General features: G+C 60.9%; 221 protein-coding genes, 5 tRNA genes and 1 pseudogene (2 of these 227 running past the window's edge). 90 read left to right on the top strand and 137 right to left on the bottom strand.

The genetic code is table 11. The features are described from left to right. From xerD to ffh, 6 genes are all read right to left on the bottom strand, one after another. A protein-coding gene (gene xerD, locus R3E82_03295; protein MEZ5549894.1) for a site-specific tyrosine recombinase XerD crosses the window boundary here: on the bottom strand, positions 1 to 617 show its 5' portion. Its footprint begins 328 nt before the window's first position; the window shows 617 of its 945 coding nt (coding positions 1-617); its start codon is at positions 615 to 617; its stop codon lies beyond the left edge, outside the window. Between the two features lie 460 nt (positions 618 to 1,077). Further along, positions 1,078 to 1,431 (bottom strand): 50S ribosomal protein L19, encoded by a 354-nt coding sequence (rplS, locus tag R3E82_03290; protein ID MEZ5549893.1) that lies wholly within the window; start codon positions 1,429 to 1,431, stop codon positions 1,078 to 1,080. Positions 1,432 to 1,488: 57 nt separating this feature from the next. Beyond that, entirely contained in the window at positions 1,489 to 2,262 is a 774-nt protein-coding gene (gene trmD, locus R3E82_03285) for a tRNA (guanosine(37)-N1)-methyltransferase TrmD (protein ID MEZ5549892.1), read from the bottom strand. After that, entirely contained in the window at positions 2,259 to 2,816 is a 558-nt protein-coding gene (gene rimM / locus R3E82_03280; protein MEZ5549891.1) for a ribosome maturation factor RimM, read from the bottom strand. Before rimM ends, trmD begins: the two co-directional genes overlap by 4 nt. Positions 2,817 to 2,875: 59 nt before the next feature. Then, positions 2,876 to 3,142: a 30S ribosomal protein S16 gene (gene rpsP / locus R3E82_03275; protein MEZ5549890.1), complete on the bottom strand. Its 267-nt coding sequence runs from the start codon at positions 3,140 to 3,142 to the stop codon at positions 2,876 to 2,878. An 81-nt stretch (positions 3,143 to 3,223) separates the two neighbouring features. Then, positions 3,224 to 4,588: a signal recognition particle protein gene (gene ffh / locus R3E82_03270; protein MEZ5549889.1), complete on the bottom strand. Its 1,365-nt coding sequence runs from the start codon at positions 4,586 to 4,588 to the stop codon at positions 3,224 to 3,226. A 100-nt stretch (positions 4,589 to 4,688) separates the two neighbouring features. On the opposite strand from ffh, the gene ccsA reads away from it, so the two are divergent. Both ccsA and R3E82_03260 read left to right on the top strand, forming a co-directional pair. After that, complete coding sequence (gene ccsA, locus R3E82_03265) at positions 4,689 to 5,507, top strand: cytochrome c biogenesis protein CcsA (protein ID MEZ5549888.1); 819 nt, start codon at positions 4,689 to 4,691, stop codon at positions 5,505 to 5,507. After that, positions 5,507 to 6,799: an HlyC/CorC family transporter gene (locus R3E82_03260; GenBank protein MEZ5549887.1), complete on the top strand. Its 1,293-nt coding sequence runs from the start codon at positions 5,507 to 5,509 to the stop codon at positions 6,797 to 6,799. The genes ccsA and R3E82_03260 overlap by 1 nt, the downstream gene beginning before the upstream one ends. Before the next feature lie 86 nt (positions 6,800 to 6,885). Here the strand turns inward: R3E82_03260 and leuA are convergent, their stop codons facing one another. The 3 genes from leuA to R3E82_03245 all read right to left on the bottom strand — a co-directional run bounded on the left by leuA (position 6,886) and on the right by R3E82_03245 (position 10,745). Next, positions 6,886 to 8,532, bottom strand: coding sequence for a 2-isopropylmalate synthase (leuA, locus tag R3E82_03255; protein ID MEZ5549886.1), 1,647 nt, complete (start codon positions 8,530 to 8,532; stop codon positions 6,886 to 6,888). Positions 8,533 to 8,988: 456 nt separating this feature from the next. Beyond that, positions 8,989 to 10,179, bottom strand: a complete 1,191-nt coding sequence (gene purT, locus R3E82_03250) for a formate-dependent phosphoribosylglycinamide formyltransferase (GenBank protein MEZ5549885.1) — start codon at positions 10,177 to 10,179, stop codon at positions 8,989 to 8,991. Next, positions 10,176 to 10,745, bottom strand: a complete 570-nt coding sequence (locus R3E82_03245) for a gamma carbonic anhydrase family protein (GenBank protein ID MEZ5549884.1) — start codon at positions 10,743 to 10,745, stop codon at positions 10,176 to 10,178. The genes purT and R3E82_03245 overlap by 4 nt, the downstream gene beginning before the upstream one ends. A gap of 143 nt (positions 10,746 to 10,888) precedes the next feature. Here R3E82_03245 and R3E82_03240 point away from each other — a divergent pair, with 143 nt between their 5' ends. The 4 genes from R3E82_03240 to R3E82_03225 all read left to right on the top strand — a co-directional run bounded on the left by R3E82_03240 (position 10,889) and on the right by R3E82_03225 (position 13,636). After that, positions 10,889 to 11,311 (top strand): DUF3135 domain-containing protein, encoded by a 423-nt coding sequence (locus R3E82_03240; protein ID MEZ5549883.1) that lies wholly within the window; start codon positions 10,889 to 10,891, stop codon positions 11,309 to 11,311. A 485-nt stretch (positions 11,312 to 11,796) separates the two neighbouring features. Continuing rightward, positions 11,797 to 12,606: a methyltransferase domain-containing protein gene (locus R3E82_03235; protein ID MEZ5549882.1), complete on the top strand. Its 810-nt coding sequence runs from the start codon at positions 11,797 to 11,799 to the stop codon at positions 12,604 to 12,606. A gap of 70 nt (positions 12,607 to 12,676) precedes the next feature. After that, complete coding sequence (locus R3E82_03230; protein MEZ5549881.1) at positions 12,677 to 13,150, top strand: SAM-dependent methyltransferase; 474 nt, start codon at positions 12,677 to 12,679, stop codon at positions 13,148 to 13,150. Positions 13,151 to 13,291: 141 nt separating this feature from the next. Then, positions 13,292 to 13,636, top strand: coding sequence for a hypothetical protein (locus R3E82_03225; protein MEZ5549880.1), 345 nt, complete (start codon positions 13,292 to 13,294; stop codon positions 13,634 to 13,636). 20 nt (positions 13,637 to 13,656) lie between these two features. Here R3E82_03225 and purL read toward each other — a convergent pair whose 3' ends face one another. From purL to guaB, 4 genes are read right to left on the bottom strand one after another with little or no spacing between them, the layout of a single operon-like run. Next, on the bottom strand, positions 13,657 to 17,472 hold the full coding sequence (gene purL / locus R3E82_03220; GenBank protein ID MEZ5549879.1) for a phosphoribosylformylglycinamidine synthase: 3,816 nt from the start codon (positions 17,470 to 17,472) through the stop codon (positions 13,657 to 13,659). A 5-nt stretch (positions 17,473 to 17,477) separates the two neighbouring features. Further along, the gene (gene tadA, locus R3E82_03215; GenBank protein ID MEZ5549878.1) at positions 17,478 to 17,975 is read right to left on the bottom strand and encodes a tRNA adenosine(34) deaminase TadA; all 498 of its coding nucleotides are present in this window, start codon (positions 17,973 to 17,975) and stop codon (positions 17,478 to 17,480) included. Further along, complete coding sequence (guaA, locus tag R3E82_03210) at positions 17,972 to 19,543, bottom strand: glutamine-hydrolyzing GMP synthase (GenBank protein MEZ5549877.1); 1,572 nt, start codon at positions 19,541 to 19,543, stop codon at positions 17,972 to 17,974. The genes tadA and guaA overlap by 4 nt, the downstream gene beginning before the upstream one ends. A gap of 4 nt (positions 19,544 to 19,547) precedes the next feature. Next, the gene (gene guaB, locus R3E82_03205) at positions 19,548 to 21,017 is read right to left on the bottom strand and encodes an IMP dehydrogenase (protein ID MEZ5549876.1); all 1,470 of its coding nucleotides are present in this window, start codon (positions 21,015 to 21,017) and stop codon (positions 19,548 to 19,550) included. A 68-nt stretch (positions 21,018 to 21,085) separates the two neighbouring features. Between guaB and xseA the strand changes: the two genes are divergently transcribed. After that, the gene (xseA, locus tag R3E82_03200; GenBank protein ID MEZ5549875.1) at positions 21,086 to 22,498 is read left to right on the top strand and encodes an exodeoxyribonuclease VII large subunit; all 1,413 of its coding nucleotides are present in this window, start codon (positions 21,086 to 21,088) and stop codon (positions 22,496 to 22,498) included. Continuing rightward, on the top strand, positions 22,495 to 23,388 hold the full coding sequence (locus R3E82_03195; GenBank protein ID MEZ5549874.1) for a peptidoglycan DD-metalloendopeptidase family protein: 894 nt from the start codon (positions 22,495 to 22,497) through the stop codon (positions 23,386 to 23,388). Before xseA ends, R3E82_03195 begins: the two co-directional genes overlap by 4 nt. Here the strand turns inward: R3E82_03195 and der are convergent. The 11 genes from der to R3E82_03140 form a co-directional block, all read right to left on the bottom strand. Next, positions 23,360 to 24,817, bottom strand: coding sequence for a ribosome biogenesis GTPase Der (der, locus tag R3E82_03190; protein MEZ5549873.1), 1,458 nt, complete (start codon positions 24,815 to 24,817; stop codon positions 23,360 to 23,362). The genes R3E82_03195 and der overlap by 29 nt on opposite strands. Beyond that, entirely contained in the window at positions 24,817 to 26,055 is a 1,239-nt protein-coding gene (gene bamB / locus R3E82_03185) for an outer membrane protein assembly factor BamB (protein ID MEZ5549872.1), read from the bottom strand. The genes der and bamB overlap by 1 nt, the downstream gene beginning before the upstream one ends. Continuing rightward, positions 26,045 to 26,671 (bottom strand): tetratricopeptide repeat protein, encoded by a 627-nt coding sequence (locus R3E82_03180; protein MEZ5549871.1) that lies wholly within the window; start codon positions 26,669 to 26,671, stop codon positions 26,045 to 26,047. Before R3E82_03180 ends, bamB begins: the two co-directional genes overlap by 11 nt. Before the next feature lie 10 nt (positions 26,672 to 26,681). Continuing rightward, positions 26,682 to 27,956 (bottom strand): histidine--tRNA ligase, encoded by a 1,275-nt coding sequence (gene hisS, locus R3E82_03175; protein MEZ5549870.1) that lies wholly within the window; start codon positions 27,954 to 27,956, stop codon positions 26,682 to 26,684. Positions 27,957 to 27,973: 17 nt separating this feature from the next. After that, the gene (locus R3E82_03170; GenBank protein ID MEZ5549869.1) at positions 27,974 to 29,041 is read right to left on the bottom strand and encodes a DUF4115 domain-containing protein; all 1,068 of its coding nucleotides are present in this window, start codon (positions 29,039 to 29,041) and stop codon (positions 27,974 to 27,976) included. Positions 29,042 to 29,075: 34 nt separating this feature from the next. After that, positions 29,076 to 29,870 carry a type IV pilus biogenesis/stability protein PilW gene (pilW, locus tag R3E82_03165; GenBank protein MEZ5549868.1) on the bottom strand — a complete coding sequence of 265 codons (795 nt, stop codon included), beginning with the start codon at positions 29,868 to 29,870 and terminating at the stop codon, positions 29,076 to 29,078. Next, positions 29,867 to 30,997 (bottom strand): 23S rRNA (adenine(2503)-C(2))-methyltransferase RlmN, encoded by a 1,131-nt coding sequence (gene rlmN / locus R3E82_03160; protein MEZ5549867.1) that lies wholly within the window; start codon positions 30,995 to 30,997, stop codon positions 29,867 to 29,869. The genes pilW and rlmN overlap by 4 nt, the downstream gene beginning before the upstream one ends. A 3-nt stretch (positions 30,998 to 31,000) precedes the next feature. Further along, on the bottom strand, positions 31,001 to 31,429 hold the full coding sequence (gene ndk / locus R3E82_03155; GenBank protein ID MEZ5549866.1) for a nucleoside-diphosphate kinase: 429 nt from the start codon (positions 31,427 to 31,429) through the stop codon (positions 31,001 to 31,003). Positions 31,430 to 31,620: 191 nt separating this feature from the next. Next, complete coding sequence (locus R3E82_03150) at positions 31,621 to 32,787, bottom strand: IscS subfamily cysteine desulfurase (GenBank protein MEZ5549865.1); 1,167 nt, start codon at positions 32,785 to 32,787, stop codon at positions 31,621 to 31,623. 86 nt (positions 32,788 to 32,873) lie between these two features. Next, positions 32,874 to 33,332, bottom strand: a complete 459-nt coding sequence (locus R3E82_03145) for an Rrf2 family transcriptional regulator (GenBank protein ID MEZ5549864.1) — start codon at positions 33,330 to 33,332, stop codon at positions 32,874 to 32,876. A 46-nt stretch (positions 33,333 to 33,378) separates the two neighbouring features. After that, positions 33,379 to 34,116, bottom strand: a complete 738-nt coding sequence (locus R3E82_03140) for an RNA methyltransferase (GenBank protein ID MEZ5549863.1) — start codon at positions 34,114 to 34,116, stop codon at positions 33,379 to 33,381. Positions 34,117 to 34,261: 145 nt separating this feature from the next. Between R3E82_03140 and R3E82_03135 the strand changes: the two genes are divergently transcribed. Further along, positions 34,262 to 35,071 (top strand): inositol monophosphatase family protein, encoded by an 810-nt coding sequence (locus R3E82_03135; protein ID MEZ5549862.1) that lies wholly within the window; start codon positions 34,262 to 34,264, stop codon positions 35,069 to 35,071. Between the two features lie 701 nt (positions 35,072 to 35,772). Here the strand turns inward: R3E82_03135 and secF are convergent. From secF to queA, 5 genes are read right to left on the bottom strand one after another with little or no spacing between them, the layout of a single operon-like run. Next, positions 35,773 to 36,693: a protein translocase subunit SecF gene (gene secF, locus R3E82_03130; GenBank protein ID MEZ5549861.1), complete on the bottom strand. Its 921-nt coding sequence runs from the start codon at positions 36,691 to 36,693 to the stop codon at positions 35,773 to 35,775. Next, entirely contained in the window at positions 36,693 to 38,621 is a 1,929-nt protein-coding gene (gene secD / locus R3E82_03125) for a protein translocase subunit SecD (protein MEZ5549860.1), read from the bottom strand. The genes secF and secD overlap by 1 nt, the downstream gene beginning before the upstream one ends. A 2-nt stretch (positions 38,622 to 38,623) precedes the next feature. Beyond that, entirely contained in the window at positions 38,624 to 38,962 is a 339-nt protein-coding gene (yajC, locus tag R3E82_03120; protein MEZ5549859.1) for a preprotein translocase subunit YajC, read from the bottom strand. Further along, the gene (tgt, locus tag R3E82_03115; protein MEZ5549858.1) at positions 38,949 to 40,082 is read right to left on the bottom strand and encodes a tRNA guanosine(34) transglycosylase Tgt; all 1,134 of its coding nucleotides are present in this window, start codon (positions 40,080 to 40,082) and stop codon (positions 38,949 to 38,951) included. Before tgt ends, yajC begins: the two co-directional genes overlap by 14 nt. After that, positions 40,079 to 41,122, bottom strand: coding sequence for a tRNA preQ1(34) S-adenosylmethionine ribosyltransferase-isomerase QueA (gene queA / locus R3E82_03110; protein ID MEZ5549857.1), 1,044 nt, complete (start codon positions 41,120 to 41,122; stop codon positions 40,079 to 40,081). The genes tgt and queA overlap by 4 nt, the downstream gene beginning before the upstream one ends. Before the next feature lie 177 nt (positions 41,123 to 41,299). Here queA and R3E82_03105 point away from each other — a divergent pair. Beyond that, a tRNA-Leu gene (locus R3E82_03105) sits at positions 41,300 to 41,386 on the top strand. Positions 41,387 to 41,439: 53 nt separating this feature from the next. On the opposite strand, the pseudogene R3E82_03100 reads toward R3E82_03105, so the two are convergent. Then, positions 41,440 to 42,629 (bottom strand): annotated as a pseudogene (locus tag R3E82_03100) (ISL3 family transposase). A 148-nt stretch (positions 42,630 to 42,777) separates the two neighbouring features. Between R3E82_03100 and R3E82_03095 the strand changes: the two are divergent. Together R3E82_03095 and R3E82_03090 are read left to right on the top strand one after the other, a co-directional pair. Further along, a complete protein-coding gene (locus R3E82_03095; protein MEZ5549856.1) occupies positions 42,778 to 44,250 on the top strand; it encodes an acetyl-CoA acetyltransferase in 1,473 nt (490 codons plus the stop codon). A 13-nt stretch (positions 44,251 to 44,263) separates the two neighbouring features. After that, complete coding sequence (locus R3E82_03090) at positions 44,264 to 44,689, top strand: RDD family protein (GenBank protein MEZ5549855.1); 426 nt, start codon at positions 44,264 to 44,266, stop codon at positions 44,687 to 44,689. A gap of 34 nt (positions 44,690 to 44,723) precedes the next feature. On the opposite strand, the gene lptG is transcribed toward R3E82_03090, so the two are convergent. Both lptG and lptF read right to left on the bottom strand, forming a co-directional pair. Then, entirely contained in the window at positions 44,724 to 45,788 is a 1,065-nt protein-coding gene (gene lptG, locus R3E82_03085) for an LPS export ABC transporter permease LptG (GenBank protein MEZ5549854.1), read from the bottom strand. Positions 45,789 to 45,851: 63 nt separating this feature from the next. Further along, positions 45,852 to 46,931 carry an LPS export ABC transporter permease LptF gene (gene lptF, locus R3E82_03080; protein ID MEZ5549853.1) on the bottom strand — a complete coding sequence of 360 codons (1,080 nt, stop codon included), beginning with the start codon at positions 46,929 to 46,931 and terminating at the stop codon, positions 45,852 to 45,854. A 71-nt stretch (positions 46,932 to 47,002) separates the two neighbouring features. Between lptF and R3E82_03075 the strand changes: the two genes are divergently transcribed. The 4 genes from R3E82_03075 to R3E82_03060 all read left to right on the top strand — a co-directional run bounded on the left by R3E82_03075 (position 47,003) and on the right by R3E82_03060 (position 52,300). Beyond that, positions 47,003 to 48,475, top strand: coding sequence for a leucyl aminopeptidase (locus R3E82_03075; protein MEZ5549852.1), 1,473 nt, complete (start codon positions 47,003 to 47,005; stop codon positions 48,473 to 48,475). Further along, entirely contained in the window at positions 48,472 to 48,903 is a 432-nt protein-coding gene (locus R3E82_03070; GenBank protein ID MEZ5549851.1) for a DNA polymerase III subunit chi, read from the top strand. Before R3E82_03075 ends, R3E82_03070 begins: the two co-directional genes overlap by 4 nt. 74 nt (positions 48,904 to 48,977) lie before the next feature. After that, the gene (locus tag R3E82_03065; GenBank protein MEZ5549850.1) at positions 48,978 to 49,496 is read left to right on the top strand and encodes a hypothetical protein; all 519 of its coding nucleotides are present in this window, start codon (positions 48,978 to 48,980) and stop codon (positions 49,494 to 49,496) included. A gap of 26 nt (positions 49,497 to 49,522) precedes the next feature. Beyond that, entirely contained in the window at positions 49,523 to 52,300 is a 2,778-nt protein-coding gene (locus R3E82_03060) for a valine--tRNA ligase (protein ID MEZ5549849.1), read from the top strand. Positions 52,301 to 52,324: 24 nt separating this feature from the next. On the opposite strand, the gene R3E82_03055 is transcribed toward R3E82_03060, so the two are convergent. Genes R3E82_03055 through hisH form a run of 3 tightly spaced genes read right to left on the bottom strand, consistent with a single transcriptional unit; the run spans position 52,325 to position 54,798 of the window. Next, the gene (locus R3E82_03055; GenBank protein MEZ5549848.1) at positions 52,325 to 53,296 is read right to left on the bottom strand and encodes an NAD(P)H-quinone oxidoreductase; all 972 of its coding nucleotides are present in this window, start codon (positions 53,294 to 53,296) and stop codon (positions 52,325 to 52,327) included. 57 nt (positions 53,297 to 53,353) lie between these two features. Then, complete coding sequence (gene hisF, locus R3E82_03050; GenBank protein ID MEZ5549847.1) at positions 53,354 to 54,133, bottom strand: imidazole glycerol phosphate synthase subunit HisF; 780 nt, start codon at positions 54,131 to 54,133, stop codon at positions 53,354 to 53,356. Continuing rightward, positions 54,127 to 54,798 carry an imidazole glycerol phosphate synthase subunit HisH gene (gene hisH / locus R3E82_03045; GenBank protein ID MEZ5549846.1) on the bottom strand — a complete coding sequence of 224 codons (672 nt, stop codon included), beginning with the start codon at positions 54,796 to 54,798 and terminating at the stop codon, positions 54,127 to 54,129. The genes hisF and hisH overlap by 7 nt, the downstream gene beginning before the upstream one ends. A gap of 144 nt (positions 54,799 to 54,942) precedes the next feature. Here hisH and hemH point away from each other — a divergent pair, with 144 nt between their 5' ends. Continuing rightward, positions 54,943 to 55,980: a ferrochelatase gene (gene hemH, locus R3E82_03040; GenBank protein MEZ5549845.1), complete on the top strand. Its 1,038-nt coding sequence runs from the start codon at positions 54,943 to 54,945 to the stop codon at positions 55,978 to 55,980. Here the strand turns inward: hemH and R3E82_03035 are convergent. Both R3E82_03035 and R3E82_03030 read right to left on the bottom strand, forming a co-directional pair. After that, entirely contained in the window at positions 55,967 to 56,884 is a 918-nt protein-coding gene (locus R3E82_03035) for a glutathione S-transferase family protein (protein MEZ5549844.1), read from the bottom strand. The two genes, hemH and R3E82_03035, sit on opposite strands and share 14 nt — an antisense overlap. 87 nt (positions 56,885 to 56,971) lie before the next feature. Then, positions 56,972 to 57,826 carry a LysR family transcriptional regulator gene (locus tag R3E82_03030; GenBank protein ID MEZ5549843.1) on the bottom strand — a complete coding sequence of 285 codons (855 nt, stop codon included), beginning with the start codon at positions 57,824 to 57,826 and terminating at the stop codon, positions 56,972 to 56,974. 88 nt (positions 57,827 to 57,914) lie between these two features. On the opposite strand from R3E82_03030, the gene R3E82_03025 reads away from it, so the two are divergent. Beyond that, complete coding sequence (locus R3E82_03025; GenBank protein MEZ5549842.1) at positions 57,915 to 58,655, top strand: TSUP family transporter; 741 nt, start codon at positions 57,915 to 57,917, stop codon at positions 58,653 to 58,655. Between the two features lie 228 nt (positions 58,656 to 58,883). Here the strand turns inward: R3E82_03025 and R3E82_03020 are convergent, their stop codons facing one another. Continuing rightward, positions 58,884 to 63,749: a biotin carboxylase N-terminal domain-containing protein gene (locus R3E82_03020; GenBank protein MEZ5549841.1), complete on the bottom strand. Its 4,866-nt coding sequence runs from the start codon at positions 63,747 to 63,749 to the stop codon at positions 58,884 to 58,886. A gap of 312 nt (positions 63,750 to 64,061) precedes the next feature. Between R3E82_03020 and moaB the strand changes: the two genes are divergently transcribed. The 3 genes from moaB to R3E82_03005 all read left to right on the top strand — a co-directional run bounded on the left by moaB (position 64,062) and on the right by R3E82_03005 (position 67,684). Beyond that, positions 64,062 to 64,574, top strand: a complete 513-nt coding sequence (gene moaB / locus R3E82_03015; protein MEZ5549840.1) for a molybdenum cofactor biosynthesis protein B — start codon at positions 64,062 to 64,064, stop codon at positions 64,572 to 64,574. Positions 64,575 to 64,584: 10 nt separating this feature from the next. Beyond that, positions 64,585 to 65,739: a thiolase family protein gene (locus R3E82_03010; protein ID MEZ5549839.1), complete on the top strand. Its 1,155-nt coding sequence runs from the start codon at positions 64,585 to 64,587 to the stop codon at positions 65,737 to 65,739. Positions 65,740 to 65,824: 85 nt separating this feature from the next. Further along, positions 65,825 to 67,684 carry a beta-ketoacyl synthase gene (locus R3E82_03005; GenBank protein MEZ5549838.1) on the top strand — a complete coding sequence of 620 codons (1,860 nt, stop codon included), beginning with the start codon at positions 65,825 to 65,827 and terminating at the stop codon, positions 67,682 to 67,684. Positions 67,685 to 67,718: 34 nt separating this feature from the next. Here R3E82_03005 and R3E82_03000 read toward each other — a convergent pair whose 3' ends face one another. The 5 genes from R3E82_03000 to R3E82_02980 all read right to left on the bottom strand — a co-directional run bounded on the left by R3E82_03000 (position 67,719) and on the right by R3E82_02980 (position 71,720). Then, complete coding sequence (locus R3E82_03000; GenBank protein ID MEZ5549837.1) at positions 67,719 to 68,489, bottom strand: transglutaminase-like domain-containing protein; 771 nt, start codon at positions 68,487 to 68,489, stop codon at positions 67,719 to 67,721. A 60-nt stretch (positions 68,490 to 68,549) separates the two neighbouring features. After that, positions 68,550 to 68,918, bottom strand: coding sequence for a response regulator (locus R3E82_02995; GenBank protein ID MEZ5549836.1), 369 nt, complete (start codon positions 68,916 to 68,918; stop codon positions 68,550 to 68,552). Positions 68,919 to 69,003: 85 nt separating this feature from the next. After that, positions 69,004 to 70,608, bottom strand: a complete 1,605-nt coding sequence (locus tag R3E82_02990) for a peptide chain release factor 3 (protein MEZ5549835.1) — start codon at positions 70,606 to 70,608, stop codon at positions 69,004 to 69,006. 27 nt (positions 70,609 to 70,635) lie between these two features. Then, positions 70,636 to 71,094, bottom strand: a complete 459-nt coding sequence (gene rimI, locus R3E82_02985) for a ribosomal protein S18-alanine N-acetyltransferase (protein MEZ5549834.1) — start codon at positions 71,092 to 71,094, stop codon at positions 70,636 to 70,638. A gap of 14 nt (positions 71,095 to 71,108) precedes the next feature. Continuing rightward, on the bottom strand, positions 71,109 to 71,720 hold the full coding sequence (locus R3E82_02980; protein ID MEZ5549833.1) for a hypothetical protein: 612 nt from the start codon (positions 71,718 to 71,720) through the stop codon (positions 71,109 to 71,111). 37 nt (positions 71,721 to 71,757) lie between these two features. Here R3E82_02980 and R3E82_02975 point away from each other — a divergent pair, with 37 nt between their 5' ends. Beyond that, on the top strand, positions 71,758 to 72,855 hold the full coding sequence (locus R3E82_02975; GenBank protein MEZ5549832.1) for a 3-deoxy-7-phosphoheptulonate synthase: 1,098 nt from the start codon (positions 71,758 to 71,760) through the stop codon (positions 72,853 to 72,855). Here the strand turns inward: R3E82_02975 and R3E82_02970 are convergent. The 6 genes from R3E82_02970 to R3E82_02945 all read right to left on the bottom strand — a co-directional run bounded on the left by R3E82_02970 (position 72,793) and on the right by R3E82_02945 (position 78,741). Next, on the bottom strand, positions 72,793 to 73,338 hold the full coding sequence (locus R3E82_02970; GenBank protein ID MEZ5549831.1) for a protein-methionine-sulfoxide reductase heme-binding subunit MsrQ: 546 nt from the start codon (positions 73,336 to 73,338) through the stop codon (positions 72,793 to 72,795). The genes R3E82_02975 and R3E82_02970 overlap by 63 nt on opposite strands. Positions 73,339 to 73,396: 58 nt before the next feature. Continuing rightward, positions 73,397 to 74,332, bottom strand: coding sequence for a protein-methionine-sulfoxide reductase catalytic subunit MsrP (msrP, locus tag R3E82_02965; protein ID MEZ5549830.1), 936 nt, complete (start codon positions 74,330 to 74,332; stop codon positions 73,397 to 73,399). 66 nt (positions 74,333 to 74,398) lie between these two features. Further along, positions 74,399 to 75,268: a CDP-diacylglycerol--serine O-phosphatidyltransferase gene (gene pssA / locus R3E82_02960; GenBank protein MEZ5549829.1), complete on the bottom strand. Its 870-nt coding sequence runs from the start codon at positions 75,266 to 75,268 to the stop codon at positions 74,399 to 74,401. Positions 75,269 to 75,313: 45 nt separating this feature from the next. After that, entirely contained in the window at positions 75,314 to 76,333 is a 1,020-nt protein-coding gene (gene ilvC / locus R3E82_02955; GenBank protein ID MEZ5549828.1) for a ketol-acid reductoisomerase, read from the bottom strand. Between the two features lie 129 nt (positions 76,334 to 76,462). Continuing rightward, the gene (gene ilvN, locus R3E82_02950) at positions 76,463 to 76,954 is read right to left on the bottom strand and encodes an acetolactate synthase small subunit (GenBank protein MEZ5549827.1); all 492 of its coding nucleotides are present in this window, start codon (positions 76,952 to 76,954) and stop codon (positions 76,463 to 76,465) included. Then, the gene (locus R3E82_02945) at positions 76,954 to 78,741 is read right to left on the bottom strand and encodes an acetolactate synthase 3 large subunit (GenBank protein MEZ5549826.1); all 1,788 of its coding nucleotides are present in this window, start codon (positions 78,739 to 78,741) and stop codon (positions 76,954 to 76,956) included. Before R3E82_02945 ends, ilvN begins: the two co-directional genes overlap by 1 nt. Positions 78,742 to 79,137: 396 nt before the next feature. Here R3E82_02945 and R3E82_02940 point away from each other — a divergent pair, with 396 nt between their 5' ends. Beyond that, complete coding sequence (locus R3E82_02940) at positions 79,138 to 79,611, top strand: DUF4124 domain-containing protein (GenBank protein MEZ5549825.1); 474 nt, start codon at positions 79,138 to 79,140, stop codon at positions 79,609 to 79,611. Between the two features lie 22 nt (positions 79,612 to 79,633). Here R3E82_02940 and pgeF read toward each other — a convergent pair whose 3' ends face one another. Together pgeF and rluD are read right to left on the bottom strand one after the other, a co-directional pair. Continuing rightward, positions 79,634 to 80,428 (bottom strand): peptidoglycan editing factor PgeF, encoded by a 795-nt coding sequence (pgeF, locus tag R3E82_02935; GenBank protein MEZ5549824.1) that lies wholly within the window; start codon positions 80,426 to 80,428, stop codon positions 79,634 to 79,636. Then, positions 80,415 to 81,422, bottom strand: coding sequence for a 23S rRNA pseudouridine(1911/1915/1917) synthase RluD (gene rluD / locus R3E82_02930; GenBank protein MEZ5549823.1), 1,008 nt, complete (start codon positions 81,420 to 81,422; stop codon positions 80,415 to 80,417). Before rluD ends, pgeF begins: the two co-directional genes overlap by 14 nt. 139 nt (positions 81,423 to 81,561) lie before the next feature. Here rluD and R3E82_02925 point away from each other — a divergent pair, with 139 nt between their 5' ends. The 4 genes from R3E82_02925 to R3E82_02910 all read left to right on the top strand — a co-directional run bounded on the left by R3E82_02925 (position 81,562) and on the right by R3E82_02910 (position 86,289). Continuing rightward, a complete protein-coding gene (locus tag R3E82_02925; protein ID MEZ5549822.1) occupies positions 81,562 to 82,575 on the top strand; it encodes an outer membrane protein assembly factor BamD in 1,014 nt (337 codons plus the stop codon). Between the two features lie 25 nt (positions 82,576 to 82,600). Further along, a complete protein-coding gene (locus R3E82_02920) occupies positions 82,601 to 84,223 on the top strand; it encodes an ATP-binding protein (GenBank protein ID MEZ5549821.1) in 1,623 nt (540 codons plus the stop codon). Next, positions 84,220 to 85,659 (top strand): sigma-54 dependent transcriptional regulator, encoded by a 1,440-nt coding sequence (locus tag R3E82_02915; protein MEZ5549820.1) that lies wholly within the window; start codon positions 84,220 to 84,222, stop codon positions 85,657 to 85,659. Before R3E82_02920 ends, R3E82_02915 begins: the two co-directional genes overlap by 4 nt. 69 nt (positions 85,660 to 85,728) lie before the next feature. Next, complete coding sequence (locus tag R3E82_02910) at positions 85,729 to 86,289, top strand: GspH/FimT family pseudopilin (protein ID MEZ5549819.1); 561 nt, start codon at positions 85,729 to 85,731, stop codon at positions 86,287 to 86,289. Positions 86,290 to 86,859: 570 nt separating this feature from the next. Here R3E82_02910 and R3E82_02905 read toward each other — a convergent pair. The 11 genes from R3E82_02905 to murJ form a co-directional block, all read right to left on the bottom strand. Further along, on the bottom strand, positions 86,860 to 87,207 hold the full coding sequence (locus tag R3E82_02905) for a hypothetical protein (protein MEZ5549818.1): 348 nt from the start codon (positions 87,205 to 87,207) through the stop codon (positions 86,860 to 86,862). A 9-nt stretch (positions 87,208 to 87,216) separates the two neighbouring features. Then, entirely contained in the window at positions 87,217 to 94,278 is a 7,062-nt protein-coding gene (locus R3E82_02900) for a PilC/PilY family type IV pilus protein (protein MEZ5549817.1), read from the bottom strand. Between the two features lie 45 nt (positions 94,279 to 94,323). Beyond that, the gene (locus tag R3E82_02895) at positions 94,324 to 94,896 is read right to left on the bottom strand and encodes a PilX N-terminal domain-containing pilus assembly protein (protein ID MEZ5549816.1); all 573 of its coding nucleotides are present in this window, start codon (positions 94,894 to 94,896) and stop codon (positions 94,324 to 94,326) included. A gap of 9 nt (positions 94,897 to 94,905) precedes the next feature. Next, entirely contained in the window at positions 94,906 to 96,072 is a 1,167-nt protein-coding gene (locus R3E82_02890; protein MEZ5549815.1) for a PilW family protein, read from the bottom strand. Positions 96,073 to 96,092: 20 nt separating this feature from the next. Next, on the bottom strand, positions 96,093 to 96,662 hold the full coding sequence (gene pilV, locus R3E82_02885) for a type IV pilus modification protein PilV (protein ID MEZ5549814.1): 570 nt from the start codon (positions 96,660 to 96,662) through the stop codon (positions 96,093 to 96,095). A gap of 17 nt (positions 96,663 to 96,679) precedes the next feature. Continuing rightward, on the bottom strand, positions 96,680 to 97,189 hold the full coding sequence (locus R3E82_02880) for a GspH/FimT family pseudopilin (GenBank protein ID MEZ5549813.1): 510 nt from the start codon (positions 97,187 to 97,189) through the stop codon (positions 96,680 to 96,682). A 170-nt stretch (positions 97,190 to 97,359) separates the two neighbouring features. Further along, positions 97,360 to 97,830: a type IV pilin protein gene (locus R3E82_02875; GenBank protein MEZ5549812.1), complete on the bottom strand. Its 471-nt coding sequence runs from the start codon at positions 97,828 to 97,830 to the stop codon at positions 97,360 to 97,362. 146 nt (positions 97,831 to 97,976) lie between these two features. Beyond that, positions 97,977 to 98,483, bottom strand: a complete 507-nt coding sequence (locus R3E82_02870) for a peptidylprolyl isomerase (protein MEZ5549811.1) — start codon at positions 98,481 to 98,483, stop codon at positions 97,977 to 97,979. Between the two features lie 36 nt (positions 98,484 to 98,519). After that, positions 98,520 to 99,017, bottom strand: a complete 498-nt coding sequence (lspA, locus tag R3E82_02865; GenBank protein ID MEZ5549810.1) for a signal peptidase II — start codon at positions 99,015 to 99,017, stop codon at positions 98,520 to 98,522. A 64-nt stretch (positions 99,018 to 99,081) separates the two neighbouring features. Continuing rightward, on the bottom strand, positions 99,082 to 100,008 hold the full coding sequence (gene ribF / locus R3E82_02860; protein ID MEZ5549809.1) for a bifunctional riboflavin kinase/FAD synthetase: 927 nt from the start codon (positions 100,006 to 100,008) through the stop codon (positions 99,082 to 99,084). A 43-nt stretch (positions 100,009 to 100,051) separates the two neighbouring features. Next, on the bottom strand, positions 100,052 to 101,620 hold the full coding sequence (gene murJ, locus R3E82_02855; protein ID MEZ5549808.1) for a murein biosynthesis integral membrane protein MurJ: 1,569 nt from the start codon (positions 101,618 to 101,620) through the stop codon (positions 100,052 to 100,054). 59 nt (positions 101,621 to 101,679) lie between these two features. On the opposite strand from murJ, the gene rpsT reads away from it, so the two are divergent. After that, entirely contained in the window at positions 101,680 to 101,946 is a 267-nt protein-coding gene (rpsT, locus tag R3E82_02850) for a 30S ribosomal protein S20 (protein MEZ5549807.1), read from the top strand. Between the two features lie 51 nt (positions 101,947 to 101,997). Here the strand turns inward: rpsT and proB are convergent, their stop codons facing one another. The 4 genes from proB to rplU form a co-directional block, all read right to left on the bottom strand. Next, entirely contained in the window at positions 101,998 to 103,194 is a 1,197-nt protein-coding gene (gene proB / locus R3E82_02845) for a glutamate 5-kinase (protein ID MEZ5549806.1), read from the bottom strand. Continuing rightward, positions 103,139 to 104,329, bottom strand: coding sequence for a GTPase ObgE (obgE, locus tag R3E82_02840; protein ID MEZ5549805.1), 1,191 nt, complete (start codon positions 104,327 to 104,329; stop codon positions 103,139 to 103,141). Before obgE ends, proB begins: the two co-directional genes overlap by 56 nt. Positions 104,330 to 104,408: 79 nt before the next feature. Next, positions 104,409 to 104,672, bottom strand: a complete 264-nt coding sequence (rpmA, locus tag R3E82_02835; protein MEZ5549804.1) for a 50S ribosomal protein L27 — start codon at positions 104,670 to 104,672, stop codon at positions 104,409 to 104,411. Between the two features lie 47 nt (positions 104,673 to 104,719). Then, positions 104,720 to 105,031: a 50S ribosomal protein L21 gene (gene rplU / locus R3E82_02830; GenBank protein ID MEZ5549803.1), complete on the bottom strand. Its 312-nt coding sequence runs from the start codon at positions 105,029 to 105,031 to the stop codon at positions 104,720 to 104,722. 365 nt (positions 105,032 to 105,396) lie between these two features. Here rplU and R3E82_02825 point away from each other — a divergent pair, with 365 nt between their 5' ends. The 5 genes from R3E82_02825 (at position 105,397) to R3E82_02805 (ending at position 109,972) form a co-directional block, all read left to right on the top strand. Next, positions 105,397 to 106,422 carry a polyprenyl synthetase family protein gene (locus R3E82_02825; protein MEZ5549802.1) on the top strand — a complete coding sequence of 342 codons (1,026 nt, stop codon included), beginning with the start codon at positions 105,397 to 105,399 and terminating at the stop codon, positions 106,420 to 106,422. 8 nt (positions 106,423 to 106,430) lie between these two features. Next, the gene (locus tag R3E82_02820) at positions 106,431 to 107,954 is read left to right on the top strand and encodes an alpha/beta hydrolase (GenBank protein MEZ5549801.1); all 1,524 of its coding nucleotides are present in this window, start codon (positions 106,431 to 106,433) and stop codon (positions 107,952 to 107,954) included. Next, entirely contained in the window at positions 107,951 to 108,673 is a 723-nt protein-coding gene (locus R3E82_02815) for an ATP-binding cassette domain-containing protein (protein MEZ5549800.1), read from the top strand. The genes R3E82_02820 and R3E82_02815 overlap by 4 nt, the downstream gene beginning before the upstream one ends. Then, entirely contained in the window at positions 108,670 to 109,842 is a 1,173-nt protein-coding gene (locus tag R3E82_02810) for an ABC transporter permease (protein MEZ5549799.1), read from the top strand. The genes R3E82_02815 and R3E82_02810 overlap by 4 nt, the downstream gene beginning before the upstream one ends. A 53-nt stretch (positions 109,843 to 109,895) precedes the next feature. Next, a tRNA-Pro gene (locus R3E82_02805) sits at positions 109,896 to 109,972 on the top strand. A 236-nt stretch (positions 109,973 to 110,208) separates the two neighbouring features. Here the strand turns inward: R3E82_02805 and R3E82_02800 are convergent. From R3E82_02800 to R3E82_02790, 3 genes are read right to left on the bottom strand one after another with little or no spacing between them, the layout of a single operon-like run. Next, positions 110,209 to 111,288, bottom strand: a complete 1,080-nt coding sequence (locus R3E82_02800; protein MEZ5549798.1) for an alcohol dehydrogenase catalytic domain-containing protein — start codon at positions 111,286 to 111,288, stop codon at positions 110,209 to 110,211. A 10-nt stretch (positions 111,289 to 111,298) separates the two neighbouring features. Then, on the bottom strand, positions 111,299 to 111,775 hold the full coding sequence (locus tag R3E82_02795; GenBank protein MEZ5549797.1) for a limonene-1,2-epoxide hydrolase family protein: 477 nt from the start codon (positions 111,773 to 111,775) through the stop codon (positions 111,299 to 111,301). Between the two features lie 57 nt (positions 111,776 to 111,832). After that, the gene (locus R3E82_02790) at positions 111,833 to 112,963 is read right to left on the bottom strand and encodes a nitronate monooxygenase (GenBank protein MEZ5549796.1); all 1,131 of its coding nucleotides are present in this window, start codon (positions 112,961 to 112,963) and stop codon (positions 111,833 to 111,835) included. Positions 112,964 to 113,061: 98 nt separating this feature from the next. On the opposite strand from R3E82_02790, the gene R3E82_02785 reads away from it, so the two are divergent. After that, complete coding sequence (locus tag R3E82_02785; protein ID MEZ5549795.1) at positions 113,062 to 114,576, top strand: acetyl-CoA acetyltransferase; 1,515 nt, start codon at positions 113,062 to 113,064, stop codon at positions 114,574 to 114,576. Next, positions 114,573 to 115,076, top strand: a complete 504-nt coding sequence (locus tag R3E82_02780) for a MarR family transcriptional regulator (GenBank protein MEZ5549794.1) — start codon at positions 114,573 to 114,575, stop codon at positions 115,074 to 115,076. The genes R3E82_02785 and R3E82_02780 overlap by 4 nt, the downstream gene beginning before the upstream one ends. A 70-nt stretch (positions 115,077 to 115,146) precedes the next feature. On the opposite strand, the gene R3E82_02775 is transcribed toward R3E82_02780, so the two are convergent. Then, the gene (locus R3E82_02775) at positions 115,147 to 116,142 is read right to left on the bottom strand and encodes a universal stress protein (protein ID MEZ5549793.1); all 996 of its coding nucleotides are present in this window, start codon (positions 116,140 to 116,142) and stop codon (positions 115,147 to 115,149) included. A 352-nt stretch (positions 116,143 to 116,494) separates the two neighbouring features. On the opposite strand from R3E82_02775, the gene R3E82_02770 reads away from it, so the two are divergent. Then, complete coding sequence (locus R3E82_02770; protein ID MEZ5549792.1) at positions 116,495 to 117,283, top strand: cytochrome b/b6 domain-containing protein; 789 nt, start codon at positions 116,495 to 116,497, stop codon at positions 117,281 to 117,283. Between the two features lie 3 nt (positions 117,284 to 117,286). Here R3E82_02770 and R3E82_02765 read toward each other — a convergent pair whose 3' ends face one another. The 8 genes from R3E82_02765 to R3E82_02730 all read right to left on the bottom strand — a co-directional run bounded on the left by R3E82_02765 (position 117,287) and on the right by R3E82_02730 (position 122,673). Beyond that, positions 117,287 to 117,523 carry a hypothetical protein gene (locus tag R3E82_02765; protein ID MEZ5549791.1) on the bottom strand — a complete coding sequence of 79 codons (237 nt, stop codon included), beginning with the start codon at positions 117,521 to 117,523 and terminating at the stop codon, positions 117,287 to 117,289. Beyond that, positions 117,520 to 117,912, bottom strand: a complete 393-nt coding sequence (gene rnk / locus R3E82_02760; GenBank protein ID MEZ5549790.1) for a nucleoside diphosphate kinase regulator — start codon at positions 117,910 to 117,912, stop codon at positions 117,520 to 117,522. The genes R3E82_02765 and rnk (R3E82_02760) overlap by 4 nt, the downstream gene beginning before the upstream one ends. 185 nt (positions 117,913 to 118,097) lie before the next feature. Beyond that, positions 118,098 to 119,237 carry an NnrS family protein gene (locus R3E82_02755; GenBank protein ID MEZ5549789.1) on the bottom strand — a complete coding sequence of 380 codons (1,140 nt, stop codon included), beginning with the start codon at positions 119,235 to 119,237 and terminating at the stop codon, positions 118,098 to 118,100. Between the two features lie 29 nt (positions 119,238 to 119,266). Then, the gene (locus tag R3E82_02750; protein MEZ5549788.1) at positions 119,267 to 119,734 is read right to left on the bottom strand and encodes a hypothetical protein; all 468 of its coding nucleotides are present in this window, start codon (positions 119,732 to 119,734) and stop codon (positions 119,267 to 119,269) included. Beyond that, positions 119,734 to 120,474, bottom strand: coding sequence for a succinate dehydrogenase iron-sulfur subunit (locus tag R3E82_02745; GenBank protein ID MEZ5549787.1), 741 nt, complete (start codon positions 120,472 to 120,474; stop codon positions 119,734 to 119,736). The genes R3E82_02750 and R3E82_02745 overlap by 1 nt, the downstream gene beginning before the upstream one ends. Positions 120,475 to 120,518: 44 nt before the next feature. Beyond that, positions 120,519 to 121,025 carry a DUF6306 domain-containing protein gene (locus tag R3E82_02740; GenBank protein MEZ5549786.1) on the bottom strand — a complete coding sequence of 169 codons (507 nt, stop codon included), beginning with the start codon at positions 121,023 to 121,025 and terminating at the stop codon, positions 120,519 to 120,521. 1 nt (position 121,026) lies between these two features. After that, positions 121,027 to 121,713: a superoxide dismutase gene (locus R3E82_02735; protein MEZ5549785.1), complete on the bottom strand. Its 687-nt coding sequence runs from the start codon at positions 121,711 to 121,713 to the stop codon at positions 121,027 to 121,029. A 99-nt stretch (positions 121,714 to 121,812) separates the two neighbouring features. Beyond that, on the bottom strand, positions 121,813 to 122,673 hold the full coding sequence (locus tag R3E82_02730) for a LysR family transcriptional regulator (protein MEZ5549784.1): 861 nt from the start codon (positions 122,671 to 122,673) through the stop codon (positions 121,813 to 121,815). Between the two features lie 305 nt (positions 122,674 to 122,978). Between R3E82_02730 and R3E82_02725 the strand changes: the two genes are divergently transcribed. The 8 genes from R3E82_02725 to gdhA all read left to right on the top strand — a co-directional run bounded on the left by R3E82_02725 (position 122,979) and on the right by gdhA (position 128,703). Then, positions 122,979 to 123,176 (top strand): (2Fe-2S)-binding protein, encoded by a 198-nt coding sequence (locus tag R3E82_02725; GenBank protein ID MEZ5549783.1) that lies wholly within the window; start codon positions 122,979 to 122,981, stop codon positions 123,174 to 123,176. Then, positions 123,173 to 123,622, top strand: a complete 450-nt coding sequence (locus tag R3E82_02720; GenBank protein ID MEZ5549782.1) for a group II truncated hemoglobin — start codon at positions 123,173 to 123,175, stop codon at positions 123,620 to 123,622. Before R3E82_02725 ends, R3E82_02720 begins: the two co-directional genes overlap by 4 nt. A gap of 118 nt (positions 123,623 to 123,740) precedes the next feature. Beyond that, the gene (locus R3E82_02715) at positions 123,741 to 124,328 is read left to right on the top strand and encodes an SCO family protein (protein MEZ5549781.1); all 588 of its coding nucleotides are present in this window, start codon (positions 123,741 to 123,743) and stop codon (positions 124,326 to 124,328) included. A gap of 5 nt (positions 124,329 to 124,333) precedes the next feature. Next, entirely contained in the window at positions 124,334 to 125,725 is a 1,392-nt protein-coding gene (locus tag R3E82_02710) for a cbb3-type cytochrome c oxidase subunit I (GenBank protein MEZ5549780.1), read from the top strand. Beyond that, the gene (locus tag R3E82_02705; GenBank protein ID MEZ5549779.1) at positions 125,722 to 126,291 is read left to right on the top strand and encodes a cbb3-type cytochrome c oxidase subunit II; all 570 of its coding nucleotides are present in this window, start codon (positions 125,722 to 125,724) and stop codon (positions 126,289 to 126,291) included. The genes R3E82_02710 and R3E82_02705 overlap by 4 nt, the downstream gene beginning before the upstream one ends. Next, on the top strand, positions 126,288 to 126,521 hold the full coding sequence (locus R3E82_02700; GenBank protein MEZ5549778.1) for a hypothetical protein: 234 nt from the start codon (positions 126,288 to 126,290) through the stop codon (positions 126,519 to 126,521). The genes R3E82_02705 and R3E82_02700 overlap by 4 nt, the downstream gene beginning before the upstream one ends. Further along, the gene (locus R3E82_02695; GenBank protein ID MEZ5549777.1) at positions 126,511 to 127,293 is read left to right on the top strand and encodes a cytochrome c; all 783 of its coding nucleotides are present in this window, start codon (positions 126,511 to 126,513) and stop codon (positions 127,291 to 127,293) included. The genes R3E82_02700 and R3E82_02695 overlap by 11 nt, the downstream gene beginning before the upstream one ends. A gap of 57 nt (positions 127,294 to 127,350) precedes the next feature. Beyond that, positions 127,351 to 128,703 (top strand): NADP-specific glutamate dehydrogenase, encoded by a 1,353-nt coding sequence (gdhA, locus tag R3E82_02690; GenBank protein ID MEZ5549776.1) that lies wholly within the window; start codon positions 127,351 to 127,353, stop codon positions 128,701 to 128,703. Between the two features lie 143 nt (positions 128,704 to 128,846). On the opposite strand, the gene rnk (R3E82_02685) is transcribed toward gdhA, so the two are convergent. From rnk (R3E82_02685) to R3E82_02675, 3 genes are all read right to left on the bottom strand, one after another. After that, positions 128,847 to 129,275, bottom strand: a complete 429-nt coding sequence (rnk, locus tag R3E82_02685) for a nucleoside diphosphate kinase regulator (protein ID MEZ5549775.1) — start codon at positions 129,273 to 129,275, stop codon at positions 128,847 to 128,849. A 67-nt stretch (positions 129,276 to 129,342) separates the two neighbouring features. Continuing rightward, the gene (rnk, locus tag R3E82_02680; protein ID MEZ5549774.1) at positions 129,343 to 129,753 is read right to left on the bottom strand and encodes a nucleoside diphosphate kinase regulator; all 411 of its coding nucleotides are present in this window, start codon (positions 129,751 to 129,753) and stop codon (positions 129,343 to 129,345) included. A 69-nt stretch (positions 129,754 to 129,822) separates the two neighbouring features. Continuing rightward, positions 129,823 to 132,204 carry a heavy metal translocating P-type ATPase gene (locus R3E82_02675; GenBank protein MEZ5549773.1) on the bottom strand — a complete coding sequence of 794 codons (2,382 nt, stop codon included), beginning with the start codon at positions 132,202 to 132,204 and terminating at the stop codon, positions 129,823 to 129,825. A gap of 174 nt (positions 132,205 to 132,378) precedes the next feature. On the opposite strand from R3E82_02675, the gene R3E82_02670 reads away from it, so the two are divergent. The 4 genes from R3E82_02670 to R3E82_02655 all read left to right on the top strand — a co-directional run bounded on the left by R3E82_02670 (position 132,379) and on the right by R3E82_02655 (position 136,363). Further along, complete coding sequence (locus tag R3E82_02670; GenBank protein MEZ5549772.1) at positions 132,379 to 132,645, top strand: metal-sensitive transcriptional regulator; 267 nt, start codon at positions 132,379 to 132,381, stop codon at positions 132,643 to 132,645. A gap of 150 nt (positions 132,646 to 132,795) precedes the next feature. Beyond that, complete coding sequence (locus R3E82_02665) at positions 132,796 to 133,560, top strand: GGDEF domain-containing protein (protein MEZ5549771.1); 765 nt, start codon at positions 132,796 to 132,798, stop codon at positions 133,558 to 133,560. Positions 133,561 to 133,643: 83 nt separating this feature from the next. After that, positions 133,644 to 134,414: an SDR family NAD(P)-dependent oxidoreductase gene (locus R3E82_02660; protein ID MEZ5549770.1), complete on the top strand. Its 771-nt coding sequence runs from the start codon at positions 133,644 to 133,646 to the stop codon at positions 134,412 to 134,414. Further along, positions 134,414 to 136,363 carry an acetoacetate--CoA ligase gene (locus R3E82_02655; GenBank protein ID MEZ5549769.1) on the top strand — a complete coding sequence of 650 codons (1,950 nt, stop codon included), beginning with the start codon at positions 134,414 to 134,416 and terminating at the stop codon, positions 136,361 to 136,363. Before R3E82_02660 ends, R3E82_02655 begins: the two co-directional genes overlap by 1 nt. Positions 136,364 to 136,365: 2 nt before the next feature. Here R3E82_02655 and R3E82_02650 read toward each other — a convergent pair whose 3' ends face one another. From R3E82_02650 to R3E82_02630, 5 genes are read right to left on the bottom strand one after another with little or no spacing between them, the layout of a single operon-like run. Next, positions 136,366 to 136,686 carry a YbjQ family protein gene (locus R3E82_02650; GenBank protein MEZ5549768.1) on the bottom strand — a complete coding sequence of 107 codons (321 nt, stop codon included), beginning with the start codon at positions 136,684 to 136,686 and terminating at the stop codon, positions 136,366 to 136,368. Beyond that, positions 136,683 to 136,952: a hypothetical protein gene (locus tag R3E82_02645; GenBank protein ID MEZ5549767.1), complete on the bottom strand. Its 270-nt coding sequence runs from the start codon at positions 136,950 to 136,952 to the stop codon at positions 136,683 to 136,685. Before R3E82_02645 ends, R3E82_02650 begins: the two co-directional genes overlap by 4 nt. A gap of 35 nt (positions 136,953 to 136,987) precedes the next feature. Next, entirely contained in the window at positions 136,988 to 138,259 is a 1,272-nt protein-coding gene (locus tag R3E82_02640; GenBank protein MEZ5549766.1) for an MFS transporter, read from the bottom strand. A gap of 53 nt (positions 138,260 to 138,312) precedes the next feature. Next, the gene (locus R3E82_02635) at positions 138,313 to 138,828 is read right to left on the bottom strand and encodes a UGSC family (seleno)protein (GenBank protein MEZ5549765.1); all 516 of its coding nucleotides are present in this window, start codon (positions 138,826 to 138,828) and stop codon (positions 138,313 to 138,315) included. Then, positions 138,828 to 140,432 (bottom strand): redoxin family protein, encoded by a 1,605-nt coding sequence (locus tag R3E82_02630; protein MEZ5549764.1) that lies wholly within the window; start codon positions 140,430 to 140,432, stop codon positions 138,828 to 138,830. Before R3E82_02630 ends, R3E82_02635 begins: the two co-directional genes overlap by 1 nt. 106 nt (positions 140,433 to 140,538) lie before the next feature. On the opposite strand from R3E82_02630, the gene R3E82_02625 reads away from it, so the two are divergent. The 5 genes from R3E82_02625 to R3E82_02605 are packed head-to-tail and all read left to right on the top strand — an operon-like array spanning position 140,539 to position 145,509. Further along, positions 140,539 to 141,636 (top strand): ResA-like WAxxUGC motif-containing protein, encoded by a 1,098-nt coding sequence (locus R3E82_02625; protein MEZ5549763.1) that lies wholly within the window; start codon positions 140,539 to 140,541, stop codon positions 141,634 to 141,636. A gap of 1 nt (position 141,637) precedes the next feature. Then, positions 141,638 to 142,471 carry a TauD/TfdA family dioxygenase gene (locus tag R3E82_02620; GenBank protein ID MEZ5549762.1) on the top strand — a complete coding sequence of 278 codons (834 nt, stop codon included), beginning with the start codon at positions 141,638 to 141,640 and terminating at the stop codon, positions 142,469 to 142,471. A gap of 12 nt (positions 142,472 to 142,483) precedes the next feature. Next, the gene (locus tag R3E82_02615) at positions 142,484 to 143,446 is read left to right on the top strand and encodes a P1 family peptidase (GenBank protein MEZ5549761.1); all 963 of its coding nucleotides are present in this window, start codon (positions 142,484 to 142,486) and stop codon (positions 143,444 to 143,446) included. Between the two features lie 9 nt (positions 143,447 to 143,455). Then, positions 143,456 to 144,736, top strand: coding sequence for an acetylornithine deacetylase/succinyl-diaminopimelate desuccinylase family protein (locus R3E82_02610; GenBank protein MEZ5549760.1), 1,281 nt, complete (start codon positions 143,456 to 143,458; stop codon positions 144,734 to 144,736). Continuing rightward, entirely contained in the window at positions 144,733 to 145,509 is a 777-nt protein-coding gene (locus R3E82_02605; GenBank protein MEZ5549759.1) for a glucose 1-dehydrogenase, read from the top strand. The genes R3E82_02610 and R3E82_02605 overlap by 4 nt, the downstream gene beginning before the upstream one ends. A 56-nt stretch (positions 145,510 to 145,565) precedes the next feature. Here R3E82_02605 and R3E82_02600 read toward each other — a convergent pair whose 3' ends face one another. Then, a complete protein-coding gene (locus R3E82_02600; GenBank protein ID MEZ5549758.1) occupies positions 145,566 to 146,618 on the bottom strand; it encodes a hypothetical protein in 1,053 nt (350 codons plus the stop codon). Continuing rightward, positions 146,606 to 148,030 carry a hypothetical protein gene (locus R3E82_02595; GenBank protein MEZ5549757.1) on the bottom strand — a complete coding sequence of 475 codons (1,425 nt, stop codon included), beginning with the start codon at positions 148,028 to 148,030 and terminating at the stop codon, positions 146,606 to 146,608. Before R3E82_02595 ends, R3E82_02600 begins: the two co-directional genes overlap by 13 nt. 111 nt (positions 148,031 to 148,141) lie before the next feature. Between R3E82_02595 and R3E82_02590 the strand changes: the two genes are divergently transcribed. Together R3E82_02590 and R3E82_02585 are read left to right on the top strand one after the other, a co-directional pair. Beyond that, entirely contained in the window at positions 148,142 to 149,182 is a 1,041-nt protein-coding gene (locus tag R3E82_02590; protein MEZ5549756.1) for a hypothetical protein, read from the top strand. Positions 149,183 to 149,362: 180 nt separating this feature from the next. Beyond that, complete coding sequence (locus R3E82_02585) at positions 149,363 to 149,686, top strand: hypothetical protein (GenBank protein MEZ5549755.1); 324 nt, start codon at positions 149,363 to 149,365, stop codon at positions 149,684 to 149,686. 3 nt (positions 149,687 to 149,689) lie between these two features. On the opposite strand, the gene R3E82_02580 is transcribed toward R3E82_02585, so the two are convergent. Together R3E82_02580 and R3E82_02575 are read right to left on the bottom strand one after the other, a co-directional pair. Then, positions 149,690 to 149,911: a hypothetical protein gene (locus tag R3E82_02580; protein ID MEZ5549754.1), complete on the bottom strand. Its 222-nt coding sequence runs from the start codon at positions 149,909 to 149,911 to the stop codon at positions 149,690 to 149,692. 319 nt (positions 149,912 to 150,230) lie between these two features. Beyond that, positions 150,231 to 151,001 carry a 3-hydroxyacyl-CoA dehydrogenase family protein gene (locus R3E82_02575; protein MEZ5549753.1) on the bottom strand — a complete coding sequence of 257 codons (771 nt, stop codon included), beginning with the start codon at positions 150,999 to 151,001 and terminating at the stop codon, positions 150,231 to 150,233. Between the two features lie 182 nt (positions 151,002 to 151,183). Here R3E82_02575 and R3E82_02570 point away from each other — a divergent pair, with 182 nt between their 5' ends. After that, a complete protein-coding gene (locus R3E82_02570; GenBank protein ID MEZ5549752.1) occupies positions 151,184 to 152,122 on the top strand; it encodes a thioesterase family protein in 939 nt (312 codons plus the stop codon). Here R3E82_02570 and R3E82_02565 read toward each other — a convergent pair whose 3' ends face one another. After that, positions 152,123 to 153,016, bottom strand: a complete 894-nt coding sequence (locus R3E82_02565) for a MaoC/PaaZ C-terminal domain-containing protein (GenBank protein ID MEZ5549751.1) — start codon at positions 153,014 to 153,016, stop codon at positions 152,123 to 152,125. A gap of 68 nt (positions 153,017 to 153,084) precedes the next feature. Continuing rightward, a complete protein-coding gene (locus tag R3E82_02560; GenBank protein MEZ5549750.1) occupies positions 153,085 to 153,987 on the bottom strand; it encodes a polyphosphate kinase 2 family protein in 903 nt (300 codons plus the stop codon). A gap of 86 nt (positions 153,988 to 154,073) precedes the next feature. Between R3E82_02560 and R3E82_02555 the strand changes: the two genes are divergently transcribed. Continuing rightward, positions 154,074 to 155,444, top strand: coding sequence for a cytochrome P450 (locus R3E82_02555; protein ID MEZ5549749.1), 1,371 nt, complete (start codon positions 154,074 to 154,076; stop codon positions 155,442 to 155,444). 164 nt (positions 155,445 to 155,608) lie between these two features. On the opposite strand, the gene R3E82_02550 is transcribed toward R3E82_02555, so the two are convergent. From R3E82_02550 to R3E82_02530, 5 genes are all read right to left on the bottom strand, one after another. Next, on the bottom strand, positions 155,609 to 156,958 hold the full coding sequence (locus R3E82_02550; protein MEZ5549748.1) for a sodium-dependent transporter: 1,350 nt from the start codon (positions 156,956 to 156,958) through the stop codon (positions 155,609 to 155,611). 242 nt (positions 156,959 to 157,200) lie between these two features. Further along, on the bottom strand, positions 157,201 to 158,883 hold the full coding sequence (locus R3E82_02545) for a carbon starvation protein A (GenBank protein MEZ5549747.1): 1,683 nt from the start codon (positions 158,881 to 158,883) through the stop codon (positions 157,201 to 157,203). Between the two features lie 79 nt (positions 158,884 to 158,962). Beyond that, complete coding sequence (locus R3E82_02540; GenBank protein ID MEZ5549746.1) at positions 158,963 to 160,087, bottom strand: nitronate monooxygenase; 1,125 nt, start codon at positions 160,085 to 160,087, stop codon at positions 158,963 to 158,965. Further along, positions 160,084 to 160,524 carry a VOC family protein gene (locus R3E82_02535; GenBank protein MEZ5549745.1) on the bottom strand — a complete coding sequence of 147 codons (441 nt, stop codon included), beginning with the start codon at positions 160,522 to 160,524 and terminating at the stop codon, positions 160,084 to 160,086. The genes R3E82_02540 and R3E82_02535 overlap by 4 nt, the downstream gene beginning before the upstream one ends. Before the next feature lie 79 nt (positions 160,525 to 160,603). Then, entirely contained in the window at positions 160,604 to 161,527 is a 924-nt protein-coding gene (locus R3E82_02530) for a glutathione S-transferase family protein (protein ID MEZ5549744.1), read from the bottom strand. Positions 161,528 to 161,612: 85 nt separating this feature from the next. Between R3E82_02530 and R3E82_02525 the strand changes: the two genes are divergently transcribed. Further along, positions 161,613 to 162,215, top strand: a complete 603-nt coding sequence (locus R3E82_02525; GenBank protein ID MEZ5549743.1) for a TetR/AcrR family transcriptional regulator — start codon at positions 161,613 to 161,615, stop codon at positions 162,213 to 162,215. A 130-nt stretch (positions 162,216 to 162,345) separates the two neighbouring features. On the opposite strand, the gene R3E82_02520 is transcribed toward R3E82_02525, so the two are convergent. The 4 genes from R3E82_02520 to R3E82_02505 all read right to left on the bottom strand — a co-directional run bounded on the left by R3E82_02520 (position 162,346) and on the right by R3E82_02505 (position 167,486). Next, a tRNA-Gly gene (locus R3E82_02520) sits at positions 162,346 to 162,421 on the bottom strand. A 77-nt stretch (positions 162,422 to 162,498) separates the two neighbouring features. Then, on the bottom strand, positions 162,499 to 164,172 hold the full coding sequence (locus R3E82_02515) for a hydantoinase B/oxoprolinase family protein (protein ID MEZ5549742.1): 1,674 nt from the start codon (positions 164,170 to 164,172) through the stop codon (positions 162,499 to 162,501). Then, entirely contained in the window at positions 164,165 to 166,249 is a 2,085-nt protein-coding gene (locus R3E82_02510; protein ID MEZ5549741.1) for a hydantoinase/oxoprolinase family protein, read from the bottom strand. The genes R3E82_02515 and R3E82_02510 overlap by 8 nt, the downstream gene beginning before the upstream one ends. Continuing rightward, a complete protein-coding gene (locus tag R3E82_02505) occupies positions 166,242 to 167,486 on the bottom strand; it encodes an MFS transporter (GenBank protein MEZ5549740.1) in 1,245 nt (414 codons plus the stop codon). The genes R3E82_02510 and R3E82_02505 overlap by 8 nt, the downstream gene beginning before the upstream one ends. 61 nt (positions 167,487 to 167,547) lie before the next feature. On the opposite strand from R3E82_02505, the gene R3E82_02500 reads away from it, so the two are divergent. Together R3E82_02500 and R3E82_02495 are read left to right on the top strand one after the other, a co-directional pair. Continuing rightward, the gene (locus tag R3E82_02500) at positions 167,548 to 167,973 is read left to right on the top strand and encodes a hypothetical protein (GenBank protein ID MEZ5549739.1); all 426 of its coding nucleotides are present in this window, start codon (positions 167,548 to 167,550) and stop codon (positions 167,971 to 167,973) included. Positions 167,974 to 168,004: 31 nt separating this feature from the next. Next, positions 168,005 to 169,045, top strand: coding sequence for a DUF3187 family protein (locus R3E82_02495; protein ID MEZ5549738.1), 1,041 nt, complete (start codon positions 168,005 to 168,007; stop codon positions 169,043 to 169,045). 19 nt (positions 169,046 to 169,064) lie between these two features. Here the strand turns inward: R3E82_02495 and R3E82_02490 are convergent, their stop codons facing one another. Further along, positions 169,065 to 169,631, bottom strand: a complete 567-nt coding sequence (locus R3E82_02490; GenBank protein ID MEZ5549737.1) for a hypothetical protein — start codon at positions 169,629 to 169,631, stop codon at positions 169,065 to 169,067. Positions 169,632 to 169,892: 261 nt separating this feature from the next. On the opposite strand from R3E82_02490, the gene R3E82_02485 reads away from it, so the two are divergent. The 3 genes from R3E82_02485 (at position 169,893) to R3E82_02475 (ending at position 173,460) form a co-directional block, all read left to right on the top strand. Next, on the top strand, positions 169,893 to 171,593 hold the full coding sequence (locus R3E82_02485) for an aryl-sulfate sulfotransferase (protein MEZ5549736.1): 1,701 nt from the start codon (positions 169,893 to 169,895) through the stop codon (positions 171,591 to 171,593). Positions 171,594 to 171,664: 71 nt separating this feature from the next. Then, positions 171,665 to 172,000 (top strand): alpha/beta hydrolase-fold protein, encoded by a 336-nt coding sequence (locus R3E82_02480; GenBank protein MEZ5549735.1) that lies wholly within the window; start codon positions 171,665 to 171,667, stop codon positions 171,998 to 172,000. Positions 172,001 to 172,212: 212 nt separating this feature from the next. Next, on the top strand, positions 172,213 to 173,460 hold the full coding sequence (locus R3E82_02475; GenBank protein MEZ5549734.1) for a DUF222 domain-containing protein: 1,248 nt from the start codon (positions 172,213 to 172,215) through the stop codon (positions 173,458 to 173,460). Between the two features lie 274 nt (positions 173,461 to 173,734). Here the strand turns inward: R3E82_02475 and R3E82_02470 are convergent. Together R3E82_02470 and R3E82_02465 are read right to left on the bottom strand one after the other, a co-directional pair. Then, positions 173,735 to 173,810, bottom strand: a tRNA-Glu gene (locus tag R3E82_02470). A gap of 138 nt (positions 173,811 to 173,948) precedes the next feature. Further along, on the bottom strand, positions 173,949 to 174,818 hold the full coding sequence (locus tag R3E82_02465) for an ATP-binding protein (protein ID MEZ5549733.1): 870 nt from the start codon (positions 174,816 to 174,818) through the stop codon (positions 173,949 to 173,951). A 233-nt stretch (positions 174,819 to 175,051) separates the two neighbouring features. Between R3E82_02465 and R3E82_02460 the strand changes: the two genes are divergently transcribed. Then, positions 175,052 to 175,273 (top strand): hypothetical protein, encoded by a 222-nt coding sequence (locus tag R3E82_02460; GenBank protein MEZ5549732.1) that lies wholly within the window; start codon positions 175,052 to 175,054, stop codon positions 175,271 to 175,273. 75 nt (positions 175,274 to 175,348) lie between these two features. On the opposite strand, the gene R3E82_02455 is transcribed toward R3E82_02460, so the two are convergent. From R3E82_02455 to R3E82_02445, 3 genes are read right to left on the bottom strand one after another with little or no spacing between them, the layout of a single operon-like run. Next, positions 175,349 to 175,735 (bottom strand): hypothetical protein, encoded by a 387-nt coding sequence (locus tag R3E82_02455; protein MEZ5549731.1) that lies wholly within the window; start codon positions 175,733 to 175,735, stop codon positions 175,349 to 175,351. 22 nt (positions 175,736 to 175,757) lie between these two features. After that, on the bottom strand, positions 175,758 to 176,042 hold the full coding sequence (locus tag R3E82_02450; protein MEZ5549730.1) for a DUF503 domain-containing protein: 285 nt from the start codon (positions 176,040 to 176,042) through the stop codon (positions 175,758 to 175,760). Continuing rightward, positions 176,039 to 176,356, bottom strand: a complete 318-nt coding sequence (locus R3E82_02445; GenBank protein ID MEZ5549729.1) for a GNAT family N-acetyltransferase — start codon at positions 176,354 to 176,356, stop codon at positions 176,039 to 176,041. The genes R3E82_02450 and R3E82_02445 overlap by 4 nt, the downstream gene beginning before the upstream one ends. A gap of 29 nt (positions 176,357 to 176,385) precedes the next feature. Here R3E82_02445 and R3E82_02440 point away from each other — a divergent pair, with 29 nt between their 5' ends. After that, a complete protein-coding gene (locus tag R3E82_02440) occupies positions 176,386 to 177,294 on the top strand; it encodes an LLM class F420-dependent oxidoreductase (GenBank protein MEZ5549728.1) in 909 nt (302 codons plus the stop codon). A gap of 48 nt (positions 177,295 to 177,342) precedes the next feature. After that, complete coding sequence (locus R3E82_02435; GenBank protein MEZ5549727.1) at positions 177,343 to 178,140, top strand: hypothetical protein; 798 nt, start codon at positions 177,343 to 177,345, stop codon at positions 178,138 to 178,140. Positions 178,141 to 178,170: 30 nt separating this feature from the next. Here R3E82_02435 and R3E82_02430 read toward each other — a convergent pair whose 3' ends face one another. Then, positions 178,171 to 178,455, bottom strand: coding sequence for a hypothetical protein (locus tag R3E82_02430; GenBank protein MEZ5549726.1), 285 nt, complete (start codon positions 178,453 to 178,455; stop codon positions 178,171 to 178,173). A gap of 166 nt (positions 178,456 to 178,621) precedes the next feature. Between R3E82_02430 and R3E82_02425 the strand changes: the two genes are divergently transcribed. After that, on the top strand, positions 178,622 to 179,437 hold the full coding sequence (locus tag R3E82_02425) for an enoyl-CoA hydratase/isomerase family protein (protein ID MEZ5549725.1): 816 nt from the start codon (positions 178,622 to 178,624) through the stop codon (positions 179,435 to 179,437). A 40-nt stretch (positions 179,438 to 179,477) separates the two neighbouring features. Here the strand turns inward: R3E82_02425 and R3E82_02420 are convergent, their stop codons facing one another. After that, positions 179,478 to 180,200: a hypothetical protein gene (locus tag R3E82_02420; GenBank protein MEZ5549724.1), complete on the bottom strand. Its 723-nt coding sequence runs from the start codon at positions 180,198 to 180,200 to the stop codon at positions 179,478 to 179,480. Positions 180,201 to 180,247: 47 nt separating this feature from the next. Further along, positions 180,248 to 180,964 carry a DUF6498-containing protein gene (locus R3E82_02415; protein MEZ5549723.1) on the bottom strand — a complete coding sequence of 239 codons (717 nt, stop codon included), beginning with the start codon at positions 180,962 to 180,964 and terminating at the stop codon, positions 180,248 to 180,250. 75 nt (positions 180,965 to 181,039) lie between these two features. Here R3E82_02415 and R3E82_02410 point away from each other — a divergent pair. Beyond that, positions 181,040 to 181,116 (top strand) — tRNA-Pro (locus tag R3E82_02410). Between the two features lie 157 nt (positions 181,117 to 181,273). After that, positions 181,274 to 181,480: a hypothetical protein gene (locus R3E82_02405; protein ID MEZ5549722.1), complete on the top strand. Its 207-nt coding sequence runs from the start codon at positions 181,274 to 181,276 to the stop codon at positions 181,478 to 181,480. An 86-nt stretch (positions 181,481 to 181,566) separates the two neighbouring features. Here R3E82_02405 and R3E82_02400 read toward each other — a convergent pair whose 3' ends face one another. After that, entirely contained in the window at positions 181,567 to 182,847 is a 1,281-nt protein-coding gene (locus tag R3E82_02400; GenBank protein MEZ5549721.1) for an MFS transporter, read from the bottom strand. A gap of 521 nt (positions 182,848 to 183,368) precedes the next feature. On the opposite strand from R3E82_02400, the gene R3E82_02395 reads away from it, so the two are divergent. Further along, positions 183,369 to 184,817, top strand: a complete 1,449-nt coding sequence (locus tag R3E82_02395; GenBank protein ID MEZ5549720.1) for an MFS transporter — start codon at positions 183,369 to 183,371, stop codon at positions 184,815 to 184,817. Between the two features lie 59 nt (positions 184,818 to 184,876). Here the strand turns inward: R3E82_02395 and R3E82_02390 are convergent, their stop codons facing one another. Beyond that, positions 184,877 to 185,614, bottom strand: coding sequence for a type II CAAX endopeptidase family protein (locus R3E82_02390; protein MEZ5549719.1), 738 nt, complete (start codon positions 185,612 to 185,614; stop codon positions 184,877 to 184,879). A gap of 76 nt (positions 185,615 to 185,690) precedes the next feature. Here R3E82_02390 and R3E82_02385 point away from each other — a divergent pair, with 76 nt between their 5' ends. Beyond that, the gene (locus tag R3E82_02385) at positions 185,691 to 186,278 is read left to right on the top strand and encodes a TetR/AcrR family transcriptional regulator (GenBank protein ID MEZ5549718.1); all 588 of its coding nucleotides are present in this window, start codon (positions 185,691 to 185,693) and stop codon (positions 186,276 to 186,278) included. A gap of 25 nt (positions 186,279 to 186,303) precedes the next feature. On the opposite strand, the gene R3E82_02380 is transcribed toward R3E82_02385, so the two are convergent. The 6 genes from R3E82_02380 to R3E82_02355 all read right to left on the bottom strand — a co-directional run bounded on the left by R3E82_02380 (position 186,304) and on the right by R3E82_02355 (position 193,427). After that, positions 186,304 to 188,301 (bottom strand): PQQ-binding-like beta-propeller repeat protein, encoded by a 1,998-nt coding sequence (locus R3E82_02380; GenBank protein ID MEZ5549717.1) that lies wholly within the window; start codon positions 188,299 to 188,301, stop codon positions 186,304 to 186,306. Positions 188,302 to 188,366: 65 nt separating this feature from the next. Further along, positions 188,367 to 189,044: a nitroreductase gene (locus R3E82_02375; GenBank protein MEZ5549716.1), complete on the bottom strand. Its 678-nt coding sequence runs from the start codon at positions 189,042 to 189,044 to the stop codon at positions 188,367 to 188,369. A gap of 46 nt (positions 189,045 to 189,090) precedes the next feature. Beyond that, positions 189,091 to 189,765 carry a membrane dipeptidase gene (locus R3E82_02370; protein ID MEZ5549715.1) on the bottom strand — a complete coding sequence of 225 codons (675 nt, stop codon included), beginning with the start codon at positions 189,763 to 189,765 and terminating at the stop codon, positions 189,091 to 189,093. A gap of 159 nt (positions 189,766 to 189,924) precedes the next feature. Further along, positions 189,925 to 190,584, bottom strand: a complete 660-nt coding sequence (locus R3E82_02365) for a DsbA family protein (protein MEZ5549714.1) — start codon at positions 190,582 to 190,584, stop codon at positions 189,925 to 189,927. Positions 190,585 to 190,592: 8 nt separating this feature from the next. Further along, positions 190,593 to 192,371, bottom strand: coding sequence for a DUF3604 domain-containing protein (locus R3E82_02360; GenBank protein MEZ5549713.1), 1,779 nt, complete (start codon positions 192,369 to 192,371; stop codon positions 190,593 to 190,595). A gap of 63 nt (positions 192,372 to 192,434) precedes the next feature. Next, positions 192,435 to 193,427 (bottom strand): MBL fold metallo-hydrolase, encoded by a 993-nt coding sequence (locus tag R3E82_02355; protein MEZ5549712.1) that lies wholly within the window; start codon positions 193,425 to 193,427, stop codon positions 192,435 to 192,437. 134 nt (positions 193,428 to 193,561) lie between these two features. Between R3E82_02355 and R3E82_02350 the strand changes: the two genes are divergently transcribed. Next, entirely contained in the window at positions 193,562 to 193,903 is a 342-nt protein-coding gene (locus tag R3E82_02350) for a hypothetical protein (GenBank protein ID MEZ5549711.1), read from the top strand. Here the strand turns inward: R3E82_02350 and R3E82_02345 are convergent. Beyond that, positions 193,900 to 195,231, bottom strand: a complete 1,332-nt coding sequence (locus tag R3E82_02345; GenBank protein MEZ5549710.1) for a DUF222 domain-containing protein — start codon at positions 195,229 to 195,231, stop codon at positions 193,900 to 193,902. The two genes, R3E82_02350 and R3E82_02345, sit on opposite strands and share 4 nt — an antisense overlap. A 384-nt stretch (positions 195,232 to 195,615) precedes the next feature. On the opposite strand from R3E82_02345, the gene R3E82_02340 reads away from it, so the two are divergent. The 6 genes from R3E82_02340 to R3E82_02315 all read left to right on the top strand — a co-directional run bounded on the left by R3E82_02340 (position 195,616) and on the right by R3E82_02315 (position 200,736). Then, entirely contained in the window at positions 195,616 to 197,418 is a 1,803-nt protein-coding gene (locus R3E82_02340; protein ID MEZ5549709.1) for a carboxypeptidase regulatory-like domain-containing protein, read from the top strand. Next, positions 197,415 to 197,948, top strand: coding sequence for a hypothetical protein (locus tag R3E82_02335; protein ID MEZ5549708.1), 534 nt, complete (start codon positions 197,415 to 197,417; stop codon positions 197,946 to 197,948). Before R3E82_02340 ends, R3E82_02335 begins: the two co-directional genes overlap by 4 nt. 2 nt (positions 197,949 to 197,950) lie before the next feature. After that, positions 197,951 to 198,307: a cytochrome c gene (locus R3E82_02330; GenBank protein ID MEZ5549707.1), complete on the top strand. Its 357-nt coding sequence runs from the start codon at positions 197,951 to 197,953 to the stop codon at positions 198,305 to 198,307. Between the two features lie 119 nt (positions 198,308 to 198,426). After that, complete coding sequence (locus R3E82_02325; GenBank protein MEZ5549706.1) at positions 198,427 to 198,798, top strand: Rid family hydrolase; 372 nt, start codon at positions 198,427 to 198,429, stop codon at positions 198,796 to 198,798. Between the two features lie 119 nt (positions 198,799 to 198,917). Further along, entirely contained in the window at positions 198,918 to 199,715 is a 798-nt protein-coding gene (locus tag R3E82_02320) for an enoyl-CoA hydratase/isomerase family protein (GenBank protein MEZ5549705.1), read from the top strand. A gap of 169 nt (positions 199,716 to 199,884) precedes the next feature. After that, positions 199,885 to 200,736, top strand: a complete 852-nt coding sequence (locus R3E82_02315; GenBank protein MEZ5549704.1) for a phosphatase PAP2 family protein — start codon at positions 199,885 to 199,887, stop codon at positions 200,734 to 200,736. 55 nt (positions 200,737 to 200,791) lie between these two features. On the opposite strand, the gene R3E82_02310 is transcribed toward R3E82_02315, so the two are convergent. The 3 genes from R3E82_02310 to R3E82_02300 all read right to left on the bottom strand — a co-directional run bounded on the left by R3E82_02310 (position 200,792) and on the right by R3E82_02300 (position 202,559). Then, positions 200,792 to 201,205 carry a hypothetical protein gene (locus tag R3E82_02310; GenBank protein MEZ5549703.1) on the bottom strand — a complete coding sequence of 138 codons (414 nt, stop codon included), beginning with the start codon at positions 201,203 to 201,205 and terminating at the stop codon, positions 200,792 to 200,794. Between the two features lie 78 nt (positions 201,206 to 201,283). Further along, entirely contained in the window at positions 201,284 to 201,601 is a 318-nt protein-coding gene (locus R3E82_02305; GenBank protein MEZ5549702.1) for a chaperone modulator CbpM, read from the bottom strand. Between the two features lie 4 nt (positions 201,602 to 201,605). Continuing rightward, a complete protein-coding gene (locus R3E82_02300; GenBank protein MEZ5549701.1) occupies positions 201,606 to 202,559 on the bottom strand; it encodes a DnaJ C-terminal domain-containing protein in 954 nt (317 codons plus the stop codon). 224 nt (positions 202,560 to 202,783) lie between these two features. Here R3E82_02300 and R3E82_02295 point away from each other — a divergent pair, with 224 nt between their 5' ends. Then, positions 202,784 to 203,497, top strand: coding sequence for a divalent cation transporter (locus R3E82_02295; GenBank protein ID MEZ5549700.1), 714 nt, complete (start codon positions 202,784 to 202,786; stop codon positions 203,495 to 203,497). A gap of 76 nt (positions 203,498 to 203,573) precedes the next feature. On the opposite strand, the gene R3E82_02290 is transcribed toward R3E82_02295, so the two are convergent. The 4 genes from R3E82_02290 to R3E82_02275 all read right to left on the bottom strand — a co-directional run bounded on the left by R3E82_02290 (position 203,574) and on the right by R3E82_02275 (position 207,755). Further along, positions 203,574 to 204,506, bottom strand: coding sequence for an SDR family NAD(P)-dependent oxidoreductase (locus R3E82_02290; GenBank protein MEZ5549699.1), 933 nt, complete (start codon positions 204,504 to 204,506; stop codon positions 203,574 to 203,576). A 75-nt stretch (positions 204,507 to 204,581) separates the two neighbouring features. After that, on the bottom strand, positions 204,582 to 205,373 hold the full coding sequence (locus R3E82_02285; protein MEZ5549698.1) for an enoyl-CoA hydratase/isomerase family protein: 792 nt from the start codon (positions 205,371 to 205,373) through the stop codon (positions 204,582 to 204,584). 18 nt (positions 205,374 to 205,391) lie between these two features. After that, the gene (locus tag R3E82_02280; GenBank protein ID MEZ5549697.1) at positions 205,392 to 206,543 is read right to left on the bottom strand and encodes an acyl-CoA dehydrogenase family protein; all 1,152 of its coding nucleotides are present in this window, start codon (positions 206,541 to 206,543) and stop codon (positions 205,392 to 205,394) included. Positions 206,544 to 206,549: 6 nt separating this feature from the next. Beyond that, positions 206,550 to 207,755, bottom strand: coding sequence for an acyl-CoA dehydrogenase family protein (locus R3E82_02275; GenBank protein MEZ5549696.1), 1,206 nt, complete (start codon positions 207,753 to 207,755; stop codon positions 206,550 to 206,552). A 191-nt stretch (positions 207,756 to 207,946) separates the two neighbouring features. Between R3E82_02275 and R3E82_02270 the strand changes: the two genes are divergently transcribed. Beyond that, the gene (locus R3E82_02270; protein MEZ5549695.1) at positions 207,947 to 208,819 is read left to right on the top strand and encodes an alpha/beta hydrolase; all 873 of its coding nucleotides are present in this window, start codon (positions 207,947 to 207,949) and stop codon (positions 208,817 to 208,819) included. A gap of 54 nt (positions 208,820 to 208,873) precedes the next feature. Here R3E82_02270 and R3E82_02265 read toward each other — a convergent pair whose 3' ends face one another. The 3 genes from R3E82_02265 to msrA are packed head-to-tail and all read right to left on the bottom strand — an operon-like array spanning position 208,874 to position 211,410. Then, positions 208,874 to 209,566, bottom strand: a complete 693-nt coding sequence (locus tag R3E82_02265) for a VOC family protein (GenBank protein ID MEZ5549694.1) — start codon at positions 209,564 to 209,566, stop codon at positions 208,874 to 208,876. Between the two features lie 37 nt (positions 209,567 to 209,603). Next, on the bottom strand, positions 209,604 to 210,815 hold the full coding sequence (locus tag R3E82_02260) for an FAD-dependent monooxygenase (protein MEZ5549693.1): 1,212 nt from the start codon (positions 210,813 to 210,815) through the stop codon (positions 209,604 to 209,606). 7 nt (positions 210,816 to 210,822) lie between these two features. Next, complete coding sequence (gene msrA, locus R3E82_02255; GenBank protein ID MEZ5549692.1) at positions 210,823 to 211,410, bottom strand: peptide-methionine (S)-S-oxide reductase MsrA; 588 nt, start codon at positions 211,408 to 211,410, stop codon at positions 210,823 to 210,825. Positions 211,411 to 211,919: 509 nt separating this feature from the next. Here msrA and R3E82_02250 point away from each other — a divergent pair. Together R3E82_02250 and R3E82_02245 are read left to right on the top strand one after the other, a co-directional pair. Beyond that, positions 211,920 to 212,543: a polysaccharide biosynthesis/export family protein gene (locus tag R3E82_02250; GenBank protein MEZ5549691.1), complete on the top strand. Its 624-nt coding sequence runs from the start codon at positions 211,920 to 211,922 to the stop codon at positions 212,541 to 212,543. A gap of 2 nt (positions 212,544 to 212,545) precedes the next feature. Continuing rightward, positions 212,546 to 213,832 carry an outer membrane beta-barrel protein gene (locus tag R3E82_02245; GenBank protein ID MEZ5549690.1) on the top strand — a complete coding sequence of 429 codons (1,287 nt, stop codon included), beginning with the start codon at positions 212,546 to 212,548 and terminating at the stop codon, positions 213,830 to 213,832. Positions 213,833 to 213,873: 41 nt separating this feature from the next. On the opposite strand, the gene prsT is transcribed toward R3E82_02245, so the two are convergent. From prsT to R3E82_02225, 4 genes are all read right to left on the bottom strand, one after another. Further along, the gene (gene prsT, locus R3E82_02240; GenBank protein ID MEZ5549689.1) at positions 213,874 to 216,627 is read right to left on the bottom strand and encodes a PEP-CTERM system TPR-repeat protein PrsT; all 2,754 of its coding nucleotides are present in this window, start codon (positions 216,625 to 216,627) and stop codon (positions 213,874 to 213,876) included. 104 nt (positions 216,628 to 216,731) lie between these two features. Further along, positions 216,732 to 217,592 (bottom strand): hypothetical protein, encoded by an 861-nt coding sequence (locus tag R3E82_02235; protein MEZ5549688.1) that lies wholly within the window; start codon positions 217,590 to 217,592, stop codon positions 216,732 to 216,734. Positions 217,593 to 217,671: 79 nt separating this feature from the next. Beyond that, on the bottom strand, positions 217,672 to 218,871 hold the full coding sequence (locus R3E82_02230) for an acyl-CoA dehydrogenase family protein (GenBank protein MEZ5549687.1): 1,200 nt from the start codon (positions 218,869 to 218,871) through the stop codon (positions 217,672 to 217,674). A 43-nt stretch (positions 218,872 to 218,914) separates the two neighbouring features. Continuing rightward, complete coding sequence (locus R3E82_02225) at positions 218,915 to 219,910, bottom strand: Gfo/Idh/MocA family oxidoreductase (GenBank protein MEZ5549686.1); 996 nt, start codon at positions 219,908 to 219,910, stop codon at positions 218,915 to 218,917. A gap of 395 nt (positions 219,911 to 220,305) precedes the next feature. On the opposite strand from R3E82_02225, the gene R3E82_02220 reads away from it, so the two are divergent. After that, positions 220,306 to 220,941 carry a DUF2058 domain-containing protein gene (locus tag R3E82_02220; protein MEZ5549685.1) on the top strand — a complete coding sequence of 212 codons (636 nt, stop codon included), beginning with the start codon at positions 220,306 to 220,308 and terminating at the stop codon, positions 220,939 to 220,941. A gap of 93 nt (positions 220,942 to 221,034) precedes the next feature. On the opposite strand, the gene R3E82_02215 is transcribed toward R3E82_02220, so the two are convergent. Continuing rightward, on the bottom strand, positions 221,035 to 221,493 hold the full coding sequence (locus R3E82_02215) for a nuclear transport factor 2 family protein (GenBank protein MEZ5549684.1): 459 nt from the start codon (positions 221,491 to 221,493) through the stop codon (positions 221,035 to 221,037). Between the two features lie 54 nt (positions 221,494 to 221,547). On the opposite strand from R3E82_02215, the gene R3E82_02210 reads away from it, so the two are divergent. From R3E82_02210 to R3E82_02200, 3 genes are read left to right on the top strand one after another with little or no spacing between them, the layout of a single operon-like run. Continuing rightward, on the top strand, positions 221,548 to 222,795 hold the full coding sequence (locus R3E82_02210) for an alpha/beta hydrolase (protein ID MEZ5549683.1): 1,248 nt from the start codon (positions 221,548 to 221,550) through the stop codon (positions 222,793 to 222,795). Then, the gene (locus R3E82_02205; protein ID MEZ5549682.1) at positions 222,792 to 223,013 is read left to right on the top strand and encodes a hypothetical protein; all 222 of its coding nucleotides are present in this window, start codon (positions 222,792 to 222,794) and stop codon (positions 223,011 to 223,013) included. The genes R3E82_02210 and R3E82_02205 overlap by 4 nt, the downstream gene beginning before the upstream one ends. After that, positions 223,010 to 223,327: a phytanoyl-CoA dioxygenase family protein gene (locus R3E82_02200; GenBank protein ID MEZ5549681.1), complete on the top strand. Its 318-nt coding sequence runs from the start codon at positions 223,010 to 223,012 to the stop codon at positions 223,325 to 223,327. Before R3E82_02205 ends, R3E82_02200 begins: the two co-directional genes overlap by 4 nt. A gap of 35 nt (positions 223,328 to 223,362) precedes the next feature. On the opposite strand, the gene R3E82_02195 is transcribed toward R3E82_02200, so the two are convergent. Beyond that, on the bottom strand, positions 223,363 to 224,136 hold the full coding sequence (locus R3E82_02195; GenBank protein ID MEZ5549680.1) for an SDR family oxidoreductase: 774 nt from the start codon (positions 224,134 to 224,136) through the stop codon (positions 223,363 to 223,365). A 20-nt stretch (positions 224,137 to 224,156) separates the two neighbouring features. Next, positions 224,157 to 225,383, bottom strand: coding sequence for an acyl-CoA dehydrogenase family protein (locus tag R3E82_02190; GenBank protein MEZ5549679.1), 1,227 nt, complete (start codon positions 225,381 to 225,383; stop codon positions 224,157 to 224,159). Between the two features lie 142 nt (positions 225,384 to 225,525). Between R3E82_02190 and R3E82_02185 the strand changes: the two genes are divergently transcribed. Continuing rightward, positions 225,526 to 226,773 carry an acyl-CoA dehydrogenase family protein gene (locus R3E82_02185; protein MEZ5549678.1) on the top strand — a complete coding sequence of 416 codons (1,248 nt, stop codon included), beginning with the start codon at positions 225,526 to 225,528 and terminating at the stop codon, positions 226,771 to 226,773. 51 nt (positions 226,774 to 226,824) lie between these two features. After that, positions 226,825 to 227,724 (top strand): SDR family NAD(P)-dependent oxidoreductase, encoded by a 900-nt coding sequence (locus R3E82_02180; GenBank protein ID MEZ5549677.1) that lies wholly within the window; start codon positions 226,825 to 226,827, stop codon positions 227,722 to 227,724. Between the two features lie 100 nt (positions 227,725 to 227,824). On the opposite strand, the gene R3E82_02175 is transcribed toward R3E82_02180, so the two are convergent. Beyond that, positions 227,825 to 228,205, bottom strand: coding sequence for a cupin domain-containing protein (locus R3E82_02175; protein ID MEZ5549676.1), 381 nt, complete (start codon positions 228,203 to 228,205; stop codon positions 227,825 to 227,827). Between the two features lie 321 nt (positions 228,206 to 228,526). On the opposite strand from R3E82_02175, the gene R3E82_02170 reads away from it, so the two are divergent. Further along, entirely contained in the window at positions 228,527 to 229,969 is a 1,443-nt protein-coding gene (locus R3E82_02170; GenBank protein MEZ5549675.1) for a phospholipase D family protein, read from the top strand. 102 nt (positions 229,970 to 230,071) lie between these two features. Further along, a protein-coding gene (locus R3E82_02165; protein ID MEZ5549674.1) for a cytochrome P450 crosses the window boundary here: on the top strand, positions 230,072 to 230,686 show its start. 711 nt of this gene lie beyond the right edge of the window; only the first 615 of its 1,326 coding nucleotides appear in the window; the start codon lies at positions 230,072 to 230,074; the stop codon falls past the right edge of the window.

Genomic DNA, 230,686 nt, shown 5'->3' with positions numbered 1-230,686 from the left:
ACCCAGCTCAACGCTTCCTCCCCAATGGGGACCAGGCGTTCCTTGCCCCCCTTGCCGACGATGCGCACCACACCCTGACGCGCATTGACCGCACCCGCCCGCAGGGTTACCAGTTCGGAAATGCGCAAGCCGGACGCATACAGAACCTCGAGCATGGCCCTGTCCCGTAAACCTGTGGCGGTCTCGGTGTCCGGAGCCGAGAGCAGCGCGCGAACGTCCTGTTCCGAGAGGGATTCGGGCAGATGGCGCCCGAGCCGCGGATGTTCGAGATGGGCGGCGGGATCCGTGGTAAGACGTCCACCGTGCACCTGCTGACGGTAGAAGCCTTTCACGCAGGAAAGCCAGCGGGCGGAAGAGCGGGTTTTGTAGCCCTGCGCAAACCGTCGGGCAATCACCGCGAGCAGATCCTGCTCACCGGCCTGCAGCAGCGGCTTGCCCAGCGCAGCATGCAGGGCCCGCAGATCCCGCCGGTAAGCGGCGAGGGTATTGGCACTCAGCCCTCTGGCGAGCCAGATCTCATCCAGGTATTGATCGATCGCCGGATCCGGCGCTACGGGCTTTCCGGCCTGCTCTGAGCGCGGGTCGGAGAAGGAAGGGGTGCCTTGCAAGACTGTCATTCAATCATCCATCTGTCCCGGACTGACCTGTGCAGACCCGCTGCGACTGACCCAATGCGTCAGGCTCTGACAGTTTTCTGCACCTGCCAGACGTCGGCAGCATGCCACAAGCCAGGACAAGGCGACCACCCGGCGAACCCGGAAGCGGCTTGCTGGTATTCGCAATACGTTGATTCAGATGGGTTTTTTGAAATATTCAGGCGTTCCGCGGGGGAAATTCAAAAACTGGCACGAAAACTGAACCTACTGAAACAGCGCCGCAACGTCTCCAGAAGCATCCCACCGGTCGTCCCCCCGGTCGCCTCTGAACGCTGCGGACACAGCTAACCGGTATCGTCTCTCCGCCGGCTAACTGGACCCGACCAGTTCACTAGGCAGCTCTCTCCCCCGTCCCCAAGCCTAGTGAGCTGGTTGCTCTTTCCCCTCGATCAGATCTGACTCCTGTCAGACCTGACTCCTGTCAGACCTTTTCCCGGATACGTGCAGCACGGCCGGACAGGTTGCGCAGATAGTAGAGTTTTGCCTGCCGGATATCACCGCGACGTTTGACTTCGATGCCGGCGATCATGGGGCTGTGGCTCTGGAACGTGCGCTCCACACCAACACCGTGGGAGATCTTGCGCACAGTGAACGCAGAGTTCAGACCGCGATTGCGCTTACCGATCACCACACCTTCGAAGGCCTGCAACCGCTCTCGGTTGGCTTCGATCACCTTCACCTGCACCACCACCGTGTCGCCCGGACCGAATTCGGGGATATCGGTTTTGAGCTGCTCGTTTTCCAGAGCTTCTATGATCTTGTTTCTACGCACGATGGGTGCTCCTGTTGTGTCGCTTGTTCACCCTGACAGTCACGCTCAGGGTTGTCTCATTCAACCTGCTGCGGGTTTGAGCTCTTCTGCGAAGAGTTCGGCCAGCAACAGTCTTTCCGTCTCGGTCAGTGACCTGCTGGAAAGCAGGTCGGGCCGATGTATCCAGGTCCGCTTGAGGGATTCGCGCAAACGCCAGCGCTGAATGGCGCTGTGGTCTCCGCTGATCAGTACCTCGGGCACACTGCCGGCGGCGCAATTCTCGGGGCGCGTATAGTGAGGGTAATCGAGCAAACCATCAAGATGAGATTCTTCCAGCGCGGATGCGCTGTTCCCCAGGGTGCCTGGCAAGTGTCTTGACACAGTATCCAGGACCACCAGTGCCGGCAACTCACCTCCGGTCAGGACGTAGTCGCCAATGGACAGCTGCTCGTCCACCTCGGCAAGCAGCAGCCGCTCATCCACCCCCTCATAGCGCCCGCAGAGCAGTATCAGTCCCGGCCGCCGGGACAGGTCGTGGACGATCTGCTGATTCAATCGCCGCCCCTGGGGCGACAGGTAGATCACCGGCACATCCAGCCCGCGCCGGGTTGCGGCGTCTTTCGCGGCCTGCAGTGCGGCCTGCAGCGGCTCGACCTGCATGACCATGCCCGGTCCACCGCCGTAAGGTCGATCGTCTACCGTACGGTGCCGATCCCGGGCGAAGTCCCGGGGATTAAAGACATCCAGATCGATGATGCCCTGCTCGACTGCCCGACCCAGCACACCTGCTGCGGCTGAGCCGGTCACCAGATCGGGAAACAGAGTGACGATGCCGGCCCACAGCCTCGCGCTCACATTTCCTCCCAGTCGACCAGCAGACGGTTCCCGGCCAGGTCCACTTCAAGGACGAAGTTGCGATGAAAGGGGATCAGAGTTTCCCCGCTGTCACCCTTGATCACCATCACATCCTGAGCGCCTGTCTCGAAAAGCCGATCCACCGTACCCAGACGGTGGCCGGCGCTATTGAAGACGGTCAGTCCGACCAGATCACGCCAGTAATACTCGTCTTCAGCAGTTTCCGCGAGCTGATCGGCCTGCACCCCGATCCAGACACCCTGCATCCGCTCAGCGGCGGTACGATCGTCGACGCCCCGAAGATGGGCGACAAACCCCTGCTGGTGGGGGCGGGCTTCGACCACGTCCACTTTCCGCCAACCCTCGTCCGGGTCCAGTGGTGGTGAGTCCTGATGCGACGTCGCGTTGAGCCACCAGGGTCTGTAGTCGAGGAGGTTTTCCGGCGGATCGGTGAAAGTACTGACCCGCACCCAGCCTTTCACCCCATAGGGTGCACCGACCCGGCCGATGACGATCATCTGGCGGGTAGCAGCGGAGGTCACGGGAACGGACACGGCAGAGGTACCTGCGCAAAAGGCGCAGCCGGCTGGGCGGCTGCGCTCAACCGGACAGATCAGGCAGCGGCAGGGGCGGCCGCGTTGCGACGGGCCTGCTTGAGAAGTTTCTTCACAGAATCCGAGGGACGCGCGCCCACGGAAAGCCAGTAGTCGAGCCGCTCGAGATCAACCCGGAGGCCTTCAGACTTGCCTTTGGCGATGGGGTTGTAGAAGCCCAGCCGCTCGACGTGTCTGCCGTCCCGGCAGGACGTACGGTCGGCAACGGTGATGTGATAGAAGGGGGTCTTTTTAGCCCCATGTCGAGCCAGGCGGATCGTTACCATCTAGATTCTCTTAAGCTTAAGCGGTTGGCTTGGGAAGGCGCGGTATTGTAATGGAACCTGCCCGCCTTGCAAGCCGCGACTTCAGCGCTGGAAGCCCTTGGGGGGACGCATCCCCTGAATGCCACGCATCATTTTCTGCATGCCACCCTTTTTGCTGACCTTCTTCATCATCTTCTGCATCTGCTTGTGCTGCTTGAGCAGGCGGTTCACGTCCGGCACCTGGGTCCCGCTGCCCATGGCAATGCGGCGCTTGCGGGAGCCATTGATCAGATCCGGGAAACGACGCTCCTGGGGAGTCATGGAGTCGATGATCACGCCCATTCGGGTGAAAGCGGTATCGTTTACCTGGCTCTGGGCCGCCTGGGGCAGTTGCGCCATACCCGGCATCTTTTCCAGCATGCTGCCGATACCACCCATATTGGCCATCTGGGCGAGCTGATCGCGAAAGTCCTCCAGATCGAACTTGGCGCCCCGCTGGATCTTCCTGGCGAGCTTCTCCGCCTTCTGTTTATCGATCTTGCGCTCTGCCTCCTCGATCAGGGTGAGCACGTCCCCCATACCGAGGATGCGTGATGCCAGCCGCTCCGGATGGAAGGGCTCGAGTGCATCAACACCCTCCCCCATGCCGATGAATTTGATCGGTTTTCCGGTGATGCTGCGTACGGACAGCGCCGCCCCACCACGCGCATCGCCATCGGCTTTGGCCAGCACAACGCCGGTCAGCGGCAGGGCCTCATTGAACGCCTGAGCGGTGTTGGCTGCGTCCTGGCCGGTCATGGCATCCACCACGAACAGCGTCTCGATGGGCTTGAGCGCGCCATGCAGCGCGCGGATCTCCTCCATCATTTCCGCATCGATCGCCAGGCGCCCTGCGGTATCCACAATCAGCACATCGGCGAACTGGGTCTTTGCCTCCGCCACTGCCCGCCTGGCGATCTCCAGGGGCTTTTCTGACGGGTCGGATTCCACGAACTGGGCACCGACTTCGCCTGCGAGGGTGCGCAGCTGATCAATGGCCGCCGGTCGATAGACGTCGGCGCTGACCACAGCCACTTTCTTCTTTTCCCGCTGCTTCAACAGGCGGGCGAGTTTGGCCACAGTGGTGGTTTTGCCTGCACCCTGGAGTCCGGCCATCAGCACGATCGCGGGCGGGGTGATTGCCAGGTTCAAGGCATTGTTGGCCTCACCCATCACCCGCACGAGTTCCGAGTGAACGATCTTGATGAAGGCTTCACCGGGATTCAGCGCGCTGGAGATCGACTGACCCAGGGCGGCCGCCTTGACGCTGTCGGTAAACGACTTCACCACCGGCAGGGCGACATCCGCCTCGAGCAGCGCCATGCGGACGTCCCGCAATGCTTCGGTGATGTTTTCTTCGGAGAGCCGACCCCGACCCGACACCTGTCGCAGGGTGGTGGTCAATCGCTCCGTCAGATTCTCGAACATGAACAACCTCGCATACCCAGACTTAAGCGCCGGGCTGCTCTGGAAAAGCCGCAGATTATAACTCTTCACGCTTTGATTGGCTTATGACAAACTCTCAGCCATGGTCTCAACCGTCAGCGCGGTGATGGGTGTCGGCGCGGCAACCGCCTATCTCACCGGCGCCTTTCTTCAGTACCGCAGTTTTTCAGAAAGTACCGAGGCCAGAACCCCGCTTCTGATCGCGCTCGCCACTGCGGGTGCAGTTCTGCATGCCTCCGCCGACTTCCACATGATCGCTACGAACACCGGGCTCAACCTCGGGCTGTCCTCCTCTGCCAGCCTGGTGAGCTGGATCATGCTGGTGAGTGTGCTGCTTGCCGCTACCCGCCTGCCGGTATTGAACCTGCTGATGCTCATCCAGCCCCTGGCTGCTGCAGGCGTGATCGCCGCTCTGATCTGGGGCGGCTCACCTGCCACCGTGATACCCCTGGCGACGCTGGGCGGCGCTCTGCTGGGCCATATCGCGCTCTCAATCGCCGCTTACAGCATTCTGTTCATGGCAGCTTGTCAGTCGGTTCTGGTTGCCCTCCTCGAACACCGCCTGCATCGCAAGAAGACCATCCGATTGCTGCGTGTGCTGCCGCCGCTGCAGACCATGGAAACCCTGCTGTTCAACCTGCTCTGGGCCGGCATCTGCGTGCTGACCCTGGCCATCCTCAGCGGCTTTCTGTTTCTCGAAGACATGTTTGCCCAGCGGGTGGCACACCACACCCTGCTCGCACTCGCTTCCTGGGGCGTGTACGCCGCGCTTCTCGCCGGTCATCGCCTGTTCGGCTGGCGCGGCGCCACGGCTGTGCGCTGGACCCTGCTGGCCTTCGCACTGCTGGTACTGGGCTACTTCGGCAGCAAATTCGTGATTGAGGTCCTGTTGGAACACTGATGTCGGATCTTCCGGGGTTTGTTCTCATCGGCATTGTTCTGCTGCTCACCGCACTGTCGGCGTATTTCTCCGGCTCCGAAACGGCAATGATCGGCCTGAACCGCTATCGTCTGCGGCATCTTGTGAAGGAGCGTCATCGCGGCGCGCGCAAGGCCAATCGGCTGCTGAAACGCCCGGATCGGCTGCTGGGCATGATTCTGCTTGGCAACAATCTGGTGAACTTCACCGCCGCCAGCATCGGGACCATCATCGGCATCCGCTATCTGGGCGAATACGGCGTGGTGCTGGCACCGGTATTGCTCACTCTGTTTTTCCTGATTTTCGCGGAAGTCGCACCCAAGACGATCGCTGCTCGAACGCCGGAAGCCATCGCCTTTCCTTCAGCCTATGTGCTCGAACCCCTGCTGCGGCTGTTTTATCCCGGTGTCTGGTTTGTGAACACCATTGCCAACTGGCTGGTGAAACCCTTTCTGCCCCACCCGGATGAGGATGACGTCGACAGCCTGAGCGTGGAAGAACTGCGCACAGTGGTCAACGAAGGGGCAGGGATTCCCGGCCAGAGACAACACATGCTGCTCGGTGTGCTGGATCTCGAGAAGGTCACGGTGGACGACATCATGGTGCCTCGCAGTGAAATCGTCGGCATCGATATGGATGACGACATCAACCACATTTTCGATCTGATGGCCGCCAGTCAGCACACCCGGTTACCCGTGTATCAGGAAAACATCAACAACATCATCGGCATTCTGCACCTGCGCCGCATAGCCAAACATCTGCCACGGCAGTCGAATTCCGAACAGCTCACCAAGGCAGACATTCTTCAACTCACCGAGGAGCCCTACTTCGTCCCGGAAGCCACACCCCTGCACACCCAGCTCATTCACTTCAAGAACGAGAAGAAGCGCGTGGCTCTGGTGGTAGACGAGTACGGTGAGATACGCGGCATCGTCACCCTTGAAGACATCCTCGAAGAGATCGTTGGCGAGTTCACTACGGACTACGCTGCCGCCCTCCCCGAGATCATTCCCCAGGACGACGGCTACTTTCTGATCGACGGCCTCGCCGTGCTGCGGGACATCAATCGCGCCCTGGGCTGGGATCTGCCCACCAACGGACCGAAAACACTCAATGGTCTTGTGCTGGAGCACCTCGAGGCGATTCCGGAAAACAACCTGTGCCTGAAAGTGCACGACTACCTGATCGAAACCCTGCAGATCAAGGACAACGTGATCAAGGCGCTGAAGATCAAACGACTGGACCGCCCGCCGTTGCCCGTCGAAGATCACTGAGGCAGCCGCGAAGCGGGCCAGTCAGTTGGCGGTTGCCTGGCACACCACCAGCGTCAGAGGGAGCGCCAGGCCACCTCCGTTTCAGATCAGCCCTTCCAGCGCCGGTTCAACGCGGAGATGATCGCCATCAGCGAGGCAGTGATCGTGTTGCGACTGACCCCGGCCCCATGACAGCGTCCGCCGCCCGGATCGTCTATGGCCAGCAGGCAGATCGCCTGGGCATCCTTACCTGTGGTTAACGCGTGCTCGTGATAATCGATGATGTTCAGCGGTTCGTTCAGCGTCTGCACCATGCCGTTCACAAACGCCTCGATCGGCCCCGATCCTTCCCCGTCGATAGTCACCTGCTGCTCCGAGACGATCACCCGTGCAACACAGCGCTGATCGTCACTGCGTCCGCTCAGAAGGTCGTAGTCGACGAGCCGATAGGGACCGCCTTCGACAACATACTCCTTCAGGAACGCGTCGAGAATTTCTCCGGATTTGATTTCCCGGTCCAGGGTTTCCGTCATTTTCTGAACCACTCTGGAGAACTCAACCAGCATCTCCCGCGGCAGGGAAATGCCGTGGAACTCTTCCAGGATGAAGCCCACACCGCCTTTGCCGGACTGGCTGTTGACCCGCACGGTCTCCTTGTAGGAAGAGCCGACATCCTCCGGATCGATCGGCAGATAAGGCACCTCCCAGTGTGCTCGATCCACCCGGGACATGCCCTTCTTGATGGCATCCTGATGAGAGCCTGAAAAGGCAGTGAATACCAGGTCGCCTGCATAGGGATGGCGCTCGTGCACGGGCAGCTTGTTGATCTCTTCCACTGCCGCGCGGATGTTCGGCATATCCCGGAAGTCGAGCTGGGGATCCACGCCCTGGCTGAACATGTTCATCGCCATGGTAACAATGTCGCAGTTTCCCGTGCGCTCACCATTGCCGAACAGGGTGCCTTCAACCCGCTGCGCACCCGCCATCAGAGCAAGTTCTGTCGCAGCCACACCGGTACCCCGGTCGTTGTGTGTATGGAGACTGATTACCGCCTTGTCCCGATTGTGGAAGTTTCGGATGAACCACTCGATCTGGTCGGCGTAGATGTTCGGCGTGGACATTTCCACCGTCGAAGGCAGATTCACAATCATGGGTTTCGCGACGGTGGCACCCCAGGTTTCGGCCACGGCATCACAGATCTCCACGGCAAAATCCAGTTCCGTTCCGGTGAAACTTTCCGGTGAGTACTCGAAGGTCACATCCGCATCGAAATTCGCCAGCCCGGCTTTCACCAGGCGCGTCCCTCGCACGGCAAGATCGACGATGCCCGAACGCTCCATACCGAACACGACCCGTCGCTGCAGTTCCGAAGTGGAGTTGTAGAGATGGAAAATCACCGAGCGCACGCCCTGCAGTGCTTCCACACTGCGCTCGATCAGTTCTTCCCTGGCCTGGCAGAGAATCTGAATCGACACACCGGGTGGAATTCGGCCTTCGTCGATGATGCGGCGAATGAAATCGAAATCCGGCTGGGAAGCTGCAGGAAATCCGACTTCGATCTCCGCAAAGCCGATCGCCAGCAGCAGTTCCCACATGCGCAGCTTTTCTTCCACATTCATGGGATCGATCAGCGCCTGGTTGCCATCCCGCAGATCAACACTGCACCACCGGGGTGCCCGATCTATGGTCCGGGACGGCCACTGGCGGTCCGGCAGGGCTATGGGCTCGAAGCGTCGATACTTCTGAAAGGGCATCCGCCCTGCGGCGCGTGCACCGGAGGTCGCGGCCTGCGTACGGCCCGCTGTGGCTGAACTGGAACTTTGCTCACTCATTGTGCAATCCGCGCAATGCGCGGCCTCTGATTAATCTTTGACGACGATTCAACCAGCCGCCCGGGGTGCCGTGGATGATACCAATGGAGCAGATCCATGTACGGCATCACTCCGGATCTACTCCGAGGTGGGTGGTTTTGTTTGCGGTGGGCAGATGGAGCCCTGTAGAGAGTGTGTGTGCCGGGTCAGCCCGGCAGGAGCAGGCTCAGAGACAGCAGTGCGCTCAGCGGAAACGCTGGTGCAGCATTAGCGAAGTCTTGTGTGCTGGATAAATTCACCCGGCAACTATAGCCACGTCCGCCGTTCTTGCCAAGCCCCGGGGTTTACCCAACCTCCGGACAGCGGTTTTTTCACAGCAGAAGCGAAAGTCAGCGCCGATCAGTCGTCGAAAGCAACTTCTACCGCGGATGCTGCGCGTATCGCCGCTGCCCGCGCCGCGTCAATTGACGCACCAAGCGCGAGGGCGACACCCATGCGTCGCTCGCCGCGTACTTCAGGTTTACCGAACAGTCTGATCTGGGTATCCGGCTCGGCAAGTGCCCGATCGACACCTGCAAAGCGGGGCGCGGCAGAATTGCCTGCCACCAGGATCACCGCAGACGCCGCAGCGCCAAACTGCCTGATGGCGGGAATCGGCAGGCCGAGAATCGCACGGGCGTGCAGGGCGAATTCCGAGAGATCCTGACTGATCAGGGTCACCAGTCCGGTATCGTGCGGGCGGGGACTGACTTCGCTGAAATACACCTCATCCCCTTTCACAAAGAACTCCACACCGAACAGACCCTGTCCGCCCAGTTCCCCCGTAACCCGCGCCGCAATGTCTTCGGCTGCCGCCAGCGCGGTCGCGGACATCGGCTGGGGCTGCCAGGACTCCCGGTAGTCGCCCGCCTCCTGGCGATGACCGATGGGCGCACAGAAAGCGGTACCACCGGCATGCCGGACGGTCAGCAGGGTGATTTCGTAGTCGAAGTCCACGAAGCCTTCAACGATGACTTTCCCGGCCCCGGCCCGCCCGGCCGACTGGGCGTGATCCCAGGCTCTTGCGACATCGCCAGCCTCACGGACCAGGGACTGCCCCTTGCCCGACGAGCTCATCACAGGTTTCACCACGCAGGGCAGCCCTATGGCTTCCACCGCACTCAGATACTCGCTTTTGCTCGCCGCGAAGCGGTAGGGCGAGGTTTTCACCTCGAGGGTCTGTGCCGCCAGGGTGCGGATGCCCTCGCGATCCATGGTAAGGCGCGCGGCACGCGCGGTGGGGATGACCCGCTGGCCCTCTGCTTCCAGTTCGAGCAGGGTCCCTGTCGCAATTGCTTCGATCTCGGGCACCACCATGTCCGGACGTTCGCTCTCGATGAGTCGGCGCAGTACCGCACCATCGAGCATGTTGATCACATGGGCGCGATGGGCCACCTGCATGGCCGGGGCATTCGCATAACGATCCACGGCAATGACTTCCACGCCGAAGCGCTGCAGTTCGATCACCACTTCCTTGCCGAGTTCACCGGCGCCCAGCAGCATGACCTTTGTGGCGTTGCCGGCCAGCGGTGTGCCGAGCGACACACTCATGGCCTGTCAGTCTCCGCACCCGCAGCGTCTTCCGGATCCACTTCCGCCTGGAGGGAAAGGCCATTGCGAAACCGTTCCGCCTTCTCCGCGTAGTGCTTTGCACTCAGGGTCAGACCCGCGACTTCGGCTTCGGTGAGTTGCCGCACCACTTTGCCGGGTGCACCCATCACCATGGAGTTGTCCGGGATCTCCTTGCCTTCGGTGATCAGGGCATTGGCGCCGATGAGACAGTTGCGGCCGATCTTCGCCCTGTTCAGTACCACCGCATTGATGCCGATCAGGCTGTTATCGCCGATCTCGCAGCCATGCAGCATGACCTTGTGACCGACGGTGACATTGCTGCCGATGACCAGGGGACACCCCGGATCCGTGTGCAGCACACAGCCGTCCTGAACGTTGGAGTTCTCCCCTACTGTGATGAGTTCGGTATCCCCGCGCAGCACTGCATTGAACCAGACGCTGGCACCGTCCTTCAGCAGGACAGAACCGATGACCATGGCGCTGTCTGCCACCCAATGATGCTCCGAGGCTGCCCTTACCCGCCGTTTATCCAGTTGCAACAACATTAGCTATCTTCTCTAACTGACTGAAATAAATAGATGTTCCAGGAGATCGCAAGACAATCTCGTTACATGAAAGCGTTCCCGGAATCAAACCGCTCCGGCATAGTACCGAAAGCCTCAAATCACCGACAGCGAGTAGGGTCATCATGACAACCCGACTACCAGCTTTCGAAGTGCTGGTGGATATGGCTCGCAACGATCCGGAAGGACTCGAGACGTTGCGTCGCTCTCTCACGAGCGCCGTTATCGACGGCGCCAGCAGCGCGCGCAGCCGACGACGACTGGAGGGCATCCAGTTCAAGGTCGACATCGCCCGCCGCAGAGCCGCCACACCCCTGGCCGCAACCATCCGCATTTCCGAAATGATGGCCCGCTCTCTGGCGGACCTGCACGCGTCCCTGGTGACCGCGCATGAGGAACCGGCGCTGGCGGGGGGAAAACCGACAGGGAATGGCTGGCCTGGCGCCGGAAGAAAGCGCACCGATATGGACTCAGCACCCTGCCCCATCGCCACCGGTGCACCAAACGTGATCCCCTTTCCAAGGGGCGGTCGCTCCGGAACTTCCTGAGGCAACCCACTCGGGCTTCGGACCCGGGGCAGTGCTGTCGTAGCTCCAACGGTAATTTTCCGGACCGGCGAGTTGAACAATCAGCACCCGGGGTTTAAAAAAGGTGATGAGGCGGTCAGATCGACCACTCGCGAAAAGTGAATTCAGGTCGGCGAGGCGGCGCATCACACGATTCAGATTTGAACGACCCCTGGTATGGTGGAGAACACGCCGTCCATTCCTGGACTGATGGCGCATTTATTCACCTTGCGCTCTATCCCGCCCGTGAACCGAATCGCCCCACAATAACCGGCGCGCAGGTTGGTTTTCACGTCCGGGAGTTCGAGGCAGTGCATAACCGTGTGGTTCGTTCCGGGGCAGCGGTAATTCAGGAACCCAGGCTGGAACCCCGGGGCACGACTGCCAGGTACCTGGATCCGGACAGGAACATAGTCAGCATTACTGCCGCTTCCCAGGTCGACCTGGCGTAACAGGAGAATGCGCACATGCATAAAGCAGACATTGACGGGCAGATCGCGGGTGCGCGGGCATACGAGGCGCTGCACGTGCCCGCCGTTTTCAGGCAATGGTGTCCCCGGGTCCTCGATGCCGCCGGCGTGGCCCGCGATAATCGAGTTCTGGATGTCGCGTGCGGTACCGGCATTCTGGCGAGAGAGGCTGCGCTTCGGGTTGGTCCCGCGGGTTCCGTTGCCGGCGTTGACCCGGGACAGGGCATGCTGGCTGTTGCGAAGGAGCTGGCACCAGATATCGAGTGGCGGGAGGGCACGGCGGAGTCACTGCCGTTTCCTGACCGCTCATTCGATGCGGTGGTAAGTCAGTTCGGCCTGATGTTCTTTGCGGATCGCTCACAGGCACTGCGCGAGATGATTCGCGTGCTGAAACCGGGGGCTGGATTAGCTGTGGCTGTCTGGGACAGCCTGGAGAGGTCCGAGGCCTATCCGGAGGTGGTGGCTCTGCTTCAACGCCACGCCGGCAGAGCGGCTGCTGACGCATTGCGGGCTCCCTTCGTTCTCGGGGACAAGGCAGAATTGACTGATCTGTTCGAAACTGCGGGAGTAGAGTCGGTGAACGCAGAGACTCTCACAGGAAGGGCGCACTTCCCGAGCATTCGAACGATGGTTGAAGCGGACCTTAGAGGCTGGCTGCCCGTCATGGGGATCTTTCTCCCGGAGGAACGAATCGACAGTATCCTGAACGAGGCTGAAAGTGTCCTCTCGAAATATGTCGATGCCAACGGGAGGGTCGTCTTCAAATCCCCCGCGCACATAGTCACAGGCATAGCCGGCGCCGTCTGACAACGACATGCAGGCGACCGCACTGCGCCGTGCACCCGCATAATGCGTCTGAAGTGCATGGAGCAATACTTTGCGTTTTGACATCGAACCCATCGGGCATGTCCGGGCTGCCAGAAAAGCTGCGGAGGATGATTTCTGGGGAGACACACGATCGATCATTGAACTGGTCGATAGCCTGGGCCCTGAATCCCTTCAGGGACTCCTGGATTTTTCCCACGTCGAAGTGATTTTCCTGTTCGACAAAGTCGATTCATCCAGAATTGTTACCGGCGCGCGCCATCCGCGAAACAACGAAAGCTGGCCGAAAATCGGCATATTTGCGCAAAGAGGAAAAAACCGACCCAATCGAATCGGCAGCACGATCTGCCGAATCGCGTCGATAGACGACCGACGTCTGACTGTAGAGGAGTTGGACGCAATCGATGGGACTCCGGTGGTTGATCTCAAGCCGGTGATGTCTGAATTTCTACCCAGAACGCCCGTTAGCCAGCCCGCCTGGTCCATAGAGTTGATGGAGCGATACTGGGACGAGGCCGACACATAGACGGGATTGAAGTGCGCCTGAAGATGGCCTGGAATGGGTGGTGCTCAACTGCGTGTCAAGGAGCTGAACCTGGATCAGTTGTCGAATCATGAACTGCTGGAGCTGCTCACGCTCTACTCCAGTGACGGTGCCGGGCACTTCATGAATTTCCTGACCGTTTTCTCCGCCTATCTCGTTGCTGGATATCTGGCGGCCGGGAAGCTGGGGAAAGTCACTCTGATTTCGCTGAGCGTTCTCTACGTGATTGTAACGGCAATGACCGCAACAGGCAGTGTGCTCACCCTATCCGCTGCGATCGACATCGCGAATGAAGTCGCGACGCGGGCCATCAGCAACGCGTCCAATCTGTCACCTGTTGCAGCAATACTGGCCGGCACTGCTGGGCAGGTATCGCTGGTGTTGAATCCGCTGGTGCAACTGCTGGCCTGCGCCTGCGCCGGCAGCATTGCATTCGTGTTTCGCCATCGTTCGTCGACCCTTATCTGATCACACCGTCTTTTGACCGCCTAAAGGACTGCGCGTGCATTGCGGAAAAGCTTCAGCCAGGGCCCATGCTCAGACCAGGACGGATCGCGCCACGGGTTGGCGTGGGCGCGGACTACCCGCTCCGGGTGGGGCATCATCGCCAGCACCCGCCCCTGCGCGGCTAGGACTCCCGCGAGGCCACTTCCAGCGCCATTCGGATTCGCCGGATAGCGTTCGGTAACCTGATGACCGTTGTCCACATACTGCAGACCGGCCTGATCAGACTGCCAGAAAGCGCGCTCCGCTTCCGTGCTGTCGAACTCGGTTCGACCTTCCCCATGCGCCACCGCAACCGGCAGCACCGAGCCCGCCATATCGGCAAGCCAGGGTGACTGTGTGGCGTTGACACGCACCAGCACCGTGCGCCCTTCGAACTGCTCGGAGCGATTGCGCACGAAACGCGGCCAGTCGTGCGCACCCGGAATCAGCTCACGGATCTGAGCAAACATCTGGCAACCGTTGCAGATCCCCAGTGCCAGTCGATCCGAGGCGAAAAATTCAGCGAACCGGGCCTGCACGGCGTCGTGATAGAGGATGCTCTTAGCCCAGCCACCACCACCGCCGAGCACGTCGCCATAAGAGAATCCGCCGCAGGCCACCAGCGCCGGGAAATCGAGCAGGTCGACCCGGCCTTCCAGCAAGTCTGTCATGTGCACGTCCACCGGCGCGAAACCCGCCAGTTCGAAGGCGGCCGCCATCTCCAGTTGTCCGTTGACCCCCTGCTCGCGAAGCACGGCCAGCGGTGGTCTGGCAGCCGTGATATTGAAGACCGCGGGGGCGTCGACGGGATAGGTCAAGCGGGCACTGAATCCTGGATCCTCCGCACGGATGGTTTCGAATTCCTCCCGGGCACACTCCGGATTGTCGCGCAGTGCCTGCATGCGGCAGCTCAGTTCGGACCAGATCTCCTGAAGATCCGCTCTGGTGGATCTGAAGAGACTCCGGTCCTGCTGACGGATATCCACGATCCCGTCTTCACGAAGCTGTGCGACCTCCCGCCAGGGCAGTCCATCGAGCAGTCCCGTCACTTTCCGGAAATCCGCTTCCCGGACCTGCACCACACATCCCAGCTCTTCGGCGAACAACTGGGCAAACACCTCGTCGGTGTTGAGCTGCACGGTCAACCCGCAGCGGCCAGCGAACGCCATCTCCAGCAGGGTGGCCAGCAGACCGCCGTCGGAACGATCGTGATAGGCGAGCAGCAGTCCCTGCTCGTTCAGCGACTGCAGGGTATCGAACCATCGGGCGAGCAGCGCCGGATCATCGACATCCGGTACGCTGTCGCCGAGTTGCCGGTAGCACTGGGCCAGCGCGCTGCCGCCGAGACGGTTGCGTCCACCGCCCAGATCGACCAGCAGCAGGCGGGTCGGTCCGGCATCGGTCCGCAACTGCGGGGTGAGCACCCGGCGCGCATCCAGCACCGGGGCGAACGCGGTCACTATGAGGGTGAGTGGCGAGGCAACCTCAGTGTCATCCCAGCGGGTGCGCATGGACAGGCTGTCTTTACCCACGGGAATCGCGATACCCAGCGCAGGGCAGAGTTCCATGCCCACCGCCTGCACCGCATCAAAGAGCGCCTGCTCTTCCGCGTTTTCCCCGACCGCCGCCATCCAGTTGGCCGACAGCACCACGCGCGAGCGCTCGACTGGTGCAGCACAGAGATTGGTGAGCGCTTCTGCAACCGCCATTCGCGCAGAGGCCGCGGGATCCATCACAGCCAGCGGCGAACGCTCTCCCATGGCAAAGGCTTCTCCGCGATGCGTACGATAACCACTGAAAGTCACCGCAACATCCGCAACGGGGACCTGCCAGGGGCCGACGAGCTGCTCGCGTGCAACCAGGCCGGTGATACTGCGATCGCCGATGGTGATGAGGAACTGCTTGCTGGCAACCGCGGGGAAACGCAGCACCCGGTTCACCGCTTCGCTCAGTTCAAAGCCGCCGGTCTCCAGCGCGGGTGCCGGGATCACTTCACGTTGGAAGCGCCGCTCTAACCGGGGCGCTTTGCCGAACAGCACGCTCATCGGCAGATCGATGGGGTTGTTGTCGAACACCGGATCCGACAACTGCAGATGTTTGTCCGCGGTCGCGGTGCCGACGACTGCGTAAGGACAGCGTTCGCGTGCACAGATGGCCTCAAAGACCGGCAGACTGTCAGCGGAAAGACCCAGGACATAGCGCTCCTGGGATTCATTGCACCAGATCTCCAGCGGGGTCATGCCGCGATCCGCGCTGGGGATTCTGCGCAGGTCGAAGCGACCGCCCACACCTGCATCTTTCACCAGTTCGGGCAGCGCATTGGACAGTCCGCCGGCTCCCACGTCGTGGATGAGCAGAATCGGATTGTCATCCCCTAAAGAAACGCAGGCATCGATCACTTCCTGGCAGCGTCGTTCCATCTCGGCGTTGTCCCGCTGTACCGAGGCAAAATCCAGATCGGACGAACTCTCACCAGAGGCCATGCTCGACGCCGCCCCACCGCCGAGACCGATGAGCATCGCCGGTCCGCCCAGCACCACCAGCCGGGTGCCGGGCTCGAAGTCGAAGGCGTGAACGTGCTGGGGTCGCACACTGCCCACCCCGCCCGCAATCATCACCGGCTTGTGATAGCCCCAGACCTTGTCGCCGCCCCTGCGCGCCATTTCAAAGGTACGGAAATAGCCGTTGAGTGCCGGTCGTCCGTATTCGTTGTTGAATGCTGCGGCACCGATGGGCCCTTCGAGCATGATGTCCAGCGCTGTCACCATGCGCTCGGGTTTGCCCGTGCCGATCTCCCAGGGCTGCCCGTAGCCGGGAATATTCAGATGGGAAGTCGTGAAACCTGCCAGTCCGGCCTTGGGTTTCGAGCCGCGTCCGACCGCCCCTTCATCCCGGATCTCACCGCCCGAGCCGGTGGCCGCACCCGGATAGGGTGCTATCGCGGTCGGATGATTGTGGGTCTCCACCTTCATGAGAATGTGCACGGGTTCGCGCACATAGTCGTAACGGTGGGTCCCGGCATTCAGCATCCAGCGGTCTTCCAGCGGACCTTCGATGACAGCGGCGTTGTCCGAATAGGCGCTGAGAATTCCGGCCCCGTTGATGTGTCTGTGTGTGTTGCGGATCATGTCGAACAGCGACAGCGGCTGAACCACACCATCAACTGTCCAGGATGCGTTGAAAATCTTGTGGCGGCAGTGTTCTGAATTCGCCTGGGCGAACATCATGAGCTCGATATCCGTGGGATCCCGGCCGAGCCCGTTGTAGGCATTGACCAGATAGTCGATCTCGTCCGGTGAGATGGCGAGACCCATGCTGTCGTTGGCTTCGATCAGCGCACGCCGACCCTGGGCGAGTACCGGCACCGTGCGCAGCGGCTGCGGTGCGGACTCCTCAAACACGCTGGACAGCTCCGCATCCGTAACCAGCCGCTGTGTCATCCGATCATAGAGGGTCTCACGACCGGCTGATGTCAGTGTACCTTCGACAAACCAGCGCACGCCACGTTCAACCCGATCGACGCCGGTAAGACCACAGATGTGAAAAATGTCGGACGCCTTGCTCGACCAGGGCGAAATGGTGCCGAGCCGGGGTACCACAGTGCCAACGGAGGAACCGGCCGGTTGCGGCAATCCGTCCCGCGGACCATAGCGGAGCAGGGCTTCTGCCCGTTCGAGCTCTTCCCGGGATAACGGTGTCTGCACCGACAGCAGATGCACGAATTCGGCATAAAGCGCCCGGACACCTGTACCCAGCTGGGTGCGCAGCTTCTCCAGCCGGAACGTGGAAAATGCCGGGGGGCCGGCCAGTATGAGCAGGTCCTTCATCGTGAGCGTCGGTCCTCGAAAAAATCCTTCATTCGCCGCGCGCACTCATCGCCCAGCACACCTTCGGTCACACTGATGCGATGATTCATCCCGGTAAACCAGCCCGGATGGCTGACGATGGCGCCCGCTTTCGGCTCCCTCGCACCAAACACCAGCCGGTCAATGCGCGCGTGAACCAGCGCACCCGCACACATGGTGCAGGGTTCGATAGTCACATAGAGGGTCGTGCCGGTCAGGCGGTAGTTGGACCGGGCCAGTGCTGCCTCGCGCAGCGCGAATATCTCGGCGTGACCCGTGGGATCGTGGGCGCGGATCGGCTGGTTGCAGCCGCGACCTATGATCACACCATCGGCGACCAGCACCGCGCCGACGGGCACTTCGCCCAGCGCGGCGGCGGCATCCGCCTGGACCAGCGCAGCTGCCATGAAGCGCTCGTCCCGGGCGGCGGTTGTCTCGTGTTTGACCTCTTCCCGCATCGGAGATACGGCTGTCACTCCCACTCGATGGTTGCCGGCGGCTTGCTCGAGACGTCATAGACGACGCGGGAGACACCGGAGATTTCATTGATGATCCGGTTCGATACCCGTTCGATCAGCTCGTAGGGCAGATGGGCCCAGCGGGCGGTCATGAAATCGATGGTCTCCACCGCGCGCAGTGCGATCACGTCCGCATAGCGCCGCGCATCACCCACGACACCGACCGACTTTACCGGGAGATACACGGCAAAAGCCTGACTCACCTTGTCGTACCAGCCCGCGGCGCGCAGTTCTTCGAGGAAAATCGCATCCGCTTCGCGCAGCACATCGGCCTGGGTCGAGGACACTGCGCCCAGGATTCGTACACCCAGACCCGGCCCTGGAAACGGATGTCGATAAACCATCTCTTTCGGCAGACCGAGGTGCATGCCGATCTTGCGCACTTCGTCCTTGAACAGCTCGCGCAGCGGTTCCACCAGTTTCAGTTTCATGCGCTCCGGCAGACCGCCGACGTTGTGATGCGACTTGATCACATGGGCCTTGCCGAATTTCGAAGCCGCCGATTCGATCACATCCGGATAGATGGTGCCCTGGGCGAGCCAGGCGACATCCTGAATCCGGTGCGCCTCCCGGTCGAAGATGTCGATGAAGGTGTTACCGATGATCTTGCGCTTCTGCTCCGGATCGGCGACACCGCTCAGACGCACCATGAATTCATCGGCAGCGGGGACGGTCACCAGATTGATCGCCAGGGCATTGCTGGGTGCAAAGGTCGCTTCCACTTCTGCCCGTTCGTTCTTGCGCAGCAGACCGTTGTCCACGAACACGCAGGTGAGCTGATCGCCAATGGCACGGGACAGCAGGGCCGCCACCACACTGGAATCCACGCCACCGGACAGACCCAGCACCACTTTCTCGTCACCCACGGTTTCGCGCACCTGGGCAATGAGGCTCTCCACGATATTCGCCGCGGTCCAGAGACCGTCGCAGCGGCAGATATCCCGGGCGAAGTGCCTCAGGATCAGATCCCCCTGCCGGGTGTGGGTGACTTCCGGGTGAAACTGCACCGCATAAATGGCACGCTCGGCACATTCCATCGCAGCAATCGGTGCCGAGGGAGTCGACGCTGTGACTCTGAAGCCTGGCGGCAGTTCGATCACCTTATCGCCGTGGCTCATCCACACCGGCAGGCGCCCACCGGCGTGGTCATTGACGATGTGCAGAAGCTGGCTGCTCTCATCGATATCGATCACCGCGTGACCGAACTCCTGCACGGCGGACGACGCTACCACCCCGCCGAGCTGCTGGGCGAGCGCCTGCATGCCATAGCAGATCCCGAGCACGGGCACGCCGAGTTCGAATACCACATCGGGAATGCGCGGGGTGTGTGCGGCTGTCACCGTCTCCGGACCGCCGGAGAGAATGACACCCCGGGGTGCGAACTCACGGATGAATTCCGCGGGCGCATCGAAGGGATGAATCTCGCAGTACACGCCGCTTTCGCGGATTCTGCGGGCAATCAGCTGGGTGTACTGAGCGCCAAAATCGACGATCAGCAGACGCTGATCGTGTATATCCATAGACACAGCGCTAGCTCACCGGATAATTGGGGGCTTCTTTGGTAATCGCGACATCGTGCACGTGGCTCTCCGCCATGCTGGCCGCACTGACCCGCACGAATTTGGGCTGGGTACGCAGGATCTCGATGTCAGCGCAACCCGTGTAACCCATGGAGGCCCGCAGTCCGCCCATCAGCTGATGCACGATGGGGCCCACCGGTCCGCGATAGGCGACCCGGCCTTCCACACCTTCCGGCACCAGCTTGCGATGATCGCCTTCGGCTTCCTGAAAGTAACGGTCACTCGATCCATAGGACTCGGCCATCGCACCCAGCGAACCCATGCCCCGATACGACTTGTAGGTGCGTCCCTGATAGAGCTCGACCTCACCGGGTGCTTCGTCGGTGCCGGCGAGCAGACTGCCTACCATCACCACACTGGCACCCGCCGCGATGGCCTTGGCAATATCGCCCGAGTAGCGCACACCACCGTCTGCGATTACCGGCACACCCTCCGCATGGGCCGCCTCCGCTGCTGCGGCAATTGCGGTGACCTGGGGGACACCGATTCCGGTGACGAGGCGTGTCGTACAGATAGAGCCGGGACCGATGCCGACTTTCACCGCATCCACACCCGCGGCGAGCAGTGCCTTGGCGCCATCCCGGGTGGCCACATTGCCGCCGATCACCGACAGATCGGGAAAACGCTGTTTGATCCAGCTGATGCGGTCGAGCACCCGCTGTGAGTGGCCGTGGGCGGTGTCCACCACCAGCACGTCGACGCCGGCTTCCACCAGTGCGGCAACCCGGTCGTCCGTGTCTGCGCTGGTGCCGACACTGGCACCGACTCTGAGCTGACCCTGACCGTCTTTGCAGGCAGCCGGGTAGGCTTTGGCCTTGTTGATGTCTTTTACCGTCACCATGCCGCGTAACTCGAAGGCCGAATTGATGAGCAGAACCTTCTCGATTCGATGTTCATGCAGCAGATCGGTGATCTCATCGAAACTGGCGTCTTCACGGGCCGTGACCAGCTTGTCCCGCGGGGTCATCACTTCCCGCACCTTGGCATCCATGCGGCGCTGAAAGCGCACATCGCGGCCGGTGATGATACCCACCAGGGCGTTGCCATCGACCACCGGCACGCCGGAGATCTTGTGTTCGAGTGTGAGCTCGATCAGCTTGGCGACGGTTTCATCGGGATGAATGGTGATCGGATCGCGGATGATGCCGCTTTCGTGTTTCTTCACCGCCCGCACTTCCCGCGCCTGGCGTTCGATCGACATGTTCTTGTGCACTACACCGATGCCACCTTCCTGGGCAATGGCGATCGCCAGCCGCGCTTCGGTGACCGTGTCCATTGCAGACGACATCAGCGGAATGTTCAGACGGATGTCGCGGGTGAGCCGGGTCTCCAGGGAGACTTCGGAGGGCAGGACATTGGAGAAGGCAGGAAGCAGAAGAACGTCGTCGAAGGTCAGCGCGTCATCAACGATACGCAACATTTGGGACTCCGCAAAACCGGCATTCTATAGGCCGACCCCAGTCATGTAAACTCAGGCACCCCCCGGTCATGTCTGTACAGGAAATGCTCGATAAATTACTCGCGCAAGCCGATGCCACGGACGTTTTTACCGTCAGTCAGCTCACCCGCCAGGCCCGGGTACTGCTCGAAGAACGTCTCGGTGAGGTGCGGGTGGAGGGCGAGCTGTCGAATTTCCGGCAACCGGGTTCCGGTCACTGGTATTTCACTCTCAAGGACGATTCAGCCCAGATCCGCTGCGCCATGTTCGCCGGCCGCAATCGCCATGTGCGTATCCCGGTGCGGGACGGTCTGCAGGTACTGGTACGGGGCCGGGTGTCCCTCTACGAACCCCGCGGCGACTTCCAGCTCATCGCAGATCAGCTGGAGCCCGCCGGCGAAGGTGCACTGCGGGCGGCGTTCGAAGCCCTGAAGGCCCGACTGGCCGAAGCCGGCCTGTTTGATGATTCGCGTAAACGTGCCCTGCCCCGCTGGCCGCGCCATCTGACGATCATTTCTTCCCGCAGTGGCGCCGCCCTGCGCGACGTGCTCCATGTGATCGAGCGGCGTTTCCCAGCCCTGCCGGTCACCCTGATCCCGGTCGCAGTGCAGGGGGACGCTGCTGAGGCGCAGGTCATCGCCGCCCTGAAGCGTGCCGGTGACCTGGATACGGATGTGGTGCTGCTGACCCGGGGTGGCGGATCACTCGAAGATCTTTGGACGTTCAACCTGGAATCGGTGGCCCGGGCCATCGCCGCCTGCGCCCACCCGGTGGTCTCCGCCATCGGTCATCAGACGGATTTCACAATCGCGGACTTCGTGGCCGACCAGCGCGCGCCCACACCCTCCGCCGGTGCCGAAATTCTCACACCCAGCCGCGAGGAAATTGCCGCTGTGCTGCGCCAGCGCGCCCTGGGTCTGGGGCGCGCGCTGCACCAGGAGTTGCGCTACCGGGCCCAGCTGCTCGCACATCAGCGGGCGCGTCTGATCGATCCACGGCAGCGATTGCAGGCACTGATGCAGCGCTCCGACGATCTCGAAGGTCGACTGCAGCGGGCCTGGCTGCATCAGCAGCGACACCTCACCCGCCGCCTCGACAGCGCCCACCACGCCCTGTCTGTGCTGCAGCCGGCCAGGCAGATCGCCAGTCTGCAGCAGAGCCTCGGCGGGCTACTCCGGACTTTGAACACATCGATGACACGCAGCCTTCAGCGCCAGCAACTGCAGCTGGCCGGGCGAGCCCGCGCACTCCAGGCAGTCAGCCCGCTGCAGACTCTGGATCGGGGCTATGCCGTGCTGACCCGGCCGAACCGACAACCGGTTACCAGTGTCAAAGGCATCGCAGCGGGCGATCAACTCCAGGCGTACCTGACCGACGGCACACTTGCGGTGGAAGTCCGCGCCACGGAACCGGGTGGTCGACTGCTGGCACCTTTAACCGCACAGGAAACACCAGACTCATGATTGCCCTGCACCGGACACTCAGATTCCTGCAGCAGATCACCATACTGCTGGCCGGATTCACCTCGGCCGAAACAGCACTGGCCGACAGCGTACCGGGCGGTATTCATCTGCAGCCGCTGCAGCCGGACACCGCAGCTGTGCGCTATCAGAACCGGCCGGTGCTGATCGTCAATGGTGTGGCTTTTGTCGGCATTCCACTGAGCGCTGCACCGGGCACCCACAAACTGAGAATCGAACGCCGGGATGGCAGCACCGAGATCCGGCATTTCGAAGTGCAGGACAGGCAGTACACGGAACAGCACCTGACCATCGAGAATCAGCGGATGGTCGATCCTCACCCGGAGGATCTCGAACGCATCCGCAGTGAAAGCGCGCTGATGAGTGCCCAGTATCTGCGCTTCACGCCCTCACCGGCGCAGCTCACACCTTTTCTGCAGCCCGTTGCCGGTCCACTGTCGAGTTCCTTCGGGCGTCGCCGGGTGCTCAATGGCCAGCCGCGCAACCCACACAGCGGTCTCGATATTGCTGCGGACACCGGCACGCCCATTCTCGCCCCTGCACCCGGGACCGTCTCTCTGACCGGAGACTTCTACTTCAACGGCAACAGCGTGTTTCTTGACCACGGCGGCGGCCTGATCACCATGTACTGTCACCTCAGTGCAATCGAAGTCGCCGATGGACAGACCGTGGCACGGGGAAATCGACTGGGCCGTGTCGGTGCGACAGGGCGGGTGACGGGACCGCATCTGCACTGGTCTGTGAGCCTCAACGGCAATCGGGTGGACCCGGTGCTGTTCATGTCACTGTTTGCAGAGACACCTGCACCCCGGGGCCCGGAGGGGAACCTGGAAACCGCGCCGCTCAGCGCCCCTTCCGATGGTGGGAAATGACCCGTTTGCGGCGCTGCTGCTGGCGCCGGGTGAGTTCGTTCTTCCTGCCTGCGAAGGGATTGTCGCCGGTCTTCAGTTCGATGTGCACCGGATTGCCGACCAGCCGCAGGGCCTCGCGATAACCGTTTTCCAGATAACGGATGTAGCTGGCAGGTACCGAGCGGGTCTGGTTGCCATGAATGCGGATTCGCGGAGGATGCTCGCCCGCCTTGTGCGCAAAGCGCAGCTTGACTGCCCGACCACGCACGCTCGGTGGTGAATGCGCTTCCACCATGGCCTCGAGCAGCTGAGTCAGCCGGGTGGTGCTTACATCGAATGCACCGGCACGGTAGATGAGCTGTACCTCATCGAGCAGATGGCCCACGCCGGTGCCGTGCAGGGCAGAGATATGCATCACGGGAATCCAGGGCGCAAAGTTGAGTTTGCGATCGATGGAGCGATTGACCTCCTCCCGGTCTCCAGGGGTCAGCCCGTCCCACTTGTTGACCGCGACCAGAATTCCGGTGCCCGCTTCGACCGCATAGCCCAGAAGATGCAGATCCTGGTCCACCACGCCTTCGGTGCCATCCATGACAAGGATCACCACGTGGGCCTCCTCGATCGCCTGCAGGGATTTCACCACTGAGAATTTTTCCGCAATGCCTTCGGTCTTACCCTTACGACGGACACCGGCGGTATCGATGAGCAGGTACCGCTGGCCACCTTTCTCGAAAGGGATGGATATGGCATCCCGGGTGGTTCCCCCGCCATCGAACACGAGCTGTCGCTCTTCGCCGAGCAGACGGTTGATCAGAGTGGATTTCCCGACATTCGGCCGACCGATGATGGCAACCCGGATGAGATCCTGTGCATCGGCATCCGGGTCATCCGGATCAGCATCTCCGCCGGATCCTGCAGGCAGTTCCGAAGCGTCGAAATCATCCGTCCGGTTGAGGGCAGTCAGCTCCTGCGCCACAGCCTCTTCCAGATCATCGAGACCCCGCCCATGACTGGCAGCTATCAGCACCATCGGCCACCCGACGGCGGCAAACTCGCCGGCGACCAGCGCCTCGTTGACCGCGTCGATCTTATTGACAAGCAAAACAACGGGCTTATCGAGACGTCGCAGACGCGAGGCAATCTCGTGATCCCCCACGGTCAGCCCGTCCCGCGCGTCGACCAGAAACAGAATCACATCGCTCTCTTCCAGCGCCATCTGGGCCTGAGCTTCGAGGGCGCCGGTGATGGCACCCGCATCTCCGAGCAGGCCACCGGTGTCGATGAGCGTGACGGTGCACCCGGCGAGTTCGGCTCGGCCATAGCGACGATCACGGGTCAGGCCGGGCACATCTGCAACCAGCGCATCACGGCGACGGGTGAGGCGATTGAAGAGCGTGGACTTGCCCACGTTCGGGCGCCCCACCAGGGCGAGCGTGGCGCTCCCGTGCACTACTTGATCACAACCTCGAGCGCCTGCAGGGAGCCCGAGTTGCCCAGGGCGTAGAGCGTGCCGTCGGCGTACACCATCCGGGAGCGAACCCCATCGCCATCGAGCTTGCGGCGCCCGAGCAGCCGCCCGTCGCTCTGGGCGATGATGTGGAGGTAGCCTTCGTCGTCGGTCACCGCAATGTAATTGCTGAATGCCACCGGGGCACTCAGGCGGCGACGGGCGAGATCCTTCAGACTCCAGACAATCTCGGCGGTCTGGCGATCAATGGCGATCACCGTGTCGTCCTGATCCACCACATAGATCTGACCGTAACCCATGTCCAGGTCGAGGAAACTCGACATCTTCTGTTCCCAGAGCAGTGCGCCGTCTGAGCGTCGCAGGCCCTGGATGTTGCCCTGATAGGACACCACGTAAATGAGGGGGCCATCGATCAGCGGGGTGGCATCCACATCCACCATGCGATCGAGTTCCGAGCGCCCTTCCGGAAGCATCACCCGGTGCTCCCAGGCGGGCTCACCTTTGTCGGCCTTGACGGCCAGCAGTTTACCGTCGGCGAATCCCGCATAAACCACACCGTCTGTGTAAACGGGGGTCGACGTGCCGCGCAGGGTCAGCACCGGGACCTGGTTATCCAGTTCCCAGCGGATCGCCCCGGTCCGGGCTTCCAGTGCGACCAGACTGCCATCGATGGTCTGAACAAACACGAGGTTCTGGCCGGTTACCGGCGGTGCGAGTACTTCACTGTCCACACGGGTGCGCCAGCGTTCTTCACCATCCGCTGCGGAGAAGGCGATCACCTCACCATCGGTAGTACCCAGAAACACCATGCCGGCACCGGCACCGACACCGCCGCTGACAAAGCTCGGATCGGCTCGATCGATAAAATTGAATCCCGACAGGAACCCGCCACCGGACTCATCAGGCAACTGCACCCGCCATTGACGCTTGCCGGTGAATCGATCGAAGGCTTCCAGCCGGCCATAGCCGTCAGCCGCATAGATACGATCTGCGAGCAACGCCGGCTGCAGCTTCAGATATTTCCGACCCAGGCCGTCACCGACACCCGCCTTCCACAACCGGCGGACGTTCACCGTGGCTTCATACTTGGTCAGCGGCGCAGGTTTCAGCAGCGCCTTTTCCGCGTCTTTCTCCGAATCCCCCACCCAGGGCAACCAGGAGAACCAGCTGCAGCCGCCGAGCAGCAACAGCATGACGATGAGTCCGAGGTTACGCGTCATCCGCTTCTGCCGTGTCCGCCGCTTTCAGTTCGAGCAGCGGCTTCTGAGATCCGTCCGGCAGATCGGCCAGCGCAGCCTTGTAGGCTTCATGGGCGAGACGCTTTTCGCCTCGAGCGAGATGAATATCGCCTTTGAGTTCGGCCACCTGAGGGCGGAAGCCCGCGCTGCGTACCGCACCGAGCACCTCGAGCGCTTCGTCGCTGCGGTCGAGCTGCTGCAGCACGCGGCCGAGTCGCACCCGGATCAGATCAGCCACCACCCGCTCTGGATTTGTGGCCAGCGCCCGGCGCAGAGCCGCCTCGGCCGCGGGATAATCCTCTGCAATCACCCGATCGTGTGCCTCGGCGAGAATCGCGAAACTCAGATAGGTGCTGTCGGGCAGCTCCCGGGCCATGGTGTCCAGAATCGACTGCTGTTCCGCGCCCTCGGCAACCAGAAAGTCAGCGTAGAGGTCTGACGCCCGGGCGATCTGCTCGGCGGTGCTGTCACTGTACCAGCGCCAGCCCACCACACCGGCAACGGCCACCACCACCGCTCCGATCAGCGCCATGCCATTGGATTCCCACCAGCCTTTCAACTTGGCGAGTTGTTCTTCGTCTGTCAGATAATCCGACAAGCTCGTCTCCTCAATTCGATAACAGTTGCACCAGTGCTTCGAGCCCGACGGTCTGCTGATCCGTTCGGACTTCGGCACCGGCAGTAGCACGCAGCGGTTTCACGCTGACCTTACCGGCGCGCGCTTCCTCCTCACCCACGATGAGTGCCCAGTTCGCCCCGCTCGCATCCGCTCGGCGCAGCTGATTCTTCAGTTTGCCGCCCCCGGCGTGGACGCGAATTCTGAGTGCTGGCAACTGGTCACGCAACTTCTGCGCGATATTGAACGCCCAGCCCTGCTGGGCTGGCTCCAGTACGCACAGATAAACGTCTGCTACTTCATCGCCAATGCTCTGGCGCTGTTCGTGCAGCAGCAGGGCGCGTTCCAGACCCAGGGCAAAACCGACCCCGGGCGTCGGCCGGCCGCCCAGTTGTTCGACAAGACCGTCGTAGCGTCCACCGGCACAGATCGTCCCCTGGGAACCCAGCGCATCGGTCACCCACTCGAACACGCTGTGGGTGTAGTAATCGAGCCCGCGGACAAGCTGCCCGTTGTGCTGCCAGGGGATCTGCAGTTCGTTGAGCAGTCCGCACAGACCATCGAAGTGTTCGCGGCTTTCCTGATCCACAAAATCCTGCAGCGATGGGGCCTGCACCAGAATGTCCCGGGTGCGCTCGGCTTTGGAGTCGAGAATACGCAGCGGATTGGTGTCGAGCCGGCGCTGACTGTCCGCATCCAGTTCACGCTTATAAGGCGTCAGATAGCCGACCAGGGCCTCGCGATAGCGACGCCGGCTCTCCGCTGAGCCCAGAGAGTTGATCTCGAGCCGCACATCGGAGGCGATACCCAGCGCCTGCCAGCATTGCCATGCCAGGGCGATGAGTTCGGCATCCACATCCGGGCCCGACAGACCGAAAGCTTCAGCCCCGATCTGATAGAACTGCCGGTAACGGCCCTTCTGGGGCCGTTCGTAGCGGAACATGGGGCCACGATAAAACACACGCTGGGTCTGATTGAACAGCAGGCCATGCTGCTGCAGCATGCGCACGCAGCCCGCTGTGCCTTCCGGACGCAGCGTGAGACTGTCGCCGTCCCGATCCGCAAGGCTGTACATTTCCTTCTCGACGATGTCGGTGGCTTCCCCCACACCCCGGCTGAACAGCTCGGTGAACTCCAGCAGTGGCAGATGGACTTCTTCATAGGCAAAACTGCGCAGCACCGAGAGAATGCCGGACTCAACGCGCTGCCAGCGTCTTGCCTCTTCTGGCAACACGTCGCGCATGCCTCTGACTGCCTGAATGGACATCTACCGCACCCCGGCGACTACTGGCCGAGCACCAGGTTGGCGACGTTGTTGCGAGTACGCGCCGCCAGCGGTACGCGCTCACCGTTAAAACTGAGTTCGACACCCGGCGCGTACCCGAGGCGAACGCGGAAGGGACCCCGCCCGACCAGTTCGAGTGTACGGCCCGACCGGTTGAGGTCGCTGTAGAGATTCCCGCCATCGAGTGACCGTACCTCTACCCAGCAATCCGCACTGAACGTCAACGTCAGACGGTCGTCACCGGCCGCTGTAATTCTGCGCACACCGGCAGACAGCGGAACCGGAGCCGGCGGGTCACTGACTTCGCTGGCCGATGCAGGACCGGGGAGATCGGCTGCCGGCACCTCAGCCGCGCGGGATGTCCTGTTTACTGAGGCGGGGGGTCGCGGCACCTCAGCCGCGCGGGATGTCCTGTTTACTGAGGTGGGGGGTCGCGGCACCTCTTCCTCAACCTCTACCCTGATCACATCTTCCGCAGAATCGGTATTGACCTCCGGTTGAACCTTCGTCCCGGCAGGGACATCGGCAACCGGAACAGTCGTCGTGCTGCCGATTGCAGGGTCCACTGCTGCCGCTGCGGGCGCCCCCTCGATCTGTTCCAGCGCCGGGCTGTCCGAGGCTTCTTCCTCCGCGTCGCCGAACAGCAGAGACAGGACCACCAGCAGCACCACGAGCACGACTCCGATGATGGCGGCAATCTGCACCATATCCATCTTCTGCCAGAACGGCACCACGGCGACCTGGGTGCTCAGCTCGGGTTCCTGGCTCAACTGAGGGTAGAGCTTCAGCAGCACTTCCGGATCCAGGTCCAGCAGCCGGGCGTAGGAGCGCAGATAGCCACGGCTGAAGACACTGGGCGGCATGCGCACATAGTCATCATTCTCGAGGGCTTCGATCACATGGGTCGGCAGTTTCAGCTCATCTGCAACCTCCTGTGTGCTCACGCCCAGATGTTCCCGGGCCGCCAGCAGCAGCGCGCCAGGACCTGGCTCCGCGGCCTGCACAGAGCCGGATTCCGGACCGGGCGTTGTGCCCGCCGGATCCGACTGGGGAGGGACTTCAGTCACCCGCCTGCCCTGCTCGACAAACCACCCGGGCGCATCAACCACCCACCTCACATTCCCTGGCCTCAACCGAGTCCGGGAACAGATTCTTCAAAGCCAGGCTGTAGCTGGCCAACTGGTCGGTATTTCCAGACCTGTGTGCCAGCTTCATACCCAGGCACAGGCTCCGTGCCGTCTGCCGCGACTGGGTGCGGAATGCATCGTAATTTTCCTGGGCCGCGAGCAGGTCCCGGTTGTCATAGTGAATCTGGGCAAGCTCGAGACTGGAGCGGGGCTGGGTGGGATTGAGCTGCAGCGCCCGGCTGAAGGAGTCTTTTGCCGCAGCCGTCTGACCGGCACGCAGTTCCGCGAATCCGAGGTTCTCGTAAGCCTGGGGGCGCGCCCGGTAGTTGGTGTCCTTCACCAGCACCCGGAAGCGATCCACCGCCTCACTGTAGCGCCCGCGCGCATAGAGAAAGGATCCGTAATTGTTCAGTGCCTGGGAATTGCGCGGGTCGTAGCCGAGCGCCTGCTTGAAGTGCTTCTCCGCCAGTACATTCTCACCTTCCATTTCGTAGATGAGCGCCAGCAGCACGTGCGCTTCGACCGACTTCGGATCTATGCGCAGCGCTTTGTTGAGCGGGCGCCGAGCCTGATCGTTCTTGCCGGTTTCGATGTAGCCACGGGCGAGCTGCAACTGGGCCTGCACGCGCTCCTCGGTCGTGCCGGGATCCGGAAGACCACCGGTGCTCTGGGTGACACAGCCTCCCAGCAAAACCAGGCAGAACAGGCCAGCCAGCACCTGCCTGCCTCGAATCAGGGTTGCCGTCATGGCGTCTCGGGCTGTGCTCATCCAACTTCCTCCGCTCGAACTCGCGCGAGATATCGCGCCTGACGCCGGGTGCGATCCGCAACATTGCCTACCAGCTGACCACAGGCGGCACTGATATCGTCACCCCGGGTGGTGCGCAGCATGGTGGCATAGCCGGCATTCATCAGATAGGTCTGAAAATCCCGCACCGTCTCCGCGTCGGGTCTCTCGAAGCCCGAGGCAGGAAAAGGATTGAACGGAATCAGATTGATCTTGCAGCGTACATCTCTGAGCAGATCGGCCAGCTCCCGAGCCAGTTCCAGGGAGTCGTTGACCCCTTTCATGAGGGTGTACTCCATGGTCAGCGAACGCTTATCACCCAATGTGCCGACATAGTGTCTGCAGGCCTTCAGCAGTTCATCGATGGGGTACTTGCGATTCAGCGGCACCAGGGTGTCACGCAATGCGTCGTTGGGCGCATGCAGGGAAATTGCCAGAGACACGTCGGTGGTCTCCGCAAGTCGATAGATGCCTGGTACCACACCCGCAGTGCTCACGGTCACCCGGCGTTTCGACAGTCCGAAAGCCAGATCGTCCATCATCAGCTGTGCGGCGCTGAGCACAGCGTCGAAGTTGAGCAGGGGCTCACCCATGCCCATGAACACCACATTGGTGACTGTCTCACCACGCTCCAGCAGCGCCTCATTCGCCAGCCAGACCTGGCCGACGATCTCCGCAGCACTCAGATTGCCGTTGAATCCCTGTTTGCCGGTGGAACAGAACGTACAGTCGAGCATGCAGCCCACCTGAGACGATACACAGAGTGTGTTCCGACCCTTCTCCGGAATGAGCACCATCTCGACACAGTTACCATTGCCGACCCGCACCACCCATTTGATCGTGCCGTCTGCAGAGTCGAAACGCTGTACCACTTCCGGCAGTGCAAACGACGACCGCTCACCGAGCCAGTTGCGGAATGCCCGGGACAGATTGGTCATCTCCGCGAAGTCACGCACCCGCTGGTGGTAGGCCCACTTCATGATCTGGTGCGCCCGATAGGGTTTCTCATCCACAATCGCCGTGAACGCTTCCAGCCCTGCGCGAGGCAGTCCGAACAGATTTACCCGTTCGGGCTGTTGCGCTGTATCCATAGGAGCGGCGGCGGTCATCGATCAGCTCCGCGGGCAGAGCTCTTCAGGCTTGAAGAAATAGGCAATCTCCCGCGCTGCGGATTCCGCTGAGTCGGAGCCGTGCACGGCATTGGCTTCCACCGACTCCGCGAAGTCCGCGCGGATCGTACCCGGTGCTGCATTCGCCGGATTGGTGGCACCCATGAGTTCGCGATTTTTCAGGATCGCACCTTCGCCTTCGAGTACCTGCACCATCACCGGACCGGAGGTCATATAGGCGACCAGGTCTGCGAAGAAGGGGCGGGCTTTGTGTTCGGCATAAAACCCCTGGGCCTGCGCTTCACTCAGGCGCAGCATCTTGGCGGCTACTATCGCCAGGCCGTTCTTTTCGAACCGGCTGTAGATTTCGCCAATGTGGTTACGCACCACCGCATCGGGTTTGACTATCGAAAACGTGCGTTCAACCGCCATGTAACTCTCCGCTGTAACTTAAAACTGCTGATATTGTTGATTGTCTGTATCCGCCAGAGCAGCTATGTCATTGATAAATCAAGAAAACACACCCGCCAGCGGGCGCGTATTATACGCGTTTGTCGACAAGATCAAATGCACGTCTGCCGGGTGCAGGGCTGCGGGGGAACGCCTATCCAAAGACGCCGTTTTCAGGTCGCTGCGCGATCGGTCTCCCGTGCACGCAGTTTGAGCACCACCTCAGCCACCCGGGCGGCGGCGAAATCAACCTCCTCAGCGGTACTGAAGCGGCCCAGGGTGAAACGCAATGAGGCATGGGCAAGTGCATCCGGCACGCCCAGCGCCCGCAGCACATAGCTCGGCTCGACACTCGCCGAGGTACAGGCGGAACCGCTGCTCAGCGCCACATCATCGAGGGCGAGCAACAGCGTTTCGCCATCCACGCCCGGGAATCCGACATTCAGGAGTCCGGGCAGTCTGCGATCCGGATCACCGTGCAGTACCGAGCCCGGGATCTGCCGCAGGTGTGACCACAGACGCTGGCGCAGTTCGAGTATGCGGGCGTTCTCTTCCTGCATGCTGCGCGCCATGATTGCGGCCGCCTCACCCATGCCGACGATCTGATGCGTGGCCAGCGTGCCGGAGCGCATACCGCGCTCATGACCCCCGCCATGAATCAGCGGGGTGAGGTGCACGGGCGGCTCGCGTCGGACGTAGAGCGCACCCATGCCCTTGGGTCCATACATTTTGTGCGCAGACAGAGACACCATATCCAGCGCCATCGTGCGCACATCGATGAGCACCTTGCCCGCGCTCTGAGCAGCATCGGTATGCATCAGCACCCCAGCCTTCCGGCACAGAGCGCCGATTGCCGCGATGTCATTCACCACACCAATCTCATTGTTGACGTGCATGATGGAGACCAGCAGCGTATCCGGGCGCAACGCCTCGGCAACCTGTGCGGGAGCGACCAGCCCGTTCCCGCCGGGCGTCAGATAGGTGACTTCGAAGCCTTTGCCTTCGAGATAGGCACAGGTGTCGAGCACAGCCTTGTGCTCGATGCTGCTGGTGACGATGTGGCGCTTCGCGGACCCATCCGCGAGGCCTTTGAGCGCCAGGTTGTCCGACTCGGTGGCCCCGGACGTCCAGACAATCTCCCTGGGATCCGCATTGATCAGTGCCGCCACCTGGGTGCGGGCCTCTTCCACCGCTTCTTCGGCCCGCCAGCCATAGAGATGGGAGCGGGAAGCGGGATTTCCGAAATTGCCTTCCACCAGCAGGCAGGCGCTCATCTTCTGAGCGACCCGCGGATCGACCGGTGTCGTCGCCGCATAGTCCAGGTACACGGGAGTGCGCACTGTCCGGACGCTCTTCGCCGGCTGCCGGGGCTTGGGTGCTGTGGAGTCTGTCACCGTTACTAATACCGCAGGTCTGAGGGGGGAAATCAGAGGTGGCGGGCGCGGATCAGCTGCTGATCCTGCCGGTGGGCGATGTGCCGGATTTCCCGTCGTCTGACCAGATCGGCCAGGGAAATGTCCTTGAGAAACCCATCGATTTCACCGGACAGATCCGTCCACAGCTCATGGGTCAGACACATCACCCCTTCCTGGCAGTCCCCTGCACCATGACAGCGGGTCGCATCGACGCCATCACCCACTGCCGTGATGATCTCCGAAACACTGATATCTTCGAGGGCGCGTTCGAGCTGATAGCCACCCCCCGGCCCGCGCACACTGCCGAGCAGAGCGCACTTCTTCAGCTTGCTGAAAAGCTGTTCCAGGTAGGCCGCGGAGATCGCCTGTCGCTCGGCGATATCCATGACACTCACCGGACCCTGAGCGCCATGCAGCGCGATGTCCAGCACGGCAGTCACGGCGTATCGCCCTTTTGTGGTCAGTCGCATGAGCGCGAGTATGCAATACCCGACCAAATCGGTCTACTAAAGCACCTCAGTCCCCGGCGGCGGCCGGGGCCAGCTTGCGCAGTACACCGCGCAGCATCTGCACTTCCATTTCATCGAACTCGAAGCGGGTCATCAGACGCCGGAAGCGGGTCATGGTCTGCCCCGGATTACTGGCATCGAGAAAACCCGAAGCCACCAGCACCCTTTCGAAGTGTTCGAGCAGGGCCTCGGTCTGGGCCGCACTTGCAGGATCCCTGTCCCAGCCGGCGGTGACCACATCCCCGGCTTCCTGGGACTGACGGCACAGCTCATAACAGACCACCTGTACCGCCATCGCCAGATTGAGGGAGGGATATTCGGGATTCGCCGGGATCACGAGATGGCAATTGCAGCGCTGCAGTTCGTCATTGGACAGACCGCTGGTCTCCCGCCCGAACAGGATGGCGCTGCGGGCCCGTGGCAGTCGCCTGAGGAGATCGCCAACCACTGATTCAGCAGATTCCACCGGCCAGGGAATGCGCCGGGCCCGGGTGCTGGTGCCGACGATCCATTGCCGATCCGCCAGGGCGTCATCGAGACTGGGGTAGACGCGGGCTGATTCGAGCACATCCTGGGCGCCCGCAGCCCGCCACTCGGCCTGGGGATCCGGAAATCGTCCGGGATTCACCAGCGCCAGATCACTCAGACCCATGGTCTTCATCGCCCGTGCCACACCACCGATGTTGCCGGGATGGCTGGGCTCGACCAGCACTATCCGCACATCCGCCAGCAAACTCTGCTTCACCCGTCACGCCTCGCTTCGACAATTGATCACACCGGTGCCTCGAGGGCGCCGTTCTCCCTTCATGAACCCTTCCGAAAAATTGCTACTTGTTCGGAGGTTCCTTAGGATACCGCGGCCTCGAGGTCAGCAGGTCAAGAACGCAGCTATGGAAGGAATGGCACACATCGCACTTCGCGCCGCCCGGCAGGCGAGCCAGGCGATGCTGCGTTCATTCGACAGACTCGATCTGGTGAAGGTGGAACACAAGGCGCGCAACGATTTCGTCTCCCAGGTGGACCGGGACGCGGAAGCAGTGATCACCGAGATGCTTCACAAGACCTATCCGGACCACGCCATTACCGGTGAAGAACTGGGCGCTTCGATCGCCGCCAGCAATGGCAGCGAATACTCCTGGGTGATCGACCCGCTCGATGGCACCACCAATTTTCTCCAGGGCATCCCCCATTTCTGCATCTCGATTGCGGTCATGAAGGGTCGCCACATCGAACACGCCGTGATCGTCGATCCACTTCGCAACGAAGAATTCGTGGCCAGCCGGGGCCAGGGCGCACAGCTCAACGGCCGGCGCATGCGGGTCTCAGACACCATCAGGCTGGACGAAGCGGTGCTCTCCACCGGCATTCCACCCGGATCCGTGGGTACCAGACTGGACAGCTACATGAACGTACTCGCCCACTTCACCGGCACCTGCCGGGCCGTGCGGCGACTGGGTTCTGCCGCACTGGATCTCGCTTATGTCGCTGCCGGCCGGGTGGATGGATTCTGGGAGCCGGGCCTGCAGCCCTGGGACATTGCCGCCGGCGTGCTGCTGATCCGGGAAGCGGGCGGCTTCGTGGGCGACTTTTCCGGTGGTGAGTCCTTCATGAAGAGCGGTGACATCGTCGCCGCCAATCCGAAGCTGTTCAAAGCTCTGGTGCAGGGCATCCGGGCACAGGGCGGCATTCACGCCGACTAAGGCCGACTCCGCCGTCGATTAAACGTCTGCGGGTCCGCGGGCGGAATCCTTCGAAGTGAATGCTGTGGTTGAGACCAAGGCTCCCCAGCCGGTTGGATTGTTGAACGCAGTCGTGAGGGAGGGGATTGCTGAGACCTCACGCAGCCCTTCCAGGGTGCCACTGCTCTGCGGACTAGCAGCCTGTTGATAAAGTCTCGAAAGCTCAGAGGTTCTGGCGCGCGGGCTGGCGAGACGCACCTCGAAGGCAATGTTGGTTGCCTTGCCAAGGTAACCAACATTGCCTGCGGAGTCCGCCTTGCCACAGACCCCGTATGACGCGCTGAGCAAACGAGACTTTTTCAACAGGCTGCCAACCTCGTGAGGAACACGAGTCAATCCGCTGCCGCAGTGCTGCACTACACGGTCCCAGCAATCCCCTCCCTCACGACTGGCTGCGAAGCGCTCGACATGGCAGAACACACTATCTAAGGCGAACTTGGAAGCGCGCTGCAGATGCGGGGGTTGATCGGAGTATGCCAGACCGTGTAGCGACGCCGACGACGACGGATTGACCCGCCCCGGGGCAAGCCGGCTGAGGAGGGCAGCGCGGAGCGCCGGAGCGAGGTCTGGCATACCCCGATCAACCCCCGCATGTGGGTCTCAACTCCTCCAGGTCCTCCGCTTAGAGAATCAGGACATCAGACCAGGCCTCCGCCGCCACCTCAAGGCATCGGGTTATCGGCGTTTTCCTTCTCCGGCACGATCAGATCTTCCCGGGTCACCTTCATCAGCAGCAGTACCACCGCAGCGATGTAGATGGAGGAATAGGTGCCGATCACGATGCCCATGGTCAGCGCCACCGCAAAACCGAAGATGCTCTCGCCACCGGCAATCAGCAGTGCAAGCAGCACGAACAGGGTGGTCATCGAGGTGACCAGGGTGCGGTCCAGGGTCTGATTGATCGAGGTATTGATGATCTCCTCGGTGGTGCCACGGCGGATGGTACGGAAGTTCTCCCGGATCCGATCACAGACCACGATGGTGTCGTTCAGGGAATAACCGATCACTGCGAGCACCGCAGCCAGCACGGAAAGATCGAACGTCCAGCCCATCATCGCGAAAATACCGAGGGTGATGATCACATCGTGAACCAGAGAGATCACGGCACCTGCCGAAAACTGTTTGGTGAACCGGAACAGGATATAGAGCATTACCACGATGAGGGCGGAAAGTACCGCAAGTCCCGCATCCTCGACCAGCTCGTCGCCGACAGCGGGGCCAACGTAGTTGGATTGGCGCAGCACCACCTTCGGGTAAGTGTTCTGCAGGGTTTCAAGAATCTGATCACCCAGGAGCGCCTGATCCACACTCGCTTGCGGCGGCATGCGGATGAGCAGATCCCGATCGGTGCCGAAAAACTGCACCACACCGTTTTCGTACCCCGAACTCGCGAGCAGTTGCCGGATGTCCTGGGGGTCCACCGACTCCTCGAATTCCACTTCCACCAGGGTGCCGCCGGTAAAATCGAGTCCAAGATTGAGACCATTCATGCTCAGTTCGACGATCGAGAACAGCAGCAGCACGCCGGACAGTCCCATCGTCCACTTGCGTATGCCGAGAAAATCAATCTTCAGATCGCGCATCAGATTTTCAACCTTTCCAGCTTGCGGCCGCCGTACATCAGATTCACCAGCGCCCGGGTCCCCATCACCGCCGTGAACACCGAGGTTACGATGCCGATGGCCAGAGTCACCGCGAAGCCTTTCACCGGTCCACTGCCGAGGGAGAACAGAATGATGGCGACGAAGAAAGTGGTGATGTTGGCATCGAGAATGGTCAGCAGGGCCCGATCGAAACCGACCTGAATGGCAGCCTGGGGAGAACGTTCAACAAGCTCCTCCCGGATCCGCGAGAAAATCAGCACGTTGGCATCCACGGCCATACCGACGGTTAGCACGATGCCCGCGATACCGGGCAGCGTCAGGGTGGCGCCCAGAACCGACATGATGGCCACCAGCAGCATCACGTTCGCCATCAGTGCGAGGTTGGCGGCGAGTCCGAACATCCGATAGTAGAAGAGCATGAAGAGCATCACGATCGCGACCCCGATCAGCATCGACTGCTGGCCGGCGGCGATGTTCTCGTCGCCGAGACTCGCGCCGACCGTGCGTTCTTCGACGATATACATGGGTGCCGCAAGTGCACCGGCGCGCAGCAGCAATGCCAGATCCCGCGCCTCACCGAGCTCCAGCCCGGTGATCCGGAACCGGAAACCGAGGGCCGATTGAATGGTGGCCACATTGATCAGCCTTTTGTGCTCTACCGTATAAGGCACCTGGGTTTCCACGCCATCCTTCATCACTGTGCGGGTTCGCACCTGCAGTTCCTTGAAGAGGATGGCCATGGAGTTGCCCACGTTATCCTTGGTGACCTCGTTCATCGCACGGCCGCCGTCATTGTCCAGGGTGATGCTGACCTGGGGCTGGCCGGTCTCGGGATCGAAGTCCTGCAGCGCGTTGGTGACCTGGTCACCCGTGACGATGTTGCGGGTTTCCAGATCGACGGGGGCACCGTTGTATTCGTGGCGCTCGGTCTGGGATGCCCGCGCGCCCGGGCCTGCCACCAGTCGGAATTCCAGGTTCGCGAACTTGTTGATGATCTCCTTGGCCCTGGCACTGTCCTGGATGCCGGGCAGATCCAGCACGATGCGCGACCGGCCCAGACGCTGCACCAGGGGTTCCGAGACACCGAGTTCATTGACCCGGTTGCGGAGGCTCTGGAGGTTCTGGGTGATGGCGAGATCCTCGAGTTCCCGGATCTTGTCCTCCGCCATCGTCAGAATCAGGCCAGGCTGACCGTCGATGTCCCGGGCCTGCACCAGATACTGATCGAACTGTTCACCGATCAGATCACCGGCCTCGTCGCGGGCTGCCGCGTCCTGAAAGGTGATGCGCAGCTGGGCGCCATTTACCCAGTCCCGGTTCGTGTAGCGCAGACGGGATTCGACCAGCAGATCGCGGATCGCCTCCTGATTCGACAGCATCCGATCGCCGAGAAATTTGGCCATATCCACTTCCAGCAGGAAGTGCACGCCACCGGACAGGTCGAGGCCGAGTGACATCTGTTTGCCACCGATGTCCACGAGCCAGGCAGGAATGGTGGACGCCCGGGTGAGCGCAATCACGAAACGCTGCTCGCCTGCATTGAGCGTGCGACGCAGAATCTCCTGGCCGCGCAGTTGCGCCTCGTCATTCTCGACCCGGATCAGCGCCGTACCATCCGTCAGTTCATAGCCGGTGACCGGTACCCCGCCGACCCGCAACGCCGAAACTGCTTCGTCGAGGGCTTCCCGGGTGAGTTCATCCGCCGCACCCGTAGCGATACTGGAAATTGCCCGCAACTGCAGCGCGCTGTCCGGCTGAAACAGATTGGGAGCCGCGTAGATCGCACCCAGCGTCACCAGGAAGGCGATAAACAGGTAGCGCCAGATGGAGGAAGTATTCGGGGGGCGCTGGGCCGCCCGGGGTAGACCCAGCAGGTTGGTGCCTGCCGGGGTGGGCGTCCTAGCCATGATCAGGCCTCGTCAAGCGATTTCAGCGTGCCCTTCGGCAGGGTGGCTCCGATCGCGCTCTTCTGCACCCGCAGTTCCATGTTTTTCGCGACCTGGAGTTTCACGAAGTCATCTTCCACCTTGTTGATCTGTCCGACCACTCCCCCCGCGGTCACGACCTCGTCGCCCTTCGCCAGGCCGCTCATCAGCGCCTGATGTTCTTTGCGGCGCTTGCTCTGGGGTCGCCACAGAAGGAAGTAGAAAATCAGTACGAAGCCGCCGAGAAACAGCAGATTGATCAGTCCGGCATCCGCGGGCGCTCCGGCGTCAGCCGCGTAGGCCGTGGTTTCAAACAGGCTCATGGTGGGAATTCCAGTCTTTTTCGAGGGATTCGGTGAGGCTGCGAAATGTACCCGTTTCAATAGACTCGCGCAAACGGGACATCAGGCCGTGGTAGTAATGCAGATTGTGCTCGGTCATCAGCATGCTGCCGAGTATTTCGCCACAGCGCTCGAGATGATGCAGGTAGGCGCGGGAGAAGCGGCTGCAGGTATAGCAGTCACAGTCCGCATCCAGCGGCCCCATATCCTCCCGGTGTCCGGCATTGCGGATTTTCAGCACACCCCGGGAGGTAAAAACATGGCCATTGCGGGCGTTTCTCGTGGGCATCACACAGTCGAACATGTCGATGCCCGCTGCCACCCCCGCCACCAGGTCTGCGGGTGTGCCCACCCCCATCAGATAGCGCGGTTTTGCAGAGGGCAGCTGGGGTGCAATACCATCGAGCACTTCGAGCATCTCGGCTTTCGACTCACCCACCGAAAGCCCGCCCAGCGCATAGCCATCGAAGCCGATCTCCAGCAGCCCGGCAAGGCTCTCCCTGCGCAGCTGGGCATGCATGCCACCCTGCACGATGCCGAACAGCAGCGGCCGGTCCGCCGCCCGGGCAGGCACGCACTCGTCGAAAGCATCACGACAGCGCGCCGCCCAGCGCAGAGAGAGCTCCATGGAATCCCGGGCCTGGGAGACTTTCGCGGGATAGGGTGTGCATTCGTCGAACACCATCACCACGTCAGAACCGAGATTGAGCTGAACGTCGATCGAGCGTTCCGGTGTCAGCGTGACCTTGTCGCCATTGATCGGTGAACGGAATACCACACCTTCTTCCGAAATCTTGCGCAGTTCGCCCAGGCTGAATACCTGGAAGCCGCCGCTGTCAGTCAGTATGGGGTGCGGCCACTGCATGAACTCATGGAGGCCACCGAAGGATCTGATCCGCTCATCCCCCGGTCGCAGCATGAGATGAAAGGTATTGCCGAGCAGAATCTGGGTGCCCGCGCGCTCCAGCATTTCCGGGCTCATGGCCTTGACGGTGCCGTAAGTGCCACAGGGCATGAACACCGGTGTTTCGATCGTGCCGTGCGCCGTCGTCAGGCGACCCCGGCGGGCGGCACCCTCTGTGTGCAGCAGTTCAAAACTCACCCTGGTGCTCCTGTTTCCCGGGTCAGCCACATCGCATCACCGTAACTGAAGAACCGGTAGCCGGCCGCAACTGCCTGCCGGTAGGCGGCCATGACCCGGTCGTGCCCGGCAAATGCGCACACCAGCATGAGCAGACTCGACTCCGGCAGATGAAAATTGGTGACAAGCGCATCCACAACTTTGAATTCATAGCCTTCCCGGATGAACAGGTCGGTCGCCCCCCAGCCTGACCTGACCCGGTGGCGGCCTGCGTTCGCGGCTTCCAGTGTTCGCACCACCGTCGTCCCGACTGCCACGACACGTCCGCCGCTGGCGGCGGTGCGCGCAATCGCCGCCGCCGTAGCTTCCGGTACACAGTAGCGCTCCTCGTGCAGCCTGTGGTCTTCGATGCGATCCGCGCGGACGGGTTGAAAGGTTCCCGCACCGACATGGAGGGTCACCTCGGCAATCCGGGCACCCCGGCCACGCAGGGCATCGAGCAGTTCGGGGGTGAAATGAAGACCCGCAGTAGGCGCGGCGATAGCCCCGGGTGAAGCGCTGTAGACGGTCTGGTAGCGTTCCGCATCCTCGTCCTCCGGATTGCGCTGAATATAGGGCGGCAGAGGCATCTGACCGTGAGTTTCGAGCACGTCCAGAACCGGCTGGGGGAATAGCAGACGGTAGAACTCCCCGGAGCGCCCCTGCACTTCACAGGCGAGATCCCCCACATGCAGCAGCCGGCCCTGCTTGAGTGACTTGCTGACCTTCACCTGGCACAGCGCCAGGCACTCGGATTCCACCCGCTCAACCAGGATCTCCGCTGCGCCTCCGGAGTCCTTCACTGCCATCAGCCTGGCTTTGATGACCCGGGTATCGTTCACCACCAGGAGGTCGCCGGGTCGGACGAGTTCCGTGAGTCCATCAAATTCACGGTGGCGGCACCGATCGGCGCCTACTTCCAGCAGCCGGCTGGTGCCCCGCACCACCGGCGGGAACTGAGCGATCAGCTGTTCCGGCAGGTCGTAGTGGAAGTCTGACTTCAGCTCTTTCCTGTTGGGCAATTTGTGCAAGTCCGAATCACCGGTAGCAGTCGGGCGCCGGGGATACTAGCAGCCTGCCAGGGAGCCTCCCACCAAGTATCAACGTCAGTGCCCGCTCGGTGGAAGATGCGCGCCGGGATATGTAACAATCCCGGCCCCGTCGCGGGACGGGTAGCACCGGGTGTCCTAGGCCCGACTGGCTGGGTGGCGAAACTGGTAGACGCGCTGGACTCAAAATCCAGTTTGGGAGACCAAGTGAGGGTTCGACTCCCTCCCCAGCTACCAGACCCTGCTATGCCCGGGCTCTACCCGATTAATGGGGGATGGGCCGTTGTTCACTAAACCCGGTTGATGATGCCATCCCAGCCACAGTGGGTTAAGACCCGCAGCCGGTAGTTCTCAAAGTTTCTGAACCCGTAGGCTCTTCTCGACATCATTTCCATCTTGGTGTGGAAGCCCTCGGTGATGCCGTTGCTGCGCGTGAATCGCCACATGGCGACGATGGGTGCAAGCCATGAGGTGAGTGTTTTCGCGAGCCGGTGGAGCGGACTGGCGTGCAGCTGCTCAATCAGCGTAAGGAACTCGGGCAACGTGCTTCTGGCTTTCCTGGCGTTCAGTGCTTTCAGCAGCAGGAGGCGGTTCAGCCGCTGCTTGGCATCGTACAGTGCCTTGAGCACGGGCCATTCTCCGAGATAGCTTCTGAGGTTGTCGCGCTGCTCATCGGACAGATACCACTCGTGCCGACGCATCAGACTCAGTAATCCGCGGTTGCTTCGACCCTCGGGATCCTGTTGTTGCCAGACCTTGAGAAAGTGCTGGTTTACCAGCCGGATTACATGGAAGCGATCGGCGACGATCGTGGCCTGGGGAAGTACCGGCGGGCAATGCTGCGGTAGGTCTCGGACAGATCCATGACGATGACCTTTACCTGATCCCGGCCCGGTAAACGCCTCAGATAGCGTCTTAAGCTCGGTTCAGAGCGTCCGAGTGCCACGTCGAAGACTTTGTGGTTCTTCAGATCCACAAAGCTTGTTGCATATCCTCGTCGGCGGGTGAAGAAGTGTTCATCGATACCCAATACCCGTGGACAGGGGCGGTTCGACATCTCAGAGCACCGTTGCCGACAATGGCTCTGATACCAGCGCTCGACGGTTGCCGCACTGATGCCGTGGGTGCGCGTGATCTTGCGCTGAGTGACGCCGCCATCATGCGCTTCGAACACCTCGAGCCGAAACGCTTCCGACGCTCTGAAGCGCGGCCGAACGCCCTTGAACCGGTGGCAGAAATAGCGCCCGCACTGTGGGCAGTGGTACTTGGGCGACTTCAGGTGCAAGGTCATCACCTGGTTACCCTGACGCGTGTGCTTGAGGGTTCGTTGACGGGTCGCCTTGATCCTCACCCCCTCGTGCTCGCAATGAATGCACGAGGGGCGTCTGGTGGGCCGGGCATAGACCTTGATGCCCTGGTCCCGATCAACCTTCTCGATCTCAAGGTCAGTTATGCCTAATATGACTCCTGCGTGGGACATCGGTGGTATCTCCATTAAACGATCTTCGCAAAATCAGTTTAATGAACACCGGTGTCCCCCATTAACGATGAAGAGCCCAGGCTGAACCGGCCTGAACACCGCGACCGTCGGGTGGGCCGAGCCAACAGATCCAGGAATCAGAAACACCATGAATGAAGTTCCCGTTCTTGTCGGCGTTGCGCAACTCGACCAGCGTTGCGACGATCCCCTTGCCGCCAGAGAACCGCTGACGCTGATGATTGACGCCCTGCGGGCGGCGGCGGAAGACGCGCACTGCCCGGAACTGCCATCCGCTGCGAGTTCCATCCGGGTGGTCCGGGGTATCTGGCCCTATAAGAACCCGGCAAAGGTCATCGGCGCCGCGCTGGGCAACAGCAGCGCTGAGAACTGCCTCACCCCGTTCGGCGGCAACTTCGTGCAGACCGCCCTGAATCAGGCTGCACTGGATATCCAGGCCGGACGCCACGACATCGTGCTGATCACCGGGGCCGAATGCGGCAATACCCAGGCCAGAGCGCGCCGCGCCGGGCTCGATCTGCGCAGTGCGCTGAACTGGCAGGAGGCGCCCGGCAGACCCGATCGGATGCTCGGCGAAGACCTGGTCATGGCGCACGCACGGGAGCTGGCCCTTGGCATCCGCATGCCGATCCAGGTCTACCCCATGTTCGAAAACGCCCTGCGTCATCACCTGGGCGAATCCCTGGACACGCACCTGAAGCGGGTGTCCGAACTCTGGGCCGGTTTTTCAGCGGTCGCCGCACAGAATCCCCATGCCTGGATCCGGGAAGCCTGCAGCGCCGAGGAAATCCGCACGCTCTCAGAACGTAACCGTCCGGTGTCTTTCCCTTATCCGAAACTCATGAACTCGAACAGCAATGTCGACCAGGCCGCCGCGCTGATTCTCTGCTCGGAATCCCGGGCGACCACCCTGGGGATACCCCGGGACAAATGGATCTATCCCTGGTCAGGCAGCGATGCGCACGATCACTACTTCGTCTCCAACCGGGACAATTTCTACTCCTCCCCCGCCATCCGGCTGGCCGGCGCCCGGGCACTGGAACTGGCCGGTGTCGAAGTCAGCGGGCTCGACCTGGTCGACGTCTACAGCTGCTTTCCTGTGGCTGTGCAGGTGGCGGCCCGGGAAATCGGTCTGGATCAGCAAAAGCCCCTGACCGTGACCGGCGGTTTGACTTTTGCAGGCGGTCCGCTCAACAACTATGTGATGCACTCCATCGCCACCATGGCAGAACTGCTCCGCGCAGCCCCTTCGAAAAAAGGTCTGATCACTGCAAATGGCGGTTATCTGACCAAACATGCCTTCGGTGTGTACAGCTGCGACAGGCCCGAGAAGCCTTTCGCGCATGCAAATGTGCAGGCCGAGGTGGACGCCACGCCGCGCCGGGAGGTGGTGGACACCCATGCGGGATCCGCTGAAGTGGAGAGCTACACCGTGATGTTCGGAGCGAGCGGACCACAGATCGGCCACATCAGCGCCCTGCTGCCCGATGGCCGGCGCGCCTGGGCGAACTGCACGGATCAGGAAACGCTGCAGGCGATGACCGTGGAGGAATTCTGTGGCCGCCGGGTCAGGCTGGACGGTGACATCGCAACCTTTGCGTAGTGGACTGCAGCCCGTGTCGCCCGTCGAGAAACCCGCCGGCCTGCTGCGACGCATTGGTGCGATGGTGTACGACGCACTCATTATTCTCGCCGTGTGGATGTTCACCCTTTTCCCCGTTGTCGCCTTACGCAACGACGTGGTGGTGGGACCCGGCATCCAGAGTCTGCTCTTCATCGAGTTGTTTGGCTTTTTCGCCTACTTCTGGCTGATGAAAGGACAGACCATCGGCATGCTGGCCTGGCACCTGAAACTGGAGACTCTGGATGGCGGACCGCTGCGCCCCAGGGCGGCGATCCTCCGTTTCCTGGGCGCCCTGCTGTCTTTCGCGACCTGTGGTGTCGGCTATCTGTGGATTTATATCGATCCCGCCCATCGCAGCTGGTCGGATCTGTTCTCGGGCACCATCACGGTGCACGCGCGCCCGGAGCACGCGCGCTGAAAGCACGCGCGCTGAAAGCACGCGTGTCAGGCGATCAGGCAACCCGCCTCAGTCCCCAGGCTCCCAGCAACCAGCAGACGATGATCGGAATCAGCACCGCCAGGACCGGCGGCAGGTCGTAGACCATGCTCATCGGCGCAAACAAATCCTGCAGATACTTGAAGCCCAGGCCCACAAAAATGCCCACCGACAGCCGCACCCCCATGTTCACTTCCCTTAAGGGTCCGAGCACAAAGCCCAGCGCCAGCAGGGCGAGTCCGAGTACCGCCAGCGGCTGGAGCACTTTGCTCCAGTAGGCGAGCTGATAAGGCGCCGGCTGCAGACCTTCTCTGGTCATGTAATCCACCTGAGCATTCAGGTCTGCAAGTGACAGCTGCCGCGGATCCACCAGCACCCGGATGCTCAGTACACCGGGATCCACCTGCCCGTCCCAGCGCAGGCTGTCGTGATGCTCGACACGGATCGCTGCATCGCCAAATCGACTGATGTCCACATCTTCGAGCTGCCAGTGTGGATCATCGCCGCCGCGGTAGGAGGCCCGTGCCGCGGCCACCGCAGTCTGCAGACTCCGATCCGTGCCGTACCAGTACTGATTGATACCTACCAGCTCACCATCGCTGCCGAGTCCCAGCACTCTCATCATCATGTTGCCCTCGCGATACCAGTAGGCGCGGGAGAGTTTCAGCACCTCCACGTCACTCACCGCACGCAGCTTGAAAAGCTCGGCCCGCTCTTCCGCCCGGGGTGCCACCCACTCGCCCAGACTGAAACCGAGTCCGAAAATCAGCACCACCGGCATCGCCACACTGCCGAAGATGCGCCCGGGGGATACCCCGTTCGCACGCAGCACCACGATCTGGGAACTTGAAGCCAGATTACCAAGGCCGATCAGTGCGCCCAGAAAGGCGACATAGGGGAGCACTTCGTAGATTCTTCTCGGCGTGGTCAGGAGCACATACTGGAGCGCATCCAACAGCGTGTACCCGGCTTCGTTTTCGCCAAGTTCCTCGAGCAGAGCGAACAGTGTGATGAGGCCGAGAAAGGCGAGTAGAACCAGTACCACCGCACCCAGCACGGCAGATCCTATGTATCTGTCCATCAGTTTCGGCTGGAAGCTCAGTTGCATGATTTCAACGGCCGTTCATGAGATTCAATTGCAGACTCAATGCCTGGCCGGCAGTCCGGAGCGGTGCAGCGTGAACAGTCCCAGCGCCAGAAAGCCGAGGTGCACGAGCCAGAATCCACCCGCCGCCGGCCACCAGCCTTCGATCAGGGCGTTCTGATTGAGCACCAGCAGCACGTAGTAGCCCACGAACACCGCAAATCCCGGCAGCAGTCGTGCAAACCTGCCCTGCCTCGGTTTCACTCGCGCCAGCCCGACACCCAGCAGCGATGTCACAAGCACCAGCAGGGGCAGCGCAATCCGCCAGTGCAGCTCGGCTGCAACCTCCGGTTCGGTGCGCCGCTCGAGCAGTTCTGTGGTCGGCAGGGCCTGCATATCGATACGTGACAGCACCGGTTCTTCAGGCACCAGGCGCTGTGACAGCTCCTTGAAATCGAGCACCTGGTAGTCGCTCGTACCGATGACTCCCCACTGGCGGGTTCCGTTCTTCATGAGCAGATAGCGAGTGCCGGAATTGGGGTCCACATACTGACGCCCTTCCTCCGCCCGCACCGTGACGATTCGAGGGTCCTCGCGGCTGTACTCGACGAGGAAGACCTCTTTGAGCAATTGTCGATCTTCACTGAGTGACTCGGCATAGGTCACCCGTTTACCACGCTGGAAATCATGAAACACGCCCGGGCTGACGGCCCGGAACTCCTGGCTGGATCGCTCCGCCAGCATGAACTCAGACAGGGCGAGAATGTTTGCAGGCTTCTGCAGCAAGCTGAAATAGCCGACGATGACTGCCACGATCACGATGGGAATGGTCAACCACCCGAGCACTCGACCGGGACTGGCACCACCCACCTGCAGCGCGGAAAACTCCTGTTCAGCATAGAGTCGACCCAGGGTGATCAGCAGCGCCAGAAAGAGGGAAAAGGGCAGCACCAGTTCCAGAAAGCCCGGCAATCGCAGCCACAGAATCGTCAGCACACTGGCCGCAGAGTATTTTCCCAGCGCCGCATCCTGCAGGTAACCGATGAAGCGAGCGCCCACAGTGACGGTGAAAAGGATCACCATGACCACGACAAATACCGCCATCAGTTCACGCGCCACGTACCGCGCGGCCACCGCCATATGCCAGGTCCTTGAATTTAAATTAGAATTGCGCGCCTGAACGAAGCAATCCAAGGCACGATGAATCCATTATGAAGTATTCGACCAAGACCGGCACCCTGAGCGAACTGCGCACCGATGTTCTGATCGCGAGTCGTAAGACGGCGGAAAGCACCGCCCGAGCGCTGGGGTCCCGGGAGCTGCTGACCGCCGCAATTACCGATTTCAAGGACAAGCCTGGCGAAGTCCTGCTGGTCAATCTGCCTGCAAAGTCCGGCGTCCGACGGCTGCTGATCGCGGGCGGTACGGACGGCACCCTCTCTGAGACAGATTTCCGGAAAGCGCTCCGCACTACCGCTGAACGCTTGAAAACACTCCCGGCAAAGAACGCGCTCTGGGCACTCACCCTGGCCCGGGTCACCGGCAAGGATGCCTACTGGAAGGCCAGCACCGCGCTCACCGCCCTCTCCACCGCCCTCTATGCCTTCGATCTGCACAAGAGTAAACCCGCCGAGACACCGGCGACGACAATCACCCGTGTCGACTTTCACGCGGATGGCCGCTCGAAGAGCCAGATCAGCCGGGCAGTGCGCCATGGCCAGGCGGCAAAGAGCGGACTCGACTGGGCCCGGGACCTGGGTAATCAGCCGCCCAACATCTGTGATCCGGGCTTTCTGCTGAAAGAGTCGCGCAAGCTGGCGAAGGATCCCGCAGTCACCGTTTCCGCACTGGATGAGAAACGCATGACCGAACTGGGCATGGGTGCTTTCCTCTCGGTCAGCCGGGGCAGCGACAAGCCCGGGAAAATGATCATCATTCAGTATCGTGGCGCGAAGAAAGCCAAGGATGCCCCCATCGTGCTCGTCGGCAAGGGCATCACTTTCGATACCGGCGGCATCAGCCTCAAGCCGGGTGCGGCGATGGATGAGATGAAGTTCGATATGTGTGGTGCCGCCAGCGTACTCGGCGCGACCCGGGCAGTTATCGAAGCCAGGCTGCCCATAAATCTGGTGACCATCGTAGCGGCTGCGGAAAACATGCCCAGTGGCCGGGCGACGCGGCCCGGTGACATCGTCTCAACTCACTCGGGCAAAACGGTGGAAATCCTCAACACCGACGCGGAAGGCCGCCTGGTGTTGTGTGATGCTTTAAGTTACGCCGCTGAACGCTTCAAGCCGAAAGTGATCATCGATGTGGCCACCCTCACCGGCGCCATCATCGTTGCGCTAGGTGCCCAGGCCTCCGGTCTGTTCAGCAGCGACGACGCGCTGGCCCAGGACCTCCTCGCGGCCGGCGAATTCAGCGGCGATCGGGCCTGGCGAATGCCCGTATGGGAGGAATATCAGCCGAGCCTGAAGAGTCCCTTCGCCGATGTGGCCAACATCGGTACCGGTGGTGCAGGCTCGGTACTCGCCGCCTGTTTTCTCGCGCGCTTTGTCGAAAAGCAGCGCTGGGCCCATCTCGATGTCGCCGGCACGGCCTTCCAGGGAGGCACGACAAAAGGCGCCACTGGCCGGCCGGTAAGTCTGCTGTTCCGCTATCTGGTCGATCAGGCAGGCGGATGACACGGGTCGATTTCTACATTCTCAAGGACGTGGAAATCACTGCCATGCAGCGTTTCGCCTGTCGGCTGGCCTGCAAGGCGGTCGACAGCGGACAGCAGGTGGTCGTGCACGCGGCAGACGAAAAGAGCGCCCGGGCATTCGATGCGCTGCTGTGGGAGTATCCCGAACAGCGCTTTCTGCCCCACGGCATCGAACGTTCGCCCGAGGCCGAAGGCGCACCGCTGGTGGTGTCCTGGGGCGAACCGAGACGCTACGATGGGGTACTGATCAATCTCGCGCCTGCTGTACCGGATTTTTTCGGGCGCTTCGAGCGGGTGGCAGAGATTGTCGTTGGCAGCAGCCGGGACGCAGGTAGGGCCCGTTATCAGTTCTACCGGGACAGAGGCTTTCCGCTCTATCACCACGAACTCGACGACTGGGAAGGCTAGGGAGCCTCTGATTAAGTATCAACGCCTCAGCGCTGCTCGCAGACGTCCCGCACTCACGGACAGTCGATGATCGCATGAAGAAGAAACCCGCCCCATCCGGTGACTCGAAGAATGCGCTGCTCGGCGATCTGGAGTCGATCCGCACCCTGCTCGATGAAGAAGCCCGGGCAGAGCAGGATGCAGCCGACGTGCCGCTGCTCGACGACGTGGTGGAAGGCGCGATGCGACTGACCGAGCCACCCCTGGAAGCAGGAATGATCTTCGATCCCGATGCTCCGGGCGGCCTCGACGACGAGCTCTTTGAAGCACTTCTGGGAGAAGGCTGGAAACAGTCCGCCGAACGCATTCTCGATCAGACGCGGGCCACAATCGAAGCGCATCGGACCGACTGGACACCGGAGGACACGGACGAACTCAACCAGGCGCTCAAGGTGCGCATCGACGCCGCTTTGCGGAAATGGCTGCGACGGCTGGTGCTCGCACACATAGACGAATTGCGCGCCGAACTGCTCGAGGCTGCCGGAGCTGCGCTGGAAAATGAAGTAACACGCCGCCTGCAGAAGGGCCGGCAAGCAAAAACAAAGAACGCCTAGATCAGAAGAGGTAGAAGCGGTTGAAGATGGACAGCAGTTTTGATCCACACAGCATCGAGCAGGCACTCTACCGGGAATGGGAAGACGCCGGCTATTTCGCGCCTCGGGGAGACGGTGACGGTTACTGCATAGTCATTCCGCCACCGAATGTCACCGGCAGCCTGCATATGGGACATGCGTTTCAGCATACCCTCATGGATGCACTGATCCGCTACCACCGCATGAAGGGCGACCGCACCCTCTGGCAGATGGGCACCGACCATGCGGGCATCTCCACTCAGATGCTGGTCGAACGCCAGCTCAACGCGCGGCAGATCAGCCGGCATGAGATCGGCAGAGAAGCCTTTACGGAGAAGGTCTGGGAATGGAAGCGCGAGTCCGGCGGCACCATCTCCGAGCAGTTGCGGCGCATGGGCTCCTCACTGGACTGGTCGCGTGACCGCTTCACCCTCGATGAAGGATTTTCCAGGGCCGTGCTCGAGGTTTTCGTGCGGCTGCACGAAGAAGGCCTCATCTATCGCGGCAAGCGGCTGGTGAACTGGGATCCCGAGCTGCGCACCGCCATCTCCGATCTGGAAGTGGTCAGCAGCGAAGAGGACGGCAGCCTCTGGCACTTCCGCTATCCGCTGGCCGCCGGGCTGAAAAGCAGCACGGGGCTGGATTATCTGGTGGTCGCCACGACACGGCCTGAGACCATGCTCGGTGACACGGCAGTCGCCGTGCATCCGCAGGACGAGCGCTTCAGTCATCTGGTCGGTGGCAGCGTGCGGCTGCCTCTGGCAGATCGGCAGATCCCAATCATCGCCGATGACTATGTCGACCGGGAGTTCGGCAGCGGCTGTGTGAAGATCACTCCGGCCCATGACTTCAATGACAACGACATTGGCGCCCGGCACGGACTGCCGTTGATCAATCTGTTCACCGAAGACGCACGTCTGAATGATGAAGTACCGGCCGCCTACCGGGGCCTGGATCGCTTCGAGGCCCGCAAACGGATCGTCGCCGATCTCGAAGCGCTCGGACTGCTGGACAGGATCGAACCGCACAAGCTCATGGTACCCCGGGGAGATCGCTCGGACGCGGTGATCGAACCCCTGCTCACAGATCAGTGGTTCGTGAAGATTTCCCCGCTGGCGGAACCTGCCATGGCGGCAGTAAAGAACGGCGACATCGAGTTCATCCCGAAGCAGTATGAAAACGTCTATTTCTCCTGGATGAACAACATCCAGGACTGGTGCATTTCCCGCCAGCAGTGGTGGGGGCATCGGATTCCCGCCTGGTACGACGCCGCCGGCAACATCTATGTAGGGCGCAGCGAAACCGAGGTCCGCAGCCGACACACCCTGGACACCGGGGTTGTGCTCACCCGGGATCCGGACGTGCTGGAAACCTGGTTCTCTTCATCGTTGTGGACTTTCGGCACCCTCGGCTGGCCTGAGAACACCGAAGATCTCGCGCGCTATCACCCCACCGACGTGCTGGTTACCGGCCACGACATCATTTTCTTCTGGGTCGCCCGGATGATCATGATGACCCTGAAGTTCACCGGCCAGGTGCCTTTCCGGCAGGTATATATTCACGGCCTGGTACGGGACGCCGAAGGTCAGAAGATGTCCAAGACTCGAGGCAATGGTCTCGATCCACTGGATCTCATCGACGGTATCTCCCTGGAGGATCTGCTCGAAAAAAGAACCGCCAACCTGACTCAACCCCAGATGAAACCCCGAATCGAGAAAGCCACCCGCCGGGACTTTCCCGAAGGTATCCCTTCGTTCGGAACGGACGCGCTGCGCTTCACCTTCTGCGCTCTCGCCAGTACCGGTCGGGATGTGCGCTTCGATCTGAATCGAGTCGAAGGCTACCGGAATTTCTGCAACAAACTGTGGAACGCGGCGAAATTCGTGTTACAGAACTGTGAGGAAGTGGATCTCAAGGGGCCGCAGGAGCTGAGCATGGCGGATCGGTGGATTCTGTCGAAGACGGCCACCCTGCTGCAGACCTGCGAGCTGGCCATTTCGACCTATCGTTTCGATCTTTATGCGGGCGCGCTCTACGACTTCATCTGGCACGAGTACTGCGACTGGTATCTGGAACTCACCAAGCCGCTGCTGTGGGACGAAGCGGCGGATGCAGCCGCCCTGCGTGGTACCCAATACACCCTGCTCCGGGTGCTCGAAGCACTGCTGCGCACTACCCATCCCGTCATGCCTTTCATCACGGAATCGATATGGCGTGCCAGTGCACCGCTGCTGGAGATCACCGGCCCCACGATCATGCTGCAGCCATTTCCGCAGACGGCGGACTTTCCTGCCGACTCAGAGGCGGAGGCAGCCATCGAGTGGCTGAAGCAGGTGATCGTCGGCATTCGCAACATCCGCGGAGAAGCCAACATCAAACCCAGCACCGAGATCGAAGTTCTGCTGCAGAACGGCGATGCCCAGGACCGGACCCTGGCCCTGGCAACCGACGGACTGCTCAAACGGATGGCGAAAATCAGCAGGATCCGCTGGCTCGACGCTGCGGATACCGCTCCTCCAAACGCCCTGGCGGTAGCTGGAGATCTGAAGATCATGGTGCCCCTGGCGGGACTCATCGATGTGGCTGCTGAAAAGGCTCGCATTGGCAAGGAGATCGAGCGCAAGCGTGCGGAACTGCGGCGCCTCGAAGGAAAACTGGCCAACGCAAGCTTTGTGGCCAAGGCGCCTGCCGCCGTGGTGGACGCGGAACGTGTTAAGGCTGCCGATGCAGCCAGCACCCTGGTCCTGCTGGAGACTCAGCTCAAAGGTCTCGACGAACTGGCCTGAGCGCGGGACCCGCCCGGGCGGGTCTCAGGTCGGGATACTGAGCACCACCTTGCCGAAGGTGGCGTCACTCGCCACCAGGGCGTGGGCACGTTCAACATCCTCGATGGGCATCACGGTTTCGATGATGGGCCGGATCGCACCACTGGCGAACGCAGGCCACACCTCTTCCAGCAGCCGATCCATGATCGCCGCCTTGGCCGCTACCGGACGCGCCCGCAGCGTCGAACCGATGACCTTCAGCCGCTTCATCATCAGCGCACCCAGGTTGATGTCGGTCTTGAGTCCGCCCATCAGACCGATGAGCACAAGCCGCCCCTGCAGCCCGAGGCAGGCGACGTTATCCGGGAAGTAGGCCGCACCCACCGGATCGAGAATCACGTCCACACCGGTATCTGCCCAGGCCTTCACCGCATCGGTGAAAGTGCCGCCGCTGTGTCGATTCCAGCCACCAGCCGCGCCGAGGGCGACACAGCGGCTGATCTTGTCATCGCTGCCCGCAGTCACAAAACAGGGATTGCCCGACTCGCGGCACAGCTGAATGGCGGCAGTACCAACGCCGCTTGCGCCCGCGTGGAGAACGACGCGCTCGCCTTTTTCCAGTCCGGCTTCCATATAAAGATTCAGGAAAGCCGTAGCAAAAACCTCCGGTATGGCAGCCGCCTGGTGCATGTCCAGGCCCGCCGGTATCGGCAGAACCTGCCCCGCCGGCACCACCACTTCCTGGGCATAGCCGCCACCCGCAAGCAGAGCGCACACTCTGTCGCCTACCCGCACGCGGTTGACCCCGTCGCCGATCTCGATGACTTCCCCCGCACACTCGAGACCGAGTATGTCGGACGCCCCCGGTGGTGGCGGATAGCCCCCCGTGCGCTGCACCAGGTCCGCCCGGTTGATGGCGCTGGCCTGCACCGCGATACGAACCTGGCCAGTGCCGATCGCCGGCGCCGGTGCCTCCGCCCAGCGCAGCCGATCACCGTCTGTAAGAATGGCTTTCACTGATTTCCCCCCTGTCCGTCGGTCCCGCCCTGCTTCGGCGCGTCGGATCTGTTATTGCTACCAGGACATCCGCATTTTCACACCGCGATCGTGCAGGTAATGTTTCAGACCGCTGACCCGATAGTCACCGTAGTGAACCATGGACGCCACCAGCGCGGCATCCGCCTTACCTTCGGTGAGGACGTCATACAGATGCTCGGGAAGTCCCGCCCCGCCGGAGGCGATGACCGGAATGCGCACGGCTTCTGCCAGCATCGCCGTGAGAGTCAGCTCGTAGCCGCCGCGGGTTCCGTCCGCGTCGATGGAATTGACCACCAGCTCGCCAGCCCCGAGCTGCTCACCTTCCAGCGCCCAGGCCAGTGCATCGAGCGGAGTCGGCGTGCGGCCGCCGTTGATCACGATCTGATAACCACTGGGGAACTGTGCCCGCTCTGCAGTCGCCACAATGTCCATGGACAGCACGATGTTCTGGGTGCCGATGGCGTCCGCGCACTCCGCGATCAGGGCTGGTCTCTGCACCGCGGCAGAATTCACATTGATCTTCTCTGCCCCGGCAAGCCGCAGGTCCGTGGCATCCGCAACCGTGCGCACGCCCCCGCCGACCGACAGGGGGATGAAGACTTCGGCCGCCACCGCTTCCACCACATCGAGCATGATGTTGCGACGATCGCTGGAGGCCGTGATGTCGTAAAATACCAGTTCATCGAGACCATCCAGATAGTAGGCGCGCGCCTTCTCCACCGGATCCCCGATGTCTTTCGTATCCACGAACTTCACGCTCTTGGCCAGCCTGCCATCCCGCACGTCCAGGCAGGCGATCAGCCGTTTGCTCAGCATGATCGAGCCACCTTCGGCGAAGCATCCTCAGCCATGTCCTCGTGCCCGTCCCACTGGGCGAATCGGCTCAGCAGCTGCAGGCCCACCCGACCGCTTTTTTCCGGGTGAAACTGGGTAGCGAAGTAGTTCTTCTCGCCCACGGCAGAAGCAAACTCGATCTCGTAATCGGTCACAGCAAAGGTCAGCGAGGCGACCGCAGGAACCGGGTAGTAGCCGTGCACGAAATAGAACTCATCGCCGGGCACGATGTCCTGGAGCAGGGGATGGGGTCGGACCACCCGCACCTCATTCCAGCCCATATGCGGAATCTTCAGGTCGCGGCGTTCGAAACTGAAACGTCGAACCCGGCCAGGGAGCAGACCGAGCGTGTGCTGATCGTTCTCCTCCGAATGATCGAAGGAAATCTGCAGGCCCAGACAGATACCCAGCACAGGTCGCCCTGAGGCCAGTACATCTTTCAACGCCTGATCGAGACCGGTGCGCAGCAGCGATTTCATGGCACTGCCCGCCGCACCGACACCTGGAAAGATGACCCGATCGGCATCCCGCACCGCAGTCGCGTCCGCGCTGATGCAGGCATCGAGACCGACTTCGGCACACGCACGCTGCACGCTGCGCAGATTGCCCGCATCGTAGTCGATGATGATGGCGCGCGCCGCACTCATGATTGCCACATGACTTACCGAAGGAGCGCGGATACTATCCCAACACCTTCTCACCTACAAAACTGACCTGGCGGGCAGACCTTTCGAGACAGGCTGGCTGTCACAATCATCAATCCATCCTATCGAAGAGGAGCTGCACTGCTCGTGACTCGAGGCATTCTGCTGGTCAATCTGGGTACACCGGCATCGACTGAAACCAGGGATGTTCGCAAATACCTCGCGGAGTTTCTGATGGACCCCCATGTGGTGGATCTGCCCTGGCCGCTGCGTGCGCTGCTGGTCTACGGTGCGATCCTGCCGCGACGGCCAGGCCGCAGCGCGGCCGCCTACCGCAGTATCTGGGACGCCGCAGGACCTGGCACGGGATCCCCGCTCAAACATTTCAGCCAGGGGCTGCGGCACGCCCTTGAACAGCGTACCGACATGCCCTGCGAACTGGCCATGCGCTACGGCGAACCCGCGCTGGACTCTGCACTCCAGGCGCTGGCTGCGAAAGGCGTGACCCGCACCCTGCTGGTCCCACTGTATCCCCAGCATGCAGCATCCACCCGTACCACGACCATCGAGGCGACGCGCCGCCAGCTGCCTTCCGGTATGACACTGGAAATTCTGCCGCCTTTCTTCAACCACCCGGACTACATCCAGGCCCAGGCCGATCTCATCAGGCGTCATCTGCCGGCGGAATGGGACCATCTGCTGCTCTCCTACCACGGGCTGCCCGAGCGACACCTGACCCGGGCAGATCCCACCGGCGCGCACTGTCTGAAGACCGCCGATTGCTGTGAACGGCCATCCGTCGCTCATGCCACCTGCTATCGGCATCAGGTCCGACGCACATCAGATGCGCTGATCAGTGCCATCGGCCTGGACGCGAGCCGGGTCACCACCAGTTTTCAGTCACGCCTCGGCCGCGCCGCCTGGCTGACCCCCTACACGGACGCCACTCTGCAAGCACTGGCGGGCCAGGGTGTGCGGAAACTGGTGGTGGCCTGCCCTGCCTTCGTCGCGGACAATCTGGAAACCCTCGAAGAGATCGGCATCGCCGGTCGCGAGCAGTTCCTGGCAGCCGGTGGTGAGTCCTTCACCCTGGTGCCCTGCCTCAACGACGACGAAGCCTGGATCAGCGCACTGAGCGCCTGGTGTCTGGACCGGCCCGAAGCGGTCGCCCTCAGGCAGGATTGATCTCGAATCCGCTGACCGGGAAATGCACCATGATCTCACCGGCCGCCGGATCCTCTCTCCCGATCACGATCTCGTGTGCCGACAACCCGAGCAGTCGACCGCTCACCGGGATCCGGCCGTAGTCCACCGGCGCCACCGTGACAGGATCACCCGGCTTCAGATCCGGCCGCTCGACTGAATCCAGTTCCGGCAGCACCGGAGTGCTGCTGCGACCATGCTGCAATGCTTCGGCGGTGGTCATCCCGCTCGAACGCCCGTGGCCGAAGGCCGCCATGCGCTGCATCCAGGCGTCCACTGCGCCGAACGGCCGGATCAGAGCGGCGTTCAGCGGATTGTTATTGAGAAACCACAGGCAGTGATACACGGAGAAATCCGCAATGCTGGGTGCTTCGCCGAAAAGGAAGGGTTCCGCTCGCAGCGACGAGTCGAGCTCCACCAGCGCTTCGGTCAGGGCACCCGCAGCCGCACTCACCGGAAGTGCCGCGATCGCCCGGCCGCCGCTGAGTTCTGCCCGGTCCCGCTGAAATGCGGCGACCTGCTCGGCACTGAGCCTGCCGAACAGCAGTGCGGCCGCCTCGGGGCGGAAATTCATGGTCACCGCAATCTGAAACAGGGTCGTGTCCGCCCATTCCGCAGTACGGGTGGCAGCAAAGCCCGCTGTATACAGCGACCAGTCGTCTGCCGATCGCGCCAGCGCCCGGCCGATGATGCGGGAATCACAATAGACGTTCGCATCGATCTGCAGCACGGGCGTCTTGCGATAACCGCCGGTCAGCGGCATGAGATCCGGCCGCGGCATCACATTGGAGATGATCACCGAACGCCAGTCGAGATCGTGATAGCCGAGCAGGAGGCGGACCTTTTCCGAGAAAAGGGATTCAGGGTAGTGATGCAGGATGATCATCGTTACTTCAGGCTCCGTTGGAAGGTGATGGGGTCCGCAGTCGGTACTGATCGCACCAGCGCATGGTGATCGATTCGGACCGAAAAATCAGATCAGCCGCACCAGTCGCGAAGCAATCCGATAGAAATTCTGCACCAGCGGCTGGGAGAACATGGATTTCCGGGCGACGAAACGCACCGGACGGTTGACTCCGGCATCCCGCAGATCGATCCACGAGGATTCCTTCACACCCAGGGTGCGCGCGACACCGGCCGGTACCAGACCATGTCCGAAACCGGCCAGCGCCATCTGGGCCACCGCAAAAAAAGATTCGAGCGAGACCTGGCGGTTGAGGTTGAGCCTTCGCATATCGTCTTCGATGGACTGCCAGGCGCCGGAGCGGGATTCGATGGTGATCACATCCAGCGGTTCACCAATGCGGTATTCGAGCGGTGTGAGTTCTGCGGGCAGGATGACCATGGGCTCGAGCCGGATGACCTCGCTCTGCAGATCCGTATCCGAATCGGGTGAGCCGGTGCAGATCCCCACCATGTATTCACCCGAGCGGAGCCGGTCGAGAACCACCGGCGATCGCTGGGCGTGCACCGTAAACTCCACTTCGGGCATTTCCTTGTGCACGTCCGCAAACAGCCGCGGGCCCCAGCTGCACAAAATGGCTTCCGAGACACCGACGATGATCTTGCCTTTGCGCAGCGCATTGTCTTCGAGAAACACACTGCGCAGTTCCGAGATCAGTGGCGTGACCTTTTCCACCAGGCGGGTGCCGTGGTGGGAGAGCACCACCCGGCGTCCGTCCCGTTCGATGAGGGCGCGATCGTAGTAGCGCTCCAGCGCGGCGATCCGCTTGCTCACCGCGGACTGGGACACCTTCAGCTGGGTGGCGGTTTCCATCATGGTGCCCGTCTTCGACAGCATCACCAGGGTTTCTAGGTTTTCGATCATGGCCAATTAATCATTTCCAACAACGACAGGATCATATTCCAATCATTCGCTTTTTTCATGATATGGCCCCCAGGCATCCTGCTTCGCCATGACACTCACCCTGACTCTGCTGCTGCTGGTCTCCGTGCTGGCCACCAGCGCCATCTCCGGCGTGCTCGGCATGGCCGGTGGCATGATCCTGATGGCCATTCTGGTGTCTACGGTCTCGGTCTCCGCTGCCATGCTCATTCACGGCGCGGTGCAGGCGACCTCCAACGGCTCCCGGGCCTGGTTCCTGCGCAGCCACATCCAGTGGCACATCCTGCCTGCTTACTGCCTGGGTGCCGCCGTCGCCTTTGGCGGCTTCAGCGCCCTGACCCTGGTACCGGATACCGGCATCGTACTCATCGCCATCGGACTGTTTCCCTGGCTGGCCAGAGTGCTGCCAAAACTCCGCGGCCTGGATGTCTGCCACAAACCCACCGCCGTCGTCTGCGGCCTGGTAGTAACCGCGGCCCAGCTTCTCGCCGGTGCCTCCGGTCCGCTGCTGGACGTGTTCTATCTCAACGCCCGATTGAATCGCTTCGAGATCATCGCCAGTAAGGCCTTCACCCAGACCCTGGGCCATCTGCTGAAGCTGGTGTACTACGGACTGATCATCGGTGTCACCGAGGACATCGCGGTGGCCTTCTACGCAACCGCCATGGCGGTTGCCGTGGTCGGCACCCGTCTCGGCACCCGGCTGCTGGAACACTGGGACGATGCCCGGTTCCGGACGGTGAGTGGTCGCATCATTCTGGTGATTGCGACGGTCTGCCTGGTCAAGGGCGTGCTGGATCTGCTTCAGTAGTCCCGATCCGAAGTCGAGTCCAGACTTGCTCAGTGAGGCATTGGAAAGTGCGTGCGTTCGATTCGAGTGATCTGATGTCAGTCAGGCGCCCGTGAGGCGGATACACGAGAGCCGCGCGCTCCAGCGCCGGGAGATATCAGCCGCGCAGAGCGGCTTCAGTCGCCATCGGAGGAGATACAGGGAGAGTACCGGTCACGAACACCGCAGGCTCTCGCCGGCAGACCCCGCCTAGACCGGCTTCACCACAAACAGCAGATCCCCCGCATTCACCTGCTGCCCCGTCGCCATGTTGATGCGGGTGATCTCGTACTCCTTTTCGCTGTCGTAGAGAACCACCTCGCCATTGAAATCCGCCAGCTTCAGCGGAGTGAAGATCTTCATGGCTTCGAGCTGGGCGATGGTGTCACCGACTTTGACCTTGTCACCGACATTCACGTATTCCGGCTCGGTTGGTGTCGGGGTGGTGTAAAAAATCGCGGTCGCAGGTGAGAGCACCTTCAGTTCCTCACTGTCGGCGATCTGAATCGCTTCCACCCCGATGGCGCCATGCACCTTACCGGCAGACGCCTCGATATCCCGAATCAGTTCCTGGGCGTCCAGGCGGGCGAGCAGCTTCGGCAGGTAGTCCGTGTCATAAACTCCATCCCGGAATACCGAATCCGTCAGCACCCGCTTGAGCAGCGCAATGTTGGTGCTGATGCCTTCGATCCGGACCCGATCGAGATAACTGCGCAGTTTTTCGATGGCGCTGATGCGATCGGCAGCGTGAACGATGACCTGAGCCACCATGCTGTCGTAGAAGGGCGAAACAAACTTGCCCCGGGAGACCGCGGCGATGATTTCCACACCCTCTTCTTCCGGGAAGTCACAGACTGTGACCGCGCCAGGCTGAGGGCGGAAAACCAGTCCTTTCTTGGTCATTTCCACCCGTTCGGCATTCACCCGGGCTTCGATGGCATAGCCGTTGCGCGCCGGTTCGAGATGAGCGATGGAGGCACCGGAGGCGATGCGGAACTGTTCCGCCACGATGTCCACTCCGGATACCCACTCGGTCACCGGATGTTCGACCTGCAGACGGGTGTTCATCTCCATGAAGTACACCGCGTCGGCGTGCAGGTCATAAATGAACTCCACGGTACCGGCGCCCACATAGGCTACTTCGTCTGCCAGGGCACTGGTGTAGGCAAACACGGCTTCCCGCAGCCGGTCAGGCAGCATCGTGGAATCCGACTCTTCGAAGACTTTCTGCTTGTCCCGCTGGACACTGCAGTCGCGTAAGCCCAGTACCCGGGTGTTGCCATGGGTGTCACGCAGCAGCTGAACTTCAATGTGCCGCAGAGAAGTGACGTAGCGCTCCAGGTAGACGTCGCCATTGCCGAAGGCCGCACGCGCCTCCACCGTGACCCGGGCAAACAGTTCACGGAAATCTTCTGCGGCATGCACCACCTGAATGCCTTTCCCGCCGCCGCCGTGCACAGCCTTGATCAGCACCGGGAAGCCGATCTCTTCCGCCACCGCAGCTGCGGCTTCCACATCGGTGAGAATGCCGTGACTGCCGGGCACCACCGGAACCTTGAGACGCAGCGCCGTATTGATTGCGTTGGACTTGTTGCCCATGGTTTCCATCGACGAAACCGGTGGTCCGATGAAGTTGATGCCGTGACTGCGGCACAGTTCCGCAAACTGGGCATTTTCTGAGAGGAAGCCGATACCTGGGTGGAGTGAATCTACCCGCTCCTGTTCCGCAACCCGCACCACACTCATGGCATTAAGATAACTTTCATCCGGCGTGTTGCCGCCAATACAGACGAGCCGATCCCTCGGCAGCAGCTGATCGACACAGGCGGACTCCATATCCGGATCCGACTGCACCAGCACCACCTCGATATCCTGCTGCTGGGCAATCCGGATGAGCTTGGCCGCTGTGCAGCCCCGGGCGTGTATCAGCGTGCGGCGCACAGGCCGTATCAGATCCCTATCCGTGTAGCGCGGCTGATGTGCGACAACCACCGGCCCTTCGTTGCTCAACACGCCTGCCACCACCCGCTCGACCACATCGGTCACAGTTTCTTCGGGCACCGGAATGTCCGGATCAATCGACTTCAGCGCATCGTCGAGTTCCGGGTGAAAGGGGTGCTTCACCAGACCCTGCATGGCACCCGGTACCGAGGACAGGTAATTGGAGAGAATGGAGTTCAGCGGCAGATAACTGGGCACCACGATCTGTCCCGCGAAGGGCATCACCGTGCCGCTGAGATAGTAAGTCTGTACCAGTGGGTGAGTGACGAAGCTGGCCTGGGCGCCACCTGTGCAATCCCCATAACCGAACACGATCACCGGCAGGTCATGATCCCGCACGAAGCGGGTGATCCGATCGTTCACCGCAGCCATGGAAAACAGCGCGCCGGCGCCTTCCTTGGTCTGCATGCCGCCGGAAGAAATGAAGCAGATTACCGGCAGATGCTGCTGGGCACATTCCACGAGCAGCTTGCAGAATTTTACGGCGCTGGCCATATCGAAGGAGCCGGCCTGGAAGTCGACGTTGGAGACGATCACCCCGGCCCTGACCTTTTTCGTGGGGCCCTTGAAGGTCGCGATACCCGACACGATCCCGCAGGGTGGAACATTCTTTGCCAGCGCCTGTTCGATCGACACCCGGAATCCGGGAAAGCCCCGCGGATCCGAGCTGAGCAGATCACCGTAATACTCCTGGAAGTCCTCGAAAAAAGTATCGATGAAGTGCTGATAGCCGGTGAGGCGCTGGTTCTTGGAGTCCCGCAGCACGTTCTGCAGCAGCAGGTCCTTGTAGGCCATGTTCAGCCTGTTCCAGAAGTCCTTGCGGCGACCGATGTTGCGCGGCGCGATCTTGCCCTGGTACGCCTTGCCATCCCGTTCGGATTGCACGAACGAAAGCAGCAGGTGGTCGAACAGATGGGTGACCACCACAAACAGCGCATCGGAAAGATGGGGGAAGGCGACCTTCTTCCACTCTTCCACCGCGCGGAAGAAGTTGGCCTGTTTGGGCATCCGCTGTACCCGCAGATACCAGTTGATCATCTGTTCGCGCAGTCGCGCCTGACGGGTCTTCAGATCCGCATTGTCATGGGTGCTCATGGTCACCCCGGCGGCTGCGAAGCCCAGCGTGCTGTCGATCAGCTCAGACAGTGAACGCTTCGACAGGCTCTGCCCCACCTGGGCTTCTTCGGCGATGCGGTCGAGATTGGCAATGATCTGATCGTAAACGGAGTCAAACAGCAGCAGGTTTTCACACTCGGAGATGAAATCCGCGCGCAGGTCTTCTTCGAGCAGGATGTCCAGCACAGTCAGCTCACTGAACGGCACCGTTCCTCTGTCCGTCTGGGGTGCTGCGATCAGCCCTTCGAAGCGTGTACTGAGCAGACGCCGGTTGGCGACGATGGTGGATGCTTCCGCGCGGGGTTCCACATTGCCGCTTCCCTCGTCCAGAGACGGGCCGATGATGGCGAGATTGAGTTCCACGGTAAGCTGGGAAACGAGGTACTGATCGGACTTCTCCGACAGATTCGTGGAAGTCAGCAGCTTCTTGCCTTCGTGGGAAAAACTCTGTCGCAATTTCGGCAGCAGATCCGCACCCTGGCTGCGCAATGCCTTGATCAGTGAACGGGAATTACTGATGTCTGACACCCGGAGAATCTGCCGCACCTCTTCGGGCCGTTCGAGCAGATCCTTCAGAGCACGAAGATTGCCGACAGAGTCCGACTTCCAGCGGTTGTAGAGAAACACACCCACCACAGACAGCACAGCAGAACGGGCATCCGCATAGTTCTTGCGGGGTTCGCCGAACAGCAGCTGGGCGATGCGTCCGCGCTCATCGTGTACGGCCTGCTTCTTTTCGGTGTAATTCTTCCAGGCTTTCGACAGCGCATCGTCATAGACCACCCGGTCAGGATCCTGGAGCCACTTGAGAAAGGTCATGCGCCTTTCCAGATCGGCCCGTTTGTCGAGCTCGCCCTTGGGCAGTTCCTGATTGGAAAGGCGCCCGTACTGCTTGGTGCTGGTGGCCTTGATACGCTGCCTGACCCGCAGATAACGCAGGTAGCGATAGGCAACCCCGAACACGTTCAGATACTCCGTGGGGTTGCGCGTGATGCGCATCGAGGCTTTGGTCTGTACCTGCTGCAGGCTCTCCGAGGGATTCAGATAACGCTGCAGGCTCTGCCGGTAGTGGTCCAGAATGTAGGGATTACGGGCAACAAACTCCTTTGTGCTGTCTTCCACCCGCATCAGCCCGGCCACGATTGCCTTGCGCAGATTGTCCACACTGGCATCACCGGGGGCATAGTCGATCACCCCGTCGATATTGCCCTGCACGAACAGCTCGTAGGCAGACAGCCCCACGTATTTCGCACATTCCTGCCAGGACAGATTCAGGCGCCGCGCGATGCTCGCGAGGCCGCGCGGCTGGATGGTGCTGAAGACGCTGTCCCGCACCGCCAGGATCATGTTGCTCGCCGCCAGCGGAATTGCTCCGCCAGAGTAACCGAGACCAAACACCACACCAACGTTGGGTACATCCACATTGCTGGCTTCGGCAATCAGCCGGGAGATACTGTGCGCCTGATTATTGCGGTTGGCCTCTTCCTTCGGATCTGCACCGGGCGTATCCATCAGGGTGACGATGGGGATGCGCCGCTGTGAACAGTTGCGGATGCGCTCGGCGGCCAGCAGATGGTGCTTGGGGCCCCACTCCCCATTGCGTACCGAGCGATCCTGGGCAATGAACTGCACCAGGCGCGGCTCGCCGTCGAATTCCATCTCCACACTCGCCGCGAAGAACGGGCCTTCGGACTGCTCTTCGACGACCTGCCCGAGCTGGCGGATCACTTCGGGGGTTGCCGGGCGCCCCGGATCTTCGGCACGCGCAACCACTTCTTCGATATAGGAGTCGACATCGAGGCGATTGAGATGCTCCTGACGACGGAAAATCTCCCGCCGGCCGAGGCAACCCGGTAAAGCCGCATCGCCACCCGTGCTGGGGAACAGCGAGAAATCCTGCGCAAGGCTCTCGGCGATCAGATAGAGCCGGTCGCCTTCCTGTATCTGCTTATTATTCACGGCTTCTTTTTCACGGCTTGATAATCACGTGTGGTTGATCACAGCTTGTCTTTCGCGGCTGCCAATGACAGCTTATTCACGGCTGTAACAAAGGTATAGAATTGGCCGGTACTCTAGCCAGTTGCGGGATTGAAGGCAAACTGACAAAAAGACTCGTAACTTAAAGAAAACATTGAATTTTATTCTCGCTCTCAGATCCGCGTATCGGATCGGGACAGGGTCCGGGTGAACGCCCGGGCAGGCGTCCGGGAAAACGGCTGCCCATGACCGGACATATTCTCAACCCACTCCCATCGGCAATAAGAAAACACTATGAGCAGACCCGACACGCTGAATTGCACCGTTCTGACCATCTCAGACACCCGTACCCCTGCAGAAGACACATCCGGAGCGCTGCTTGCCGAACTGCTGCAGGCTGACGGCCATCATCTCAGTGCCCGGGAACTGGTGAAGGACAACATTTATGAGATCCGCAGGGTGGTATCCCAGTGGATCGCCGACCCCGGGATCAGGGTAATCATCACCACCGGCGGTACCGGCTTCACCGGCCGTGACAGCACACCCGAAGCCCTGCTGCCCCTGTTCGACAAAACCATCGACGGCTTCGGGGAGCTTTTCCGGCAGATCTCCTATGACGACATCGGCGCATCGACCATCCAGTCACGCTGTGTCGGCGGACTTGCCAACGCGACGCTCATCTTCGCTCTGCCCGGTTCCAGCAATGCCGTGCGTACCGGCTGGGAAAAGATCCTCAGGCTGCAGCTGAACATCAATACCCGACCCTGCAACTTTATCGAACTGATTCCGCGTCTGAACGAACGCTGAGGAGCCAAGCATAGTGACCGTCTACATACTCGATGCCGCACGCACACCGATCGGAGCCTTTCAGGGAGCGCTGTCTGCGCTCAGCGCTCCTGAACTTGGCGCACACGCAGTCAGTGCGCTGCTTGCACGATCCGGATTTCCTGCGGATCGGGTCGATGAAGTGATCCTCGGCAACGTCATCAGCGCCGGGCTCAAACAGGCACCCGCCCGACAGGCGATGCGCATTGCCGGACTCCCGGACAGTTGTGCCGCTCTCACCGTGAACAAGGTCTGTGGCTCAGGCATGAAGGCAACCATGCTTGCCTGCGATCTGATCAATGCGGGGAGCGCCGGCACCATCATCAGTGGCGGTATGGAGAGCATGACCAACGCTCCCTACCTCCTGCCGAAGGCCCGTGGTGGTCAGCGCATGGGACACGGTCAGGTTCTGGATTCCATGTTTCTCGACGGTCTCGAAGATGCCGAAACAGGTGCTGCCATGGGCGCCTTCGCCCAGGCTACGGCGGACGATCACCAGCTCACCCGGGAAAGTATGGACGCGTACGCGATCGAGTCGCTGAAGCGGGCACGAACCGCCATCGAGGAGGGCCTGCTGCACTCGGAAATCGAGCCGATCAGCATCGGTGAGGTTCAGATCCGCGACGACGAACAACCCGGTCGAGCAAAGATCGAACGTATTCCGACCCTGCGACCCGCATTCAAAGCGGACGGCACCATCACCGCGGCCAACTCGAGTTCGATTTCAGACGGCGCGTCAGCCCTCCTGCTGTGTTCGGAAACCGCTGCTGAGGGTCACCAGCCCCTGGCTCGAATCGTCGGCCATGCGACCCACTCCAGACATCCTAGCGAGTTCACGATCGCCCCTGTCGGTGCCATCTCGAAGCTGCTGGAGCGTATCGGCTGGGATGTGGCGGATGTGGATCTGTTCGAGATCAATGAAGCCTTCGCCATGGTTACCATGCTCGCAATCAGCGAACTGAAACTGGATCCTGCCAGGGTCAATGTCTGTGGCGGTGCCTGCGCGCAGGGTCATCCGATCGGCTCCACCGGCAGCCGGCTCATTGTCACCCTCGCACATGCGCTGCACCGGCTCGGCAAACGCCGGGGTGTCGCCGCCCTGTGCATCGGCGGTGGCGAAGCGACAGCCATCGCCATCGAACGATGAGCCGTGCCAGCGCCGGACCGCGGTGGCACAAGCCTGAGGCTGTGCCTACAATGCGGCGGCTCAACCGGCTAAGGATCATCGAAGTTTGAAAAGACTGCCCGTCATCGTGGGTTTCGGAGGCATCAATCCGGCTGGCAGGGTGTCTTTTCATCATGCCTACCGCCGCATGGTAGTGGACGCCCTGGGTGCCACCGATCGCAGCCGTACCTACGCCAGCCTCGGCACATTGATGGGGTTGAGCGACACCGACCTGCCCCGGACCCGCTCCTACATCAATGACCACACACTGATCCGGCGTATCGAGTTGTGGGATCCAGACCAGGTACTCGTGCACTGCGCCACCCGTCTGAATTCCCAGGATGCGGAAGCGCCACAGCGATTTCTTGTCAGCAAGCGCCAGCTGCCAGAGCACATACCCGCACACTGGACCGTTGAATCGGTGGACGAAAAAGTCGCGAAAGTGACGGTGGCTGGTGAACTCGAGGTCATGCTGCCGGATCTGCGCAGGTCCCGGGTCACCAGCGCGGGGCAACTGCCGACTGGCTTCGAACCGGGCCAGCGCTATCCTTCGCGTAATCATCCCAGGGGCCTGCAGTTGACCGTGTTTGGCGCATCCGACGCGTTGCGCTCAACCGGCATCGATGTCACCGATCTCAAGAATGCCGTCCATCCGGATGAAATCGCCGTCTACTCGGGCAGCGCGATGGGCCAGCTCGACAACGATGGCTACGGCGGCCTGTTCCAGAATTCTCTGCTCGGCCGCAGACCGACTTCGAAGAACGTAGCGCTGGGTCTGAACGAGATGCCGGGTGATTTCATCAACGCCTATGTGCTGGGATCCACCGGCGGCGCTGCGGGCATCATCGGGGCCTGCGCAACCTTTCTCTACAACGTGCGCCATGGCATCGAAGACATCATGGCCGGGCGCAAACGCATCGTGATCGTCGGCAATTCAGAAGCCCCGGTAGTGCCCGAAGTCATCGAAGGCTACCGGATGATGGGGGCGCTGGCGGAGGATGAGCAACTCATGGCGCTCGATGGCAGCGAGCGCGCCGACAACCGCCGGGCCTGCCGGCCTTTCTCGAGCAACGCAGGATTCACCGTGGCCGAATCCGCCGTCTATACCGTGATCATGGACGATGCACTCGCCCTCGAGCTCGGCGCACGGGTACTCGGATCTGTCGCCGGTGTGTTCGTGAACGCCGATGGCTATAAGAAATCCATCCCCGGCCCCGGCATCGGCAACTATCTGACCGTCGGCAAGGCACTGGGGCTGGCGCGGGCGATCCTCGGCGAAGCCGGCGTGCGCAGGGCGACACACATGCAGGCCCACGGTACCGGGACACCCCAGAACCGGGTCACCGAATCACACATCCTCAACGAGATGGCGAAACTGCATGGCATCGAGCGCTGGCCGGTCGCCGCCATCAAGGCCTACGTCGGCCATTCCATGGCCCCTGCCGGTGGCGATCAGCTCGCCGCGGTACTGGGCACCTGGGCCCACGATCTGCTGCCGGGCATCACCACCATCGATCACATCGCCGAGGACGTGCACGACTCGAATCTGCTGCTGCCCCTGCAACATGTGGAACTCGAACCCGGCACACAGCAGGCGGCATTCATCAACTCCAAAGGTTTCGGCGGCAACAACGCAACCGGCCTTTTCCTTGCACCCGGGCTCACCGAGCGCATGCTCAGCCGACGCTTCGGGGAAAAGGCCATGCTCGCCTACCGGCGACGCCACGAAGCGGTGGCGGCTGCCGCCAGCGACTATGACCGGCGCGCCGACAGCGGCGAGATAGCGCCCATCTATCGGTTCGGCGAAGGGGTGCTCGAAGGTGAGGATCTGACCATCGGGTTGAATGAAATCGGGATACCCGGTTTCGCCAGGCCGGTCCGCACGGATCTCGACAATCCCTGGCCGGATATGGGCGGGAGCGACTGACCGGCGGCCTCTCCGACCGGCACAGAAAGCGATCTCAGTGCATGGATTCGCTGGCTTTGCCCAGTGCGGCCAGCCGTCGCTGCAGCACGGTGGTCAGTTCCGGCTGCACTCTCCCAGCCAGATCGATTGCCTCCGTCAGACTCGACTTCGCCATCTGCACCGCACCCAGACGCAGCCACAGCTCACTGCGTTCGAGCGCCAGCGCGACATCATCCGGACTCACCGCACGCTGACAGTCGAGTAGGTCCAGAGCCAGATCCCAGCGACTTACCCGGGCGTGGTGCTGCCTGACGTTGTTCAGCATCCGCTGCAGCACGGCGACCGGTGATGCCGGGGCAAACGCGGCGGCCCGCCCGGTGTCCGGAATGCCGGCCAGTTTCTGCCAGTGTTCCGCTGCAGTAGGCCGCATCTCGAAGGGGTCGATGAGGTTGTCGCGCACACTGACCAGAAAGTGACCGGGAAAACCGATGCCGCTGGCCCGGGCACCCATGGCTCTGGCGACTTCTATCAGCACGATGCCCAGCGTGATGGGAATTCCGCGGCGGCGCTCCAGCACCCTGTCGAGACGGCTGTTGTCCAGTGAGCCATAGTCGCTGCGGTTGCCACTGAAACCTTCGCGCGCGAGGAACTCCCAGGGCGCCTCCGGTTGGTCGCATTGCCGGGCCAGGTCGCAGAGGGTGCCACGGATCCGCCCTGCATCGATCCGCTGATCCAGCAGTGCATTGAGGAGCAGCGCGCCGTCGAGCTCAGAACCTGCAGGGTCTGCCGCGAAGGCCCGGAAGGGTGCGATTACCGATTCATCCACGGCACCGCCCTGTCAGAGTGGATCGAGGCCAGTTGTGCTGCCCCCTTATTCCACAGGTGCTCACGCAGTCAGGAGATGGGACACTGTGCTGATGAGTTCCTGGCGTCCAAAGGGTTTTGCCAGGGTGGCATTGGCGCCGATGAATCGAGCCGTTTCGAGATAGTCGGTGGGACCGACCCGGCCCCCACCGGAAATCGCGATGATCGGCATGCGGCTGTGATGCCGGCGGATATCGGCGATGGTCTCGAGGCCTTCCTTCTCCGGCATGATCAGATCGGTGATCACCAGATCGAAGTAATGATCGCGGATCTGCTCCACCGCCTGCTGACCATTCTCCGCTACTGCCACGGTATGGCCCTCGAGGCGCAGCATTTCGCTCATCACCTCCAGCACCTGGGTATCATCGTCCACGACCAGAATCGTGCTCATAGGGGTTACCACCATCAGACCGAGCCATTTAACCAGATATTGACTCTCCGGAGTCTAGTACAGGATCACATCCGTTGTAGTTGACTCAGTGTTCCCGGGTCTTTGAAAACTGGATTTCCGGCCAGCGTTCTTCCACCAGCATCAGATTGGCGCGGGTGGGCGCCAGATATGTCAGGTAGCCGCCGCCGTCGATGGCGAGCTGGTCCTCGTGCTTCTTCCGGAAATCGGCCAGGATTTTCGCATCCTGGCAGTGCACCCAGCGTGCCGAGTGGATATTGGCGTCTTCATAGACGCAGTCGGCGCGATATTCCTCCCGCAAGCGGAAGGCCACCAGATCGAACTGCAGTACCCCCACAGCACCCACCACGGTTTCGTTGCGCGTCAACGGCCGGAAAATCTGGCTGGCGCCCTCTTCAGCAAGTTCGCTGAGACCCTTGTCGAGCTGCTTGGTGCGCAGCGGGTCGCGCACCCTGACACGCCGGAACAGTTCCGGTGCAAAATTCGGAACACCCTTGAAGCTGAGAATCTCACCTTCGGTGAAAGTATCGCCGATCTGAATGGTGCCGTGATTGTGCAGGCCGATGATGTCGCCCGGGAACCCCTCCTCCGCCTGCTGCCGGTCACCGGCCATGAAGGTCACCGCGTCACTGATCTTCACGTCTTTGCCGAGACGCACATGACGCATGCGCATGCCGTGCCGATAGTGACCGGAACAGACGCGAAGAAAGGCAATCCTGTCCCGGTGTTTCGGGTCCATGTTCGCCTGAATCTTGAACACGAACCCGGTAAAGGCTTCCTCGGCCGGGTCGACCGTGCGGCTGTCCGCCTCCCGGGGCAATGGCGCAGGAGCGGTGGCGACAAATCCTTCGAGCATCTCCTCCACACCAAAATTGCCCAGTGCCGTACCGAAGTACACCGGAGACAGTGTCGCGCCGAGGTAGTCTTCCCGGTTGAATCTGTGGCTCGCACCCTTCACCAGTTCGATCTCGGCCATGAAGTTATCGAATTCATCGGCCAGGTAGACGCGCGCCTCCTCACTGTCCAGACCCTGGATAGCGCGGTACTTGTGGATGTGATGACCGTGACCCGAGGCATAGCAGATGATCCGATCCTCTGCCAGTTGGTAAATGCCTTTGAAGTGGCGCCCCATGCCGATGGGCCAGGTCATTGGCGCGCACTGGATCTGCAGAATGTCTTCGATCTCGTCGAGCACTTCGATGGGATCCCGAATCTCCCTGTCCATCTTGTTGATGAAGGTGACGATGGGTGTGTCCCGCAGGCGGCACACCTCCATCAGTTTGATCGTGCGGGGTTCGACACCCCGGGCGCCGTCTATCACCATCAGCGCGGAATCGACCGCTGTAAGGGTTCGATAGGTGTCTTCGGAGAAGTCCTCGTGACCGGGGGTATCGAGCAGATTGACGACCGCGTCCCGATAGGGGAACTGCATGACAGAGGTGGTCACGGAAATGCCCCGCTGCTGTTCCATCGCCATCCAGTCCGAGGTGGCATGACGATCGGACTTGCGCGCCTTGACCGTGCCGGCAAGCTGAATCGCGTTGCCGAACAGCAGCAGCTTCTCGGTCATCGTGGTCTTCCCCGCATCCGGGTGAGAAATGATCGCGAAGGTACGCCTGGCGCGCAGTGCCCGCTGAAGACGAGCGGCGCCGGCGGGTGGGACCGAAGACATGGCGTGGTTTCCGTAAAAAGCGCGCGATTATACCTGGGTGCGGCTCGACTGGCGGAAAAAGGCTTCCAGATCCAGGACCATCACCCGGGCGTCTTCCCGGCCTTTATCAGCGGGGTAGTAGTTTTTCCGTAATCCGACTTCCACGAAGCCGAGGGATTCGTAGAGCCGTGCTGCGATCAGGTTGGACGGGCGCACTTCGAGAAACAGAGCATCCGCGCCTGCAGCACGCGCGCAATCCAGTGCATGGAGCGTCAACGTGCGCCCGTAGCCGTGGCCCTGGCTCTCGCGACGGACACAGACATTGAGCAGATGCGCCTCACCGGCACCCGGGGTGATCACCAGGTGCCCGACCAGCGTGCCATCGACACTGCCGACCCAGCATTCCTGCTCTTCATTCAGACAGTCGCTGAAGATACCCCGGGTCCAGGGATAGGCGTAGGCGCTGAATTCGTTACTCACAACCGCATCGAGATCGTCGGCCGTCATCGCGCGAAGCCTGATCACGATGCCGTGCGCGGTGTCCGGGCGCCTTGCGCTGCCACCTGACGGATCTGCAGCCAGAGCGCCTTCTTCAGATCCGCTTCGAGGAGCAGCTGGTCGAGGCGCGGCATCATCAGTACCGATTCCGGCCACTGCAGATCCGGCACCCGCTCACACATCCGGCTGCACACCAGCAATCGGACAGCACCACTGTCTCCGAGCTGCTTATCGATGAAGGCCGCCAGCGAACGGCCGGCATGGCCGGTACCCGGTTCGAGACCCGGATGCGGCCAGCTGAAGACGACCTGCTGCGGTGATCCGGCGCCACCGAGCGCCCTGAGCAGATCACAACAGAAGCGCAGGGGAAAACGCTGTTCGGGTGCTTCCACCAGCATCAGCGTGCCGGTGTCTCTGAGGCAGACGACGGTGAACGGTTCCACCGCAGCGGCTGCCACAGCGGCAGCAGGGGCCTCAGGCGTGCCGGATCGGGTGGGGCGTGCAGCGGTGTCGGGAGATTCCGTTACAGGGACAGGGGGCGTCGCCACCCGGCCTGCCGGGTTGCGCGGGCGCCAGACGTCGATCCCCATCAGTCGTAGCAGGCGGGCGGTTTCCATAACGCCGGCATTGTACACTTCAGCCCGCCTCTGCTTAAGGAATACAGGCTCAACCATGAAGTACCTGACTGACGACGTCCGCATCACCGGCATGGAAGAAGTCATCGCTCCAGCCGAGCTGATTGCGCAGCTGCCCATCGATGATGCGGCATCGGAACTGATTTTCTCCACCCGCGCCCAGATCAGTCAGATCCTCCGGGGTGAGGACCCGCGGCTGCTGGTGGTGATAGGACCCTGCTCCATACACGATCCGAAGGCGGCTCTGGAATACGCTGACCGACTGGCCAAGATTGCCGCCGAACTGAAGGATCAGCTGCACATCATCATGCGGGTCTATTTCGAGAAACCCCGCACCACCGTGGGCTGGAAGGGACTGATCAACGATCCCCATCTCAACGATTCCTGCGACATCAACCACGGCCTGGCAATGGCACGCGGCGTGCTGCGGGACATCACCGCACGGGGGCTGGGCACCGGGACAGAGTTTCTTGATCCAATCACCCCGCAGTACCTGGGCGATCTGGTCAGCTGGGGCGCAATCGGTGCGCGCACCACGGAAAGCCAGGTCCACCGTCAACTGGCTTCCGGGTTGAGCTGCCCGATAGGATTCAAGAACAGTACCGATGGTTCCATTCAGGTGGCGGTCGACGCCATCGGCAGCGCCGCACACCCCCACGTATTCCTGTCCGTGACCAAGCAGGGCCATTCAGCGATCTTTTCGACCGCCGGCAACGAAGACTGCCACGTGATTCTTCGTGGCGGTGGTGGCAAGTCCAACTACGACAACCCTTCCGTGCACTATGCGAGTCGTCTTCTCGAGCAGGCCGGGCTCAACAACCGGGTGATGATCGACATGAGTCACGCCAACAGCGACAAGGATTTCCGCAAGCAGCTCAAGGTCTGTGACGACCTCTGCCGACAGATCAGCCAGGGCGAGAACCGCATTTTCGGTGTGATGATCGAGAGCAATCTCGTCGAAGGCAAACAGAAGATCGGCAGACCGGCTGAAATGACCTATGGACAGAGCATCACGGACGGCTGCCTGTCCTGGGAAGACAGCGAGCGCTGTCTGCGCGCACTTGCCGAAGCATCAGACGCCCGCCGCGCGTTGACGGAGCCACTTCAGGCGCAACCGATCCGCGATGAGGATTAAATAGATCAGCAGGTAAGCGATGGGTTCGCCGTAGCCGTCCTTCGTCAGCCACCACAGATGCAGCAGCGCCAGACCGCAGATCGGATAGATCAGCTGGTGGAGATTACGCCAGCGCAGTTTCAGTCGCCGCTGCCAGCCGTTGGTGCTGGTGATCGCAAGCGGTATGAGCAGCGCCAGCGCGAGAAATCCCGCGATGATGTACGTACGTTCTGTGAGGTCTTCAAGTATCAGTGCCCAGTCGAATTCGGCGAGCAGACCGAGATAGGCGCAGAAGTGCAATCCGACGTAAGTGAAGGCGAACAGACCCAGCATGCGTCGTACCCGCAGCAGGCGCGGCTGATTAAACAGCCGCCGCAGGGTCGATACCGCGAGGGTGGCAAGGAGCAGCCGGATCGACCACTGACCGAGATACTCCACCACCACTTCACCGGGATCGGCACCCAGCCGGCTGCCGGGCATCTCCAGCTCGGCGGCCACCGCCACAAGCAGCCAGCCCAGCGGTGCCGCGCAGAGCAGAAAGGTCAGGGATTTCAGCGCCGGATCAGAAATGGCGGGTCAGATCCATGCCCGAATACAGAGCAGCCACCTGTTCCGCGTAGCCGTTGAACGGCAGCGTCGGTATCCGGTTCTGAGAAAGCAGAGTGCTCGGCAGGCGCCGCTCACTGGCCTGACTCCAGCGCGGGTGATCGACAGCCGGGTTCACATTCGCGTAAAAGCCGTACTCATCGGGTGCAAGCACATTCCAGGTGTTCTTCGGCTGGGTGCGGGTGAAACGGATGCCGACCACGGACTTCACACTCTTGAAGCCGTATTTCCACGGCACCATCAGCCGCCAGGGTGCACCATTCTGATTCGGCAGGGGTTTGCCGTACACGCCAGTCACCATGAGGGTGAGGTCGTGCATGGCTTCGTCGATGCGCAGGCCTTCCACATAGGGCCAGTCGATGCTGGAGAAGAAGGAATTCTGGCCCGGCATTTCAGACGGTCGCAGCAGTGTGGTCAGCTCGACATACTTCGCGTTGCTGTTCGGCTCGAGTCTGGTGAGGATGTCCTTGAGCGGTATGCCCATCCAGGGCACCACCATCGACCAGGCCTCCACACAGCGGAACCGGTATATGCGCTCTTCCGGCGTCAGTCCCCTGATCAGATCCTCGATATCGAACTCGCCCGTCTTCGCCGCCTCGCCACTGACTTTGACGCTCCAGGGCCGGGTGGTGAGCCGATCGGCGTAACGGGCCGGATCCGACTTGTCCATCCCGAATTCATAGAAATTGTTGTAACCCGTGACGATCGCCTCCGGGGTGAGCGCCTCATCCGTATTTCTGCCGTCCGCGGTCACCGCAGCGAACGCCGGCGCACCCGCCGCCGCCAGTGCGGAGCCCGCAGCCACCCCGTGCATGAAGCGTCTGCGTGACCAGAAGACGGCTTCGGGTGTGATCTCGTGGCTGGGAATGTCCGTGCGTTTACCGATCAGCATCCGTGGTCTCCTGCAAGGGTTCGCCGCCTGCGCGGGCATATCAGACCCCGGCAGAGCGCCGAAAGTTCACACACTGCCGCTGCGCTGTTTCCGCTTGCGGTGACGCCGCCAGGCATGCTGCAGCGGACCGGAAAGCGCATAGGCCACCGACAGCACCAGCAGCACACGGGGCGGATCGAGAAACAGCAGCGCGAAAATCAGCACTGCCAGGACCAGTGTTATGAACGGAACACGCCCCTTGAGCTCGAGGACTTTCGGGGAAAAGTAGATGAAGTTCGAGACCATCAGCAGACCGACCGCCATCACCACGATCGCCATCACCACCGCTTCAGGCGCAGAAGGTGTACCCAGTCCATAATCGGCCCAGGCCCAGACGAGACAGGCGATGATCGCGGCCGCAGAAGGGCTCGCGAGGCCGGTGAAGGTTTTGTTATCACCACCGGTGTTGAAACGTGCCAGCCGCAGGGCGGCGCAGGCCATGTAGACGAAGGTGGCCACCCAGCCGAACTGTCCCAGGGAATCCAGACCCCAGGAAAAAGCGACCAGCGCAGGTGCAACACCGAACGCCACCATGTCCGACAGGGAATCATACTCGGCACCGAAGCGACTTTCCGTGCGTGTCCAGCGCGCCACCCGGCCATCAGCCGTATCCAGTGCCGCAGCCACGAAGATGGCAAGGGCGGCCGTAATGAAATTGCCGTTCATGCCCGCCACTATGGCGAAGAACCCGGCAAACATCGCACCGGTGGTGATGAGATTCGGCAGCAGATAAATGGGGCGTCTGGGTTTACCCGGTGACACATCATCCGGCTCTACGGATACCTCGTCCGCTTCTACGGACGCTTTGTCCGCTTCCGCCGACGCGTTCTCCGATGCATCAGCACCGCCTGCACCCCGCAGGCTGTGCACCTTCTGCTTGTCCCCTTCGCCTGTCACATCGCTCCCGTGTGTCTGCCTTTGCCAGTCAAACCTGATCGCCGGTCAGTTCTTGTCCCGATCCACCAGCCGATTCTGCGCAATCCACGGCATCATTGCACGCAGTCGTTCGCCGACCTGTTCGATGTCGTGGGACTGGCTGATGCGCCGCATCGCCTTGATGCTCGGGGCGCCAGCCTGATACTCGGCCACGAATTCCTTGGCGAAGCGGCCGGTCTGGATTTCGGTGAGGATGCGCTTCATCTCAGCCTTGGTTTCTTCCGTCACGATCCGCGGCCCGCGGGTCAGTCCACCATACTCCGCCGTATTGGACACGGTGTACCACATATTGGTAATGCCGCCTTCGTAGAAGAAGTCGACGATCAGCTTGAGTTCGTGCAGACACTCGAAGTAGGCCATTTCCGGTGCGTAACCGGCCTCGACCAGCGTTTCAAAACCTGCCTGCACCAGTGCGGCTGCACCGCCACAGAGCACGGCCTGTTCGCCGAACAGATCGGTTTCGGTTTCTTCTCTGAATGATGTTTCGATGATGCCGGCACGACCGCCGCCATTGGCACTCGCGTAGGAGAGTGCGGTGTTTTTGGCCTGGCCGGTGGGGTTCTGGAAGATGGCAATCAGACTGGGCACACCGCCGCCGGCAACATAAGTCGAGCGCACCGTGTGACCCGGGCCCTTGGGCGCGATCATGATCACATCGAGATCCTTGCGCGGCTCGATCAGTTCGAAGTGGATGTTGAATCCATGCGCAAAGCAGAGTGTTGCGCCCTGTCTGATGTTCGGCAGAATCTGCTCCCGGTAGAGCGCCTGCTGGTGTTCGTCGGGGGTGAGCACCATGATCAGGTCCGCCGACTTCGTCGCATCGGCGACTTCCGCCACCTTGAACCCGGCATTCTCCGCTTTCCGCCAGGAGTCCGATCCGCGCCGCAGGCCGATCGTGATATTTTTTACTCCGGAATCGCGCAGGTTGTTGGCGTGTGCATGGCCTTGTGAGCCATAACCGACCACCAGCACGTTCATCTTCTGGATGAGAGAAAGGTCGGCGTCTTTGTCGTAATACACTTGCATCATGTTTTCCTGGGTATCGTTTTCGAGTTAATTGAAATAACGGATCATTTCCAAATAAACAGGTCGCTGCAGAAGGAGATTCGCTGCAATAGCCGGCAGGATCCTCTGCAACCGCCGGGTACGTATTCTTCAGGCACTCAGCACTTTATCGCCGCGGCTTATGCCGGATACACCGGATCGCACCACTTCGAGAATACTGATCTTGCCCACTGCCCGTATGAAGGCATCCAGTTTCGCACTGGGCCCGGCCAGCTGAACGGTGTAGCCGTTTGGTGTCACGTCGATGATCTGTCCACGGAAGATATCCGCAGTCCGTTTTACTTCCTCCCGCGCCGGCCCTTCGGCCCGCACCTTCACCAGCATGAGCTCCCGCTCAACATGCTCGGAATCGGACAGATCGACAACTTTTACAACCTCGATCACCTTATAGAGATGCTTCACGATCTGTTCAATCTTGCTGTCGTCGCCTATGGTGGTCAGGGTCAGACGTGAGAGCGTGGCATCTTCGGTGGGCGCCACGGTCAGACTCTCGATGTTGTAGTTGCGCTGGGCAAACAGGCCCACCACGCGCGAAAGCGCACCGGGTTCGTTTTCCAGCAGGACGGCGATGATGTGGCGCATCACATGTAATCTCCCTGGATGCTGCTGGTAATCTTGGAGAGGTACATGTCCTGCATGGAACCTCCTTTGATCGCCATCGGATAGACGTGCTCGTCCGGATCCACCCAGACATCCACGAACACCGTCCGGTTTTTCAGCTTCGGACCGAAGGCTTCTTTCAGCACCGGCTCCAGATCCTCGATGCGCTCCACTTTGAAGCCGACGTGTCCGAAGGCCTCCACCAGGGTTTTGAAATCCGGCAGTGAGTCGCTGTAGGTGCTCTGGGAATGGCGACCGCCGTACTGCATATCCTGCCACTGCTTGACCATGCCCAGCGCCTGATTGTTGAGGCAGATGATCTTGATCGGCAGGCCGTACTGCAGACAGGTGGACAGTTCCTGCATGTTCATCATGAAGCTGCCTTCGCCGGTGACACAGACCACCGACGCGTCCGGCTTCGCGAACTGCACACCCATCGCCGCAGGCAGTCCGTATCCCATGGTCCCAAGTCCGCCGGAATTCACCCACTTGCGGGGTTCGTCGAAGCGGTAGTACTGGGCCGCAAACATCTGGTGCTGACCGACGTCGCTTGTCACGATGGCCTTGCCTTCGGTCACACGATAGAGCGCCTGTACCGCTTCCTGGGGCAGGATGGCGCGTCCGGGTTCCGGCTGCAGATCATGATCGAGGCCGTGGGCGCTCCGCCACCCGTCAATCTGCTCCCACCAGGCCGTCAGCGCATCCGTATCTGGCAGATCCGCATGTCGGTCCTGCTCCGCGGCGAGACTGCGTTTGAGGTCCTCGAGCACACTCGCCACATCGCCCACGATGGGAATCTGCACATCGATGATCTTGGAAATGGAGGCAGGATCCACATCGACATGAATGATGGTGGCATCCGGGCAGAACTTCGCCGGGTTGTTGGTCACCCGGTCATCGAAACGTGCACCGATCGCCAGAATCACATCCGCATGGTGCATGCACATGTTGGCTTCGTAGGTGCCGTGCATGCCCAGCATGCCCAGGAACTGGCGATCGTTGCCGGGGAAGCCGCCGAGACCCATCAGGGTGTTGGTGACCGGATAGTTGAGTGCATGAGCGATGTCCGTGAGCAGCCCGGAACCATCGCCCATCACCACACCGCCGCCGGCATAGATGACCGGTCGTTTCGCTGCCAGCAGCGCGGCGGCCGCTTTGCGTATCTGGCGGCCGTTGCCCTTCACCGCGGGGTTGTAGGAGCGCATCTTCACGTGCTTCGGATACACGTAGGGTGCGACCACATCCGGATCGGTGGTGTCCTTGGGCACATCGATTACCACCGGGCCGGGACGCCCCGTGCTGGCGATATGGAAGGCTTTCCAGATGATCTCCGGAATATCTTCGCAGCGCTTCACGATGAAAGAGTGCTTCACCACCGGACGGGAGATACCGACCATGTCGGTCTCCTGGAAGGCATCGGTGCCGATGACCGGATTGGGTACCTGTCCGGAGATCACCACCATGGGCACGGAGTCCATATAGGCGGTAGCAATGCCGGTAATCGCATTGGTCGCACCGGGACCTGAGGTCACCAGCACCACACCGGGCCGGCCAGTCACCCGGGCATACGCGTCGGCCATATGGGTGGCCGCCTGTTCATGACGCACCAGAATGTGTTCGATTTTCTGTTGCCGGAAGATGGCATCGTAGATGTGCAGCGCCGATCCGCCCGGATAACCGAAGATGTACTCGGCACCTGCATCCTGCAGCGCGCGAATCAGCATTTCGCCACCGGACAGCAGTTCCTCTGCCTTCTTTGTTTTACTCACAGGCCGTTTGTCGGCCTGGCTGCCACCATCCACATCACCACCTTCTGCTTCAGCCTGCTTCGTCTGCCGTCCGCTTTCCGTTGCCACACCGCACCCGCTTCCTGCAAATTCCAGATTCCCGAATCCTCAGGAGGCAGCCACCGGCCGCTTCCCTGCCCTGTTCGTCGACAGGCCTGTTCGCCAACCCTTACCCGCCCTCGAAGGATCCGCCTAACTGTTTGATTTTTAGCGGGTTTGGACCTGAGTCCCGACGAAAAGGCGGGTATTCTTGAGGTTGCGACCCATCATGTCAACGAAACTGAGACAGGGGTAACTGTTTGGGACCCGATTCGGGCATGCCTCCAGCAGCAGGGGCGCGTTACAATACGGCCCGTGTTCCGGGTCTATCATCAGGATATGAAGCGCTATATCTACAGCCTCCTTGCACTCGTCTGGACCGCCACTGCGGCGGCGGATGAGATATACCGCTGGGTCGATGCTGCTGGCGTGGTCAATTACACCCAGCAGAAGCCGCGTGATACCCAGTCCCAGAAAGTGACTACCAACCAGGGCGCCACCCGGATAGTCGAAGAGGCGGCACCCGCAGTCAGCCCTGAGCCGCCGGCAGACGGCAGCGCCGCTTTGTCGGAGTCACAGCAGACGATGCTCGAGAACCTGCAGGCCGCCGAACGCGCCCGTCAGGAGGAAATCGCCAAAATCCGCAGCGACAACTGTGAAAAGAGCCGCGCTCTGCTCGATCGGCTGACCGTGAATGCCCGTGTGCGGGTGACCGAGCCCTCCGGTCAGCAGCGCATAATGGGCGAAGACGAGCGCCAGGAGCGTATCAGCGAAGCCCAGGTCGGCATCGCACAGAACTGCGACTCGGCCTGACCTCGCCGCACCCGATCCGCCCTCAGGCCCGGGGCTCCAGCCAGGCCAGCGTCGCCATCCGTCCGGTCAGCCCGTCGCGCCTGTAGGAGTAGAGTTCCGGGCTCGCAAAGGTGCAGATCTGCTGACTGAACACTTCCGCCACCCCTGCACCCAGCAGCCGCTGCCGGGCAAGCGCAAAGAGATCCAGCCAGTATTTACCCGGCCTGCACCCGGGACTGAGACTGCGCTGTGCCATCGATCCCAGGCCGGCTACCGCCGTCGCGACATCGTCTCCGACTTCGTAGGCCCGGGGTCCGATGGCGGGCCCGAGCCAGGCCACACAATCCGCCGCCGTACAGGGCAGTTCGGCCAGGGTGGCTTCCAGTACACCGGCGATCAGTCCCCGCCAGCCTGCATGCGCCACCGCGACGACCCCGGCGGCCTGCGCCGCTATCACCACCGGCAGGCAGTCGGCCGTCAACACAGCAATTCCGATACCCGGCTCATCGGTCCACAAACCATCCGCTTCCGGTATTGCCCGATTGAGTCCCGGGCGGGCCCGCAGGACCTGCACCCCATGCACCTGATTGAGCCACTGAATGCTCCGGCAGCCGCTGCCGGAGATCAGCCTGCGGCGATTTTCCGCGACGCTGGCCGGGTCATCGCCAACGTGTTCCGCCAGGTTGAGCCCCTGGTAGACGCCCTGGCTCACGCCGCCTGCCCGGGTGGTCGTCAACGCCCGGATGCCAGGCTGTGCTGTCCAGTCAGGCGTGATCCAGGACCGGGAGGCGGTCTCCTCCAGTGGCTGCCCGGGCGACCGGCCGTCAGGACCCGTCATCTGCATCTTCTCTTAAGGCGGCGATCAGGTTCTCCAGGTCTTCAGGCGGCGGCGCTGTGAATGCGAGTGGTTCACCACTGACAGGGTGCGCCAGGGCCAGGGAGGCGGCATGCAGCGCCTGGCGCCGGAATGTCTGCAACCGCTCCACCAGCAGCGGAGCCGGTGCATTGGGCAGCCGGCCGCGGGCGGCATAGCGGTGATCTCCGGCAAGTGGATGGCCGATATGGGCCAGGTGCACGCGGATCTGGTGGGTGCGACCGGTCTCGAGCTGAGCCTCGATCAGGGTATGTACCCGGAAGCGCTCGAGCACCCGGATGTGGGTGCGGGCCTCGCGACCACCTTCCCGCACACACTGGCGCGTACGCTGCCGCGGGTCCCGGCCGATCGGCGCATCGACCGTTCTCCCCGCCACCAGGCGGCCTTCACACAGGGCCAGATAATGCCGCGCCACTTCCCTGGCAGAGATCGCCCTGACCAGCGCCTGATGTGCGGGCAGCGTGCCGGCCACCAGCAGCAGTCCGCTGGTGTCCTTGTCGAGCCGATGCACGACGCCGGCCCGCGGGACCAGGCGCAGACCGGGCCGATGGGCGAGCAGCCCGTTCACCAGGGTCTGATCCGGATTGCCCGCCCCGGGATGCACCACCAGTCCGGCGGGTTTGTGTACCACGAGCAGTTCCTCGTCCTCGTAAATCAGGTCCAGACGGATGGGCTGAGCGGCCGCCCAGTTCTCCCGCTCGGCCAGGGTGGCTGCGAGGCGCAGGCGTTCTCCACCGAACAGGCGCTGCTTCGGCTTCACCGCGGCACCATCCACTGTCAGTTCCCCCGACTGTATCCATCCGGACAGATTGGCCCGGGAAAAATCGTCGAACAGTTCAGCCGCCACCTGATCGACCCGCCGACCGGCAAGACGGGACGGGACGCTCGCCTCACGGCTGACATCCTGCCGGGCGGGGCTGTCAGGAACGGGGGGCTCGATGGGTGGCAGCGGCTGCATGGGCTCGGATCGCGGACCTCAGTGCCCGACAGTTTGAACGTTCAACCCGGGGGCGTCACCATCCCGGGCCCACCACATCCAAGTTGCAACCCGGAGGTAAATCGTTAAATTAGCGAAACTTTTCCCACTCATGGTTTTCATGACAGATTTCTCCGGTCCGATTCGACCCCTGTGTGCAACCAGGCCGTCGATACTTCAGCCCTTCCGCTTCCGCAGTCTTGCCCGTGGTCTGGCACTGGTACTCGTGCTGTCTACCACAGCCTGTTCCTGGATGCCCTTCGTGGGGAAAAAGGATAAGGACTTTGAACAGGAAGACCTCAACGCCACCGAGCAGGCGCTGTATCGCCAGACCCAGCGGAGCCTGCGCTCGGGAAACTACAGTGCCGCCATCGAAGGCCTGCAGCGACTGGAAGCCCGTTTTCCTTTCGGTCGCTACGCTGAACAGGCCCAGCTGGAGATCATCTACGCCCACTACATGGCGACCAGCTACGATGCGGTGGCGACCACGGCGGAGCGCTTCATCCGCCTGCACCCGACCCACGCCAACATCGACTACGCCTACTATCTGAAGGGCCTCGCCGCCTACAACAAAAACCGCGGCATGCTGGACCGGGTGTTCACCTCCGACGTCTCGAAACGCGACATGACCCCCGCTCAGGAAGCCTATAAGGATTTTGCCACCCTGCTCAGCCGCTACCCGACCAGCCAGTACGCGCCGGATGCCCGACAGCGCATGCTCTACCTGCGTAATCTCCTGGCCCGCTCCGAACTGCATGCCGCGAATTTCTACATGCGCCGCGGCGCCTATCTCGCCGCCAGCAACCGGGCACGTTATGTGGTCGAAACCTACTCCCGGTCGGAAGCGGTGGCCGACGCCCTGGCCATTGTGATCGAGGCCAACTACCGGCTGGGACTGGAGGATGCCGCCAACGACGCCCTGCGGGTGCTGGCGCTGAACTATCCGAACTACAAAGCCTTCGACAGCGAGGGCAACCTGGTACTGAATTCCCAGATCCTCAATCGGGACCGGTCCTGGACCAACATGATCACCTTTGGTCTGCTCGACCGACCCGCAGTGCCACCGCCGATCAGCATCCGACAGCCGCAAGGCGTGGGTGACCCCGCACCGGGGGTCGATTCGAGCGGCGACTAGTGGAGCGATTGCAGCAGGCGGCAGCGTGATCACGCCACGCTCGGAAATTCTTCAGGAGATCGAGCGGCGCCGGCTGGATCTCACCATCGGCCTGCTCAAGGTCTATAACTACTACCGGGTACTGATCGGGCTGGCTCTGCTGGTGGTGGCCTCCCAGCGGCTGATCGAGTCGCGACTGGGCGATCTCGACCTGGCCTGGTTCCTCGCGGTCACCGGCACCTATACCCTCATCAATCTCCTCACCGCGGTGACGGTGCAGCTGCTGCCCCAGTCGAGCTTCGCCAAGGAGTATCCGGCCATTGCGCTGGTGCTGTTCGATGTACTCGCCCTGACCTGGCTCACGTACTTGAGCGGTGGCGTCAGCAGCGGTCTGGGCGCTCTGATCCTGGTTTCGATCGCCACCGGATCCATCATCGTCACCGGTCAGAAAGCCAACGTGCTCCCTGCCCTGGCGACCATCGCCATTCTCTATGAGGAATTTCATCTGGCGCTGACTGCACCCGCGCTTCACGACGACTATTTTCAGGCGGGCATCCTCGGCGCGCTGTACTTCGCGGTGGCGCTGTCGGTACAGCGTATATCGCGACGGGTGCGACAGAACGACATCCGTGCCCTTACCCAGGCAGCCGAACTGGCCGATCTGGAACGTGTCAACCGGCAGATCGTTCACCGCATGCGCACCGGCATCGTGCTGGTGGATCAGGATTCCCGGATCCGCATGGCCAACCAGTCCGCCCGGGCGCTGCTGGGTCAGAATCAGGATGAGGAACTGGCCACCCTGCCTGAGCCTCTGGTCAGCCAGCTCGAAGCCTGGCGCGCAGACAACGCCCGGCGGGTACCGCCGTTCCAGATCCGCCAGGATACCCCCGAGATCCGGGTGGCCTTCTCACCGGTGCGCGCCGACCAGCCGGACGGCGATGTCACCATCTTCCTCGAAGACACCGGAGAGATTCAGCAGCAGGCCCAGCAGCTCAAGCTGGCGGCACTCGGCCGCCTTTCTGCGAGCATTGCCCACGAGATCCGCAATCCGCTCGGCGCCATCAGCCACGCAGCCCAGCTGCTCAGCGAATCCAGCAACCTCGATAAAGGTGACGAACGTCTCACTACCATCATTCATGACCACTGCCGGCGCATGAATGCCGTTATCGAAAATGTGCTGAAGCTGTCACGCCGCCGGCCACCCACCCCGGTTAAACTCAACCTCAAGGAATTTCTTCTGGAGTTCAGAGACAGCTTTCTGGACACAGAACCCGACGCTCAAATCGATGTGAGCGTGAATCCGGAGGACACGGAAGTGCGCATGGACAAGAGCCAGCTGCTGCAGGCCCTTACCAATCTGGCCAGCAACGGCATCCGCTACAGTCGCGAAGCGGGGCAGGCCTATCTGCGCCTCGAAGGCGGTATCGACGCCCATACGGACCGGCCCTACCTGAATGTCATCGACAGTGGTCCGGGGGTATCCCCCGACCAGCTCACCAATCTGTTCGAACCTTTTTTCACCACTGCCAAAACCGGAACCGGACTGGGTCTGTATATCTCCCGGGAGTTGTGCGAAACCAACCAGGCGCGCCTGACCTACTACCCCGACGAAGGCGGCGGCGCCTGCTTCCGCATCATCTTCGCCCATCCTGACCGGATCACCGCATGAGCCGTAAGCGCGCACTCATCGTCGACGACGAACCGGATATCCGGGAGCTTCTCGAAATCACTCTCGGGCGGATGAAAATCGACACGGCCAGTGCACCGGATCTGGCCACTGCCCGGGAACTCCTGCGCACGGACGAATACGACCTGTGTCTGACCGACATGCACCTTCCGGACGGCGACGGACTGGAACTGGTGAGCCATATCAGTGAACACCGGCCGGGACTGCCAGTAGCGATGATCACCGCCTACGGCAGCATAGATACCGCCATCGGTGCTCTGAAAGCGGGCGCTTTCGATTTCGTGCAGAAGCCGGTGGATCTCGAGCAGCTGCGCGCCCTGGTGGATACCGCGCTGAAAATCGGCGCCATCGAAGCCGACCGCAGGGAGGGTGAGACACGCCTGACCGGCGAATCAGAACCCATGCAGCGCCTGCGGGAACAGATCAGCAAACTGGCCCGCAGCCTGGCGCCGGTATACATCAGCGGTGAATCCGGTTCGGGTAAGGAACTCGCCGCCCGTCTGATTCATGAGCAGGGGCCGCGCGGCGAACGCCCTTTCGTGCCGGTGAACTGCGGTGCGATTCCCAGTGAACTGATGGAGAGTGAATTCTTCGGCCATGTCAAAGGCAGTTTTACCGGAGCTGTGGCCGACAAGGTCGGTCTTTTCGAAGCCGCAGCCGGTGGCACCCTGTTCCTCGATGAAGTCGCCGATCTGCCGCTGTCCATGCAGGTGAAACTGCTGCGGGCGATCCAGGAAAAAGCGGTGCGGGCGGTAGGCTCGGCCGAGGAAAAAGGTACCGACGTTCGGGTACTCTCCGCAACCCACAAGGATCTCGGCCAGGAAGTCGCCCAGGGCCGCTTCCGTCAGGATCTGTACTACCGGCTCAATGTCATCGAACTGCAGATGCCGAGCCTGCGCGAACGTGCCTCCGATATCCCTGAACTTGCCAGCCAGATTCTGCAGCGTCTGGCCACAGAGTACGGCAAGGCGGCACCGCGTCTGTCCGATCCCGCGATGCGGGCACTCAAGGCCTATGGCTTCCCGGGCAACGTGCGGGAACTGGAGAACGTGCTCGAGCGGGCATTCACCCTCTGTGAAGGCGACCTCATTGAGCCCGCTGACCTGCAGCTCGACACCAACGGCCGGCCGGCACCGGCTGCCACCCTCGGAATCGAGGCCGCGGCGGCCGGAGAAAGCGCTGACCCGGCCGCGGTCAGCCAGGCCGCCGCCTCTCCGCCATTGCCGACCGGCCAGGGACAGGACACACCCGCCCTGCCACCGGGACAGTCACTGGAGGAATATCTCGAAGGCATAGAGCGCAGACTCATCGTCGGTGCACTGGAAGCCAACCGCTGGAACAAGACCGCCGCTGCCAAGGATCTGGGCATCACTTTCCGCGCCCTGCGCTACCGGCTGAAAAAACTCGACCTCGAATAGGCGTCTTCCCTGCCCCGGCCGGGCCATCGGCCGCTACACCTGGTTCCGCCCCGACACTGCAATCCAGTCATGGATGTGCGGGGTGTTTCACTGATCGAACTGCTGGTCGCACTGCTGATCGCGGCGGTGCTGCTGCAGCTTGCCTTACCGGCCTGGTCGACTTTTCAGGGCAACCGGCGTGCGGTGGCGGCCATCAACACCCTGATCGCCAGTGTGCAGCTCGCGCGCACCAGCGCTGTGGTGCAGGGCGTCACCGTGACCTTCTGTCCGCGCAGCGGCGCAGCCTGTGGTTCCCGGGCAGACTGGACTCAAGGTGGGCTGATCTTCGCCGATGCAAATCGCAACGCCAGAATCGACGAAGGTGAAGTCGTTTATGGCGGCCTGCCCCCGCTCGACGGAGGTGCCACTCTGCAGTGGCGTGCGTTCCGCAATCGATCCTACCTGCAGTTCCGGCCCAGCGGACTGACCGACTGGCAGAACGGCAGTTTCCTGTATTGTCCGGCGGATGGCGATGCCCGGTTTGCACGCGCCATTATCCTCAATGTCGCAGGGCGTGTGCGTCGTGCGCCGGATCGGAATCAGGATGGGATCGCAGAGGACGCACAGGGCCGTCCTCTGGTTTGTCAGTGAACGCGGGAAACGCGGGTGGTGGATCTTGCCAGGCTGATACTCGGTGGGTCTGGTGTCGGAGCGGATCTCGAGGCTGGGGTGGTGAAGGGGTTGCGGCAGACCTACGCTCGGGCCCTCCGGGCTTCCCTCGATCGGCGGAGTTGCCTCGCGGCAGCCGCGAGTCAATCCGCTTCACTCGGCCTCGCTCCACGGTCCGCCGCAACCCCTTCACCACCCCAGCTTCCAGATGGATCCGAGACAGACCCCCGAAACCAGGCTGGCAGAAGGACAAATGCACAACTCCGCGTATCGCCGAATTGACCGATCCCCGTTCAGAGGCATGTGACTTCTCCGGCTATCCGTCAGAAGCACGGCCGGGAATCTCGGAGCGATTTACAAGGCGTGGTCGAGGACCTGTTGTCCCGGGCCGTGTAGCGAGGCCGAGGGCGGCCAATTGATCCGCTTCGGGGCAAGTGGCCAATCGAGGGCAGCCGGGACGGCCCGAGCGAGGTCCGGGACAACAGGTCCTCGACCACGCCCTGATAAACCTCTCTCCGATACTCCCAGCCAGACTCCCTGGCCGAGCACCCCTCACACCTCTTCGAGGGTGGTGTTGTCGGGCAGCTGTTCGATCAGATAGATCTCCAGGGCGTCACCGAAATCCCGGTAACCGAAGTGCACCTTCATACCCTCACGCAGCAGTGCGAAGGCACTCCGGGCACCGCGGATCTCAACCGCCGCATCGATGGCGACGCGATAGCGCACACCATCGATGATCACCCGGTTGGTGTCCCGCTCGATCTCCTGGATCATGCCCTGCTGCTCCCTTTCGGTTACCGCGGACTGAGCCAGAGCCGGACCGGCGCCGAACAGCGCCAGACCGAAGAGTGGGATCGCGAGCAGGCGAGTCGAACGCTTGAACAGATTGCTGATACTCATGATTCGCTCCTAGTTCGCTTCTTCGAGTTCACGCCAGGACAGACGACCCGTCTTGGGATCGGCCGGGCCCGCGATTCTCAGGGTGATCTGGTCATCGCCACCGGAGAGGAAGAGGAAGTCCTCATTACCCCGTCCGATCAGCAGCGACGGGTCGACCAGGGTGCCGTCGAGATCATCGGTATCAAACAGGATACCCGCAGCGTAGTACTCGCCGTTGTAGCTGATCAGATCGTCATCATCCACCACACCGTCGTTGTTGGTGTCGAGAATGGCGCGTCGCGGATTTCCACCGGTGAGCGCGTCAATCGGCCAGGTGGCACCGGGCGGTGAACGGAAGCAGGTATTCGAATCCCGCGGAATCACCGTGGTGATCAGCAGCGCATCGCCCCGGGATATGAAGCGGCGGATTGCCCGCTCGCCCGGGTACTGGGCTGCCGGCGGCGCGTTACCCGAGGTATCCGTGTTCGGATTGCCCTGCAGGGTGTCCGTTGCGCGCGGCATATCCAGATCGATGTACCAGCCGTACACACCCGGCGTCGGCCCGGCGTCCGGCAGATAGGTCACGCTGTTGGCACTGGTGATGCGCAGCCGGTCGAAGGCGGCAGCGGCTTCGTCCACCAGATTGGTGACGGTCTGCTCCACCAGACGATCAAATTTCGCGGAGGCCGGTGCCGTGGCCGGCGATACCTCACCACGATCCCAGATGCCGTAGAGCGATTCGATGTCCGTGCTGGTGCCGTCCTGCTCGGTGATATAGCTGCCGGTGGCAAAGACCACCAGGAAGCCACCATCCGGGTGCCTGCGCACGAAGGGCTGGGTGGTGATGGCCTGGCGGGTCGCCTGGGTGCCGTCGTAGGTCGCCTGGAACAGCTTGGTCGTGGTCCAGTTGGCCGGGTCCGCATCCGAGATATCGAAGCGGAACAGGTTACCGAACAGATCACCGGCATAGGCCAGATCCGCTGTACCGTTACCATCCCTGTCCACCATCGCCGGTGTGCCAAGGCCATTGGGCAGACCCGCATCCGGATCGGGCGCGTTTTTCACACCCTCGTTGGTGTTGAGTTTGATGACGTCGGCAACATCCCAGCCGTCCATACCGCCGTTGATGTTCAACAGGAACAGTTTGGCGATACCGGCGGAGCTGTTGTAACCGTTGCCGAACACGGCCATCCACTCGTTTTCACCACCACCGTCCTGGACGTTGGTGAGCACGATCTGAGCCTGACTGTAGGCATAACCGAGATCCTTGACCGGATCACCGCCCAGGTCGAGCAGCGGATTGCCGCCACCGTCCACCAGGGGATCGCCGAGATCGTCCACCGGATAGAAGTCGTCCTCGTCGGTGAATTCCCACATGACCGTGGACATTGCATTCGCCAGAGAGGAATAGCTGTTGTCCGGATCGGACACGTTGAGGGCGAAGTAGCCCTTGCCACCGCCACCGAGACCGCCGACCAGCACCGTATTCCACGACTTGATGGCGGAACCGCGGGTGGCGCGGACATAGACGTCTTCTACCGTCGGTGTCAGGTCCACGAAGTAGCGGTGGGAGTAGACGAGGGAGGTGAGCTGATCCAGCTTGTTGGAAAAGCGCTCGCTCGAATCGAGGATCTTGTTCGGAATGTACGCGAACAGCTCATCGCCTGTGCCAAAGTCACCCGTCGTCGTGGTGCCCGCATCGAAAGCATGCAGCATGCCGTCGTTTGCCGCCACGTAGACGACTCGGTCGCGATCCGAAACCGAATTCGCGAAGTTCGAGTAGAGGTCGCCGGTTGGATAAGGTGCCTGATCCCGGCGGAAGGCACGCGGAGAGCCTACGAAGACTGGGGCCGAGTGCACGATGTCACCCAGCATGCCTTCATCCGTTTCCCGTGCACGCAGGATGCCGTTCGGCTCTTCCTGAGTCCGCACACCGCGTACCCAGTTCACCTCATTGAGATCCATGGTGGCCTGCTGATCCGCGTTGAGCGATCCATGCACGAAGGGGATCGCTGTCTGACTGACATCGTTCCAGGTCACGATCTTGCGTGTGGTGGGATTGATCGAATCCATCTGTACCGCGGCACGCCAGATCGGATTGGCATTGTCCACCACACCGGTGGTGGAGTTCACCGACAGCGCCCGCAGGTCGCCGGAGTTGAACTTCAGGTTGAAGAAGCCGCGATACTCGATGGTCTCTTCCCGCAACGCGGTCGAGTTGAACGCCACCGCACTCACCGACACCGAACCGTCGGAGAAAGCCTCGAAGGCATCGGCGAAGGCCTGGGACAGCAGCACCGGATTGTTGGCCTGCAGGAACTGTCCCCGGGAGTTTACGGCCGCGTGCAGCATGTCGTCGATCTTCGCAAGACCCTGATCAAAGGGATCCGGCCAGGCGAAAGGCGTGGTGTACAGGGGCGGCAGATCGGTCAGCCTTACGGTGCCCACCAGTCCGAAGCCGACGGTGTAGGTCTTCATATGCTGGTGCATGGTCTCGCCGTCTGCCGACAGGGCACCGGCAGGCGCCCAGTCCTGGTCCCGCTGGGTGGTCGGCACACCGTTGAGCAGGCTCGGGTGCAGATCCCGCTCGTAATAGTACATGGCCACGTCCGCCAGAGACGCGCTGTAGTTGTCCTGGAACATGCCACCATCGAACGGCGACGGGCTCGGATCCACGCCGCCACTGCGGTCGTGATTCAACCCGGCGAAGGCGCCGTTCCAGGTACCGTCGGAGAACAGCAGGGTAAAGTTGTTCTGGCACTGTCCTTCCGGAGAAGGCAGCACAGGACAGTTCGCATTACCTGGTGCCGTGTTGGCAGTGCTGCCGAACGCATCACCGCTGCGGCACTCGAAATGTCGACCGGCCCGATCGAGAGCCCGCCGCAGCGGCGTACTGCCATTCGAATTGATCTTGTAGATCTGGTCCATCAGCTCTTTCTTGTGACCCACCCGGAAGGACGCATTCAGCGAATCGATGGGCTCCCGTTCGTTGGCGTCGTTGAGTACCGCATAGCCCATCCGCAGATTGGATGCGGAGGCTACGGCACGGCCCAGTGCGGCCTTGGCCGAATACTCCCGGCTGCGGTAGTAGCTGAACCAGTTGGCATAGTTCTGCAGTTCCTGGGCGAAAGTACAGGTCAGCGGATCCATGTCGTCCGTCGCACAGTCCGCACGTGCCGGTCCACCCGGGTAGTAGCCGAGGGTGGTGCCATCCGCCAGGGTCACCGGGAAGGTGCCGTTGATGGTGACTTTCGCGTGCGGCGCATCCCACGCCGGTACACCGGTGGCGGTGGTGTCGTAATAGTAGGGGAAGTAGACGTTGTTGTTGTTCACATCCCTTCTGCGCACGGAAATTCCGGGGACGTCGTCCGAACGGAAAGAGTGCAGCGCGGTCAGGTTGACGAGACGCACCGTTGCATCAAACGGATCCATGGGTGCTGCAGTCGGATCGACATCGGTGAACTCCACACCGTTGCGATCCAGTCCCGTCCAGGGGATGTAGCGGATGCGCGGGTTGTAGTAGATGGGACTGTAATTGGAATTGCGCGCACGCCACACACCGTAGTTGTTGCCGTTGAACACGGCGTCTGCGGCCAGTGCCTCTTCGGTCGGGACGTTCAGATTGCCGCCATAGATGTTGGTGGTGAGCTGATGCACATACCGGTAGGTCGTGGTCTGGGTCTGCACACCGTTGTTCTTCACACCACTGTTGGTGATCAGGAATTCACCGCCATCTTCCGGCGTCATCACGGACCAGTCCATGGAACCCGAATCGTCCATCATGATGAGTACGTTGGCTTCCGCGGAGATCGCGTCTTCCAGGGGCACATCGGCCAGATCGAAATCGAATTCCACCTCACCGGGCGGCGGCCCCATCACGATGCCCTCATCCGGATCGAAGTTGATGGTGACCGTGACCGGCGCTGACGCCAGCCCGTCGTTCTCATCCCAGTAGTAGATCTGGAAACTGTCGGTATCGCCGGGGTTGCCGCCATAGGCCGGGTCCGGCGTATAGGTGAAGGAGCCATCACCGCTCGGATCCAGGGTGAAGCTGATATGGTGGGTCGGCACGGAGATCAGACGCACTTCCATCGGATCGCCGTCATCGTCCACCGCGAAGCTGGCAATGCCACCGGCCGCCTGGATATCCAGGAATGATCCCTGGTCCACCGTGTACTCCGGATTGGCGAAGGGACGGGGCGCATCGGGCTGGGGGGTGACCGTGATGTTCACAACCCCCATGGAGGTATCGCCGTCCCTGTCGGTGATCACGTACTCGAACCAGTCGGCACCGTTATAGTTGGCCTTCGGTGTGTATTCGACCATGCCACCGACCACGGCGAGGGTGCCGTTCGGTCGGGTCACACTGCTGCCTGCCTCGTCGATGATGGTGGTCGGGTCACTGTTGCTGACGTCGAAATAGGGGCCCGTGGTGGCATCCGGCCAGTTACGACCGACCAGGGTGATGGTGGTGGGTGGCTCACCGAGATCGTCATTGCCGAGAACGTCGATGGTGAGGGTGCCACCATCTTCCAGCATGCTGGCCGAGTCATTGAAGGCGGTCGGGAATATTTCGGTGATGTTGACCGTGAACGTATCGGTCACCGTGGCGCCTGCCAGGTCCCGGGCCTGCACACTGAGTGTGGAAGATCCGAACATGTTGCCCGCGTAGGTCAGTGTCAGTGTGTTGCCGGTGAGATCCACGTTGCTGAACAGCGACGGATCGGAATTGGCGGTCAGCGTGTAGCTGAGCACATCGCCGTTAGTGGCGATGTCCACATCATTGAATACGCCGTTGAGGTTGATCACAGTGGGGGGTGCATCTTCGTTGACACCGATCACGCCCACCGGATTCTCCACAAAGGGATTGTCGTTCACCGCCGCAACCGAAACCGCGAAGGTGTCCGATGCGGTCAGCGCGGCCTTGTCCGTCACCGTAAGGGTGACGTTGACGATGCCATTCTGATCCGGCGCGAAATCCAGGGTAATGGTCGTGCCGGAGATGGACGCCGAGGTCACCAGCGTGCCGTTGTCGAGCGAATAGCTGTAGGCCTGGATGTCGCCTTCGGTGGTCAGATCCACATCGTCGAAGGTGCCGGCAAAACTCACGGCCAGACTCGGTGTGTCTTCCGTGGATATCTGATCAGGCACGGCGGTGACGACGAAGGGCGGATCGTTCACCGGAGCCACATCGATATTGAAACTTACATCCGCCGTGGTGCCAGCGGCATCCTGCGCCCGCAGCGTGATCATGGTGGTGCCCACGATGTTCGCTGTCACGGCAAAGTTGAGCGTGCCGGTGAGGGTGGCCAGCGGTGAGTTGGTCGGCGTGACCATACCCGGATTGGTATTACCGATCACGGTCACCGTATGGGTGTCTCCCGCGCCGAGCAGATCCGCATCTTCGAAAATGCCCGCGAGATTGACGTTGATCACCGGCGGGTCTTCGTTCACCAGCCGGTCACCGATCACGCCGACTGCGACGACCGGGTCGTTGACCGTGCCGACGGTGACAGTGAAGGTCTCGACCGCAGTCGCACCGGAAGTATCTTCCACCGTGACGGTGATGGTCGCCGGACCACCGGACTGATCGGCCACCGGAGTGATATCCACACCAGTGCCGTTGGGTGCTGCGGTAACCAGGCCCGGATTACTGCTGACAGCAGAAAGAACGGTCAGGGTATCCCCTTCCCAGGCGAGATCCGGATCATCGAATTCCGCGACCGCCTCCACAGTGCGGGTCGCTTCGTCTTCTGTCATCGCCTGATCGGCAATATTTCCAACCAGTACCGGCGGATCGTTGGAGGGACTCACGATGATATCGAAGGAGGTCGTAGTGGAGGTACCGCCCACATCGGCGGCTTCCACGGTGATATTTGCCGTGCCGTTGCCATTGGCGACGACGGCGAAGCTGAGTGTGCCGTCGAGCACGTTAATCGGCGAATTCGTGGCGGAGAGGAGCGCCGGGTTGCTGTTGCTGACAACAGTCACCGTGTGGCTGTCCCCTTCATTGGCCAGGTCGACATCTGCAAAGGCACCGGTGAGGTCCACATTCACTGTGGCTGTATCTTCAGCCACCGGCTGATCGGGAATGCCTGCTGCCACGGTTACCGGATCATTGTCGGGGGTGACATCGACAGTGAAGTTGGTGTTCGCCGTATTACCGGTCGAATCCTCGATGGTCACGGTAATGGTCACCGGACCACCGGAGAGGTCCGCACCCGGTGTGAGTTCCACATCACCGACATTGGGCACTGCCGCAACCAGACCCGGATTCGAGCTGACTGCGCTGATGACCGTCAGGTTGTCTCCTTCCCAGGCCAGATCGGGATCATCGAAACCGCCGACCACATTCACCGAGCGGGTCGGCTCATCTTCGACCATGACCTGATTGGCGACACCGGTTGTGACAACCGGCGGGTCGGGGATCGGATTGGCTGTCAGAGTGAAGGTCCAGATCGCGGACTGACCGAGCATGTCCGTGGCGATCACCCGGAATGTCTGTGTGCCATTGGCATTGGGAACATGGATGAAGTCGAGCTCGCCCGTGTCGGGATCGAGCAGAACCGCATTCCAGATGGTCGGACCGCTGGGTGCGCCCAGTGAGAAAGTCAGGTCATCCGCCGCACCGTCGGGATCGCTGAACGCGAACTCGGAGTTACCGAGGTAAACGGATTGGTCTTCATCGAACGGAGGTATTGCCGCGGGACCGACGACGGCCGGCACGCTGTTAGATGCATCCACGTCGAACTGGGTATCCCTGTCCACTCCGTCCTGGTGGGCGAACACGCGGATACCCGCGGTTCCGACGACCCCGGGAGTAAAAGACAAAGTCAACACGCCACCGGCTTCCACTGCGCCGACCACCGCCGGGTTGTCATTCGTAACGGAGTACGTGATCGGACTTCCCGTGGTAAACGTAAAATAGGTGGGGGACAGGGTGATATTGATGTCCGGCTGGGTGTGCGAGACATTCTGGTCCGGAATACTCTGCACCAGGACCGGATCCGCCCACAGACTGCCACCGCACAGCAGCGCGGTAGCCGTCAGGGTAGCGCCGGTCAGACGCTTAATTTGATTTCGGTGGTACATCTCAATCCTCCTGTGCACTGGTACTTCTGATGCGCACAAACCCGATTAGAAAATCATCCCAAAGGTGCCCTGCAGCATGACCCGGGCATTCGGCGTGCCGCCGACCCCGCGCGCCGTGATGCGAAAAATCTCGATGCGGTCGAAGACCGCCGTGTAGGAGCTGCCGAGCAGATTCGGGTTTTCATCCCGCTGCACGGTTGCCACCCACTCGATGATGAAGCGTGGCTGGGAGGCGACCCCGGCAACCGCGCTGGCTGATGCAATGCTCTGCGCGCTGCCATCCGCCCAGATGTCTTCTTCCCAGCGCTGATCCGCTTCGTCGTAGGGCATGCCGGTCCACAGACCGTTCGCGCCGGCATCCGTAAACTGCGCGACCGAGTTGACGTTGGCGGTGATCCAGCGTTCCGCTTCCCGCAGTGCAGATTCCGCCGACTGAAAGGCCAGCAGGGTGTCGTGTGTGTTGCGCGCCATGCGCTCTTCCAGGCTGGTGGTCTGCACGGCTGAAATGCCAGCGACAGTCAGTACCAGCAGCAGCACCAGGCTGATGAACAGGGCCACACCGCGCTGGCTGAGCCGGGACGGCAGAAGGGGCTGACGAAGGCGGAGATTCTGTCTCATGGCGCTACCTCAGGCGTTCCGCATGCTGATGGTCTGGACAAAGGTCCGGCTTACCGGGGCATTGCCGTCGGTGACCACGTCCACGGTAGAGGTGGTGACCTCGATGCGCAGCGAGCGGACGATGTCCGTAGCACCCAGCGCATTGAAGTCGATGTAGCGATTGGCGGAGTTATTGTTATCGGTGGGCGTGTTGTCGATGCCGACCAGCACCTGCAGGTTTTCCACACCCTCCACCAGTTCCACCGGTGCCGTCGTTCCTGACCGGCGCCACAGCGCGCGGGGATTCTGGCCCCGGTTGTTCACACCGGCACCCCGGGCAATGTAATAGATATCCGTGATGACCCGGCCGACCGTCGTGGCCTGACCGTTCACCCCGGTACCGTAGGGGATGCCTTCATCGGAGAGTGTGCGGCCCGCGGCATTCTCGTAGATACCTGCGCCCGCGCCTCGAGTCAGACTGAAGGTCGGCTCACCGCTGGGAGCCGCGGGACCGGCTGCGACACCCGTGATCCGGAACAGAGCGGCCTGCTCACAGTTGCTGATCACCGCAAAGTCATTGACCGCAAAATCGAAATCCCCTTCGTCTATGACCACGATCGGGTTGGTATTGGGCTGCACGATGCCGGCAATCGGCGCACCGGGGATTTCCACCCGGCGGAACACCAGAAAGTCCGTGCCTGGAATCACTGTGGTGAGATCGATGCCGGTGCCCGCATTCACCATGTTGGTGGCAGGGCCGGCGACCCGGGGCAGCGGCGCCAGGGTCGGTGTCCAGTCGCCTGGTCCGGTGGCGGTGCCGTTACCCGTGTAGTTATAAGCCTGAATCGGATTGGTCAGATCCATCTCGTAGAGGCTGGTCCAGGGACCGTTGAGCGTGTTGTATATCTTGTCGTTTTCCGGATCGCAGCCGAAGTAACCGGCACTGCGCGCAGACTGGGTGATGAACTCCATCGCGTAACGCGCACTCTCCTGCAGCCGGGACTGGCCGGTCAGCAGGCTGTAGGTCTGATTATTGCCGACAAAAAGCTGCACGATGCCGGCGGTGACCACCAGCCCGAGCCCCAGCGCGAGAATCAGTTCGACCATGGAGAAACCGCCGCTGTGGCGCCTGCTGATCGATCCGCTGACCATTCCCCGCAGCTTCGTGCTGTCCCGAGTCAGCATTCGTCTGTCCATCTGTGTTTTCACACCCACTCCTAACTCTGACTGTCGATGGAGATGTTGCGCAGCTGGCCATCCGGCTCCTGCCATCTGACAACCACCGTCACGACGCCGGTTGCGGCATCCACAGCAATCGAGCCCAGACCGTTGGGCAGGCCGGGTTGTTCGTTCTGTGGCGGCAGTGCCCCCGCAGTACGCAGGTCGATGCAGACCTGTTCGTCGTTCAGCCCGCCCAGAGAGCACTTCCACATGGCCAGGTCGAAAGCCACCATCTGCACTTCCGTGCACTGTGCCTGGTGACACAACGCCGGCGGATCAGCAGGCACCGCAGCGAGTGCAACCCCGCCGTAAGCCTGACCAGGAACCGCAGCGCCGATGGGATTCGCCCGAATCCGATCCATCATGTCGTAGGCCAGCTGTACTGCCTCGGCCCGGAACAGGGCCGCGCGGTTGTTCTGCAGGCTGACCATCTGCAGCGCAGTGATGCCGAGCACACCGATACCCAGCACCAGCACGGCGACCAGCAGTTCGATCATGGACAGTCCGCCCTGACGTCGGCTCGACGCCCGCAAATGACGGGTGTTATGTCTTGGTGCGGTACTCACATGACCTCCTGACATCGCTATGGACAGACCAGCGCGGTGCTGGTGGTTCTTCCGATCCGGTTCAGATCAATCTGCCGACCAGGATTCACCGTCGCGTCTGTGCTGCAGAGGTTGAACGAGCCGGCGGCATCCAGAGTCAGCAGACCTCGGGCATTGAAGCTGAGGGCGGTCTCGTCGTTGTAGGCACCCAGGGCATTCAGCGTCATGTCGTCCATGCCACCGAACATCCGCAGAGGGGCGTTACAGTTGCCCGGATTGCCGATCGTCACGCAGTAGCCGGGGCCCCATTCGTTGTCGCTGTCCGACGCATCCACGGTCTGCACACTCACCACCCCACCCAGCTTGGCGGCCTCGCTGCGGGCGTAGTGGACGGCGAGCACGAAGTCATTGACCCGGGTGGTCATCGCCCGCTGTTCCATCAGACCGTTGAACGCGGGCAGCGCCATGCCGAGGAGCACCCCGGCAATGGCCATCGCGACCATGAGTTCGATGATGGTGAAGGCGGTTATGCGCCGTTTATTTGACATCTGTAGCCTGATACTTCCTGGCTCTTTTCGTATGAAGCAGTGTATGGATCGTGAAAACTGATGAAACGGGGAGCCGATGGGTGGGCCCGTTTGTCCGGATGAGCGGTCGTAGAAGGGGAGAAGGCTGAGCAGGCGAGGCAGCGGGCTGGCGAGGGCCAGGAAAGGGACTGTCAGCCCTCTTCCCAGTCCAGTTCGTCTGCTTCAATGCCACCGGCACCGTCTTCATCCCAGCCGCGCACCCCGGCAGAATTCAGCGTGAGCAGCCGGGCCTGGTCGGTGCCGCCAACCGGCGTCGCAGTAAGGGTGAAGGCGGTGTCGTTACCGGTGACCGTGATGGCATAGCGGCCGGCACGCACCGAGCGGGCGTCACACAAGGTGGAAGCTATGACTCCTGCGTCTGCATCCGGCACACCATCCGCGTCCGTATCGGCAGCGCCGGCGTAGGAAAAATTGATGCTGGCCAGGCGCTCGAGCGCCTGAGCGCAGTTGAGCAGGTCGGACTGGGCTTCGGAGCGGTAGGTGCGGTTCGAATACTGGCTGTAAATGGGCATCGCGACTGCGGCCACGATCGCCATGATGGCCAGCGCGACCATAAGCTCGATGAGGGTAAAGCCCTCGCCCTTGCTGCGGATGGATTTCATAGCAGTGCCTGTTTCGATTGCCTGTCTTGCGTGTTGGTCTGTCTCGCCTTGTGCTGCATGTTAGGCTCCGGGTGCGAGGGTTCCGACGGGAGCGCGCCGGGCGGTACAAAATCAGCGACAGATGGTCGCCGGCCGGCATACCGGCACTACGCATCGACCCGACTGCGTCCTGCCTCGCCATCTGCAACGTCGAGGATCGAGACATCGAAGACTATCACCCGACCCGCCAGCGGATGATTGAAATCGACTTCAACTGTGCTCTGGTTCACAGCACGCACCACACCGGGCAGTTCGCCACCCGGCCCCGCGAAGGACACGATCAGCCCGGGCTCAGGCACCACATCCGCACCGAACTGGCCCCTGGAAAGGGTCTGTACGTTCTCTGCCTTGTGTGTACCGAAGGCGTCTTCTGCGGCAATGCGCAACTGGGCATCGTCCCCCGCCTGCATGCCGAGCAGCGCACTTTCGAAACCCGGCAGGAGCTGACCATCACCAAACTCGAAGGTGGCGGGTCTGCCGCGACGGGTGGTATCGACTTCCTCGCCGGTCTCCAGAAGCACAGAGAAATGCAGGGTGATTCTGTCTCCAGGGCGCACCCGCCGATCCGACGCACGACCGATCAGACCCGGGCTGTTGTCTTCTTTTTGGCTCAAGGCTGTTTATGCTCGCTCAAGGCTGTTTACGCCCGCTCAAGGCTGTTTACGCTCGCGCAGATACTCGAGCAGCAAGGCGAGGATCCATAATCCTGCACCGATCGACAATGCCATGTCGGCCACGTTGAACGCGGGAAAATACCAGTCCTGATAGTGCACCAGCAGGAAGTCGACCACATAACCCTGCCACAGGCGATCGACCATATTGCCGAGCGCACCACCGAGCACCAGGGCATAGACCACACCCATGAAGTGATTGGCGGGGTTCAACCGGCGCAGCTCGATCACGATGAACAGGGTAAACCCGATGGCAAGCGCCACAAACAGCCAGCGTTGCCAGCCACTGCCGTCCGCCAGCATCGAAAATGCGGCGCCTTCGTTATGCCAGCGAACCCAGCTGAACACCGGCAGGACCGCAATCCGATCGCCATGGGCGAGTGTGCTCACCACCCAGAACTTGGTCAGCTGATCGAGCACCACCACCGCGCCACTGAGCAGCAGCCAGCGGGTCCAACCCACCGGTACTGCGCTCATTGCCCGCTCTTCAGAAGCGCTCTTCATAAGCAGCCCGCACCCGCATACCTGTGCTGCATCATCCTCATCGACCGGCAAATGCCTCCCGGGCTGTGCGGATATCCGCGTGTATCTGATGTTTGAGAGAATCCAGACCGTCGAAGGTCCGCTCCTCGCGGATCTTGCGCACGAATTCGACCGTGAGCAGCCGTCCGTAGAGGTCTCCCTGGAAGTCGAACAGATGCACTTCCAGCAGGGGTTCCCTGCCATCCACCGTGGGCCGCACACCGATGTTGGCCACGCCCTCATACGGTTTCTCCAGCCCCCGGATCCGCACCGCGTAAACCCCCTCGAGTGCAGCCCGGTACCGCTGCAGCCGGATGTTTGCCGTGGGCACACCCAGTGTGCGCCCGAGCTGGCGTCCATATACCACTCTGCCCATGATGAAGTAGGCGTGGCCCAGCAGCCGCTCGGCGAGGGCGAAGTCACCCGCACGGAGAACCTCCCGTATCCGTGTACTGCTGACCCGCTCACCATCCACCGACACGGTACCTACATGACTCACACCGAAGCCGTGCTGCTTTCCCGATGCTTCGAGCAGGGCGAAGTCACCGGTCTGGTCCCTGCCGAACCGGAAGTCATCACCCACGACCACGTGGCGTACGCCGAGCATTCTGTGGAAGAGCTCATCCACTACCCACTCGGCCGGGGTATTGCGGGTTCGTTCGTTGAAAGGCATGCAGAGCACCCGGTCGAGTTGAGTGCGGCCGAGCAGGGTGATTTTTTCCCGGAATCTGGTCAGCCGCGCCGGCACCTTGGTACCGGCGAAGAACTCCCGCGGCTGGGGTTCGAAGGTCAGCAGCATGCTCGGGGCGTCGAGTGCCCGGGACTTTGCGAACAGCGCTTCGAGAAGGTGCAGATGACCCAGGTGCACCCCATCGAAGTTGCCCACGGTCAGCACACAGCCTTTGTGGCGGGCTTTAAGACTGTAGGTGCCGTGCACGATTTCCATGGGCGCCATTATAGGGTCTCGGGTGTCCTTCACACCCACACCCTCAGGCACGATGCAGCAGCTCGGCCGGACGCGAGCCGGTGAGGAGATGCGTCAGCACATAGATGGCTGCTCCCCCCACTACTGCCAGCCCCAGCCAGACACCGCGCTCGAGCACGCTCATGGTCAGGAACTGCCCGGACTCGGGAATCAGCCACACCAGACCGCCTGCCATGGTCAGCGCGGCGAGCCCACAGCGCGCCAGTGCAATGCGGGTGGTTCGGGAAAGTTCAAGACGGCCCTCGGCAGCCAGCGTGCGCCACAGCAGCAGTGCATTAACCCAGGCAGAAACAGAAGTGGCCAGCGCCAGTCCGACATGACCGAGAATCCTGAACAGCGCCAGGTTGAGCAGGATGTTGACCCCGATCGCAAGTCGTGCAATCCGGAACGGCGTCATGGTGTCCTGGCGCGCAAAAAAGGCCGGTGCCAGTACTTTCACCAGCACCATCGGCAGCAGGCCCACTGCGAACGCCTGCAGTGCGAGTGCCGCCATCCGCGCATCGATCACACTCAGCGCACCGTGCAGAAAAATCCCGGCGATCAGTGGCAGCGCGAGCACATAAAGCGCAACCGCCGCAGGCACACCGAGAAACAGACCGACCCGGATGCCCCAGTCCAGCGTCGCCCGGAAGCCGGCCAGGTCCGCACTGCTGTCGAGGCGCGACAGATTGGGCAGCAGCACGGTCCCTAATGCCACCGCCACCAGACCAATCGGCAGTTCCAGCAGCCTGTCTGCGTAGTAGAGCCAGGAAATGCTGCCGGTGATCAGCGTCGAGGCCAGCATGGTATCGATGAGTGTGTTGATCTGGCTCGCCGAGGCCGCAAAAATCGCCGGCACCAGCAGCCGGCCGACCCGCCGTACCCCCTCATGCCGGAAGTCCACCTTCGGCAGATGCAGCAGACCCAGCCTGCGCAGACCGGGCAGCTGGAAGAGCAGTTGTGCGACACCGGCGAAGAACACACCCCATGCCAGAGCAAACACAGGAGTCGCGAAAAGGCTGGTCGCAAACAGCGCCGCCGACATGAGGGAGAGGTTCAGCAGAACCGGGGTGAACGCGGGAATCGCATAGCGGTGATGGCTGTTGAACAGCGCACCGGCAAAGGCCGTGAGTGAAATCAGCCCGAGATACGGGAAGGTAATGCGCACCATCACAGTGGCCAGGCTGAACCGCTCGTCGTCGCCGATAAAACCCGGGGCAAAGAGGGTAATGAGTCCCGGCGCAAGCAGCACCCCGGCAAGTACGACACCCAGGAGCACCAGGGCCAGATTGCCCGACATGATCCGGATGAATGTCGTCAGCTCCTCCCGGCCTCCCTCCCGATAACGGGCAAGCACAGGCACGAAGGCCTGATTGAAGGCCCCTTCCGCAAACAGCCGGCGGAAAAAATTCGGGATCCGGAAAGCAACGAAGAAGGCGTCGGCTATCGCGCCTGCTCCGAAAAAGTTCGACAGCACCACATCCCGCAGGAAACCGCTGATCCGGGAGATCAGGGTCATGGCCGATACCACCGACCCCTGACGGGCGACATTCTGACCAGGCCCCGGGCCTGTCGTCTCAGGCCCGGTTGACATACCCATACCTCACCGGCATATTACCGCGCCTTGAATTTTCCGGACCCCAGGAGAGCCCTTTGGCCAATAGTGCACAAGCCCGCAAGCGCGCGCGGCAATCTGAAAAACGTCGCCGGCACAACGCCAGCCAGCGTTCCATGGTTCGCACCTACATCAAGCGGGTTGAAGCCGCCATCCTCGGAGGCGACCAGGCCGCGGCAAGAACTCAACTCGAAACCGCAATCCCCGTGATCGACCGCATGGTCGGCCATGGCATCCTGCACAAGAACAAGGCAGCCCGTCACAAGTCCCGCCTCAGTGCGCGGATCAGCGCGCTCAGCGCCTGAGATAAGCTCCCCGCAGCGGCCAGCCGGATGCGGTTGGCCAGCCCTGACAGCTCAGGCATCGACCAGCACCACCAGATTGTCCCGGTGGATGATCTCCGGTTCCAGGCTGTAGCCCAGCCGGGTAACGATGTCCCGGCTCGCCGCCCCCAGCATCTTACGGGTCTCCGCGCTCGAGTAGTTGGTCAGGCCCTGGGCGATCAGCTTGCCCGCACCGTCCACGCAGCGCACCAGTTCACCCCGGGAAAACTCCCCCTCCACCCCGGCTACCCCGACCGGCAGCAGACTGACACGCCGCTGCACCAGGGCGGTTACGGCACCCGGATCAATGGTGAGCTGACCTTTCGACTTCAGTTGTCCGGCAATCCAGCGTTTGCGCGCATCGAAAGGCGACACATCGGCACACAGCAGACTCCCGACGGCTTCACCAGCCAGCACACTCTGCAACCTGCCGGCCGCCGAGCCATGCGCAATCACCGTATTCGCCCCTGAGCGTGCGGCAATCCGCGCTGCCCGCAGCTTGGTGATCATGCCACCGCGCCCCAGCGCGCCCGCTTCCGCCACCATCGAATCCAGCCGCGGGTCGGTTGCCCGGGCAAACGCGACCAGTGGCGCATCGGGACGTCTGCGGGGGTCTTCCTCGTAAAGTCCGCCGATGTCTGTCAGCAGGACCAGCAACTCCGCCTGCAGCAGATTGGTCACCAGGGCGGCCAGGGTGTCGTTGTCGCCGAATCGGATCTCATCGGTTGCGACCGAATCATTTTCGTTGATGATGGGCACCACACCCAGGTCGAGAAGCGTTCTCAGGGTGGTGCGCGCATTCAGATAGCGCTGCCGATCCGCCAGATCATCATGGGTGAGCAGCACCACGGCGGTGTGCCGCCCGTGTTCGCTGAAGGCCCGTTCGTAGGCCTGCACAAGACCCATCTGACCGACCGCGGCAGCCGCCTGCAACTGGTGCACCGAGGTCGGCCGGGTGCGCCAGCCGAGGCGCGACATGCCTTCCGCCACAGCGCCTGAGCTGACCAGAAGCACCTTTTTACCGGCAGCGAGCAGCGTGGAGATATCTGCACTCAGGGTGCTGATCAGAGAACGGGTAAGGCCCGCTCCGGGATCGTTGAGCAGTGCACTGCCGACTTTGACCACGATGGTCCCGGCATCGCCGAGAACGGCCCGCACGGACGCTTCTGTACGGTCACTCGACGACATGGATGACTTCCACATCACCGTCGTCACTGTCGTCGTCGGCATCTTCTGCAGCCGATCCCGGGGTCAGACGATGACGGCGGATCGCCAGCGAACTGTTCAGCACGTCGGCACTGATGCGTTCTTCGAGGGCAAGCTGGTCTGCTGCGTAGTCCTCATCTTCGGCGAGCCGGAAGCGGATCTCCCGTACCTCCCGGGTCAGATCGCTTACCAGTTCCCGCAGTCCGGAGCCGGTCATGGCGGAAACTGCGTGCAGCGGCCGCCCGGGGTACGCCTTACCCAGCCGCTCGAGGAGCTCGGCCAGCCGGCTTTCATCCACCAGATCGGTCTTGCTGAGCACCATCCAGATCGGACGCTGCGCCAGGGCTGCGCTGTAGTCCTGCAACTCCCCTTCGATGATGCGGGCGTTGTCCAGCGGATCCGAGCCGTCCGCCGGCAGTGCCTCGACCAGATGCAGGAGGATTCGATTGCGGCTCAGATGGCGCAGGAATTGCGCGCCCAGACCGGCACCGGCCGCGGCACCTTCGATGAGCCCGGGGATGTCGGCCATCACGAAACTGCTGTCCGAGCCGGAACCGACCACGCCCAGACTGGGTACCAGGGTGGTGAAAGGATAGTCGGCGATCTTCGGTTTTGCGGCGGATACCCGGCTGATCAGGGTGGATTTACCCGCGTTGGGCAGCCCCAGCAGGCCCACATCGGCCAGCAGCTTCAGCTGCAGGCGCAATATCCGGTGTTCACCGGGAGAGCCCGGTGTGGTGCGACGCGGCGCCCGGTTGGTGCTCGACTTGAAGTGGGCGTTGCCCATGCCGTGGTAACCGCCTTTGGCAACCAGGAGTTCCTGGCCGGCGACGGTAAGGTCGCCGAGTACCTCGAGGGATTCCTCATCGACCACGGAGGTCCCAACGGGCACGCGCACAAACCGGCTCTCACCCTGGGCACCCGTGCAGTTGCTGCCGCTGCCGGACTGGCCATGACTGGCCCGATAGAGGGGCTGAAAGCGGAAATCTATGAGGGTATTCAGTGCGGCATCAGCGACCAGTATTACGTCGCCACCTTCACCGCCGTTGCCGCCATCCGGCCCGCCGCGGGGAATGTATTTTTCCCGACGGAAACTCAGACAGCCGCGACCGCCGTTGCCGGCTTCGACGCGGATAGTGGCTTCGTCGATGAACTGCATGAACCGGTCAACGCAATTTTGCAGGGATATCCCTGCGCTTCAGATACGCAGGGCAGTAAGCTGATGCGGATACTGCGCCTCAGGCTTCGGCGGTATCAACCACCACGAAGGTACGATTCTTTGGCCCGCGTTTCTCGAAGCGGACCTGGCCGTCGCTCTTGGCAAACAGCGTGTGATCACGGCCCATGCCCACGTTCGGGCCAGGATGATACTGGGTACCGCGCTGGCGTACGAGAATATTGCCGCTCAACACGACTTCGCCACCAAACTTCTTCAGACCAAGACGCTTTGCTTCCGAATCCCGGCCGTTGCGCGTGCTGCCGCCTGCTTTCTTATGTGCCATTGCCGATTATCCTCCTGGACTTTTAAACAGTGAGCCTGAAAAGCCCGCTAAGCGCTGATGCCGGTAATTTTCAGTTCGGTGTACCACTGCCGGTGACCCTGGCGGCGCATGTAATTCTGACGGCGTCGGAATTTGATGATGCGCACCTTCTTGTGGCGATCATGGCCGATCACTTCAGCGGTGATTTTGCCGCCATCGACATAGGGTCTGCCGACGGTCACCTGATCGCCGTTGGCAACCACGAGCACCTTGTCGAAAACCACTTTTTCGCCCGGTTCGGCAACGAGCCGCTCGAGCTTGATCACCTCACCCTCGGTGACGCGATGCTGCTTGCCACCGCTGGAAAATACCGCAAACATAACTTCTACTCCTGGCGCTCTCAGACTCACCTGACCCTACAACCTTCGCGTATTACAATGTCTGCGCGAAGATTCGCGTCCATCGGTCGGCTGCTGAACAGCTAACTACTTGTATTGGCCGGAATTTTCCGGGAGGGTGCCGCGAAAGGCGCGTAATTCTACGGGCAAATTTCCGGGAATACAACGCAACCTGAGACCCCCAGAGCGTGGATTCCCGGCGAATTCGGGGGGAAAGAGGCGGCTGAGTGCCACGAAAACGTGCAGAATAGGCCTTCCATTGAAATGTGCTCGTAAAGCCTTGAGGCCCGTCCCTGAGTATCAGGGTCGTTCCACAGCCAGCAAACAGACGGAAACCACTGAAGTTCATGTCAGGTGAAACTGCGATAGCCACCCACAACGTCAGCCTGTCCGCGACGAAGATCGGGGCTCTGGAGTCGGTATACGGGCTCGTTTCGGAAGATTTCAAATCCACCAACACGCTGATACCCCGCCTGCTCACCTCCGACGTCGGGCTCGTGGAGGAAATCGGCGCGCACATCATCGAAAGCGGTGGTAAGCGTCTGCGGCCGCTGATGGTGCTGCTGGCGTGTCGCGGTTGCGGCTACCAGGCTCAGGATCACATCAAACTCGCCGTCATCATCGAGTTCCTGCACACCGCAACCCTGCTGCACGACGACGTGGTGGACCGCTCGGATCTGCGCCGGGGTCGAGCCACTGCCAATGCCACCTGGGGTAACGCTCCCAGTGTGCTGGTCGGAGATTTTCTCTACTCCCGTGCATTCGAGCTGATGGTGGAACTCGGCGACCTGGGCATCCTCGGCATTCTCTCGGAAGCAACCAACGGCATCGCCGAAGGCGAAGTGCTGCAGCTGGCCAATGTGGGCAACTGTCAGATCAGTGAAGCCCAGTACATGGAAGTCATCCGTCGCAAGACGGCGCTGCTGTTCCAGGCGGCCACTCACAGTGCTGCGATGCTGGGTACCGAGTCCACGGGAATGCATACCGCACTGCGCAATTTCGGTTTGCATTTTGGTCTGGCCTATCAGCTGGTCGACGACTGGCTGGACTACGCGGGCGCCGCCGACGCCATGGGCAAGAACGTCGGCGATGACCTGGCGGAGGGTAAACTCACCCTGCCCCTGATCCACGCTCTGACAATGGGCACCACTGCCCAGACCCGCACTCTGCGGGAGGCGATAGCGGCACGCAGCCACACCGCTCTGCCCGTGGTGCTCGGCATCGTGCGCCAGACCGGTGCGCTCGACTACACCCAGGCGCTGGCCCGGGCTCAATCCGACAGAGCCATCGATTGCCTGGCCGACCTCCCGGATAACGCCTATCGGGAAGCGCTCGACACCCTGGCGCGGTTCGCCGTTTCCCGGCTCAACTGAGCCTGTCCATGCCGGCGGGCACCGCGCTCACCTTTTCAGCGTTGCTGGTATTTACGTCGAGCACGTTCGTTTCGAGCACGCTCGCTTCGAGCGCATACGCAGCCCCGGCGTCCGGTGCGGACAGAGAACTCTCGCCCGCCGGAACCACTTTTGAGCTCACGGCCTGTACCCTGACCGGCTCCCGGGGCATCGAATCCATCGAAGCCGAGTGTGGAAATCTGCAGCGACCGGAAAATCCGGAGCAGCCCGAAGGCAGGCAGATCTCTCTGCGGGTCGCCGTGATCCGCTCGCCAAGTCCGGCGCCGGAACCGGACGCTTTTACGCTGATCAACGGCGGCCCCGGCGGATCGTCGATCAGCCTTTACGCAGACAGTGCCAGCGCCTTCGCAGCGATCCTCCTGCACCGTGACATCGTGGTGGTCGATCAACGCGGCACAGGCAGTTCTGCGCCGCTGCGGTGCGCTGGACTCGACGATCTCACCGATGGCCTCGTGCCTGGATCCATCGCCGTCGCGACCAAGGAATGTCTGCAGTCTCTGCCCGGCGAGCCGGGCAACTACACCACCAGCGCCGCAGTTGCCGATCTCGAGGCAGCACGTGCAGCGCTCGGTTATGCCCGGTTCAATGTCTATGCCGTCTCCTACGGTACCCGGGTCGCCCAGCATTTCGCACGCCGCTACCCCGCTTCGGTCCGCACACTCATTCTCGACGGGATACTGCCGGCAGACGTACCGCTGGGTCCGAATGCGGCATTCAACGCCCAGCAGACTCTGGAGCAGATTTTTTCCCGCTGCGCGAAGGACACGCACTGCGCGGAAGCCTTTCCGGATCTGCCCGCCACCTTCGCCGCCCTCCAGTCCCGTCTGCGCACCGCCGCCGTGGAGATCACTCTACCCCACCCGGTCCAGGGCACCGCCCACGCCATGGCCATCGGCTATCCCCATCTGCTGATGGTCGTCCGGTTGCTGAGCTACAGTCCGGAGACCGCAGCGCTCATACCGCTGGTGATCCAGGAAGCACAACGCGATGCCAATTTCACGCCACTGGCTGCCAACGCCCTGCAGCTGCAGTCTGATCTCGACAATGCCATTGGTGTGGGCATGCACAACTCGGTGGTCTGCACAGAAGACGTCCCCTTCATCGGCGAGGTGAACTGGCCGGCACTCGATGCCACCTACATGGGCGCTGATCAGGTGCGTGCGCTGCAGACGATCTGCCAGCACTGGCCTGCAGGCCCGCTCGATAACGACCTCCGCACACCGCTTGTCAGCGATGTGCCAGCCCTGCTGTTGTCCGGTGAGTTCGATCCCATCACGCCACCCCGCTACGGCGACGCGGTGGCCGCACAATTGAGCAACGCGCTCCATATCACCGCGCCCGGGCAGGGGCACGGCGTCTTCGCCCGGGGTTGCCTGCCCCGACTGATGTCTGAATTCGTGGAACAGGCGGACTGGCGCGCACTGGATACCGCCTGTGTGGATCGGCTGCAGCCCACACCTTTTTTCATCAATCTCATGGGCCCGTCGCCATGATCCGTATCGAGGCGCTCTGCAAATCATTCGGCACGGTGACGGCCATTCGCGATGTTGCGTTTACCGCCGCCGATGGCCGGGTCACCGCCCTGCTCGGCCCTAACGGTGCGGGCAAATCGACGACGCTGCGCATCCTGTCCACTGTCCTGGCACCGGACAGCGGCAGCGCACATGTCGGTGAGTTCGACGTCGCCCGGGATCCCATGAATGTCCGTCGGACAATCGGCGTGTTGCCCCACGCGACCGGCCTTTACGGGCGTCTGACGGCCAGAGAGAACATCGCGTATTACGGTGCGCTCCATGGTCTGAAGGGGAAGGTGCTGGACGGCCGCATTACCAGCCTTACCGAACTGCTGGAAATGGAAGACATCCTCAGCCGCCGGGTGGCCGGTTTTTCCCAGGGTCAGCGGATCAAGGTTGCCCTGGCGCGTGCGCTGATTCACGACCCCAGACATCTGCTGCTCGACGAGCCGACCAACGGACTCGATGTCATGGCGACCCGGGCACTGCGACAGATCATCCTGAAACTCAAGGCTGAGGGTCGCTGCGTGCTCTTTTCCAGCCACATCATGCAGGAGGTCACCAACCTCTGTGACGACGTGGTCATTGTCGGCGGTGGCAGAGTGCGTTTTCAGGGCGGGCTCGACGAACTGCGGGCCCGCAGCGGTGAAACAGACCTGGAAGACGCCTTCATACGCATGGTGGGCAGCGGATCATGAATGGCGCACTCATCGTGCTCATCAAAGAATGCCGGGACAACATTCGCGACCGGCGCACGATACTTTCCTCTTTCTCCCTGGCCCTGTTTGGTCCTGCGCTGTTCATGGGTCTGATGACCTTCATGCTCAATACCGCCCTGGGGGAGAGCGATGAACCAGTGTCTTTCGCCATCGTCGGCGCGGAACACGCACCCGGACTGCTTGCCTACCTGCAACAGCAGAACACCCGGATCGAACTGCTGCAGAGCGAAGACCCGCGGGCAGAAGTGACCGAAGGACGCCAGGATCTGGTGCTGGTAATCCGCGAGGACTATGCCGAGCGCTTCGCCCGGGGAGACATCAATGCCCTGGTGCTGATGCACGACGGCTCGAAAATCGGCTCTTCAAGACGCCAGTTTTCCCAGGCCCGGGATCTGATCAATCGCTACGCCCGCACACTGGGCATGCTGCGGCTGCAGGTCAGGGGAATCGATCCGGCGATCACCATGCCCCTCGTCGTGCAGGAACTCGACACCGCATCCCCCGCAGCCCGGGCGCTCGCGGTGCTGGCCACCCTGCCCTACCTGCTGGTTCTCGTGATCTTCATGGGCGGTTTCTACCTCGCAATCGACACCACCGCCGGTGAGCGGGAGCATGGCTCCCTCGAACCCCTGCTCAGCCAGCCCATCAGTCGCACTGCCCTGGTGATGGGCAAACTCTTCGCCACCACACTGTTCAGCGGGGCCAGCCTGCTGCTGTTTCTGATCAGCCTGGCGGTATCTATTCCCTTCGTTCCGCTGCACCGGATCGGCATGTCTCTCGAGATCACCGCGTTTACCGCTTCAGCCGCTTTTCTGGTTTCGGTACCACTGATGATCTTTGCCGCCGCGCTGCTCACAGTGTTTGCCTCATTCGCCAAAAGCTACAAGGAGGCACAGACTTATCTCACCCTCATCATCCTGGTGCCCACACTGCCGCTGATCCTGACCCAGCTGCTCAATGTCGGCGCCTCCACCGCGCTGATGACGATTCCTTCCCTCAGCCAGGCTACGCTGATCGGACAACTCATCTCCGGGGATAGCGTGGATCCGGTCCACGTGGTGGTTTCGGTAATCTGTACCCTCGCTGCCGCGGGCCTGCTGGCCTGGCTGGCCGTCTGGCTGTACCGAAGGGAGCGGATATTGATCTGAACCGGATTTATTCTTGTTCTCAGGCCGCGGATGTTTACAATACGCGGCCCAATCGGAGTGTAGCTCAGCTTGGTAGAGCACCACGTTCGGGACGTGGGGGCCGGAGGTTCAAATCCTCTCACTCCGACCAATTCTAAATTCCCGATACCACGATCGAGTCCATCACCCTCCGGCCGAGACCGGAGCCGTGCGACCGGCGGTTAAATTCTCTCACTCTGACCATTTTTAAATCCTCTCGACATCCCTGTCGCGACATCTTTGAGATACTGAGCCCCAGGCCGCGCGTCCCTGCGCGGCCGTCCGAGCCTCGCGAAGCAATGCTTCGCGCTACGCCTGTGGCGCAGCCGGCTCGGACCCGAAAACGTTTCAGTTCTGGAACGTCAACACGACTCTGGTCACGGATCCTTCCCGCATCTCTGCAATGCCCTCGTTGATCTCCGAGAAGTGTCTCGTGTTATCAACGAGCGGCTCAAACTGCAGCAGGCCACGATCACCGAGGGATGCGATCTTCTGGAAGTCAACGGACGGATTCGAGGAGCCGTAGATCGAACCTTTGATGGACTTTTCTCGCAGCAACATGATGGCCGGTAATTCGAGCATCTCGGTGTAAGCCGGCAGACCGACCACAATGCTCCGGCCACCGGAGCGGATGACGTTGAACGCATCCGCCATGGTCGCAGGGTTTCCCACACATTCGATGGCAACGTCCACTCCACCGAGTGTATCAGCGAGGATTTTTTTTACCGCGCCCCTGGGATCCAGCACCGCAGTGGCTCCCACCCGCAGCGCAGCTGCACGCCGCTGCGCGATCGGATCCACTCCGATGATGCTCGCGGCACCGGCGACCCGGGCACCCTGGATCGCCGCAAGCCCGACACCACCGCACCCGAACACCGCCACGCTCTCACCCCAGCGGACGGCGGCCGTGTTCACTGCAGCACCGAACCCGGTGGTGATCCCGCAGCCGATCAGGCAGATGTGCACAGCGGACATTTCGCTGTGCACGGGTATCGCCATACGCTCAGGCACCACAACGTATTCGCAGAAGGCGCCCAGCGCCATGAACCGATCGAGGCCACGCCCGTTCAGAGTGAGCGGCCCCTGACTGCCGGTCGACATGTTTACCCGCTCACACAACTGGTATTCGCCACGCAGACAACCTGGACAGATGCCACAGGCGGGTGTCCAGGACAGCACAACCCGATCTGCGTCCTGTACCCGGGTGACCCCCGTACCGACCGCATCGACTATTCCAGCACCTTCGTGCCCCAGCACAACAGGAAACTCGACAGTCTCCTTACCTTCGAGGGCACTGAGATCACTGCGACAGATACCACAGGCCTGCATCTTTACTCGAACTTCGCCCGGCCCCGGATCCGCCAGGTCGACTTCGCGGATTTCGAGTGGCGTATCGGGTGAGAATGCAATCGCAGCATGGGTCTTCATAGCTGACTTCCTAATCCCGGGGTGGCGTGACGGCGTTTGTAAAGGTCGCCAGATCGAAGTAGTCGCGCCATACCTTGATCCTGCCGTTTTCCATCTCGAACACACCGGCACAGGGCAACTCGACATAGCGACCCGCAGCATGGGTGCGATCGATGCGTTCGGCGAAAACCACATCGCCGTCGACCAGCAGATTGATGATCTGCCAGTCGGTCTTTTCCCAGCTTGCCAGGAAGCCGCCGATGAACTCGCGCAGCTTTTCGTGTCCGGTCACCGGAGCCATCGGCATGTTGTGATAGGTGCCATCACTCGCGAAATACCCAACCAGTTCATCTGCATCCAGCCTCGACCAGGCAGCGATGAACTCCCGGACAATGGCCTCGTTGCTGCGGGGAGATTCGGAGGGTGTCGCGGCATGTACAGGCAGAAATCCCAGACATGCGAGCAGAACAATGCCCGTGATCCGTATCAGTCGAAATCTCAGTTTCATCAAAATTCCTCCTCTGGACAGTTGTATCTCTGAGGTGTGATCAACGATTGCGATCGCTCACCAGTGACCGACCCGACCCAGTGCATCTTCCGCACCAGCCACGAAATCCATGAATATTTCCGATGCAGGACGCACGGCCTTGATCATGCCGATGCCCTGCCCCGCGATACCGGGATAGACGTCGGCTCTTTCTCCCTGCACCGCTGCATTCATGACCGGATCGGAGATCATCGATTGAAAGGGCATCGGCAGCGGCTGCAGATCTCCCCGCTCCCAGGCGGCCGTCCAGCTCGAGCGCAGCATGCGACACGGCTTGCCGGTGATCGAGCGGGACACCACCGTGGATTCCTCACTGGCATCGACCAGCGCCTGCTTCTGGAACGCAGGAATGCCCGCCTCCCGCGCCGCAAGAAAGGCCGAGCCGATCCAGACGCCGGCAGCTCCGAGCATCAGGGCAGCGGCAACGCCGCGACCGTCGCCGATACCACCGGCGGCGAGCACGGGCACCCTGCCCATCGCGTCCACCACCTGTGGAATCAGTGCCATGGTGCCGACGGGAGAGTTATGGCCACCGGCATCATGCCCCTGTGCCACCACCACATCGATGCCACTGCTCGCCACCTGCAGCGCATGCCGGACCGCACCCACCACGCACATGACCTTGGTGTCATTGGCCTTCAGCTGGGCCATCCAGGGCCCGGGGTTGCCCAGTCCGGCGGCGTAGACCGGCACCCGCTCTTCGATGATGACTTCCATCTGCGCCTGGAAAAAAGGTGCGGAAAAAAGCACGAGGCCGTCATCCTCATCGGCCGTGTCCAGTGACGCCGTGACCGAGGGCTTCAGGCCTTGTGCGGCCATGAACGAAGCGGCAAACGCCCGGTGTGCTTCCAGCGGGAGTGGAGAATCCGCACCGCCTCCTTCACTGAGTTCCTGCGCTCTGCGCACTGAGGCCGGCAGCAGGGTATCGACGCCGAATGGCCTGTCTGTGAGTGTCCGGGTCTTCCGGATCCAGGCTCGCAGGCGGGTTGGTCCGCAGGCGGCGGCCCCCAGCACACCCAGCCCGCCGGCGTTGGATACTGCGGCGGCGAGTTCCGGCGTGCTGGCACCACCCATGCCGGCGAGCACAATGGGATAGTCGATGCCGAGCAATTCACACAGCCCGGTTTTCAGTAGCGTCTTGGTAGCCATTTCGATTCCTGCACACGGACAGAGCGGTAAAGTAGCGCCTTTTGAATTTATTGTAAATATGTATACAATCATCCACCTTACATACTGATGGAGTTGTCTTGGCCAGATCCCCTCAACCTGTACTGGTTGGCAGCGGTCAACTCATCGACCGCCCGGCGAGCCTTACGGATGCGAAAAGCCCACTGACGATGATGCAGGAGACCGCCCGGGCCTGTGCGATCGATGCCGGGTTGAAAGCCGATTGCTGGGGCGAACTGGACGTCCTGGTGGTGGTTAACAGTGTCGGCCCGACACTGATCAGCAATCCCCCCGCGGCGCTGGCAAATCGTCTCGGTGCCGGGCAGGCACGGCACTTTCTCACCGCAACCGGCGGCAACACGCCACAGATGCTGGTCAATCACTTTGCGGGGGAAATTGCCCGCGGCCACGCGTCCATGGTTCTCCTTGCGGGTGCTGAGGCGCTCGATTCCCTGGCTCGGTCGGTCAAATCTGGCGAGACCCTCGACTGGGAAGCGGACGACACCGCTACCGCGCCGCGGTTGTTCAGCGCACATCGTCCCGGCAGCAACGACACGGAGCAGGCACACGGCATGGTGGCGCCCATCGTGACCTATCCACTGTTTGAAAACGCGCTGCGCAAACACTACGGCAGATCGACGCGCGATCATCAGCTCGCGCTGGGCAGGCTTTTTGCACCCTTTTCCCGAGTTGCCAGCAACAATCCGTACGCCTGGTTTCCCGTCGAGCGCAGCGCGACGGAAATCGCCTCCCCAACCGTCGGGAACCGCTACATCGGTTTTCCATATACCAAGTACATGAACGCCGTCATGCAGGTGAATCAATCCGCTTCAGTCCTGCTCACCTCGGATGAAAAGGCGCGGGCGCTGGGTATCGACGAATCCCGCTGGGTCTACCTTCACGGTTGCGCAGACGTCAATGACATCTGGCATGTCAGCGAGCGGATCAATCATCACTCGTCTCCAGCGCTGTCAGCAGCACTCACCAGCACCTTCGACATGGCGCGCACGTCTGCTGATGAAATCGATCTGTTCGACATTTATTCCTGTTTTCCCGCTGTCGTGGAAGTCACGCGAGACGCCCTGGGAATGACCGAGGCGGATTCCCGTCTGCTCACCGTGACGGGTGGTCTGCCCTATTTCGGTGGTGCCGGAAACAACTACAGCATGCACGCTATCGCAACGATGATGGATCGACTCAGACAGCGACCCGGTGAGCGGGGCTTAGTCACCGCGAATGGCTGGTATCTGACCAAACATGCCCTCGGCATCTATGCCGCAGGCCCTCCTGCAACCCCATTCGAACCACCGGACACCGGGCCGCTGAACCGCACCATCGCTGCCATGCCGCATCCGACAATGGACCCGCGGCCGTCCGGAACGGGCACCATAGAAACCTTTACGGTCCTCTTCGACCGCAGCGGTGAACCAGAGCGCGGCCTGGTACTGGGCAGGCTTGAAAATGGCGCACGATTCGTTGCCCACACATCACAGGACAAATCGCTCCTGCTGCAGATGACACACGAAGATCCGATAGACCGGCGCGGGTCCGTGACAGCCGGTGCGGACGGAAATCGGTTCGAGTTCGACCTGTGAGTGCTGACAAATCAGAATTTGTTCTTGAGCGTGAGCTGGCCTTTCTGCTGGTCGACGCCGGCCGAAAGTTCAACGACGCCTACGATCAGAAGATGAAACCCCTCGGACTCACCCGCTCTCAGTGGCGGGTGGTCGCTTATGTGAGTCGAACACCGGGCATCTCCCAGACAGAACTCGCGGACAGCATCGAATGCAGCCGCATGGCCATCACGAGTCTGCTCGACCGGATGCAGGCCAAGGGACTCATTGAACGGCATGCGGTCGAGGGTGACCGCCGGTTGCGCGCCGTCTTCCTGACTGACAAGGGTCAGTCGCTGGTAAAAGAAATGAACCGGACGGCGGTCAACACCCTCGATAAGGTGTTCGCCGGCACCACCGCCGGCGACCGGAAACGGCTGCATCAGCTGCTCGACACCATTAAGTCCAACGCCGCAGAGATAATCGCCTCGGCAGTCTCAACAGATTCATCGCAGGGAGCAGGACAGGCAGCTGGAAAGTGAATTCCCGGGCATCGGGACGGGAATCGCTACAGGTTTGAGAATGTTTTCCGTCACCGCACACCTGAATGCATCAACTCTCCATTTCTGTCTGTAAACGATCAAACGGACCAACGAATGCGGGAGGTTTGATCGTCAGAACCGAACAGTCAATCTGATTCAGAATGCTTTCTGCTGTGTTGCCAATGAAAAAACCAGGCATGCCCGTACGTGAGGCTGTGCCCACAACCACGAGGTCGATATCCAGATCCCTCGCAGTCGCTGGAACAACCCGCCTGGCATCGCCCTTAGTTACATGCAACTGGGGCTCAAGGTGTACGGTCGCATCTCTATCGGAGCTGGTACCAAAAGTATTGACAAGGTTTTCCAGCCATTGCGTTCGCTCAGCCTTCTCCTCTTCAGCCATGGAATCAACTTCTTCCTTCGAGAGACCCATCCGGGGTGACCTCAAGTAGCTTTCGTACTCAAGTCGCCAGGCATGCACGATGTGGAGTTCACTGAACTCAGCCAATGCCAACGTCGTAGCCATCTCGAGCATTCGCCGATTGAGTTCGTCTTCTGCAAAATCTTTCGAATCTTCCACATCCCGATCCAACGCCGCCAGTATTCGACGAACGCGAATGTCCCCTTTCGATTTGACGATCCAGACCGGGCATGGGCATACGCGCATCAGGTTCATATCCGTGCTGCCGAATATCATGCCTTTCAGCCCCAAAGCGCCTTCTGCGTCCTTGATCACCAGATCGTGACTGTTCTCTCTGACCCGCCGTGTGATCTCCAGAAACGGTTTTCCAACCAGCACCTGGCACTCGATGGAGATACCAGTTTCCACCAGTTCGGCCGCTATCTTAGCGAGCTGATCACGCTTTTCTTCCACCGCGAGCGCAAGCATTTTCGCCGGAGTTGGGAAAGATCCGACCTTCCGCATAACTGAAGGAGCCGGCTCCACAACCGCACAGATCGTCAGCGAAGCCTGATGGTTTTTCGCAAGCAGGACTGCTTTCTGAAGTGATGCAGAGCGGGTCGATGCCGGATTCTCCACCAGCAGGATTCGAGTGAATCTCCTCATGCGTTTCTCCTACCTGTCCAATCAGGCCTGCGCTGGTTTTATCCGCCCAGAAGACGCAACATGGGCCTATGGTAGCTCCACAATCGAAGTGCAGCCAATTCGACACGGCTCTAATCCCGGCTGTCTGTATGCGCCTGCGCTGCAAATTTGCTTGCCCGTACATCCATCCAGCCACACGGCACCGTACTGACCATCGAAAAAGCAAGCTAACCCGGGTTAGTACGTATCGACATCGCCCCGCGGGAGAGATGAGATTATCAGCTCACAGCGTGCTGCAACGAATCAGAACCGGTACTTTCGAGATGCCTCACAGCAGCGCAACCAGGCCATTGACGCCGCGGGAGCAGAGAAAATGAAAAGCGGCATGGAGCCTCAACCCGATCTTCGCGCATATCCTGTGTGGGATATCTCGACTCGCTGGTTTCACTGGATCAATTTTATCTGCGTACTCGGCCTGTCCGTACTTGGACTGGCTATACTCAATGAAAAATCATTCGGGGTCAGTGCGGAGGGGAAAATACTCCTGAAAACCCTGCACACCTACGTCGGGTACGCGTTTGCAGCAAATCTCGTCTGGCGGCTTGTGTGGGCATTCATAGGCAGCACCCATGCGCGCTGGCAAGCGGTCCTGCCCATCGGTTCCGGCTACATAAGTGAACTTCGGCAGTACCTTCGCGGATTCCTGAGCGGCAACACATCCGGCTACGTCGGCCACAATCCGCTGAGCCGACTCATGGTGTCTCTGCTTCTGCTGATACTGGTCTCTCAGTCCCTCACCGGTCTGGTGCTGGCCGGCACCGATCTTTACATGCCGCCATTCGGCAGTCTGATCGCTGACTGGGTAACCGATGGCGATCCGGACAGACTCGCCCAGCTCGTCCCTGGAACCAAGGAACACGTTGACCCAACCAGCTATGACGACATGCGCAGTTTTCGAAGTCCCATCATCACTACACACCTCTACGGGTTCTATCTGCTGATGTTTGCCGTCTTCCTGCACATTACAGGTGTCGTCGTGACAGAGATTCGTGAAAGGAACGGTCTGATATCGGCCCTGTTCACCGGAGAGAAAGTACTGTCAAAGACACCCGTCGACCTGGCACCCAGGTCTGCGCAGCCGAAGCGCCGGGCGCTGGATTGAGGACTACTCAGCCTGTCCAGCAGTGCTGTCGGCCAACCGCCGTCGGATAGATCGGCACAGCAGAATCGCGACATACTCCGAGTAGTGGTTACCGGGGTCGAATATGCCTGCAAATCCCTCCTCCAGCGCAAGCAGATGGCCGTGCAGTTCCTCCAGTGACCCTGTGGAAGCTTCGATCACCTCAGCTGTAGCCAGCAGATGATTCCAGAAGCCGGGACACTCCATACCTGCGGCCTTCATGGTTCATCCCCGTCGGGATTGTTGAGCGCTACTACCTCAAGATGACGCTCACCGCCTTTGGGTACCGGCCAGGATATGGACTCCCCCACCCGCAAGCCGATCAGCGCCGCTCCTACCGGAGCAAGCACGGAAATACAGCCGCGCGACGCATCGGCTAGCGGTGGATACACGAGTGTCACGGTAGACTCTTCACTCGAAAGGACATCTCGAAATGTCACGACCGACCCCATTACAACAACGTCCGGGGCTAAGTCTGCATCCGGAATGACGGTCGCCGCATCCAGCTCGTTACGCAGTAATCGAACGGTTGTCGGATCTGATTTTTTTAGAACGGCCTGCAAACGGGAATAATCCCGTTCGCCCAATAAAACGGAGCGTGTCTGAATCACGATGGTGTTCCTCAGAAAATACGAGTAACTGGAATGTTGCGAGGTGGCGGCAAAGGGCGTCGAGGGTGCCTCGGCCGCCTGACTAAAGTCCGGCCGCGAGGAATCCCCCGAAGCATGTACAGGAAGAGCGGTGGCAGAATAGATTGCGGCAATCGAATCGCATCGCTGGATGCTACACGACCTGCCTACACCGGGGAAGCCTGCGTCCGTAATGTTGCCAGCAGCGGAAACAGTAAAAGCAGGCAGGAGAGAGCCCACAGGCCCCCGCTGACCAGCAGCAGATCTACGCCGAAGGGCGCAATGTTGCCGCTCCAGGCGATTCGCGCCAATGCCGAGCCGCTCATGAGCAATGCCGCGAAATGTGCGAGCGGCGCCACATTCGCATCCCGAAACCGGTACAACAGACGGGTCCTCGCCATCACCACGATCGTCAGCGTTCCCAGCGCACCAATGGTCAGGCTATGCACAGCGACAGGCCTGGGCAGGATTCCGAAGCTGGCAAGACCCAGCAATCCGATGCCGACAACCAGCCAGCCATACCCAAGCGCAAGCAGCAGCAGATCCGGCCGCCGTCCACACAGCCAGAGCTGCCACCGGACAAGCCTGATTGCGGCAAGGATGGCAGCAACGACCAGCATAGTGCCGGTGAAACGAACCGGAAAAGTACTTCCCGCTGCCGTACCGACCAACGCTCCGAGCAGGCTGAGAAGGACCCCTCCTTCCAGAGCGGGTTGAACCCTGGCATCCAGGTGCCCCCCCTGCCGGGTGATGTACCCGCCAACAGCCGGCGCGATGATCCGGCCTCCCATGAAGAACATCAATGCAGCCAACAGAGTGAGCGACGCCATATGGGCACCGTCAACCATTGGACGATCCGCATAACGCAGCGTCGCAATGACGCTGGCCGTCACCAGCCCGGCAACGATCCAGACCAGTGATCGGTTGCGCCACTTTTTCGCCGAATGTGCAAATCGAGGGATGACCTTCAGCGCCACCCCCAGCGCAAAAACCGCGACAAGGATCACCGCCGGCCATGATCCGGGCCAGCCGATGAACGCAACCCTTGCGCCCAGCCACAGCAGGAACAGCGCAACGGTGACCAGGATCGGTTGTGGTCCGAGAAGAAAACCTGCAACGACAGCCAGAGCGTAGCCGAACAGCATTTCGTGCGCGTGCCCGGTTGGTGTGCATAAACCAGGCAGGCAATCGATGTAGCCGGTCCACGCCATCACCCATGCGGAAATCGAGAATGCGCCATAGACCGCGGCACCTGGGAAAAACCAGGCATTGGCAAACGAAGGTCGAGTCCTCCTCCGATCTGCCATTTCGAGGTTCCGGCTCGCGACTGCTGACTTCAGATCTGAGAGAACGAACTCAGAGCCCGCGACCGAAGGAGGCGCTCGCGATTGTCGATCTCGTGAAGGTCGTGAAACAGTGCCTCGACGTTTGCCGACTCCGCACGGGTCTCCAGATGATGCAGCAATTGACTCACAAATCCATCGACACGGGAAAGCAACTGCTGCAGTGCCTCTACGGTCATTCCGTTCTGCTCTCCGAGCAATTCGAGAAACGACCCGGGATTCTCCAGAAACGGGATCTGCAGCCAGCTCTTGAGGAGAGTTGCAGGCGCATCCCGCTGATAGTTTTCCAGCGCAACTGCGCGCTGGCGCTGATGTTTCACAAGATGCGCAAGCATCATTCTCATGCGTTCGTCAGTGACTGCTTTTCCCGTATTTTCAAAGAAGCCGGCGAGCCCGCGGTGAAACTCAGCCAGAATATGCAGAACATTGCCGACGTTCTCATAGCCTTCCAGACGTTTCATCACACGCCCTCCTTTACCAGCAGCGTCTGAATCTTCGAGATTGCATCGCGGGGATTCAGTCCTTTAGGACAATAGGCGGTGCAGTTCATGATGCCCCGGCAGCGGAATACGCTGAACGGATCGTCGAGCTCACCCAGGCGTTCCCGGGTTGCCGTGTCTCTGGAGTCAGCCAGGAACCGATAGCTCCAGAGAAGACCCGCGGGACCCACATAGGTCTCCGGGTTCCACCACCAGGAAGGGCAGGCCGATGAGCAGCAGCCACACAGAATGCACTCGTAAAACCCGTCCAGCTGTCGCCGTTGCTCCGGTGTCTGTTTTCTCTCTGTTGCCGGTGGCGGCTGATCGTTGATCAACCAGGGCTTTATCGACTCATACTGCCGAAAAAACTGGGCCATATCCACGACGAGGTCTCTGATAACCGGCATGCCGGGCAGAGGTCTGATCACCAGGCTGCTGGAGGAACGCAGCCGTTGTCCCGATGCCAGGGTGCCGCCATTCAACGCATCTGAAACACGCGTTATGCAGGCGAGAACATTCGCGCCATTGATGTTCATGCCGTCCGAACCACACACGCCTTCGCGACAGCTGCGACGGTATGTCAGGGTTGGATCCTGCTCCTTAAGCAGTTCGAGAACATCCAGAATCATGAGATCGCCCTGCTCTGGCGGACTAAATTCATAGTCCTGCATATAGGGCGTTTCGTCGAACTCAGGATTGAACCGATAGATGGAGATTTTCATGGATAAGGACCGTCCTGCGCGCTCTGCGCCTTTTCAACAGGCTGCTAGTCCGGCAACAACGCGTTGCATCGATCAATGTTCACGATGTGAACGTCTCTCATCTCGATCAGATCGCGCTGCAGTTGCGCATCGGAAATCCTGGGGATAGCCTCGTTGAGCATCCGCACCACGACGGACTGCCCCCTGTCCAGCAGGGTCAGTTTATCCACGAAAGTCTCGCGCTTCGCCAGCTTCTCGGCAAAGCTGCCTGTTGCACGGCTGGCAGTACCACCGAGACGCTCAACATGCTGGGAGAGCATCGAGCAGAACCGGGCTTCATCCCCGGCGACAGCACGCAGCAGCGCGTTGATTTCGGAGGATTCAATATTCCTGCCCATCGCTATGATGCCTTTGGCGCCAGCCCGCTCGCCTTCGATAAGTGCGTTCAACAACTCGAGAATTTCGGTAACTGGTAACGATTGCTCCTCAAACTCATGCAGGGAACAGGGTGGCGACGCAAAAGGTCGCAGCTCGTCATCGTCTTGTGTGGTGGAGGTTGGTTGCTTGGTCATCTCATTCGATCGCTTTTGCTGTTGACGGACCAGGATCCGGGGCAAGTGCAGCGAACCCGGGCATCTTAGTACGCCTCTGGCGGCCGCTCTTTTGCGAGTTACTCAGTCGCTGATTGGCAATGTTCCAGTTCAATAACCGGGCTGTCACGGCTTCGATATAACGCCGCCGTTCATTCTGATAGTCGAGATAGTAAGCATGCTCCCAGACATCGATGGCAAGCAACGGTACCTGACGCGCATACAGCAGCGGAGAGTCGGCATTCGCGGTAGACACGACATTCAACTTTCCGCCATCCAGCACCAGCCAGACCCATCCACTGCCGAAGTGGGCCGTCGCCGAGGTGGTCAGAACTTCCAGTAAACGCTCAACCGTGCCGAAATCCCGCTCGATCAGGGAGCCGATCGGACCAGTCGGCACGATCGATGTCGGGCTGAGTGATGCAAAATAAAACTCATGGTTCCAGGCTTGGGCGGCGTTATTGAAGACCGGCAGATTGCCTGCCTTCCAGGCTGCCCGGACGATTTCCGGCAAGGCGCCCTCGGCCAGCTGAGTGTCCCGGATCAGTTCTTTCAGATTGCGGATGTAACCCAGATAATGCTTGTTGTAATGGAGATCAAGCGTACGCGCACTGATACACGGATCCAGTGCGTCACTCGTGTAAGGAAGCGGTGCTGGTGAAATAGTCATCCTGTAGGCCTCATTTGCGGCTGTGCGTCGGCAAGGTAACACCAAAGACGTGAATTGACCCCACGATAAAAAAACGTCGATTAAATCGAATAATTCGATTTAATCTGTAACAGATCCGCCCTCGGCGGCCGCGTCACGGATGATCTGCAGAACCACACCGACGGTCTGCGGATCCACATCACTCAGATGCACCAGATACGCCGGAAGCACAAATTCCGGCAGTTCCGGCCGCCGCTGCAGCCGACCCATGATCAACTCGCTTTTCACCAGCCGAAGCGGGAAGTAGCCGGATCCTCCGTTGGCCAGAATGTGCTGCAGACCCAGCCAGCCGATGTTGGCAGACACTCCTGCGCCGTCGAACTCCGGAAAAGCGGCACTGTGCTGGTTCGCAAACTCGGGACCCCAATCCACATAAACATAACCATTATCCGCAGGAGAGCTGTTTTCCCTTGAAGATGTCACATAGACAAGCTGCTCTTCCAGCAACTGTTCGACCACCATGCCAGGACGGTGTTGCGGGGCATACATGACACCGATGTCAGTCCGTGCTTCCACCAGGCCCTGCATGAGGTCGTCCTCAAAACCAATTTCCGCCCGGACCGCGACATCACCCACCGCCTGCCGGATCCGCGGCAGACAGGCAAGCAGCAGGTCTTCCCACAATCCGAATCGGCCGCCTATGGTTACCGATCCGCGAAACCCTCGAACCACACCGATGTCCTGCCGCGCGCGCTCCACGGTTCGAACCAGGGTGATCGCATAGGCCTGAAACCGGTGCCCGGCGGGGGTAAGGGAAGTTCCAGCTTTATTACGAACGAATAAACGGCACCCCAGTTGCGCTTCCAGTGTGGCGATTCGGGCGCTGACCGTGGATTGGGTGATGAAGAGTCGGGAAGAAGCCTGACTGAAGTTACCTGCTGCAACCACGGACAGGAAGGTTCGAGCCAGTTCGGTGTCCACAAGTTACTCCCCGGGTGACAGGCCAGACGATCAGGAGATCGATTCGAGTCCGGATTATATATCGATATTTTTTGTATTAACCAGCAATAACAATCGCTTCACGAATATTAATTTGCCGACTAGAGTGCCCGAGTACACTACCTCACCGGAGAGCGGCATGCAGACCACCGACAACGAACTCGCCGATCGACAAGCGCTTCGTAACATTGCAATGGTCCTGACAGCATTCCTTGCGCTGGTGTTCGGGTTATTGGCCGTCGCCGTCATTCTCGGGTGACCGGCGCAATAACAATCGGAGATCTTGAGTGAATTTCAAACAGCGTCAGAAGGAACCGGACCTGGTCTGCACCTGCAGTGACCTCTATCGCAATGACATTCAGGCATCCATCGCGGGCGGGTGTGAAGACGCCAGGGAAGTCATGTACGACCACCGATCCCAGTTTCGATGTGAGCAGTGCCGGCCGATCATCGACCGGATGATCAGGCAGGCTAATCTGACATGACACATCGGAACGCCTACGGGATCGACGACTACACCTACCGGTCCGCAGGAGGGGAGCCGGGAATTCGGGCTCTGGTCGACACTTTTTACGACCTCATGTCGACAAATCCCGACTATCGCACCATCTGGTCCTGGCATCCGCAGGACAACCGGACTTCAAGGGACAAGCTGGCCCGGTTTCTTTGCGGGTGGATGGGCGGCCCTCGCCGGTACCAGGAAAAGTACGGTGCGATCAGTATTCCGCAGGTGCACGCCCATCTCAAAATCACAAAGGTCGAGCGCGACCAATGGCTGCGCTGCATGACAGAAGCCCTGGAACTGCGCGCCTACCCACAGCCGTTCATCGACTACCTCATTGCGCAGCTGGCTAAACCGGCGGAACTGATTCGATCGACCTGCGAGCACCGGGAAGCGGGTGCATTCACTTCTTCGATTGAGGAATCCTAGTATTGTCGTCTCCGATTCTCATCCGACTCCGGCCGCGGCCGCGGCGATACTGTTATCGCACGCCCGGCATAAACGCTGCCGATAGCTGTCAGCCACATCACTTGCGCGTGCGGACGTGATGCAGAACCGCATCTGGAAGCGCGCTGCCGTGATGGGGCTGACGCTGCTCTGCGTTTCGACCGCATCGATCCTGTTTGCTCTGCTGCACCACGAAGACGGTAACAGATGGATTGCGTTCAACCTGACGGATCACAATGGCGTACCCAGAAGCGAACTGGACTTCAATGGCGAATACCTGCTCACTTTTTTCGGATTCACCAGCTGTCCCGCAGTCTGCCCAACGCAAATGGCCAACATCTCGAAAGCAATGGAGTTGCTGGAGCGGAAAGGAATCGATCGGCGCGTGACACCGGTATTCATTTCGGTGGATTCCGTCCGCGATGATCCCGCTACAGTCCAGCGATACCTGCAGAGATTTCATCCCAGCTTCGTAGGATTAACCGGAACCCGCCGTGCGATCGAAGCAGCAGCAGACTCATTCTCGGCTGTGTTCAGCGCCACTGAAACCAGGCCTGATCTCGCTGCCTACGAGGTTTCCCATTCGTCGTTCATGTATCTGGTTGGTCCCGATGGCCGAATCGTCGATTTCATTCCACCTTCGACACCGGCAGAAATAATCGCCGACAGGATCGGGGGGGCCCTGTAGAGCCCGTGGTTACAGCAGCAGGCACAGCGCTACCGGCAGGTCACGAAGCACAGACCAAGACTCTGGTTTTCCAGTTTCTGGCGGCTGCCACGCTGTGGCTGCTGGTCGGCACGGGATATGGCCTGCTTGCGGCGGTCAAGCTCTACTGGCCGGAAGTCCTCGAGTATCCGGTTTTCTCCTTCGGGCGGATCCGCCCCATACACACAAACACCGTGATGTTCGGCTGGTCCTCAATGGCACTGGCAGGACTCGCTTTGTACGTCATCAGTCGGACTTCAAAAATCCCCCTGTTTCGACCACAAATCGCGCGCGCCGGACTCATTGCCTGGAACCTCGCGATGGTGGCTGCGGTGATTACGCTCTCTCTGGGCATCAGCAGAGGACCTCAGGAATACAGAGAACTTCTGAGCCCCATCATGGGCCTGTATGCAGTGGGATTGATCTGCATTTTTTATACCTGTTACCAGACCATTTCCAGGAGAACCATTCCGGAAATCTACGTGTCGAACTGGTACATCATGGGTGCGTTCTGCTGGCTTGCAATCATTGTGACAATTGCATATCTGCCCTTCTATCAGCGTGGCATGGGCAACGTCGTGATACAGGGGTACTACATGCACAACGCGGTCGGCATGTGGTTCACACCGATGGTCCTGGGAATGACTTATTACGCGCTGCCGCGAATGCTGGGCAAACCGATCTATTCCTATGCGCTCGGTGTGCTGGCATTCTGGACCAGTATCCTTTTCTACACGTTGATCGGTGCACACCACTTCATTTTCAGCCCGGTTGCCTGGTGGGTGCAGACAACTGCCATCCTGTTCAGCGTCGGAATGATGGTTCCGGTGTGGGCAGGCTTCGGGAATTTCTTTCTGACTGCTCGTGGCTCCTGGCACAAAGTGCGACGCAGCTATCCGATTATTTTTCTGCTGGTAGGCGCATGGGGCTATGCCCTTTCATCGACTCAGGGAACCATAGAAGCCTTCCGCTCCGCTAATATCTACTGGCACTTTACCAACTTCACAGTTGGCCATTCGCATCTGGCCATGTACGGTTTCGTAGCCTTTGGAATCTGGGGTGCGATTTATGGTCTGGTGCCTCGCATCACGGGTCGGGGACCCTCAGAAGTGGCGATGGGCGTTCACTTCTGGATGGCGTTCATCGGAGGCAGTCTGTATGTGATCGCCATTTCGATTGCTGGAGTTCTGCAGGGCGCGTCATGGGTGGCCGGAGAGTCGTTCATCGCTTCTGTCGATGCCGCAGCACCCATGTGGATGTGGAGGGCTATCGGCGGTTTCCTCATGGTGGCCAGCCATCTGGTTTTCCTGATCAATCTGTGGTCGATGCGACCGCTTCAGGAAACGACGATGCAACCCCTCAGAGGCGTTAACGCATGACCCTTCACCAGAACCACCGCCTGCTGATCGGTCTGTCCGCGGGACTGTATCTGCTTTTGAGTATCGTGATCGCAGTGTTACCGGCTTTTGAAGCCCAGCGAGCCCAGGCGCTCCCAGGCATCGTAGTCCCGACGGACTCGGTCAGCCGGGGTCGGGATCTCTACCTGAAAGAAGGTTGTGGCGTGTGCCACACCCAGTTTGTGCGCAACCTGCCGCTAGATCGACCCTACGGTCGTGGATCCCATCCTGGTGACTACGCACTTGAGGACCCACCTCTGCTGGGGACACAACGAACCGGACCTGATCTCTCAAACATCGGCAAACGACAACCCTCCGAAGTCTGGAATCTGATCCACCTCTACAACCCCAGGGCTGTCGTATCGACTTCTGTGATGCCGGGCTATCCGTGGCTGTTCACCGAGAAGGAGCAGAAAAGCCAGAACGAACAGGTCGTACCAGTACCACCTGAATTCAATCCGCAGGGAAAGGTAATCGTCGCGACGACAGACGCTATCGACCTCGTTCACTATCTCCAGTCGCTTCAGCAGGCGGATGTCGTCGAATGATCGACTATCTGACCTATTACTTTGAACTCGCAATCGCTCTTTGCGGATTCGACGGTAGCGACGACTACGTTCTGTTCGGATGGTTCGCTGTCTCTCTCGCCGGGCTTGTCGTCGTCTATGCCTTCTATGAGGGAGTCTGCAGGACCCTCTGGCCCGGGGAGACGGATCCATCGCATATCAAGTATCAGATTCTCGACGAAACCGAAGTGGACTTCCCCGGTGCGAATTGAAGTTTATCTGGATGATGCCGAAGTGCCGATGCGGATTGTGACGCCGCCGGAGAAGTTCAAGCTGGACACGGAGGAGATGGCTGATGGGGAACACCGCCTCCGGTTGCGCGCGGTAGATGACCAGGGGCAGATAAGCCTGCGCATCATACCATTCACTGTCCATAACGGACCGGCAATCTCCGTACATGGGATCATCGACGGTGATGTAGTTTCCGGAAAAGTAGACCTGCTCGCAAACGCGTACGGCTCCAGGATCGGCGATGAGTTTGAACCCATCCGAATGGAAACACCTGTGCCTGTGCCTACCTGGGCCTGGGTGCTCTTTCTGATGGTGTTCGCATGGGGTGCCGGATACGTTTCTCTGGAACTGAGCAACCGGATCGATACCGTGCTCGTGCACCAGCCTCCGCAACCGGTGAGAGGGATCACGGCAGAGCCGGAAAACTCAGCCTGGCAGGCTCTGGGCAAGCAGGTGTACGGCAACAACTGTGCTTCCTGCCACCAGATAGACGGAACCGGTCTCCCGGGCGTGTTCCCGCCACTGGCAGGGAACCCCGCGGTCCTGGATGAGGATCCCTCAGCACATATCGGTGCAGTTCTACACGGAATTTCCGGAAAAGCCATCGACGGTGTCCGCTACGCTTCGCCGATGCCACCTTTTGCAGCCAGCCTGACCGATGAGGAAATTGCTGCAGTGTTGAATCACGAGCGTACTCAATGGGGAAATGACGCCGTGACCGTAACCGCCGAGGAAGTCGCACTATTGAGGTGACTGCCCCCCCTATCCGCCCCATAATCATGCACTCTTCTTACCTAGATAAGCCTAAGCATGAGTTATGTGCATGACACCCTGGCGGGCCTGAAACGCAGCAGCCCTGCCCAGGTCGAATTTTATCAGGCTGCTGAAGATGTTCTGGATTCTCTGCAGCCTCTGCTCGAGTCGGATCCTCGATTCGCGCGGCACGGAATTATCCAGCGCATCGTGGAACCCGAACGGCAGATCCTGTTCCGGGTAACCTGGATTGATGACAACGGTTGCGTGCAGGTAAACAAGGGCTATCGAGTACAGTTCAATTCGGCACTGGGACCCTACAAGGGCGGGCTGCGATTTCATCGCAGCGTCACGTCAGGAATCATCAAGTTCCTCGGTTTCGAACAGATCTTCAAAAATGCTCTGACGGGTCTGCCCATCGGCGGTGGCAAAGGCGGAGCCGATTTCGAGCCGAAAGGCCGATCCGAAGGGGAAATCATGCGCTTCTGTCAGGCATTTATGACGGAGCTGCACAAACACATCGGTCCGGTTATCGACGTACCCGCAGGGGACATCGGCGTAGGAACCCGCGAAATCGGTTTTCTGTATGGCCAGTATCGCCGGCTGGCTGGTCGATTCGATGGGGCAATCACAGGGAAAGGTTTGACCTGGGGTGGATCAAGGGGTCGCACCGAAGCTACCGGCTATGGCTGTGTCTATTTCGCCGACAGTATGCTGCACGACCGGGGTGCAGACCTCCAGGGAAGGACATGCCTTGTGTCCGGTGCTGGCAACGTCGCCATCTACACCATAGAAAAGCTGCTGGCTCTGGGAGCACTACCCATCACCTGTTCAGATTCCACCGGCACCATACATCATTCACGGGGTATCGATCCGGTCACTCTCAAAACTCTCAAACTGGATAAGCGGGTCTCTCTTGCAGGTTATGTTGATGACCATCCAGATGCCGAGTTCATTCCCATCGCGGATTACCCGGTCAACGGTCACGCTGTCTGGCGTTTTCCGGCAGATGTCGCCTTTCCCTGTGCGACTCAGAACGAACTGACAAAAGAAGATGCGGAGGCGCTCCTCTCGAACGGTGTCACTTGTGTCAGCGAAGGTGCAAACATGCCAAGCACACCCGAGGCGGTACGCCTCTTCCTCGAGGCGCAGATCGCATACGGGCCGGGAAAGGCTGCAAATGCCGGAGGGGTGGCGACGAGTCAGCTTGAGATGCAGCAGAACGCAGGCCTCACCCAGTGGAGTCTGGAAGACGTAGACAGGCAACTTCGCACAATCATGTCAGCCATCTATCAGCGTTCCAGCGCCACAGCGGCAGAATTCGGCCAACCCGGGAACCTTGTACTGGGTGCGAACATTGCGGGTTTCAGGCGAGTCGCCAATGCAATGATCGAGCAGGGGATAACGTGACTAAATCCTGAAGCCATCGAGACGAATCTCCTGAGAAAAGCCTCCGACACCAGGACTCACGCCTGGACATCAGCCGGCGTATGTACTACTCGAGCAGGAATCTGACTGGTCTCTTCAGGGAATGGCTGTCGATCAATCGCAGTTTACGAAGTCAGAGTTCCATCCGATTCCGGCTGGTGGACCACGCTGACAACCCGCAGTCTGAGTTGACGTCCGCCCGAAGCGGGCCACCTGATGAACTGCCCCACGGTCAACCCGAGTAGCGCACTTCCGACCGGCGCCAATATCGACACAGTACCTGGTTCGCCTGCCTGCTCCGGATAAACCAGCCTCAACTGATATGCCTTGTAGGCGCCTTCCTCCACGAATCGAACGACCGAATTCATGGTGACAACGTCCGTATCGATCTCCTCAGAACTTACGACGGCTGCCCGATCCAGTTCTGCCTGCAACATCTCACTGCCTGGCAAGTTCCGGAATGCTTCGGAACTCAACAGAGACTCCAGCGTTTTAAAATCCGGTTCGGTGATTGTAATCGGCGGGGGATTCGAGCGTGGCATGACTTCATCCATGTATCTCTCAGGGGCGATCATTGTGGAATGTACATCACCTTTGCGGTATCTGCTGTTCAGACGCTCTCTATCGCCGGAACTGGCTGGACCGCTCAGGTTGATCCACGACTTCTACGATACGCACCTGCAACATTCCGCCTCCCGGCCTGGGCCACTCGATGTGTTCACCGGTAGACAGACCCAACAGCGCACTGCCGACCGGGGCAAGTATCGAAATCTGTTCGGCACTGCCGTCCAGGTCTTTCGGGTACACCAGAGTCAGGCAGAACTCTTCTCCGGTATCAAGCGCGAAGCGTACCTTGCTGTTCATGGTTACCACATCCGGGGGAACTTCACGGGACCCGACCACCTTGGCACGATTGAGCTCTGTCTGCAGTTCGGCCTTCCCGGGAAAAGACCCCTCGGGCAGCTTATCAAGCAGTCTTTCCAGGTCATCCAGATCCTGTGAAGTCAATAAGATTTCTGGTCGCTTCTCCATCGAAACACCTCACTGGACAGATAAATTCAGCGGACAAACCACATCTTACACAACTACCGCGGACGCTCCTCAGATTTTCACCGACCCAAGCCGTAGGGAATTCGCGATAACCGACACCGACGACAGCGCCATCGCCGCGGCTGCAAACATCGGTGAAAGCAGATCGCCGGTGAATGGGTAGAGGATACCGGCTGCTATCGGCACTCCGGCGCTGTTGTAGGCAAAGGCGAAGAACAGATTCTGGCGGATGTTGCGCATCGTGAGTCGCGACATCCGCAGAGCCTTGACGATGCCCGTCAGGTCGCCGTGCAGCAGTGTTACTCCAGCACTTTCGATGGCGACGTCGGTACCACCGCCCATGGCCACGCCCACATCCGCTGCAGCCAGCGCCGGCGCATCGTTGACACCGTCCCCCGCCATGGCCACCACACGACCTTCGCTTTTCAGTCGCGCGATCACCTCGGATTTGTGTTCCGGCAGCACCTCGGCTTCCACTTCCGTGATGCCGAGCTTGCGCGCCACGGCTTCAGCCGTAGTACGGTTGTCCCCGGTGAGCATGACCAGGCGCAGGCCCTGTGCACGCAATGCTGCAAGTGCAGCGGGTGTCGACGCCTTCACCGGATCCGCGATGCCGATGACGCCGGCCACCCCGTTGTCGACGCTCACGTAGATCGCGGTGGCGCCATCGCGGCGCATTGCTTCGGCCCGGGCCTGCAGTGCTGCGACATCGACTTTCAGTTCGCTCATGTACCGCTCCGCACCCATCGCGACCTGCCTGCCTTCGACCCGCCCGATCACGCCCTTACCCGTCGGTGAATCGAACTCGGTGGCTTCCGCAAGGCGGATATCGCGAGCCTGGGCAGCTTCGACGATCGCCAGCGCCAGCGGGTGCTCACTCTGATTTTCCAGGCTCGCAGCCAGAAACAGCAGCTTTTCCGAATCGAAAGAACCCGCCGGTTCAATCGCCACCACCGCCGGTTTGCCGGCGGTCAGCGTGCCGGTCTTGTCGAGCACCAGCGTGTCGACCTTCTCAAAGCGCTCCAGCGCTTCGGCGTTTTTGATCAGTACGCCGGTACGCGCAGCACGCCCGACACCTGCCATGATCGACATGGGTGTGGCGAGACCCAGTGCACAGGGACAGGCGATGATCAGCACCGAGACGGCGGCAATGAGACCATAGGAAAGTGATGGCTCGGGACCGATCGCCCACCAGATGACAAAGGCGATCGCTGCGATGCCGATCACCGCAGGCACGAAGTAGCCGGACACCCGATCGGCCAGACGCTGAATGGGCGCGCGCGATCGCTGCGCGTCTGCAACCATCTGCACGATGCGCGACAGTATGGTGTCGAATCCGACCCGCTCCGCTTCGATCACCAGTGCGCCTGTCTGGTTGAGGGTGCCACCGATCACTCTGTTACCCGCCTCTCGGGTTACAGGCATGGACTCACCGGTGACCATGGATTCATCGATCGTCGAGCGGCCATCGATCACCAGGCCATCGACCGGAATCTTTTCCCCGGGCCGCACCCGCAGCCGGTCACCGACCGCTACATTCTCGAGTTCGACCTCCTCTTCGTTGCCATCGCGAATTCGTCGAGCAGTCTTTGGCGCGAGGTCGAGGAGCGCTCTGATGGCACCACCCGTACGCTCCCGGGCACGCAGTTCGAGTACCTGCCCCAGCAGTACCAGCACCGTGATGACCGCGGCCGGTTCAAAATACACAGCCACCAGGCCGTGCGCGTCTGAAAATGCGGAAGGAAAAATTCCCGGTGCCAGCGTCGCGACGATGCTGTATCCCCACGCCACCCCGGTACCCAGAGCGATCAGCGTGAACATGTTCAGATTGCGGGTTTGCAGCGAAACCCAGGCACGTTCGAAAAACGGCCAGCCGGCCCACAGCACGACGGGGGTCGCCAGCAGCAGTTGCGCCCAGGTGTTCCACAGCGGCGCAAGGACCCGGTCGATGCCCAGAAAGTGGCGGCCCATCTCCAGCGCCATCACCAGTGCTGCGAGCACAGCGCCCGCCCGGAAGCGCCGGCTCATGTCGATGAGCTCCAGATTGGGACCCGCATCCCGGCTCGGCATCATGGGTTCGAGTGCCATGCCACAGATCGGGCAGGCACCGGGTCCATCCTGCACGATCTCAGGGTCCATGGGACAGGTCCATTTGGTATTGGCCGGTAGATTTGCAGGGTCCACCGCAGACCCCGGGCCGGGGTGAGCGTGCCCGGGGGGTGTGCTGGCGCCTGCCTCATCTGCTGATAAATACCTGAGTGGATCAGCAACAAATTTTGCTCTGCAACCAGCGCTGCAGAATCTTACAGTCGCCCCCTGGTATACGAATCGATGAGGTGAGTCGACTTTCACTGTCATCCCGCATACTGGGTCAAGCACTGTGTCCGATACGCCCGGGTTCTCAGCCCGTGCGGCACCCTCTGCATCACTCATCGCCAACCTCCACAACAGGACCTGGATTTGAAAATACCCCTAAGGGGTATATTGGTCAACACCGCCAGAGAGTATTTCAATGTCAGCCCAGCGATCACCGCACCACCATGAATTGCAAATCCAGGGAGCTCAACATACCTTACGGGGGTATCGCTTCTGATAGAGGAGACGCAAGTGGATCCGACGACCTCGAAGAAAGTCACCAATGCACTCCGGCGCATTGAAGGTCAGGTGCGCGGCGTGCAGAAAATGATCGATGAAGACCGGTACTGCATCGACGTCGTCAATCAGGTGGACGCCATGCGCGCAGCCCTGACCCGGGTCAAGGCAGATCTGTTGCGCCAGCATCTGAAGCACTGCGTGCATACGGCCATGAATTCAAACCAGCGCAGCGAGCAGGATCGAGTCATCGAGGAACTGATCAACGTCTTCAAGCACTGATCCAGCGCGTCCTGCGTTCTTTCATCCCGGCCACCTGAACGTGACCGAAGTCACACAGCCGACCGCCGTTTTCCCGCACCATGCGGACGCAGACACGACAGCGGCAGGGAAGCTGGCCTCTTGCGAATAAGACTGAAAACAAATCGAGACATGTGGGCATTCTGTTTCTCGGTGACGCTCTTCTCCGTTATCGTGTCCCAGTGTGTGCTCTACTTTCTGTTTCTCCTGTTCGGCGACGCCGCATTCGGAAAATCGAACGCTTTCTACATCGGCGCGGTCGTCCCTGTGCTGGTCGCATTTCCTGTCACCTATCTGATGTCACGCATGGCCGTGCAGCTTTCCAGTGTCCACACGCAACTGCGACGCCTGGCAGACACGGATGAGCTCACTGGCCTGACCAATCGAAGGTCGTTTTTCTCCCAGGCCACCGAAGTCCTGCAGTCCTCCCGGGAGGATCTGAAGACATTGTCGCTGCTGGTGATCGACGCTGACTACTTCAAACAGCTCAATGACACCTATGGCCACGCAACCGGAGATGCGGCCCTGCAGTTCATCACTGAAAAGCTGCTGGATTGTGTCCGCAAAACAGATCTTGTGTGCCGACTGGGTGGAGAGGAATTCGCCATTCTGCTTCCCGACATGGCGGAAGCCCAGGCCGGCCGTCTGGCGAAACGCCTTCTCAAGGAGATATCCGGGACACCCATGGTCCACGACAGCCGCATCATCGAAATGTCAGTGAGTTGCGGAGTTGCCGACACAACCCAGCTGGGATACGACATCACCCGACTCTTCAAAGCCGCAGACGACGCCCTCTATGCGGCAAAGGACGCAGGCAGAAACCGGACGATCACCTATTCGGATTACGCGCTCGCCACCACGTCCACGTCCCACCACGGAAAAGCGGCTTCTGCCTGAGTGCCCGGCTCCCGCTCGCTCCACTGGTCTGTTCCGGCTTAAGCCTTTAGCATCCTCTCCAGCACTGCAAACGGGAGGAACGCGTGGATCTGTTTAATCTGGATGGAAAACATGTCATGGTCACCGGCGCCTCGTCCGGTCTGGGTCATCACTTTGCCGGTGTGCTCGCCGCTGCTGGTGCGAAAGTCAGTCTGGGTGCCCGCAGGCTCGATGCCATCCGTGCCAGAGCAGAAGAAATCAATACCACTGGCGGCAGAGCCATGGCGGCCACACTCGATGTCTGTGATCCGGACAGCGCCAGACGCTTTATCGACGCTGCGGAACAGGCGTTCGGGCCCATCCATGTGCTGATCAACAACGCAGGCATTCAGGCAGGCGCAAAAACCTACATGATGATCGATGAGGATGACTGGGATTCGGTCATCGACACCAACCTGAAGAGCGCCTGGATGCTCGCCAAACTCTTCACCGAGCGGGTCGTGGCCAACAAGGTCAGCGGCGGCAACATCATCAATATTTCCTCCATCACCGACACCCGGACCATCAAGGGCCAGTTCCCCTATGCCGTCTCCAAAGGTGGCGTGACCCGTATGACCGAAGTGCTGGCCCTCGAAGCCCCACGCTATGGGATCAGGGTCAACGCGCTGTCTCCAGGCTACATCCTCACCGATGTCAGTCGTGAACTGCTGGAAAGCGAACAGGCTCCGGAGTTTGTCAAGGGTATTCCCCTGCGTCGTTTCGGTAATTTCGAAGACCTCGACGGGCCGCTACTGCTGTTGGCTTCGGATGCCTCGCGTTACATGAACGGCTCGGTGGTGGTGGTTGATGGTGGTCATATCTGCGCATCGCTCTGATGTCAGCCACCGAAGCACCGGAACCCCTGTGGCAACCATCGCCTGAGCAGATTGCCCGCACGCAACTCACCGGATTTACCCGATTCGTCGAGCAGCGTATCGGCAGATCCTTCGCCAGCTATGCGGCCCTGCACCAGTGGTCGATCGATGACCCCGGCAGTTTCTGGACACTCGTCTGGGAGTTCACAGGGGTACGTGCTTCCTCAAAAGCCGCTGTTGCAGTGACCGGGCTCGATCAGTTTCCCGGTGCCCGGTGGTTTCCAGGCGCGCGCCTGAACTTCGCTGAAAATCTGTTGTGGCAGGAGAATGCGCACATCGCACTGATCGCGCACACAGAGGGCGGAGAACGGCGCAGCCTCAGCTACGGCGACCTGCGTCGGCGGGTAGCCGCACTGGCTGCGTACATGAAGCAACTGGGCATCGCACCGGGCGATCGGGTCGCCGGATGGCTGCCGAACGTGCCGGAAGCGGTAATCGCCATGCTGGCGACCGCCAGTATCGGTGCGGTCTGGTCTTCCTGCTCTCCGGATTTCGGTGCGGACGGCGCGCTGGATCGCTTCGGTCAGATCGAGCCGCGTCTGCTGATCGCCTGCGACGGCTATATCTACAACGGTCAGCCTTTTGTGATCCGCGCCAGAGTCGAGGCAGTCGCCGCCTCGGTAGCTTCCATCGAGCAGATTCTCTGGGTAGCGGTGCTGGGTCAATGCCCTTCGGCTGCAATCCGCTTCGACAGCGTCACAAACGCCACTACACACTCACTCGAATTCGTGCCTCGCGCCTTCGACGACCCGCTCTACATTCTCTACTCGTCCGGCACCACGGGAAAACCCAAGTGCATCGTGCACGGTGTCGGCGGCACACTGCTTCAGCATCTCAAGGAGCATCGTCTGCATGTCGATCTGCACCCTGAGGATGTGCTCTTCTACTTCACCACCTGCGGCTGGATGATGTGGAACTGGCTGGTCAGCGGACTGGCCTCGGGCTGCACTCTGGTGCTCTACGAAGGCTCACCCTTTCAGCCAGGCGCGGCCACGCTATTCGATCTGATTGAGCAGGATCGGATAAGCGTCTTCGGAGTGAGTGCGAAGTATCTGTCTTCGGTGGAGAAAGCCGGCTACTTCCCTGCCGAGCACCACGACCTTTCCAGTCTGCGCACGCTGCTGTCAACCGGTTCACCCCTCCTCCACGAAAGCTACGGATTTGTTTACGAACACATCAGGCCCGACCTGCATCTGGCTTCAATCTCCGGAGGTACTGACCTTATATCCTGCTTTGTGCTCGGCAATCCCAACCTCCCGGTCTGGCCGGGTGAAATCCAGTCGGCCGGTCTCGGCATGGCCGTTGAAGTCTGGGACGACGACGGAGTGCGGCTGCAGCAGGGCAAGGGCGAACTGGTCTGCACCCGGCCTTTCCCCTCCTGCCCTGTCGGATTCTGGCAGGACCCGAATCGGGAGAAATTCTTAAGCGCCTATTTCGAACGGTTTCCCGGCGTGTGGGCTCACGGGGATTTCGCAGAGCACACCATCCACGACGGCTACATCATCCACGGACGCAGCGACGCCGTACTGAATCCGGGTGGTGTGCGGATCGGCACCGCGGAAATCTACCGGCTGGTCGAACAGTTCACCGCCGTGAAAGAAGCTGTCTGCGTGGGCCAGGAATGGCAGGGAGACATCCGAGTTGTGCTGTTTGTGGTCATGCAGCCGGGTTACACCCTCGATGACACACTCAGCAGAAAGATTGCCGCTCGCATCCGTGAGCAGGCGTCACCGCGCCACACGCCCGCCAGGATTCTGGAAGTCGCAGACATACCCCGGACGCTCAGCGGAAAAATCGTGGAAATCGCCGTGCGCGACACCATTCACGGTCGCACCGTGCGCAATACCGCCGCGCTCGCCAATCCCGAAGCGCTGGAACTGTTCCGGGATCTGGAGGCGCTGCGCAGCTGAATTCAGCGCTTCTGAATCTTCACCGCCGTGCCGTAGGCCAGCAGTTCGGCAGCACCCTGCATTACCGGCGAGGTTGCAAAACGCATGGCAACGATGGCATCCGCGCCGAGACGCTCGGCCTCCCGGATCATCCGATCCAGCGACTGCTCCCGGGCTTCGGCCAGCATCTTGGTGTATTCACCGATTTCGCCACCCACCAGGTTGCGCAATCCGGCCAGGATGTCCTTGCCCAGATGCCGCGCCCGGATCGTGTTGCCCCTGACCATCCCCAGCGTGGCAGTAATGGTGTATTCAGCAAGCTCGTCCTGGGTAGTGAGAATCATTGGTCCACCTTGTCTGCGTAATGATCGTCTTCGCTGTTCGCCAGCCGTTCCTTGATGACTTTGATGAACAGCGCGCCTATGCCAACGATGGCAATCAGACCCACAATGCCGACGGGGCCCACCGCCAGAATACCGACGAACATGGCCGCCAGGTAACAGAGCGCCACCAGCGCGAGACAGGTGTAACCGATCTTTTCAAAACCGTCCATGGCGCTCTCCGGAATGGCTACCCGGCGGATGTTGCGTTCATCGAGTTCCGGTTGCAAGCCGCACACCGCCGGTACGGGAAACGGGTCTCGTTTCAGCCTGAAAAGCTGCGCGGCGGTGGAATCAGCAGCAGCATCGCCCCGGAGAGAATGTTCAACACCGCCACCACGAGCAGCGCACCATCGTAGGCGCCTGACACATCATGAAAGTAGGAAACCGCCAGCGGCGCCCCCGCGCTGAGCAGCAGTGCGATCGGCATTCCCGCACTGCGCACCGCGCCGAGATAACGGCGACCGAAATAGCTTCCCCAGATGACTTCCTGCAGCGGGATCATCCCGCCCCAGCCCACTCCGAGCAGGAAAAACGCGCCGTACACGGCGGCCAGTGAACCCGATCCCACACTCCAGACGATCAGCAGCAGGGCGATACCCGTGCTGCTGGCACCCAGCGCGGCCAGGGGCTTGGCCGGGAGGCGATCGATGAAGTAGCCCCAGATCGGTTTCGACAGCATGGCGGGAATCGATGCAACGGTGATGGCCATAGCCGCCTCGGCTCTGCTGAAGCCGCTGTCTGTCAGGTAAGGCACCGTCTGCAGCAGCATCACCACGATGTTGATCGAAAACATCCCGAAAGCAATCACCAGCAGATAGAAGGCCGCGGTACGCAGTGCCTGAGCGCGCGTCATCGAACGGACAAAGTCATCCTGGGCGCGCTGGGCGAAGCCACCGGCAACCTGGGCGTCGGTCTTGCCATCCGGATGCCAGCCGTGATCCTCCGGCATCCGCCGCATCACCAGGGCCACCGGTACCACCAGCGCGATGGTGCCGATGGCCAGAGCCAGCCAGGTCGCCCGCCAGGCGATCACATCGATAGACCAGGTGACCAGCGGTGTCAGCACTACCCCTGCAAAGGAAATGCCCATCGCCGCCCAGGCAACCGCCTGACCGCGTTTCTCCACGAACCATTTGGCCAGAGTGACGTTCACCACCAGATTGCCGAGCATGGCGCCGCCGACCGTGACGAGCAGTCCATTGAGCACGATCCATTCGGTGAGGGTGGTGACCTGGGCATGCAGGGCCATCGCCAGTGCCATGACGGTGGCGCCGATCAGCATCAGCGGACGCGGACCGAAGCGATCCACGTAACTGCCGATGACAAAGCCGGTGATTCCCATCACCAGCTGCCCTATGGAGCGCGCCAGGGTGAACTCGGAACGGGTCCAGCCCAGTTCTTCAATCATGGGCAGCATGAAGGGGCCGAGCACGTAGCTGAATATACCCATGGCCACAAACTGGGATACGAATGCCGCCGCCACGATGCGATAGCCGTAGAAAGGTCGAGTGAGGCTGTCGGCGACAATCGCCATGTAGAAGCCGGCCTGGGAGACAGGCCGGCAATTAGAGCACAGATCCGGACGTGTCAGCTGAGCGCGCGGATTACCTCATCGATCACCGCATCCGCTTTTTCCTGCATCTCCGCATCCGTAGCATCCTGTATCGGGTGCGCCACGAATACGCAGTGCGCATCACTCATCCCCAGCGCGTCCGCCTGCACCTGGGCGGCTTCGCGGAACTCGGAACTGGCGATGGAAACCGCCGGCTTGCCCTGAATCTCAAACCATACCGTGTCATGCAAACTGCACGTGGTACAGGATCCTCAGTCGGCAAGCGCTTCCACAACGAAATCATTGTCCCGCGCGATCTCCCGGCGCAGTTCATCCGGGGCCGGTCTGGTGAAGGTCGGCTTCGCATAGCGCTGCACCCGGATACCGGGCAGGCGCTCGGAGAGTCTCGCTTCGAGCCGGTCGAGCAGCACGCTGCCCCGGGGTTTGGCAATATCCAGCAGTGCAAGCCGGCCACTGACGGTGCCGGTGCGCGGTGTGAGCTGCCGCGCTACCGGCCGTCGCTCATCCGTGGGATCCAGAATGATGGTCATCAGACCTCCTCGATTTTCTTCGATACGGGGATCGAACCAATGGCACCGGTGGCCCAGCCGTGGAACACGCCGGAGAATTTACCCGCACCCGCGCCCGCCACCACGATGTGGATGTCTTCGGGTCGCCGGAATTTTGGAATCGGACGCACCCGGGCTTCTGCATCCATCGCTTCGAACATGGCCCGCTTGAAGCCTACTGCGGACACCTCGTTCTCCACAAGTTCATGTACCGGGCGCGCGGTGACCGCCTGCATGCGCGTGCGCAGATCGGCCTTGCTGTAGTTGTCCCGCATCAGAGTGTTCACATGCTCCGGACACAGTACCAGCAGCACGTCCGTGGCAAAGTGGGCCTTCGGATGAAAGGCGCTCTCGGCACACAGCCCCAGTGAACCCGCAAGCTGCTCCGCGGATCGCGAATCCTGATCCACCGCCAGCACCGGCCCACTGGTCATGGTAAACACCGTCACCACCGAGTCTGTGGCCTCGAAGCCCCGCTCTACATGCAGCGGTGTCCAGGGATTGTGTGCTTCGTGTTCGGCGAAACACATGGTGAATTTCATCGGATTGCCCAGTGTGGAGCGCTCGGTACCGCCGGGACGGGCACCACCGACGTTGCGCACCAGCAGTCGCAGCGCCCGGCCAATGGTGGCATTGGCCCGATTTCCCTGGCCCAGCGCACCGAGCTGAAAGTTCATGCCGATCCGCTCCCGTACCGGACCGTTCACCACCAGCACCGGACTGGCACCCATGGTGGTCGCCATCACACCGTGGATGTTGTATTCCTCGGTCAGCACCGCCTCCGCCGCGGCGATGACAACGGGCAGATACTCGGGTCGGCATCCCGCCATCACTGCGTTGATCGCGATCTTCTCGATGGTGACTGCACCCATATTAGGGGGCATTTCACCAAGGCATTCCTGGGAATCCCGCCGGGTTCCCGACAGCATGCGCAGCACCCGCTCCGGGGTCGGCGGCACCAGGGGCAGGCCGTCGGAAAACCCCTGATCGAAGAGAAATTCGAACTCATCGTCAGCGGGTGCGATTTCCACCCGCCGGGCACGCAGTGGGCTGTTTTCTGATCGGGCACGGAGCTTTTCCGCGATGAGCGGATCCACCGAAAGACTGCCGCAGCCGGGTCGCCAGGCAGGCAGGGCGTCCCAGTCGATGTCCGGAGGCGGGCAATCCAGGCGTGCCACGAGGGTATCACTCAGACCCTTCCACTCTTCCCGCACCATGCCCACGAGTTGGGTTTCCAGCGATCCGTCAGCGGCGGCGAGGAACAGGCTCGGCACCGTGTCGATGTCGTAGGCGAAAGAAACATTGAGCTCGGAATCATCGAGCAGGGCGAAAGCCGGAGCGAAATCCACCGCAAGCTTGCGGTTGCCTTCGACGGTCTGACCGGCAATGTGGAAGTCCACCCGGTCACCGAAGGTGCGATTCAGAGTGTCGAGCAGCGGCATCACTTCCCGGCAGGTCGGACAATCCTCCTTCACAAAACACACTACCGCCGGGCGCCCCCTGGCGACCGAATCATCGATACCTCGAGGCTGTCCGGTGGAATCTGCCAGTGTAAAGCCAGGCAGGCGGTCCCCTTTCTGCAGCATCCCACGCCTCCCTTTCCCATAATGCAATTTGCAACCTAACCCAGTTACCATCCCCATTCCAGATGGGGGCGCCTGCGCCGTGTCTGTCGAACTTGAGGAGAGCGCGATGATCGTACGCACACCCACCGTCACCCGGGGTGCCTTCGAAGCCGCAACCGGCTGGCAGTTCAAGCCCGAAGGTGCCTGTAAGGGATCGGTCTGTATTCCACTGCACAGCCAGCCCGGGGACTCTTTCAATGCGATCGAAATGGCACAGACCCTCGGGCTGGCCGTCGCAGAAGATCCGGAACAGGGCCTCACGGCCATCGGCCCGGAGTCCGTCGGCAACCGGGCACTCACGAGCATCCAGGCCCCGGACCTGAATCTGCCGGATCTCAATGGCAATCCGTTTCCCCTGTCGAGTCTGCGCGGCCAGAAGGTTCTGGTGTACGCCTGGGCCCCCTACTGAGGCTGCTCGGCTCACCTGCCCGTGTGGCAGGCATTGCGCGACGAGCTGCACCCCCGGGGCTTTGAACTGGTCACCGTGGGTATGGACACTTTAGGCGCTGCAGGCTGCCGCGCCTTCATGGAGACGGCCAGACCCACCCATCCTGCGCTGATCGACCAGCACCATCTGCTGGCCACCGCACTCGGCGTGGTGAATATTCCGAGCAGTGTGTGGATCGATGAAGAAGGCCGCATCGTGCGTCCGGCGGAAGCCGCTCCGGCACCGCCGAGTGCGGCAGCCGGTCCCGGACCGAATCCACCCGCCACCATGCCGCAGCGGTTCATCGAGATGTTCACCGAAGCCCGCAGGATACCGGCGGACGCCAGGGGCTACCATGAGGCACTCAAGGACTGGGTCGCGAAAGGCAGCGCCAGTGTCTTTGCCCTGTCTGAGGATGAGGTCATCGCCCGCTCCCGACCCCGGGATAGCCTGGTCGCCCTCGGCCACGCCCATTTCGAACTTGCCACCGCACTGGAGCTCGACGGCCATCACGATGCCGCCATACGGCATTTCCGCGAAGCACATCGCCTGGTGCCGGACAGCTGGACGTTCCGCCGCCAGGCCTGGTCCCTGGAGCCCGGTGCGGAAGGCCCGCTGGCGCGTTTCTGGCAGGGACCGCGGGACGAAGCTCCTGAAGCCTGGCCCTACGAGGGTGACTGGCTGTCGGATGTGCGCGCAGTGGGCGCAGAGAACTACAACGAACCCTGGAGACCCTGATATGAGCTTTCAGACCTTCGAACTGAAAACCCTGACACCGCACATCGGCGCGGAGATACTTGGGGTGGATCTGGCCACACCGATGAGCAACGAGCAGTTCAGCGAGCTCTACCAGGCCTGGCTGGACTGGAAGGTGCTGGTATTCCGTGAGCAGCAGCTCGACGCCGAAGCGCACAAGGCTTTTGCCCGACGCTTCGGGAAACTGCACGTCCACCCGATGCAGCACAGCTACGGTGGTGACCCGGAAATACTGACGGTGAAGACCACGGAAAAATCCCGCTACACGGCGGGTGACGGCTGGCACACCGACGTGACCTGCGATGAAATCCCGCCGCTCGGTTCGATGCTGTATATGAAGGAGATCCCGGAGTGCGGTGGCGGCGACACCCTGTTTGCCGACATGTACCTGGCCTACGAGCTGCTCTCGGATACCCTCAAGGAAATGCTCACCGGCCTCACCGCCGTGCACGACGGCGCGCTCCCCTATCTCGGCAACTACAAGGTGGCACCGCCCGCCGACACCAGTTATCCGAAGAACGAACATCCGGTCATTGTCACCCACCCGGAAACCGGCCGGCGCCTGCTCTATGTGAACTCCGGATTTACCTCCCACATCCAGGGGCTGGCTCCCTGGGAAAGCCGCATGCTGCTGAAAGGCCTCACCGACTTCATAGCGACAACTCCGCGTCTTACCTGCCGGGTCCAGTGGCAACCAGGCACCCTGGCCTTCTGGGACAACCGCTGCACCCAGCACCACGCGGTGTGGGATTACTATCCCCACAGCCGCTACGGCGAACGGGTATCGATTGTGGGCGATCTGCGACCAGCCGCCTGACCGGGTCAGCACGTGTCTGCACCTGTCATGGAGCTGCCCATCGCCGGGCTGCTTGTCGGTCACAGCGAGGATCCTGAGGTACGCACAGGGACCACGGTCATCATTCCCGATGCACCCGCCATCGCCAGTGTGCATGTGGTGGGCGGCTCACCCGGCACCCGGGAAACCGATCTGCTTAACCCGCAGCAGATGGTGGAACGCGTTGACGCCATCGTGTTATCCGGCGGATCGGCATACGGGCTCGACGCGGCCAGCGGCGTGCAGGCCTGGCTGCGCGAACAGAATCGAGGCTTCCCGGTCGTCGATCTGCGCATCCCCATCGTGCCGGCGGCGATCCTCTTCGATCTCAACAATGGCGGCAACAAGGCCTGGGATCGCTATCCGCCTTACCGGGAGCTGGGATATCAGGCCGCCAGCCGTCTTTCGCGCCACACGGCAACGGGACGCGTCGGCTGCGGCTATGGCGCCACCACTGCAGCGGGACCGGGCGGACTCGGTGTGGCCTGGGAAACACTGGCCTGCGGCGCCACCGTGGTCAGCATCATGGCCGTGAACGCCGCGGGATCGCCGATGGTGGGAGCAACAGATCACTTCTGGGCGGCCGCCTTCGAGCAGAATGGGGAATTCGGCAACCGTGGCTACCCGACACCCTGGCCGGACAGTGCCACCGTGGTCCGCACCAAGGCCGGGCATTCTACTGCGGGCATGAACACCACCATCGGTGTGGTCATCACCGACGCGGTGATCAGCAAAGTCGAAGCGAAACAGATTGCGGTGATGGCACACGACGGCTTCGCCCGGGCTCTGTATCCGGTGCATTCTCCCGGCGACGGCGATCTGCTGTTTGTGTTGTCGACGGCCGCCGTGTCCCTGCACCGGGAGGCGCTCTCCCTGCTCACCCTGGGCACCGTCGCCGCCAACACAGTCTGCCGGGCGATCGCGCAGGGCGTGTATGCTGCATCGCTGCAGAAATAAGAAGTCGGAGTGAGTTTGAAGACAGACGCACTGCTGAGCCGCATCGAGGCAAACCGCGATGAACTGATCGAGCTGACCTGTGCACTGGTCAGAATCCCCACCACCAACCCGCCCGGTGCGAATTACGAAGAATGCGCCCGCTACCTGGGCGAACGCCTGCAGCGCAGCGGCTTCAGCCTCGAATACGTCAGAGCCGAAGGGACCCCGGGAGATTCCGATCGGTACCCCAGAATGAATCTGATCGCGCGACGCGAAGGCTCCCTCCCGGGGCCAACACTGCATTTCAATTCCCACATCGATGTAGTGGAACCCGGTCACGGCTGGACCCTCGATCCCTTTGCCGCGCTGGTGCGCGAAGGCCGCATCTACGGGCGCGGTACCTGCGACATGAAGGGTGGACTGGCGGCTTCGGTGATCGCGGCCGAAGCACTGATCGCCCAGTATCCGGACCTGCCCGGCACCCTGGAGGTGTCCGGAACCGCAGATGAGGAATCCGGGGGTTTTGGCGGGGTCGCCTACCTGGCAGAGCGCGGCTACTTCAGCTCACCCCGGGTCGACCATGTGATCATCCCGGAACCCCTCAACAAAGACAGAGTCTGTCTCGGCCACCGTGGTGTGTGGTGGGCGGAGATTGAAACCCGGGGCCGGATCGCACACGGCTCCATGCCCTTTCTCGGCGACTGTGCAGTGCGCCACATGGGTGCGGTGCTCGAGTCTTTCGAGTCGCAGCTCATTCCCCGTCTTGCGGCAAAACACTCACAGATGCCGGTGGTACCGGAAGGGGCGAGGTCCTCGACGCTGAACATCAATTCCCTGCACGGCGGCCAGGCGGAGACAGACGGACTGCCGTCGCCCATCGTGCCGGACTCCTGCCGGATGATCATCGACCGGCGCTTCCTCATCGAGGAAGACATCGCAGAGGTGAAGGCCGAAGTGGTTAATCTCCTCGATGGTCTGAAAACTTCCCGCAGTCAGTTCAACTATCAGCTCAAGGATCTTTTTGAAGTCATTCCTTCCATGACCGACGCTTCCGCGCCGGTAGCAAGTTCCGTCGCGGCGGCCATCCGCGAGGTGCTCGGAGCGCCCGCTCAGTTTGTGGTATCCCCCGGCACCTACGATCAGAAACACATCGATCGCATCGGCCTGCTGAAAGACTGCATCGCCTATGGACCGGGGATCCTGGAACTGGCGCATCAGCCCGACGAGTATGTGGAAATCGATGACATGGTGGACGCCGCCAAAGTCATGGCGCTGGCGGCGCTGCGGCTGCTCACCCGGGCAGCGCCATGAGCAATCCGCCGCGCAGCCCCGGAACGGGATCGGGAAGGCCAGTATCCGGACGCCTTACCGGTCGCATCGCCCTCGTCACCGGCGCCGGGTCCGGCTTCGGCGCGGGTATTGCGGAGCGATTCGCAGCGGAAGGGGCTGCCGTCTACGTCGCCGACATCAATCTGGAGGCCGCTACCCGTCAGGCTGCGCGAATCGGCGCGGTGGCCGTGCAACTGGACGTACGCGATGCCGCCAGCATCCGGGCGGCACTCGCCGAGATCGAGGCGCCGGACATCCTGGTGAACAACGCGGGCATCGGCCACGAACCCATGCCCCTCGAGTCGCTGTCCGACGATCATTTCGAGCAGCTTTTCGCCGTGAACATGAAATCTGTCTATCTGCTCGCAAAGCAGCTGGTACCGGCAATGAAACGCAGCGGCGGCGTGATTCTCAATATCGCCTCCACCGCAGCAGTGAGTCCGCGCCCGGGGTTGACCTGGTACAACGCCTCGAAAGGCTGGCTGGTGACGGCCACGAAGTCCATGGCGGTGGAACTCGCTCCCTTCGGAATCCGGGTCAATGCACTGAATCCGGTGGCGGGTGAGACACCGCTGCTGGCCACTTTCATGGGCGGCGATACCCCCGAGCACCGCGCCCGCTTTCTCGACAGCATCCCCCTGGGTCGCTTCTCCACACCCGCAGACATCGCCGGCGCCGCCTCTTTTCTGTGTTCAGACGACGCTTCGATGATCACCGGCGTGGCACTGGAGGTGGATGGTGGCCGTTGTGTCTGAGAAAGGGGATCAGCGGCTGGGGTGCGGGAGTCCGCCCCGCGCAGGATACATTGCCCTCAGTTCATCCGCTGCATGAAGTAACACAGACAATCCTGGCGCACGACGAAGGGGTCCGTGGTGTACATCGCGGGCACCACGGACTTACGCAGCCGGAGTTCCCCATTGCTTATTTCGAAATAGGCGGATGTGACATCCCGATGCTCGACATCGAGTACCCGCAGCAGTGAATCGACGGTCGCTTCACAGGTTCCAAATAGGGTGCCTGCCGACAGCTCGTGGAAATTGACCGCTTCGACACCCCCGGTGAGTATCAGCGGTGTTTTCTGTCTCTGTGTACCGGTTTTTTCGTTTGCGCCCTTCTCTGCACTGTCGCCGCTTTCGCCGGAGAAACTGAAACTGATTCCTTCCCGGATGTGCACCCGCGCCTCGGCACGGTACAGTTGCAGAGGATCGGATGTCCCGGCAGGCACGGACTGCAGCAGGCAGCACCGGTCAATGAAATCGTAAACCCGTTCGGCACAGCGACGGTCGCCCACAGGGCCCGTTTCCAGGGTGACCGAAGGACAACGTCCGGCAAATGCCCGCGTGAGCACGGTGTCCGGCTCCTCGACATACACCGCGTGGTCCGAAAACAGGAAGGCCAGCCCCAAGTTCGCCGGGTCGAGATCGGTCAGGACCGAATAGTAGGGGTTGTGTCCCGTGTTGTTGTGCAGATCGATGGCGGCGAACAGTACCCGGTCGGATAAAGCAGCCAGCACCGCAGCGGCAAGGGCACCACCCGGACCTTCCGCGTTGCGCCAGATCCGGTTGTAGTCCTGCCCGCCAGGCAGTACACGCACACCCTGCGCGGCAGCCTTGACGTTGCCGATAAAGAGAACGATCGATCGCGCTGGCCGGGGATTGTCCAGCAGATAGCGCCTCACCCCATCCCAGCCGCTGGTTTCATTGCCATGCAGCAGCACCGAGACGAACAGTGGCGGTTCGCATTTTCCCTCGATGAACAGCAGGCTCGACCTTCCGAGTGCGGCTTCGAGCGCCTGGGCTTCGCAATCGAGCAGACCTTCAGGGACTCCGGTGAGTATCTGTAACGGCAGGGTCAGATCTCCCATTCATGCACAGGGCGTCCGGCGTCCTGCCGGCTGCGGTACTCACACACAAGCGCATGCATATCGGCGCCATGCCGATGAACCCAGCGGCGCTGCCAGGCTGCTCCGTTCTGTCCGGATTCAACTCTCGCCGCAATCACATCCAGGTAGGTGCTGATCTCCTGCGCGGGGATGTTCCGGGATTCCAGCCCCCGGCGCGCGAGCGGCAGCAGATGGTCGGCCAGCAGGTGACGCATACCGATTTCCGTCTCACGCCCATCGATCACCCAGCACACCCTCGCTTCGAGACCATAGCGCGCGGCGGTATAGAAATTGTTTCTCGCCACCTCGAATGGCAGTACCGATTCAATCGGCTGGGCCTGCAGCCCGAGGCCGCGGACCAGTCCAAAATACAGAGCCGCATTGGCAATGCTGTCTCTGATCGTCGGGCCCGCAGCAACCACCCGGTGCTCGATCCGCAGATGCACCTGACCATCGAAATCAAAACCGATCAGGGGTCGATTCCAGCGCCACAGAGTGCCATTGTGGAATCGCAAATGGCTGAACTTGTGCACCGGGTCTTCTTTTACCGCCGGAATCAGAATCGGATGATCGCGCTGGTTTTCCTCGAAGATTTCCATGAGGGAGTCGCGCACGTAGCCAGTGCCGAAGTCCACTCTGGCCGGATAACGCTCACCGACATTCACTGCCTGTTCGAACAGCGGAATGCGGGTCTCCTCCCAGAGATGGTGTCCAAACAGAAAAGGTGAGTTGGCACCAGCCGCCACCGTTGGCGCAGATGCGACCATCGATGCATTGAAATCTCTCACCGCCCGCGCAGGCTTACATTGCAGGTGGAGCTGGAAAGATGTCGCCGCCGCTTCGAGCATCACATCGAGGTGGGTGGTGTGCAGCGCGCTCTGTCCCTCGATGTGCACCTCCAGGGGTTTACCATCCCGTAGCGCCATGATCCGGTCATTGAGAGAGTGATAGCGCACCATCCTCGACATGAACTCCGAGGTGAGCATGGACTCTCTGACAGTTGGCAGAATGCCGATGGTGACAAGGTGACAACCGGTTTTTTTCGCAACCCGGCGACAGGCACCCCAGGTCGCTGCGAGCTCGTCTTCCAGTCGGGTGAAGACCCTGCCGGTGAGAGCCGAGGGACTGCCATTGAGTTCCACGTTGAAGGCGGCAAGTTCCGGCACGACCAGAGGATTGGCGAGAGCGGTCAGATAGGTGTCGTTCTCCGGGAGGGGATCTCCCGCATCATCCACCAGCCAGGCTTCGAGTTCGAAGCCCGCCACGTCACCTCGCCCGCTGAACAGATCCGCATCGAACAGCTGGCGAAGCTGTTCCGTTTCGGCATCCAGACGGGCGCGAAACGCGCTGAAGTCTTCAGCGTCAAAGTAGCGCCTTTCAATTTCATCCCCCATCTTTGCAACTCATCGGAAATCGGGTCTCCAGGGAAATCGTGCACGCTGAAAGCGTCGACGGACTTTACAAACTTAGGGATTGAGTGTCATCTACGGGGACAGTGAATTCGTTTGAAAGAAAGTGAAGCACAAGCCGTGACCATCGACAGCAGCATCAACCGGCTCCCGCAGATCTGGCTGCTGCGCCTGATTCCCGCCATGCCATATGGCAGATGGTGGGCGGCCTTTACGCTCTTCGTCGGGTCGCTGGGAATCCACTTTGCTGCGGCCCGGCTGGGCGGCCTCGATGAATGGTTCGGCAGACAGGCCAACTTCGTGCTGTTCTTCAGCACCATCATCGCCTACATCATTCCGGTCTATCATCTGATCATCGAACGGACCCGACTCGCGCTGCGCCAGCTCACTCCCCTGCTCAATGCTGAAATCGAGCAGGTTGCGCTCTGGGAGGACGCGCTCGCGACCCGACCTCCGCGCTGGACGTTTATCGTGCTGCTGATCTCGGTCACTCTGGGCATCCTGCACAACTGGCTGCTCTGGGATTCCGGATTGGGCATGACCCGGGCGCTGAAACAGCCCGATCTGCTTGCAACCATCATCAGTTCGAGCTTCATCTGGATTGTGATGACCTTCGTGATCGCATCACTGATCTCAAATGCACTGCTGTTCAACCGTCTCAGCAAACGCGTGCATCTCGACCTGCTGAATACCCGCGCACTGACACCTTTCGCGAGTGTGGCTGTCAGCTCGACACTCGCCATCATTGGCGCTCAGGCTGCGTTTCCCATCCTGATTTTTGCCGGAGAGATGAATCCTCTGGCCTTCGTGCCCGGCCTTTTTGCTACCGGTATTCCCATGCTGCTGCTGTTTTTCTGGCCCATATGGCCCGTGCACCGGCTCCTGCATCACCGCAAGCGCCGGGAGCTCGAAAGGGTGGATGGCGAGATCGCCCGTTCGCCACGGCCCGAATTGAATGACCAGCAGGGCTTGAGCGAACTCAACAGCAAACTCAACTATCGGCGGGAGATCGAAGCGGTCTCGGAGTGGCCGTTCGACAGCAGCGCGGTATCCCGACTGCTGCTCTATCTGATCATTCCACCCCTGACCTGGGTGGGTGCTGCTCTGATCGAAATCCTCGTTGATTCGGCGCTGTAGAAACGCTCAGATCAGGTCTCGACGTCTTCGGAAGGAATCAACGCCGCGGGTTCCAGTCTGTCCCGGCGACCCTGTCTGCCCATGTAACTGCGAACAGGTTCTCGATTCCGGCTGCCACCGGCAGACAGTGGCGATCCACCTGCTAGGCTCTTGTTCGGACTCACCCAGCGCGGGACGCGGATGTCGGGAGAAACTCAGGCAGTCGAAGACTATCTCCGGGCCAGTCGGGATGCGGGATCCTGGCGGACGCCCGCTCCGGAACAGGGCCAGCTGCTGCGCAAGTCTTTCGCTCAGCAACTGGCCCGCTCGGCCACTCAGAGCATCGACGATCGGCGCAAGCGCGCTGTCGTCAAAGCGGAAGTTTATGGCCATCTGGTGCCCCTGCTCGATCGGCACTGGCAGGAAATCCGCGACCTGCACCGGTTCTACCGCAAGCTGCTGACCGGACTCGGCGCAGGTCTCACCCTGTCGCTCATGCTGCTCGCATTCCTGCTTGCGGGCTGAGCGTCAGGCTGCCAGGCGATCCGCCGGGGTTTCGGCCCCGGCTTTCACAATCGGCTCGTCGCGAGCCTCGAGGGTCAGCTGATGGCTGAACGCACTCGGATCCAGCATGGAAAAGGCACGGGCAACTTCCATGGCCCAGCGCTTACCGCGCTCGATATTCACCGCGATCACCACAGCGTATGCCACGGTTGCCAGCAGGGTGAGAAAAGCAACTAAGTATTCCATGTCATTTCTCCTTTTTATCGATACACCCCGCATCCTGTGCGGTGCCGATCGCCGGGAAGAAAACGTGCTTCTGGAATTTCTAAAAGGGCGTTGTCTTTCCGGCGCTCGCACCGGATAACAACGATGCGGGTCGCTAACGTACAGCCGTCGTCCACACCCGGTGGGGTGCGAACGATGAATTTCCAATAAATTGCATGGCTGAGCGTTTCATAGGGCGCGGGATACTACGCCTATTGAGCGGTTTTGCAAGGGGAATTTCTCCAGTCGCCAAACGGGCCACATTTTCGCGGACACAACTGCGCCCGGAGTGCGCAGGCTGCTATTTCCAGCCGCTGCGCGCACTGGGTCCCTGGGGAAAGGGACCAGCCGGCCAGCGGAAACCCAGGGTCATCGCCAGATTGACATCTTCCTTTGTGCCGACGCCCTCCTCGATGATTTTCAACGCCTCCTTCCGCACCGCAGCCATGATGCGATTGCCGATGAAGCCGGTGTCGCCGGGCACATCCTTCAACACGATGGGGGTTTTACCCCAGCTCTCGCTCAGGTCGACGATGAGATCCACCACTTCCTGGCTGGTTTCGCTGGTCCGGGTGACTTCGACCAGCTTCATGATGTTGGCCGGACTGAACAGATGCATGCCGATGAACCGGTCCGGGCGTTTGGTGACCGCGGCCAGGTCCGCGATGGTGAACATGGAGGTATTGCTGGCGAAGACCGCCTCCTTCTTTACCACCGCATCCATTTCCGCCCAGACCTTGAGTTTCAGCGGTTTGTTCTCGATCGCGCCATCCGCACCGCCACCAATCGCTTCGATGATGAGGTCGCAGTCCTTGAGATCGTTCACGTCGGTGGTGAACTCCAGCAATGACATGGCCTTGTCCAGATCGGCCTGGGTCATCTTGCCCATCTCGACCGCCTTGTTGAAGCCGAACCGGCCATTGAGAATGACGTCTTTCGACTTCGCGCAGATTTCATCGGTCAGATCCCGGATGATGACCTTCTTGCCTGCAAGAATGGCGCACTGTGCGATACCCCCGCCCATGATGCCTGCCCCGAGAATCCCGATACTGTGGATGTCTGCCAGTTTCACGTCCGTTCTCCTGAGATGTGTTGCCCCGATTGTAATCTTTCGGCGAGGGTCCTGACGACGGCTGTGCCGGCAGGGGCCGGATGGAGTAGCATTGCCGCGCCGGGGGAGTGCGCTTTCCCACTGCACGGTCGTGCCTGAGCAGAACGCGATAAGGGCCCCATCAGAGACACTTAGAGATCAGCATGCAACTGCTAGACGAAGCCCCGGTACTGGACAGCGAGATCGATTCACTCGGGCACATGAACGTGCGCTATTACCTGACCCGGGTGGACCGGGCCAGCCGTGCCCTGCTGGCTGCGGTGGGACTTGCCTCCGACAGTGCAGCGGGAGCCGTCATTCGCCGTTACGACACCTACAGCCGCTTTCACAGGGAGCAGTTTGCGGGAGCCACACTCAGCGTCGCCGGTGGCGTCCTCGACATCCAGGCCGATTTCGCGCGCTGTTTCTTTGAGATACGCAACCCGGCCCGGGAGGAGATCGCCGCGACTTTCATCACTGCGAGCACCCTGATCGACACCACCAGCCAGCGACGCCTGAGTTTTCCCGCAGCACTGGCTGGTGTGAACGAAAAATATGGCGTACGCCTGCCGGACTATGGCACACCCCGCTCGCTGTCTCTGGATCCACCCCGCACGGATGTCACCCTGGATATGCTCAGTGCCCGGGTCAGTGAAGAGCCCGCTGCCGGAATGATGAGCGGCCGACGCGAAACAACCGTGAATGCTCAGGACTGCGACCAGAACGGTCGGCTGCGGGAAGACGTGGATCTGATGTTCATCATGCACCGGCCACAATCCGGTGAGAGTACCCCGTCCTTCGGACCGCCTGTGATGAGAACGGACAACGGCCATCGCTTCAGCTGGGCAATGATCGAGACCCGCGCTCTGGTCCTCGGACGACCCCGGAGCGGGCAGCGACTGGTTTCGATCGGAGCGGACATCGCACACGGTGAGCGCTGGCGCCAGTCCAGACGCTGGGCATTTGTGGTCGAGACCGGAGAACTCGTTGGCGTCAACGACACAGTCGGCATCGCGCTCGATCTCGACGAGCGGCGGTCCATCCCGATTCCAGGCACCATCCGGGAAACCATCGAGCGGACCTGGCTGCCCGACCTCGCCTGATCAGCTCAGCCGACCGCAGACCACGCCGTTGCTGATCGCCGGCTGGCCCTGAGCGTTCAGCGTGCGGAACAGGATGCGCTTCCGGGAATCGACGATTTCTTCGGCAAGTGCTTCGACTCTGATGACAGAGTTCATCAGCACCATGCCCCGCAGCTGACCACACAGCCGGGTGATCCGGGTGGCATCCCCTTCAAAGTAGTGATCGATGATCGCAGTCAATGACATGGCCTTGGTCGCGCTGCCGTGAAGGATGATGTCCGGCAGCCCGGCGGCCCGCGCAACGCTGGGTTCGGTATGAATGGGATTGTAGATCTGCGCACACTCCGTGTACTGCTGTGCCGCGTGCAGGGCTATCGGCACATCGGTATGCCACAGGGGCTCATCAGACACCGCAGAAAATGCCACCTGCACCGGCTCCTCAGCCACCACCACATCTGCTCCTTCGAGGGTGGCACCCCGGGTAATGCCGTTGTAGTCCAGCTCTGCCACGAGTTCGCCATCACTGGCCGTCATCCTGTAGCGCTCCACGTTGTACACCCCCGGCCGCAACTGTCGCTTCTGAATCATGCGACCCTGGGTGGTGATCGCCTCACCGGCCTTAAAGGGCCTGTGGATCCGCAGATCGGTGGAAGCGTGCACGCCAAAAGGTGCAGCCCGCAGGTTGAGCTTCTGATCCGGGCGAAAACGGCTGGCCCACTGCAGTGAGAAACTGATACAGGGATGGACAGCCAGCCCTCCCTCTCTCAGGTCATCGAAGTATGCCGGGTTGGCATCGTTGATGGCCGCTGCGTAGGCCATCGTAGTGCGACTGTCGAGCAGCGTGGTTCTCGCAATGGTGTAGAGGCCGACATCCGCGGTGCTCAACACGCCAGGACCCTTACCTTCATCTGCCACTGCCTTGCTCCTCTGCCAACCTCGATGGCTTCTCAACCCGCAATCACGATGCCACTGGTTCGCCCATGCTACAGGGTATCCAGCAGCGCTCGCGCATCCTTGAATCCGGCTTTCGTTGCATCGTCCACTTCCGGATAGCTCAGACCCAGAGTGTGCAGTCTGCCCACCACCACCGATGCGACCAGCAGTCGGGTGAACCACTTTTTATCGGCCGGTATCACGAACCAGGGTGCCCAGGCGGTGGACGTATTGCGGATCATTTCTTCGTAGAGCAGCGTGTAATCGTCCCAGTAGCGCCGGGATTCGATATCGGCCGGGGAAAATTTCCAGTGTTTTTCGGGGTGTTCGAGGCGTTCAATAAAGCGCTGCTTCTGTTCCTCCTTCGAAACATTCAGGAAGAATTTGACCACCAGCACGCCATTGCGGGTGAGGTAGCGCTCGAAATTGTTGATGTCTTCGAATCGGTCCCGCCACACGCTCTCGGTGATCAGACTGTCCGGCAGCTTCTGAGCACGCAGCAGTTCTTCCCGCAGGCGCACAATCAGGACTTCTTCGTAATAGGAGCGATTAAATATGCCGATGTCACCGCGACCCGGGATATGCCGGTGGTAGCGCCAGAGATAATCGTGGTCCAGTACCTCCGGACCCGGATGTTTGAACGACGTCACCTGACATCCCTGGGGATTGATGCCGGTCATTACATGTTTGATGGTACTGTCTTTGCCGGCTGCGTCCCGGGCCTGGAAAATCAGCAGCAGCGACCAGCGCTCCCGGGCCGCCAGCATCGCCTGCTGTTCGGCCATCCAGTCAATACTTTTCGCGAGAAGATCCTTCGCATCCTCCTTGAGGTCTGAATCCATCATCCCGGTGCCTCCGGGATCATGCTGAGTCAGCCGGAAGGCCGCGGGCGCCTCGATCCGGAAGGGTGCGACAAAGTCCTCAATCGCGGTGGGATCATCGATCTTGACCATCGTTTTCCTGTACCGATCACTATGTAGCGACTGGATAGCAGCTATAATGGGCCGAAGTTTTTCATTCGAATCTGGAGACTGCAACCATGGCTGAAGAACAGCAGACAACCGGGGGATCGGCCAATACCCCCGACAACACTGCCGGCGACACGGCACAGGAACGGATGAAGCGATCGAATACCGAGATCTGGAAAGAGTGGGCGATCGACGTCGATCGGGATCCCCAGTCCATCCCTCTGGCCAAGCTCAATCCCGCACATCCGAGTCTGTTCGAAGCGCACACGATGATGCCCTACTTCGAACGACTGCGTGCGGAATCACCTGTGAACTACTGCGAAGAAAGTCAGTTCGGTCCTTACTGGTCGATCACAGCCTATGACGACATCAAGTATGTGGATTCGCATCATGAGCTGTTCTCCTCCGACTCCCGCATGGGCGGCATCCGTCTGGGCGGTCAGGTGATGCTCGATCAGGAACCCGATCCGACCTTCCACCTGCCGATGTTCATCATGGAAGACCCGCCGAAACATGACGAGCAGCGCAAGGTCGTGGCACCCATGTTCGCCCCCCGGCATCTGGCCGACTTCGAGCCGCTGATCCGTGAACGCGCCGGTCGAATACTCGACGGCCTGCCGCGCAACGAGACCTTCAACTGGGTGGAAAAGGTATCGAAAGAGCTGACCGGCCAGATGCTGGCCACCCTGTTCGGCGTGCCCCAGGAAGACCGCCACAAGATCATTTACTGGTCTGATTGCGTTGAGAATCTGAGTAACCCCGAGTTCTTCAGCTCGGTCGAAGAGGGCTTTCAGGAACTGTGGCGCTGCTGGCAGTACTTCGATGCGGTCTGGAAGGAGCGGGCAGCCGGTCCGCCGCGGGATGACGATCTGATCTCCATGCTGGTGCACGGCGAGTCCACCAAAGACATGCCGCCCAACGAGTATCTCGGCAATATCCTGCTGCTGATCGTCGGGGGAAACGATACGACCCGCAATTCAATCAGCGGTGGTGTGCTCGCCCTGAACCAGAATCCTGATCAGTACGAGAAGCTCACCAGCAATCCGGATCTGATTCCCAATATGGTCTCAGAAATCATCCGCTGGCAGTCCCCGGTGGCACATATGTGCCGCACCGCCATGGAAGACACGGAGATCCGTGGGCGGAAGATCCGCAAACACGACCGGCTGGTGATGTGGTACATATCCGGTAACCGGGATGACAAGGCCTTCGATCGACCCGACGAGTTCCTGATCGACCGGCAGGATGCCCGCAAGCATCTGTCATTCGGTTTCGGCATCCACCGCTGTCTCGGGAATCGACTCGGCGAGATGCAGCTGCGCATCATCTGGGAAGAAATTCTGAAGCGCTTCCCTAAAGTTGAGGTGGTCGGTAAGCCGAAGTATCTGAAATCCAGCTTTATTCACGGGATTGTCGATCTGCCGGTGCGGCTGCCTGGCTGACGTTCATCGCGCTGAAGGCCAGACTTTCCAGAAGTCGGGCCCGGCAGCGCGGACTGACCTCACACAACACCGGGAAAGATGCAGGAAGAGGAACTGTCGCGCAGCCGGAGGCTTTCGCCGGCAGGCGTACGCGCCACAGTTCCTCTCCCAGACCCGGATCCGGGTTAACCGCCCAACCCCGTAATCAGAATGAGCAGCAACGCCGGTGGTACCAGGTAGCGAATGGCCACGTGCCAGAAGCGGAACATCGCCGGACTGGCCATTGCCAGTTCGGCCCTGGTTGTCTCCCGGCGCACATACCAGCCGGCAAACCAGGCGATCAGCAGACCGCCGACGGGCAGCATGATCTGGTTCGAAACGTAATCCAGAATCCCATTGAGGTCCCGCCCGAAGACCTGCCATTCGGAAATCACATTGTAGGAAAGCACACTCACCACACTCAGCGCGGCGACAGAACAGATGGTGAAAAGCGCGCTCTTGTGCCGGGAGAAACCTCTGTGTTCCTCGACCCAGGAGACGATCGGTTCGATCAGACCGACCATGGAGGTGATTGCCCCAACCGCAAGGAGCAGAAAAAACAATACCGACACCAGATGCCCGCCCGGCATCTGCGCGAAGGCAACCGGCAGCGTCTGAAACACCAGCCCTGCGCCGCCGGAAGGATCCAGACCGAATTTGAACACCGCAGGGAACACGACCAGTCCGGCAACCAGTGCCACCATCGTGTCAGCCGAGACAACAATAAGTACGCTGCGGGTGATCGACACGTGCTTTGGCAGATAAGCGCCGAAGGTCATCATCCCCGCCATCGCCACGCCCACCGAGAAAAATGCCTGGCCGATCGCCGCGAGCACCATCCCCGCTGTCACCTTGCTGAAATCCGGTCGAAACAGGTAGTCGGCGGCTGCACCGAAACCTCCGGCATAAACGTTGTAACAGGCCAGCAGCACCAGCAGGGCAAACAGCATCGGCATCAGCACCCGAACCGCCCGCTCGATGCCATTGCGCACACCTGCGTAGATGATCCAGCCGGTAAACAGCAGCCCGAGCGCCGTCCAGCCGATCATCCCGGACACATCCGCGAGCAGCGCGTCGAAACGGTTCTGGGAACTCACCGCATCGACACCCGCAAACCCGGTCTGCAGCGCGACAAACAGGTAGTAGAGCACCCAGCCTGCCACCACACAGTAGACCACCTCCACCACAAAGGCCGTCAGCAGGGTGAGTCCACCGACCCAGCGCCACTGCGGGCTGCGTCCTTCCGCGATCGCGACAGCCTGCATGGAGGCTGAGGGACTCATCCCGCCCCGTCGACCAATCAGAATTTCCGCCATGAGGATAGGTGCTCCGATGCAGAACACACACAGCAGATACACCACGATGAAGGCCCCGCCACCGTTCTCACCGGTGACGTAGGGAAACCGCCAGATGTTGCCCAGGCCCACGGCAAAGCCGATCGCCGCCATGAGAAAACCGAAACTTGAGGACCATTGCTCGTGAGTGGCGCTCTTCATGGTCAAGCGTTCATCTCCGGATACTTACAGGTCGGGAAAAATCTGGACAGCCAGATGCTCAGGGTGCGCAGTTGCGCGAAAAAAAGGGTAAGGGTGCCGGGCTGCGCGGAAAAAAGAAAGCGCGCGGCACTGCCTGCATCTCTGGCAGCGCAGTACCGGCGCGAATTGCTTCCCCCCAGAAGCAGGTCAATTTAACGCCTGCGCAGGGTCGCTGACAAGGGTCAGAATCGGCAGCATCTCAATCAGGAAGACGCTGCCTGTACTCCACTGCCCTTTCTGTGCCGCACAATGACCGAACTGGCTTCCAGCATCACCAGCAGGCTGGTGACCAGTACCACCACATCGAGCCCGACTAGCAGCCAGTTGCCGTCCTGCCAGAACTGCACAAGGGTGACAAGGCCGGCCAGGAACGACATGGTCAACACAAACACCATGGGAATCATCGTATAGATCACCGGCCGACCCATCTTGATCAGCATCACGCTCAGCACCAGCAGGGTCATGCCAGCCAGGATCTGATTGGTCGAGCCAAACAGGGGCCAGATGATCAGACCACCAGTACCGGATGCACCCCCGGCACCAAACGCAAGCAGCAGACAGGCACCCACCGCGATCAGTGTGGCCACCACACCCTGGTTCAACCAGGGCAGTCCATAGATGACACCCCACTCCTGAATGATATAGCGCTGCAGACGCACACCCGAGTCCATGGTGGTACCCGCAAAAAGCACGACCATGGTGGCAAGCAGTGTCTGCGCAACTTCAGCAGGAATTCCCCAGCCGGCATCAATGAGGTTCGCGCCACCAGTGATGAAGGATCCCGCACCGGCGGTACCGAACTCATCGTAGATCTGATGCCAGGCCTCTGGCGTCGTGGCCAGCGCAACACCGCTGACCGTCACTATGGTGATCAGCGCCAGAGAACCTTCACCTACCGCACCAAGATAGCCCACGAAGCGGGCGTCCGTCTCCTTGTCAAGCTGCTTGGAACTGGTACCGGAAGCCACGATACCGTGAAAGCCGGATATCGCACCGCAGGCGATAGTTACAAACAGCAATGGAATGATGGACGGTGAACTCGCTGAGAGCTGATCATTGAACGCGGGAGCGGAGATATCCGGCAGAAACAGAAACACCGCCCCGTAAAGCAGAATCAGACCAACAACGAGCTGCATGCCGTTGATGAAATCCCGGGGCTGCAGCAGCATCCAGACCGGCAGCATGGATGCGATCGCGGCGTAGATGAAAAGGATGATGATCCAGTTGGCCTGGGGGGTGAGGCCAAGCATGTCCGGCAGTTCGAGTGGAATATAGCTGCCCGCATAGACGGAAAGGTACAAAACGATGACACCACTGATACTCAGCGCGATGAGATTGAACTTCCGGTGCACGAGCTGACCGATGACAAGTGCCACCACGATCGCGGCCCAGGCCGGAAAGACCGCGCTCGGAGAGCTTACAAAGGCGTTGGCAATGACCACGCCGAACACCGCGTTGACCATGAGCAGCAGCAGAAAGGTCACGACCATGAACAGGGAGCGGGTACGCTTGCCGATGACTGTCTCGGACAGTGCGCCGATGGATTTCGCTTTGTGCCGATTACTCGCCCAGAGCGCGCCGAAGTCATGGATGCCGGCGAAAAAGATCGTACCCAGCACTACCCAGAGCACCGCAGGCACCCAGCCCCAGTAGACGGCGATGGCAGGGCCGACGATGGGGGCCGCTCCTGCTACCGAAGTGAAGTGATGACCCCAGAGAACGTATTTGTTGGTGGGAACAAAATCGGCGCCGTCGTTGAATTCGTGCGCCGGGGTGACGAAATCCGGATCCAGCTGAAAGATCCGTCGGGCGATGAAACGGGAATACACAAACCAGCCGAAAGCCATCCCGGCGATGCCGAGCAATACGATGAGAACCGAGTCCATGAGCCAACCCTTTTAGCGGATGGCCGACTATAACAGGCGCTGTTGCGGGGCGACCATGGCACTGCGATGCAGAGCCGGATCAGTCGCCGGAGGCAATCTCCCGCAGCAGCGCCTCAACATGATCCGACAGCTGGCGCACCAGATCGCCGGCCCCCATGTCACGACCGGGTTGGTGTCCGAGTGGCGCACCCTGGCCTGACCACAGCGGAGAAAACTCGCCCGAGTCCCTGCCTTCCGCCGCCGCACGCAGGGGTGCCATGGCGGCGCCAGCATGGGGAAAGGCTGGTGCGTCAACATTCAACGGCCCCAGCTCCCGCACCGCCCGATTGCGCAGACTGCGGGCCGGCCGGCCAGTAAACACATTGGTCAGAACGGTGTCATCCGCGCGAGCCGCGTCCAGCGCCGCTCTGTGCAACTTCGAGATCCGCGCCTCCTGTGTAAAAAGAAATGCTGTGCCAATCTGCACACCGCTCGCACCGAGCATCATGACCGCCGCTATCCCGCGGCCGTCCCCAATCCCGCCAGCCGCGATCACCGGCACACGCACTGCATCACAGATCTGCGGGACCAGCGCCAGCGTGCCTGGCTGAGACGCCACAGCCGACGTCAGACCCCCGGCCTCTTCCGACACCAGAAACATGCCCCGGTGCCCGCCGGCTTCCGCGCCTTGCGCGATGACTGCGTCTGCCCCCTGCGCCTCGAGCCAGCACGCTTCAGCGACTGTGGTGGCGGACCCGAGCACCACACAGCCGGCCGCCTTCACGCTTGCCAGCAGCTCAGGTGCCGGGAGACCGAAATGGAAACTCACCACCTCCGGACGCAACGCTTCCACCAGTTCACAGGATGTCGCATCGAAGGGCACGCGTGCCGGACCCGGAGGGGGTGCGTGCGCAGACAGACCGAACTCTTCATAGAGCGATTGCAGGCGCCTGGTCCAGCGTACCTGCTGCTGTGAATCTGCCTCGATGGGTGTGTGACAGAAAAAATTAAGGTTCAGCGGCCGGTCCGTTGCCGCTCTTACCGACGCGACCTCAGCGCGGATCGCTTCGGGTTTCAGCATCGCACAGGGCAGCGAACCAAGACCACCCGCCCTGCTCACGGCAATGGCCAGCGCTGCATCGCTCGCACCGGCCATCGGCGCCTGCACAATAGGCACCTCGACCCCAAGCAGGGTCGCGAGTCGACTGTCAGGCCATCTTGTCAAAGTTCCAACGGCAGCACTTGGGCAACCCGTTGCGGCTCCTTACGCCATACATCCGACGTATCGACATAGAGCTCAATACCATTGCCGTCGGGATCGGCGAAGTAGAGCGACTGGGTCACTTCATGATCCACAGGATTAGGCGTGATCCCCGCGGCTTCGAGTTTCGCCTTGGCCTCGCGCAGTTCATCCAGGGTGGTGCCGATATTGAAAGCGACATGGTCGAGACCCGGGCGCGCATCGCTGGGTTCGCTGCCATCGCCGCTCACCTGCATCACGGCGAAATCGTGGTGATCGCCCAGCGAGAAGAATGCCATCTTCATGCCGTTCTCATCGAATCGTGCACAGATCGGCAAGCCGAGTATGCCATTGTAAAAGCGTTCCGCGCGATCACGATCTGTCACGCGCACCACCACATGGCCTAAGGATTTGATTTTCATATGCCGGTCTCCTCCTTTGTCACCGGACTATGCGCTTTGGGTGCATCGATTTTCAAGGCTTCCCACCCCGGGTTGGGCTTCACGCCGCCAGAACCTTATCCAGGGCCTGACTCAGGCCGACACCAAAAGTGTTTTCAATGCCGGCTTTCGCCCGGAAGAGCCGATTATTCATCCTGTTTTTGCCCATCACTTCGTGCTGAAAAGCGGGCCTTGCGGACACCCGCCCGTACCATCCGTAAAGTTCGGGGTGGCGGGTTGCGAAGGGATAACCCGTTTCAATCAGCCGGAGCACCTTCATCGACCAGAAAACGTCCGCAATGGTGAGATCATCACCCATCAGATACGAGCGTCCATCGCTCATCTGCGCGTCAAGCGACTGGAACGCACCGTGGAGATTCAGCAGATGCGTTTCGAACACGTTTTCGGGAATGGTGCGCTGACTGAAAGCGTCATAGAAGGACACCAGGTTTTCTCCATCCGCGCCCTGGTTCGCAAGGCCTCTGAGGCTTTCGCGTTCCTTGCCATTCAGCATTGCCAGCCGTCCCAATCCCCAGTGAAAAGTTACGTAGCGCAGAGACAGATGCAGTACTTTCGCCTTGTCCACCAGCACCATCGTTGCCACTCGCACATCCTCCTGCCCGGGGATGAGCAGCGGCGCACCAAACTTCTGATCCAGATACTCGATGATGTCCATGGACTCGAGGTACAGACGACCATCATCCACCAGGGCGGGCACCACCATGTCCGGATGGATCCGGGCGTAAGCGGCTGTCATATGGTCTTTCTTCACCAGGGAGACCACTCTGCTCACCCAGCGACCTTCCTCGCCTGCCATAGACTCGGGACTTGTGTCGTCGAATCTGACTTCCCTGCCACGGCCGAGCCCTTTTTCTCCCAGGGCGAAACGCACGCGTTGCGCACAGGGCGCACCGTCGTAGTGAAACAGGTGCAGTCCCTGCAGTTGCGGGACGATGGGGCTTCGTGGTGCTTCTATCAGCGGCATGTCGGTGACCCTTGCTGCGGTTTTGTGTACTATCTCGCACATTAATACCCTGATCAAGATTTAATATGCGACACGGTACATATATATGAGTCCGCAGCGAGGTCGCCCCAGGCAATACGACACCGAGACCGCACTGCAGGCCGCCGGCAATCTGTTCTGGGCCCGCGGCTTCAGCGGCACATCGCTGGATGATCTGTCCGCGGCCATGGGCATGAACAGACCGAGCATTTACCGGGCGTTCGGAGACAAGGAAGCCCTCTACCGCTCCGCACTGCAGCAGTACACCGGGCAGCTGGAAGCAGGGTTCAGCCAGACGATTTCGTTCGAGAAAGATTTCCGCAGTGGACTCAAAAAGTTTTTTCGGGTCGCGCTGGACGTCTACTCCGCCGGTGAAAATGAACTGGGCTGCATGATGATCTGCACAGCGCCCGCCGCCGCCAAGGTCCATCCGGAGGTGAAGGCTGACTTGCTGAACCTTATCGAGCAGCTGGATGCACGCCTGCTCAATCGGGTGGAGCTGGCAGTCCAGCAGGGGCAGCTCGCCGAACCCATCGATCCCGGATCGCTGAGCAGACTCATTCAAGCCGTGCTGCACAGTCTGGCGATCAGAGTGCGCGCCGGCGAGTCTAAGGCTGCACTGCGACGGTTTGCGGATGCCTCTGTGCTGACACTGCTGGGGAAGGACTGAGAACCGGGGTACTGTAACCTAAGTCTTTGAAAATGGAGCGGGAAACGAGACTCGACCGGCCGTCGCACGGGCGCGACCCCTCGGGGTCCACAGCCTTGCCGAATGGGAACTATCGAAAAATGAAGTGAATTGGAGCGGGAAACGAGACTCGAACTCGCGACCCCGACCTTGGCAAGGTCGTGCTCTACCAACTGAGCTATTCCCGCTCGGGGGCGCTATTGTGCCCAAACCGTCCTGAATTACAACACCTTAGCCGGCGGGCGGGCGCTCTGTGCCCCAGTGCTCAGTCTGGCTCCAGCCCGTAGATTTCCCGGGCGGCGGCCGGAGAAATCAGGCCAGCCTGCAGATCTTCGACGACGCTCGCCCGCTGCCGCTGCAGCGCCTCCCCGATACCGCCACCGCCGGGAGTTTCCAGCACCAGAACCGCACCGGCGGGCACCTGATCTCTGCCCTTCCCCGCCAGTTCGACATCGGCACCACCATCCGCGGTGCGAACACGCACCGCGCCCGCCGCACCGGGTTGCCCACCCGATCGACCCAGTGGCGCATGCAGGATCCTTTCGAACATCCGGGAGATGACGAATGGCGCTCCTTCCCGATGTGCGATTTCCACGATCTGACCGAGGCCGCCACGGAGTGCACCGGCACCGCCCGAATCGGGCCGGTACTCCTTGCGCCAGATCACCAGCGGTGTGGTGGCTTCGTTGACCTCGGTGGAGGTGGTCCGCACGCCGGAGGGAAACGCTGTGGTAGAGAGTCCGTCCTTACCCGGCCGTGCACCCGTGCCACCGTTGAAAATAGGATTGGTCACGAAGTTTCCGCTCACCGAATTGCCGGCAGCAGCCGTGGCACTGCCCAGCAGTACCGGGTTCCAGATACAGGACGCCCCTTCCGCCGGAATCTGCTCCGGCAGGACCTGGGCGAGACAGCCCAGCACCACATCGGGCAGCATCTGCCCCACCGCGTGTCGCGCCGACACAGCGCTGGGTGGTTGTGCGTTGAGAATGCACCCTTCGGGTGCGGTGACCCTGACCGCCGCAAGCGAGCCGGCATTGTTGGGAATCTCACCCCCGACAATGCAGCGCACACCAAAGGATGCGTAGGCCTGGGTGTACGGCAGTGGGACATTGATACCCAGTGGCGATATCGGCGAACTCCCGGTGAAGTCCACATCGATCAGATCCGCGCCGATGGTCAGCGTCGCAACCAGATCGATTGGTTCGTGATAGCCGTCAATGCGCATCCGGTTGCGATACATACCCCGCGGCAGGCGGCCGATCTCTGTCTGCATCGCGCGCCGGGAAGTATCCAGAATGAATTCTCCAACCGCCTCAAGATCCTTGAGTTCGAGATCCTCCATCATCTCCAGCAGATCGCGACAGCCGTGGTCGTTGCAGGCTGTGAGCGAGTAGAGGTCGCCCTCCGCGGTTGCCGGATCCCGCACATTGGCCTTGATGAGTCGCATCAGCGTCTCATCCCGCGCACCCGCTCTGAAGAGATAACCGATGGGAATGCGCAATCCTTCCTCAAACAGATCATTGGCATCGGGGCCGAAACCCCGGCCGCCCACATCCGCGATATGGCTCGTGCTGGCAAACAGGCCGACACAGTGTGACCTGAGAAAAACAGGGGTCACCACGGTGAAGTCATTCAGATGCCCGGTACCATCCCAGGGATCGTTGGTGAGCAGCACATCACCGGGTTTGAGCACCGACAGCGGAAAACGCCGCAGAAACTTTCCCACCGAAGCCGCCATCGCGTTCACATGCCCCGGCGTGCCGGTCACCGCCTGGGCCAGCATTTCGCCACGCGGATTGAACACACCCGCAGAAAGGTCACCAGCTTCCCGGACCACGGTGGAAAACGCGGTGCGCATCAACGCCTGGGCCTGGGCTTCGACGATGGCCAGCAGTCGATCCCAGGCAAGTTGCCGGCGCAGCACATCCAGATCAGCCATCAGTGTTCACTCCGGCACAGGTTTCGACCACCAGGTGTCCCTGCTCCGAAACCGTCGCCTGATAGCCCGTGGCAACATAGGTTGTCGTCTGGGACTCGATCACCAGCGCGGGTCCCTGCAGGCAATCGCCCGCACCCAGCCTCTCCCGCTGATAACAGCCGGCCTCGACCACTGCAGTGAGTGCACCATCGTAGAGTCTGTGTGTGGCAAATGGTTCCGGTACCTGCATAACCGACACCCGATCTCGTGTGTCCTCAACCGGATTGGGCCGGCCGACACTCAGCGTCCAGCTCAGCACCTCCACATCGAGACCTTCGATCACGCGCCCATACAGCCGCGTATAGGCCCGCTCAAACTGCCTGCGCAATGCATCAGCCTCAAGTGCCGCGCGGCTGCGATCGGGCAGTTGAATGGCAATCTCATAACCCTGACCCACATAACGCATGTAGACGCTGACCCGCACCCACAACTCGACACCGCCGGCAACCGCCGCGACCACGGCGAGTGCTTCCTGGTGCATCTCATCGAGCAGCGTTGCTGCTGTTTCGGCAGCGAAATCAGACAGCAGGCTGTAATGGCTTCTCACCACCTCGAAACTCACCGGGGCCAGCAGAAATCCAACAGCCGAACCGACCCCCGCATCTTTCGGCACGATGACCCGATCGAGCTTCAGCTTACCGGCGAGTGCGCAGGCGTGCAGAGGCGCGGCACCACCGAAGGCGATCAACACCCGACCCTCGCTGCCCTTGCCCCACTCACCCAGATGCGCCCGCGCGGCCGCCACCATGTTTTCGTCCACCACTTCACACAGGGCGTGTGCTGCGAGATCCAGTGCAAGCCTGAGTGGCTGCGCAACTTTCTGATCCAGGGCTCTGGCTGCCGCTTCAGTATCGAGCAGCATCCGGCCACCGGAAAAATCCTTCGAGCGGATCCGCCCGAGGAGCAGATCAGCGTCGGTCACGGTTGGCAGGCATCCACCTTTTCCATAACAGGCCGGGCCAGGATCCGAGGCGGCACTTTCCGGCCCCACCCGGAGGCGACCCAGATTATCGACACCGGCAATGGATCCACCTCCGGCGCCGATCTCCACCATCTCGATCACCGGGATACGAACCGGCAGACCACTGCCTTTTCTGAAACGGTAACTGCGATCCACTTCGAAGGCGCGGCTGGTGAGCGGTTCACCGGCATCGATGACACAGAGTTTGGCTGTGGTACCGCCCATATCGAAAGAAAGCGCTTTCTCGCAGCCACCTGCGCGCGCAATCCGGCCGGCGAGAATCGCACCCCCTGCGGGACCGGATTCGACGAGACGTATGGGAAACGCCTTCGCCGTCTGCAGTGTGGTCAGGCCGCCGCCCGAGGTCATGAGCAACACGGGTGCGCGGATACCACGGTTGTTCAGTCTGGACTCCAGACTCTCCAGATAGCGGGACATGAGTGGTTTGACGTAGGCGTTCGCACAGGTGGTAGAAAGCCGTTCATACTCCCGGATCTCCGGACACACTGCCGAGGAAAGGCTGAGAGACACGCCGGGCATTCCGCGCTCCAGGATTTCGGCCACCCGCTCTTCGTGCACGGGATTGCGGTAGGCGTGCAGAAATCCGATCGCAACGCTCTCGATACCGGCATTTTCGAGAACCGGCAGAAGGCGCTCCACCGAAGCTTCGTCCAGATCGATCAGGACCTGACCCCGGGCGTCCAGCCGTTCGATCACCGGCAGGCGCAGATGCCGGGGTACCAGCGGTACTGGCCGATCGATGTTGAGATCGTATTGTTCGAAACGATTCTCCAGCGCCATCTCCAGCACATCCCGATGTCCCCGGGTTGTGAGCAGCGCCGTAACCGCACCGCTTCTCTCGATCAGCGCATTGGTCGCCAGAGTGGTGCCGTGCAGGACCAGATCTATCGCATCTTCGTTGATGCCGCTCGAAGCCAGCACTTCGCCGATGCCTTCCAGTACGGCCAGCGCCGGATCTTCGTAACTGGTGAGCACCTTGACTGAGCTGCGATCGGTCCCGGCCTGCAGTACCACATCGGTAAAAGTGCCGCCAATGTCGACAGACAGTTCAGCCATCCCGCGCACCTGCAGAGGCGATCGATCCTTCTGCTGTTGCAGCGGGTTGCACGTGGCCTTCCAGCGCCCACAGCGCAGAACCGAATGCGACGATCAGCATCACGCTCAGCATCCCACAGGAGGCCACCAGCAACGCCATCTGTGGACCGAGCAGCTCCACCAGATACCCACAGACCAGCGCGCCGACCGGACCTGCGCCCATGAAAGACAGGGCGTAGAAACTCATGACTCGAGAACGCTGATTTTCCGGAGCCTGCACCTGCATGATGGTCCGCGACATGGTCATGGCCACGCCACCGCAGACACCCCAGATGAACAGCACGAAAATGAACAGCAGATAATTGCCGGTGTATCCCGCCCCGGCGAGCACCGCGGCACCGACACCCTGGGCCAGCAGCAGCGCTCTGCCCTGACGATGGATATCGCCGATGCGAAGCAGCAGCAGAATCGTGACCACCAGCCCGAGGGAGTTGGCGACATTCATGAAAGCGAGATCCCGCGCACTGCCGGCGAAGACGTCCCGCAACAGGATAGGCATGGTGACGATGTACGAGCCCATGAAGAAAACGGCCATGGCCACATTCTGCACCATCACCATGCGCATCGACGAAGATGAGAAGACAGTGCGGGCCCCTTCTTTGAGGGAATGCATGAGCCGGGTCGAACGACCCGGATCCCGGGGCGCATCCTTAATCCACCAGTAAGCAATAATGCCACTACAGAGAATTACTGCCTGGGCAGCGAGAATGCTGACAGCGCCCAGTCTGTCTGCGAGTGAGGCGATCAGGAAACCGATCATCTGCATCCCGAACTGTACGAAACTCGCCAGCATCACAGTGCGCTGCACCCGGCCTTCCGCAACCTGATTGAGCAGACCATCCCGCGCCGGTGTCACAAAGGCCTGGGCGCAGCCCATGATGAGCGCATAAGTCAGCATCATTCTGGTGGAGAGGGCATCCGTGGCAACCACAAAGGTGAGGAACCCTACCGCGCAGACCGCAACGCACTGGCCGATGATGGCGACCCGACGACCACCGAATCGGTCTGCGTAACTGCCGCCGAGGAGGATGAGCACCGTGCCTGGCAGCAGCAGCGTCATCTGGGCGATACCCACCATCTCAGGGGTCTCGTGCAGGACCATGGCCACCAGCCAGGCAAACATGACCCCCTGAATAGCAAACCCGGAAAACCAGCTGGCGGTACCGATCAGGTAGTAGTGAATGGGACGGAAGGTCACCTGAAGGTGTGCTCCGGGCAGAGTCGTGTGAAGGGCCGAGAGTATACGTTAAGATCCCCGCATGAACCGATCGATGCTACTCGCGGCCCTGCTGATTGCTGCACTGCCGGCCTCCTCCGCAGAGCGCCTCTTTCTGGAGGTTTCGCCACAGAATCGGGACGATCTCGACAACCTGTTCACCACGCTCGAACAGTCACTGGACCAGTCCCTGCCTGCCGACGATCCGGTGGTCGTGATCCTCCATGGTGATGAAGCCTTTTCCTTCACCCGCGATCACTATCTGAACAATCGAACCCTCATCGATCGTGCTGCGCGCCTGGACGCATACCGGATGATTGAGGTACGCATGTGTGAGACCTGGATGAAGAACAACGCCATCGGACCCGACGACATTCCAGCATTCATCGAGCCGGTTCGTTTTGCACCGGAAGAGATCGAAATGCTGGAGGCTGAGGGTTATCTCCCTTACGACTCGGTCAATATCTGATCAGCACGTTCGCCAACACCGGATCGAGCTCATGAAAAGAGCACTGAGCGCTCTGCTACTCCTGACTGCCACCCTGGGCGGGACCACCCGGGCAGCGTCGGATATCGTCGCTGACCTGTCTGCGCGCTCGTCGTCATCTGCGAAAGAGCCGATATTCCATACCGGCACCTACAATCCCTTCACCCGGATTTTCGGTCGGCCGGAGTTTTTCGCCGGTTCTATCCAGCCGGCAGGCACCTGGGATATCCGCGGTGTGGTGACCCTGACCAGCCACACCGAGCCCGCCGGCAACGGCTTTGAACAGCTCGAGCTGGACGGCGAAACAACCCGGCTGGCTCTGACCTTCACCCGCGGCCTCGGCGACGACTGGGAAATCGGCGCCACTATTCCGCTCCTGCACGCCAGCGGCGGGTTCCTCGATGCAACGGTAGAAGACTGGCACGACATCATCGGCGCCTCCAACGCCCAGCGGAATGTCCGTGCCAGAAACCAGCTCAACTTCATCTATCAGCGGGGGGGCGATGTACGGATTCGGATCGAAGACAGCAGTACGGGTGTTGGTGACATTGCGCTCTTCGCCCGCTATCAGCTGCTGGCTGCAGACGATGACAGTCGAAAGCTGACCCTGCATGGAGGCCTTAAGCTGCCCACGGGAAGTTATCAGCATCTGCGCGGCAGCGGTGCCGCGGACTATTCGCTGGGGATCGGGTACACGGACACTGCCTCGCTGAAGCGGGCGAACCTCACCGTCTCGGCCCATGCCGGTGTACTTCTGCTGGGTGATGGCAAGGTGTTGAGCGAGCTGCAGAAGCGCACCGTACCCATCGGTGGCATTCAGATCGGGCTGGCCCTGGGTAATCGCGTCGATCTGCTGGCCCAGTTACAGGCCGCGGGCAGCTACTACGACAGCAGCCTCGCCACGCTGGGCGACAACACAGTGCAGCTCAGCGTGGGGGCCAATGTGCGCTTTCCCGGCAGCGGCTGGAATCTGACCCTGGGCATCGTAGAGGATGCATTCTCGGACATTATGCCCGACTTCGCCCTCTACTCGGCCCTCTCCAGGTCTTTCTGAGCCGCCAGCCGACTGAAGGTCAGCGGGGCAGTTCCCAGCGCACGCCGATTTTCCAGGTGGTCGCGTCATCACCGATTTCGACTCCACCGGCAATCGCCAGGGACTCGACCACGAAGAAGCGGGCGTCGATCAGCAAGGAGGTGTCATCACTGCCATTTCCGAGGTCCGTATACGCGATGCGGCCATCGAGCTGAAACTGGTCGGTCAGCTGACTGCGAAGACCGCCGGTGAGTTCGTAACCGTCGTCGTCAGACCCGCCATCCACGCTGACATCCACATAGGCCGCGGTGGCCACGAAATCGAGCATGTTGCTCAGCTCCAGGTTGATGCCACCTCCCAGCCGGATCACGTCGATGTCGACACCGAAGTCGAAATCCTGGGTGGTGTAGGAGCCGAACAGATGGGCTTTGTCCACTACAGCAAAGGACCCGCCGATGGAAACCCCATCACCGTCCACGTCGAAAGGCCCGACATCGACTTCGGAGTTCACATAGGCACCTTCGAGATAGGTGTAGTTCATTGCCGCGCTGGCAGTCCCGGCAAGGAACAGGGTACTGCAGAGGACCGATCCGAGAATTCGATTCATATCTTAGCTCCGGTGAAATGCGGCGCTATCTTAATCACACCCGGTACAGGAATCGAGAACTGGCTCCCAATCGCAGTATCTGGATCTGTTGACCCACTGCAAGCAGCATTTCCCGGGTCCGGGTATCGCAACCGGCACCGGGAAGTGTGGCTCCCGGGATCAGACGCCAGCGCGACGCCGGGGGATTCTCACCAGCAGACAGAAATCTGCGCAGACTGCCATAATCACCACGTCCACATTCCGGCACCTGGATAGCTGAAGATGCGACTCGCCACCACCATCGGCTTCGTTGCCGCCCTTGCCAGTTTTCACGGGCACGCCGCTGTCCAGTTCGTGCAACCACCCACGCTCACTCCGAATGAGAATGCCAGCGCACCACTGGTCGCCCGCCTGCATGTCGAAGTTCAACCGGCAGCCACTTTGACTGTGGTCATCGAAGGATCCGCTGGACGCCTGCGTCCAGTTACCCTCAATCAGGCGACGCTGTTCGACGTACCGCTGCTCGGATTCGTCGCCGGCGAGTCTCACCAGGTCCACGTTACAGCAGTGGCAGGTGATGACAGCGTCTCCACTACTTTCGACTATCTCGCCCCGTCCCTCCCGCATGCACCGGAGGATTTTCCACAGATCGTCGCGCCCATTGTCAATCAGGAAAGAATGGAACCCGGCTTTCGATTGTTCAATCCTCGCCGGCAGTTACCCAGGCAGACTGCCATGGGCGACAAGGCTGAGCGCGAGTTCGGACAATCCTTCGGCCTGCTCGTGATGGTCAACGCGCACGGCAGACCCATCTGGTACTACCGCACCGACTCCCGTATCAGCGACTTCAATATTCTGGAAGATGGCGATCAGGGCCCAGGCATCCTGTATCTGACCCAAGATCATCGAATCGTTCACATCGACTGGCTGGGTAACGAGATTTCCTCATGGTATGCGTCGCCCACAGCCCAGGATGGTCATTCCGGCGTTCACGTCGAAGCACTGGGCTTTCATCACGATGTGAATCGGATCGACGAAACGACAATTGCAGCCCTGACTCCCGTGCGTCGTGAATTCGATTCCTATGACGTCGAATCGCTTTCCGGACTGCCTGGTGGGCCAGTTGGGGTGATGGGTGATGAGGTGGTGGTTTTTGACCGCGCCGGATCGGTGCAGTGGCGCTGGAATGCGTTCGACCATCTGGATCCGTTGCGTATCGGTTATGAAACCGATCTGGCGTACTGGGGACGTCGCGGCTTTGCGAACACGATCGACTGGTCGCACGCGAACGCCATCGTCCTCGATCCCAGGGATCGATCGCTATTGATCAATTTCCGCTACCAGAGCGCATTGATCAAGGTGGACAGGGCCGAGGGGAAGATTGTCTGGATATTCGGCGAGCCGAGCGGCTGGCCCCATCACCTCACAGACAGACTCATCGCCCTGCAGGACAGTGACCGCTGGTTCTGGCATCAGCATTCACCGGTACTGACGCAGCGCGGCACACTGCTGATGTTTGACAACGGCAACTACCAGGCAAGGCCGCCGGATCCACCGACGCCCATCGCCCAGACATGGAGTCGTGCGGTGGAGTACCAGATCGACGAGATCCATCGAACTGCCCGCCAGGTGTGGTCATCGGAAATTCCGGGTGATGAGAAAGTCGTCGCCGTCGCCATGGGCAGTGTGAGCGAACTGCCGGTCACTGGAAACATTCTGGTCGGTGACGGTGCACTGCTGGACTCCCGGGGCTTGGATGAAGTGACCTGGGACACCCGCTTTCGCCTTCGCCAGTGGACGCGGGCTCGGGAATACACTCACACAACCCCGCCGGAGGTCCTCTGGGAAATCAGACTGACCGCACGGGAAGCTGCCACGACCGGATGGACGATATTCGGAGTCCGGGCTGTGTCGGAGCATATTTTCAACGACGTCGCCAATAGGAGTGCCAGCCCGGGCACCGGCGAAAACCGCTTCCAGTGATGGTGCCGACGCGACGCTTACCATTGAATGGCTTCCGACAGGAACGTCCTGCTGCCTGTCGAAGGCAAGCCATGAAGATCTCAATACTGATCGTGGCCCTGCTTGCAGCATCTTTCACAATCGCCGCCGGGCCATCCTTCAACACGCTCAACAGCCAGGCTGCTGGCCGGGATGTCGAATATGCGGTACTGATTCCGGAACCTGCAGGCGAGCAGACTTTCCCGCTGCTGCTGCCCTTCATGGCGCAGGAGGTGATCGGACTCACCTCTCTCACCTATCCGGTCAGCCGGGAGCAGTCTCACACCGTCATCACCGGCATCTCGATAGGTGGTTCAGGCGGTGCGCGCCTGGCGCTGAAGTACCCTCAGGCGTTCGGCGCTGTAGCCATGATGGAAACCGGCATTTGAGAGGGCGACAACCATTTCATCGCCCCACCAGAGACTTGGATAATCGCAAAATGCGCACAAAACAAATCAGGGTGAGTATTGAGTACCCAATAGCTGAATAGTCTGCTGATGGAATGCCCAAACAGTTTTATCAATGTAAACATTGGGTTTTATGATTGTCGGGTGTAGAATACTGTACATACATACAGTATCTGATTCCACCGGAGCCACCCATGTCTCACTACACCCCGCTGCCCAGTGCCGAGTTTCTCGCCAACACCGATCGCCTGTCGCCCATCGTCCGCCTCGGTCCCATCGATGATCTGGAATCCGCCCTCGAGTCGAGCTGGCTCGATGTGTCCCGGGCCACACATCGCTTCCTGAGCCTGCTGCGCGAGTTCGACCTGCGCCGGGGCTGGCAGGCCTATGGCTGCACCGATTGTGCCCAGTGGCTCGACTTCAAACTCAAGCTGTCGCGGACCACCGCTTTAGAGAAATTGAGAGTCGCGAAAGCGCTGTGGTTCGTGCCTCTGATCGATGCCGCGTTCCAATCGGGTGAACTGTCCTACTCCCAGGTCCGGGCGCTCACGCGCGTCGCCGACGAGACGAACGAAGCCGACCTGCTGGCCTATGCCCGGACCTCGACGGCGGAGCAGCTGGAGCAGTGTTGTAAGCGACTGCGCCATGGGGATGAGCGCACGGCTGGTCAGATCGCGCGGCGGGATCATGAGGCGCGGTCGGTGGCGCTGTATCCCCACTCGGGTGAGATCCTGGTGAAACTGCCGGCCGAGGCTTTTGCTCTGGTAGAACAGGCACTGACGCAGATGGTGGAGACGCTGCCGGAAGATCCTGCTCGAGGTACCGCAGCCGCCCGGGCGGATGCGTTTATGGAGCTGATTGCGCGGGCGAGGGTGGCAGATGGCGGTTCAACCCCGGCCGCTGACTCGACGGCCGCCGACTACCAGGTCCTGGTCCATGTGGATGCGCAGGCATTATCCGGCGCCGGCGGCGAATCGGACCTGCCCTTACCCACCATCCGGCGTCTGTGCTGTGAAGGGTCTCTCGTGCCGATCCTCAAGGACGGCCAGAAAGTACTGGATGTGGGCCGCAAACAGCGCACCGTGCCTACCGCCATCCGCCGGGCCCTGGCGGCGCGGGACCGAAGCTGCCGGTTTCCCGGCTGCCATCACAGCCGCTGGCTGGACGCCCACCACATCCGGCACTGGTGCGACGGCGGAGAAACCACCCTCGATAATCTGATCCTGCTCTGCAGCCATCACCACAGGCAGATGCATGAAGGCGGGTTCAGGCTGCGGGCGACCGCCGAGGGCTACTACTTCGCGCGGCCGGACTGTCGGCCGATTGAGGGCAGCGGGGCGGCGGAAGAGGAATGTGCGTCTTCAGCGGAAGATGCGTCTTCAGAAGAAGATGGAACGGAATCTTCAGCGGAAGACGCGCCGGCAACCACAATCCGCCACTAGAACCAGAGCGTGTATTTCACATTTCCCACTCGCTGTTTAATTGGGTCACATCCAGAAAGCATCCAGTAGGCTGGCGGCAGTCCCCATTCCGTCAGCTCTTGTAATCAGCTCACCGGAACTGCTCCGGGCGACGGCGAATCGGAAGCTCTGCTTGTCTGGACCTGATCTGGATCTGACCAGCCCATCCATCCACCGCACCGGTATAGCCCCAAACATGGCCCGGGCGGTTGATTCTAGAAAATACCCATGTAATTCAGTTAATTACAACAGGAAGTGGCGTCCCCTAGGGGAGTCGAACCCCTGTTGCCAGGATGAAAACCTGGAGTCCTAGGCCTCTAGACGAAGGGGACCTGAAACGAGGCCGCGAATTCTATGAATCCACCCCTACGACGTCAAGCAAACCCGGTCCGATTCGAGATACTTCAGGCCGAGCCCGTGCGACCATCTGTCGCCATCAGGCTCGGTCCGTCCGGGAAATCCGGATCAACCTACCGTTCGAGAATCCGGCCGCCTACCCAATCCCGGGCGAAGTACTGGGCTGTGCGACCGTTCCTCACCCCCCGCGCAAGCGCCCACCGCAGAGCGACGGCTCTCGCCTCCTCATCCCAGCGCAGATCGATCGCGTGTTTTTCGGCAAGCCGACCGACCCAGTATTCCGCTACCTGCAGATAGGCGTCCTGTTTGAAAGGATAAAACGACAACCACAGCCCGAATCGATCCGAAAGTGAGATCTTCTCCTCCACCGCCTCGCCCTGGTGGAGTTCGCCGCCCACAAAACTGGCCTGTTCGTTGTCCGTCATATACTCGGGGAGCAGGTGACGGCGATTGGAGGTCGCGTAGATCAGCACATTGTCCGAAGAGCGGAACACGGATCCTTCGAGCGCGCTCTTCAGCGACTTGTAGGACGCATCCTCCGCTTCGAAGGAGAGATCGTCGCAAAAGAGGATGAACCGGTAGGGCTGGCCACTCAGGACCTGCACGATATCTGCAAGCCCGCCGAGAGACTCCTTACTCACCTCCACCAGCCGCAGTCCTCTGGAATGGCAGGCGTTCAGCAGACCATGTATCAGGGAGGACTTGCCGGTGCCCCGAGCTCCCCACAGCAGTGCATTGTTTGCCGGGGCGCCTTCGAGAAACTGCCGGGTATTACGCATCAGGGCCGCTTTCTGATCATCAATGCAGAGCAGATCGTCGAGCGAGATATCGTCGAGATCGTTGTGTGCGATGAACCGGCCACCCCACCTGTCCGAGCGCCAGACGGCGGCTGGGGAGGTCGACCAGTCGATGTCGGCAGCCCCGGGCACCAGCCTCAATAGTCGACGCACAAGTTCCTGCACGTCGACTCGCAGCGATGTCATGCGAGCCTCTTGAATAGTCCAGCTGGAAAGCCGCGCATTGTACCCCACAGATGGCCCGGCGCAGCGGATTGATGGTAAAATCCGATCGCTTTTTCCCGGCTGGCGCGGATGGTCATCGATCATCAATCTTCAGTCATTAAGAGCAGTCAACGGGGCATGGAGTCACCGGATGAGTCAGAGAGCCGGGGCGATGAACTGAAGCGATGAACTCAAGATAGTGAGTCACAGGGTCTATGGCTGAGAAAGAGAGAGAGAAAGCGCACGGCAGAGCGGCAGAGGCAGATAAAAAGAAAGAAAAACAGCCTTCGCAGTCGGGCCATGCCGGCTCGGAGCGTCGCAGTGGCCCCGCCGACAGACGCAGCAGTCAGCCGGATCGGCGTAACCCGGAACGCACCGCCGAAGACTTCGCCCCCCGTCGGCATCCGGATGTGAAAGACCGCCGCACGACAACCTGAGTTTCTATCGAGTCTTCCCCCCGCGGCCTCGCATCCCCGCGGCTTCACACGCTCACGGAAAGCGTCCAGAAACAGTCAATGGTGCTGCCCCCCACGAAGCGGTACCACGTTGGACTTCACCCTCAGGTAAATCCTTCTTTCAAGACCCGCACCATCGATGCCGATCTTGCCATCGTCGAAGAAGCGCAGATCGTATGCCACCGACTCACCACCCTCCCGGGTCAGAAAAAGTGTGTGGCCTTCGAGATGCCAGTCACCCGATTCGTCCCGCCCCGCCTCACGCAGATTAAACCTGCCTGCATCCGTTGCACCTTTGAACTCGAGCCTGCTCGACACCGTCTCGCATTCCCAGGCACCTGGCAGCTGCAGGCGTTCGAGCCAGCGCACCCGGTTACGCCGGGCACCGCGAATCCAGACAAAGGCCATGACAGCAACAGCACAGACGACAAACAGAGAGGCCATCTTCAGAAATATCCCTGAACATTCACCGCAGTATCTCCCGTTCCACACCGACCAGTTGCGCATCCACAGAGAGTTCCAGCCCCGTCAGTATCTCAGTCAACATCTTTTCCACCACAACACCAGTGCCTGCTGCTGCAACAAAACTCCATTGCGCCCGCTGCAGGGAATCCTGATGTCCGCTCTCACAGACAGCGACGTTTACCGCCTTGCCGAAGCGTTCGCGCAGGCCGCCCAGACGCTGTCGTTTCTCCTTCAGCGAACGACATCCATTGAGATGAAAGTTCACCGTCATGATTCCGACGTTCACTGTGAGAAATCCTCGCGTACGAGTTCGTAAAACACCGTGTCCAGCCCATGGTATTCACGTCGCTCGCGGAAAGACAAGCCGAGTCGCTGGCGTACCCTCACAGAGCCGCAATGGAGGGTGTCGGTCGCAGCAACAATTCGCTGCAGGGCACAATCTTCGAATCCATAGCACAGCACCCTGCGGGTGGCTTCGCTCACATATCCCCTGCCCCAGTGTTCCCGAAGGATGCCGTAGAGCAGTTCCGGCTGATCAGAGCCGGGGAAGCGACGAAATCCGCAGAAGCCAGCGAGCGCCTGGAGTTTGCCATAGCAGATCGCTTAAGCGAACATGCCTCACTTTTACGGTGGAGAGTTCCATGCGATTCAGTTTCTGGCCGAACCCAAGTCAGAGTTACACGGATGTGCTGGAACTCGCGCAGCATGTGGAAAAAACCGGCTGGGACGGGCTCTGGTACGCCGACCACTTCATGCCCAATGCGGAGGACACCAGCGCCCCCTGGCCTGAAGCCTGGGTGACTCTGGCCGCACTGGGCGCCAGTGTGCCACGACTGCGCCTGGGTACCCTCGTGACCGGCAATACCTACCGTCACCCCGCCGTGCTCGCGAAAATGGCCGCCACCCTCGACCACATTACCGGCGGACGCGTGGTGCTCGGTCTCGGCAGCGGCTGGCAGGAAAACGAACACACCCAGTACGGACTGCCTTTCTACACCGTTGCCGAACGACTCGCCCGACTCGACGAAGCCTGTCAGGTGATCCGTTCCCTGTTCACCGAGTCGAAATCGAACTTCGACGGCCGCTTCTATCAGCTCACCAATGCCTCCCTCGAACCCAAACCCGTGCAGAAGCCGATGCCGCTGCTGATTGGCGGTGGTGGGGAAAAGGTCACATTGAAGATCACCGCAAAACATGCCGACGAGTGGAACGTTTGGGGCACGGTGGACACCCTCAGGCAGAAAATGGCCATACTCGATGCACATTGTGCCGCGATCGGCCGCAATCCAAAGGAAATCAAACGTACTGCGGTGGCATTACTGTTCATGAGCGAAGACACGGGTTATGTCGAGCAGATGCGCAAAGCGAAACTCCAGCAGGCGAGCATCATCGGCACTCCGGCCGAGGTGAAGGACATCGTGCAGGCTTACGCGGCGGCGGGTGTGGACGAGCTGATCGTGCCGGACTTCACTCTGGGCCCGAGGGAGCAGAAGATCGCAACGCTCGACCGGTTCATTACCGATGTGGCGGGACGTTGAATGCCGCTCAACAGCATGGCTTCTCCAATTGATTGAGTGACCGGGCAAATGACCGATAAATCAGCTTCCGAGCCGGTACCGGCAGCCACCATCCTCATGCTCCGGAACAGTCCCCGGGGCCTGGAGGTCTTCATGGTGGTGCGCCACCACCAGATCGATTTCGCGTCCGGTGCCCTGGTATTCCCGGGCGGCAAAGCGGATCCGGCGGATTTCGACCCGGATCTCATCCCCTATCTGGACGGCGCGGCAGATACCGAGGCCATGCGCGCCATCCAGGTTGCGTCGATCCGGGAGTCATTCGAAGAGTGCGGCGTGCTGCTGGCCCGGGAGACTGGCAACAGTGCCCTGATCAGCGGTGGGCGTCTGGCGGAACTCGAAGCCTATCGGGATCAGCTGCACAAAGGCGCGCTCAGCATCCGGGAATTTGTCGAACGGGAAAAGCTGCGCCTCGCCTGCGACCTGCTGACCCACTATGCCCACTGGGTCACGCCTGACATGATGCCGAAGCGCTTTGACACCCACTTTTTCCTGGCCGCGGCGCCGGCCGATCATCTGGCCGTGCACGATGGTCATGAGTCGGTGGATTCGGTGTGGATTACACCAGCCCAGGCGCTCGCGGAGGCTGCAGCCGGAACCCGCACGGTGATCTTTCCGACCCTGCGTAATATCGAAAAACTCGCTCGCAGCACCTCCGTCGCGGAAGCCCTGGCCTCAGCCGCAAGGCAGGCGCCGGTACGCGTACTGCCCTGGACCGAGCGACGTGACGACGGCACCTACCTTTGTATTCCGGCGGAAGCCGGTTACGACATCTCTGAGGAGAAGATGCCGGAGCGACGCGCCACCTGATCTGTCCACCCGGCTGACCGGACGACCAGCTCAGATCAGCGGCTGGGTGTCGCCAAGTTCGTGCAGCAGTTCTCCCAGCATGAGCAGCATGCCTTCATAGTATCCGCGGGTTTCGCGCCGGCGGATTGGATCGCTGAACGGATCCCGCGGATCCGTGCAATGCAGACGGCGCAGGTTTTTCAGAATCTGATCCCGGGCCTGGCGGGCGTGGTAGATCTCGAGAATGTCGATCAGGCCCTGCTGCTGATGCAGTTGCCTGTAATGCGGCTCTTCATGATCGGGCCGTCTGTGATCAGGCTGTCTGTGGTCCGGCATACCGAGGTTCCAACTTCCTTTGCTTAAATCTAGTCGCCGCATCCAGGGTTCGCCAGTCGAATACCCTTTTCTGACCTGAAGTGTGCAGCGGCACTCACCAGCCTTGCTTTCGGCACAGCGAGTTCGTAGCGTGTCACCCACGAATACAGCTACAGGAAGCAATGTCATGGCAGAACCAGCCACCCCGCCCCAGGCCGAAGACGGCATGCTCTACGAGGTCGCCGACCATGTGGCCACCATTACCTTCAACCGCCCCGAGCAGCGCAACACCATCAGCGGGCCCATGCTGGCTGAATTTTCACGCAATCTGCTCAAGGCAGAGGCGGACCGGGAGGTGCGCGCTATCGTGATCACCGGCACCGGCAAATTCTTCTGTGCCGGGCTCGATCTGCAGGCAGGCACGAAAAGCCTGGGAGGTGGGGGCCAGTCCTCAGGCGGCGGCAATCTGGACCTGCGTAATACGCCACCCACCGTCTTGCACAATCTCGACACCCCGACCATCTGTGCCCTGAACGGCTCGGCGGCCGGCTACGGCATGGACCTGGCCCTGGGCTGCGACATCCGGCTCATGGCTCAGGACGCCAAACTGGCCGCCGCTTTCACCGCCCGCGGCATCGTGCCGGAGTCCGGCGGCACCTGGATCCTGCCGCGACTGCTGGGCTGGTCCAAGGCAGCGGAGATCATCTTCACCGGACGCACCCTGCTGGCGGACGAATGCGAATCACTCGGGCTCGTTTCCCGGGTAGTGCCCACCGCCGATATCCACACCGTGGCCAACCAGCTGGCCCGGGAGATCGCCGGCAACGCGCCGCTGGCGGTGCAGGCGTCGAAGCGCATGATGCGCATGGGCATGAACGAGACCTTCAACGACCACGTGCACCACGTGTATCTGCAGCTGCTGCCCCTGTTCGCCTCGGAAGACTTCAAGGAAGGTATGAAGTCCTTTATGGAGAAGCGTAAGGCGGAATTCCAGGGGCGGTGATTCGGAGGCCTGGCCGCCGGCGCGATCCCATCGTGCCGGCTCAATCCGCGATGGCTCTGCCCCTGGCGTCCGTGTCCAGGGGCTTCAACTCGAAAGGGCTGGCCCGGGAGTCCTGACACTTGACCATCCACCAGCGGGGCTCCGAACCCAGTTCGGGGGTGTCCTGCAGGGAAAAACAGCGGCCGTCGACCTTTACCACCTCACCCAGAGCGCCTGTGTGCCCGTAGTCCTCAGCGGACAGGCCATAGACTGCGCGCTCCCGGGCGGACAGCAGACCCATACGCGCGCGCACCCGTGTCCGCTCGGTCACGGCCTCCCACAAGGCAGGGTTGAATTCGAAGCCGGCATTCGGCCCAGCGGAGTCCTCCGGATCGATCAGGGAGTCCCAGATGGGGGGTGGATTGAGGTTGAGCACCACGCCGGCCGGCGGGTCGGTCAGCGGCGTTGCCTCGGCGGGTAGAGGTGCGGCATCCACCAGGGTTTGCGGATCCGGTGCAGCGGTTTCCATCGGTTGCACAGGTTCCGGTTCCAGCGGTTCAGGTATCGGTGGTTCTTCCGTTACGGGAGTTACGGGGGCCGGCACCGGTGGCTCCACCGGCGCGGGTTCCGGTTCCGGTAGCGGCGCATCCGGTCGAGTCGCCACCATCTCGAATTCGATGGTGCGCCTGACTTCGCTCTCGATGGCTGGCGTCCGCCAGAACCAGAGCAGCATCAGGTGCAGGAGCAGGGAGAGAGCCAGGGCTGCGGGAAGTCGCCAGGTCATGCGGCATGGTACCGGGAGCCTGGGAAAGCCGTCCGTATCGGAATGTATCAGCCGGCAGCGGCCACTGACGCCGGTGCCTGTCGCCGCCGCTCGCGCAGATGCAGCCAGACATCCATGACCGTTTTCAGCAGGATCAGCAATAGCAGCAGGGCCAGCGGAGAACCCAGGGCCATGATGCCGAAGCCACCGGCGATGATGGCGATGTGAAGCACCACGATCCGTTTGTAGGGAGCGCTCATCAGATCTTTAACACTTTGCCTTCGGAATTCACCGCCCCGGAAGTAGTTGAGCCACAGCGAAATGCCGTGGCTGACAAACAACGCCACGAAGCCGATCAGCCACTCCTGGGGCGCGATCGACAGCACGTGGCCGATCACCTTCACCAGCAGTTCGACGAATACGAAAACAAACGGCCAATTCATGTCCGAGAGTACGTCCGGCATTTCCGGCTGCGTCATGGCGAGCACAAACAACCCATGCACCGCACAGAACCCGCCATAGTGGATCAGGAAGAAGGCGCTCAGGAAAAGCCCGCCGAATCGGTTTTCGACCAGCATCTTGAGGATGGTGTAGGCGCCGATCACCAGATTCTCTGACCAGTAGAGAATCACCACGGACCCCACATCCCAGTCCCAGTACAGCACGCCAGCCAGGGGGATGAGGTTCACAATCACCAGCGCGGCCAGAGAAACGGCCCTCGGCACGGGAATCTCAGCCAGACTGGCCGGCCAGGACATCACCGGGGTGGGTTTACTCTCGCTCACGGCTTCGGCTTCCCCTCCGGGTTTCCCCCTCCTCCGGGTTCGGTTATGATTCCGCGCCGCACAAATCGGGCAAATCGGGGCGTAGCGCAGTCTGGTAGCGCACTTGACTGGGGGTCAAGTGGTCGCAGGTTCAAATCCTGCCGTCCCGACCATTTTTCTGATTGCGCCACCTCCAATTCTGAGCAAAACCCAGGAGCGACCATTGGTCGCAGCCGTAGCCAGGCGTACGGTGGGCTCATGCGTGCATCCCACGCCCTCGACATCCCATTCGTGTTCAACCATCTTGAAATGGCATATGGCATGCGCTGAATGCTTGGTGATAACCCGCCTGGGTCGCTTGCCGTGGCGATGCAGGACGCCTGGATCCGCTTCGCCAGGACCGGCGATCCGGGCTGGCCCGCATGGGGTGCGGATTCGCGTCAGGTCATGCGATGGGATACGGAACCTGCAGTGGTCGACGATCTCGAAGCCGATCGCGCATCGGTTTGGCGCGCGGTCTTTCCGGCACTGTCATAGCAGTGGGCAGGGGCAGCCCAGGCGATTCCACCCGAAGAAGCGTGCTTACGAATACGTTCGTCGGTAACCCTGACTGTGCTTTTAAACTAAGTCGCGTTGACTTTGTCCACCGCAATTCCCACCGTGCTATCGATGGCTCGAAGGGATTTGCTGAGCATTAAAAACGCGGCGGTCATCAGCACGAGGGCAATACAAGCTGCCAGAATCGCCGTCGCTGCTCCATAGTGGTCGGCGACTATCGCCATGGGAAACACACCCAATGGCGTCAGTCCAAACGACATCATCATAAAGCTGCTCATGCGGCCCCTGACGTTGTCCTCGACCAGTATCTGGACGGTCGCATTATTGACTGTCTGGAATGCGCTGGCGCACAGGTTCGCCAGTACCAGCGGAAGCAGTGCCAGATAGAAATTACTCGTCTGAGTGAACACCGCAAGAAACAAGGCAAACCCAATGGCGGTCGTGATCATCAACCGCAGCCTCTCAGTCTTGTCGCCGCGTCCAGCAATCCAGATCGAACCGAACACACCGCCGACACCGCCAGCACCCATCAGAATCCCGAGCCCGCTTTCCCCCGTCTGCCAGTTCTGTTCCACCAGCATCACCAACAGGTTTTGAAATGGCATCGCCAGAAACATGGGCACAAGACCAAACAGAAGACACACCATCACCGGCCTATTGCCCTTGATGTACTGAAATCCGTAGGCAATATCGGCGAACAGTGGTTTGTTGCCTCCCACCGGTTGTATCGCCGTGTTGCGCTTAACAAACAACATGCAAAACACGGCAAAGCCATAAAGCGCTGAAGCAACGATGTAAGCAGCCACAACCGAATACTGCGAAACAATCACACCCATCAGGGCAGGACCGGCCACGCGACTCAGGTTCATTGCGCCACTTGAAATCGCCATTGCACTTTGAATTCGAGACTGACCCACGACATTGACGGTGATCGCCATCCTTGCGGGCATAATAAATGGGAAGGCGCATCCGGCAACAAATGCAGTACCGAGCAGGTGCCAGAATTCCAGATGGCCCGTCAACAGAAGGCTGAGGATCACCAGCTCATTGGCGGTAATCAGACACTGGCCAACAATCACCAATTGGCGCCGCTCAACCCTGTCGGTGATCGCGCCCCCAATCATCGACATGAATATCATCGGGACAGCAACAACCAGATTGACGTATGCAAGCGACTGGGCCAAACCCGTCAGGTCCCAGGCAAGAATCGTGCGGGTCAGTATTTGACCATTCATGGCGAAGAAAAAACCGAGGTTGCCAAAAAACAACCATCGAAATTCCGCAATCGACAGCACCGAAGAACGCTTACGACCAGAAGGTTTAGCTGATGGAGGATTACCGTTCATTCCCGACCGATTTCTGTTTCCTTTATCTCAGCCGGAGCCAGCTCTCAGTAGAAAGCCTAGGCGTGCAAATGTACGGTTTCGCGGATACCGCCGGGACTGCGGGTACCGCGGTTGGCAGAGTAAACCACAATGGACCGATCGATGCCCGAGAGTTAAAGACCGCCTCAGGCCACCACAATGCGCCTATCGGAGTTCCAGCGGTGGTTAGTCAACGTCCCCTACTGGCAAGGTCTTTCAACTGCTATGCAAGCCGGATTGACCTGCCGGATTTACTTGGTCCATTTGCCTATTGGAATCTGACCTCAGCAAGGCGCATGGAGAGCTTGGACCATTCGCAGCGTTCGTTTTCTGCCGCCATGAGGCGCTTGGGGTCAAACACGACCCCCAGGTCGTGGTCGCAGCCGTGTGACAGTCACAAGCAACCATCGCAACTCAATCAAAACGAATCTATGTCGTGAAACGGTTGACGATACCAGGCGTACTACCGAGACTGGACTCGTCTTAGGCAATACTGAGTTCCAATGACAGCAGTGGCCGTCCACGAAGAAGGTAAAGCGCCCGGCCGAATTGCAGGGTTCGGTACTAAACGTTACCGAACCTATGTGCTCTCAGCCCTGACGCTTATCTACATTATGAACTTTGTCGACCGCGGCCTGCTCGCAGTGGTCGGTCCTGACCTTGTGCCCGAGCTGGGTATTTCCGATACCCAATTCGGCCTTCTTACTGGTTTCGGTTTTGCCCTTCTCTACACCATCGTGGGTATTCCGCTGGCGCGTTATGCGGATGCGGCTCACCGTGTGTGGATCATGACCGTCTGTGTCGCGCTATGGTCTCTGATGACGGCGCTATGCGGGCTCGCAACCGAAGTTACCATTGGCTCGGTCACCATAGGTGCGTTCTGGATTCTGTTGATGTGTCGTGTCGGTGTAGGTATCGGCGAGGCCGGTTGTACACCACCGGCCAACTCGTTGATCGCCGACTATTATGCCCCGCGTGACAGATCCCAGGCGCTTGGCGTCTACGCTATGGGGGTAACGCTCGGCGGGATGTTTGCCAACCTGATCGGTGGTTGGGTGACAGACGCATTCGACTGGCGAACTGCATTTTTTGTTGTCGGCCTGCCGGGCCTGTTGATTGCCGTGGTTTTCAAATTGACGGTGAAAGAGCCGCCACGCGGCTTTACTGACCCGAAGAGTACGCAATCAAAAGAACCGATTGCGCTGCGCGAAGCGATCCGCGAACTGACGACGAAGCCCGCGTTCTGGCTGATGACGGCTGGCGCCACGATTGCCGCATTCTGCGGTTACGGAATCTCCTCGTTTCAGTCCATCTTCCTGGTACGCGCTCACGAAATCACAACCGGTGAAGCGGCAATCTGGATCAACACACCAGTAGCGTTGTCAGCTGCCCTCGGCACGTTTGCTACCGGGTGGCTTGCGACCAGAGTTTACAAAAAACATCCGGGTGCCATCGCCTGGGTACCGGCACTGGGTTTAGCCATCTCGATCCCATTCTATGTGTTTGCCTTCACCACGGAGACTCTGCTCTTTGCCGCCATCGGCCTGATCATCGGCGGATTCGTGAAGTACGGCTATATAGCCGCGCAGTACACCATCGGCCAGGGGGTCGTAAGCATGCGTGTGCGTGCGATGGCAACGGCGGTGCTGCTGTTCATCGCCAATTTATTTGGGTACGGCTTTGGACCGCTGTTCATTGGTTATACATCTGACATTTTCTTTACCAGCGGTGTGGCTGAACTCGGCGTTGCAGCAGAGGAACTGGCCCGAAACCAGTGCCATCCGCGCGCTATCGGAGAGCTAAGCAGAAATCTGCAGAATGTCTGCGGTGCGGTCTACGCCCAGAGCTTGCAGTCGGCGATGGTCATCATGGCGTTCTTATATGCCGCGAGTTCATTGTTCTTCCTGTTAACCTGGCGTCGGCTGGGAAAGGATATGGTAGACAGAAACTAAAGCTGAAACAGGGAAGATAAGAGTTTCAAAGCACATGGGTTGTTTTGCGTGGCATCAGGCTAGAAGGCGACCGGTTTCGCCAGATAGAGTTGAAAGACAAACAGGATGTGACCTGTTGAATGCGCAAGAATGACGATCCACAGGTTGCGGCCGCACAACATATAGGCAATACCCCAGACAACTCCCATCATGACCGTTAAGATCACGCCGCCGACGCCCCACTGGAAATGAAACGCACCGAAGACGAGTGCCTGAACAGAGACCGCTATCGCGGATCCGGCAATGTTCCGCCCGAGAATTTCTGTAAGCCGACCTATGAGAAATCCCCGAAAGATAATCTCTTCGGGAATAGATGCGGTCAGCGGCAGAATCAGCACCATGGCGATGGCGGCGCCCGGATTGCCGCCAATCGAATCGTATCGAGACAGATCCGGTTCCGGCAGGGAGATGAACGATGAAACAAGCAGCGGTGCCAAAAGCTGGACGGCAATGAAAGCACCGAGGACACCGGCAACCTGCAGGGGAACCAGTTTCCAGCGCTCTGGCCGCCTGAACCCCAGGTCGGAGAAAGTCCCGCCACGAGTCAGCACAACGCAGATTGCAGCAATAGCGCCGGCGACCATGGAGGTCGCGCCACGTACTTCCGCGCCAAAGGGTATCCAACCTCGGGCAATAGCAATGTCTTCAAGAAAAAAGGCGAGGCCCGACACCGCAAACACGATTGCGAAATCAATCAAGCATTCTGTCGGAGTCAACTCAGGAACGCCGCGTTCAACGGACAGGGTTGAATCAGTCATGTTGGACATTTCCTCCTGGCCGGCATACATTTCACATTGAAAATAACATTGATATACGTATAAATAACATCGTTATATGTCCAGCGTCAATACGAAAGATCGGATCATGCAGGCAGCGCTCGAGTTGTTCGCCAAACATGGTTATCAGAAAACCTCGATAGCGCGCATCGAAACCGAAGCGGGGCTGGTACCGCGTGCGGGTGCTTTTTACCGCCACTTTGAAAGCAAACAGGCGCTTCTTGTGGAGATCGCCAGAACCTACATCTCGGAAACGCCGGAGAGTTTCGGCCTCAACAGGCTGGCAGACTATGAAGACACGCGATCGGAACTGATCGCGATCGCACTGAAATATGAAGAAGCCGTGATACGGCAGAAACCCTATGCTCGGCTTATCGAGGAAATACGCCTCCTCGATTTCGGAGCTGACCTGCAGAGTGAACTCGACGCGGACATGATGCGTGCGCTGGTGACGTGGATAAGGGGGAAGCCGGCAGCGAAGGGTCTGTCACGGAAAAAGATATCGGCTCTGGCAATCAGTGTGTTTGGTGCCTGGCTGTATTATCTGTCCATGGTTCAGCGGGGGGTGGCGATCGACCCGCTCCGCGACACCCTGCTTAACGAGTGGGCCACGTTCTGGGCGTCCACTCTCGACAAATCGAGATAGAATCTGAACGCTACCGCGTAAAAACCTACCGCGAAAACGCCACCAGATAGTCGCCCTCGCCGCCGATGCCGGCCCGTGCATCGCCCCCCGCGGCGATCACCACGAACTGGCGCGGTCCTTCTGTTGTGTCCACCGTGTAACTCATCGGCGTGGCATTGCCCGGAAACGGCAGTTCGTGCTGCCAGAGCTGATCACCGGTATCCACATCGTACGCACGCAGCATCCTTTCCGCCGCCGCACCAATGAAGATCAGGCCACTGTCTGTAAGCAGCGGCCCGCCCATACCCGACATGCCCAGAGGCAGGGGAATGAATGTGATTTCCCGGGTGGTGCCGTGATGGCGCCGCCAGATCTGCGCCTGCTGGTTGATGTCGATGACCATGATCTCCGCCAGAGGCGCTCCGGAACAGGGCACACCGACCAGCGGGTCCAGATAAGGGTGGCGGGACATCAGATGCTCCGCGCCGACCTGAGGGGCAATCTCGGCACCCGGCGGCAGGTTGTAGCGGGCTTCGAATTCCCGTCGCGCCGCGCGCCGGGCTTCCGGATCCGCATCGCTGTCTTCCAGCACGGTCAGCAGGTCCTGAGCGCCCTTTCGCGGAATGAGCCTGGTTCGAAACGGCACGCTGTTGGTGTTCACCACGATGAGTCCACGCTGCTCATCCACCGCCACACCACCCCAGTTGATGGCGCCCATGTTGCTCGGCAGGCCGATGGTCCATTGCTCGGTAATGGGTGTGAAAACAGGTCCCGCCACGCTCTCCTCGTCCATGTCGTCGCACAGGCCGAACAGCGATGCACCCTTGGTGTAGCTGCGCGAGGTCTGAAATGCGGGTGGCGGGAAGGGCTGCACGTCAGACAGCCGATCCGCAAGCGGTCCTTCAACCGGGACTGCCTGGTATGTGACATCCACCAGCGGCTGACCGGTTTCACGATGCAGCACGAACACATGCCCCATCTTGGTGGCCTGAATCAGCGCCGGTATTCGCGTGCCGCTCATCGACAGATCCGCCAGCACCGGCTGGGTCGGGACATCGAAGTCCCAGAAGTCCCTGATCACGGTATTGAAGTGCCAGAGCACTTCGCCCGTGGATGCGCGCAACGCCACCACCGCAGACCCGTAGTAAGCCATGTCCAGGCCCCGCGGGCGGTCATAATCCGGCGCAGGATTCCCGGTCGGCAGAAACACCATGTCGCGTGCGGCGTCCACCACCATGGGCGCCCACACGTTGGGGGTACCCAGGGCATACCCTGCACTGCTGACCGGCTGTGTGTCATGCTCATAGCCGGGAGGCGCCAGATCAAAAGCCCAGGCCAGTTCGCCGGTCACCGCGTGGTATGCGCGCACCACACCGCTCGGTGCGGTGACCCGTCCGCCGTCACTGACCGCCGAACCGACAATGACCAGATCCCCGGCCACCACCGGCGGTGACGTCACCTGATACTCTCCGGCCCAGTTGATGTGGCCGACATCCGTGTCCAACGCCACCTCTCCAGCGTTGCCGAAAGTGCGGCACGGCTCCCCGGTGAGGGTGTTGAGCGCCATCAGGCGGGCATCGTTGGTGGCCATGAACACCCGCGCGGGACATTCGGCATCGGCAGTGCGCGCGGGCGTGACGCTGCGGCAGTTGAACTCATTGGCCGGGCGGAGGCTGCGATCCACCTGTGGATCGAATGCCCACAGCTCGCCGCCCGTCAGAGGATCCAGCGCCACCACTCTGTTGAACGGAGAACAGAAAAGCAGTTGCCCCTCTGCCAGCACCGGCGTGGCCTGGAACACGTCTTCGGCGTCACCGGTGCGGTAGGTCCACGCCAGCTGCAGATCCTCCACGTTCTCCCGGGTGATCTGGCCGAGCGCTGTGAACTTCCGGCCACCCGGACCACCGTAGGTCGGCCACTCGGACGTTACCCGGGGCTCTCCACCGGTAGTCGCCAGGTAGGCTTCAAAATCCGTATCGCAGCCGGCGAGCAGACAGCACGCGCCGAGTACAATTCCCCACTTCGTCCCCTGAGTCTTCTTCACCTGTCCAGCCCTCGATAATACTCCGCTCCCGAACTCCCGGATGCTCTGGAATTCCGCTTCGCCGCTCAGTCATCAAAGCCTAAAAAGCGTGCAGCTTCGTCAACACTTTTACGCTCTGACACCACCGCGTTGGCAGGAAAATTTTCATCGGGCCAACCCAGGGCAACTGCCTTCATGATCACCTGATCGTCTGCGATCTGTGCATGCTCGCGTACAACCGGCGACTGCATAATGCCCTGGCTGTTAATCACTGCTCCCAGGCCTCGCGACCAGGCCGCGTTTACCAGCGCTGTGGTTACTGCGCCACAGTCAAAAGCAGTGTCATCGCTGTCTGCCAGCACGCGGTCATAAGTAATAATCACGCAAACCGGAGCATCAAACTGGCGGAAACCCCGCAGCACCCAATCCTGACGACCCTCTTTATCTTCACGCGCGATACCCATCGCCGCGAACAATTGCTTGGCAACCCCAACCTGGCGGTCGCGATGTTGCCCCGCAAAGGCCTGCCCGATGCGAAACTCACGCGAATGAGGCACACCTGCGAGATTACGTTCCGTGTTACCCGCGCGAATACGATTCAGGGTTTCGCCAGCAACGACAGTGAAATTCCAGGGTTGGGTGTTCATCGATGACGGTGAGCGCATTGCCAGCGCCAGAATCTCTTTAATCAGCGCTTTCGGCACCGGGTCGGGTTTGTAGCCTCGAATGCTGCGGCGTCCGAGGAGGACATCATCGAATTGCACGTTGAATCTCTCTATGTGGGTATCGAGACAGTTTACGGGAATAACTTCAGCCGGGGAAAAAATTGCAAATCCGCACATTCAACGCTTCGCTGGCATCTCTGAGTCCGGGGATCTCACTGCCATGATTAAAATCGGTTCCAATCCCGACATGATCAACACCGATGCGCTTTACGATGTAGTCGAGGTGGTCGAGCATGTCATCGAGACTTTCCGGACCAATCAGTTCGCTGACGGCACCGAGGAATTTCGCCTGCGCCTCGGGATCATCGATCTCCCAGTAAAGCTCGAAGGGGTACAGGTAGTCTTCCTTCACACCGGCATCCCGTCGTGCGGATCTAATGTTCGCATCCATTGCTGGATCGGCGGAGTTGAACAGATAGCCTCTGAGGGGCGCAACGTGAGTGACCCCACCTGATGCACCGATGCGGTCGATCCCTTCATCCGACAGATTCCGGCTCACATTCGACAGCGCCTGCACGTTGGAATGACTCGCGATGACCGGCGAGCGGGACATATCCATTACCTGAAGCGCCGCCTTCAACTCATCCGCGGTGCGCGGAATAACGGCGTTGTTCGCGGGATCCGCTGTGAGCGCGACCACCGCGGCGATCTTCTCTTCCGCCGCCTCCTCGGTAGGCTGCGAGCAGGCTGACAATAGAATCGCCAGCAGAACTGACAGGCCCGCGGCGGTCAGAGATTCCGATTTGAACTTGCCGATCACAGGCACGCTGCTGAGTTCAGATTGAGGGTGGACACTAAAGTTCTATTTCTCTGTCAGGTCAACACACAATCCTCCGTGTTCACGCGTCACCCGTCCGTTGCAATCCCTGCAATCCCTTGCGGCAACGCCAGGTGGCGAATCGCTGAACCCAGCCAGCCCTCACCCACCCTGCCGGGTCTGCAGACCTTCCTTCTTCAGCCGCCAGAGCAATACATCGAGTCGATCCTGACCAAAGAACGGTTCACCTCGAAACGCGCAGGTTGGCACACCCCAATGGCCCGAGTGATCATGGTCGACCTGATTTTTTTCGATGACCGCGTCCAGCCGACCTGCTTCGGCGACGATTCGCCGATCCATCTCCGCAAGATCAAGCCCGGCTCTCTCCGTCGCCTTTGCCAGATGATCGCCCTGATCCCATCCCTGGGTACCGCCCCAGATCAGCGAAGACACTTCATCGGCAAATTCGATACCCGGCCCCATCTCCTCAGCCAGCGCTCCGAGTCGAGTGAGGCGATGGATGTACGGTTGATCGGGCGCGGTCTGCCGCCGGCCGTCTTTATCGGTCAACTGTATGACCGGGTCGGGCCTCGGGAAGGCAAAGGGCAGCTCCAGAAACTCCGCGACACGGCGAACATCCGTGCCGAAATAGGAGAACCACTGGGGTTGCACCTGATCGAAGAACTCCGGCATGCGTATCGCAATGGGATACACAACCCGGAAGTTGACCTGCAACTGATACTGCTCCTGCCAGTCGCGCAAGCGCCGGGTCGCAAGATAGGACCAGGGACTCCGAAACGACCAGAAGACATCAATTTCCATTGGCTTACTCACTGTGAATCGATCCAGATTGGCGATGACCAGGCACGCTCCTGAATCACAACTTGAAGATTGTCTCGCGGTGCCACGCCCGCGCGAAGTGCATCCCACGTCGACCAGCGACAGGTTGGATTTTCCAGCACCCGGGCATAGTAGAAGGCTTTGTGTTGCTCGTTGTATTCAGGATCCTGCCAGAGCGCCTTAAGTTCTCCGGCACCCCGGTCTGCCGAATAGGCGCAGTCTGCCAGGTTGACCTTGGCACCATTGTCCGGACAGCGATGGGTTGCCGCATCGACAGCCAATCCGTCTGAGCACGCCACATCAAAAACCTGCTCTTGTGGTTTGCCATCCTCGAGCCAGCCCTTGATGATCTGCACACGCTGCAGCGGTGCTGATCGCGCATCGCGCGCTGCCCAGACAATAAAAGACGGCACCTCCCCCGGTCTGGCAACCAGATCACCGCCCATTGGCACACCACCGGCATAGGCGCGGACAGGTCCATCAGTGTCCTCGAGCATGGCAGCATCGAGTTCGAATCCCGCAAAGAAGCGCACGCGCAATCGCGGCCCCGAGGTCGCGAAAGTTTCCTTGCGTCGGAAGGCGTCGTAGATGGATTCCCGGGTGTTCTCCTCAGCCCAGACTCCGGCCAGCCCCGACGCACCCCAGGTGGACAGCTCGCGGAACAGATAACGCCTGCCATCCGAAGCGACATAGAAGCCCGAGTCATCTGCATCGGTCAGCTTGAGGGCATGCAGAGCTTCGTCGCCGATCGGCACAGAGCCGCGGAGGACAGAGGTCGAATCCAGCAGTCCCACCTTCGAGAAGAAATTTGATTCATCGTAGGAGCCTGCGCCAGTATGAGTGTCGGAAGAGCCTATAAAGCCATACTTGAAAGGATTACCGATACCCGCAGACTCAAGTGCGAGCCCCTTTTTCAGCGCATCGCGAACATAGCCGCCATCCACTTCGGCGATTTTCATACCGTCGCCGGCAACATAGGGGTCGATCTCGAAGCCGGCCCATTCATCGTTCATCGACAGGGCGGGATGCGTCTCAGAGGTTCCCTTCACCTGCGAAATTTCCACCAGCGGTTCATTACGTATCCGTTGTTCGTTGTAACCCAGGGTCATTGGATCGCCTGCCCAGGTCGCCAGTTCGAACATCTGCCCGTTGGATTTGTTGGAGTTATGGGGGATGGCCAGGCTCTCGACGCCCTTTTCTCTCAGGTCATCCATCCAGGTCCACAGATCCGCAGGATCCAGCGACATGAGCCGATTGAACGGCATGGCTGGCATGTTTTCCGTGCCGCGGAAGATGACATTCCGATGCATGCTGCCGCCGTCTTCCTTGGTCGATGAGAACTCATAGGCGGCGAAAGTGGTAAATTTTACCGGCTCATAGTGGCTGTCAGCAGCGTGCACCTCATCCGCCCAGGTGGTTCGCATGATGCCGTCTACCTGTGTTCGTAGCGGTTCAGATTGGGTCATAGCCGCCCGAAACCGACCTATGAAAGAACGAAAATTACGCGTGGGAATGCTTTCCAGGGTGAGGTTCTCCGGGGCATTCATATTGTGGATCTGTTTCATGACCGGAAATTTAGAGATGTCCGTTGTGGTATCTGCCCCTGCCCGAACCACACCAAGGTAAAAGCCGTGATCCGTTACGGCGTAAAAATCCAGCGGCTGATCGAGCTGCACATCGAACCCGCCCGGATGCCGGATGGCCTCACCCCTGCCGTAGCGGTAGGCATCGTCGGGTGTCGCCAGTGTGCCGAATTGAAAGGCATCCAGCGAGTAGGTCGTGTGGACATGCAGGTCGCCGAAGTAGGCGTTGCGTTCACCAGATGACGCTCACTACTCGGATACCTTGATCTGGGTCCCGCCGGCTGGAAGCTCCAGCGTCATGCCGTCCTCAGCCAGGATCCACTCGAGCTTCCCGCCCTCCTCCATGCCCTTGGTAAAGGTTTCCTGAAACCCGGGCATACCCGCTTGGGTGAGGTGGCTCAGCACGAGCAACCGCACACCCGCCGCGCGGGCCAGGTCTGCGGCTTCTCTCGGCTCGGTATGGTACGTCACTGTATCAGCCAGTAGTGCAGCAGCCCTGGGATTCACCCGGCTTACCCCGCGGGACGCTGCCATCATCATGGCATTGCTCTGCGCTTCGTGGATGAGCACATCCGCACCCGCAGCGGCGGCGCCCAGTGGCGGCCAGGCCCTGGTGTCGCCGCTGATCACCACGGAGCGGCCCTTGTAGTCGAAGCGGTAGCCGAAAGCTGGATCGACCGGATCGTGGGCCACGCGGATCGCCGTGATGGTCAGCTCACCTTCCTTCAAGGCAGGCGCGGTGCCATCCGGCTTGGGAATTTTGACGACCCGGGAACGCAGCTTTGCAGCATCCAGCGGGAACTGGATGTCCCCTTTTTCATGGTGCGCCTTGCGGAAGACCCGGTCGCGTTCATAGACGAGGTTGAAACCCCGGGCCAGGTTGTCGACACCGTCCGGTCCAATCAGGGCCAATGGGTGGGTCCGACCATTGATCCAGCTCTGTTCTGCCGCTTCGCCCACACCGGCGATATGGTCGCTGTGCAGGTGGGTGATGAGGATCGCCTTCATACTCGTCACAGGCGCCCGCATCTGGCGCAGGGTATCCCAGCCGCCAACCCCATTATCGACCAGGTAGAGCGCGTCCCCCGCCTGAACCGCGGTGCAAGGCTGGGCACGACCTGAACTCTGCAGGGGCCCGCCTGTGCCGCAGAAAAACACCTTCAGGCCATCAAAGCTTTGCGCCTGGGCCGCAAACAGGGTGATCGGAGAAATCAGGGCCGTAATCAGGGTGCTACGGGTCATTCGTTTTAAAGTCAGAATCACAGCAACCTCATTACTTCGGGTCACGGCGAGAACTTCTGCGTGCGGCGATTGCCCGACGCTTTGAAGCGATGGCCAGAACTCTGGTCGCCAAAAATTCCCAACGCGCCCCGTTCGTGGAGCGAAGACTCAGCGCCTTCCAGGAAAAAGAAACCATCAACGACAGCAGACTGCGGGCACTTCTCGTAGTCGACGGCGACGAAGACGTAGACCCGATACCACGATACGAGGACCAACTCAGCCTCCTGCGCCAGGACGTCATTGACGGCAATATCCATCCAGCACACGATCTGCCGGCGCTGCAGGTGGCGCTCTCAGCTCTGTTGCGCGGCTACCGAATCTTCCATGAACAATACGCCAGGCGTATCGATACCAACGCAGACGATCTTGACGCGCGAATTACCGAGGTCGTACGCCTCTGGCTCAAAGCGATGGCGCAACCGCCAGCAGTCAGCTAGGTCGATGACCTTATCTCCACTTTGGGTGAAAGCTGGTAACCCTCTTCCGCTGAAGACGCCTCTGCGGTTGGAGGCGAGGAGAAATCTTCCGCCGAAGCCGTAGCCAGATCTTCCGCTGAAGACGGACACGCCTCTTCCGCTGAAAACGCACAATCCTTTTCCTCCGTTCCCCGGCCCTCAACCGGCCGCCCATCCGGCCGTGCGAAGTAGTAGCCATCCGAGGTCGCCCGCAGCCGGAACCCGCCCTCATGCATCTGCTTGTGATGATGGCTGCAGAGCAGAATCAGATTATCGAGCGAGGTCTCACCTCCGTCGCACCAGTGATGGATGTGGTGGGCGTCCAGCCAGCGGGTGTGATGACAGCCGGGAAAGCGGCAGCTTCTGTCCCGTGCCGCCAGGGCGCGACGGATGGCGAGAGGCACGGTGCGCTGCTTGCGGCCAACATCCAGTATTTTCTGTCCGTTCTTGAGCACCGGCACCAGGGTGCCTTCACAGCACAGGCGCCGGATGATGGGGAGCGGCAGATCCGATTCTCCGCCGGCACCGGACAGCGCCTGAGCGTCCACGTGTACCAGCACCTGATAGTCGGCGGCCGTCCCGCGGTCAGCGTTTGCTCGAGCATCGACACTCTCGGGAGCTTCGTTTTGCACTGCTCCGGCATCTGCCGCCCTCGCGCGTGCAATCAACTCCATGAACGCATCCGCCCGAGCCGCCGCTGAGCCCCGGGTCGGATCTTCCGGGAGCGTATCCACCATCCGAGCCAGCGCCTGCTCCACCAGCGCAAAAGCCTCCGCCGGCAGTTTCACCAGGATCTCGCCGGAATGGGGATACAGGGCTACGGATCGGGCCTCGTGATCGCGCCGCGCAATCTGACGTGCCACGCACGCGTCCCCATGGCGCAGCCGTTTACAGCATTGTTCCAGCTGCTCGGCCGTCGAGGTTCGGGCATAGGCCAGCAGGTCTGCCTCGTTCGCTTCGTCGGCGACCCGGGTCAGCGCCCGGACCTGTGAATAGGACAGTGCACCCGACTTGAACGCGGCATCGATCAGCGGCACGAACCACAGCGCCTTCGCGACCCGCAGTTTCTCCAGTGCAGTCGTCCGCGACAGCTTCAACTTGAAGTCCAGCCACTGGGCACAATCGGTGCAGCCATAGGCCTGCCAGCCGCGGCGCAGATCGAACTCGCGCAGCAGGCTTAAGAACCGATGCGTGGCCCGGGAAACATCGAGCCAGCTCGATTCGAGGGCCGATTCCAGATCATCGATGGGAGACAGGCGGTCGGTAGAGTGAAAGAACTCGGCAGAAGGCAGCGGGGTGTAGTTGGACATGGGCGACTCCGGCGAGGAAAGATGCTGTATATACGTACAGTATTCTACGCCTGATAACGCTGATACCCAATGTTTTTATTGACAAAATGATGACAGACTTAACTCCCACGATTGAAATTCCAACGCAACTGCCGGCCCGCGTCCGCGCGTGCTGCAAGCTGTGCAAGCCATGGAAGGTGAACGGGTTTCGCGCAGAGCGCACCGCCCGGAAAGACGAGGACCGGGCCACCACAGCCCATCAACGCTCCGCCCAGGATCAGCGCAGCGGCAAGTGATCGTCGCCGTGCAACGGTCGGTTAACTTCTGCCGAACCGGACACTGATGCACATCAGCGCAAGTCGGGTTACATTGTTCCAGTTACTCACTGAACCCCGGGAGAGGTGAATGATGCGCAATCTGGTCAAACTCGTGCTCGTGATCGCAACAGTATCGGCAGCCGGCAACCTCACGGCATCGGGATTTTCGGGCACTGTGCTCGATGAGTCGGGCAACCCTGTCGCTGGCGCGATGGTCACCGCCCGCTTCGGCGCGCCTTTTCAGGAACGCACGGTGTTCACCGATGGTTCCGGTCACTACCAGGTTTCCGGTCTGCCAGCGGCCACGGAGCATATGATCCGGGTTCGGCGTATCGGCTGGCACGACGTACGTTCCCGCGGCCACGTGACCGATGCGCAGGAGCTGACACCCCTCGACTTCACCCTCATCCGGCACACGGACCCGGCCGCCGTGGCCGCCCAACTACCGGCCAACCACTGGTATGAGCTGTTGCTCGACAAGCTGGAGTCGGAACACGATCGGGAGCAGTTCGTGCGTCAGTGCACCTATTGCCACCAGCAGGGCAGCCCCGCCACCCGCCTGCAACGGGATGAAGCGGAGTGGCAGAAAATACTGGCGTTGATGGCCCGCATGGGCGCGGGTCTGGACGAAGATCTCAGCAGCCGGATTCCCGGACTGCTCAACAGCGCCTATGACCCGGCAACGGCAGTACCCGCGCTGACCCGGGGCTGGGAGAAACCTGATTTCTCTCCACCCCCGCAACCAGCAGCCCTCGGCGCCATCATCGATGAGTTCGAGCTGGGCGGTCGCTCCTCGATGCAGCACGACATGATCGTGCACCCGAGCGGCCACATCTACTCCGTGGACATGACCACCGACACCCTCTTTCGCATGGACCCGAGAGTTCCCGGCGGCAAGCGCGAATGGTTCAAGATTCCGAGCGAGGGCCTGCCTCTGGGCGGCAATATGGGATCGGGTGCCCTGCCCTCCAATTCCGAGATGTACGTCGGGCCCCATTCGCTGCAGGTGGATCACAACGGTGCGATATGGATCACGCTCGCCACCGGTAACCAGCTCGCGAAGTTCGATCCGAAGGACGGTTCGTTTACAACAGAGCCGCTACCCAGCGGTATCTATCCGCACACACTGCGGATCGATGCCCGGAACCGGGTCTGGTACACGGTTGCCGGCTCGAATCACGTCGGCGTATTCGATCCGAGCACCGGCCAGCACGAGAATATCAGGGTACCTGCCCGCAGTTTCGGCGAAGCCGTGATGCTGCGCATGATCCCCTTCTTTCTCTGGCTCGGCCAGTATGTGGACCTGAGCGGTGCGGCTGGCGCCGGTGGTGGGGAAGGTACCGGCCCTGTGCCTTACGGCATCGATATCGCGCCGAACGGCGATATCTGGTTCAGTCAGCTCAACGCGCACCGGATCGGCCGAATCGACCCGGATACCTTCGAGCTGCAGATGATCGACACGCCCTTCAAAGCGCCGCGCCGGATGCGATTCGACTCCAGAGGCGACCTCTGGATCCCGGGCTTTTCTTCGAACGTTCTCGCACGCTTCGATATCGAGACGGAGGAATTCGAACTCTTTGAGATTCCCATCGAGCCGCTCGGCACGGAAACGCCCTACGCACTCAATGTGGATCTCAAGACGGACACCGTGTGGATCTGCGGCACCAACAGCGACACCCTGCTGAGCTTCGACCCCGCAACAGAGGCGTTCACCATCTACCCGCTGCCGACCCAGGTGACCTACACCCGCGAGATCGATTTTGATGAGAACGGTGCGGTGTGGACCAGCAACTCCAACGTTCCGGCCTGGCAGATCGAGACCGGCACGCCGAGAGTGCTGCGCCTGACACCGCCCGCGGTTCCCACAGTTGGCGCCCTGGGGCCACGGTGAAGGCACGCCTGCTGCTGATCGGCGTTCTGCCTTTTGTAGCCGGCTGCGCGGAGCCGGAAACCAGCACTGAGGAACTGCGGGCGCTGGAAGCGCGGGCAACGGAGCTGGCGCAGCTGCTCAGCGGGGAGGAAAGCACCGGGGCTGACGCCGTTGTGGTCAGACTGAAGTTCGATGAGAGCGTTGATCTGGATCTGTACGTCACCGATCCGCTGCTGGAAACCGTCTACTTCGCCCGCCACGAATCCCGCACCGGGGGCGCGATAAGCGCGGATGTGCGCTGCGACACGGCCGGCCCCCGTGTGGAGGAAATCCGCTTTGCCGATCCCTGGCCCGGCCGCTACAGGATTGGCGTGGACTTTCCTGCCCGCTGCGACGGCTCGAAGTCGCGGGCACCCGCTCCCTACGCGGTATCGGTGAATGCCAACGGCACAGTTTACGAAACACACGGCCTGGTGAACCTGAAACACTTTGAAGTTGTCGTTCTGGAGTTCGAGTTGGACGGATCACGACAAGACCACGGAGAAACCTAGCCATGCGCAAATTCCTGATGATCCTGTCGGTCACGGGCCTGCTGACACCGCTGGTGGCACACCCGGACGGCCGGACGCTGTATGAAAACTACTGCCAGATCTGTCACGGCAGCGAAGGTAAAGGAGACGGAGCAGGCGTTCCCGAGACTATGATCCGTCCGCGGCCCTTCAGCGCAGCTGCCTTCAAGTTCGACACGGACGCAGACTGGGAAAAAGGCAGCGACACGGATCTGGCCAATGTGATCCGCAACGGAACGGCCGCCTACGGCGGTTCGTCACTCATGCCTGCGTGGAGCAACCTGCAGGATGAAGAAGTGGACGAACTGGTCGCCTACATTCGCAGGCTGCAGGTACGCTGACTCTGAGATATCGGGCGAATCAGCGCTGATCAATGGGTCGGCGCACGTCTTGCTCTGGGAGCTGATCCCATTTAGCTTACTCGAAAGCCCTGAAACTCCAACCAGCCTGGGAAAGTCAAATGTCCATCAATGTCATCGTCCCTGAATCTGCGCGCAAGACCTATGAAAACTGGCACTTCGCTCCCGCCGTCCGCCACGACGATCTGATTTTCTTTTCTGGAGTCGTTGGTCGAGGCGATACGGCTGAAGACGAGTTCCGAAACGCCTGGGCGTCTCTCGGTGAAACGCTGGCCGCGGCCGGCGTTGGCTATGAGGACATCATCGACACCACCATATATATGGTCGACCTGCAGAAGAATACCGCCGCAATGGCGAAGGCTAAAGACGAGTTCATTAAGAAGCCCTACCCCGCATCTACCTGGATCGGAATTACCGAACTGGTCATCCCCGGCGCACGTGCAGAGATCAAGGTGATCGCTCGCAAAAAGTAGCCGGCACCCAGAGCCATGGCGCCACAAAATAATCAATCGCGACCTTGCTACATCCATCTTAAAGCACGGTGCAGGCGTGGCTGAATTGGTTGCAACCGATACCAACCAGGAGACCAGTCATGGAACTGGACCCGATTCTCATTACTACCCATGGCGCAGTCAAAGTGTTGTCGATAAATGACGCACCCATCAATCGCATGTCACTGGCTTTTATGGATATGCTCGAGGCCGAGGTTACATCGATCGCACAGGATCAGAGTATCAGGGCGGTAGTCCTCACAGCAGAAGGTGAGAAGAATTTCTCAGTGGGCATGGACCTCAAGCAATTGCCGCAAGGCATCGAACGCATGGGCAGTCCGGAAGCGGTTTTTGAACAGCGGCTGCGCGTCATCCGCGCAATCGAAACCATGGAAAAACCCTGGGTAGCAACCTTGTTTGGTTACTGTCTTGGTGGGGGACTGGAGGTCCCGCTCGGCTGTCACTTTCGTCTGGCTGCGGAAGAAGGGGCTCAGATCGGTTTGCCAGAGCTGGATCTGGGCGCAGTGCCGGCCTGGGGTGGTAGTGCGCGACTGACAAAACGCGTAGGAGAACAACATGCATTGGACATGATCCTGCGCGCGAAAAAAATTTCCGGGCCGGAAGCCTTTCGAATCGGTCTGGTCAACGAGGTTTGGCCTCTGAGGGAACTGAAGACAAAGGCGCTCGGCCTTGCACAGGAATTGGCAGCCATGCCCCGGGAAGCGGTTCGCGCGATGATGCATGTCATCGTCGGGGGTGAGGAGAAGCCGCTGACATCATTGATCGCGGAAGAACAGGCAGCGTGCAGCGCAGTTCGGGATTCAGCTGATTCCAGGGAAGGCATGCGGGCGTTTATGGAGAAAAGAAAACCGGTCTTCAACCAGGGGCAGATCCAGTAGCTTTGCATTCCAACCGGACTTGAATCTTCGACCCGGATCCATAAGACGCAACAAGTGCGATCCGCCGTGTAGCGGTAAAAACGGGGTTTGCGCCTGATTCAGGTGGTTATTCTTCTGCCCCCACGGATAGATTTATGCTGCCCGGATCAGGATAACGACGGGGAACAGGATGAAACCTGTACATTGGCTCAGAGCGATGATCATGGTCCGTTCACTGCCGGCCGGGCGTCGCAGCGAATTCGCCATCCGTCTGATGATCCCGCTGCTGCCGGCCATTCTCAGCATCGGCTGTGCGAACCTCACTGAGAAGGGTCACTGGGGTGCCTCCGCAGGCTGGCCGGACGGCCAGCGCCTGGCCAGCGCCGCGGCGAAGGCTGCCCGCAATCCGAATACCTGGGTCCCGGCCGCCGGCGCCCTGCTCTTCGGTGCCACGAATCTGGACAACAAGGTTTCAGATGACGCCATCGACCACGCAACCGTCTTCGGCACCCATGCAGACAGCGCGAGCGATACCCTGCGCGACATCTCCATTGCCAGCTATCTCCTGACCACCATGCTGGTACCGAGCGACTCACTCAGGAGTCGCGCCAGCGGCCTGCTGGTCGGTGGCAGCACGCTACTGGCGGACCGGATGCTGGTAGATGGACTGAAGACGGCCACCGCCAGGGAGCGACCAGACGGCAGCAACAACAGCAGCTTCCCATCCGGCCACACCTCGCTCGCGAGCGTGTCGGTGAACATGGCGGTGGGCAACCTGGCCTATGTGAACATGCCCGACTGGGCCCGGCTGACGAGCAATGCGGCGCTCTACGGCACCGCAGCAGCAACCGGCTGGGCGCGCGTGGAGGCAGGTAAACACCATCCCGCCGACGTACTGGCGGGTTACGCCATCGGCAGTTTCCTGGCCCGATTCGCATACCATGCATTTCTGGAGTCCGGTGACGTCACACTGCCGGTCAGTATTCACACCACACCCCTGCCGGGAGGGGCGTTGCTCAGCCTGTATTTGCCGCTGCGCTGAGCCAGAACGGCTGTGGGAATGGCGTGATACCCCGTCAAATCGCTGGGATAAGTATTCAGGGCTTCCTGCTCCACAGGCTTCGAACCAGCAGAAACGCAATCCACCACGCCGCGATGTAGATCCCGAAGTGCCACAGTGGCAGCAGCATAAACGCCCAGGCCTGAGCCTCCGATTGGCCCGTAGCCACGATCGATTCCCAATAGAAGACCAGATCTGTGGCAGCGATTGCGGCGATTGATACGAGCACTGCACCTTGATGCCGGGTCCGAAAGGCGATCCACAAGCACAGGAGGTAGGGGAGCAGTCGCCACAATGAAAGACCAGCAAGAACAGCCGCAAATCCCCACGCCGAAGCAACGCCAACGGTCTCAGAAATCAATACCGGGCGCAGTTGCAACCAGAGTACGGCCGCCACGTTCCCCACGCACGCGAGCGCTGTCATCAACGCGTTGGTTGTGCGGGTAATCATGGTCAATCGCCTCCAGCAGAAGTGCAATCTGGCAATGAGGCGGACGACGATCGTCCTGCCGACGGTGATTTCCGACGTTTACTGATCGGAAGGAAGCTTGGCCTCGAGCTCGGCAATTCGCTCCATCAGCTCCAGTGCCAGCGCCGCTCCTGCCAGATTCACTCCCAGATCACGATGCAGAGTCACCGCTATGCGGGTACGTCGCAGACTGCTGACATGGAAGTAGAGGTGATGACGGCGTTGACCCACCGGTTCAAGTATCCCCTCGTCCACCATCGCTTCAATCATCTCAGCTTCGACGGCGCATGTGCGACAGAGATCCGCCACGGTCAGCGTCGTCTCCTCGTCGATCAGTTCACCGATTTGTTCGCTGACGGTCTGTTTGCGTTTAGCCATGGGATCAGAATACCCCCATCTCGGCGCGCGGGTTGAACCCGAGCTGGTCCTGCATTTGTTTGTACAGGCGTTTCGCGGCGTCGCTGTCTGCCGGCGGAAGACTGATCTGCAGCACCATATACAGATCGCCTGGCGCTTTTCCCGGGAGACCACGACCTTTCAGGCGCAACTTTCTGCCCTGGCTGGAATTAGCCGGGATCTTCAGGTCCACCGTCCCGGTCGGCGTCGGCGCTTTGACGCTTCCGCCCAGAGCGGCCTCCCAGGGCGCGACTGGCAGATCGATGTAGACGTCCGCACCATCGACACGAAAATGCGGATGCCTGCGAAACTCCACCTCCAGGTACAGATCACCGGATTCAGCACCACCCATTCCAGGGCCACCCTGGCCGGCGAGACGGATCTGCTGGCCGGCACGAATACCTTTGGGAATGCGCACCCTGAGTTCGCGATCCCGGGTAACGACGTGACCGTCGTCCGTCAGTTCCGGGACCCGCAGCGAGATACTCCGGGTCGACCCGTTGTAGCTGTCCACAAGATCAATCAGCACCTTCGCGTGGTGATCCTCACCGCGCATCCGGAAGCTGCGGCGCTCCCCGCTATGACCACGCTGTGAAGTGCGTCGGCCGAACAGCTCTTCAAAGAAATCGCTGTGGAACTCCGGGCCACCCCCGGTGTACCCGCCCCCTCTGAACTCGAACCCGGCATCCCAATCCGGCGGCGGCCGGAATTCCTGACCCTCCTTCCAGTTTGCACCCAGCTGATCGTAGGCCGCACGCTTCTCAGGATCCTTGAGGACTTCATAGGCCTCCCCGAGTTCTTTGAACCGCATCTCGGCATCGGTCTCCTTACTCACGTCCGGGTGATACTTGCGCGCAAGCTTGCGGTAAGCCCGCTTGATCTCGTCCTGGGTGGCGTCGCGGGCTACGCCCATGACCTTGTAATAATCTCTGAATTCCATCGGTTGCCCGTTGCCGTGATGTTCCTATCGCCAGGAAAAATGCACTACGATACAGAGCTGATCAAACCCCAGGTCAGCGTTTAAGTCCAGGCCAGCCCGCGGCGAGGGTATTGAGCACTCGAGAGGCTGGTCGTGCGCCCTGCTTCGCACTATGTTGCCAGCAACCGCCAGCCGGAAAAACACTGGTGCAGCGCGATCCACCACCCGTACCAGAGGGAGCACGCATGGAACAGATCGCGAACATCATCTTCTTCACCCTCCTGGCCGGCATGGCCATGCCACTGGGGGCGGCTGTAGCGCGCTACGAACACATTCACCGGCGCTGGCTGGAGAACGAGTTCCGCCACAGCGTGATCGCTTTCGGCGGCGGTGCGCTGCTCTCCGCTGTGGCACTGGTGCTGGTGCCGGAAGGCATCGATCATGTCGACATCTTCACCGCCGCGGGGTCCTTCATTTGCGGTGGCTTTGCCTTCATGGGCATCGACAGGATGCTCGCCCGCCTGCGTACACCGGCTGGCCAGCTGACTGCCATGCTCGCCGACTTCATTCCCGAATCCCTTGCTCTCGGCGCGGCATTCGCCATCGACAGCACCGGCGCGGTACTGCTCGCCGGACTCATGGCACTGCAGAACATGCCCGAGGGCTTCAACGCCTATCGCGAAATGCGGCACACGGTAAAAGTTCGCCCCGGTCGACTGCTCGGTCTGTTTGCGCTCATGGCGCTTCTCGGTCCCATCGCCGGCGTCAGCGGCTATCTGTGGCTGGCCGGCAACCCGGCAGTGGTAGCGGCAATCATGCTGTTTGCCGCCGGCGGAATCCTTTATTCAATCTTTGAAGACATCGCTCCGCAGGCCGTGCTGAAAAAACACTGGGCACCGCCGATGGGTGCCGTGTTTGGCTTCGCGCTGGGCATCGCCGGTAACATACTGACCCGCTGACGGGAGGGAAACGCAGGTCAAGGTACCGGTGGCAACGTTTCCGGCAAGCTGTCTTCCCTGGTGGACAGCGCGCCGCTTACGGCCAGTCAGGAACCGGTCCCGCGCCCGCCAGCAGACGCTCTGTTGCGTCCCACAACCGCTCCGCAACCACGACATCATTCGACTCCGCACTGGAGCGGGCGATCCGGCAATCCTTCAGATACTGGCCGGCAAGTTCGGCCGCGGGTTCATGCACCGCCGCCCAGACGGTGGTCGCAGCACCCTGGGAACGGGATTTGGTGAAGGGGCTGATGAGCTTGATCAGCGTATCCATAATCGCTGAATTGCGGCCGATATCGGTGCTGATAAGGGTACCCGGATGCAGTGCACAGGCGGTGAGGCCGTGTTCGCCGTAGCGGCGCTGCAGCGATTTCGCCATGAGCACATTACAGAGTTTTGCCTGGCCGTAAGCTGCCAGTCCCTTGAACCGGTCCCGCGACATCGGGAAGTTTGTGAAGTCGAGTTTCGGCGGTTGCTTGTGGCTGGTGCTGGAAACCATGATTACGCGAGGGGCAGGTGCAGCGAGCAGTTTCGGCATGAGCAGACGTGTGAGGAGAAAATGTCCGATATGGCAGACGCCCGTTGTCCGCTCGAAGCCGTCCTCGGTTTCTTCGTAATCAAGCGCCGCAAGTCCCGCGTTGCAGACAAGCGTATCGATCCCCTCGGCATCCAGCACCGCGGCGAAGCGTTTGATGCTGGCGAAAGAGGCGAGATCGAGCTCGGTAAATTCTGCTCTGCAGTTCGGATAAGCAGTTTTTGCACGTACGACGGCTGCTTTCCCCGTGTCTGCGCTCCGGCAGGCAAAGACCACCCGCGCACCCGCACCTGCCAGGGCGACGGCGGCCGCTTCACCAATGCCCGTATTCGCACCTGTGACAATGATGGTCTGTGCAGACAGATCGCGCCCGGCAACGACCTGCTCTGCACTGGTTTTCCCATCGAATTTCTGTTGCGGTTCTACAGCGGCCATCCTCGCACACCCCCTTTGTTTGCAGCTGCAATCAACACCAGGCCCCGGGATTCAGGTCCTGATGGGCGGATTGTTTCAGGTGCCCGTGAAATTCCCCGGACGACGTTCCGCGACCGCCTTCACCCCTTCCTTGTGGTCACTGGTCCGCTGCAGATGGAACTGCTCTATCCCCTCGTGGTCCGTCGCCGCCTGCACCGCGTCCGCCAGATCGCCGCGCAGGGAGTTGCGCACCGAGATCAGTGCCAGCGGTGCGTTCTCCGCAATCTCCCGGGCATATTCGATGGCGGCACCACGCACTTCACCAGCGCCCACCAGTCGATCAACGATACCGAGGCGGTGAGCTTCCGCGCCGTCGATACGACGCCCGGTGTAAAAGAGATCGGCCGCCACCTGTTGCCCGACAATGCGCGGCAGCGTATGGGTGAGTCCGAATCCCGGGGTGAATCCCAGCTTCACGAAATTGGCGGTGAAGCGTGCCTCCGGGCTCGCGACCCGGAAATCCGCAAACATGGCCAGCCCGAATCCCCCGCCGACCGCAGCCCCCTGCACCGCAGCGATAACCTGCTTTTTGTTCCGGAACAGCCGCACCGCTTCCCGGTACAGTGGATTGCCCTCTTCCGGGCGGCGTTCGGCGCGGTTCGCGCGATCGCCCGGAGACCCGAAGTTGGCTCCAGCACAGAAGTGCTTGCCTTCCGAGGCGAGCACCACAACCCGGCAGTTCGGGTCCTCATCGAGCGCTTCGAGCGCATCCGCCAGGCTGGCGATCAGATCCTGGTCGAAAAAATTATTCGGCGCACGCTGGATTTCCAGCAGGGTCACGAAGCCTCCGACGTCGGACGCTTCCACATCCCCGTATCGCTTACTCATCTCCTCTCTCCTTTCTCCTCAGAAACCCAGCAGTCGGGCGTAGCGATCCCGATGATATGCCTGATTGCCGTACAGGGATTCCAGCACCCGCGCGCGCTTCAGATAGAAGCCTGCGTCGAACTCGTCTGTCATGCCGATGCCGCCGTGGATCTGTATCAGCTGGTTGGACATCTCGTGCAGGAAGTCGCCGACACGGCATTTGGCCAGGGAACAGAGTTCCGGCACGTCGTCTCTGCCCGCATCGATGCCCTGCAGTGCGGCTTCCGCACAGGAGCGGGCCAGTTCCATGCTGGTGAACAGCATGGCGGCGCGATGACCGAGCGCCTGAAAGGAACCGATCACCCGGCCGAACTGCTCACGGGTCTTGAGATAGTCCAGGGTCATATCGAAAGCCTGAGCTGCCGTACCCAGCATTTCGGCACTCAATCCCGCGCGGGCGCGATCCAGCACCTGCTCGAGCAGAGGACCGCCGCCGTCGACGCTGCCCAGCACGGCTTCGGCACCTACCTGCACACCTTCGAAGGCCAGGTTCGCATAGCCGCGACTGTCTACCGTGGCCAGTCGGGTTCTGCTGATCCCGGCCGTCTCTGCGGGCACCAGAAACAAAGTCAGGCCGTTCAGACTGCCCGGTTCAGCGGATCCCGGTGCACCCGACGTGCGCGCGGCGACGATGAAGGTCGTTGCCGCCATGCCTTCGGCCACAAAGGTCTTGGTGCCCGTAAGTTTGAATCCCCCGCCACTCTTTTCAGCCTTGAGACCAATCGCCGCCGGTGCATGACGCGGACCTTCATCCGCCGCCAGGGTCAGGATTTCGGCTCCCTTCACCACTGCCGGCAGCAGCTTCTGCTTCTGGGACTCACTGCCGCCGAGCAGCACAGCAGACGCCCCCACCAGGGCGGAGGCAAACAGGGGCGAAGCTGTGAGTTGCCGGCCGAGCTGCTCGAGGACCACACCAAAGGTGAGATAGCCGAGATCGGATCCGCCGTAGGCTTCCGGAATCAGTATGCCCGTCCAGCCCATGTCCACCATGGCCTCCCAGGTCGCCGGGGTGAAGGCCAGGGCTTCGCCCCGATCACGCATTTCCCGGAACTTCTGCACGGGTGACTGTTCGCGTACCCAGGCCGTCGCCTGGTCCTTCAGCATGGATTGTTCTTCTGTCAGTGCCGCCATGGTTGCCTAGCCCTTCTGTGTCGTCTCGGGCAGGCCGAGAATGTTTTTGGAAATAATGTTGTTCTGTACTTCAAAGGAGCCGCCGTAGATCGACATCGCTTTGCCGCCGAGCCACTCGCGCACGGCGCCGAGTTCGGTGTCGGTAAAGGTCGCACCTTCCCAGCCAAGCCCCTGGGCGCCCATGAGCTCCACGGTCAGTTCGGCCTTGATCTGCGCCACCCTGGTGGCCGAATTCTTGAGGATCGAGGCCGCCGCGCTGACTTCGACGTTGCCACGCGCTTCGGCCGTGATCCGGGCAATGGTGAGCCCGTGGGCTTTCGCGTCCATCAGATGATCGGCCAGCCGCAGTCGCAGATCCGGGTCCGCCAGACTGCCGTCTTCGCTGGTACCCACATACTGTCTGGCCAGTTCCTGAATCGGGGTGGGCTTAGTACCACTGCTGGCACCACGACCGCCGGTCTGACTCTGGCGCTCGTGCTGCAGCAGGCGCTTGACCACACTCCAGCCGTCATTGAGTTTGCCGAGCAGGTCGGATTTCTCCGCGATGGCATCGTTGAAAAATGTCTCGCAGAAAGGGGACGCGCCGGCAATCAGTTTGATTGGCCGGGTTTCAACACCGGGCTGATCCATTGGCAGCATCACAAAGCTGATGCCGTCGCGCTTGGCCGCCTTCGGATCGGTGCGCACCAGGGCACCACACCAGTGCGAGATGTCCGCACCCGAAGTCCAGATTTTCTGACCGTTGAGGATGAAGCTGTCGCCGTTGTCCACGGCCCTGGTAGACAGTGAGGCGAGGTCGGAACCGGCATTCGGCTCGGACAGCCCCAGACACCAGCGAATCTCGCCACTGGCAATACCCGGAAGATGGCGGCGCTTCTGATCCTCGGTGCCATATTCGAGCACCGTGGGCCCGACCATGGTGATGCCCATGCCGGTGGTCAGAGGAATGTGGTTGAACGCGCCGGCCGCCGTCAGCTCTTCGTTGATGACCCGGGCCTGGGGATGGCTGAGACCGCCACCGCCGTACTCCACCGGCCAGGTGGGTGCACCCCAGCCCTTCGCCGCCAGGCGGGAGCGCCAGATTTCCAGGTCAGGACCGAGTCCGCCGGCCTCCCCTTCCATACCGACCCCTTTCCCGGCCAGTGACTTCGGAAAATTCTCAGCAATCCAGTCCCGCGCTTCCTTGCGGAACGCATTCAGCTCATCACTCATAACGTCTCTCTACTCGATTGGATTCGTCGCCCGGTGCAGGGCCGACCGGCAGCCCACACCCTATCACCACTCCCGGTGCGAGTGGGAGCGCAGACCGGGGTGAACCGGCGCTCCTGGCCACAGGCCCCGGAGGCGCCTGCGAAGTGCGCGCAATGTCGGTAAGCTAGCCGACTTTTTACTCCGGGAATCCCATGAAGAACCAGACCCGACAGGGTGAGGCCGCCGAGTTCAGAATTTTCGAGCGTCGCATCGCGGCCAAACTCTGGGGCGATCCCCGGGGGCAGCCCACTTTTGCCCTGCACGGCTGGCTGGACAATGCCAACACCTTCGATCGGCTTGCCCCGCTGCTGCCGGAACTCAATCTGGTCGCCCTGGACTTCGCCGGCCATGGTTTCTCCGATCACCGGCCACCCGGCGTGCACTACCACTCCTTCACCGATATCCAGGATGTGATGGCCATTGCCGGCGAACTGGGCTGGAAGCAGTTCAATCTGCTCGGGCATTCCATGGGGGCCAGCATCAGCAGCGAACTGGCTGCGATGTTTCCCGAACGCATCGAACGCTCCGTGTTGATCGACGGCTTCATCGCCACCGGTGGGGTGACCCTGCAGGAGCGCATCGGCCAGAATCGTGAAGCCATCGAGAAGATGCTCACCGCGCACAATAAGTCACCCCGGGTCTATCCCGACCCACGCACCATGGCAGAGCGGGTCACCCAGGCGACCGATCAGTCCTTTGCGGCGGCATCTGTGCTGGTCGCCCGTGGCCACAAGCCCGTCAGCGGTGGCGTGACCTGGAGAACAGATCCACGCATCCGGTTCGCAACCCCGCTGCGACACACCCGGGAGACGATCAATTTCCTGCTGGAAGGCAGCATCGCACCCGCACTGCTGCTCGTCGCTGAACAGGGCGATAAGTGGTATCAGGGCGAGATCGAGGAGGCCCAGGCTCACCATCCAGCCCTGACCGTCGAGAGGATGCCCGGACCGCACCACATCCATCTGGAGCCTGACCATGTCGCCGCAGTGGCTGGTCACACCCGCGCGTTCTTCGGGCTCGACTGATCCTCGCGCACGGTACTCCCGCGTGGAATCCGGGATCCGTCACCAGGCACGGCCTCAGGCTGGCAGTTTCACCGGCGGCTCGCTCTCCACCGAATGCAGCATGGCTTCGTCCGGCACGCTCATGACTTTTTCGTAAGCCCCTTCCGGGTAATTGCTCATGTGTGGGCCCGCTGTCTTCGTGACATCGGGCTGTGCAACTTTTCCGCCTTTGCCCTGGAAGCCTGCCGGGTGTTTGAAACGCTCGAGTTCTTTCGCAGAAATACCCGCCAGTGCCACCACCTCCGGATCGATCCAGGCTTCCGCATTAATCGCTTCCCTGGACCAGCTGAACTCCAGCGACAGATTCTCAGGACCTGCAAAATAGATGGAACAGCAGAATCCATGGTCGATCGGACCCAGCACCGGCACCCCTTTGCTGCGCAGCCGATCCCGCATATCCAGCAGCTCGTCGTTGTCCTTCACCTTCAGCGCCAGATGCTGCATGGTGCCACCCGCGGAGTTGGCCCCCGGGTTGCCCGCATGGGATTGACCCAGCACTCGAGGAATTTTCTCAATCTCCGGATTGGAGACGAAGGCAATGGAGCTTTCGTCGTTCAGCCGCAGGAAACCGTGCCAGGTGTTTTCCACACCGTGCATCCAGTACAGGGCAACCAGTTCCATGCCCAGCTTGTCGGTAAAGAATTCGATCTGTGCTTTCATATCCGCCGTGCAGATCGCCAGGTGATGCAGTCCTTCCGCCTTGTTCATATTTCTCTCCGTTCTCCTTCCTCGCTGATCCCCTCAGTCAATCTGTCGAATTATCGAGCCCGGCAGACGCACGATCTGCCACCTCGAGAGGATTGTAGCTGTAAAGCCTGTGCATGGTACGCGCTCCGGCGCTGCGCGCCGCACGATTGCGCAGCCAGGCCGGGACACCGGACAGATGGAAAAGTCTGGCGTTGCGCCGCGACCCGTTCTGAATCCACGCTGTGCGCCCGCGCCGCAAATCCTCGTACGCAAGAAGTCGCCCGGGCACATCGCCTTCGCGGCCGAGACACCCCGCCAGAACTGCAGCATCTTCGATCGCCATGGCTGCACCCTGCGCCATGAAGGGCAGGGTCGGATGGCAGGCATCGCCGAGCAGGGTGACTCGGCCTCGTCCCCAGCGCGGCATGGGGGCTCGATCGTACAGGGCCCACTTGAACAGCGAATCGCGGTCCACATTGTCGATCAGCTGCTGCACGTCCGCGTGCCAGCCCGAGAAATCGGATCTCAGCTCCGCGTAATCACCGCGCTCGGTCCAGGATTCCACTTCCCAACCCTGTTTCTCAACCACACAGACACAGTTCACCAGGGTGCCACCCCGCACGTAGTAATGCACGAAGTGCCGGTGCGGCCCCCACCATGCGGTGGACGCCGGACGTACGAACCCAGCGGGCAGCCGCTCGACCGGCACCAGCGCCCGCCAGGCAACGTTTCCGGTGAATGTGGGTTGTGCCGCACCCCAGAGTTCAGCGCGAACCCGCGAATGAATGCCATCAGTGCCCACCAGCACATCACCCTCACAAGTCGACGCACCGGCACTGATCTGCACCCGCTCACCGCTTTCAGACAGATCAGTGACCGCAGCGCCGGGATGCAACAGGATGTTCTGAGAACGTTCCGCGGCCGCTACCAGCATCTGCAGCAGATCGCCGCGATGCACGTGATAGTAGGGTGCGCCATAGCGCGCCACCAGACTGTTACCGAGAGGCGTGCGGGCGATGACCCGGCCAGACCGCCAGTCCCGGAATTCAGTTGCCTGAGGCAGAAAGGCGCACTCGCGCAGTGCCTGTTCAAGGCCCAGATCGTGGAGCACCCGTGTACAGTTCGGCGAGAGCTGGAGGCCGGCACCGACTTCCGAGAACTCCGCGGCCTGCTCGAAAAGCTCGATCCGATGACCGCGTCTGGCAAGACAGAGAGCCGCGGTAAGCCCGCCGATGCCACCCCCGACGATGAGTATTCTTAAAGGTTGCACAGCGACGTTACTCCGAGCGCTCGCCCCAGATTTCACGCAGGCGCCGATCCCGACCGCAACCCCATCGATAGGTTTTGTAGCGGATCGGGCTTTTCTTATAGAAATCCTGGTGGTATTCCTCATCGCCTTTGATCGGATAGAACGTCGACGCATCGAGAATTTCCGTCACCACGCGCTGTCCGGGAAACATCTCGGCAACTGCGCGTCTGGAGGCTTCGGCCAGCTCCCGCTCCCGGGTTGTGGCGACAAAAATTGCGGCCCGATAGCTGGGGCCTTTGTCACAGAACTGCCCGTAAGCATCGAAGGGATCAATGTTGACCCAGTAGTGATCGAGGATGCCCTGATAGTCGATCACCGCAGCATCGTAGGTGATCTCGACCGCCTCATAGTGACCGGTGTGATCGCCGTTGTAGGTCGGATCCGGCACACTGCCGCCGGTGAAACCGGAGACTACGTCGCTCACCCCCTCCAGCGACTCGAAGTCCGATTCCATGCACCAGAAGCAGCCGCCGGCCAGTACCGCTCTGTCTGCATCGGCGGTGACTGGCAGTGCCGACAGCCAGACCAGCATCGCGAGCAACCACGCCTTTTTCATGAGGTTTTCCACGCCTTCCTGACCGGGGTTTCCTTAAGCGCCATCGTACTACACTGCCGAAGTGCCCGGCCTACCTGCTCAGCATCCCGCTCAACCTCTCAACCCCGCAACGGCGACGCCGTGACCTCTGTCCAGCGATACTGTCCATTGCCTGTACCGCCGATGGTCCACATTCCGGTATCGAGTTGACAGCGCTGCAAGGAATCGTCGCAGTCGTGGACGGTCTGCTGCAGAAAACTCACCGACATTCAAGTGGTTGCCAGAGATATTTCCACCTCCACCGCGCGGCGAGGATCTCGACGCCCGCCCTGATGGCTTCGACGATCCCTCCCCACCGGCACCCATATATCCATCAGCCGCACAGGACCCACACCGCCCGCAGGCCCCTGTCCGGGCTCTGCACCGTTTGTAAGTGCATCGTGAACCAGACCGGCCGCGGGCCACCATTCCACAGGCAAAGGCGCTATCATCGCCCTGCCTCACAACAAACAACCGGGGATCGGGGATCCATGCGCCATCGTCTTTTCACTCCTGGGAGTCGAAATTCCCTCTGCTTTGCACTCCTGCTCGGTCTTACCGCCTGCACTTCCACCGCTCCGCCACCGCCGGCACCCATCGCTCCTCCCGAGTTCACCAGCGAGTACCGGATCGGCGTCGGTGACAGCCTGTCCGTCAATGTCTGGCGCAATCCGGATCTCAGTGTCGCCGTACCCGTGCGGCCGGACGGCAAGGTCTCGGTGCCCCTGGCAGGCGATGTCATGGTCGGTGACAAAACACCCGAAGAAGTTGCGGCGGACATCACCGAGCGTCTCGCCACATTCATCAGGGATCCCTATGTCACGGTGATCGTGACGGACATGGGCAGCGATGAATACCGTTCCCGGGTCAGGGTGACGGGTGCCGTAACCAGCCCGGTAAGCCTGCCGTATCGGCAGGGGATGACGGTCCTGGACGTCGTTCTGGAGGCTGGCGGGGTCACTGAATTCGCAAACCCGTCCAGAGCGACACTCTTCACCCGGGCGGGAGAGCGTCGAGAGGTAAATCTCGACCGCATCCTCAATCGGGGTGACATGAGCACCAACTATGCACTCGGGCCCGGCGACGTCGTGACCGTTCCGGAACGGGCATTCTGAGTATGAATGCTCAGCACCCGGGCATATTGCTGCTGGCCGGTTGTGCACTGTTCACCGCGGCAAACACCCAGGCTCTGGATTTCGGTGCAACCGTCCACTACACGTCGGAATACACGACGAACACCCTGCGTACTGAATCCGATGAGATCGATGAATGGATTCAGGAACCCGGGGTGGATCTCACGGTTGCACACGATACTGCCAGCCTGGAACTCGATGGCGCCTACGGCTACTCGCGCCGCTTTTATGATAAGGACTACTGGAGCGACTACAACAGCACGACGGGCAGTGGCAATGCGGTCTGGCACGCGCTTCCGGAACGGCTTGATTTTCACCTGCGCAACTCCCGCACAGAGTCAACGCAGCAGGCGCTGGACACCCCACTGCCGGACAACCGCCAGGTCGTATCGACCACAGAAGCCGGCAGCACTCTGATGCTGCAGCCCCGCCAGGGCGATGACCTGCAGTTCGAGTATCAGTACGTGGACATCAGCCCCAGTTCCACCAGCACGGGCAGCACCCGCAACAATGGCACCGGTCGCTATATCCTCGGCCTGTCCCCCAATCGTTTCCTGCAGCTGGAAACGACATACAGTGACATCAAGTACGACGGTGTTGCGTTTACCAACGCCGAGTACTGGCTCGCGACCCTGGGTTATCGGCAGACGGGCAATCAGCTCGACGTCGACGTCAACTACGGACACAACTGGTACAAACGGTCCGGCCAGGCCGATACCGACGACCCTTCCTACGACCTCGCACTGACCTGGCGGGCATCGGCGAATTCAACCTTTACCCTGGACGGGTCCCACCGTATCACAGACCAGTCGAGCAGCCTCACTGACGATGCCGGCAGCACCGGCGCGGTAAGTGAAAACACGGCCACCAATGCTGCCTTCAAGGAGTCCTCGGCAGACATGGGGCTTACCCAGATCTTCGGACGAACTACCCTGACCCTGGGCGGCTTCTGGAGAAAGGAGCAGTACGCGGAGGGTGTCCAACTCAGCAATGAAACCACCGGGGGGCGGATCGGCCTGTCCCGGGACCTTACGCGTAATACGGTTCTCAACCTGAACGGCGAGTACGCGAACCGGAAGTTCAGCGATCAGGGCGACAATCAGGACGAGACGCGGTTGAGTGTGAATCTGCTGCATGAGCTGGGTCGCGCGCTGGATCTGAGCTGGGGCGTGCGCTACGAGGACCGCCAGGCGGACATCAGCACCAGCTACGACGAATGGATCGGCTATGTAACGATCTCCTACCAGGTGCTCGGCGCGGGTAACCGCTGAGCTTCATCTTCCATTGAGCTTCCGCTGCCGGCGCAACCCGATCAGGAAGCAGACAGCTCCGCCAGTCGCGCCCGGGCCTCGGTTGCTTCAGGAAACTCTCCCAGCTGCAGTGCCTGTCGAAGTTCGGTCGCCGCAGCTGCCCGGTCGCCGCCCTCGAGATAGGCAATCGCCAGGTGGTAACGCACCGTGGCATTGTCCGGATTGAGCTGAGCGCTGCGGCGCAGGTGGCGCAGCGCACCTTTCGCATCACCGGACTGCACGAGCACCCATCCCAGCGTATCGAGGATATCCGGGTTATCCGGGGCGAGTTCGGTCGCGCGCTGCGCCGCAGACAACGCCCGCTTGTCACCGCGCTCCATGTACAGCCACGCCAGATTGTTCAGCACGATCGGATTATCCGCTGACAAAAGCTGCTCGTACTGTGAAATGGCCGCCGCCTTGTCAGACTGACGCATCAGCGCATCCGCCCGCAGCAGTTTGGCGCCAACGTCTTCCGGATTGGAGCGGATCCAGTCATCCAGCCGGGCAAGGGCGTCGTCTATGCGCCCCTGCTGCTGACGCAGCAGCGCGACGCGCATCACGCCTTCCCGTACGCCGGCAGCTGCGAGCGTCTCGTAACCAAGATAGGCGCCTTCCTGATCGCCCTGCGCCAGCAGCACGTCCGCCTGCAGCAGCGCAACATCCGGTCGCGCCGCTTCAGCATCGGAGAGTTCCGAGAGCCGCTGCTGTGCGCGCGCCACCTGCTTTTCGCGCAGGTCCAGGCGCGCCAGCTCGAGCTGCAGAAGGACACGCTGAGCATCGCTCGGCTGCGCCGCCATAGCTGCTTCCAGATTCCTGCGGGCCAGGGCGATCTGGCCCGTCCGACTCTGCAGGGTACCGAGCCCGGCAAGAAAGGACGCCGATCCCATCCCGCGCGTGCCCGCCAGGGTCTGCAGGCGCTCCGTTGCCGCCAGCGCTGCCTGATTGTCGCCTTTACGCAGCGCAAGTTCCGCCGCCAGCATCAGCACATCGACATTATCCGGCGCCAGGTCCAGCAGTGACTTCAACTGCACGTCTGCGCGACTCAGCTGATTCTGTGCCAGCTGCAGGCGCACCAGACCCATCTGCGCACGAACATTGTCCGGCCTGATGGCAACGACTCTCGCCAGGTATTCTTCTGCCTCTTTCAGCCGCCCTTCATTTGCCACCAGATCTGCCAGTCCCAGCAGCGCGCCGACCTCCTCCGGATTCGCAGCAAGGACGGATTCGAAACGCTGAATGGCGCCAGCAAGGTCCCCTTCACTCCGATCGAGCCGGGCCAGATTGCTTGCTGCCGGAAGGAATGCTGCATCGACCTCGAGCGCCCGCTCGAAAGCCTTGCGAGCAGCGTCGATATCACCCTCGCCAAGCAGCGCCGCGCCTTCCATATTGTAACCGAGCGGACTCGTCGAGTTCTTTTCGACAATGGCTCTGCTTGCCTGAACTGCGGCGGCATAATTGCCCTCCTTCATGTGCAGCATGGCCAGCAGCATGTCACTCTGGAACTGATTGCCATCGACGGCTATCGCCGATTCCAGCGCTCCCAGCGCACGGGTATCCTCGCCAGCCGAGAGCAGACTTAAGGCAAGCTGATTTCGAAACACCGCGGCATCAGGTGCGAGTTCAACGGCACGCTGCAGCAGCTCCGTGGCCTGTGCGGTGCGACCCAGCTGGAGGCTCGCAGTACCAGCCATGGCAAGTATCTGCGGGTCACGACTGCCTGCCAGGTAAGGCTGCAGGGTTTCGTACACCGCTTCGCGATTGCCTTGCTTCATGCGGACGGCGGCAAGCAGCTTGCCGGCGGACTCATTGCCGCGATCACCCGCGAGATAGCGCTGCAGGGTGTCTGCCGCCTGATTGAGCTGATCCTGCTGAAATTTGACGGCTCCCATCAGGTAGAGACTGGGTGCATGATCAGGCACCGTGCGCTGCACCTCCCGAAGCGCCGCTTCGGCACCATTGAAGTCCTTGCGCTGATACTTGATCAGCGCATCCAGATAGTGAGCAAGAAACAGACCCGACGAGGATCTGAGTACCTGATCGACCTCAGTCGCGGCGAGCTCGAGCTGGCCCTGTGCAAGGTATGCGCGGGTGAGACCCAACCGCGCCGATATCGCACCGCCGGGCAGTTCGAGGGCAGCCTGAAAGGATCTTATCGATTCGTCGAGCAGCCCCTGAGAGAGCTCGAACTCCGCCTTGCGCAGCCAGACATCACGGTCTCCCGGCGCCTGTTGCGCCGCAGCGGCGAACTGATCACCCGCGGTGGAGAAATCACCCTGGGCCCAGGCGATGGTGCCAAGACCCAGCCTGCCATGAACCGTCTCAGCCGCCTGCTGGTACAGTGGCTTTGCCTTGGCCAGATCGCTCCCCGCAAGATAGGCATCTCCGAGCACGACGGCCAGTTCGGGGGTCAGCGCGCCCGCTTCTTCCAGCTCTCCGATGACTTCCTGATAGCGCCCCAGGCGGTTCTTACTGGTGAGATATTCGGACTGCAGCCGGTCGTCTGATGCACCCAGATCCCGTGCGCGTTCGAATTCCTTCAGCGCACTGGGATAGTCGCCAAGCAGAAACTGGGTGCGGCCAAGCAGCAGCCGCGCCGCACCCAGATCGGGTTGTTTCTGCAGGGCGTTCTTGAGTTCGATGACGGCGGTACGCAGTTCGCCAGAGTCAAAATAGTCATTCGCACGCTGCAGATGCTGCTCGGCGGTCGTGCTGTCGCAGGCGCTGAGCAGCAACGACAGCACAATGACAGAAAGGCCCACAAATCGTTTCGACACGGCCACTCCAGGGATCGGCCCGTTACGGCCGGATGGCGCATTCTAGCCCACCCGGTCGGAGCCCGCCGGGGTCAACTGTCACCGCTTTGCAAGCCCGCCATGATTCACTGTCTCTGCTCCAGATACGCCGGCGAGGACGCCTTCATCACCCGGGACTGCATGCGCAGGGTCGCCACGACCTCGCCTGCTTCGTTGCGCGCGGTCGTTTCGTACCAGACGTACTCCGTCTGGGGGCTCTGGCCGACACAGATCACCTCAGAATCCAGATGGTAATGCCGGTTCATCAGCAGGGGACCCCGCACATGGCCGATCTCGATGGCACCAAAGAGGCCGACCGATTCACCGACATGGGGCTGCAGACCCTGCATCGGATATGCCCAGAGAAACTCGAGAATCGTGCAGGGTGCCGCAACCGGTTCTCCCCAGGGAGAGGCTTCCCGATACCAGCTCAGCGGATCGCTGATCACCTTCGTATCGTAGCGGTGAAACTGCTTCGCGGGATCGGTGAATACATCGTAGTCACCCAGCGACAGACCGGCGTGCAGGCGATTGAGAATGCGCAGCTTAGCAGGATCACAGGGTCTCAAGTCCCTGCTCCGCAGCTCCGAGGCGCTGTGGTCGCCGAGTGCCGCGGTACCCGAGCAGACCAGCATCCCGTCTTCCCGTTCCATCCAGACCCTGGTCTGCAACGCGCCGGGGGCCAGCGGTTCGACAAAAACCTGCACCTTCTCCAGATCGACGGTGGCATTTCTGAAGCTCAGCGACAGATTTCCCCGCTCGAACCATTCATTGCCGAATACCTGCAACAGTACCGGCGGAAACTGATTCATGTGCACGTCTCCGGCAACCGTACCACCACGAAAGCCGAGCTTTGCTGCAGTTTCGTCGTCGTGAATGCTGCCGGCGCCTGCATCCGCGGACCAGTTGCGTGCCGCCCACAGCGGCCCGGTAATTGGCTGTGTCATCGTCGATTTCTCCCTCTGTTCGGGACACTCAGCAGCCGTGTCACCTGCACTGTCCTGGCGGACGCCGCGCAGCGCCCGTTCAGTCGGGCAGTCCCAGCACGCGCTTGGCGATGATGTTCAACTGTATCTCGTTGGAGCCACCGGCGATCGATATCGCTTTGGCCTCGAGCCAGAGTCGGCCCATTCTGATCTCTTCTTCGCTGAAACCATCACCCGCCCAGCCGACACCCCGGGTGCCCCGGATCTGCAACTGCAGCTCGAGCTGAGACTGCACATAGCGCGCTTCGACATACTTGAAAATCGACGTCGCAGCCCCGGGGGTATCCGCTTCCGCTTCTTCCACTGCGCGTGTCCGGGTCAGCAGGAAAGCCCGTCTCAGCATCCCGGTGCGGATGATCGCATCCCGCAGCAGCGGATCGACTGGAGCCTGGGGGCCTGCGTACTGCTGTGCCAGCTGTGCCAGCGGCACACCGGGACGGATCCGTTCCATGGGCCCCGCGGTATCTGCACTCGCAAGCGCCGCCAGTCCCGAGCGCTCATGCTGCAGCAGGCGCTTCGCCACGGTCCACCCCTCGTTGACCCGGTGCACCAGATCTTCCCTGGGCACCCGGACATTGTCGAAGAAGGTCTGGCAGAAGGGCGAGTGCCCGTTGATCAGCACAATGGGTCTGGTAGACACGCCGGGGCTGTCCATCGAAAACAGCAGGAAGCTGATGCCCTGATGCTTCGGTGCCTCCCGGTCGGTGCGCACCAGGCAGAAAATCCAGTCCGCATGATTGGCCCCGGAGGTCCAGATCTTCGATCCGTTGACCAGATAACAGTCGCCCGTATCCTCGGCCCGGGTACTCAGACTGGCCAGGTCCGAACCTGCGCCCGGTTCACTGTAACCCTGGCACCAGGCGGTTTCTCCGCGCGCGATCGCCGGCAGGTGGCGGCGTTTCTGATCCTCAGTGCCATATTCGAGCAGGGTGGGACCAATCATCGAGACACCCATGCCACCGAGGGGTGGCCGGGCGTGGATGCGCTGCAGCTCTTCGAGGAGAATCAGAAAAGTGGCTTTGTCGAGCCCGCCTCCCCCGTATTCTTTCGGCCAGGTCGGCACTGTCCAACCCCGGGAGGCCATGCGTTCGAGCCACAGATAGGCGTCCGGATTGCTACCCCGGCGCCTGCTGCCGCCGTTGACCTCTTCACCCGGCACCATCTTCGTGCGCATCGACTCCGGGCAGCTGACTTCGAGCCAGCGACGTGTGTCTGCGCGAAATGCTTTGAGATCGTTCACTCAGTCTCCCGTTTTCTGTTGCCAGCAATCTCCTGCCTCTTGCTCAGCGCGGTGACAAGCACCCTGGTGCCTCCATCCGGGCGGCTGCGCTGGCCGGTGTACAGAGTACTGCGGGATCGAAGTCTTCCGGAAGCAGGGATGCCACATCGATGGCGGCCCGTTCATCGATTGAAGCCTGAGCTGCAGCGCCCACCATGATCGACCAGAACGCATCAGCAGGACTGGGGCCATCGCTGCTGCCGCGCTGCAGATCGTCGATGAAGGCTGCATGGGCGAAGAAGGTCGAACCCTGGTGGCCGGCCCGGTCGATGTAGCGCGGATAGGCAGGCGTGCTGATTCTCGACACGCCTTCCTCACCGAGCCAGAGCTCGAGACTGTTCTCGTTGGCCTCACCGAGCCGGGATTGTTCACTCGCCTGGAGTCGACCGCGCTCGCCACACACTACCAGTTCTTCCCGGGAACCGGGCACAAACATGCACAGCGACAATCCCCCCACCACAGCATTGTCATAGCTGATCACCAGTTGTGCATGATCGAGCCCATCCGCGGGGTGGTTCTTGTAGTTGAACGTTTTGAAGTTGACGGCCTGTCCGCCGCTGGCAAACACCTGGGTCGGACGGCCGCCTGCAAATAGATTCAGCAGATCGAAGTAGTGACAGCATTTCTCGATCAGGGTGCCACCGGTGTATTCGTTGAACTTGTTCCACTGACCGACTTTATCTAGGAAAGGAAAGCGATGTTCGAGCATGCTGACGTTGTGTACCTTGCCCAGCACACCGCGTTCAAACACTTCAGCAATAGCCTCGGCGTAAATCGCCTTGTAGCGGTACTGCAGCCCGACACGGAATACGTTCGAGTGGCAGGCGGCGAGACGGCAGACGGCAGATGCATCCTCCGGGGTCGTGGCCACGGGTTTTTCCAGGTAAATGGCCTTCCCGGCTCCCAGCACCGCCCGCCAGCTCATCGACAAGGCCGAATCGGCCCTGCGGGCGACAGACTTCTTCGAAGCGGAGGCCTGCTTGCTGGCCGGTGGTGACATCGGGGCGATCCGTGTTGCAGCGGTTGCCCTGGCTTCCGAGACACTGATCGGCGCAACCCTGTCGCACCTCTCGCGGCCAACAGCGACGTGGTGACACTCGCACCCCGGTCAGTGGCGGACAGACTGCAGCGGGGAACTGGCCCCGGCGGGCTCGCCATCGCACCACTGGACCTCGGGTTAAACATTGAACTGGTGTTCGTTACCGTCGCCAACAACGCACTCACACCGGCGGTTCGTGCATTTCAGTCAGCGCCTGGCGTTGCGAGCCGGACAATCTGATAGGCCGAGACTTGGTCAGTAGCTATCCAACTTTGGTATCCTGCACACCGACTTCCCACATCAGCAAGCACACACGCGCATGCGCTTTTCATATTCATCGACAGGAATCTCTCTCCATGGCCGGTAGTTTGCGTGACCAGCTCGTGCAGGCAGGACTGGCAACAGCCGCACAGGCGAAGAAAGCAGAACGCCAGGCGCGGGTTGAAAAGCAGTCCCAGGCGCAATCGAATAAAACACCGGGCGACGGCAATGCGGCCAGTGGCAATCCGGGCACGAGTAAAAAGAAAGCCCGGCAGCAATCGCGACCGGATCCGTCCGCGCCTGCCAATGTAAAGGAGCGCGCCCGCGCACTGAACGCTGCAAAATCCGAGAAGGCCCGGGCACTGTCCCGGATCGCCAATGAAAAAGCCGCGGCTAAAGCCCTCCGCGCCCAGATCAAACAGATCATTCTGCAGAACGATCAGCGCTCGAAGACCCGCAACGACGATGATGTGCCCTACAACTTTGTCCATGGCAGGAAGATCAAGAAGATCTACGTCCCACGCGCCCAGCAGGAGCAGCTCAGCAGCGGCAGACTGGTGATCGTCAACAACGATGGCCTCTACCACCTGGTATCCCGGGACGTTGCAGAGCAGATCCGGGCCCGGGATCCGGGGCGCATCATCGCCGCACACGCCGACAAGCCTGCAGAGGCGAGCCCGGACGACGACTACTATGCGAAGTATGCCGTCCCCGATGATCTGGACTGGTAAACGCCCTCAGCCCCGATCGCCGCGCGACCTCTGTCAAAAAGCTTCATCGACCCGTACGTTCCATGCGTTCGAGGCGCCTGCCCGCCTGATCCGCTACGCCCCCGCCCAGCCCGACTGGTAGTCCGCACTCATGCCCGGGCCCCTGACCCGCAGATGCTGGAATTTCCACACCCCGTCACGCTTCACATAGTCGTCGACATAGCGGGCGGCCTGCCACTTCGCCTGGTTACCCTGGCGGAAGGTAAAGGGTCCGAAGAAATACCAGGTGCCGCTGGCACGATCTCCAGTCACTTCAATGATCGGATTCATCACCATGTGCTGCGAAAAACTGATGCTGCGCCGGAATCCTTCGAAGAGTTCGCGCAGTTGTGCATGGCCTTCGGCCCGGCCGATACCACGCCCTTCCCAGATGCCGTCTTCAGCGAAGAGGGTGATGATACGATCCGGGTTGTGGTCGTCATCGCAGACTTCGCAGTAGCGGGCCTTGAGCTGTCTGATCGCTTCGAGATCTTCGAGCCTTGCAATCCGCTGTTCCAGGGTCATCGGGTTCATCCTTCACTCCTTCAGCACGGATTGCGCTGGATCGATCGGAACACAGGAGAGCATATGTCAGACGATGTGAATCCGGAAATTCCGGCTCGCTCAGCGCCAACTGCCGATCCGCTGGATGCTCACCTGCTGCCCGCGGGGGTCCGATCCCGCTGCATCGATGGCATAAACGGTCTGGGCATGCACTGCCTCGAAGCCGGATTCGAAACTCCCGGGCAGCCGCTGCTGGTGCTGCTGCACGGCTTCCCGGAACTCGCCTACAGCTGGCGCAAAGTCATGACACCTCTGGCGGCAGCCGGTTACCACGTGATCGCGCCGGATCAACGGGGTTACGGACGCACCCTGGGCTGGTCCGGCACCTACGATGGCGACATCGGCGAGTTCAGACTGCTGAATCTGGTCCGTGATGTGCTGGGTCTGGTAGCCGCGCTCGGCTGCCGGCAGGCTGCCGCGGTGATCGGTCACGATTTCGGATCTCCGGTCGCCGCCTGGTGTGCGCTGGTGAGACCGGACGTTTTCAGATCGGTGGCCCTGCTGAGCGCGCCGTTTTCCGGTCCGCCGGAACTCCCATTCAATACCCACGCTAACCACGCAGCCCACGCAAACCACACAGCACCAGCGGCTCGGCCGCGGACCTCTTCATCGAATCTGCAGCAGGCACTCGCCGGATTGTCACCACCCCGCAAGCATTACCACGACTATTACTCAACCCCCGAAGCGAACGCGGATATGCTCGACTGCCCGCAGGGGCTCGGTGATTTCCTGCGCGCCTACTACCACATGAAAAGCGCCGACTGGTCCGGAAACCTGACTTTCCCCTTGTCGGGCTGGACGGCGGATGCGCTGGCCCTGTTACCCAGGTACTACGTGATGGACCAGGGTAAGGGCATGGCGGAAACCGTGGCAGCAGAAATGCCGAGCCGCGCACAATGCGCAGCGTGCACCTGGCTCACAGACGCCGAACTGGCGGTCTATCGGACGGAGTTTGCCCGCACCGGCTTCCAGGGTGGTCTCAACTGGTACCGCTGCCGCACCGATCCCCGCCAGAATGACGAACTCCTGCTCTACTCCGGGCGCACGATAGACGTGCCGAGCTGTTTCATCGCCGGCAGGCAGGACTGGGGCGTGTATCAGAGCCCCGGCGCACTCGAATCGATGCAGTCGAAGGCCTGCACCCGCCTGCACAGCACCTCACTCATCGACGGCGCCGGACACTGGGTGCAGCAGGAACAGGCTGCCGCCGTCACCGAAGCACTGCTTGGATTTCTGGCGGATACTCAGACCACAAGGACATCGCTATCATGAAAGCCATCGTGCGACCATCGGCCACGAAGTTCCCAGGCTATACCCATACCGACGGTGGGGAGGGTATGCGCCGGATCCGGGTCACCGAAACCAGTCGTCCGCTGGCCATGAAAGCTCTGTACCTGCTGACCGATGTGACGAAACCGGACAGTTCCAATTTCACGGTTTTCCCGGGAGCCATCGGCGACCCTTTCCGGAACCGGACGAAGCAACGGTGACACCGTCGACACCCGGGGCAGTGCCCCTGCTCGGGAAAGCGGGTGACTGCATTCTGTTTTCACACGCGCTCTGGCACGGACCCGGACCGAACACCTCGGGACGCACACGAAAAAGCCTGCTCTACAACTACTGCCAGCTGTTCATGCGGCCCTACGACTTCGAAACCCCGCCCGATGTGCTGGATCGCTGCACACCCCGCCAGCGTCGTTTGCTCGGCGACCTCGGCTACCCGTTCCGGCCGGGCTCGTACACCTATGTGCCTGCGGATCAGGTCGCGCTGATTCGTGGGGAAGACCCGCAAGGCGCTGACTAGATTATTCTGGTCGGGCCGCTCGCCCGACGGTCTCACTACGACACAGAGCCCATTGTGCGCCGGCGCAGCCGCCGCATACCGAGCAGCCAGCGGTCCACATCGTCACCCTTACGCCGCACGTAGTCGCCGACTTCAGGGTGGGGCAGCACATGGAAGCGTTCGTCCCGTAAGGCTTCCACAACCGTCTGCGCCAGTACCTCCGGTTCGATGATGCCGTCGGTCTGCCCATCTCCGAGACTCTTCGGTGCCATCGCCGTGTTGACCCCCTGTGGGCAGAGCACGGAAACCCGGATGCCCTCATCCCCATGGGTGATGGCGAGAAACTCAGCGAGTTTGACCGCGGCGGCTTTGGTCACCGTGTAGGGTCCCGATCCAATGGCGGCCAGCAGTCCGGCGGCAGACGCCGTATTGAGCAGGTAGCCCTCTCCTCTTTCCAGCATGGACGGCAGCACCGCCCGCGCCGCGTAGAGGTGGGACATGACATGCAGCTCCCACTGTTGCTGCCAGACCTCGTTGGCCGCATCGGTGAGCAGCCCCTGAGCACCGGCACCGGCATTGGAGCAGAACAGGTCGATACGGCCGTGCCTGCCAATCGTGTCCTGCACCAGTCGCACTACCTGCGCCTCATCGGTCACATCACACACCGCCCCCTCACAGCCGATCTCTGCCGCCGCCGCCGTGACTGCGGCTTCACTGAGATCGGCCAGCACCACGGCCTGCGCTCCTTGCGCAAGGAACGCTCGCCCCATCGCCCGGCCGATACCACCGCTGCCTCCGGTTATCACCGCCACCTTGTCACGCAAATCCATAGATCAGATCCTCCTCAGGGCTACAACAGATCGCCCCCGGCCGCAGACGCGGTGGTGCCGAACTTCTCGTATGCTTTGATGACATTGCGGCCGACACGCCAGCGGTGCACTTCGTCCGGTCCATCAACAAGGCGCTGACTGCGCACACTCGTGTACCAGCGCGCCAGTGGCGTATCGTGACTGTATCCCAGCGCACCATGCAACTGCAGCGCCGTGTCGACCACCTTGTGCACCATATGCGCGAGAAACACCTTGGCAATGGAGTTCTCCTGGCGCATGTCCATGCCTTTTTCAGCCTTGTAGGCGATGTGCAGCAGCATCAGACGCGCCATGTACAGCTCGCTCGCGCAATCCGCCAGCATCCACTGCACGCCCTGGCGATCCGCCAGACGGGTTCCGAAGGTCTTCCGTCCGGTGACATGTTTTGCGGCCAGGTCCAGAGCGCGCTGGGCCATGGCCACGTTGTGCATGCCGTGGCGCAGGCGACCGTAGGCCAGCCGGTGCTGCCCCATGTCGAAGCCCTTGCCTATGCCGCCGAGCACGTTTTCCCGCGGTACCACCAGGTTCCTGATCTTGATCTCCGCATGGGTGCCGCCGAGTTTCGCGCCAAGCTCAGTCTCCGGCACCATGGTGGCGATGTTGCGGACGATCTCATAGCCGGGGTTGGGCAGTTCGACTATGAAGGTACTGTACTGCTCATGACGTGGCGCATCCGGACTGGTCTTCGCCATCACCACAGCAATATCGGCAACGCTGGCGGAGGAACTGAACCACTTTTCACCGTTGAGCACCCAGTTGTCCCCCTCGAGCACTGCCGAGGTCTGCATCCCGGTGGCATCCGCACCGGCCGCTTTCTCGGTCATCGAATAGCAGATGCGTTTCTGGCCGTCGAGCAGGGGTTTGAGGAACTTTTCCTTCTGGTAATCGGTGCCGTGTTCCAGCAGGGTCAGCATGGTGGCGTCGTCCGGGCCCTGGGTATTCATCGACAGGGCGCCGAGAAAGCTCTCGCCGAGTTCCATCTGCACCAGGGCGTTGGCCAGTGGCCGCAGGCCCATCCCGCCATATTCCTTCGGGATGAACGGGCACCAGAGACCCTGGCTGCGCGCCTTTTCCCGCAGTTCACCCAGCACTTCCTTGAAATCCCGGGTGGCGACCTCCGCCTCCGCGGGAATGCAGTGTTCCTGCACGAATTTTCGGACAGTTTCCCGGATCGCCTTGGTTTCCGGTGGAATCTCAAAATCGATCATCTTGCTTCCTCTTCAGGTTAACTTCTGCCGCCATCACACCACAGATCTTCGGACCTGCCCAGTCCGGGTGCAATTACTTAGTTGGCCGCAGATCCAGAAAGCTATAAGTTAGACGCATCAGAAACAATGTAGGGGGACCGCAATGGCCGATCTGGATAAGGACCTGTTCAACCTGGCGATGTCTGACGAGGCCCAGCCTCTAATGGCCGCGGTGCAGAAGCACATCGAAGACAACGTAGTGCCGATCACCGACGAATTCTTCGCCCTGGACAAGGAGAAGACCGATCGCTGGACCTGGCATCCGCGCCAGCTCGAACTGCTCGATGGTGCCAAGGCCAAAGCCAAGGCTTCCGGCCTGTGGAATTTCTTTCTCCCCGATTCAGACATCGGCGAAGGCCTCACCAATCTCGACTACGCCTATATCGCCGCCGAACTGGGCAAGTATTCGCTGGCTTCCGAAACCCTGAACTGCAGCGCACCGGATACCGGCAACATGGAAGTACTGGAGCGGGTAGGTACCCCGGAACAGAAGGAGCAGTGGCTGAAACCTCTGCTCAATGGCGAGATCCGCTCCGCCTACGCCATGACCGAACCCGGTCTGCCTTCATCCGATGCCAAGAACATTTCCACCAGCGCAGTACTCGAAGGGGATGAGTGGGTAATCAACGGTGAGAAGTTCTACATCTCCGGCGCCGGGGACCCGCGCTGCAAGATCATGATCACCATGGTGAAGACGGACCCGAGCGCTGCGCCCAGTAAACAGCAGTCCCAGATTCTGGTGCCTACCAATACCCCGGGTGTGGAAATCCTCGAAGGGATGGAGGTATTCGGTCACGACCACGCACCCCGGGGCCATATGCACATCCGCTTCAACAACGTCCGTGTGCCGAAGGAAAATATCCTGCTTGGAGTCGGCCGTGGCTTCGAAATTTCCCAGCTGCGACTCGGACCCGGACGCATCCACCACTGCATGCGTTCGATCGGTAAAGCGGAGAAGGCGCTGGAACTGATGGTGAAGCGCGGCGCTACCCGGGAAGCCTTCGGCAAGCCGATCGTCAAGCTCGGCAAGAACCTCGAGGTGATTTCCAGGGCACGCATCGAGATCAACGCGATGCGGCTGGCAGTGCTGCAGGCGGCTAAAGCCATGGACGTGCTCGGCAACAAGGAAGCCCGCGTCTATGTCAGTGCGGTAAAGGCCATGGTGCCGGAAAAGGTCTGCAGGATCATCGACGATGCGATTCAGATCCATGGTGCGGCGGGTATCTCCCAGTGGACGCCGCTGGCGGGCCTGTATACCGACATGCGCCATCTGCGTTTCGCCGACGGTCCGGACGAGGTGCATCACATGGTGGTGGGACGTGCGGAGGTTCAGAAGTACGGGCTCTGGTAGCCACCGTTGTCATATTTCATCGACAAACATTTCATCAACAGGAGCTGATTCATGAGTGAATTCAAGGACAAGGTAGTGATCATCACCGGTGCAGGCGGTGGCCTGGGCAAAGCGCACGCGCTGGAGTTCGCCAGACGTGGCGCAAAAGTCGTGGTCAACGATCTCGGCGGCAGCGGCGATGGCACGGGATCCGGGGATGCGGCAGACGTTGTGGTCGCGGAAATCAAGGCCGCTGGCGGCACAGCGATAGCCAACAAGGCGTCGGTTTCCAGCAAGGAAGGCGCAAAGTCGATCGTCGACGACGCGGTCGCTGCGTTCGGCACCGTGGACATCCTGGTCAACAACGCCGGCATCCTGCGTGACAAGTCCTTCAAGAACATGTCCCTGGATGACTGGGACATCGTGATGGACGTGCATCTGAACGGCTCAGCCTATGTGACCCACGCGGCCTGGCCGATCATGTACGAAAAGAACTACGGTCGGATCGTGCTGACCAGTTCCACCTCCGGCATCTACGGCAATTTCGGGCAGGCCAACTACGGCGCCGCCAAGATGGGCATGCTGGGACTGATGAACGTGCTCGCCATTGAAGGACGTTCGAAGAACATCCGGGTCAACACCCTGGCACCCGCCGCAGCGACTCGCCTGATCGCCACGATTCCAGGGCGCAAGGTCGACGTGGACAACCCGGATCCGAACAGCCATCCGAAACTGGTCACCCCGGCCGTGCTGCTCATGTGCAGTGAAGATGCCCCTACGGACAAGGTCATTCAGGCGGGTAACGGCCGCTTCTCGGTCAGCGCGGTTTTCAACAATCAGGATCTGGAATTCGGTCCCGATGTGACCTACGAGGATCTGCTGGCAAAAAAGGACCAGCTGCTGGACATGAGCAAGGCCACCGAAGGCTGGACCTGGTTGAAGAAGCGCATGGCAGAACAGGCGAAGAAATAGGCGGGCGGCGGGCCGGGTGACACATCCGGCGTCGCCAGGCCTTTCAGGCCGCAGCAGTCCTGTCCGCTTTTCCGGATGCACTGGAAGAAACTGCTGCTGCCTACTTGTGCCTGGCTTCCCCATTCGGGCCGGGTGTGATGTGCATGAACCGAGCCTCATCGAGGCAGTCCACCATGTGCCATTCGCCCTGGCGAACAAGACAGGCCTCGCCTGCACCGATCTGCAACGGGCTCCTGCCAGAGTTCTGAGGAATGACCAGCGTGCCCGAAATCACGTAAAGAATTTCATCCCCATCCGGATGCATTTCACCGTTGTGGGGTGACTGGCCGGCCTTGATCGTCACGACCCCAAGGGTCATCCCGTCGATACGCTCCGTAGGACCGGGCTTACGTGCGCGGGTTGTGATGGACAGGTCACGATGGATGTCGAGCACCAGGTTGGTTAAGTCGACTTTCTCCACTGATTTCACTACCCGTGTCATTGGCTGTCACAGAGGAATGTACCTGGAGCACCAGGACCTGTACAGGCATGCCTGCTGTTGGCGGGCAATCGACAATCATCAGCGAGTGTATCTGAGTTAAGATCCACGCATCGGGTTCCCTGGGCATTCTTTTTGGGCTTCAGATTCAAAGCGCACCGCACCGGAAAATTCGCCCGCCGCCTTTTTCACTTCCCTGGTCCAGCGCGACGCTACCCGCTGATTCTGTTCTGCGCGCTGGTATGCAATGGTTGTGCTTCCCACAAACCCGAGTCCGCTCCAGAAATTACAGTACCGTCAGCGACCTGCAGCAAGTCAGCAGGGGTGCGGGAGCTGATATCCGACAGCAGGCAGGATCAACCGTACCTCAACCACCTGCACCTGCTGGACACCGGCGACGAAGCTCTGCGGGTCCGTGCGGCACTGATCGACGCCGCCAGCTGTCGGATCGATCTTCAGTACTACATCTGGAACAGTGATACGAGCGGCCGCTATCTGGTCAGTCGCCTGCTGGCGGCGGCAGATCGCGGTGTGCATATCCGACTGCTGCTCGATGACATCAACGTCGCCAGCCGGGAGAGTCTGATGGCGCTCCTGGCGACTCACGACAACATCGAAGTCCAGATCTACAACCCGTTCTCCCAGCGCCGCGGCCTGGGTCGCGCGATGAACCTCGCTTCCGAGTTCGGTCGATTGAATCGGCGCATGCACGTCAAGTCTTTCACGGTAGATCAGTCCGTCACCATTCTCGGCGGCCGCAATATCGGCGATGAGTACTTCGACCTGCACCACGAACTGAATTTTCGGGACCGGGACGTGCTGGTAACGGGTCCTGTGGTCGATCAGACCATGGCCATGTTCGAGGAATTCTGGAACTGGTCCCTTTCCCGGCCGGTAGCCGAGCTCACCGGGACCGTAGCGAAACCTGACATGGACTGGCAGGCGCACTGGATTCGCGAGTCCGGTGAGAAGATGAACCGGATACACCCTGTCCTGCCGGAAAATAATACAGACGGCAGACGCTATCTGGTGTCGGTCTTCAGTCAGGCGATCACCGCGCCTGCCCACCTGATCCATGATCCGCCGCCTGACGCCCGATCACCGGCCGGTACGGACCAGGTACAGCCTGGCTCCAGAACACTGATGGATGCAGCAGCCGAGTCCCGATCGGATCTGCTGATCGAATCCGCATATCTCGTCGCCGACGAGCAGATGCTCAATCGAATGACGCAACTGCAGGATCGCGGCGTGCGCATCAGAGCACTGACCAACTCACTGGCCTCGAACGACGTGACTGCCAACCACGCCTCCTACGCACGTCGCAGGAAAGATATGCTCCGCAGTGGGATGGAAATCTACGAATTGCGCCCCGACGCAGCTTCCTGTCCGGACATCATCCTCAACGGCAGCGCCTGCGGAGCGGACCACATATTCGGTCTCCACGCTAAAACCTATGTGATCGACCTGAAGACCCTGTACATCGGCTCCCTGAACCTGAACCTGCGTTCACGCTTTCTCAACGCCGAGGCGGGTGTACTGATCGAAAACCGCCCTCTCGCAACCCGGGTCGCCCGGGATATCGAGGCGAACATGACACCGGACAACAGCTGGCGACCGGTGCTGGACGAGCACAACCGGTTGCGCTGGATCGATGGTGGTGAAGGCGGGTCCCCGGAAAAACTGATCGACCATGAGCCCGAAGTGGGCTGGCTGCGGCGTCTGCAGGCGGGTCTGCTCGGCCTGTTCCCTATCGACCGGTACTTCTGAGCCACCACCGGCACCTCGACGCTGCATTGAGATCGACTCCGTATCCCTGAGCGAGCGCGTTTGCTAAGGTCTTCCATGCGAACAATCTCAGGAAAATCAGCCGTGAGCGAAGCAGTAGAGCAGAGCAGTGAGCAGACCGTAACTTCCGGATTTCAAAGCCCTTTTCTTTCAGAGAATCCGCCACCGATCATCACCGACCCCTACGCGGTGCCCATCGAAGAGATCAACATGATCGATGGCCGCCTGTTTCAGCAGGACATTCAGATGGCGCACTTCAAGCGCCTGCGGGAAGAAGATCCGGTGCACCTGAATGAACTGCCCGGGTTCGGCCGTTACTGGTCGCTGACCAAATTCGAAGACATCATGTATGTGGACACCCATCATGAGCTGTTCTCATCTGCCCACGGGATCACCATCGGGCCGAAAGTCGACTCCGAGCGCAGCCCCGACGAACTCCAGTTCAGCAACTTCATCGCCATGGATCCTCCGAAGCATGATCTGCAACGGGCCACGGTCACCGGTGCGGTCGCACCCCGCAATCTGGCAAAGATGGAGGCGACCATCCGCGAGCGCACCGCACGGGTGCTGGATTCGCTGCCCACGGACGAAACCTTCAACTGGGTAGACCTGGTCTCCATCGAACTCACCACCCAGATGCTGGCAACTCTGTTCGACTTCCCCTTCGAAGAACGCCGCAAGCTCACCCGCTGGTCGGAT

The sequence above is a fragment of the Pseudomonadales bacterium genome (assembly GCA_041395945.1).
GTDB lineage: Bacteria > Pseudomonadota > Gammaproteobacteria > Pseudomonadales > Azotimanducaceae > SZUA-309.
This window is presented reverse-complemented; position numbering and strand designations above follow the sequence as displayed.

Coding starts and splice junctions, on each gene's coding strand:
- R3E82_02975 (MEZ5549832.1), top strand. CDS start 71,758: ATGAAGTACCTGACTGACGACGTCCGCATCACCGGCATGGAAGAAGTC.
- R3E82_03035 (MEZ5549844.1), bottom strand. CDS start 56,884: ATGATCATCCTGCATCACTACCCTGAATCCCTTTTCTCGGAAAAGGTC.
- R3E82_02280 (MEZ5549697.1), bottom strand. CDS start 206,543: ATGGCGGCACTGACAGAAGAACAATCCATGCTGAAGGACCAGGCGACG.
- R3E82_02340 (MEZ5549709.1), top strand. CDS start 195,616: ATGATGCGCAATCTGGTCAAACTCGTGCTCGTGATCGCAACAGTATCG.
- R3E82_02495 (MEZ5549738.1), top strand. CDS start 168,005: ATGAAAAGAGCACTGAGCGCTCTGCTACTCCTGACTGCCACCCTGGGC.
- R3E82_02595 (MEZ5549757.1), bottom strand. CDS start 148,030: ATGGGGGATGAAATTGAAAGGCGCTACTTTGACGCTGAAGACTTCAGC.
- R3E82_02755 (MEZ5549789.1), bottom strand. CDS start 119,237: ATGGCAGATCGGAGGAGGACTCGACCTTCGTTTGCCAATGCCTGGTTT.
- R3E82_02560 (MEZ5549750.1), bottom strand. CDS start 153,987: ATGGTCAAGATCGATGATCCCACCGCGATTGAGGACTTTGTCGCACCC.
- R3E82_03240 (MEZ5549883.1), top strand. CDS start 10,889: ATGACAACCCGACTACCAGCTTTCGAAGTGCTGGTGGATATGGCTCGC.
- R3E82_02790 (MEZ5549796.1), bottom strand. CDS start 112,963: ATGGCTACCAAGACGCTACTGAAAACCGGGCTGTGTGAATTGCTCGGC.
- R3E82_02180 (MEZ5549677.1), top strand. CDS start 226,825: ATGAGTGAATTCAAGGACAAGGTAGTGATCATCACCGGTGCAGGCGGT.
- R3E82_02270 (MEZ5549695.1), top strand. CDS start 207,947: ATGAAGAACCAGACCCGACAGGGTGAGGCCGCCGAGTTCAGAATTTTC.
- R3E82_02285 (MEZ5549698.1), bottom strand. CDS start 205,373: ATGAGTAAGCGATACGGGGATGTGGAAGCGTCCGACGTCGGAGGCTTC.
- R3E82_02700 (MEZ5549778.1), top strand. CDS start 126,288: ATGATCGACTATCTGACCTATTACTTTGAACTCGCAATCGCTCTTTGC.
- R3E82_02175 (MEZ5549676.1), bottom strand. CDS start 228,205: ATGACACGGGTAGTGAAATCAGTGGAGAAAGTCGACTTAACCAACCTG.
- R3E82_02820 (MEZ5549801.1), top strand. CDS start 106,431: ATGCCGGCGGGCACCGCGCTCACCTTTTCAGCGTTGCTGGTATTTACG.
- bamB (MEZ5549872.1), bottom strand. CDS start 26,055: ATGACGCGTAACCTCGGACTCATCGTCATGCTGTTGCTGCTCGGCGGC.
- R3E82_02605 (MEZ5549759.1), top strand. CDS start 144,733: ATGAGCAATCCGCCGCGCAGCCCCGGAACGGGATCGGGAAGGCCAGTA.
- R3E82_02220 (MEZ5549685.1), top strand. CDS start 220,306: ATGGCCGGTAGTTTGCGTGACCAGCTCGTGCAGGCAGGACTGGCAACA.
- hisH (MEZ5549846.1), bottom strand. CDS start 54,798: ATGAGTGCGGCGCGCGCCATCATCATCGACTACGATGCGGGCAATCTG.
- R3E82_02655 (MEZ5549769.1), top strand. CDS start 134,414: ATGTCAGCCACCGAAGCACCGGAACCCCTGTGGCAACCATCGCCTGAG.
- xseA (MEZ5549875.1), top strand. CDS start 21,086: ATGTCTGTACAGGAAATGCTCGATAAATTACTCGCGCAAGCCGATGCC.
- obgE (MEZ5549805.1), bottom strand. CDS start 104,329: ATGCAGTTCATCGACGAAGCCACTATCCGCGTCGAAGCCGGCAACGGC.
- R3E82_02275 (MEZ5549696.1), bottom strand. CDS start 207,755: ATGAGTGATGAGCTGAATGCGTTCCGCAAGGAAGCGCGGGACTGGATT.
- R3E82_02315 (MEZ5549704.1), top strand. CDS start 199,885: ATGAAACCTGTACATTGGCTCAGAGCGATGATCATGGTCCGTTCACTG.
- R3E82_02795 (MEZ5549797.1), bottom strand. CDS start 111,775: ATGAAACTGAGATTTCGACTGATACGGATCACGGGCATTGTTCTGCTC.
- R3E82_02245 (MEZ5549690.1), top strand. CDS start 212,546: ATGAATGCTCAGCACCCGGGCATATTGCTGCTGGCCGGTTGTGCACTG.
- R3E82_02195 (MEZ5549680.1), bottom strand. CDS start 224,136: ATGGATTTGCGTGACAAGGTGGCGGTGATAACCGGAGGCAGCGGTGGT.
- R3E82_02530 (MEZ5549744.1), bottom strand. CDS start 161,527: ATGCCGCTGATAGAAGCACCACGAAGCCCCATCGTCCCGCAACTGCAG.
- R3E82_02990 (MEZ5549835.1), bottom strand. CDS start 70,608: ATGTCTTCGGTCCCACCCGCCGGCGCCGCTCGTCTTCAGCGGGCACTG.
- secF (MEZ5549861.1), bottom strand. CDS start 36,693: ATGCGCGATCTGAAGATTGATTTTCTCGGCATACGCAAGTGGACGATG.
- R3E82_02550 (MEZ5549748.1), bottom strand. CDS start 156,958: ATGAAGAGCGCCACTCACGAGCAATGGTCCTCAAGTTTCGGTTTTCTC.
- R3E82_02290 (MEZ5549699.1), bottom strand. CDS start 204,506: ATGGCCGCTGTAGAACCGCAACAGAAATTCGATGGGAAAACCAGTGCA.
- R3E82_02185 (MEZ5549678.1), top strand. CDS start 225,526: ATGGCCGATCTGGATAAGGACCTGTTCAACCTGGCGATGTCTGACGAG.
- R3E82_02815 (MEZ5549800.1), top strand. CDS start 107,951: ATGATCCGTATCGAGGCGCTCTGCAAATCATTCGGCACGGTGACGGCC.
- R3E82_02775 (MEZ5549793.1), bottom strand. CDS start 116,142: ATGAGGAGATTCACTCGAATCCTGCTGGTGGAGAATCCGGCATCGACC.
- proB (MEZ5549806.1), bottom strand. CDS start 103,194: ATGCCGACGACGACAGTGACGACGGTGATGTGGAAGTCATCCATGTCG.
- R3E82_02225 (MEZ5549686.1), bottom strand. CDS start 219,910: ATGTCACCACCGGCCAGCAAGCAGGCCTCCGCTTCGAAGAAGTCTGTC.
- R3E82_02535 (MEZ5549745.1), bottom strand. CDS start 160,524: ATGAAAATCAAATCCTTAGGCCATGTGGTGGTGCGCGTGACAGATCGT.
- R3E82_02365 (MEZ5549714.1), bottom strand. CDS start 190,584: ATGGAAATTGATGTCTTCTGGTCGTTTCGGAGTCCCTGGTCCTATCTT.
- R3E82_02325 (MEZ5549706.1), top strand. CDS start 198,427: ATGTCCATCAATGTCATCGTCCCTGAATCTGCGCGCAAGACCTATGAA.
- R3E82_02205 (MEZ5549682.1), top strand. CDS start 222,792: ATGAAAGCCATCGTGCGACCATCGGCCACGAAGTTCCCAGGCTATACC.
- rimI (MEZ5549834.1), bottom strand. CDS start 71,094: ATGACGGCCGACGATCTCGATGCGGTTGTGAGTAACGAATTCAGCGCC.
- R3E82_02330 (MEZ5549707.1), top strand. CDS start 197,951: ATGCGCAAATTCCTGATGATCCTGTCGGTCACGGGCCTGCTGACACCG.
- rluD (MEZ5549823.1), bottom strand. CDS start 81,422: ATGCAGCCGCTGCCACCCATCGAGCCCCCCGTTCCTGACAGCCCCGCC.
- R3E82_02890 (MEZ5549815.1), bottom strand. CDS start 96,072: ATGGACAGACGAATGCTGACTCGGGACAGCACGAAGCTGCGGGGAATG.
- R3E82_02190 (MEZ5549679.1), bottom strand. CDS start 225,383: ATGATCGATTTTGAGATTCCACCGGAAACCAAGGCGATCCGGGAAACT.
- ribF (MEZ5549809.1), bottom strand. CDS start 100,008: ATGGAAATCGTGCACGGCACCTACAGTCTTAAAGCCCGCCACAAAGGC.
- R3E82_02300 (MEZ5549701.1), bottom strand. CDS start 202,559: ATGGAATTCAGAGATTATTACAAGGTCATGGGCGTAGCCCGCGACGCC.
- leuA (MEZ5549886.1), bottom strand. CDS start 8,532: ATGCCCTTTCAGAAGTATCGACGCTTCGAGCCCATAGCCCTGCCGGAC.
- yajC (MEZ5549859.1), bottom strand. CDS start 38,962: ATGAGCCTGTTTGAAACCACGGCCTACGCGGCTGACGCCGGAGCGCCC.
- R3E82_02435 (MEZ5549727.1), top strand. CDS start 177,343: ATGACCGATAAATCAGCTTCCGAGCCGGTACCGGCAGCCACCATCCTC.
- R3E82_02800 (MEZ5549798.1), bottom strand. CDS start 111,288: ATGAAGACCCATGCTGCGATTGCATTCTCACCCGATACGCCACTCGAA.
- R3E82_02630 (MEZ5549764.1), bottom strand. CDS start 140,432: ATGCTGCAGAAAGGGGACCGCCTGCCTGGCTTTACACTGGCAGATTCC.
- R3E82_02235 (MEZ5549688.1), bottom strand. CDS start 217,592: ATGACACAGCCAATTACCGGGCCGCTGTGGGCGGCACGCAACTGGTCC.
- R3E82_03225 (MEZ5549880.1), top strand. CDS start 13,292: ATGAATTTCCTGACCGTTTTCTCCGCCTATCTCGTTGCTGGATATCTG.
- R3E82_02875 (MEZ5549812.1), bottom strand. CDS start 97,830: ATGAAATCCATCCGCAGCAAGGGCGAGGGCTTTACCCTCATCGAGCTT.
- R3E82_02515 (MEZ5549742.1), bottom strand. CDS start 164,172: ATGGCTGATCTGGATGTGCTGCGCCGGCAACTTGCCTGGGATCGACTG.
- R3E82_03235 (MEZ5549882.1), top strand. CDS start 11,797: ATGCATAAAGCAGACATTGACGGGCAGATCGCGGGTGCGCGGGCATAC.
- R3E82_02740 (MEZ5549786.1), bottom strand. CDS start 121,025: ATGACCAAGCAACCAACCTCCACCACACAAGACGATGACGAGCTGCGA.
- msrP (MEZ5549830.1), bottom strand. CDS start 74,332: ATGCTGATCGGTAAACGCACGGACATTCCCAGCCACGAGATCACACCC.
- R3E82_02510 (MEZ5549741.1), bottom strand. CDS start 166,249: ATGGCTGAACTGTCTGTCGACATTGGCGGCACTTTTACCGATGTGGTA.
- rplU (MEZ5549803.1), bottom strand. CDS start 105,031: ATGTTTGCGGTATTTTCCAGCGGTGGCAAGCAGCATCGCGTCACCGAG.
- R3E82_03195 (MEZ5549874.1), top strand. CDS start 22,495: ATGATTGCCCTGCACCGGACACTCAGATTCCTGCAGCAGATCACCATA.
- R3E82_02460 (MEZ5549732.1), top strand. CDS start 175,052: ATGGCTGAGAAAGAGAGAGAGAAAGCGCACGGCAGAGCGGCAGAGGCA.
- ccsA (MEZ5549888.1), top strand. CDS start 4,689: ATGGTCTCAACCGTCAGCGCGGTGATGGGTGTCGGCGCGGCAACCGCC.
- R3E82_02490 (MEZ5549737.1), bottom strand. CDS start 169,631: ATGAATCGAATTCTCGGATCGGTCCTCTGCAGTACCCTGTTCCTTGCC.
- R3E82_02295 (MEZ5549700.1), top strand. CDS start 202,784: ATGGAACAGATCGCGAACATCATCTTCTTCACCCTCCTGGCCGGCATG.
- R3E82_03030 (MEZ5549843.1), bottom strand. CDS start 57,826: ATGATCGAAAACCTAGAAACCCTGGTGATGCTGTCGAAGACGGGCACC.
- R3E82_03135 (MEZ5549862.1), top strand. CDS start 34,262: ATGGAAGGAATGGCACACATCGCACTTCGCGCCGCCCGGCAGGCGAGC.
- R3E82_02640 (MEZ5549766.1), bottom strand. CDS start 138,259: ATGGCGATTGTCGCCGACAGCCTCACTCGACCTTTCTACGGCTATCGC.
- R3E82_02465 (MEZ5549733.1), bottom strand. CDS start 174,818: ATGACATCGCTGCGAGTCGACGTGCAGGAACTTGTGCGTCGACTATTG.
- rpmA (MEZ5549804.1), bottom strand. CDS start 104,672: ATGGCACATAAGAAAGCAGGCGGCAGCACGCGCAACGGCCGGGATTCG.
- secD (MEZ5549860.1), bottom strand. CDS start 38,621: ATGGCTAGGACGCCCACCCCGGCAGGCACCAACCTGCTGGGTCTACCC.
- moaB (MEZ5549840.1), top strand. CDS start 64,062: ATGAGCAGACCCGACACGCTGAATTGCACCGTTCTGACCATCTCAGAC.
- R3E82_03145 (MEZ5549864.1), bottom strand. CDS start 33,332: ATGCGACTGACCACAAAAGGGCGATACGCCGTGACTGCCGTGCTGGAC.
- R3E82_02570 (MEZ5549752.1), top strand. CDS start 151,184: ATGCAACTGCTAGACGAAGCCCCGGTACTGGACAGCGAGATCGATTCA.
- R3E82_02250 (MEZ5549691.1), top strand. CDS start 211,920: ATGCGCCATCGTCTTTTCACTCCTGGGAGTCGAAATTCCCTCTGCTTT.
- R3E82_03075 (MEZ5549852.1), top strand. CDS start 47,003: ATGAAGTATTCGACCAAGACCGGCACCCTGAGCGAACTGCGCACCGAT.
- R3E82_02745 (MEZ5549787.1), bottom strand. CDS start 120,474: ATGAAAATCTCCATCTATCGGTTCAATCCTGAGTTCGACGAAACGCCC.
- lspA (MEZ5549810.1), bottom strand. CDS start 99,017: ATGAGCGCAGTACCGGTGGGTTGGACCCGCTGGCTGCTGCTCAGTGGC.
- R3E82_02555 (MEZ5549749.1), top strand. CDS start 154,074: ATGGCTGAAGAACAGCAGACAACCGGGGGATCGGCCAATACCCCCGAC.
- R3E82_02475 (MEZ5549734.1), top strand. CDS start 172,213: ATGTCTCACTACACCCCGCTGCCCAGTGCCGAGTTTCTCGCCAACACC.
- R3E82_02320 (MEZ5549705.1), top strand. CDS start 198,918: ATGGAACTGGACCCGATTCTCATTACTACCCATGGCGCAGTCAAAGTG.
- ilvN (MEZ5549827.1), bottom strand. CDS start 76,954: ATGCGCCACATCATCGCCGTCCTGCTGGAAAACGAACCCGGTGCGCTT.
- R3E82_02665 (MEZ5549771.1), top strand. CDS start 132,796: ATGTGGGCATTCTGTTTCTCGGTGACGCTCTTCTCCGTTATCGTGTCC.
- rpsP (MEZ5549890.1), bottom strand. CDS start 3,142: ATGGTAACGATCCGCCTGGCTCGACATGGGGCTAAAAAGACCCCCTTC.
- hisF (MEZ5549847.1), bottom strand. CDS start 54,133: ATGCTGAGCAAACGGCTGATCGCCTGCCTGGACGTGCGGGATGGCAGG.
- rlmN (MEZ5549867.1), bottom strand. CDS start 30,997: ATGACCGCCGCCGCTCCTATGGATACAGCGCAACAGCCCGAACGGGTA.
- R3E82_02705 (MEZ5549779.1), top strand. CDS start 125,722: ATGACCCTTCACCAGAACCACCGCCTGCTGATCGGTCTGTCCGCGGGA.
- R3E82_02395 (MEZ5549720.1), top strand. CDS start 183,369: ATGACAGCAGTGGCCGTCCACGAAGAAGGTAAAGCGCCCGGCCGAATT.
- R3E82_02585 (MEZ5549755.1), top strand. CDS start 149,363: ATGTCGGGAGAAACTCAGGCAGTCGAAGACTATCTCCGGGCCAGTCGG.
- R3E82_03245 (MEZ5549884.1), bottom strand. CDS start 10,745: ATGTTGTTGCAACTGGATAAACGGCGGGTAAGGGCAGCCTCGGAGCAT.
- R3E82_02420 (MEZ5549724.1), bottom strand. CDS start 180,200: ATGACCTGGCGACTTCCCGCAGCCCTGGCTCTCTCCCTGCTCCTGCAC.
- R3E82_03065 (MEZ5549850.1), top strand. CDS start 48,978: ATGAAGAAGAAACCCGCCCCATCCGGTGACTCGAAGAATGCGCTGCTC.
- R3E82_02650 (MEZ5549768.1), bottom strand. CDS start 136,686: ATGATTCTCACTACCCAGGACGAGCTTGCTGAATACACCATTACTGCC.
- R3E82_03025 (MEZ5549842.1), top strand. CDS start 57,915: ATGACACTCACCCTGACTCTGCTGCTGCTGGTCTCCGTGCTGGCCACC.
- msrA (MEZ5549692.1), bottom strand. CDS start 211,410: ATGAAAAAGGCGTGGTTGCTCGCGATGCTGGTCTGGCTGTCGGCACTG.
- pilW (MEZ5549868.1), bottom strand. CDS start 29,870: ATGAGCACAGCCCGAGACGCCATGACGGCAACCCTGATTCGAGGCAGG.
- R3E82_03060 (MEZ5549849.1), top strand. CDS start 49,523: ATGGACAGCAGTTTTGATCCACACAGCATCGAGCAGGCACTCTACCGG.
- R3E82_02345 (MEZ5549710.1), bottom strand. CDS start 195,231: ATGTCCAACTACACCCCGCTGCCTTCTGCCGAGTTCTTTCACTCTACC.
- R3E82_02715 (MEZ5549781.1), top strand. CDS start 123,741: ATGCAGAACCGCATCTGGAAGCGCGCTGCCGTGATGGGGCTGACGCTG.
- R3E82_02265 (MEZ5549694.1), bottom strand. CDS start 209,566: ATGAACAAGGCGGAAGGACTGCATCACCTGGCGATCTGCACGGCGGAT.
- R3E82_02905 (MEZ5549818.1), bottom strand. CDS start 87,207: ATGAGTATCAGCAATCTGTTCAAGCGTTCGACTCGCCTGCTCGCGATC.
- ilvC (MEZ5549828.1), bottom strand. CDS start 76,333: ATGCAAGTGTATTACGACAAAGACGCCGACCTTTCTCTCATCCAGAAG.
- ndk (MEZ5549866.1), bottom strand. CDS start 31,429: ATGGCGGTTGAACGCACGTTTTCGATAGTCAAACCCGATGCGGTGGTG.
- R3E82_02940 (MEZ5549825.1), top strand. CDS start 79,138: ATGAAGCGCTATATCTACAGCCTCCTTGCACTCGTCTGGACCGCCACT.
- R3E82_02580 (MEZ5549754.1), bottom strand. CDS start 149,911: ATGGAATACTTAGTTGCTTTTCTCACCCTGCTGGCAACCGTGGCATAC.
- gdhA (MEZ5549776.1), top strand. CDS start 127,351: ATGAGTTATGTGCATGACACCCTGGCGGGCCTGAAACGCAGCAGCCCT.
- R3E82_03095 (MEZ5549856.1), top strand. CDS start 42,778: ATGAATGAAGTTCCCGTTCTTGTCGGCGTTGCGCAACTCGACCAGCGT.
- R3E82_02910 (MEZ5549819.1), top strand. CDS start 85,729: ATGGATGTGCGGGGTGTTTCACTGATCGAACTGCTGGTCGCACTGCTG.
- R3E82_02545 (MEZ5549747.1), bottom strand. CDS start 158,883: ATGGACTCGGTTCTCATCGTATTGCTCGGCATCGCCGGGATGGCTTTC.
- lptF (MEZ5549853.1), bottom strand. CDS start 46,931: ATGGCGGTGGCCGCGCGGTACGTGGCGCGTGAACTGATGGCGGTATTT.
- R3E82_03070 (MEZ5549851.1), top strand. CDS start 48,472: ATGACACGGGTCGATTTCTACATTCTCAAGGACGTGGAAATCACTGCC.
- rnk (MEZ5549774.1), bottom strand. CDS start 129,753: ATGGAGAAGCGACCAGAAATCTTATTGACTTCACAGGATCTGGATGAC.
- R3E82_02825 (MEZ5549802.1), top strand. CDS start 105,397: ATGTCAGGTGAAACTGCGATAGCCACCCACAACGTCAGCCTGTCCGCG.
- R3E82_02500 (MEZ5549739.1), top strand. CDS start 167,548: ATGAACCGATCGATGCTACTCGCGGCCCTGCTGATTGCTGCACTGCCG.
- R3E82_02305 (MEZ5549702.1), bottom strand. CDS start 201,601: ATGGCTAAACGCAAACAGACCGTCAGCGAACAAATCGGTGAACTGATC.
- R3E82_02770 (MEZ5549792.1), top strand. CDS start 116,495: ATGAAAAGCGGCATGGAGCCTCAACCCGATCTTCGCGCATATCCTGTG.
- R3E82_02880 (MEZ5549813.1), bottom strand. CDS start 97,189: ATGTCAAATAAACGGCGCATAACCGCCTTCACCATCATCGAACTCATG.
- murJ (MEZ5549808.1), bottom strand. CDS start 101,620: ATGTCAACCGGGCCTGAGACGACAGGCCCGGGGCCTGGTCAGAATGTC.
- R3E82_02400 (MEZ5549721.1), bottom strand. CDS start 182,847: ATGAACGGTAATCCTCCATCAGCTAAACCTTCTGGTCGTAAGCGTTCT.
- R3E82_02430 (MEZ5549726.1), bottom strand. CDS start 178,455: ATGCCGGACCACAGACAGCCTGATCACAGACGGCCCGATCATGAAGAG.
- R3E82_02675 (MEZ5549773.1), bottom strand. CDS start 132,204: ATGAGTGATGCAGAGGGTGCCGCACGGGCTGAGAACCCGGGCGTATCG.
- lptG (MEZ5549854.1), bottom strand. CDS start 45,788: ATGGACAGATACATAGGATCTGCCGTGCTGGGTGCGGTGGTACTGGTT.
- rnk (MEZ5549775.1), bottom strand. CDS start 129,275: ATGGATGAAGTCATGCCACGCTCGAATCCCCCGCCGATTACAATCACC.
- R3E82_02925 (MEZ5549822.1), top strand. CDS start 81,562: ATGACAGATTTCTCCGGTCCGATTCGACCCCTGTGTGCAACCAGGCCG.
- purT (MEZ5549885.1), bottom strand. CDS start 10,179: ATGAGTGTGTCGCTCGGCACACCGCTGGCCGGCAACGCCACAAAGGTC.
- R3E82_02210 (MEZ5549683.1), top strand. CDS start 221,548: ATGTCAGACGATGTGAATCCGGAAATTCCGGCTCGCTCAGCGCCAACT.
- R3E82_02750 (MEZ5549788.1), bottom strand. CDS start 119,734: ATGAAACGTCTGGAAGGCTATGAGAACGTCGGCAATGTTCTGCATATT.
- R3E82_03260 (MEZ5549887.1), top strand. CDS start 5,507: ATGTCGGATCTTCCGGGGTTTGTTCTCATCGGCATTGTTCTGCTGCTC.
- R3E82_02455 (MEZ5549731.1), bottom strand. CDS start 175,735: ATGGCCTCTCTGTTTGTCGTCTGTGCTGTTGCTGTCATGGCCTTTGTC.
- R3E82_02720 (MEZ5549782.1), top strand. CDS start 123,173: ATGACACATCGGAACGCCTACGGGATCGACGACTACACCTACCGGTCC.
- pgeF (MEZ5549824.1), bottom strand. CDS start 80,428: ATGACGGGTCCTGACGGCCGGTCGCCCGGGCAGCCACTGGAGGAGACC.
- R3E82_02390 (MEZ5549719.1), bottom strand. CDS start 185,614: ATGACTGATTCAACCCTGTCCGTTGAACGCGGCGTTCCTGAGTTGACT.
- R3E82_02355 (MEZ5549712.1), bottom strand. CDS start 193,427: ATGACCCGTAGCACCCTGATTACGGCCCTGATTTCTCCGATCACCCTG.
- ffh (MEZ5549889.1), bottom strand. CDS start 4,588: ATGTTCGAGAATCTGACGGAGCGATTGACCACCACCCTGCGACAGGTG.
- R3E82_02525 (MEZ5549743.1), top strand. CDS start 161,613: ATGAGTCCGCAGCGAGGTCGCCCCAGGCAATACGACACCGAGACCGCA.
- R3E82_02215 (MEZ5549684.1), bottom strand. CDS start 221,493: ATGAACCCGATGACCCTGGAACAGCGGATTGCAAGGCTCGAAGATCTC.
- R3E82_02480 (MEZ5549735.1), top strand. CDS start 171,665: ATGAAGATCTCAATACTGATCGTGGCCCTGCTTGCAGCATCTTTCACA.
- R3E82_02895 (MEZ5549816.1), bottom strand. CDS start 94,896: ATGAGACAGAATCTCCGCCTTCGTCAGCCCCTTCTGCCGTCCCGGCTC.
- R3E82_02995 (MEZ5549836.1), bottom strand. CDS start 68,918: ATGAGCACGATTCTGGTCGTGGACGATGATACCCAGGTGCTGGAGGTG.
- R3E82_02765 (MEZ5549791.1), bottom strand. CDS start 117,523: ATGAAGGCCGCAGGTATGGAGTGTCCCGGCTTCTGGAATCATCTGCTG.
- R3E82_02425 (MEZ5549725.1), top strand. CDS start 178,622: ATGGCAGAACCAGCCACCCCGCCCCAGGCCGAAGACGGCATGCTCTAC.
- R3E82_02310 (MEZ5549703.1), bottom strand. CDS start 201,205: ATGATTACCCGCACAACCAACGCGTTGATGACAGCGCTCGCGTGCGTG.
- R3E82_02900 (MEZ5549817.1), bottom strand. CDS start 94,278: ATGTACCACCGAAATCAAATTAAGCGTCTGACCGGCGCTACCCTGACG.
- R3E82_02620 (MEZ5549762.1), top strand. CDS start 141,638: ATGAGCTTTCAGACCTTCGAACTGAAAACCCTGACACCGCACATCGGC.
- R3E82_02485 (MEZ5549736.1), top strand. CDS start 169,893: ATGCGACTCGCCACCACCATCGGCTTCGTTGCCGCCCTTGCCAGTTTT.
- hisS (MEZ5549870.1), bottom strand. CDS start 27,956: ATGTCCATTCAGGCAGTCAGAGGCATGCGCGACGTGTTGCCAGAAGAG.
- guaB (MEZ5549876.1), bottom strand. CDS start 21,017: ATGTTGCGTATCGTTGATGACGCGCTGACCTTCGACGACGTTCTTCTG.
- R3E82_02735 (MEZ5549785.1), bottom strand. CDS start 121,713: ATGACTATTTCACCAGCACCGCTTCCTTACACGAGTGACGCACTGGAT.
- R3E82_02600 (MEZ5549758.1), bottom strand. CDS start 146,618: ATGGGAGATCTGACCCTGCCGTTACAGATACTCACCGGAGTCCCTGAA.
- R3E82_02810 (MEZ5549799.1), top strand. CDS start 108,670: ATGAATGGCGCACTCATCGTGCTCATCAAAGAATGCCGGGACAACATT.
- R3E82_02405 (MEZ5549722.1), top strand. CDS start 181,274: ATGCTTGGTGATAACCCGCCTGGGTCGCTTGCCGTGGCGATGCAGGAC.
- R3E82_02915 (MEZ5549820.1), top strand. CDS start 84,220: ATGAGCCGTAAGCGCGCACTCATCGTCGACGACGAACCGGATATCCGG.
- R3E82_02385 (MEZ5549718.1), top strand. CDS start 185,691: ATGTCCAGCGTCAATACGAAAGATCGGATCATGCAGGCAGCGCTCGAG.